The 230,686-nt window shown below is 32.6% G+C and carries 192 protein-coding genes and 19 pseudogenes (1 of these 211 only partly in view); 46 read left to right on the top strand and 165 right to left on the bottom strand.

Annotated elements, in window-relative coordinates; genetic code table 11:
• Positions 1–611, bottom strand: the 5' portion of a protein-coding gene (locus ACW0JX_RS28755; protein ID WP_050844975.1) for a glycosyltransferase family 2 protein. Its footprint begins 157 nt before the window's first position; the window shows 611 of its 768 coding nt (coding positions 1–611); it begins with the start codon at positions 609–611; the stop codon falls past the left edge of the window.
• 282 nt (positions 612–893) lie between these two features.
• On the opposite strand from ACW0JX_RS28755, the gene ACW0JX_RS28750 reads away from it, so the two are divergent.
• Both ACW0JX_RS28750 and ACW0JX_RS28745 read left to right on the top strand, forming a co-directional pair.
• Positions 894–2,180, top strand: a complete 1,287-nt coding sequence (locus ACW0JX_RS28750; protein WP_459245878.1) for a glycosyltransferase family 2 protein — start codon at positions 894–896, stop codon at positions 2,178–2,180.
• Positions 2,181–2,600: 420 nt separating this feature from the next.
• Positions 2,601–3,275 (top strand): papain-like cysteine peptidase, encoded by a 675-nt coding sequence (locus ACW0JX_RS28745; protein ID WP_459245877.1) that lies wholly within the window; start codon positions 2,601–2,603, stop codon positions 3,273–3,275.
• A 354-nt stretch (positions 3,276–3,629) separates the two neighbouring features.
• Here the strand turns inward: ACW0JX_RS28745 and ACW0JX_RS28740 are convergent, their stop codons facing one another.
• Positions 3,630–4,709, bottom strand: coding sequence for an RNA-guided endonuclease InsQ/TnpB family protein (locus tag ACW0JX_RS28740; RefSeq protein ID WP_459245876.1), 1,080 nt, complete (start codon positions 4,707–4,709; stop codon positions 3,630–3,632).
• A 5-nt stretch (positions 4,710–4,714) separates the two neighbouring features.
• Positions 4,715–5,116 carry an IS200/IS605 family transposase gene (tnpA, locus tag ACW0JX_RS28735; RefSeq protein ID WP_098834676.1) on the bottom strand — a complete coding sequence of 134 codons (402 nt, stop codon included), beginning with the start codon at positions 5,114–5,116 and terminating at the stop codon, positions 4,715–4,717.
• Positions 5,117–5,742: 626 nt separating this feature from the next.
• On the opposite strand from tnpA (ACW0JX_RS28735), the gene ACW0JX_RS28730 reads away from it, so the two are divergent.
• The 6 genes from ACW0JX_RS28730 (at position 5,743) to ACW0JX_RS28705 (ending at position 13,206) form a co-directional block, all read left to right on the top strand.
• On the top strand, positions 5,743–6,492 hold the full coding sequence (locus tag ACW0JX_RS28730) for a sugar phosphate nucleotidyltransferase (RefSeq protein WP_043938915.1): 750 nt from the start codon (positions 5,743–5,745) through the stop codon (positions 6,490–6,492).
• Positions 6,493–6,512: 20 nt separating this feature from the next.
• Positions 6,513–8,582, top strand: a complete 2,070-nt coding sequence (locus tag ACW0JX_RS28725) for a glycosyl transferase (protein ID WP_459245875.1) — start codon at positions 6,513–6,515, stop codon at positions 8,580–8,582.
• A gap of 54 nt (positions 8,583–8,636) precedes the next feature.
• On the top strand, positions 8,637–9,596 hold the full coding sequence (locus tag ACW0JX_RS28720) for an NAD-dependent epimerase/dehydratase family protein (RefSeq protein ID WP_459245874.1): 960 nt from the start codon (positions 8,637–8,639) through the stop codon (positions 9,594–9,596).
• 28 nt (positions 9,597–9,624) lie between these two features.
• Positions 9,625–10,713 carry a CDP-glucose 4,6-dehydratase gene (gene rfbG, locus ACW0JX_RS28715; RefSeq protein ID WP_050844963.1) on the top strand — a complete coding sequence of 363 codons (1,089 nt, stop codon included), beginning with the start codon at positions 9,625–9,627 and terminating at the stop codon, positions 10,711–10,713.
• A 1,216-nt stretch (positions 10,714–11,929) separates the two neighbouring features.
• Entirely contained in the window at positions 11,930–13,045 is a 1,116-nt protein-coding gene (locus ACW0JX_RS28710) for a response regulator aspartate phosphatase (RefSeq protein ID WP_459245873.1), read from the top strand.
• On the top strand, positions 13,045–13,206 hold the full coding sequence (locus ACW0JX_RS28705) for a hypothetical protein (protein ID WP_459245872.1): 162 nt from the start codon (positions 13,045–13,047) through the stop codon (positions 13,204–13,206). Before ACW0JX_RS28710 ends, ACW0JX_RS28705 begins: the two co-directional genes overlap by 1 nt.
• A 159-nt stretch (positions 13,207–13,365) precedes the next feature.
• Here the strand turns inward: ACW0JX_RS28705 and ACW0JX_RS28700 are convergent, their stop codons facing one another.
• Together ACW0JX_RS28700 and ACW0JX_RS28695 are read right to left on the bottom strand one after the other, a co-directional pair.
• On the bottom strand, positions 13,366–15,348 hold the full coding sequence (locus tag ACW0JX_RS28700) for a methyl-accepting chemotaxis protein (protein WP_459245871.1): 1,983 nt from the start codon (positions 15,346–15,348) through the stop codon (positions 13,366–13,368).
• 813 nt (positions 15,349–16,161) lie between these two features.
• Positions 16,162–16,452, bottom strand: coding sequence for a hypothetical protein (locus ACW0JX_RS28695; RefSeq protein ID WP_050845376.1), 291 nt, complete (start codon positions 16,450–16,452; stop codon positions 16,162–16,164).
• Between the two features lie 535 nt (positions 16,453–16,987).
• Here ACW0JX_RS28695 and ACW0JX_RS28690 point away from each other — a divergent pair.
• The gene (locus ACW0JX_RS28690) at positions 16,988–17,362 is read left to right on the top strand and encodes a hypothetical protein (protein WP_459245870.1); all 375 of its coding nucleotides are present in this window, start codon (positions 16,988–16,990) and stop codon (positions 17,360–17,362) included.
• A 259-nt stretch (positions 17,363–17,621) separates the two neighbouring features.
• Here the strand turns inward: ACW0JX_RS28690 and ACW0JX_RS28685 are convergent.
• The 15 genes and pseudogenes from ACW0JX_RS28685 to iolG all read right to left on the bottom strand — a co-directional run.
• Positions 17,622–17,759, bottom strand: a pseudogene (locus ACW0JX_RS28685) (hypothetical protein); the annotation flags it as partial.
• A 156-nt stretch (positions 17,760–17,915) separates the two neighbouring features.
• The gene (locus tag ACW0JX_RS28680; protein ID WP_063538869.1) at positions 17,916–18,995 is read right to left on the bottom strand and encodes an RNA-guided endonuclease InsQ/TnpB family protein; all 1,080 of its coding nucleotides are present in this window, start codon (positions 18,993–18,995) and stop codon (positions 17,916–17,918) included.
• 5 nt (positions 18,996–19,000) lie between these two features.
• Complete coding sequence (gene tnpA, locus ACW0JX_RS28675) at positions 19,001–19,402, bottom strand: IS200/IS605 family transposase (RefSeq protein WP_033681089.1); 402 nt, start codon at positions 19,400–19,402, stop codon at positions 19,001–19,003.
• Between the two features lie 245 nt (positions 19,403–19,647).
• On the bottom strand, positions 19,648–19,773 hold the full coding sequence (locus ACW0JX_RS28670) for an aspartate phosphatase (RefSeq protein WP_086391988.1): 126 nt from the start codon (positions 19,771–19,773) through the stop codon (positions 19,648–19,650).
• The gene (locus tag ACW0JX_RS28665; RefSeq protein ID WP_459245869.1) at positions 19,770–20,843 is read right to left on the bottom strand and encodes a response regulator aspartate phosphatase; all 1,074 of its coding nucleotides are present in this window, start codon (positions 20,841–20,843) and stop codon (positions 19,770–19,772) included. Before ACW0JX_RS28665 ends, ACW0JX_RS28670 begins: the two co-directional genes overlap by 4 nt.
• Before the next feature lie 668 nt (positions 20,844–21,511).
• Positions 21,512–21,809 (bottom strand): annotated as a pseudogene (gene tnpA, locus ACW0JX_RS28660) (IS200/IS605 family transposase); the annotation flags it as partial.
• 74 nt (positions 21,810–21,883) lie between these two features.
• The gene (locus ACW0JX_RS28655; protein WP_071732440.1) at positions 21,884–22,111 is read right to left on the bottom strand and encodes a hypothetical protein; all 228 of its coding nucleotides are present in this window, start codon (positions 22,109–22,111) and stop codon (positions 21,884–21,886) included.
• Positions 22,112–22,271: 160 nt separating this feature from the next.
• Positions 22,272–22,871, bottom strand: a complete 600-nt coding sequence (locus tag ACW0JX_RS28650) for a hypothetical protein (RefSeq protein WP_459245971.1) — start codon at positions 22,869–22,871, stop codon at positions 22,272–22,274.
• A 218-nt stretch (positions 22,872–23,089) separates the two neighbouring features.
• Positions 23,090–23,881, bottom strand: a complete 792-nt coding sequence (locus tag ACW0JX_RS28645) for a 5-deoxy-glucuronate isomerase (RefSeq protein ID WP_459245868.1) — start codon at positions 23,879–23,881, stop codon at positions 23,090–23,092.
• Positions 23,882–23,944: 63 nt separating this feature from the next.
• Positions 23,945–24,832, bottom strand: a complete 888-nt coding sequence (locus ACW0JX_RS28640; RefSeq protein ID WP_459245867.1) for a class II fructose-bisphosphate aldolase — start codon at positions 24,830–24,832, stop codon at positions 23,945–23,947.
• Between the two features lie 128 nt (positions 24,833–24,960).
• Entirely contained in the window at positions 24,961–25,857 is an 897-nt protein-coding gene (iolE, locus tag ACW0JX_RS28635; RefSeq protein WP_168410686.1) for a myo-inosose-2 dehydratase, read from the bottom strand.
• Positions 25,858–25,979: 122 nt separating this feature from the next.
• Entirely contained in the window at positions 25,980–27,914 is a 1,935-nt protein-coding gene (iolD, locus tag ACW0JX_RS28630) for a 3D-(3,5/4)-trihydroxycyclohexane-1,2-dione acylhydrolase (decyclizing) (RefSeq protein WP_459245866.1), read from the bottom strand.
• Positions 27,915–28,068: 154 nt separating this feature from the next.
• Positions 28,069–29,532, bottom strand: a complete 1,464-nt coding sequence (locus ACW0JX_RS28625) for a CoA-acylating methylmalonate-semialdehyde dehydrogenase (RefSeq protein ID WP_459245865.1) — start codon at positions 29,530–29,532, stop codon at positions 28,069–28,071.
• Between the two features lie 77 nt (positions 29,533–29,609).
• A complete protein-coding gene (iolC, locus tag ACW0JX_RS28620; protein WP_459245864.1) occupies positions 29,610–30,608 on the bottom strand; it encodes a 5-dehydro-2-deoxygluconokinase in 999 nt (332 codons plus the stop codon).
• Positions 30,609–30,711: 103 nt separating this feature from the next.
• A complete protein-coding gene (gene iolG, locus ACW0JX_RS28615) occupies positions 30,712–31,737 on the bottom strand; it encodes an inositol 2-dehydrogenase (protein WP_001101870.1) in 1,026 nt (341 codons plus the stop codon).
• Positions 31,738–32,230: 493 nt separating this feature from the next.
• Here iolG and ACW0JX_RS28610 point away from each other — a divergent pair, with 493 nt between their 5' ends.
• Complete coding sequence (locus ACW0JX_RS28610) at positions 32,231–33,511, top strand: MFS transporter (RefSeq protein WP_459245863.1); 1,281 nt, start codon at positions 32,231–32,233, stop codon at positions 33,509–33,511.
• Between the two features lie 88 nt (positions 33,512–33,599).
• On the opposite strand, the gene ACW0JX_RS28605 is transcribed toward ACW0JX_RS28610, so the two are convergent.
• Positions 33,600–34,601: a LacI family DNA-binding transcriptional regulator gene (locus tag ACW0JX_RS28605; RefSeq protein WP_098568344.1), complete on the bottom strand. Its 1,002-nt coding sequence runs from the start codon at positions 34,599–34,601 to the stop codon at positions 33,600–33,602.
• Between the two features lie 678 nt (positions 34,602–35,279).
• Positions 35,280–36,401 (bottom strand): IS200/IS605 family element RNA-guided endonuclease TnpB, encoded by a 1,122-nt coding sequence (gene tnpB / locus ACW0JX_RS28600; protein ID WP_459245862.1) that lies wholly within the window; start codon positions 36,399–36,401, stop codon positions 35,280–35,282.
• 482 nt (positions 36,402–36,883) lie between these two features.
• On the opposite strand from tnpB (ACW0JX_RS28600), the gene ACW0JX_RS28595 reads away from it, so the two are divergent.
• The gene (locus ACW0JX_RS28595; RefSeq protein WP_050844914.1) at positions 36,884–37,180 is read left to right on the top strand and encodes a hypothetical protein; all 297 of its coding nucleotides are present in this window, start codon (positions 36,884–36,886) and stop codon (positions 37,178–37,180) included.
• A 243-nt stretch (positions 37,181–37,423) separates the two neighbouring features.
• On the opposite strand, the gene ACW0JX_RS28590 is transcribed toward ACW0JX_RS28595, so the two are convergent.
• The gene (locus ACW0JX_RS28590) at positions 37,424–37,588 is read right to left on the bottom strand and encodes a hypothetical protein (RefSeq protein ID WP_459245861.1); all 165 of its coding nucleotides are present in this window, start codon (positions 37,586–37,588) and stop codon (positions 37,424–37,426) included.
• Positions 37,589–38,060: 472 nt separating this feature from the next.
• Here ACW0JX_RS28590 and ACW0JX_RS28585 point away from each other — a divergent pair, with 472 nt between their 5' ends.
• Positions 38,061–38,735, top strand: coding sequence for a hypothetical protein (locus tag ACW0JX_RS28585; protein ID WP_459245860.1), 675 nt, complete (start codon positions 38,061–38,063; stop codon positions 38,733–38,735).
• An 87-nt stretch (positions 38,736–38,822) separates the two neighbouring features.
• On the opposite strand, the pseudogene ACW0JX_RS28580 reads toward ACW0JX_RS28585, so the two are convergent.
• Positions 38,823–40,164, bottom strand: a pseudogene (locus tag ACW0JX_RS28580) (IS3 family transposase).
• A 1,143-nt stretch (positions 40,165–41,307) separates the two neighbouring features.
• Positions 41,308–41,628 (bottom strand): hypothetical protein, encoded by a 321-nt coding sequence (locus tag ACW0JX_RS28575; RefSeq protein WP_459245859.1) that lies wholly within the window; start codon positions 41,626–41,628, stop codon positions 41,308–41,310.
• 289 nt (positions 41,629–41,917) lie between these two features.
• Between ACW0JX_RS28575 and ACW0JX_RS28570 the strand changes: the two genes are divergently transcribed.
• From ACW0JX_RS28570 to ACW0JX_RS28560, 3 genes are all read left to right on the top strand, one after another.
• Positions 41,918–43,306 (top strand): S8 family peptidase, encoded by a 1,389-nt coding sequence (locus ACW0JX_RS28570; RefSeq protein WP_459245858.1) that lies wholly within the window; start codon positions 41,918–41,920, stop codon positions 43,304–43,306.
• A 1,100-nt stretch (positions 43,307–44,406) separates the two neighbouring features.
• Positions 44,407–46,059 (top strand): pyridoxal phosphate-dependent decarboxylase family protein, encoded by a 1,653-nt coding sequence (locus tag ACW0JX_RS28565; RefSeq protein WP_459245857.1) that lies wholly within the window; start codon positions 44,407–44,409, stop codon positions 46,057–46,059.
• 104 nt (positions 46,060–46,163) lie between these two features.
• Complete coding sequence (locus ACW0JX_RS28560; protein ID WP_459245856.1) at positions 46,164–46,808, top strand: GNAT family N-acetyltransferase; 645 nt, start codon at positions 46,164–46,166, stop codon at positions 46,806–46,808.
• A gap of 842 nt (positions 46,809–47,650) precedes the next feature.
• Here ACW0JX_RS28560 and ACW0JX_RS28555 read toward each other — a convergent pair.
• Together ACW0JX_RS28555 and ACW0JX_RS28550 are read right to left on the bottom strand one after the other, a co-directional pair.
• On the bottom strand, positions 47,651–48,061 hold the full coding sequence (locus ACW0JX_RS28555; protein ID WP_098178854.1) for a hypothetical protein: 411 nt from the start codon (positions 48,059–48,061) through the stop codon (positions 47,651–47,653).
• A gap of 105 nt (positions 48,062–48,166) precedes the next feature.
• A complete protein-coding gene (locus tag ACW0JX_RS28550) occupies positions 48,167–48,364 on the bottom strand; it encodes a helix-turn-helix transcriptional regulator (RefSeq protein ID WP_016136230.1) in 198 nt (65 codons plus the stop codon).
• A 151-nt stretch (positions 48,365–48,515) separates the two neighbouring features.
• Between ACW0JX_RS28550 and ACW0JX_RS28545 the strand changes: the two genes are divergently transcribed.
• Positions 48,516–48,875 carry a helix-turn-helix domain-containing protein gene (locus ACW0JX_RS28545; protein ID WP_048538706.1) on the top strand — a complete coding sequence of 120 codons (360 nt, stop codon included), beginning with the start codon at positions 48,516–48,518 and terminating at the stop codon, positions 48,873–48,875.
• Positions 48,876–49,068: 193 nt separating this feature from the next.
• Here ACW0JX_RS28545 and ACW0JX_RS28540 read toward each other — a convergent pair.
• The 7 genes and pseudogenes from ACW0JX_RS28540 to ACW0JX_RS28510 form a co-directional block, all read right to left on the bottom strand.
• Positions 49,069–49,262, bottom strand: a pseudogene (locus tag ACW0JX_RS28540) (DnaD domain-containing protein); the annotation flags it as partial.
• Positions 49,263–49,525: 263 nt separating this feature from the next.
• Positions 49,526–49,672: pseudogene (locus tag ACW0JX_RS28535) on the bottom strand (JAB domain-containing protein); the annotation flags it as partial.
• Positions 49,673–49,818: 146 nt separating this feature from the next.
• On the bottom strand, positions 49,819–51,732 hold the full coding sequence (ltrA, locus tag ACW0JX_RS28530; protein WP_459245323.1) for a group II intron reverse transcriptase/maturase: 1,914 nt from the start codon (positions 51,730–51,732) through the stop codon (positions 49,819–49,821).
• Between the two features lie 188 nt (positions 51,733–51,920).
• Positions 51,921–52,100, bottom strand: a complete 180-nt coding sequence (locus ACW0JX_RS28525; RefSeq protein WP_000858401.1) for a hypothetical protein — start codon at positions 52,098–52,100, stop codon at positions 51,921–51,923.
• A gap of 347 nt (positions 52,101–52,447) precedes the next feature.
• Positions 52,448–52,765, bottom strand: a pseudogene (locus tag ACW0JX_RS28520) (JAB domain-containing protein); the annotation flags it as partial.
• A 421-nt stretch (positions 52,766–53,186) separates the two neighbouring features.
• Positions 53,187–54,404: an McrC family protein gene (locus ACW0JX_RS28515; RefSeq protein WP_459245855.1), complete on the bottom strand. Its 1,218-nt coding sequence runs from the start codon at positions 54,402–54,404 to the stop codon at positions 53,187–53,189.
• On the bottom strand, positions 54,397–56,970 hold the full coding sequence (locus ACW0JX_RS28510) for an McrB family protein (RefSeq protein WP_459245854.1): 2,574 nt from the start codon (positions 56,968–56,970) through the stop codon (positions 54,397–54,399). Before ACW0JX_RS28510 ends, ACW0JX_RS28515 begins: the two co-directional genes overlap by 8 nt.
• Positions 56,971–57,332: 362 nt before the next feature.
• Between ACW0JX_RS28510 and ACW0JX_RS28505 the strand changes: the two genes are divergently transcribed.
• Positions 57,333–58,043 (top strand): tyrosine-type recombinase/integrase, encoded by a 711-nt coding sequence (locus tag ACW0JX_RS28505; RefSeq protein WP_459245853.1) that lies wholly within the window; start codon positions 57,333–57,335, stop codon positions 58,041–58,043.
• A complete protein-coding gene (locus ACW0JX_RS28500) occupies positions 57,959–58,351 on the top strand; it encodes a tyrosine-type recombinase/integrase (protein ID WP_459245970.1) in 393 nt (130 codons plus the stop codon). The genes ACW0JX_RS28505 and ACW0JX_RS28500 overlap by 85 nt, the downstream gene beginning before the upstream one ends.
• Positions 58,352–58,393: 42 nt before the next feature.
• Here ACW0JX_RS28500 and ACW0JX_RS28495 read toward each other — a convergent pair whose 3' ends face one another.
• From ACW0JX_RS28495 to ACW0JX_RS28485, 3 genes are all read right to left on the bottom strand, one after another.
• Complete coding sequence (locus tag ACW0JX_RS28495; RefSeq protein WP_459245852.1) at positions 58,394–62,710, bottom strand: trypsin-like serine protease; 4,317 nt, start codon at positions 62,708–62,710, stop codon at positions 58,394–58,396.
• Between the two features lies 1 nt (position 62,711).
• Positions 62,712–63,902 (bottom strand): MBL fold metallo-hydrolase, encoded by a 1,191-nt coding sequence (locus ACW0JX_RS28490; protein WP_459245851.1) that lies wholly within the window; start codon positions 63,900–63,902, stop codon positions 62,712–62,714.
• Between the two features lie 248 nt (positions 63,903–64,150).
• Positions 64,151–64,747 carry a recombinase family protein gene (locus ACW0JX_RS28485; RefSeq protein WP_459245850.1) on the bottom strand — a complete coding sequence of 199 codons (597 nt, stop codon included), beginning with the start codon at positions 64,745–64,747 and terminating at the stop codon, positions 64,151–64,153.
• A 212-nt stretch (positions 64,748–64,959) separates the two neighbouring features.
• On the opposite strand from ACW0JX_RS28485, the gene ACW0JX_RS28480 reads away from it, so the two are divergent.
• Complete coding sequence (locus ACW0JX_RS28480; RefSeq protein ID WP_459245849.1) at positions 64,960–65,778, top strand: endonuclease NucS domain-containing protein; 819 nt, start codon at positions 64,960–64,962, stop codon at positions 65,776–65,778.
• Between the two features lie 446 nt (positions 65,779–66,224).
• Here the strand turns inward: ACW0JX_RS28480 and ACW0JX_RS28475 are convergent, their stop codons facing one another.
• The 3 genes from ACW0JX_RS28475 to ACW0JX_RS28465 all read right to left on the bottom strand — a co-directional run bounded on the left by ACW0JX_RS28475 (position 66,225) and on the right by ACW0JX_RS28465 (position 68,331).
• Positions 66,225–66,587 (bottom strand): hypothetical protein, encoded by a 363-nt coding sequence (locus ACW0JX_RS28475; RefSeq protein ID WP_459245848.1) that lies wholly within the window; start codon positions 66,585–66,587, stop codon positions 66,225–66,227.
• 690 nt (positions 66,588–67,277) lie between these two features.
• Positions 67,278–67,577, bottom strand: a complete 300-nt coding sequence (locus ACW0JX_RS28470) for a hypothetical protein (protein ID WP_459245847.1) — start codon at positions 67,575–67,577, stop codon at positions 67,278–67,280.
• Positions 67,578–67,653: 76 nt separating this feature from the next.
• Positions 67,654–68,331, bottom strand: coding sequence for a hypothetical protein (locus ACW0JX_RS28465; protein WP_459245846.1), 678 nt, complete (start codon positions 68,329–68,331; stop codon positions 67,654–67,656).
• A 1,483-nt stretch (positions 68,332–69,814) separates the two neighbouring features.
• On the opposite strand from ACW0JX_RS28465, the gene ACW0JX_RS28460 reads away from it, so the two are divergent.
• Positions 69,815–70,525 carry a DUF4145 domain-containing protein gene (locus tag ACW0JX_RS28460; protein WP_098869374.1) on the top strand — a complete coding sequence of 237 codons (711 nt, stop codon included), beginning with the start codon at positions 69,815–69,817 and terminating at the stop codon, positions 70,523–70,525.
• Positions 70,526–71,011: 486 nt separating this feature from the next.
• Here ACW0JX_RS28460 and ACW0JX_RS28455 read toward each other — a convergent pair whose 3' ends face one another.
• The 10 genes and pseudogenes from ACW0JX_RS28455 to ACW0JX_RS28410 all read right to left on the bottom strand — a co-directional run bounded on the left by ACW0JX_RS28455 (position 71,012) and on the right by ACW0JX_RS28410 (position 86,602).
• Complete coding sequence (locus ACW0JX_RS28455; RefSeq protein ID WP_257206409.1) at positions 71,012–71,107, bottom strand: Arm DNA-binding domain-containing protein; 96 nt, start codon at positions 71,105–71,107, stop codon at positions 71,012–71,014.
• Between the two features lie 365 nt (positions 71,108–71,472).
• Positions 71,473–72,138: a DUF4145 domain-containing protein gene (locus ACW0JX_RS28450; protein ID WP_098869373.1), complete on the bottom strand. Its 666-nt coding sequence runs from the start codon at positions 72,136–72,138 to the stop codon at positions 71,473–71,475.
• Between the two features lie 915 nt (positions 72,139–73,053).
• On the bottom strand, positions 73,054–73,467 hold the full coding sequence (locus tag ACW0JX_RS28445; RefSeq protein ID WP_459245845.1) for a hypothetical protein: 414 nt from the start codon (positions 73,465–73,467) through the stop codon (positions 73,054–73,056).
• A 467-nt stretch (positions 73,468–73,934) separates the two neighbouring features.
• Positions 73,935–76,190 (bottom strand): RNA-directed DNA polymerase, encoded by a 2,256-nt coding sequence (locus ACW0JX_RS28440; protein ID WP_459245844.1) that lies wholly within the window; start codon positions 76,188–76,190, stop codon positions 73,935–73,937.
• 2,228 nt (positions 76,191–78,418) lie between these two features.
• Positions 78,419–80,716, bottom strand: a complete 2,298-nt coding sequence (locus ACW0JX_RS28435; protein WP_459245843.1) for an AbiH family protein — start codon at positions 80,714–80,716, stop codon at positions 78,419–78,421.
• A gap of 280 nt (positions 80,717–80,996) precedes the next feature.
• Positions 80,997–82,235, bottom strand: a complete 1,239-nt coding sequence (locus ACW0JX_RS28430) for a restriction endonuclease subunit S (protein ID WP_459245842.1) — start codon at positions 82,233–82,235, stop codon at positions 80,997–80,999.
• Entirely contained in the window at positions 82,228–83,847 is a 1,620-nt protein-coding gene (locus tag ACW0JX_RS28425) for a type I restriction-modification system subunit M (protein ID WP_459245841.1), read from the bottom strand. Before ACW0JX_RS28425 ends, ACW0JX_RS28430 begins: the two co-directional genes overlap by 8 nt.
• A 559-nt stretch (positions 83,848–84,406) precedes the next feature.
• On the bottom strand, positions 84,407–85,294 hold the full coding sequence (locus ACW0JX_RS28420; protein WP_459245840.1) for a DUF6602 domain-containing protein: 888 nt from the start codon (positions 85,292–85,294) through the stop codon (positions 84,407–84,409).
• 137 nt (positions 85,295–85,431) lie between these two features.
• Positions 85,432–85,684 (bottom strand): annotated as a pseudogene (locus tag ACW0JX_RS28415) (HNH endonuclease); the annotation flags it as partial.
• Between the two features lie 201 nt (positions 85,685–85,885).
• Positions 85,886–86,602: a hypothetical protein gene (locus ACW0JX_RS28410; RefSeq protein ID WP_459245839.1), complete on the bottom strand. Its 717-nt coding sequence runs from the start codon at positions 86,600–86,602 to the stop codon at positions 85,886–85,888.
• 165 nt (positions 86,603–86,767) lie between these two features.
• On the opposite strand from ACW0JX_RS28410, the gene ACW0JX_RS28405 reads away from it, so the two are divergent.
• Both ACW0JX_RS28405 and ACW0JX_RS28400 read left to right on the top strand, forming a co-directional pair.
• Positions 86,768–88,603 (top strand): DNA/RNA helicase domain-containing protein, encoded by a 1,836-nt coding sequence (locus ACW0JX_RS28405; RefSeq protein WP_459245838.1) that lies wholly within the window; start codon positions 86,768–86,770, stop codon positions 88,601–88,603.
• A 196-nt stretch (positions 88,604–88,799) separates the two neighbouring features.
• A pseudogene (locus ACW0JX_RS28400) lies at positions 88,800–88,862 on the top strand (YjcZ family sporulation protein); the annotation flags it as partial.
• A 79-nt stretch (positions 88,863–88,941) separates the two neighbouring features.
• Here ACW0JX_RS28400 and ACW0JX_RS28395 read toward each other — a convergent pair.
• The 42 genes and pseudogenes from ACW0JX_RS28395 to ACW0JX_RS28190 form a co-directional block, all read right to left on the bottom strand.
• The gene (locus ACW0JX_RS28395) at positions 88,942–89,676 is read right to left on the bottom strand and encodes a DUF874 domain-containing protein (RefSeq protein WP_071731743.1); all 735 of its coding nucleotides are present in this window, start codon (positions 89,674–89,676) and stop codon (positions 88,942–88,944) included.
• A 218-nt stretch (positions 89,677–89,894) separates the two neighbouring features.
• The gene (gene tnpB / locus ACW0JX_RS28390; RefSeq protein WP_459245837.1) at positions 89,895–91,016 is read right to left on the bottom strand and encodes an IS200/IS605 family element RNA-guided endonuclease TnpB; all 1,122 of its coding nucleotides are present in this window, start codon (positions 91,014–91,016) and stop codon (positions 89,895–89,897) included.
• A 258-nt stretch (positions 91,017–91,274) separates the two neighbouring features.
• Positions 91,275–92,123, bottom strand: a complete 849-nt coding sequence (locus ACW0JX_RS28385; RefSeq protein ID WP_071714949.1) for a GH25 family lysozyme — start codon at positions 92,121–92,123, stop codon at positions 91,275–91,277.
• Positions 92,124–92,149: 26 nt separating this feature from the next.
• Positions 92,150–92,312: pseudogene (locus ACW0JX_RS28380) on the bottom strand (BhlA/UviB family holin-like peptide); the annotation flags it as partial.
• Between the two features lie 93 nt (positions 92,313–92,405).
• The gene (locus ACW0JX_RS28375; RefSeq protein WP_050845313.1) at positions 92,406–92,894 is read right to left on the bottom strand and encodes a phage holin family protein; all 489 of its coding nucleotides are present in this window, start codon (positions 92,892–92,894) and stop codon (positions 92,406–92,408) included.
• A 73-nt stretch (positions 92,895–92,967) separates the two neighbouring features.
• Positions 92,968–93,348 carry a hypothetical protein gene (locus ACW0JX_RS28370; RefSeq protein ID WP_459245836.1) on the bottom strand — a complete coding sequence of 127 codons (381 nt, stop codon included), beginning with the start codon at positions 93,346–93,348 and terminating at the stop codon, positions 92,968–92,970.
• 15 nt (positions 93,349–93,363) lie between these two features.
• A complete protein-coding gene (locus ACW0JX_RS28365) occupies positions 93,364–94,299 on the bottom strand; it encodes a hypothetical protein (protein ID WP_459245835.1) in 936 nt (311 codons plus the stop codon).
• 15 nt (positions 94,300–94,314) lie between these two features.
• Positions 94,315–94,695 carry a hypothetical protein gene (locus ACW0JX_RS28360; RefSeq protein ID WP_459245834.1) on the bottom strand — a complete coding sequence of 127 codons (381 nt, stop codon included), beginning with the start codon at positions 94,693–94,695 and terminating at the stop codon, positions 94,315–94,317.
• Positions 94,696–94,707: 12 nt separating this feature from the next.
• Positions 94,708–96,699 carry a hypothetical protein gene (locus tag ACW0JX_RS28355; RefSeq protein ID WP_459245833.1) on the bottom strand — a complete coding sequence of 664 codons (1,992 nt, stop codon included), beginning with the start codon at positions 96,697–96,699 and terminating at the stop codon, positions 94,708–94,710.
• Positions 96,700–97,079: 380 nt separating this feature from the next.
• Positions 97,080–99,020 carry a hypothetical protein gene (locus tag ACW0JX_RS28350; protein WP_459245969.1) on the bottom strand — a complete coding sequence of 647 codons (1,941 nt, stop codon included), beginning with the start codon at positions 99,018–99,020 and terminating at the stop codon, positions 97,080–97,082.
• A gap of 818 nt (positions 99,021–99,838) precedes the next feature.
• The gene (locus ACW0JX_RS28345; protein WP_459245832.1) at positions 99,839–101,734 is read right to left on the bottom strand and encodes a hypothetical protein; all 1,896 of its coding nucleotides are present in this window, start codon (positions 101,732–101,734) and stop codon (positions 99,839–99,841) included.
• Between the two features lie 15 nt (positions 101,735–101,749).
• Positions 101,750–104,215, bottom strand: a complete 2,466-nt coding sequence (locus tag ACW0JX_RS28340; RefSeq protein WP_459245831.1) for a hypothetical protein — start codon at positions 104,213–104,215, stop codon at positions 101,750–101,752.
• Positions 104,216–104,236: 21 nt separating this feature from the next.
• Positions 104,237–105,973, bottom strand: a complete 1,737-nt coding sequence (locus ACW0JX_RS28335) for a hypothetical protein (RefSeq protein WP_459245830.1) — start codon at positions 105,971–105,973, stop codon at positions 104,237–104,239.
• 16 nt (positions 105,974–105,989) lie between these two features.
• Positions 105,990–107,348, bottom strand: a complete 1,359-nt coding sequence (locus ACW0JX_RS28330; RefSeq protein WP_459245829.1) for a hypothetical protein — start codon at positions 107,346–107,348, stop codon at positions 105,990–105,992.
• 13 nt (positions 107,349–107,361) lie between these two features.
• Positions 107,362–107,739: a Low copy number virion structural protein gene (locus ACW0JX_RS28325; RefSeq protein WP_098285498.1), complete on the bottom strand. Its 378-nt coding sequence runs from the start codon at positions 107,737–107,739 to the stop codon at positions 107,362–107,364.
• A gap of 13 nt (positions 107,740–107,752) precedes the next feature.
• A complete protein-coding gene (locus ACW0JX_RS28320) occupies positions 107,753–108,127 on the bottom strand; it encodes a Low copy number virion structural protein (protein WP_459245828.1) in 375 nt (124 codons plus the stop codon).
• A 44-nt stretch (positions 108,128–108,171) separates the two neighbouring features.
• Positions 108,172–108,555, bottom strand: a complete 384-nt coding sequence (locus ACW0JX_RS28315; RefSeq protein WP_016513542.1) for a hypothetical protein — start codon at positions 108,553–108,555, stop codon at positions 108,172–108,174.
• Positions 108,556–108,565: 10 nt separating this feature from the next.
• Positions 108,566–110,110: a hypothetical protein gene (locus tag ACW0JX_RS28310; RefSeq protein ID WP_459245827.1), complete on the bottom strand. Its 1,545-nt coding sequence runs from the start codon at positions 110,108–110,110 to the stop codon at positions 108,566–108,568.
• The gene (locus ACW0JX_RS28305; RefSeq protein ID WP_459245826.1) at positions 110,107–110,790 is read right to left on the bottom strand and encodes a hypothetical protein; all 684 of its coding nucleotides are present in this window, start codon (positions 110,788–110,790) and stop codon (positions 110,107–110,109) included. The genes ACW0JX_RS28310 and ACW0JX_RS28305 overlap by 4 nt, the downstream gene beginning before the upstream one ends.
• A complete protein-coding gene (locus ACW0JX_RS28300; RefSeq protein ID WP_326039854.1) occupies positions 110,787–113,171 on the bottom strand; it encodes a hypothetical protein in 2,385 nt (794 codons plus the stop codon). The genes ACW0JX_RS28305 and ACW0JX_RS28300 overlap by 4 nt, the downstream gene beginning before the upstream one ends.
• A 30-nt stretch (positions 113,172–113,201) precedes the next feature.
• Positions 113,202–113,606, bottom strand: a complete 405-nt coding sequence (locus ACW0JX_RS28295) for a hypothetical protein (RefSeq protein WP_459245825.1) — start codon at positions 113,604–113,606, stop codon at positions 113,202–113,204.
• Positions 113,585–114,082 carry a hypothetical protein gene (locus ACW0JX_RS28290; RefSeq protein ID WP_000210326.1) on the bottom strand — a complete coding sequence of 166 codons (498 nt, stop codon included), beginning with the start codon at positions 114,080–114,082 and terminating at the stop codon, positions 113,585–113,587. Before ACW0JX_RS28290 ends, ACW0JX_RS28295 begins: the two co-directional genes overlap by 22 nt.
• A 42-nt stretch (positions 114,083–114,124) precedes the next feature.
• Entirely contained in the window at positions 114,125–114,721 is a 597-nt protein-coding gene (locus tag ACW0JX_RS28285; RefSeq protein ID WP_000118565.1) for a hypothetical protein, read from the bottom strand.
• 12 nt (positions 114,722–114,733) lie between these two features.
• Positions 114,734–115,150, bottom strand: coding sequence for a hypothetical protein (locus tag ACW0JX_RS28280; RefSeq protein ID WP_459245824.1), 417 nt, complete (start codon positions 115,148–115,150; stop codon positions 114,734–114,736).
• Positions 115,147–115,563 (bottom strand): HK97-gp10 family putative phage morphogenesis protein, encoded by a 417-nt coding sequence (locus ACW0JX_RS28275; protein ID WP_025117878.1) that lies wholly within the window; start codon positions 115,561–115,563, stop codon positions 115,147–115,149. Before ACW0JX_RS28275 ends, ACW0JX_RS28280 begins: the two co-directional genes overlap by 4 nt.
• Position 115,564: 1 nt before the next feature.
• Positions 115,565–115,891 (bottom strand): hypothetical protein, encoded by a 327-nt coding sequence (locus ACW0JX_RS28270; protein WP_000392019.1) that lies wholly within the window; start codon positions 115,889–115,891, stop codon positions 115,565–115,567.
• Positions 115,892–115,919: 28 nt separating this feature from the next.
• Positions 115,920–116,453: a hypothetical protein gene (locus ACW0JX_RS28265; RefSeq protein WP_098630053.1), complete on the bottom strand. Its 534-nt coding sequence runs from the start codon at positions 116,451–116,453 to the stop codon at positions 115,920–115,922.
• Between the two features lie 13 nt (positions 116,454–116,466).
• A complete protein-coding gene (locus ACW0JX_RS28260; RefSeq protein WP_000691127.1) occupies positions 116,467–116,631 on the bottom strand; it encodes a YqbF domain-containing protein in 165 nt (54 codons plus the stop codon).
• A 16-nt stretch (positions 116,632–116,647) separates the two neighbouring features.
• Complete coding sequence (locus ACW0JX_RS28255; protein WP_001060157.1) at positions 116,648–117,628, bottom strand: phage major capsid family protein; 981 nt, start codon at positions 117,626–117,628, stop codon at positions 116,648–116,650.
• A 20-nt stretch (positions 117,629–117,648) separates the two neighbouring features.
• Positions 117,649–118,839, bottom strand: a complete 1,191-nt coding sequence (locus ACW0JX_RS28250) for an XkdF-like putative serine protease domain-containing protein (RefSeq protein ID WP_459245823.1) — start codon at positions 118,837–118,839, stop codon at positions 117,649–117,651.
• Positions 118,840–118,867: 28 nt separating this feature from the next.
• Positions 118,868–120,208: a phage portal protein gene (locus ACW0JX_RS28245; RefSeq protein WP_098630055.1), complete on the bottom strand. Its 1,341-nt coding sequence runs from the start codon at positions 120,206–120,208 to the stop codon at positions 118,868–118,870.
• Positions 120,209–120,301: 93 nt separating this feature from the next.
• Positions 120,302–121,549 (bottom strand): phage terminase large subunit, encoded by a 1,248-nt coding sequence (gene terL, locus ACW0JX_RS28240; protein ID WP_002094259.1) that lies wholly within the window; start codon positions 121,547–121,549, stop codon positions 120,302–120,304.
• 189 nt (positions 121,550–121,738) lie between these two features.
• Positions 121,739–122,230 carry a hypothetical protein gene (locus ACW0JX_RS28235; RefSeq protein ID WP_000113637.1) on the bottom strand — a complete coding sequence of 164 codons (492 nt, stop codon included), beginning with the start codon at positions 122,228–122,230 and terminating at the stop codon, positions 121,739–121,741.
• Positions 122,231–122,247: 17 nt separating this feature from the next.
• Positions 122,248–122,433, bottom strand: coding sequence for a hypothetical protein (locus tag ACW0JX_RS28230; protein WP_000892960.1), 186 nt, complete (start codon positions 122,431–122,433; stop codon positions 122,248–122,250).
• 233 nt (positions 122,434–122,666) lie between these two features.
• Positions 122,667–123,167: a sigma-70 family RNA polymerase sigma factor gene (locus tag ACW0JX_RS28225; protein WP_001205173.1), complete on the bottom strand. Its 501-nt coding sequence runs from the start codon at positions 123,165–123,167 to the stop codon at positions 122,667–122,669.
• Between the two features lie 280 nt (positions 123,168–123,447).
• Positions 123,448–123,819, bottom strand: coding sequence for an ArpU family phage packaging/lysis transcriptional regulator (locus tag ACW0JX_RS28220; RefSeq protein WP_000931950.1), 372 nt, complete (start codon positions 123,817–123,819; stop codon positions 123,448–123,450).
• A 77-nt stretch (positions 123,820–123,896) separates the two neighbouring features.
• The gene (locus tag ACW0JX_RS28215; RefSeq protein ID WP_459245822.1) at positions 123,897–124,073 is read right to left on the bottom strand and encodes a Fur-regulated basic protein FbpA; all 177 of its coding nucleotides are present in this window, start codon (positions 124,071–124,073) and stop codon (positions 123,897–123,899) included.
• Positions 124,054–124,692, bottom strand: coding sequence for a hypothetical protein (locus tag ACW0JX_RS28210; RefSeq protein ID WP_459245821.1), 639 nt, complete (start codon positions 124,690–124,692; stop codon positions 124,054–124,056). The genes ACW0JX_RS28215 and ACW0JX_RS28210 overlap by 20 nt, the downstream gene beginning before the upstream one ends.
• Positions 124,693–124,928: 236 nt before the next feature.
• Positions 124,929–125,711 carry an ATP-binding protein gene (locus ACW0JX_RS28205; protein ID WP_025117877.1) on the bottom strand — a complete coding sequence of 261 codons (783 nt, stop codon included), beginning with the start codon at positions 125,709–125,711 and terminating at the stop codon, positions 124,929–124,931.
• Positions 125,695–126,459, bottom strand: coding sequence for a conserved phage C-terminal domain-containing protein (locus ACW0JX_RS28200; RefSeq protein WP_098818638.1), 765 nt, complete (start codon positions 126,457–126,459; stop codon positions 125,695–125,697). Before ACW0JX_RS28200 ends, ACW0JX_RS28205 begins: the two co-directional genes overlap by 17 nt.
• A gap of 78 nt (positions 126,460–126,537) precedes the next feature.
• Positions 126,538–126,819, bottom strand: a complete 282-nt coding sequence (locus ACW0JX_RS28195) for a hypothetical protein (protein ID WP_459245820.1) — start codon at positions 126,817–126,819, stop codon at positions 126,538–126,540.
• A gap of 518 nt (positions 126,820–127,337) precedes the next feature.
• Positions 127,338–127,544, bottom strand: a complete 207-nt coding sequence (locus ACW0JX_RS28190; RefSeq protein WP_000549412.1) for a helix-turn-helix transcriptional regulator — start codon at positions 127,542–127,544, stop codon at positions 127,338–127,340.
• Positions 127,545–127,681: 137 nt separating this feature from the next.
• On the opposite strand from ACW0JX_RS28190, the gene ACW0JX_RS28185 reads away from it, so the two are divergent.
• On the top strand, positions 127,682–128,326 hold the full coding sequence (locus tag ACW0JX_RS28185) for a LexA family protein (RefSeq protein WP_098630062.1): 645 nt from the start codon (positions 127,682–127,684) through the stop codon (positions 128,324–128,326).
• A gap of 460 nt (positions 128,327–128,786) precedes the next feature.
• On the opposite strand, the pseudogene ACW0JX_RS28180 reads toward ACW0JX_RS28185, so the two are convergent.
• Together ACW0JX_RS28180 and ACW0JX_RS28175 are read right to left on the bottom strand one after the other, a co-directional pair.
• A pseudogene (locus ACW0JX_RS28180) lies at positions 128,787–129,084 on the bottom strand (nuclear transport factor 2 family protein); the annotation flags it as partial.
• 336 nt (positions 129,085–129,420) lie between these two features.
• On the bottom strand, positions 129,421–129,714 hold the full coding sequence (locus tag ACW0JX_RS28175) for an ArsR/SmtB family transcription factor (RefSeq protein WP_000631352.1): 294 nt from the start codon (positions 129,712–129,714) through the stop codon (positions 129,421–129,423).
• Positions 129,715–130,565: 851 nt separating this feature from the next.
• Between ACW0JX_RS28175 and ACW0JX_RS28170 the strand changes: the two genes are divergently transcribed.
• Both ACW0JX_RS28170 and ACW0JX_RS28165 read left to right on the top strand, forming a co-directional pair.
• The gene (locus tag ACW0JX_RS28170) at positions 130,566–130,970 is read left to right on the top strand and encodes a DUF3221 domain-containing protein (RefSeq protein ID WP_098630064.1); all 405 of its coding nucleotides are present in this window, start codon (positions 130,566–130,568) and stop codon (positions 130,968–130,970) included.
• Positions 130,971–131,159: 189 nt separating this feature from the next.
• Positions 131,160–131,264 (top strand): annotated as a pseudogene (locus tag ACW0JX_RS28165) (recombinase family protein); the annotation flags it as partial.
• Positions 131,265–131,504: 240 nt separating this feature from the next.
• On the opposite strand, the pseudogene ACW0JX_RS28160 reads toward ACW0JX_RS28165, so the two are convergent.
• From ACW0JX_RS28160 to ACW0JX_RS28140, 5 genes and pseudogenes are all read right to left on the bottom strand, one after another.
• Positions 131,505–131,732 (bottom strand): annotated as a pseudogene (locus ACW0JX_RS28160) (aspartate phosphatase); the annotation flags it as partial.
• A gap of 82 nt (positions 131,733–131,814) precedes the next feature.
• Positions 131,815–134,178 (bottom strand): putative mucin/carbohydrate-binding domain-containing protein, encoded by a 2,364-nt coding sequence (locus ACW0JX_RS28155; protein WP_168410725.1) that lies wholly within the window; start codon positions 134,176–134,178, stop codon positions 131,815–131,817.
• Between the two features lie 1,538 nt (positions 134,179–135,716).
• Positions 135,717–136,655, bottom strand: coding sequence for an alpha/beta hydrolase (locus ACW0JX_RS28150; protein WP_137842813.1), 939 nt, complete (start codon positions 136,653–136,655; stop codon positions 135,717–135,719).
• A 72-nt stretch (positions 136,656–136,727) separates the two neighbouring features.
• The gene (locus tag ACW0JX_RS28145; protein WP_168410727.1) at positions 136,728–137,780 is read right to left on the bottom strand and encodes an Atu2307/SP_0267 family LLM class monooxygenase; all 1,053 of its coding nucleotides are present in this window, start codon (positions 137,778–137,780) and stop codon (positions 136,728–136,730) included.
• Positions 137,781–137,879: 99 nt separating this feature from the next.
• Entirely contained in the window at positions 137,880–139,139 is a 1,260-nt protein-coding gene (locus ACW0JX_RS28140; protein ID WP_459245819.1) for an MFS transporter, read from the bottom strand.
• A gap of 272 nt (positions 139,140–139,411) precedes the next feature.
• Between ACW0JX_RS28140 and ACW0JX_RS28135 the strand changes: the two genes are divergently transcribed.
• Positions 139,412–139,993, top strand: coding sequence for a TetR/AcrR family transcriptional regulator (locus ACW0JX_RS28135; protein ID WP_050845259.1), 582 nt, complete (start codon positions 139,412–139,414; stop codon positions 139,991–139,993).
• A 340-nt stretch (positions 139,994–140,333) separates the two neighbouring features.
• Here the strand turns inward: ACW0JX_RS28135 and ACW0JX_RS28130 are convergent, their stop codons facing one another.
• Positions 140,334–140,543 carry a hypothetical protein gene (locus ACW0JX_RS28130; RefSeq protein WP_050845258.1) on the bottom strand — a complete coding sequence of 70 codons (210 nt, stop codon included), beginning with the start codon at positions 140,541–140,543 and terminating at the stop codon, positions 140,334–140,336.
• A 528-nt stretch (positions 140,544–141,071) separates the two neighbouring features.
• Between ACW0JX_RS28130 and ACW0JX_RS28125 the strand changes: the two are divergent.
• A pseudogene (locus tag ACW0JX_RS28125) lies at positions 141,072–141,119 on the top strand (hypothetical protein); the annotation flags it as partial.
• A gap of 114 nt (positions 141,120–141,233) precedes the next feature.
• Positions 141,234–141,626, top strand: a complete 393-nt coding sequence (locus tag ACW0JX_RS28120) for a hypothetical protein (RefSeq protein ID WP_048564931.1) — start codon at positions 141,234–141,236, stop codon at positions 141,624–141,626.
• Between the two features lie 147 nt (positions 141,627–141,773).
• Here ACW0JX_RS28120 and ACW0JX_RS28115 read toward each other — a convergent pair whose 3' ends face one another.
• From ACW0JX_RS28115 to ACW0JX_RS28105, 3 genes are all read right to left on the bottom strand, one after another.
• The gene (locus tag ACW0JX_RS28115; protein WP_098630215.1) at positions 141,774–141,989 is read right to left on the bottom strand and encodes an alpha/beta-type small acid-soluble spore protein; all 216 of its coding nucleotides are present in this window, start codon (positions 141,987–141,989) and stop codon (positions 141,774–141,776) included.
• 158 nt (positions 141,990–142,147) lie between these two features.
• Positions 142,148–143,890 (bottom strand): methyl-accepting chemotaxis protein, encoded by a 1,743-nt coding sequence (locus tag ACW0JX_RS28110; protein ID WP_459245818.1) that lies wholly within the window; start codon positions 143,888–143,890, stop codon positions 142,148–142,150.
• A 97-nt stretch (positions 143,891–143,987) separates the two neighbouring features.
• Positions 143,988–144,137 carry a hypothetical protein gene (locus tag ACW0JX_RS28105; RefSeq protein WP_459245817.1) on the bottom strand — a complete coding sequence of 50 codons (150 nt, stop codon included), beginning with the start codon at positions 144,135–144,137 and terminating at the stop codon, positions 143,988–143,990.
• 734 nt (positions 144,138–144,871) lie between these two features.
• Here ACW0JX_RS28105 and ACW0JX_RS28100 point away from each other — a divergent pair.
• Both ACW0JX_RS28100 and ACW0JX_RS28095 read left to right on the top strand, forming a co-directional pair.
• Positions 144,872–145,357 (top strand): CPBP family intramembrane glutamic endopeptidase, encoded by a 486-nt coding sequence (locus tag ACW0JX_RS28100; protein WP_078386182.1) that lies wholly within the window; start codon positions 144,872–144,874, stop codon positions 145,355–145,357.
• 50 nt (positions 145,358–145,407) lie between these two features.
• Positions 145,408–145,851: pseudogene (locus ACW0JX_RS28095) on the top strand (transposase); the annotation flags it as partial.
• Between the two features lie 123 nt (positions 145,852–145,974).
• Here the strand turns inward: ACW0JX_RS28095 and hepT are convergent.
• From hepT to ACW0JX_RS28075, 4 genes are all read right to left on the bottom strand, one after another.
• Positions 145,975–146,388: a type VII toxin-antitoxin system HepT family RNase toxin gene (gene hepT / locus ACW0JX_RS28090; protein ID WP_000787540.1), complete on the bottom strand. Its 414-nt coding sequence runs from the start codon at positions 146,386–146,388 to the stop codon at positions 145,975–145,977.
• Positions 146,378–146,785, bottom strand: a complete 408-nt coding sequence (gene mntA, locus ACW0JX_RS28085; protein ID WP_000577226.1) for a type VII toxin-antitoxin system MntA family adenylyltransferase antitoxin — start codon at positions 146,783–146,785, stop codon at positions 146,378–146,380. Before mntA ends, hepT begins: the two co-directional genes overlap by 11 nt.
• Positions 146,786–147,154: 369 nt before the next feature.
• A complete protein-coding gene (locus tag ACW0JX_RS28080) occupies positions 147,155–147,502 on the bottom strand; it encodes a YxeA family protein (RefSeq protein ID WP_000822915.1) in 348 nt (115 codons plus the stop codon).
• A gap of 210 nt (positions 147,503–147,712) precedes the next feature.
• On the bottom strand, positions 147,713–149,359 hold the full coding sequence (locus tag ACW0JX_RS28075) for a S8 family peptidase (protein WP_459245816.1): 1,647 nt from the start codon (positions 149,357–149,359) through the stop codon (positions 147,713–147,715).
• Positions 149,360–149,710: 351 nt separating this feature from the next.
• Here ACW0JX_RS28075 and ACW0JX_RS28070 point away from each other — a divergent pair, with 351 nt between their 5' ends.
• Positions 149,711–150,178, top strand: a complete 468-nt coding sequence (locus ACW0JX_RS28070; protein ID WP_459245815.1) for an RsfA family transcriptional regulator — start codon at positions 149,711–149,713, stop codon at positions 150,176–150,178.
• A gap of 168 nt (positions 150,179–150,346) precedes the next feature.
• Here ACW0JX_RS28070 and ACW0JX_RS28065 read toward each other — a convergent pair whose 3' ends face one another.
• The 17 genes and pseudogenes from ACW0JX_RS28065 to ACW0JX_RS27985 form a co-directional block, all read right to left on the bottom strand.
• A complete protein-coding gene (locus ACW0JX_RS28065) occupies positions 150,347–151,621 on the bottom strand; it encodes an MDR family MFS transporter (protein WP_459245814.1) in 1,275 nt (424 codons plus the stop codon).
• Positions 151,622–151,728: 107 nt separating this feature from the next.
• A complete protein-coding gene (locus tag ACW0JX_RS28060; protein WP_459245813.1) occupies positions 151,729–153,102 on the bottom strand; it encodes a M28 family metallopeptidase in 1,374 nt (457 codons plus the stop codon).
• Positions 153,103–153,234: 132 nt separating this feature from the next.
• Positions 153,235–154,170 carry a TIM barrel protein gene (locus tag ACW0JX_RS28055; protein ID WP_459245968.1) on the bottom strand — a complete coding sequence of 312 codons (936 nt, stop codon included), beginning with the start codon at positions 154,168–154,170 and terminating at the stop codon, positions 153,235–153,237.
• An 11-nt stretch (positions 154,171–154,181) separates the two neighbouring features.
• Positions 154,182–154,859: a PIG-L deacetylase family protein gene (locus ACW0JX_RS28050; protein ID WP_459245812.1), complete on the bottom strand. Its 678-nt coding sequence runs from the start codon at positions 154,857–154,859 to the stop codon at positions 154,182–154,184.
• Positions 154,860–154,865: 6 nt separating this feature from the next.
• A complete protein-coding gene (locus tag ACW0JX_RS28045) occupies positions 154,866–155,555 on the bottom strand; it encodes a WbqC family protein (RefSeq protein ID WP_459245811.1) in 690 nt (229 codons plus the stop codon).
• A 3-nt stretch (positions 155,556–155,558) separates the two neighbouring features.
• On the bottom strand, positions 155,559–156,440 hold the full coding sequence (locus ACW0JX_RS28040; RefSeq protein ID WP_016513570.1) for a GNAT family N-acetyltransferase: 882 nt from the start codon (positions 156,438–156,440) through the stop codon (positions 155,559–155,561).
• Positions 156,441–156,451: 11 nt separating this feature from the next.
• Positions 156,452–157,693, bottom strand: a complete 1,242-nt coding sequence (locus ACW0JX_RS28035; protein ID WP_459245810.1) for an aminotransferase class V-fold PLP-dependent enzyme — start codon at positions 157,691–157,693, stop codon at positions 156,452–156,454.
• The gene (locus tag ACW0JX_RS28030) at positions 157,668–158,591 is read right to left on the bottom strand and encodes an NAD-dependent epimerase/dehydratase family protein (protein WP_000690428.1); all 924 of its coding nucleotides are present in this window, start codon (positions 158,589–158,591) and stop codon (positions 157,668–157,670) included. The genes ACW0JX_RS28035 and ACW0JX_RS28030 overlap by 26 nt, the downstream gene beginning before the upstream one ends.
• Positions 158,592–158,597: 6 nt before the next feature.
• Positions 158,598–159,755, bottom strand: a complete 1,158-nt coding sequence (locus ACW0JX_RS28025) for a DegT/DnrJ/EryC1/StrS family aminotransferase (RefSeq protein ID WP_098255196.1) — start codon at positions 159,753–159,755, stop codon at positions 158,598–158,600.
• Between the two features lie 8 nt (positions 159,756–159,763).
• Positions 159,764–161,092 (bottom strand): nucleotide sugar dehydrogenase, encoded by a 1,329-nt coding sequence (locus tag ACW0JX_RS28020; RefSeq protein ID WP_459245809.1) that lies wholly within the window; start codon positions 161,090–161,092, stop codon positions 159,764–159,766.
• A 711-nt stretch (positions 161,093–161,803) separates the two neighbouring features.
• Positions 161,804–162,280 carry a GNAT family N-acetyltransferase gene (locus ACW0JX_RS28015; protein ID WP_016513574.1) on the bottom strand — a complete coding sequence of 159 codons (477 nt, stop codon included), beginning with the start codon at positions 162,278–162,280 and terminating at the stop codon, positions 161,804–161,806.
• A 213-nt stretch (positions 162,281–162,493) separates the two neighbouring features.
• A complete protein-coding gene (locus ACW0JX_RS28010) occupies positions 162,494–163,396 on the bottom strand; it encodes a hypothetical protein (protein WP_459245808.1) in 903 nt (300 codons plus the stop codon).
• A gap of 426 nt (positions 163,397–163,822) precedes the next feature.
• Positions 163,823–163,936: pseudogene (locus ACW0JX_RS28005) on the bottom strand (YxeA family protein); the annotation flags it as partial.
• A gap of 233 nt (positions 163,937–164,169) precedes the next feature.
• Entirely contained in the window at positions 164,170–165,102 is a 933-nt protein-coding gene (locus ACW0JX_RS28000) for a transglycosylase SLT domain-containing protein (protein WP_459245807.1), read from the bottom strand.
• Between the two features lie 244 nt (positions 165,103–165,346).
• Positions 165,347–165,853, bottom strand: a complete 507-nt coding sequence (locus ACW0JX_RS27995; protein WP_071731702.1) for a GNAT family N-acetyltransferase — start codon at positions 165,851–165,853, stop codon at positions 165,347–165,349.
• A gap of 303 nt (positions 165,854–166,156) precedes the next feature.
• Complete coding sequence (locus tag ACW0JX_RS27990; protein ID WP_459245806.1) at positions 166,157–166,804, bottom strand: lysozyme family protein; 648 nt, start codon at positions 166,802–166,804, stop codon at positions 166,157–166,159.
• Between the two features lie 415 nt (positions 166,805–167,219).
• Positions 167,220–167,576: a YxeA family protein gene (locus ACW0JX_RS27985; protein ID WP_098169056.1), complete on the bottom strand. Its 357-nt coding sequence runs from the start codon at positions 167,574–167,576 to the stop codon at positions 167,220–167,222.
• Positions 167,577–168,352: 776 nt separating this feature from the next.
• Here ACW0JX_RS27985 and ACW0JX_RS27980 point away from each other — a divergent pair.
• Complete coding sequence (locus tag ACW0JX_RS27980; RefSeq protein ID WP_459245805.1) at positions 168,353–169,147, top strand: SIR2 family protein; 795 nt, start codon at positions 168,353–168,355, stop codon at positions 169,145–169,147.
• A gap of 119 nt (positions 169,148–169,266) precedes the next feature.
• On the top strand, positions 169,267–171,921 hold the full coding sequence (locus tag ACW0JX_RS27975; RefSeq protein WP_459245804.1) for an NB-ARC domain-containing protein: 2,655 nt from the start codon (positions 169,267–169,269) through the stop codon (positions 171,919–171,921).
• 485 nt (positions 171,922–172,406) lie between these two features.
• Here the strand turns inward: ACW0JX_RS27975 and ACW0JX_RS27970 are convergent, their stop codons facing one another.
• The 5 genes from ACW0JX_RS27970 to ACW0JX_RS27950 all read right to left on the bottom strand — a co-directional run bounded on the left by ACW0JX_RS27970 (position 172,407) and on the right by ACW0JX_RS27950 (position 178,134).
• Positions 172,407–172,763, bottom strand: a complete 357-nt coding sequence (locus ACW0JX_RS27970; protein WP_459245803.1) for a YxeA family protein — start codon at positions 172,761–172,763, stop codon at positions 172,407–172,409.
• Between the two features lie 431 nt (positions 172,764–173,194).
• Positions 173,195–175,009, bottom strand: a complete 1,815-nt coding sequence (locus ACW0JX_RS27965; RefSeq protein ID WP_459245802.1) for an acyltransferase family protein — start codon at positions 175,007–175,009, stop codon at positions 173,195–173,197.
• Between the two features lie 1,029 nt (positions 175,010–176,038).
• Positions 176,039–176,614, bottom strand: coding sequence for a replication-relaxation family protein (locus ACW0JX_RS27960; RefSeq protein ID WP_459245967.1), 576 nt, complete (start codon positions 176,612–176,614; stop codon positions 176,039–176,041).
• A 22-nt stretch (positions 176,615–176,636) separates the two neighbouring features.
• Positions 176,637–177,803 (bottom strand): FtsK/SpoIIIE domain-containing protein, encoded by a 1,167-nt coding sequence (locus tag ACW0JX_RS27955; protein WP_459245965.1) that lies wholly within the window; start codon positions 177,801–177,803, stop codon positions 176,637–176,639.
• A 10-nt stretch (positions 177,804–177,813) separates the two neighbouring features.
• The gene (locus tag ACW0JX_RS27950) at positions 177,814–178,134 is read right to left on the bottom strand and encodes a hypothetical protein (protein WP_459245964.1); all 321 of its coding nucleotides are present in this window, start codon (positions 178,132–178,134) and stop codon (positions 177,814–177,816) included.
• A 289-nt stretch (positions 178,135–178,423) separates the two neighbouring features.
• On the opposite strand from ACW0JX_RS27950, the gene ACW0JX_RS27945 reads away from it, so the two are divergent.
• A complete protein-coding gene (locus tag ACW0JX_RS27945; protein WP_000467343.1) occupies positions 178,424–178,645 on the top strand; it encodes a helix-turn-helix domain-containing protein in 222 nt (73 codons plus the stop codon).
• Between the two features lie 397 nt (positions 178,646–179,042).
• Here ACW0JX_RS27945 and ACW0JX_RS27940 read toward each other — a convergent pair whose 3' ends face one another.
• Positions 179,043–179,840 carry a cell wall hydrolase gene (locus tag ACW0JX_RS27940; RefSeq protein WP_459245963.1) on the bottom strand — a complete coding sequence of 266 codons (798 nt, stop codon included), beginning with the start codon at positions 179,838–179,840 and terminating at the stop codon, positions 179,043–179,045.
• Positions 179,841–180,149: 309 nt separating this feature from the next.
• Between ACW0JX_RS27940 and ACW0JX_RS27935 the strand changes: the two genes are divergently transcribed.
• Positions 180,150–180,623 carry a CDI toxin immunity protein gene (locus ACW0JX_RS27935; RefSeq protein WP_459245962.1) on the top strand — a complete coding sequence of 158 codons (474 nt, stop codon included), beginning with the start codon at positions 180,150–180,152 and terminating at the stop codon, positions 180,621–180,623.
• A 570-nt stretch (positions 180,624–181,193) separates the two neighbouring features.
• Here ACW0JX_RS27935 and ACW0JX_RS27930 read toward each other — a convergent pair.
• The gene (locus ACW0JX_RS27930; protein WP_001253021.1) at positions 181,194–181,379 is read right to left on the bottom strand and encodes a hypothetical protein; all 186 of its coding nucleotides are present in this window, start codon (positions 181,377–181,379) and stop codon (positions 181,194–181,196) included.
• Between the two features lie 1,215 nt (positions 181,380–182,594).
• Here ACW0JX_RS27930 and ACW0JX_RS27925 point away from each other — a divergent pair.
• Positions 182,595–183,113: a DUF4352 domain-containing protein gene (locus ACW0JX_RS27925; RefSeq protein WP_000516011.1), complete on the top strand. Its 519-nt coding sequence runs from the start codon at positions 182,595–182,597 to the stop codon at positions 183,111–183,113.
• Between the two features lie 503 nt (positions 183,114–183,616).
• Here the strand turns inward: ACW0JX_RS27925 and ACW0JX_RS27920 are convergent.
• The 6 genes and pseudogenes from ACW0JX_RS27920 to ACW0JX_RS27895 all read right to left on the bottom strand — a co-directional run.
• A pseudogene (locus ACW0JX_RS27920) lies at positions 183,617–183,924 on the bottom strand (Rpn family recombination-promoting nuclease/putative transposase); the annotation flags it as partial.
• Between the two features lie 6 nt (positions 183,925–183,930).
• On the bottom strand, positions 183,931–184,518 hold the full coding sequence (locus ACW0JX_RS27915) for an SMI1/KNR4 family protein (RefSeq protein ID WP_459245961.1): 588 nt from the start codon (positions 184,516–184,518) through the stop codon (positions 183,931–183,933).
• A 121-nt stretch (positions 184,519–184,639) separates the two neighbouring features.
• Complete coding sequence (locus tag ACW0JX_RS27910) at positions 184,640–185,038, bottom strand: hypothetical protein (protein ID WP_168410784.1); 399 nt, start codon at positions 185,036–185,038, stop codon at positions 184,640–184,642.
• Positions 185,039–185,084: 46 nt separating this feature from the next.
• Positions 185,085–185,310, bottom strand: a pseudogene (locus tag ACW0JX_RS27905) (transposase); the annotation flags it as partial.
• A gap of 148 nt (positions 185,311–185,458) precedes the next feature.
• A complete protein-coding gene (locus ACW0JX_RS27900) occupies positions 185,459–186,430 on the bottom strand; it encodes a hypothetical protein (protein ID WP_168410746.1) in 972 nt (323 codons plus the stop codon).
• Positions 186,430–187,299, bottom strand: a complete 870-nt coding sequence (locus ACW0JX_RS27895) for an RNA-binding protein (protein ID WP_098818866.1) — start codon at positions 187,297–187,299, stop codon at positions 186,430–186,432. Before ACW0JX_RS27895 ends, ACW0JX_RS27900 begins: the two co-directional genes overlap by 1 nt.
• A gap of 123 nt (positions 187,300–187,422) precedes the next feature.
• Here ACW0JX_RS27895 and ACW0JX_RS27890 point away from each other — a divergent pair.
• Positions 187,423–187,751 (top strand): annotated as a pseudogene (locus ACW0JX_RS27890) (hypothetical protein).
• A 51-nt stretch (positions 187,752–187,802) separates the two neighbouring features.
• On the opposite strand, the gene ACW0JX_RS27885 reads toward ACW0JX_RS27890, so the two are convergent.
• On the bottom strand, positions 187,803–187,913 hold the full coding sequence (locus ACW0JX_RS27885) for a YjcZ family sporulation protein (protein ID WP_000540371.1): 111 nt from the start codon (positions 187,911–187,913) through the stop codon (positions 187,803–187,805).
• A 629-nt stretch (positions 187,914–188,542) separates the two neighbouring features.
• A complete protein-coding gene (locus ACW0JX_RS27880; protein ID WP_000505681.1) occupies positions 188,543–188,653 on the bottom strand; it encodes a YjcZ family sporulation protein in 111 nt (36 codons plus the stop codon).
• 400 nt (positions 188,654–189,053) lie between these two features.
• On the opposite strand from ACW0JX_RS27880, the gene ACW0JX_RS27875 reads away from it, so the two are divergent.
• Positions 189,054–189,338, top strand: coding sequence for a hypothetical protein (locus ACW0JX_RS27875; protein ID WP_087967568.1), 285 nt, complete (start codon positions 189,054–189,056; stop codon positions 189,336–189,338).
• Positions 189,339–189,522: 184 nt separating this feature from the next.
• Here ACW0JX_RS27875 and ACW0JX_RS27870 read toward each other — a convergent pair whose 3' ends face one another.
• Positions 189,523–190,257, bottom strand: coding sequence for a ribonuclease (locus ACW0JX_RS27870; protein WP_459245960.1), 735 nt, complete (start codon positions 190,255–190,257; stop codon positions 189,523–189,525).
• Positions 190,258–191,019: 762 nt separating this feature from the next.
• Here ACW0JX_RS27870 and ACW0JX_RS27865 point away from each other — a divergent pair.
• On the top strand, positions 191,020–191,175 hold the full coding sequence (locus ACW0JX_RS27865) for a hypothetical protein (protein WP_180229700.1): 156 nt from the start codon (positions 191,020–191,022) through the stop codon (positions 191,173–191,175).
• A gap of 197 nt (positions 191,176–191,372) precedes the next feature.
• On the opposite strand, the gene ACW0JX_RS27860 is transcribed toward ACW0JX_RS27865, so the two are convergent.
• The gene (locus ACW0JX_RS27860) at positions 191,373–191,816 is read right to left on the bottom strand and encodes a DUF5065 family protein (protein WP_098676446.1); all 444 of its coding nucleotides are present in this window, start codon (positions 191,814–191,816) and stop codon (positions 191,373–191,375) included.
• A 311-nt stretch (positions 191,817–192,127) separates the two neighbouring features.
• Between ACW0JX_RS27860 and ACW0JX_RS27855 the strand changes: the two genes are divergently transcribed.
• Positions 192,128–192,406, top strand: coding sequence for an ArsR/SmtB family transcription factor (locus ACW0JX_RS27855; RefSeq protein WP_431155786.1), 279 nt, complete (start codon positions 192,128–192,130; stop codon positions 192,404–192,406).
• A 134-nt stretch (positions 192,407–192,540) separates the two neighbouring features.
• Here the strand turns inward: ACW0JX_RS27855 and ACW0JX_RS27850 are convergent, their stop codons facing one another.
• Positions 192,541–192,651 (bottom strand): YjcZ family sporulation protein, encoded by a 111-nt coding sequence (locus tag ACW0JX_RS27850; protein WP_000540371.1) that lies wholly within the window; start codon positions 192,649–192,651, stop codon positions 192,541–192,543.
• A gap of 403 nt (positions 192,652–193,054) precedes the next feature.
• Between ACW0JX_RS27850 and ACW0JX_RS27845 the strand changes: the two genes are divergently transcribed.
• Positions 193,055–193,471, top strand: coding sequence for a hypothetical protein (locus ACW0JX_RS27845; protein WP_000473846.1), 417 nt, complete (start codon positions 193,055–193,057; stop codon positions 193,469–193,471).
• Between the two features lie 167 nt (positions 193,472–193,638).
• Here ACW0JX_RS27845 and ACW0JX_RS27840 read toward each other — a convergent pair whose 3' ends face one another.
• From ACW0JX_RS27840 to gntR, 19 genes and pseudogenes are all read right to left on the bottom strand, one after another.
• On the bottom strand, positions 193,639–193,848 hold the full coding sequence (locus tag ACW0JX_RS27840) for a hypothetical protein (protein ID WP_459245959.1): 210 nt from the start codon (positions 193,846–193,848) through the stop codon (positions 193,639–193,641).
• A gap of 82 nt (positions 193,849–193,930) precedes the next feature.
• Positions 193,931–194,491: a hypothetical protein gene (locus tag ACW0JX_RS27835; protein ID WP_459245958.1), complete on the bottom strand. Its 561-nt coding sequence runs from the start codon at positions 194,489–194,491 to the stop codon at positions 193,931–193,933.
• A 293-nt stretch (positions 194,492–194,784) separates the two neighbouring features.
• Positions 194,785–195,609, bottom strand: coding sequence for a hypothetical protein (locus ACW0JX_RS27830; RefSeq protein WP_459245957.1), 825 nt, complete (start codon positions 195,607–195,609; stop codon positions 194,785–194,787).
• Between the two features lie 73 nt (positions 195,610–195,682).
• Positions 195,683–196,372, bottom strand: a complete 690-nt coding sequence (locus tag ACW0JX_RS27825) for a DUF4352 domain-containing protein (RefSeq protein WP_459245956.1) — start codon at positions 196,370–196,372, stop codon at positions 195,683–195,685.
• Positions 196,373–196,511: 139 nt separating this feature from the next.
• The gene (locus tag ACW0JX_RS27820; protein ID WP_459245955.1) at positions 196,512–196,973 is read right to left on the bottom strand and encodes a hypothetical protein; all 462 of its coding nucleotides are present in this window, start codon (positions 196,971–196,973) and stop codon (positions 196,512–196,514) included.
• A 190-nt stretch (positions 196,974–197,163) separates the two neighbouring features.
• Positions 197,164–197,274 (bottom strand): annotated as a pseudogene (locus ACW0JX_RS27815) (XRE family transcriptional regulator); the annotation flags it as partial.
• Between the two features lie 234 nt (positions 197,275–197,508).
• The gene (locus ACW0JX_RS27810) at positions 197,509–198,105 is read right to left on the bottom strand and encodes a hypothetical protein (protein WP_459245954.1); all 597 of its coding nucleotides are present in this window, start codon (positions 198,103–198,105) and stop codon (positions 197,509–197,511) included.
• A 51-nt stretch (positions 198,106–198,156) separates the two neighbouring features.
• Complete coding sequence (locus ACW0JX_RS27805; RefSeq protein ID WP_168410753.1) at positions 198,157–199,395, bottom strand: lysozyme family protein; 1,239 nt, start codon at positions 199,393–199,395, stop codon at positions 198,157–198,159.
• A 27-nt stretch (positions 199,396–199,422) separates the two neighbouring features.
• Positions 199,423–201,909, bottom strand: coding sequence for a CD3337/EF1877 family mobilome membrane protein (locus ACW0JX_RS27800; protein ID WP_459245953.1), 2,487 nt, complete (start codon positions 201,907–201,909; stop codon positions 199,423–199,425).
• 32 nt (positions 201,910–201,941) lie between these two features.
• Positions 201,942–202,424: a hypothetical protein gene (locus ACW0JX_RS27795; protein WP_000241153.1), complete on the bottom strand. Its 483-nt coding sequence runs from the start codon at positions 202,422–202,424 to the stop codon at positions 201,942–201,944.
• A gap of 1 nt (position 202,425) precedes the next feature.
• Positions 202,426–204,966 carry an ATP-binding protein gene (locus ACW0JX_RS27790; RefSeq protein WP_459245952.1) on the bottom strand — a complete coding sequence of 847 codons (2,541 nt, stop codon included), beginning with the start codon at positions 204,964–204,966 and terminating at the stop codon, positions 202,426–202,428.
• 59 nt (positions 204,967–205,025) lie between these two features.
• Complete coding sequence (locus ACW0JX_RS27785; protein ID WP_042514249.1) at positions 205,026–205,430, bottom strand: TcpE family conjugal transfer membrane protein; 405 nt, start codon at positions 205,428–205,430, stop codon at positions 205,026–205,028.
• A gap of 425 nt (positions 205,431–205,855) precedes the next feature.
• Positions 205,856–206,146 carry a hypothetical protein gene (locus ACW0JX_RS27780; RefSeq protein WP_000421395.1) on the bottom strand — a complete coding sequence of 97 codons (291 nt, stop codon included), beginning with the start codon at positions 206,144–206,146 and terminating at the stop codon, positions 205,856–205,858.
• A gap of 2 nt (positions 206,147–206,148) precedes the next feature.
• Entirely contained in the window at positions 206,149–207,255 is a 1,107-nt protein-coding gene (locus ACW0JX_RS27775) for a conjugal transfer protein (protein ID WP_168410757.1), read from the bottom strand.
• Between the two features lie 1,000 nt (positions 207,256–208,255).
• Positions 208,256–209,965 (bottom strand): hypothetical protein, encoded by a 1,710-nt coding sequence (locus tag ACW0JX_RS27770; RefSeq protein ID WP_168410758.1) that lies wholly within the window; start codon positions 209,963–209,965, stop codon positions 208,256–208,258.
• A 1,873-nt stretch (positions 209,966–211,838) separates the two neighbouring features.
• The gene (gene gndA / locus ACW0JX_RS27765; protein ID WP_000413550.1) at positions 211,839–213,248 is read right to left on the bottom strand and encodes an NADP-dependent phosphogluconate dehydrogenase; all 1,410 of its coding nucleotides are present in this window, start codon (positions 213,246–213,248) and stop codon (positions 211,839–211,841) included.
• A gap of 264 nt (positions 213,249–213,512) precedes the next feature.
• Positions 213,513–214,859: a gluconate permease GntP gene (gene gntP, locus ACW0JX_RS27760; RefSeq protein ID WP_001131719.1), complete on the bottom strand. Its 1,347-nt coding sequence runs from the start codon at positions 214,857–214,859 to the stop codon at positions 213,513–213,515.
• A gap of 116 nt (positions 214,860–214,975) precedes the next feature.
• Positions 214,976–216,511 carry a gluconokinase gene (gene gntK / locus ACW0JX_RS27755; RefSeq protein WP_168410759.1) on the bottom strand — a complete coding sequence of 512 codons (1,536 nt, stop codon included), beginning with the start codon at positions 216,509–216,511 and terminating at the stop codon, positions 214,976–214,978.
• Entirely contained in the window at positions 216,504–217,235 is a 732-nt protein-coding gene (gntR, locus tag ACW0JX_RS27750; protein ID WP_071731694.1) for a gluconate operon transcriptional repressor GntR, read from the bottom strand. Before gntR ends, gntK begins: the two co-directional genes overlap by 8 nt.
• A gap of 550 nt (positions 217,236–217,785) precedes the next feature.
• Here gntR and ACW0JX_RS27745 point away from each other — a divergent pair.
• Positions 217,786–219,483 (top strand): helix-turn-helix domain-containing protein, encoded by a 1,698-nt coding sequence (locus ACW0JX_RS27745; RefSeq protein WP_098629872.1) that lies wholly within the window; start codon positions 217,786–217,788, stop codon positions 219,481–219,483.
• Positions 219,484–219,644: 161 nt separating this feature from the next.
• Positions 219,645–219,803, top strand: coding sequence for a hypothetical protein (locus tag ACW0JX_RS27740; protein WP_168410761.1), 159 nt, complete (start codon positions 219,645–219,647; stop codon positions 219,801–219,803).
• A gap of 146 nt (positions 219,804–219,949) precedes the next feature.
• Here the strand turns inward: ACW0JX_RS27740 and ACW0JX_RS27735 are convergent, their stop codons facing one another.
• The 3 genes from ACW0JX_RS27735 to ACW0JX_RS27725 all read right to left on the bottom strand — a co-directional run bounded on the left by ACW0JX_RS27735 (position 219,950) and on the right by ACW0JX_RS27725 (position 225,308).
• Positions 219,950–220,540, bottom strand: a complete 591-nt coding sequence (locus ACW0JX_RS27735; protein WP_098818352.1) for a hypothetical protein — start codon at positions 220,538–220,540, stop codon at positions 219,950–219,952.
• A gap of 171 nt (positions 220,541–220,711) precedes the next feature.
• Positions 220,712–223,786 carry a type IV secretory system conjugative DNA transfer family protein gene (locus tag ACW0JX_RS27730; RefSeq protein ID WP_459245951.1) on the bottom strand — a complete coding sequence of 1,025 codons (3,075 nt, stop codon included), beginning with the start codon at positions 223,784–223,786 and terminating at the stop codon, positions 220,712–220,714.
• Positions 223,758–225,308, bottom strand: a complete 1,551-nt coding sequence (locus ACW0JX_RS27725; protein ID WP_459245950.1) for a replication-relaxation family protein — start codon at positions 225,306–225,308, stop codon at positions 223,758–223,760. Before ACW0JX_RS27725 ends, ACW0JX_RS27730 begins: the two co-directional genes overlap by 29 nt.
• A 538-nt stretch (positions 225,309–225,846) precedes the next feature.
• Between ACW0JX_RS27725 and ACW0JX_RS27720 the strand changes: the two genes are divergently transcribed.
• From ACW0JX_RS27720 to ACW0JX_RS27710, 3 genes are all read left to right on the top strand, one after another.
• Positions 225,847–226,533, top strand: a complete 687-nt coding sequence (locus ACW0JX_RS27720) for a hypothetical protein (protein WP_002094243.1) — start codon at positions 225,847–225,849, stop codon at positions 226,531–226,533.
• A gap of 577 nt (positions 226,534–227,110) precedes the next feature.
• Positions 227,111–227,545 carry a hypothetical protein gene (locus ACW0JX_RS27715; protein ID WP_001006721.1) on the top strand — a complete coding sequence of 145 codons (435 nt, stop codon included), beginning with the start codon at positions 227,111–227,113 and terminating at the stop codon, positions 227,543–227,545.
• Positions 227,545–228,993, top strand: coding sequence for an FtsZ/tubulin family protein (locus tag ACW0JX_RS27710; RefSeq protein WP_001097024.1), 1,449 nt, complete (start codon positions 227,545–227,547; stop codon positions 228,991–228,993). The genes ACW0JX_RS27715 and ACW0JX_RS27710 overlap by 1 nt, the downstream gene beginning before the upstream one ends.
• 25 nt (positions 228,994–229,018) lie before the next feature.
• On the opposite strand, the gene ACW0JX_RS27705 is transcribed toward ACW0JX_RS27710, so the two are convergent.
• Entirely contained in the window at positions 229,019–229,768 is a 750-nt protein-coding gene (locus ACW0JX_RS27705; protein ID WP_000572415.1) for a MerR family transcriptional regulator, read from the bottom strand.
• Positions 229,769–230,686 lie beyond the last annotated feature (918 nt).

The following is a 230,686-nucleotide window of genomic DNA, read 5'->3' as shown; positions in this document are numbered from 1 at the left end:
AAATCCCAATAGTGATTTAATCTCCAAAAGAAACGTGCATCTCCTATCCGGTAAAACTGAGGATCTTCATCCCAGTAAGAATTCCACCTTTTTTCAAGAATTGGTAAAACAGATGCTCTATGCATAATAGAACAATGATCAATGGTACATGGCGCATTATTTGTAATTTTTTTGGCAGGTCTTTCAACAGTTTTAATAGGCATATCTGATTCATCTATATGAATCGTTTTTGATGCAGAGTAAATAATTTGAACATCTTCATTCTCATCAAGATAACTAGACATCTTTTTCAAGCGTTCTTCTTCATATTGATTATCATCTGTAATATAAGTTATATATTCCCCTTTAGCATGCTTAAGTGCTTCATTAATTAAAGCCGCATATCTGACTTTTTTTGTCCTTTCAGAAATATGAGCTACATTACTTTTATAAAAATGTACATTTTCCTTATTTATAAATGGTTGAATCACCTTCTGCGTTATTTCATCTGAATTATCATCCATTATAAAAAGCTCAAAATCTTGAAAAGTTTGGTTTAATACACTTAATATCGATTTTTCAACAAACGCAGGCTTATTGTAACTTGTCATTATAACTGAAATTTTAGGCAAATATCCCTCTCCTCCTTATCAACAAATACAAAAACAGTTACGTTATTATATAAATAGAAAGGACAAACCGTTCCGATAATTTTAAAAAAGATTTCTTTACCTATAAAAAATTAATAGCATTATTTATATTCACCTATATCCTTTTTTCTCCACTATAGTCCATACCATATCTATGAAAAAGTAATAAACTATTTAAAATAAAAAAGAAAGTGTTGATAAAGCTTTAATTATTATATTTCACTAGAAAAAAAACATTCAATATTCTCAATAGAGGTGAAGTATTTGCAACCCAAAATATCAATTATCCTTACTAGTTATAATAAGCCGTCATTAATTAATCAAGTTATTGAAAGTGTTCTAATGCAAACTTATAAAGAATGGGAACTTTTTATTATGGATGATAACTCCTGTTCAGAAACTATAAATGTCATAAAAAATTATCTAGAGGATCCTCGAATTACTTATAAGAATAGTTTTATACAAAATGATGAACGATATAAAACTACAAGATATGCAACACTTATCAATGAGGCACTTCCATTAACATGTGGGGATTATATTTGCTATCTAACGGATGATACTATATACCTTCCAAACAGATTAGCTGAAATGTTATCTTTCTTAGAAAAACATCCTGAAATTGATATAGTGTACTCTTCCCAATACGTAAAGCATGTTGATTATAACTTACAACCTACAAATGAATTTGTGAGAGAAGCTTCGAAAATTTTATATACAGCTGCTAATGTTGTAGATCACTGTTCAGTTATGCATACTAAAAGAATATTAGTAAAAGTCTATGAAAAGTACCGTGGATATTGGGATACAAATCCTTTATATTGGTTTGTTGGAGATGCGATATTTTGGAAACGCCTAAATACATTCCAACCTTTTTATCCCATTAACAAAGTGCTTGATATTACTTTTAAAACACCATTCTCTTTCCAAAACTTGTATGCTAACCTCCCTTCAAAAGATTTAAATGGTATTTTGTTCAGTAATTCACAGGGTGAAGTATTTTTAATTGATAATTTTAAACGTAGGCTCATTTCAAAAGAGATGCTTTCCTACTTCAAATATAATCAAAATGAAATTGTCTTAATTCCCGATCCATTTATCTACAAATATACAGAAGGACCACCCATAAGCCTTACAACATCAATACCCAATCTACGGGTTGTGCAAAATGAAAAAGGAGAATTATTTTATATAGAAAATAATCAAAAACGTCCATTTATTAACACTATAGCATTTCGCAAATTTAAATTTTCAATTCAAGATATTATTAAAGTTTCACAACATAGTTTAGATCAATTTTTAGACGGATCACCTATTTATCCGAATATATCTAATCACACGATCCTACCGGAAGGCAAAGTATTTATCTATCATCACAATTATTTCATAATGACAGATTCCATGCTTCATCCTATAGATAAAGACATATTGCAAAAACTTTATTTGTTAAAGAACTATATACCAATTTCAAAAAATAATTTATCCTACTTTAAAATAGGCCCCCCTATTTCTTCATATCCCTCTCACTTTGTCGAAAAATACTTAGAATAGTACCCTTCTTATATTTAAAAGCATTTCTCATTAGAAGTTTCCTCATTAATAATTATTATCTAAAAGATACTACTTCTAAGAAAACTCTACTGGTCAAATGCTAACCAATAGAGTTTTCTTTTTTATCTAAGGATTCTTTTAAAAAGACAACAATTTTACTACAGTAATCCAGGACTGGTTTTTAATTTAAGTTACTGGATAGTATATAACTCTGGTGCGATATCCCTACCAGCTTTCATTCCAATAGCAACTCCATGATATTACGTCAAAGATAGAAGCTCTTAACTTAGGAATTTTAATTTTTTAAGTTTATACGATGGTCTTAGCTCAATGTACTTTGATATATAGGTCCACATCAATATGTTATTGCATCATATACTGAACACATAATTTAAATTATTTTTAAAAAGGATGATAAGGATGAATCTAGAAGATATACAAAAATCCTATGGCTTAATTGTAAGTTTAGGAGGGTTGTGTCAAGTCACCAACCAAATCAAAAGGCACCATTTAAGAACATTTTCTGGACCTTTAGATTGGTTTTATTATCCATCACTTTCAGATGTAAACAGGTTACTTCAAAATCGATTTGAAAAATTTATGAAGTTAGAAAATATGGTCATAGAAGGTTCAGAAAGTTACGGTCTTATTGAATCAGAATTTGATAATCAAACTAAATGGGCAGAAAGAATTACCTACTGTATAAAGGACACTTATTATAATTGTTTTTCAATGCATGACTTTCCTATTAACTCAGAAAAGGATTGGAAATCAACCTATCCTTCTTTTAAATCTAAATTAGGAACTAGAATTAATCGATTCCTTGAAAAAATAAATAGCAGTGAATCGATTTTATTCATTAGGATTTGGGGAAATCGAGATGAAGCAGTTGAATTACAAAACGTATTATCCGAAATTACAAATAAGGATTTTAATATTCTTATTGTTAATTTTAAGGAGGGGATATCTAATATTGTTGTACAAAATTGGGGAATATCGAAGGTTTGTTCAATTGAGCTCCCTCGTTATCAGGATAGATGGGAAGGTGATAATTCCGATTGGGATTATATTTTAAACAAAATAACGTTAGCTTAATAATTTCCTTCTTACTTTTAACATGATTTTGCCGGTAAATTAAAATAGGTGTAGAGAAATACAATTCCCATTTAATTGATACACACTTAATTAATAAACCGTTCATATAATAATTCATAAGTCCTTCTTTATTGAATAAATGGTTCTTTACAAATTTAATTCAATCGCTAGAGCACCTTTATACGGTGCTCTTTTTTAAATTTATAGCATTTGACACTCCCAGCAGGTCCTACACCTTACGGTGTAACGGATGGGATTCTTGAATGACTAAGCATTCGCAGTCCATTTCTGTTTTGAACAGCCTTCAAGATGAGGGTGTGCCATCACCCCTCCTAAGACAGACCATATAGGTTCTTAGGCTGATTGACTATTACCGCCAACCACAGTTGCGTAGCGAATATTCATCGCCCCAACGATATCACGATGTTTCTCAAATCCACATTGGCACTTGTATTTTCTGTCTTGCGCCTTGTTCTTTTCAGAACATTTCGGACATGTTTGACTTGTATAAGAAGGGTCCACATATTCGACCTTTATGCCAACTAATGTCGCTTTGTACTCGATGAATTGTGCTAAACGATGGAATGACCAAGTGTGTAGATTTTTTTCGTTTTTACGGCTTGTTCGTGCCGTCTGTCGAATGTTCGTTAGTTGGTCTAATCGAATGACAGAAATATTATTATCCGTTGCAAAATCAACGATTACACGACTTACTTTGTGGTCTTGGTCTTGCATCCATCTTTGTTCTTTATCATCAAGTTGACGAAGGGCATTCAGTTTCTTAGCTTCTCCTAATTTCTTGCGAACACTGCGAAACTTACGTTTCATAAATTTGTTTTGCCTACCGTTCCCGAAGAAACGAACTTTATCATCATCTGTGATGGCTACCGCAGGAACTTTGAGACCTAAGTCTACTCCTAAAATCTTTGTTCCCGTTTTTTCGTTTGTAGGAATCGTGACAGATATTTGAGCAATCCATTTAGCAGATTTCTTCGTGATACGAAGTGTACCTAACTTGTGCTTCAACAATTCGAAATTGCGATTATATTTGTCGATTAATAAAGCGCGAACCTTTAAACGAGTTGACTTTCCGTTTACCATAAACGGAATTGAAATGTGTGTGAAGTCAAATGAATAGTTTTGGTTATTCCATACACAAACAGGTCTTTTTAGAATCGGAGCGATTTTGTATTTACTCTTTTTCACCTTTGTAGAAAACACACTTTTCGCATCTTTAATTGCTTGATTTTTCACCGCACTTGGGATATTGGCCTCAATATCCTTTGTACTTTTCTTCGTGCTTTTGTTTGCTTCAACCATTTCAGATACAAGGGCATTAATGACTTTTATATACTCGTGGCTACTTTGTTCCAATAGCATGATTTGTTCTTTTGTTGGAAGCAATTTAACTTTAACCGTGATGGTTTGTGGCACAAGCTTCATCCCCTCGTTTTTTGATTTTCAACATAATATTTTATTGTCTCACTTGATACACTTCCAGCAGTAGAAACAAAATAAGAACGCGTCCATAGGCTCGGCAAGTGTTGAAGATGTAGAAACTCTTCTCTCAAACGTTTTGATGTCACTCCTTTAATTTTTGCCATTGTATCAGCAGGACTAAGTGTTGGTGGTGTATTTAAGAACAAGTGAACATGATCTTTGTCGCATTCCATTGCAACAATAGAAATATCCAATTCTCCGCATATTTCTTGAACCAACTCCTTGAAACGTTCTTCTACTTTTGTGTTAAGAAAAATCTTTCTTCTGTATCGCGGGCAAAACACAAAATGATAGTTAATTAATGACACGGTTGTTTTGGTTCTTCTATAATCATTCATCATATTCGCATCGTATCAGTTGGATAACAAAACTGCAACATGAAAGATGAAAAAATAAAAGATACCAACATTTTGGATACTTAGAGTGCCACAAACCTTGCGGTTTTTAGTGCACTCCTTATCCAACCTCACTTTCATCCCATGCCTAAAGGCGAGGGGCTTTCTCGTTCGGGAAGGGCTGTAAAATGGAATATTTGTTTACTGTTCCTTTAAATAGTTAATTTCCTTCGCTATTCTTCTGCTAATTTCTTTAAAATCATTTATACAATCAGCATTTTCTTCTTATGTAGTATGTTAACCACTACTTACATCCATACATTATCTTATTTTCAGTATAATTTTATTTTCTTAGGTTTTTAATTATAAGCTTCTTCAATTCCCCTGATTTTCCTCCCCTTCTTTTATCTTACGAACAAGCAATTTCTTTCATTAGTACTAAAATAACCTAATTTACAAAAAAATGATGAGAAACCACAGTGCGTATTCTTCACGTTTAATCAGCATTTTAATTATAAATCTAACCTAAATTTTTTAGTTGATTGTCATTATGGTACAACCGTGTATACATTTATCAAACAAACTACATAGTTTAAAATAGTAAAATATATAGAGAGGAAGGAAATAGATCTATGAAAGTCATAATTTTGTGTGGTGGAAAAGGGCTCCGGATGCAAGGAATTTTAGAGGACATTCCCAAACCATTAGTTCGAGTTCAAGGAAAGCCTCTCCTCTTGCATATAATGAATTGGTATAGAAAATATGGACATTCTGATTTCATTTTGCCCTTAGGATATAAAGGTGAGAAAATTAAGGAATATTTTATGGACTTTAGCTGGAAAGAAAACGACTTTAGTTTAAATTGTAAAACCAGTCGATATACGCTACTTCAGGAATTAGAAAATTGGAATATACACTTTATAGATACAGGAATTGATACAATGACCGGGTCAAGACTAAAAAAACTTGAATCCTTTGTACAGGATGAAACCTTTTTATTAACTTATGGTGACGGATTAGCCAATATAGATATTGATCAACTCATATCATTCCATAAAGAAAAAGGAAAGATTGCTACATTAACTGGCATTAAAAAAAATAGTCAATATGGTCTGTTGGCGGTCGAAGATGGAATTGCTATTGATTTTAAAGAAAAACCATTACTTGATGAAGTAATTAATGGCGGTTTTTTTGTATTTAACAAAGAAATATTTGATTATTTAGGTAATAGTGATGATTGTGTTCTAGAAGAAGATCCTCTTCGCAATTTAATAAAAGACAATGAGCTCGCAGTCTATGAACACAATGACTTTTGGGCTAGTGTCGATACACCTAAAGATTTAAAAACTGTAGATGAAAGTTGGAATCCTAATAAATTTTAATGGAGAGGACTGAATAAGCGTTGAACTCTAATGATAAAAAAATAAGTTTACCTCGATTGTATATCCCCTCTAATGAGAAAATAGTTAACCCGCTTTCAACAGGAATTAAAGCTTCAAATCTTTCCAAAAAAAATACTCAAAAAAGAATTAATCCCCAATTCTATAATCAACAACATGATCTAAATAATCATTTCTGTGTCATTGTAGGTAGTGAATATGTCTTGAAAATCATTGCTTTACAGCAATCATTAATGCAGTACTCAGAAAAATTTACATTGTGGATTTGTTGTATAGACCCTTTTGCATATTCACTATTAAAAGCAATGAATTTAATTAATGTAAACCTTTTACAAGTTGAAGAATTAGAAGATAGTGAACTAAAAGCAATTAAGAGAAAAAGAAAAGTAAATGAATATTGTTGGACTTTAAAATCTGTCTTGATAGAATATTTATTGGTCAATTATGATTTACCATCTATTCTATATTGTGATGGTGATTTATGCTTTTTCTCTGATCCTAATATTATTTTTGAAGAATGGGGTGAATACTCTATTTTTCTTACCCCCCAAAGAGATCGTGATTGGGTAGAAAAAATGTATGGAAAATATCAGGCTGGTCTAATTGGATTTAAGAATGATCTCTATGGACTAAAAAGTGTAAGATGGTGGAAAAATAAATGTCTAGATTGGTGCAGTGCCGAGGCTGAGGAGGGGAAATTTGGAGACCAAAAGTATTTAGATTATATCCCTATATATTTTCCAAAAGTAAAAATTTCAAATAACTTAGGTATAAATGCTGCACCTTGGAACTGTATATATAATAACGATTATAAAATTGACAAGACTAAAAACGATATATTTATTGAAAACGACAAACTAGTTGTTTATCATTTTGCATGTATTACTATCTTTACTGAAAATGATTTTGATCTTTGGTCTTTGGGAGCAATTTCAATACCCAATAATATATTAAACCATATTTACACTCCGTATTTAGAAAGAATTCAATTTGTTTTAAATCAATTAAAAGATAAATTCAATAAAGATACTAAACAATTTTTAAGTAAAAAAGATATAAATAAAGCTCAAACCTTATATAAAGATTCACAATTAAGAAGAAAAATGAATCAATCCAATCATTTTATGAATTTTTCAATGATTATAAGTAAAGAACGATTAATTCAAGGATTGACCTCTTATTATTCCTTAGAAAATTTCAACGCCAAATTTACTGTATGGATCTGTTGTATGGATGATTTAACTTATCAAATATTAAAGAAATTAAAATTACAGCACGCTATACTAATTCCGGTAAAAGATATTGAAAATCATGAACTCCTCAGTATAAAAAATGATAGAAGTTTACAAGAATATTGTTGGACATTAAAAGCACCCCTATGTCTACATGTCCTGAATCTTTATCCGGAAGTTGATCACATTATATATTGTGATGCTGATATGTATTTCTTTACAGCACCTAATATCATTCTTGATGAATGGTGGAAATACTCTGTATTCCTTTGCCCTCAAAGAAGCTCTACTGAAATTGAAAACATACACGGTATATACCAAGCTGGTTTAGTAGGCTTCAAAAACGATCAAAATAGTAAAGAGATTTTAACATGGTGGAAAGATAAATGCCTAGAATATTGCAATAATCATTATGATGTTGAAATGAATAGATGGGGTGACCAAAAATATTTAAATCATATTCCTAACATCTTTTCTAATATAAAAATCATGACTCATAAAGGTATTGATGCAGCACCTTGGAATGTCATTTTAAATAGCAGTTCTATATCCAAAACAGATAACAAAGTTTTTATTGATCAAGATGAATTAATTGCTTTTCATTTTGGAAGTATGCAAATTATTAATCCAAATGAGTTCGATTTATGGAAACAAGAAACTTTAGAATTACCTCCAGCAGTTTTAGATTATATATACATTCCTTATATTGAACAATTGAATAAGACATGTCATACCCTTCATAATACTTTTCAAAAATCTCCCTCCTCTTTATTTACTGATCAAATTGATACAACAACAATAAAAAATTATTTTAAATACTCCTCCCCTCATCAAATTTAAGACTGATACTTTCCTTGTTTAAAAATACATCTTAATAAAGGATAGATTATCACTATGATTACTTCATTAAAAAATAAAACTTTCCTTATTACTGGTGGATACGGTTTTATTGGTTCTCACTTGGCACGAAGACTTTTAAATTTACAAGCAAAAATTGTTCTTTTTATAAGAACACCATCAAACTGTTGGAGACTAAAGGATGTTCTAAAATATATTGAAACCTATGAAATAGATATACGAGATAAAAAGCAAGTTCAAGATGCAATAAAGAAAATTAATCCCGATTATATCTTTCACCTAGCAGCCTATGGTGTAAATTCTGCCCATACAGATTACATCCACGCTATAGAAACAAATGTTTTAGGGACTTGTAACATTATTCAAGCAGCAAAATTTGTGAATTGTAAAAAAATCATCAATTTTGGGAGTAGTTCTGAATACGGTAACAAGATGGAACCTATTCATGAAAATATGTTACTAAACCCTGTAGATATCTATGGAAGTACCAAAGCTGCTGCTACTATACTCGCCCATCAAATTGCTAGCGAAAACAGCATTAATCTTATAACATTAAGACCTTTTGGCATATTCGGAGAAGGCGAGGAGCCACATAAAATTTTTAGCTATATAATCTTGCAAGTATTACAAAACAAAGAAGTAAATTTAACTTTATGTAATCAATTAAGAGATTATTGTTATATAGAAAATATAATAGATGCCTGTATCCTAGCAGTAGAAAATACTACTGTACAAAATGAAATTTTCAATATTGGGAGCGGCACTATTCACCCCTTAAAACATTATGTAGAATTATTATTCAAACATTTGAAAACCAATTCCAGACCAAATTACGGTGCAATTTCCTCTAGAACAAATGAAAGATGGGTTCCTGAAGCAGATGTCCAAAAAATAAAAAACTCTCTTTCCTGGAAACCTAAAATTAATATTGAAGAAGGAATTATAAAAACAGTTAATTGGTATAAAAATAATAAACATTTATACCTAACCCCCTAAAAATAGGGTACTAAAGGAGGTGGATTAATTGTTAAACCAAAACTTTAACGATGCTTTTTACGGAAAGACAATTTTAATTACTGGACATACTGGTTTTAAAGGTTCTTGGTTATCCCTATGGTTAAATGAATTAGGTGCTACTGTAATTGGATATTCATTGGATCCTAAAAATAAAAATGATAACTTTAACATTACTAACCTTCAAAATAATATAATTGATATCCGTGGAGACATTAGAGATTTTAATAAATTAAATAAGGTTTTTACAGATTATAAACCTGAAATTGTATTCCATTTAGCTGCCCAACCTCTAGTTAAGTATTCATATGAATATCCTAGAGAAACATACGAGGTAAACGTTGTAGGAACTATGAATGTACTTGAGGCAATTCGATTACATGAATCAGCTAAAATAGGAATTATGGTGACAAGTGACAAGTGCTATGAAAATAAAGAATGGCCTTGGGGTTATCGTGAAATTGACCCTATGGGCGGCCATGACATATATAGCTCAAGCAAAGGATGCTGCGAACTTTTAATTTCTTCCTATCGAAATTCTTACTTTCCAGAAGAAAACTTTTCTCATCACAAGAAAATAATTGCAAGCGTTCGAGCTGGTAATGTAATTGGTGGCGGTGACTGGTCAATAGATAGAATTATTCCTGATTGTATACGAGCATTAGAGTCAAACAAAAAGATTATAATTAGAAACCCTACTGCTATTAGACCCTGGCAACATGTACTAGAACCCTTAAGCGGGTATTTACTCCTTACAGAAAAAATTATAAATAATGGTACCATTTATTCAGGAGCATGGAACTTCGGACCATCCCTTAGCAATATTGTTCCAGTAGAAAAATTAGTGACCAGTTTACTAGATATTTGGGGCGGCGGGGATTGGACAGCAGAAAATATAGGTCCAATAAATTTTCATGAAGCAAATTTACTAAACCTTGATATTAGCAAAGCAAAATTCAATCTTGATTGGCAGCCAAAATGGTCCCTACAACAGACTTTAGAAAATACAATAGATTGGTATAAGCATTATAATTCTTACACCAGTACAGAGATGATAAATCTATGTGTTAGCCAAATTAAACAATATTGCATGCTTTGAATTACTCTCACTCATACCTGCTGTGAGTTCCTTAAGTAAGGAGTCCTCTTGGCTAAAATAATAACAGACGCATTAAATTTTATAGTCTAAATTATAAACCTACTATACCTAGAATGATGTAATCGTCCATTCACAAAGATTGTATTTCTTCGGTTATATTTTAAATAAATTATTGACTTTATACTGTATAATAAAGGAATCACTAAAAAATATGTGATTCCTTTGTTCTGAGAAAATAATGCCTTGATTTAACGACAATACAGTATATGCGATTATTAATTTATTTGTTCTAGTTATGAAAAAAACTATCCCTGTCAAAAGAGCTTCGTCCAAAGAAACACCCCCCTATTTTTTTGTACTTATCCTACCCGAAAAGTAAATAAGGTAAAAACTCCACTATTTATATCTGATATTTTAGAATTATACTGAGCTTTAACAATTTAATAATTCCCCCTTCTTGTAGCTATTCCACCAAGTTGCTTGCTAATATATTGAACCGAATGTTTACTATCACCAATGGTGATGAATTCATGACTTACTTATTCTATACACAAATAACTTTTAGAATCATCTTTTTAGAACAAGTCAAGGAGACTTTCTCTTTTATAAACTTTTTCCCCTACCAGTCTTTAATTTGTCTTTAATCAAAAATAAAAACAAACCTTCAAAACAGTACATCTTTTTTTGAAATCACATAATTTCCAAACATCAAAACTCTAAATGTTGATACCCGTTATATAATGAAATCCAGCTATAAATTAGATAATTTCCCTATTACGAATAATAAGATAGTCTGTTTCACCTTTTTACATTATCTAAAGAAGAACTTGTAGGAATTCCTACAAGTTCTTCTTTGCTTTCTTTATTCTTTTCTTATTTACATACGCAAAGTTTAGACATTTCGTTGTGATACACATTATAGTACCAAATAAAATAATTTTAAAATTAATACGTAATTAATCCGTTTTAAGAGAACGAAACTTCATAAATCTTCAATCACAGTTTCTTGGTTCACCTAATAGAAAGTATGAGGATTCGTATCATCTTTTTAGTGACCTTTTGGTATTATAATCTAAGTATTTTCGACACGAATTGATTGTTTTTTATGAATTTTCTTGAAAAATATTGTAAAATCACTCCATTTTTTCTTCTATTTTGTTATGATGTTTATAATTAAATGGGATTAGGATATTTCTATAAGATGGGGGCGTATATTATGAGTGTCTCAGTAAAAGGAAATGAGCAGTTAACTGCTCTATTGAACGACTGGTATCGATCTATGCTATCTCAACAAGTTATAAAAGCTACTAATCTAAAAAAGAGAATTGATGAAAAAATCAGCAAATTAAGCACTGAGCCAAATCAAGAACATCAAGATCAAAATTTATTACTATATTACTCACTACTTGAATTCCGTTACAATGTCTTAACAGATAGCCTTGGTATTCAACAAAATAGCTTTGATGCCATTAGTGACTATGATATGCCTACAGACCATTTTCTACGCTTCTATTATCACTTTTTTAAATCCATCCATTCCACTTTTATATCAAATTATACTGAGGCAGAGGAACATTATAAACTGGCAGAAAAGATACTAGTAGACATACCAGATGAAATTGAACACGCTGAATTCTACTATAGAATTGCTACTTTTTATCACCATACCTATAACATGCTCGCTTCTATCGAATACGCAAATAAATCGAGAACAATCTTTTCAAAGTATGAAGGTTATGAAGTAAAAACAGCCTTTTGTAATAGTTTGCTAGGTGGTTGCTGCATCTATTTAAAACAGTACGAACAAGCTGAAGAATATTTACAAAGTGCAATTGATTTACTACAAAAGAATAAAGAAGAAGATTCCTTGTTATACGTAAAAAGTACTATGGGGTGGCTGTATTCTGATCAAAGTATGTCTACTTTAGCTATTCGTCACCTTTCAGAAGTAACAGAGAAAATCCCTACACACTTCAAGGCTATCTTTCTACAAGCTAAGGAACATTATAAGTTAGGGGAACAATCGACGGCTAGCAAACTCATTGTTAAGGGATTAAAGATCTGCAGAGAAATCCATAACGAAGAATATCTACATCACTTCTTTATTTTAAAAAGATTAAACGAAAACATTCCATTGGAAGAATTAGAAAAAATCATTCAAGAAGGAATCTTATACTTTGAGAAAGAAGAGTTATGGGAATATGTTGTCGAATACGCTGAATTATTTGCCACAAAATGTAGACAATTAGAGAACCACAAAAAAGTAAGTGACTATTTCCATATTTGTTATCAAGCAAGACGAAAATTAATTGAAAAAGGAGTCTTAAAATAATGAAAAAAATCAGCTTATTATTATCTGGTATTGCTTTCATTGGAGTGTTAACGGTGGGAATTTCTCAGTTTTCTAAAACAGATCAACTTGCTACTCATGGACATTATCCTGCTCCTTCATATAATGTTGGCGATTATGACAGTGCACCACAACAAATTTAATATAAATGTATTTAAAAACCCTCCAATTGGAGGGTTTTTAAATGGCTTATCTGCCTGTTCAATACGTGTAGAGAGTCATAGTATACTTCTTTACTATGTTATGAGTTTTTTATTTCCACTCTGTAACAAGATTCTAGCATCCTCTCCTAGAATCTCAACTTAAATCTTAAATCCACCAATTAACTCTTGAAGTTCTTCCGCCATCTGTGCTAATTGTATTGCTGAAGAATTTATCTCTTCCATAGAAGCATGTTGTTCCTCAGATGAACCAGCTATCGTTTGCATACTTGAAGAATTCTCTTTTACAGCCATAGCTATTTGATCAATCGATGTATCGACTTTCATTGCATCAGTAGTCATTTTATTAGATAGTTCCACCATACCATGCACTTTTGACACAATATCATTTGCAAATTTTGAAATCTCATAAAAACTTTGTTTTGTATCGTTCGCAACTTTAATTCCCGATTGTACTTCTACTCCCACTTCATTCATAGCTTTTACAGTCTCGTGTACGTCTGCTTGTATTTCCTTAATTAAACTTCCAATTTCCATTGAAGATTCGGATGATTGCTCTGCTAGCTTCCTAACTTCATCGGCAACAATTGCAAACCCTCGCCCCTGTTCTCCTGCTCTAGCTGCTTCAATCGCTGCATTTAATGCTAATAAATTTGTTTGTTCCGCAATATTTTGAATCGCTTCTAATATACTGCCAATTTGCTGTGATTTCTTATCTAATAATTTTATGACATTATCTGATTGAGAAACAGAGTGATGGATAGACTGCATTTGTGTTACAGTTTGTTCTACTAATTTTTCACCTTCATTGGCTTTTTGTTTAGTGTATATGGAGGAAGTCGATACTTCAGAAGCATTCTCAGCTACATATTGAATATTACGTGTTACCTCACCAATTAATTCAGCTCCAGACTCAACTTCATTATTTTGAACCTCTGCACTGTTCGAGATTTCTTCCATCTCTTTTGTAATTTGCTCTGTCGCAACACTTGCTTGCTCTACACTAGCAGTTAGTTCCTCAGAAGACGCCGCTACATGTCCTGCAGATGTGTTAATTCGAGAAATAATATTACGTAACGACTCTGCCATTGTATTGAAACTACCACCTAATTGACCAAGTTCATCTTTTGAACGAATATCTATTTTCTCGGTTAAATCTCCCTGACTAATTTTTTGAGCTGAAATAACTAATTGTCTTAATGGATTAATAATAGATCTAAGTATGAATAAAATTACAATTCCACCTAACAATAATGAAGCCCCTATTATAGTGAGCGTTTTATAAAAAATAGGATTGGTAGCTTCTTCAATTTCTTTCATAGGCATTACGCCTGCTATTTTCCAACCTGTTTTTTTGTTTGTCTTAAAGCTTATGTTCCGATCTTCGCCATTGAGGCTATAAGTAATTACTCCATCTTCTGTCTTGTACAATTCATCCGCTAAAGTTTTCTCTAATTTCTCTCCAGGCTTTAGTGATGGATGAACAACTATAGTTTTATCTTGACTAACTATAGATACAAATCCTTGCTTTCCAATTTTTATCATTTTGGATGTTTTTACGATATCTGTAATATTCAAATCTAAGCCAATGACACCACTTTTATCTGCATTTTGCTTTGCAATTGCAATTACCATATTTCCTGTAGCCTTTGATTTATATGGCGATGAAACAATAATCTCTCCATTTGCTTTTACTGCATCCTTATACCAACTACTTTCTAATGGATTAAACCCTTCTGGTATTTTTCCTACAGGTGCATGAATAAATTGATTGTTACTGGATGCTGTATAAATCGTTTCTATTTCTGGATGTAACTGTATATATTGATCAAATTTACTCTGTACATTTTGCGATTGTTCAGGATTATAATCACCTTGTGTGAGTACCTTTGCAAAATGAGTGACATCTGTATGCTTATTTTCTAATTCATCATCAACAATCTTATCTAAAATACTTATATTATCTTTTGCTGATTGTAGAATTGTTTCATTAAGATCTGTTTTTGCTTTATTATAAGATGATACTCCTACAATAAGACTTGGTATAATTAATATTGCTATAAATGCCATAGACAACTTCGTTTTAAGCTTTATTTGTCCCAATCTTTCTTTTATATTAAACACTAGCTACTTCTCCTTTTCATTTTTACTACTTTTATAGTCTATTTAAATTTTTCTCCTTTATTTTTTCCACATTCATTTATAGTACCATTAGAAACGGAACTACAATTACATCCTATTATTTATACTTTATTATTTAGCGATTTAAATTTCACAGGTAGAGTTTTATCTATCCTCCTTTTAAATATGTTATTTTTCTATATTGAGCAATTATTAGAATACGAATTATTCAATATAAACTGGATGAAACATATACTCATTTTGAAAATAATTATTGGATTCGTTTGGATAAAAATTTAGTTTAGCGCTATTCCAATCAGATGAAATCCTTACCATAATAAATTCACAAAACCTAACTAAGTACATTTATTCTTTTAATAATTATATTTAACTGCCTTTTAACCATTCTAACTGTATTACTTCATTGATTTATCTATTTATTACAACCACTTTTGTATTATTGAATCACTAAACCACAAATTCTAAATAGGAGAATAAAATAAAATAAATTAGAGAATTACATTGTAACATGTATATATAAGTTTTTAATATTTAAATTTAAAACTTTACTATTTTTTATATGCAATATTACATGCGAAAAACCTTAATTTTTTTGTTATACTATGCATGTGGATTTTTCATCCGAAAATCTACCCAGACGCATATTTATGTATATGCCACCCTAATTGATGAAAGCGAGAAGAATGTTTATCATTTTTCTCACTTTTTTATTTTGGCTCTGTTAATATTAATTATTGATAAAAAGTATTAAATATGGGAAGACACCTTAGAGTTGGTCCTTCTCTTAGTTGTTGATTATTCACATTCAAATCTAAAATAGGTATTTTCTAAGCCTATTCTTTGCTTTAATGTTTTGCCCAATGCATAATTATTTGGTAATTCTTTTTCAATGACACAAATAACATAGCCTGCTTTTCCTCTTGTTAAATTAGTTAATTGTAAGTAGTTGTTGTTGTCGTAGATATAAGAAATAATATATTCATAGAAATTATTTTCTTTGTCTTCTCTATTCATATCAACATTGTACAACCTAACTCTTGCTCCTGCCCAAATTTCCTCATCATCATCAACATTACTTAAAGGCATCCATTTCGAGTTATCCAATATTTCACCCTTTTCTTGATTCATTCGTTTATACACTGAATGTTGCTAGACGCAAACTATCATAAGCATCAGTCATTTCATTGATTAGACGACCACCGACAGAGCCTTTATTTAAAATGTGTGCTTGTACTTAATTCTTTAGTTAATTTTACATTTTAAATCTACGAAAATGAATTCCCTTATAAAAACTCTAACAGAGAATCTTTCTTTCAAATTTCACCTAGGGAATCATTTCTTTTCCAAAAAACCTACCAACATCTTTATCAACTCATTTTAGAATATTTAAACAATAATCTTATATACAAACTCTGCATAAATTATTCATTTTCTTTTATATAAGACCTACCTTTTTACTTTTGATAGATTATTAGACATTGGATTATTATACATAAACGCCAAAACATGAGGTATTTTGTAGAAATTTGTCTATCAATATGTATGTACACCCTTTTGTAGTGGATATAGACTGTGAGGTGTAAGGAGGTACCTTACAAAATTATGAAAAGGAGATTATAAAATGAGTAGATTAGCAAAATTCTCAAAGTTAGCATTTGCAACTTTAATCGTGGGAAGTAGTTTAAGCACCTTTGTTTCGTCACACAGGGTACAAGCTGACACCTTAGATACTAATTACCAAGATTCTGTAAAATTCATACCAACTTCTAGTGCTAGGCAAACAATGGAACAAAAAAACACTATTGTTCCCGAATCAAAAGTTATTAAAAACCATTATGTAAAGTACTCTAAAGCACATTTCCAAACTGAAGAAAGTATACCAAAAGAGATTTATTATTCTTCAGAAGGCTTTAAGGGCTATATACAGGCAAATACCGTTTGGGATATGGGAGATCATTTCGCAACACTATATTCCGGAACCGTTATTCGATGTTAGACTTTGAACCCCTCTCTCCTAATGCTTATAATGATCAATAGCTCACTGCCAATACGGTAATATCTATTGTTCATAAAATAAACCACAAAATCTTTCGATTTCATGGTTTATCAAATATAAAGATAATGCTAAATGAATACTCTAACATTACCTTCCCCAAAGTTAATTATAGAGTATTTTCAAAAAAAAGACACTCTTGTAGTGTCTTTTTTATAGTATTTTAAAAAGAATTCCGCCTACTAACACCTTTTTGTTGCGCCTATTCATCTATTTCAATATAATACTTTTCCATCTCGTATATGCAATAGACAATGATAGCTAAACTCCAACTGACACTATAATAATTATGTGTGTAGAAGTCATATCCCGCTTGAATACCTTTCTCTATTACAACCAATTTGACACTCCCACGGCTAAAGCCGCAAGTCCTACACCTTACGGTGTAACGGATGGGATTCTTGAATGACTAAGCATTCGCAGTCCATTTCTGTTTTGAACAGCCTTCAAGATGAGGGTGTGCCATCACCCCTCCTAAGACAGATCCTATAGGTTCTTAGGCTGATTGACTATTACCGCCAACCACAGTTGCGTAGCGAATATTCATCGCCCCAACGATATCACGATGTTTCTCAAACCCACATTGGCATTTGTATTTCCTGTCTTGCGCCTTGTTCTTTTCAGAACATTTCGGACATGTTTGACTTGTATAAGAAGGGTTCACATATTCGACCTTTATGCCAACTAATGTCGCTTTGTACTCGATGAATTGTGCTAAACGATGGAATGACCAAGTGTGTAGATTTTTTTCGTTTTTACGGCTTGTTCGTGCCGTCTGTCTAATGTTTGTTAGTTGCTCTAATCGAATGACAGAAATATTATTATCCGTTGCAAAATCAACGATTACACGACTTACTTTGTGGTCTTGGTCTTGCATCCATCTTTGTTCTTTATCATCAAGTTGACGAAGGGCATTCAGTTTCTTAGCTTCTCCTAACTTCTTGCGAACACTGCGAAACTTACGTTTCATAAATTTGTTTTGCCTACCGTTCCCAAAGAAACGAACTTTATCATCATCTGTGATGGCTACCGCAGGAACTTTAAGACCTAAGTCTACTCCTAAAATCTTTGTTCCCGTTTTTTCGTTTGTAGGAATCGTGACAGATATTTGAGCAATCCATTTAGCAGATTTCTTCGTGATACGGAGTGTACCTAACTTGTGCTTCAACAATTCGAAATTGCGATTATATTTGTCTATTAATAAAGCGCGAACCTTTAAACGAGTTGACTTTCCGTTTACCATAAACGGAATTGAAATGTGCGTGAAGTCAAATGAATAGTTTTGGTTATTCCATACACAAACAGGTCTTTTTAGAATCGGAACGATTTTGTATTTACTCTTTTTCACCTTTGTAGAAAACACACTTTTCGCATCTTTAATTGCTTGATTTTTCACCGCACTTGGGATATTGGCTTCAATATCCTTTGTACTTTTCTTCGTGCTTTTCTTTGATTCAACCATTTCAGATACAAGGGCATTAATGACTTTTATATACTCGTGGCTACTTTGTTCTAATAGCATGATTTGTTGTTTTGTTGGAAGCAATTTAACTTTAACTGTGATGGTTTGTGGCACAAGTTTCACCCCCTCGTTTTTTGATTTTCAACATAATGTTTTATTGTCTCACTTGATACATTTCCAGCAGTAGAAACAAAATAAGAACGCGTCCATAGGCTCGGCAAGTGTTGAAGATGAGGAAACTCTTCTCTCAAACGTTTTGATGTCACTCCTTTAATTTTTGCCATTGTATCAGCAGGACTAAGTGTTGGTGGTGTATTTAAGAACAAGTGAACGTGGTCTTTGTCGCATTCCATTGCAACAATAGAAACATCCAATTCTCCGCATATTTCTTGAACCAACTCTTTGAAACGTTCTTCTACTTTTGTATTAAGAAAAATCTTTCTTCTGTATCTTGGGCAAAACACAAAATGATAGTTAATTAATGACACGGTTGTTTTGGTTCTTCTATAATCATTCATCATGTTTGCATTGTATCAGTTGGATTATAAAACTGCAACACGAAAGATAAAAAAATAAAAGATACCAACATTTTGGATACTTAGAGTGCCACAAACCTTGCGGCTTTTAGTAGCACTCCTTATCCAACCTCACTTTCATCCCCTGCCTAAACGCGAGGGGCTTTCTCGTTCGGGAAGGGCTGTAATACGCTCAGATCTCTGTTTAATAATTAGATTAAATAAAACTTTATTAGCCTCTTTTTAGAAAATTAAATATGTTCCCCATGATCCATAAATACTTCAATTGATTCTTGTTGTGATACGTCTTTTACATTAGTAAGACCAAAAGTAAAAACTGTGGACAACATCATCATTAATAAAATAGCTTTTTTCATTTTAGCGCCCTTCTTTCTTTGCTTATTTTGTCTGCGTCTAAAGCAATGTGTAAATATTTGCTTGCCTTTTCATGATTTTTTGAATTGTAGAATTGGTCACCTAAAAGAGAAGCATATTCTTTTACCCACTCATATAATTCTTCTGCTTCAAAATAAGAAATACCTTCTATAACTAATTTCTCAAATTCTTCGAGTGGTGCTTTATTATGTAATGTCCTTAAGATTTCGAAATGATGACGATAACCTACATCACTAAGCTTATAACCTTGTTCAATATATTCATTAGCAATAGTATGCTTTCCTAGCTTGAAATGTTCTCTCGCTAAAAGAAACATAGTTTTAAAGTTATTCTCTAATGAATTCTCTAAATGTTTAACTGCTAACTCTGGCATGTTTTGACTTGCATATAAAAGTCCTAAATTATGCTTAACGCGTTTAATTAGAATTTCATCACCTGATTTTTTGAAAGTGTCTAATGCTGAAAGTAAATATTCTTCTGCACTTTCAAATTCATTTAGTCGTATGTTTGCCATTCCTAAAGTATTTAAACATGCAGCTATTTTCAATTCATATCCTGCATTATTTATAAATATTTCATTTGCCTTCATAGCATATTGAATTGCTTGAATTGGTTTCATTATATGGTAGTAGTAAACAGCAACCCAATAATTAAATTCTGCTTTTTCAATTTCATCATGCATGTAATCTAGAAGCTTTTCAGCTTCTTCAAAATGAACCCTTGCTTCACTATTGTTGGCCGTATTAATGGCGTAAATCGCTTTAAACAAATGATAATAGTACTCTAAAAATGTTTCATTTTCATCTGGTAAAGGTTCGACTTTGTCTAAAATATCTTTTGAACCCTTCGTATCACGAATTAGAAGGCTGTACCGCGCATTTAGTAAAGCGTAATACATTAATATTGTTTGATCTTCCTTGATATAATTAATTTTACTTTCAATATCTTCCTTTATCTTTTCAGACTGTAATACACGTTGTGCAATCATAGCTTGATACCAGTCATTTAATAATTTGGTGATTTTTTCGTTAGAAATGAGGTTAACACTCATCTGCCCCTACCCCCTTTTATCAAATATTATCACGGCATACTTGCATTTATAAATATATTCACAATATTTTAACTTGAGAAACTTATTTTTGAATATTCACAGAAGAACATGAAGAAATTAATTCGAGTTTTTGGTATCACTCTAGAATTAGTAGCTATCTTTAGACTTAGTTTCACTTCAAGCAACAAAATAATGAACATAGGAAAATATTCTAATACAAAAAGAACCATTCTATCACTAATGGCTTCTTTCATCTTATATATTTTCTTTGCTGTACCATTTCAGATACAAGTGCATTGATTGTAGAGATATATTCTCTTCCCATAGCCTTTAAGATAAAATCCTGTTCTTTTGTAGGAAATAGCTTAATTTTTCTGTCACAGATTGTTATATTTTTCTACAACTAAATCCCTAAGAAGTCTGGCTCTTTTAAGACTTTTGTATTCGTCTAAAGTTATAACTCTTACAATTGACCACGAACCAAGCCACATCATTTTTCTGATATAACCACTCGGGATTTTAATTTGAGAAGTATCACAAGCATTTCTCCCACACAGAACAAACAAGGCATTTTTGTAGTCATCTCTATATTCTCTGTTGAATTTATGGTCTTTCATAAATTGTTCAAATCCGCAATTACTACATTTAATTTGCACCTTTCTCAGCTCCTTGTTTTTTTGTTTTTCTACATATTTTTTAAAAGTTGCACTCGATACATTTCCTGCGGTAGATACAAAATAACTACATGCCCATAAACTTGGAAAATGTTTAGGGTAAGGAAATTCCTCTCTCAATTTTTTGAAGTTACTCCTTTGATTTTTGCCATAATATCAAAGGACTAAATGTTGACAGCGTGTTTAAAAACATATGTGTATGGTCTTTGTTACACTCTAAAGCGACAATGACAATTTCTAATTCGTCGCATATTTCTTGTACCAACTCCCTAAAGCACTCTTCTAAATCTGTCCGGTATGATGCTCCCTACTTTGTTCAAAGAAACCCGTTGTCCATTCTATCCCTTTCCCCTTTTAATTAAAAAGCTATCTGTTACTCTTTATTTTATATATACTTTTCTTTAATTTAGGCTTTTTATGTAACCTTACTTTGCTTCCATTAATATCAAAATCCAACTTTTCTTCTTCTAAAGCCTCCATTTTCTGCTTATGTTCTTTTTCTATTCTATCTTTTTCTTCTTTTCTCTTAGTCGCTTTAGGACCAATTACGAATAGAATTAAGAAAATACTAACCATTACAATGAACGTAGTCACTAATACTCATCCTCCCTTACCAAAACCTCATACACAAAAAGCTTTTTAACTTATTAGATTTAAATTAGAAACCTAAAGGAGAATAAGTACTAGTATATATAGAAGGAATAAATATAGATGTTACCTTCACTATTCCTCTATCTCCTTATATAAATCAAAATTATAAATGGCGCAGTAAGGCCGGTACTAGCAATGTCATTACAAATATAAAAATTGAACTATATCTCAAACTTGAACTCCATTTTCCATATTTGGGATGTTCAAACTTCTTATAAAGCATACCTAATGCTAAAGATATCAAAAACATTAATACAGCTGTTCCTAAAATTATAGAAGTAATTAAGCCCACCATATTACTCATAAAAGTTTGAAAATCAAAAGAACGTGTTGTCAACATTAACACTGGTAGAATCCTTATTAAAAGTATGAGGATAAATGAACCTACTCCTAAATATATAGATCTTTTTTTCCACTTTATATGTTTAAACCATAACGAAGCCCCAAAAACTAATAATGATATTAAAATTACTACAGAAAGTATAAGGAAAATAACATCAAAGAATGCAGGCACACTCGCATGGACTGCACCATCTATTTTGTCTCCCCCATCTTTTATTACATCACTGCCGCCATTAAACAAAGAACCAAACCAGTCTACAATCCAATCGGTCATCCAAGAAATATCGAATGGTAACTCTTCATTATTTGTTTGTGCAGGAGCAGCTGAGTTATATACCTCCAAATTATCCTCCTCCTTAATTGAAATTAAGCCCTTTACTTTAAGTATATAAACTTACCTAACCAAAACTAAGAAAATATCAAATCCTATCTTATTTTATTAGATAGAAATTCACCTTCTTCAAATGTATGCAGGACGATAATCCGACGGTAACAATAAGAAGAATTTTCCTTTCTGCGCATAAACAGAAAAAAGAGCACCCTATCACTAAAAATAGGAGTGCTCGTATTTATTTTCGTCTATTCCTTCTCTGGCCAAATTTTTGCGTTTGATTCTAATAACCACTTGTGTTCTTCCTCCATGATACGATCATTCCATGGGTTATTCTCAAGATGTCGAATCATCCAACAAAAATACATTGCATATCCAGGCGCAGTTGCTTGCGGGTGGTCTAGCTCACCTGGAATTGTAATAAAACTATTATGTACAACGCGATAAGCATCCTCCTCAACCATTGCACATCCAAATCCCTGTGGCTTGTTAAAGCGATAATAATATACCTCCGGTTGATCATGGTGATGCGGTGGGTAACTCGACCATCGCCCGGGATAAGAAATAACTTCTCCTACTACCATGTTAGAATATGCTGCATTATTATAGTCAAAAATTGTACGAATAACACGCTGCGCTGTTCCCTCCCATACTCCATCTCCAGCTACAACACTTTGACACTCATTTGGAGTATACAACTTAGACTCAAATTCTTGATTATTATCTGTTTTTTGAACAAGCACTTCACTATCTGAAAGAGCAGTAATTGTAACCTTCACATTTTTAGCCACATGTAAACACCAAGGGTTTTCTTCAAAAACAGACTGTCTTTGAATAACTTGTTCCATTCCTTCCCACTCTAGACGTATTGTCCCTTCTAGTAAAAGTACTGCCGTTTCATTTTTATTATCAAATAGCAGCTCTTCTTTTCCATTAGACATCTTATATATGCCTATATCCATTAACATATCACTGCATTGACCGTTCATTTCTGTTAATACATTATACCCTTCATTTAATTCACCTAATTTTCCTAACACGGCTTTCTCCCCCTTTTAATTAATGGCTACTCTATCATTCTCTATCTTTGTCAGCTAACTAAATTATGAGTTCCTTCTATTATTTAATGAAGAAAGCTTTTCTGGTTGTGCTTTGTTTTCACTTCCGAAAATGAGCATATGATTTTTAACGTTTTCGTATGCGGCCTCAATTACATCTTGATGATACGTAAAGTAATCTGAATAAGGAGTATTTAGGACAGCAGTGTTAACCGTAGAAACTATATTCTGAAACGTCGCTGTTGCTACATTAATTTTTCGAACACCATGTTGAATACATTGCTTGAAATCCTCTGGGCTAATGCCAGACCCACCATGTAATACTAAAGGAATATCGACTATCCCATTAATCTCCTGCAAGCGGTCTAATCGTAAATCAGGGTCTCCATTGTACATCCCGTGCGCATTTCCAATCGCAACAGCTAACGCATCAACATCTGTTTCTTCTGCAAATCTTTTTGCTTCTTTAGTACTTGTCAGCATCATTTCAATATCTTCTGATCCATCCTCACTACCACCTACTCTGCCAATCTCAGCCTCTACTGTCGCTCCGTACTGTTTCGCAAGTTCTACAATTTCTTTTGTCTTTTGTATATTTTCCTCTAACGGATAATGAGAGCCATCAAACATAACCGAACTAAAACCAATTTCTAACGTCTCTTGAATCTTTTCAAATGTCATACCGTGATCAAAGTGAACTGCTACTGGAACAGTTGCTTTTTTCGCTGCAGCTACCATCAAAGGACCAATCATATGAATTGGCGAATAATTCAAACGAACTTCCGCAATTTGTAGAATAAGCGGCGAACGTAACTCTTCAGCTGCTTGAATAGCTCCCATGACTGTTTCCATATTAGCGACACTAAAAGCACCAACCCCATAATTCTCTTGATATGCCTTTATTAAAATATCCTTCATTTGAACTAATGGCATTACACATTCACCTTTTTCAATATTATTTATTAAATGTAAAATCAACCTTCTCGTCTTTTTACCCCTTTTGTAAGAAGACATGTTGATTACCATACCATTTACTTAGGGATAATCTTAAAATGCTTAAATTACAAACCTGCTTTTTCTTGTATAAATTTTCGAGCTTTTAATGCGTATTCAAAAGGATTCGCTAAAGCTGGGTCTTGCTCTGCTTCTACCACAAACCATCCCTTATATTCAGAGTTTGCAAGAATAGTAAATACTTCATCAAATACAATTACGCCATCTCCTGGAACTGTAAACGCACCATTCTTCACTGCCTGTAAGAAGCTCAATTCATTTTCCTTTACAGCATCTACTACTTCCTGGCGAATATCTTTTAAATGTACATGTTTAATACGAGGTAAATATTTTTTCAAAACATAAAGCGGCTCTTCTCCTGAAAAAACAAGATGACCTGTATCAAAAAGTAGGGATACAAGCTCTGGATTCGTCATATCCATTAACTTTTCAATTTCTGCCGTTGTTTGAACACCCGTACCCATATGGTGATGGTATACAATATGTAGCCCCTTTTCCTGAGCTAATTTACCGAGGTGATGTAACCCATCTGCAAGCTTTTCCCACTCTTCTTCTGTAAAAACGGGTTTATTGCGAAATAGTGGTACATCCATTAAACCTTGAATACTATGTCCTTGCTCTGAAACAACGATGACTTTTGCACCCATATCATGCAAGAAATCCCTATGCTTAATAAATTCTTCTACCGTCTCTTCAATCGGCTTCGTTGTTAAAAACGTACTAAACCATGCACTAGCAATCTCCAAGTTTCGTAATTCCAAACATTTTTTTAATACAACTTTATTTCTCGGGTATTTATTCCCTACTTCACTTCCATTAAATCCAGCTAGTGCCATCTCACTAATACATTGTTCAAACGTATTTTCTGCTCCTAGCTCCGGCATATCATCATTTGTCCAAGCAATTGGTGCAATTCCAAGCTTAATTGTATTTTCTTTAAACATCCCCTTATCTCTCCTCTTTGCAAAATGTTATAGAATCTTGCCAAGTTCACTTAACTGTTCGTTAAAAAGAGAACTTCCTAGACAATATGCATGTAGATAAAAAGCTCTCTTTGTGTCCTAATCTAATATGATCTTGCCTTTTGCAAGTTACTTACTTTACTCTCATACGCGGCTTGTACACTTGGACTATTAGATACTTCTGCAACACCTACATGCCACCATGAATCGTATCCATTTGTCATTGTTTTTGGTAATACTTTAATATCAATTAATGTAGAAACTGTTTGTTTTTTCGCATCCTTAAGCGCTTCCTGTAATTGTTCCATTGATGTAACTTGATATGTTTTCACGCCATATCCAGCCGCGCTAGCTGCAAAATCAATTTTCATAATAGCACCGTTTAATTTACGAGTTTCCTGGTTTCGGTAGCGAAACTCTGTTCCAAAGCTCCCCATTCCATTGCCCATTTGTAAGTTATTAATGCAGCCAAATCCGGAGTTATCAAACAATAAGACGTTAATTTTTTTGTTTTCTTGAAGACTTGTGACAAGCTCAGAATGAAGCATTTGGTAACTGCCATCCCCTACCATTGCATATACTTCTTTCGATGGTTCAGCGAGCTTTGCACCAAGTGCACCTGCAACTTCATAGCCCATGCAAGAGTATCCATACTCCATGTGATATGTATTAGGTTTTCTTGCTGCCCACATTCTTTGTAAATCACCCGGAAGACTTCCTGCCGCACCAACAATAATTGCATCTTCATCAAGTAATGTATTGATTTGTCCAATGACTGCGGTCTGTGTTAATTGTGTACCAAGTGCGTCTACATACTCATTTAAATTCTCATCGAAATGACCTTCAACTTCCGGCGTGAAACCTTGACCTGTAAAGCGAATATTATGTAGACGTTCTAATTCTGTTTCCCAAGCCTCTTTTGCATCATCAATTTCTACTGTGTAACTAGATTGATACTCAATTGCTTGCAGTTCATCTATTAGAGCGAGAAGCGCTTCTTTCGCATCTGCTATAACCTTTAATGCATCAAGTTTGTTCGCATGGAATTCCGAAATGTTGATGTTTAAAAACTCAACCTCTTTATTCTGAAACAATTGCTTAGATGCCGTTGTAAAATCAGTAAATCTTGTCCCAATTCCAATAACAAGATCCGCTTCCTTTGCAATTGTATTAGCTGCTAAATTCCCAGTTACCCCAATGCCGCCAAGATTATATGGATGATTGCTTTCTATCGCGCTTTTCCCAGCTTGCGTTTCTCCAAATGGAATGCGGAATGTTTCAGCAAACTGTTTGAGTTCTTCTGCCGCTTCTGCGTATCTTATACCACCACCGCAAATCATAACTGGCTTTTTCTTTCTCTTAATCATTTCAACCGCATCCGCTAAGCTGGCTTTGGTAGGTAGGCGACGCTCAATACGGTGAACGCGCTTTTGGAAGAAGTAAGTCGGAAAATCCCATGCTTCCCCTTGGACATCTTGTGGTAAGCAAATTGTTACAGCACCTGTATCTGCCGGATTCGTTAAAACACGCATGGCTTGAATCATAGCTGTCATCAATTGCTCAGGACGATTCACCCGGTCCCAATACTTACTTACTGCACGGAAAGCATCATTCGTAGAAATAGATAAGTCATGCGTTTGTTCAATTTGTTGAAGAACAGGATCAGGTTGTCTCGTTGCAAATACATCTCCTGGAAGTAATAAAACGGGAATATTATTTGCAGAAGCAGTTGCTGCAGAGGTAATCATATTTGCTGATCCAGGACCAACTGAAGAAGTACATGCCATAATTTGTTTTCTATGTTTTTGTTTTGCAAAAGCCATTGCAGCATTTGCCATTCCTTGCTCATTTCTCCCTTGATATACTTCTAATTCCCCTGCGTCTTCTTCTAAAGCTTGACCTAGACCTACTACATTTCCATGACCAAAAATCGTAAAGATTCCCTTAATAAATTTTTGTTGCTTCCCATCAAACTCTACGTATTGCTGATTCAAAAATTTCACCAAAGCTTGTGCTGTCGTCATTCTAATAGTTTGCATATTGTTTGCTCCTTTCTATCTCTATCAGTCATTCTGCATATGAAAAAGGAGTATCAGGAATTTGATAGACTCCTAATACTTCCTTCTTATGTTTTACTACTTCCGTTACTTTCGCTTACAAGCAACTAGAGAGATCCTACTTTTCTCTTCATGATTATTTTTCCCAACGAGATGTAAGCATTTTCTTTCTTGTATAAAACTCCACGCCGTCAGTACCATTCGCATGAAGATCACCATAGAAAGAGTCTTTCCAGCCAGAGAATGGGAAGAATGCCATTGGCGCCGGAACCCCAACATTCACACCTAACATACCTGATTCAATTGTTTCACGGAATTGACGTACACTTGCCCCGCTATCGGTATAAATGCAAGCTCCATTTGCAAAACGAGACTCATTGGCAATTTCAATCGCTTCATCCAATGATTTCACACGAATAATAGATAAAACAGGAGCAAAAATCTCATCTTGCCAGATTTTCATTTCTTTTGTAACATGGTCAAAGATTGTTGGCCCAACGAAGTAACCAGCTCCTTTTACAGCTGTATCTTCGCGTCCATCACGAACTAATGTAGCACCCTGTTCTACACCTGAATCGATGTAACCAATTGTGCGCTCTTTATGGTTATCACGAATAACTGGTCCTAAAAATACATCTTCATCAAGACCATTTCCAATGACAATTTTGTTCGCTTCTTCTACTAGTCTTCCAACTAATTGATCTGCAATTTCTTCTTCTACTGTTACAACAGAAGCAGCCATACAACGCTCACCAGCTGAACCGAATGCAGCACTAATAATTTGCTTTGTTGCTAGTTCAAGATTCGCATCATTTAATACAATGGAATGGTTTTTCGCACCTGCTAATGCTTGCACGCGTTTTAAGTTTTCTGTTCCTTTTTTGTATACATATTCTGCGACAGGCTGAGAACCTACAAATGAAATTGCCTTCACTAATTTATGTTCCAGAAGACCATTTACTACATCGTGTGCGCCATTTACGATATTTAATACACCTTTAGGTAAACCAGCTTCTGCAGCTAATTCTGCTAATTTTGCTGCTAGAAGTGGTGTACGCTCTGAAGGTTTTAACACAAATGTATTACCGCAAGCAATCGCAAGTGGGAACATCCAGCATGGAACCATCATTGGGAAGTTAAAAGGTGTAATCCCGCCTATAACACCAATTGGGTAACGATACATACCAGACTCAATACCTGTCGCAATATCAGGAAGCTGTTTTCCCATCATTAATGTAGGAGCACCTGCAGCAAACTCCACGCACTCAATACCACGAAGAACTTCACCGTAAGCCTCGTTATAGCTTTTTCCGTTTTCGATCGTAATTAGTTTCGCTAACTCTTCCCAGTTATCTACTAGTAATTGTTGATATTTAAATAGAATACGAGCACGTTTTGGCACAGCTGTTTTGGACCAAGATTTGAATGCTTCATTTGCTGCTAATACAGCTTGTTCAACATCTGCTTTTGTTGAAAGTGGTACCTGGGCGATTACTTCTCCTGTTGCAGGATTATATACAGCTTCCATCTTAGTTGAAATGGATTCTACCCATTCGCCGCCAATGTAGTTTTTTACAATTTGTGCTGTTTGTACTGTCATATTCATTCTCTCCCTTTTATGTAATGTAGAAGCGTACATAAGATACGCACTTACTTGATTACTCATTTATGATGTTTTTATACAATTTCCTCAGCCGTTTCCATGAATGCTGAAATCTCTGCCCTTGTTGGCATTGCATCCGAACAGCTATGTTTAGAAATAACAATCGAAGCAGAAGCACCACCTAATCGCATCGCCTGAGGAATTTCAAGCCCTTGCATTAGGCCATAAATAAACGCAGAAGCATACGAGTCACCGGCGCCAAACGTCTTTAATACCTTTGTTTTAAAAATACCGCCTCGGTGTGATTGACCGTCTCTCGTATAAGCGATTGACCCATCCCCGCCGTGCTTAATTACGACGATTTTCGCATGATGAGAAAACCATCTTTCAGCTGTAACTTGGTCATTAGATTGTTCATAGTTTAATAGTTTTTCCATCATATCGAACTCTTCACGCGTCCCAATAATGACATCCGACTTTTCAGCCGCTAGATTGTAATACACAGCCGTTTCAGCTTCTGACTGCCATGTATAAGGGCGGTAATCCACATCAAAAAATACGACTACATCATGTTTACGCGCATATTCTAGCGCTAAAAATACCGCCTCGCGAGAAGGACTTTTCGCTAAAGCTGTTCCTGAAATTAAGAGAGCTTTTGATTGCTTAATATAGTCCTCAGATACTTCTGTTGGATCAAGATTTAAATCTGCGACATTGTCGCGATACATTAAAATACTGCAATCTTCAGGGCTTTTAATTTCTGTGAAAGCTAAACCTGTCACTGCACCAGTGTGATCAATACATATCTGATCTGTATTAATATTGTTGTCCTTTAAGTACCCTGTAATAAAGCGGCCCATTTGATCATCGGACACTTTACCGATAAATCCTGTTTGTAAGCCAAGACGCGCTGCACCAATTGCGATATTCGCAGGAGATCCCCCCACATACTTAGTAAACGTTCTTGTTTCTTCCATAGGACGTTGTGTTTCATTGGCATTTAAATCAACGCATAAACGTCCAACTGCAATTAGATCTACTGGACAATCTTCTTTAAAAATAAGTGGATTCATTGTTATTACCTCCTATGCTTTATGAAAGAGTGAATGATATGGTTCATATTTTTATAAACCTAATATTCATAACTCTTTATCTTTCTAGAAGTAAGCGCTCTCTTTATTGATTTAATGCAGGCTGTTTATGTTCAATTTGTACAGGTTTTCCTGTTAGTAAGGATTCCTTCGCAGCCTTCGCGATTCGCTCTGCTTGTAATCCATCATTACCACTGCAAATAACAGCTTGTCCTTCTATAATTGACTTTGTAAATTGTGTTACTTCCTCAATGTAAGCTTGCGTGTAGCGCTCTAAGAAGAAATACAGCGGCTTGTCTTTTACAACACCTTCTGTTTTTGAAACTTGTACTGTTGTCGGACAGCAATTATCCGCAGCGACCGCTCCTTTTTCACCAAACACTTCAAGACGCTGGTCATATCCATAAACCGCTTGGCGGCTATTATCAATTACCCCTAAAGCTCCATTCGCAAATTTCAATGTGACAATTGCTGTATCAACATCATTTACTTCCTGAATGGATGGATCAATTAATGTTGTGCCATATGCAAATACTTCAACGACTTCACTATTCATCACATAACGAGCCATATCAAAATCATGAATCATCATATCCATAAACAATCCGCCTGAAGAGCGAACATACTCTATACTTGGTGGTTGTGGATCTCTAGACGTAATTTTTAAAATATGTGGGTGTCCCACTTCTCCTTGTTGAATAAGATCATAGACTTTTCTGAAGTTAGGATCGAAACGACGATTAAAACCTACTTGAAGAGATACCCCTTGTTCTTTTACTACTTCTAATGCATCTAATGTTTCTTCTACAGAGAAACTAACAGGTTTTTCGCAGAAAATATGTTTTTTCGCAAGAGCCGCTTCTTTTATAATTTGCGCATGTGTATTTGTTGGTGAACAAATAAAGACAGCATCAATTTCTGGATCTGCTAATAAATCCTGATAGTTTGTAGTCAGAGTGGAAATCCCTTTATCCTCAGCCCACTTTTCTAGATGACTAATCACTACATCTGAAACCGCTTTAATTTTTACTTGTGGCATCAGCTGCAAGTTATCAACATGCAGTTTCCCAATTCGTCCAGCCCCAATAATTCCAATCGTTAAAACATTCATATGATTTCTCCCTCTTTATTTAAATTTAAGAAAAAAAATGAAAGTCTATAAGGTTTAGCCTAATAATTTTAGTTAAGCGCTTTCCCTATTTTTCTTCATTATACACACTTGATTCTAAATTGAAAACATTTTTATTTTTTTGAACACTTACCTTTTCATCCGAATTTTAAGTTCCTTCAATAAACGTATTACATAAAAATAAAGAATAATAATTAGAAATAAATAATCTAAAAAGCTATAAATATATTCTTTTAAAATACTGATATAACAAAGAAAACCAAGCCTTTTAAATAGTAACCCCCATCTATAAGGTATTTCTTTCTTCTCATACTCACTATTATTTTATTGTCCAATAAGTAAATAGAATGCCTCTATAAAAGAAAGTTGTAAATTGTCGAAAAATTAAATTGACGACCTCACAATGTAAGCGTATACTTTTTTTATCAAAAATAATTAAGCGCTTAACCAAAAATAACTTATCGGTGGTGGGAGAATGAACGCTATTAGTTCAAGCAAAACATTTATGGACAGGATTGGTATCCCTTCTAATTTAACTTGGGGATACATAGGAATTATTGTTTTTATGATTGGGGATGGTTTAGAACAAGGATGGTTATCCCCTTATCTCGTTGAGAAAGGCCTAACGCTAGAACATGCTGCTTTCTTGTTTACTATTTACGGAATTACTGTATCTGCTTCTTCTTGGTTTTCGGGGGTATTTGTACAAATGTGGGGACCAAGGAAAGTCATGACTTTTGGTTTAGTATCATTCATTCTAGGTTCTATTGGGTTCATAGGTATAGGTATTCAACATATGAATTATCCAGTAATTATAATTTGCTATGCTCTACGAGGATTTGGTTATCCCTTATTTGCTTATTCTTTCTTAGTCTGGGTATCATACAGTACTCCGCAGCAAATGCTTTCAAGAGCAGTTGGCTGGTTCTGGTTCGTATTCCAGCTTGGGCTTAGTGTTATCGGGGCCTTTTATTCTAGTTATATGGTTCCTAAAATCGGAGAAATCGCTACTTTATGGAGCGCCTTAATTTTCGTTGTCGTCGGGGGATTATTCTCTATTGTTGTAAATAAGGACAAGTTTAAAGCACAAACCGTAAGCGCTAACAAATCAAGTGAGTTACTAAAAGGCATTACCATCGCATTTGAAAATCCTAAGGTTGGTATAGGCGGTATTGTAAAAATTATAAATTCGGCCGCTCAGTTTGGATTTGTTGTTTTCCTGCCTACTTATATGATGAAATATAATTTTACGATGACTGAATGGCTTCAAATTTGGGGTACTCTATTCTTTGTAAATATGGTGTTTAATATTATTTTTGGTATTGTTGGAGACAAGTTTGGTTGGGTAAATACAATTAAATGGTTCGGAGGAGTCGGTTGCGGAATTGTAACTCTTGCACTCTATTATGTACCTCAAATGGTGGGGCATAATTATTGGGCTATATTATTTGTTGCCTGTTGCTACGGAGCAACACTTGCCGGTTATGTACCGCTTACAGCATTAGTCCCATCTTTATCTCCTGAAAATAAAGGAGCTGCAATGTCTGTCTTAAATTTAGGGTCAGGATTATCAGCATTTGTTGGGCCATTAGTAGTAACTGCCTTCATCGGGCCATTAGGTGTTGGCGGCGTGATGTGGATCTTTGCCGGTTTGTACTTCTTTGGTGCATTTCTAACTCATTTCCTTACTATTCCAAAGGAGAATGAGATGAAGCAGGATTTAAATACGAAAAGCGGCGAGCAATTCTCAGTATAAACTCTAAATAAAAAGAAGGTCATCATAACTGTACATGGTTACGATGACCTTCTTTTCGTTACATTCAAATAGGCTATTAAAAAAGTTTTCATGTAATATCCTTTACTGAGGATCTCTCTACTAACTGAGGAATAATAGTAATTTTTTGCTTAGCATGTTCCTTCATTTCCATCGTTTTTAAGAGTTGTTCAAACGTACAAGCTGCCATTTGTTTAATTGGCTGTTCAATCGTCGTTAACCCAGGATCTGCAATCTCAGCATAGATTGTATTATCAAATCCGATAATTGATAAATCTTCTGGAATTGAAAGCCCTTGTTTTCTTGCTTCATTCATAAGGCATATAGCAATCAAATCTGTACAAGCAAAAACTGCTGTAGGCCTGTTAGGCAAATGAAGTAATTCCTTACTTGCACGTTTACTATCTTCCACTGTCGAATAGCAGCTAATGATAGCCTCATCATCTAACGGGATCCCTGAATCCGTAAGCGCTTGTTTGAAACCATTCAATCTGCCTAAGCTACTTTTTCTATCCTTCTCCATCATAATCGTTAAAGATGTATGGCCTTTTTGCGTTAGATAACTTCCAGCTAGGTAGCCTCCCCTCATATCATCAGTTGTCACAACATGAGTTGTGATGGAAGGATGATCTACTGTAAATAGTACAAGCGGCAAATCTCGATTCACTATTTTTTTAACTAGTTTATAATCATTTAATTCCGTTGCAATAATAATGCCATCTACTTGCTTTTTAAATAGTAAATCAATGTATTCGTGCTCACGTTTTGTTTGATGGTCTGTACTACATAAAATGAGTGTATACCCTGATTCTCGTGCACTATTTTCAAAAGCTCTTGCTACTTCTGCAAAAAATGGATTTGAGATATCTGGGACAAGTACCCCAATCGTATATGTTTTTTTACCTGTTAACGCTGCTGCTACACTACTTGGCTGATAATCTAATTCGTCCATTACCTGATTTACTTTGTTTATTGTTTTTTCACTAATACGCCCTGTTTGATTAATTACCTTGGATACAGTTGCTATTGATACACCTGCTTTTTCCGCAACATCATAAATTGTTGGTTTCACTTTAATTGTCCCTTCTTAATCATCTTTTTCTATATTTTATCATAAATATATTTTGCTTCTTGGTACACAAATGGAATTCTTTTAAAATTTGTAAGTATTTCTATCTTATAGCGTAACGCTTCATACTTACGAGCTAATCAACCTTGATAAAGCACCGGTAGAAAAGTATTTGACTAATTTGATTATTAGACATTTAATATCCACATGCAAGACACTACAATATTACTCATAAAATTATGTAATACAATTGACTACATCTTAAGTCGCTAAAAAGAATTATCTCCTTTATTTTTTATCGTCACCCTTCCATAGTACCTCCATATGTTGTATAGAGATATCTCCTTCTACATTTCATTGATGCCTCTTTCAAGTCCTAATACACACCTTAAAAAGAGCACTTTTAAAAAGTGCTCTTTTTACTTTGCATGTCACTCATCCTACAATGAAGTAAGATCTTAACTTATGAATAATTTATTGAACCCCTGCTAATAATATAAATAAATTGGTAATAGCCAATCTGTATCCATAATGAATCTCTAATTTTCTTGAATTCTCCCTGAGGCAAGGCGGCTATTTTTTATAGCTGCCTTTCTTGTATGAATTTTGAACTACCCCCACTTTCACTTTGTTTAGAAGTGAGGGATTCCTAAGTAAAGAGTTCTATCGAACTCTAATTGATTAGGCTAACCCCGCAGTCCTTGCGGTTAGAAGCCTTATCGCTTCATTCTTTATATTGATACTTGCGTTAATATCCCTATCATGGTGTATACGACAAGAAGGACAGTCCCATTCACGTAGGTTTAAATTTTTAACGTCTTTATTTTGATATCCACAACAAGAACATAATTGGCTGGAAGGAAATGTTTTTGATACGACAATGACTTGTTTTCCATACCATTTTGCTTTATATTCCAACATAGTTCGAAATTGTGACCATGATACCTCACTAATTGCTTTTGCTAACTTATGATTCTTTAACATATTCGATACTTGCAAATCCTCTATACCGATAACATCGTGGTTTTTGATGATTTCGGTTGAGATTTTGTCCAAGTAATCTTTTCTAGCATTTGATATGTATTCATGAATTCTAGCTACCTTGACTCGTTGTTTATTCCACCGAGAAGATCCTTTCGTTCTTCTAGAAAGAACACGCTGTGCTTTCGCCAACTTATCTTCTAATGATCGGAAAAACTTCGGATTTTTATAGGGTTTTCCATCTGACAAAATAGCGAAATCTTTTAGTCCTACATCTATTCCAATGTAAGAATGTGTTTTCGGAAGTTCTTGTACTTCTGTTTCAACTAATAGTGACACAAAATATCTGCCAGAAGGGCTTCGTCTAACAGTGGCACTTACAATACGTCCCTCTACTTCACGACTTTTGGCACATCGAACAAGGCCTAGTTTCGGCAACTTTATTTTGTTCCCTACAACGGCAATATTTTCATTTGTTTGTTTTGTGGTATAAGATTGTACGTTGTTCTTCTTAGATTTAAAGCGCGGGGCGCTGTTTTGTTTTTTGAAAAAGCGCGTATAAGCATCCGCAAGGTTGCGAACAGACGACTGAATCGCAATACTATCCACTTCTTTGAGCCAAACAAAATCTTTCTTCATGGCAGGGAGTTTGGCAGAGCATGTACCATAGGTCAAGCCTTGCCCTGTCTCTTTGTATGCGTGATCCCATAAGGATAGGAAATGATTGAATACAAAGCGGGAACAACCAATCGTTTTGTTGATTAGAATGGCTTGTGCTTGATTTGGATAGATACGAAACTTATAGGCTTTATTAATCATCATTTCATTCACCTCCATTTCGGTATATAACTATTATAAACCAAACGTACATTCGATAGATAGTGAAGTAATACTTTCTATATGTCGAACAATTAAGATGGCTTCCTGCCATCCCTTGTTCGAAGCCAATTCATCTCCCACCTACTCCTGGGCTGTTGCCCTTCACACACTCCTTGAGGAAGGAATCTTCTTGGCTAAAATGATAAATATATGCACATACTATTAACGGAAGGCTTGAATCATTGTCATTGAAAATGTTCAGCACTTCCGCTCCTTAAGAGAACAGTCTACGCAACTGTTCTCTTTCCTATTTCCTTTTTTCACGCATATAATCTGACAAACATTATTAACTCTCCTACAATCAATCGCATTGCAATATTTTCAATATTCCCTCAACAAATTCTCAATATTTTTCATGGACAACAGCACACTTTCTCAACGGTTTTAATATCTTAATATTAGATACTCAAAGGAGGTGTTGAAAAATGACTTGGTTCATTATTTTAGGATTTATGCTTATTTTAATAATAAGCGGTTTTCATGCACATAGTATTCATATCGTTTTCAAAATAGGTTCAGATACAAAAGCTGTGCCAAGTTGGTCTTTCGTTAATAAAATAAACTTCCAAACATTAAAAGAATTAATAAAAGGACTAAATAAGGATAAACTTAAAATCCTTACAATAGGAGAACTTGTTATTCCTTTAAGTTTCTTTAATAGATTATTTAGCAAAACATTAATTTTTCTATTCCTATTCTTTTACTCTCAATACTTAAACTAACGTAATTTAAGATCAGTTAAAGAATAACAATCACTAAGCTTAGCAAGCCAACAATCGATCGCCTATGATGAACTGGACCTGAAGAATTAAACAAAAAATTAAGCGGCTGTTTGAATGTGAGTCCGGTATTATACTGGACTCATTCTTTTTAACTGTACTTTGATTTTTTTCTATTGTAATGAACTATATAATTATCTAATACTATCTTAATCTGTTCCATACCCTCGAATTTTGTAAGATAAATTACTTTTGCTTTGTCTTGTTCTGTAATTCCATCTCTTTTTGAACGAAGGCCTTTAACTTTTTTAAGTAATCAATTTCCATACGTAAACATTCATTTTCATCTTTTAATGTCTCTATAGCCTCTTCAATAACTGCATTATCTAACTTCGATCTTGTATTTCCCATAGCTGGATCCCCTTTCTTCTTTTATATAGGAAATCCATGTCTTATAAATCATATATTCCCCTTCATCTACGAACTATTTCAATGAATTCCTTAACAAAAACGTTTCATTTATTTCCTTTGTTTTTAATCCACTTCTAAACATTTCAGAAATACCCTTTGAAAAATCCCGCTATATTCATTCCATAGTTCTCTCCCCTAAATGAATCCTAGTACATATTATCCCCAACACATTGATGGGTTTTAATTGTATTTTTAACAAAATCTTCTTATATTTAAATAGACATGCCACTTTAATCTGTCAACTCCACCTATATTGATAAATATAAAAAAACAAATTTATTTGACATTTTGGTGACTTCTAACAGGAAAATATATACATTAAATGAAACCTGATATATCGTTAATTTGTAAGTTGTAGTTAGTTGGCCAACTTTTCATACAATTTAACAATTTAAAATATGGGGGATCTAAAATGAATCAAGTATTATGGAAAAGTAAGAAAAAAATGATGTATCTAGTTGGTTCACTTCTAATTTCTCTATCAATGTTTTCAACTACTAGTTTTGCAGCTACAGAAGGCGCTGTAAAAAGTGTTACAAATAGTACTTATACCGGGATTGCAGCTGATATAAATCTACCAAAATCAGTTGTTGTTAAAGATGGGTATGTAAATTGGTATTTAGGTATTGGAGCATCTAAAGTTGAGGGTGGTATTTCAAAAACACCAAGTGGATATAAAGTATTTCTTAATTCAGGATATAATGAATCAGGTCAAAACAGTAAATATTGGAACACACAATATGACACATCAATTAAAGATGGTGATCGGGTAAACCTTAAAATAATTAATAACGGAAATGGTACGGTTACTATGTATGTAAATGGAAGCCCTAGATATGCAAATCAGCCTGTATATGGCTCATTTTCTCAATACGAACCAGTAAAAATGGTTCAGGGTGTTGAAGATACTGGACGTAACTCCTTTAGCCAAGCTAGCTTTTCAAATGTACTTCTAAGAACAGATACATCTGGATCTACCTACAAAATTTGGAACGGTTCAATTTCTTCCTCATTTTCTAAACACGGTACTTATGGTAACAATTTCACAGTTTATTCTCAAGTACCATTAAGCGCAAGTTTACGCTAAAGATGTTATGTGCATAATAATGTTTTTGTGAAAAAAAGTAGTTGCACTTTTAATCTGTACCCTTTGTAAAGGACATTTTGAAAAAAATTAAGCAACATCAAGAAGATGATTTCTGTATCCAACAGGAGTCATCTTTTTTAAATTCCATTGATATCTATAGTGATTATAATACGTCATATATTTCTTAATCTCTTGTTTCAATTCATTAAAAGACGCGCAAGGTTTTATATGAGCTTCATCTTTCAGATGACCAAAAAACGATTCTTGTGGGGTGTTATCTCAACAGTTGCCTTTTCTTGACATGGATTGTCCAAGGTTTAGCTTTTTGACTAGCTTTTGATAGGTAGAGCTTGTGTAGTGGGATCCTTGATCTGAATGAATATAAGCACCTTCAGTCAATCGAGTCCGCGGATTCCTTTTTAGTTTATGGAGAGTTGTCGTTACGAGCTCTAATGTCATCTGTTCTGAAACATGGTAAGCTAAAATTTCATTAGTTGAGCCGTCTAAAATTGTAGATAAATAGGCCCTTTGATTCTTACCGTAAACTAAATAGGTAATATCTGCAAGAAGTGTTTTCCCTGGGGTATTTTGTTTAAATTCCCGATTTAATTGATTCGGTACTATTCAATGTTCTTTTGTAGCTTTAAGCATTCTTTTATAAGGATTCGCTTTGCGAACCGGACAGACAATCTCGTATTTCTTCATAATTCTACGGATACGCTTTAAATTGTAGACAACTTGAAACTGACCCGCCAATGTCATCTTTATCTGACGAGCCCCCTCCTTTCTATTTCTAAATCGAAGTGCTTTTAATATGGTTTCCTTCAAGATTTCATCTCGATCACTCTTTTGTTTCCGTTGTTCTTGAGATGAAACTGAAAAGTAATTATAGTATCCCGAACGGGATACTATAATTACTTTTCAAAAATGACTGACCATATTCCTTAAGTTGTATTTCATGATGACAGAACGAATCAAGATGAATTTCTGACTAGGTGGTAGTGTTAGTTCCTTCTCATCCTCCCTTCCATAAGTTTGATTTTTTTAGCAATTCATTTTCCGCCTTTAGTAAGTTTCGTTCGGCTTCTAAACGGGCATACTTTTCTTCTAACGTAAGCTCTCTCTCAAGAGTTCTTCCAGCGTTTTCGATACGTGTATCCCTTAAACCCAATACACCATTTTTTCTATAAGCAGCACGCCATCTACTTCCCGATGACATAACTCGTTTCATTCCAATCATATCTATATCAAAACCACATTCTTCAAAAATATTTCGAGGTAGCTTTCCTTTTTCATTTTCCTCAATAAAAATATGCTTAAATTACTCTGTATAAGTGATAACTTTCTGACTTACAGATTTTACGTATAGGTTATTTGATAAAATTTGAATTTCTCTTTCTGTAAATAGCTTTTTTGTCATTTTCAACATTCTCCGATCCCAATTTTCCTTTTATTATACAAGAAATACCCTATAGAATAGACTTTTTTCAAGTGTCTATTCTATAGGGTACATTTTACTTTGCAGCTACTTTTCTATATGGATTAAATTATAATAAATATAGAAGCAAAAATAAATTACATCTTTCATACTTTAACTTCTTTGAATTCAATAACATCTGATCAAAGTTCCTCTTGTAGTAGCTAAAACATGTTTTACTATTAATGATGCTACTCTCCTCATTGAAACTTTAATTCCATCTCATTAATTTATCATTTTAGCCAAGAAGACTCCTTCTTCAAGGAATGCGAAGTGAGTAGGTTGGAGATGAATTGGCTAAAATGATAAAACCCGTTTGGTAAAAAAACCCTTCACAATTTGTAAAGGGGTCAGTATACATTGAAAGGGTGCTTCCATTTTAATATGTAAAAGAAAAGACTTGTATTGATAAAATTAACCTTTTTATTTTTAAAGTTTTTAATTCACTATAAATAAATTATTAGGATTAAATTCATCCTATACAGAGTTTTTGTATTCTTCACTATATATGATAAATCATAATTTTGAGTGTAAACTGTTGCATCCAACATTTTATAATCTTCTATATTCATTAATATAGAAACCCTAATTACAGGAAAAAGGGAAGAATGTTGGTGGCTCCTCCCTTTTTGCTTATTTTTTAACGATCTAATGTTTTATTCTATAGTCCAAACTATTTTTATTAATGAAACCTACTGAAATTCAAATATACACAGCTTGAGTTAGCAAACAAGAAATAAACACTTCATTATTATTTCTGCTATATTTAGAAGGACTCTTTTCTAATACAATAAGAAAACCAAAAAGAACTTGTAGTGATTACTACAAGTTCTTTTTGGTTTAAAGCAAATATATGTGATACATAGAATATCTCATTATTTATAGCGCGGAAAACATATTGATAAGATTTGATTTCATTTTATAACAACTTCCAATGTTTGTAATTTTAAATTTACGCTATTTAAGAAGTGAAGATAATATATTATTTCTCATCCTTAAAAGTAATAATTATTTATTTTGTACAAACAATTTAAAACAATATCTATATCACAATAAATTATGAAAATTGTAAGTATAGATAAAGAAATGAAAAAATTAACGTTTTACAACGAATGTATATACACCACTTAAATCTCCATTAGATTTGTAAGCTGCTACTTGGGCTGTCCCTTCCCCTATAGTTGTGACCTTATTTCCGGAAAGAGAAACTACGTTGCTTCCATATAGGATGCTAAAACGTGAACCAGTCATATAGTAAGTACTATTAAGACCTAACGAAACAGTAGTATCTCTTGGTTGAACAAAGTTTGATACTTCATTTTTGACCATTGCTGGTTTTTCAGCTGCAAGTACACCTCCAGCACCAGATAACATAATACCAGTAGATACAGCTCCTATTACTAATTTCTTCAACATAAAAATCCCTCCTATTAAATAATCAGAACCTTCCTTTATTTCCGAAGGTTCTGATTAGAATTATACAATATAATCCAATATAATTATTTAAATATGCAATTTTACATATGTTAAAATTTTGTGACTAACCTTTGATCATCTATGTTTTAGTTAAGTTAGGAGATAGTTAAGGAAAGGATGGTGTTATTTCTATTAGTTCTTTAAAGTCATAAAAGTTTATTAGTAGTTTAGCTGTCCTTCTATTATTTTAATAGTTTATTAATCCATTAATGATCGAGGAGGTTGTTATATGAAATTTTTAAAATTTACTTTTATTTTCTTTATTTTATTGTCAATGATCCAATTCGTAGATTTAGTCCATGCCGAACAGGATGGAGAAAACTATTATACAATTTTATTAAAAGAGGATGGGAACTATAGAAGTGCAGAAGAATTAATTAGTAAATATAATGGAGAAATTTTATATTCTGTTAAGGAAATTGGGGTTTTGCAGGTAAAAGCAAAAGAGAAGGATATGAAAAAAATCAGTCATAGCTCTATTATTAAAAATTTTAGCAACTCAGTAAGGGTTAGTGATAAACAACCAATTTATGATAAAAATATTGGTGAGTTAAGTAATAGTAAATGGGATTATCAATGGGATATGAAAAAAATTACTAATGATGGTGAAAGTTATAAAATATTTTCTGGAACCAAAAATGTAACTGTTGGAATTATAGATTCAGGTTTGGATCAGGAACATCCAGATTTAAAAAATAATATCGTTTTTGGTTCTAAAAATTTAGTTCCAAGAAATGGACTAAGAGGAAGAGAACCGAATGAAACTGGAAATATGCATGACACTAATGACATTTTGGGCCATGGTACCAGTGTTGCTGGACAAATCGCTGCAAATGGACTGTTAAAAGGGGTTGCTCCAGGAATAGGTATTAAATCGTATAGAGTATTTGGTGGATTAGGAGGCGAGTCAATTTGGATAATGAAGGGTATTGTAGAAGCAGCAAAAGATGATGTTGATGTTATAAATTTAAGTTTAGGAACATATTTGTTGGATGGAACATATTTATTAAATGGAGAGAAATATGTAGGAGATATTGCGGAAATTGAAGGTTATAAAAGAGCTATCAATTATGCTAAAAGCCTTGGGAGTGTTACTGTTGCGGCCAGCGGTAATGATGGTTTAAATGTAAAGGATAATAATCAAATGAATGAATTTTTTAAAATGAATTTAGACTCTAAGGATATAATTTTTGAAGGGAATGTATTGGATATTCCTGCAAGTATACCAGACGTAGTCACTGTATCTTCAACAGGACCATCAAATGAAATTTCAGTTTTCTCCAACTTTGGAGAAGGATTTACAAATATAACGGCTCCAGGTGGTGATTTAAGATTATTAAGTCAATATGGTCCGGAAACTTGGATTAAGGAGAAACTTTTTGAAAAGGAACATATTATGAGTACTACTATAGGAGGTTCGTACTCTTTTAAATTCGGAACTTCGCTTGCAGCTCCTAAAGTTTCGGCGACATTAGCCTTAATAATTGATAAATATGGTTTTAAAGATAAACCATATGAAGCAGTTCAATTCCTTTACAAGAATGGTGTAGATAAGCAAGATAACAATACAAACTTTAAGCCAAAAAGTTTAAATGTTTACAGAGCAGTAACAAAATAATTATGCGTTTAGAAAATGGATAATTAAATAGTCATTTTTAAATTATGTGATAAATTTTATTGTACTCTTGCTATAACTTGAAGAGTACAATGTAGGAAAAAGAACTTGTAGGGTCGCTACAAGTTCTTTTTCAAATAATGTACAAAAGGTGAAACAAACTATCTCATAACTTGAATCGGAGCAAACATGTTGACCACGGGTTAATTTCATTATATACCAAATATTAACATAAGAAGTATCGATATTTGAAAATTTAGTTAATTAATACATAAAAATGAAAGTTCGTCTCCCCTTCCGAAAAATCTCAATTATTTATTTTATATAAGCCACCTTAAATCAATGGTGATATCTTAATAAGGTAGTAACAGTATAAGTGTAGGTAAATAAAGAATAATATAGGATTCTTACTAAAAAACACCTATATAGCTATACGTAACTATTAAACATAAGGTTATCCATCCGTCTCATCAGTAAACAACAATCAATACCCTTTTCTTTTCAATGGTTTAAATATGAATTAATGTGTAATTTCTATATAACAAAGAATAAAGCACCTACTTTCATAGGTACGTTATTGTATTTGATTAATTGTGTATCTGGTTGCAATTGCGATTGCCCCTAAAAGCAATATGCCAAATATTACGTCATCTGTTGTTGTCCAATTAAACATACTACTTCTTCTCCACTAGAACATTCTTTTAGCACTTTCACCTTAATTTTTTTATCTTTTCCCAACGATTTCTACAATTTATAAGGTAGTTGAGCCCTTTTATTCAACTACCTTATAATACGTTCTACATTATATAAAAATATCTATTACACTAGTTGAATACATGCTAGGGCAACATCCAAACCGAATAAACAATTAATTCAGAATTTTTTTTAGAAACTTCATTATCTCACAATTACTTTTTTAAAATAAATCAAAAAAATTTTCTTTACTTTAAATTCCATAGTTCATATAATCTTCTATGGAATTACATTTTTTTCTAAATAGCTCCTCATTTCTAAGTGTTCGAAAGGACAATTACAAATTATTATACCCTTATGTTTAACCAAGTAAAATAAAAATCCAGTTTTTCACAAGGAGAAGTGACTGCATGCAAGATATTTTAAAACTATTTCCGAGCGTTGACGGAAATGAAGAAAAACAACAACTTTTATTAGAATCTATGCAGAAAATAATTAAAAATCTTGACCGATTAAAAAATGAAGAGCGAGCTACTTTAGGTAAATGTGAGGAAAAATCCGAAGGATACTACAATGGCTTAATTCACCAAAGTCATATTCCACTAGCTGGAATCACTATGTCTGAGGTTATAGAAGAGCTAAACCAATTTATGAATGGTCATCCTTATCCAAATAAATATTACTTGTCTAACGCTGTACCACTACCAAGTATACCTTCACTATTAGGTGTAATAACCATGGCCCTTTTAAATGGTAATGGTGTTTGGGATGTATATGGTCCAGGGGCAGCTGAAGCAGAAGTAAAAGTTGTATCCATGCTTTCAAAACTGATTGGTTATAATCCTCATAATAGCGGTGGCTATACAACATGGGGTGGACAAGGATGCGTGTTTTCGAGCTTGCGCTTAGCAATTTCTAAACAATTCCCATCAGCAAAAGAACATGGCGCTCCACAAAATGTATATTGCTTTGCTTCTGAAAATGCACATTATAGTTTATTAAAGTCAGCTGAAGCAACTGGCATCGGGTCAAATCACTTAATAAAAGTGAAAACTGATCCTTATACAAATTCTATGGATATAGAAGATTTAGAGAATAAAATGATACAGGTTATTAAAAATGGCGGTATCCCCCTCTATATTCTAGCTACTATGGGGTCAACAGATACATTTACCATTGATGATATAAAAAAAATTAAAGAGAGCGCTGAAACAATACAGAAAAAATATAAATTAAAGCCTATTTATATCCATGCTGATTCTGCAATGGGCGGATTCTATAGCTTCTTTAATAATTATAATTTTGAAGAAAATCCACTCTTATTTGAACCTAATGTAAAAAATGCCTTACAATACGTACAAGATAAAATGCAATATATGTCTCTTGCAGATAGTGTATGTTTTGATTTTCATAAATTAGGACAAACACCTTATGCCTCAAGTATTTTAATCGTAAAAAGCCATACTGATTTACAACTGATGGACATTGAACAAGATGATACACCTTATCTTGGTAATAGATCATATGGTAGTTATCATACAGGCTATACCTTAGAATGCTCACGAGCTGGTAGTGCTATTCCAATGTATATCAATCTATTAGCCTTTGGAATTAATGGATATCAAAAATTATTAGCAAATTATATTCGTGTAAATCTATTATTTAGAGAGAAGTTGCGCAAGGCCCTGCCTCAAGTCGCAATCACAAATGATTTTACATTTGGACCAATTACAACTTTCCGTTTCTATATGAATGGAGATGGCCAAGAAAATTGGGAAAAAGAACGAATAGGCTTTGCAACAAAAGAAGAGATTGAGGATACAAATCAGTTAAATATAGACCTATTTAATTATCTAGGAAAAAATCGTGATCAAGTATTTTTTGGCGATACAACTCGTTCTTGTGTAGTAGATGTAATAAACAGTTGTGATAGAAATTCAATTTCCACATTAAAATTCTTTTCTATCTCTCCATATACAACTGTTGAATGTATAGATGAAATCGTAGCATTTCTTTATGAACATATTTCGATTGCTACTAAACAGATTTATTCATATGTTTAATAACCATATTTGTTAGCGCTTTAATAATTAAATTTAACTAAATTAAATAAAATTTTTAATCCTTTTAATCACTATTAACTATATCAGGAAAAGAGGAAAAACATATGAATATAGAGCTACTAGATACACACCACGTGAAAGATGCAGCACATTTACTTGCACATTCTTTTGTGAATAACGAACCTCTTGTAAGCAGTTTACAAATTCCTTTTGCTCCTTTTCACAAAATGTGCGAAGAAATGATGAAACAAGCTGTATCTCAAGCTATGTCATTTGTAGCAATAGAAAATTTTCAAATTGTTGGAGTTCTTTTAACAAAAAAAGTAACTCAGCCACTAATAGATACAGAGAAAGCGATTGAACTATGCCCGCAAATGGAACCTATTTTTCAACTTTTAGATACATTAGAGACAGAATCTATTGAATTTTCTCATTTAGATAAAGAAAAATTGGTCTATCTAGATATGGGCGCTTGTCATCCAGATTGGATGGGAAGTGGTATAGTCACTACCCTTCTTTCACATGCCATTCAAGAAATAAGTAAAAGAGATTATGATTTTATCGCTGCTTGTACAAATAAAATTTCTCAAAAAATCCTTAAAAAACTGTATACGACCTTTGAAATGAATGAAATAGTGTATAGTAAATTTCTTTATAAGGAAGCATACCCATTTGCTAACACAACAACTTCCTTAGCAGCACAATTACTATTTATACCTAAATCCCAATCCGTCATCGAGGCCATATAAGTTTGCGAAGAAGACTAGCTGTACTTTTGTGCAGCTGCTTTTTTATATAGAGTAAATTAGTAATAGATATTCTTACATAAGTGACACCTTTCAGACTTTAACTTCTTCAAATTCAATAGCCACTTTCTCAGCATGCCTTATTTCTCTGCTTAACCTACCTAAAAATCCCCTTCTATTTATTTCAACATGTTTCATCATGCTTTAATTTCATATGCTCTATTATTTCATCTATACAAGTACCTTAGACACTCCTCCCTATTTAATCATTAATCTTTTACTTTTTAAGTAACGATTGATACACATCTTCCCACTCTTAAATACTTTAAAATTTATTACCTAATAACCCCTTAACATTCCCTGCAATTCTTACAATTTTCATTCATTTTGTTTATCTATTCATTCATCCGCCATATCCTATATATATCCCTAATCTTTCCCAAAGAAACCAATGTAAAATTCATGATAAAAGGAAACAACCTTTTCATATTTAGCATTTAAGAAAAAAGAGTGAGAATTACTGAATTCTCCTTTCTTTCCATCCTTTTTAGAATCTCTTTAAAATCTAATTCTATTACATTCCTGCTAGGTAACATGTCTACTAATCATTAACCATTTGTATAGCTATATAAAGACTCTACTAATTCATTAAAGGAATCTCATTCCCCCTATCGAATTATTGTAGAGGAAAGGAGAGGAATACATGGAAATTCTAGGGTTAGACCCTCGCGTATTAGCGACTTTAGGTGCACTTGAATACACCAATCGTCGCAATAAATTAATCGAATACTCGGAGAATAACATATACGAGTGTAAAGAAATAAAAGAAATACTTCAATCACTCCCTAAAGAGAAGCAGATTGAGGTTCTTGAGAATCAAGCTCACTTTGAAGCTGTGGCAAAGATGATTGAACAAAACAATTTAATTCTTTTAGAACAGATGAAAGCTCTACAGCTAATTCAGAAATAACAAACTTATGATTAATTAATTCTACATATGCTTCTATATATAATGTCTCTTTATCTATACTACCAGCCTCTGTTTTTACAGGGGCCTTTGTTATGCGTTGATTCATATTTTGAATTTGAATGGTTTCTTTCACATGTATGAATAGATCTTCTAACAAACCTGGTGTAGACTCTAATTCCTGCTTTTCAATTTCCTCTGTGACGGCACTGATAAATTCCCATAGTACTTTTGCACCTAGTAGTTCTGCTAAACGTTTTTCACGCATTTCAAATGTTTTCATGTTCATATTTAACCACTTCCTTCTCCGTATTTTTACCGTTAATTAAATTGTTTATATTATGAGGTAGCTGCTATGTAAGGTAATTGAATTCTCACTCACCCCACTTGTAAACTATAGTTTACAAGTGGGCCCAAAAATAGATTCAACGCTTTTTCCCAAAACCTTTGCTATTTTTATAGCTAACTTAACGTTTGGTTGTTTTTTATTATTCTCTATCTCAGAAATATAAGTGCGCGATAAACCAACTTGTTCCGCTAATTTTTCTTGTGATATTAGTTTTTCTTTCCGTAATTCAGCTATCCTATTCACTGCTCTACTCCTCTCCGCTTATGTATTCATATAATTACAAATAATTGTAAATCATAGTTTACTAAATCGTCAACAATGTTTTACATGTTTTTTCTCTATTTTAGTTTCTTTTTGTAAATTATTGTTTACAATTGTAATAGGAGGATTACATATGAAGAAAACTCTTGGTGAAATTATTAAAAATTATCGATTAACAAATAAACTATCCTTGCGCGATTTTGCTCAAAAATGCGATGTTAGTCATACTTATATAGACAAACTTGAAAAAGGCGTAGATTCCAGAACAGGAAAACCTGTAGAACCAACACTATTAGTAATAGAAAAGATAGCAAACGCCATGAATATAAGTACTAAATCCTTATTAGAAGAAATAGGATTCATTGCAAAAGATAGTATCGAAGTACATAATACAGAATTAGAGAAATGGTTTACATCAATTAAAAGTGCCTCTCCCCAAAAACGAGAGGAATTAAAGAAGTTTTGGGAATTTATAATACAGAAAGAAGAGTAATATATCAAAAAGACCGCTACCTTAACAAGGTGGCGGTCGCTGGTTCGAACCCAAACGAGGTTATGCTGTTCCCTCCTTGATATTCAAGAGGGGTTCTTATGTATAACAATGGAACAGCTCTTTTAGGGAAGAAAATTCCATTTGACTTAAGACTCTTTTCGATATTTAGCTAATACTTGTTCTAAACGTTTACGTTCACCTTAGGCGTATTCTTTTCTAAAGCTATTTCCATTGCTTTGAGAACAAGTTCTACATTCAAATCTTCAATCCCCGCATTATTCCCTTCAGCTATAAATGGTTTACTAACTCCAAAGTTTGCTCGTTGAATGCTATTGGGTTTTCTTCTACTACTTTTCTATCACTTGAGCAGCTTGCTGCTTCTTTTTCCTTCATATCAAAAGCCTTTAAGCTAATTTTTCTCGCGTTAAGTTAGAGCTATCTTGTTAGTTTATTAGGCATAGATCCTTTTTTTCTTATCCTATATTTCTGACCTTTTAATATGTCCATTTCCATGAATCATATATTATGAATACTTTTATAAATCACCCTTACAAATAAAAAAGAATAAGAAGATCCATGCGAATAAACGCTTTAGAATCTTCCTATTCCTCCATACACACCCTTAAAAATAGTTGGCTTATTGCTCTGTATTAGATAATCCCCTTTTTCATTAAACTTACATAGCTGTTATCTCCAATAATGACATGATCTAAAAGAGGTATACCAATAATGTTTCCACACTCCTTTAATCTCTTAGTTACTTCAACATCTTCATGAGACTCCATACTATGTCCTGATGATAGCAATAGGTAAGACTTTGAGGTTATCTCCACCTTTTCCCCTGCTCTACACCGTGCGTGCAACTTTCATCGCACACGGCATGCCATCGTTTGCCTTCTATTTCATTTTCCTCAATCTACTTAGTTTAATTTAAATCCCTAATTTACTTGATTATTTCATTTCCAATTAACAATCTTAGTTTATTCAGCTTTATAAGTTGTTCCTCATTTAATTCAAGAAATTCAAGATACCTTTGGATAGTTTCTACATCTGTGGAATGGATTAGCCGGTGAACATCTCTAGTAATTAGCACTAAGTTGGAATAACTATCATCCTTCGTTTTACTCCATAATGTTTTATGATGGCAATCCATTTCCGTTAGAATCAATTCTTCCCCAGTTACTGCGCATTTTCCATTTTGGGCTATAAACAGCGATATTCGATTGTCATTGAATTCTATCGTTGTCCGTTCATTAATGATAGGGTGTTCCCTAATCCATTGAACTTGCCAGTTCGGAACCGACTTTTGTTCCCGATGTATTAGTTCTCGTCCTTCTTTGGTAAATTTATTAACACTATTTTTGGGCATTAATGCTGTTTTTGTTTTAATGAACCCAATAGGAATGAGGGGATATCCATTAATATATCTTGTCATCTTTGATTTTAAATAAGGTTTAATGCCTTTATCTTTGATTGGATAATTGGTTGTTTTTCGCAATGAAAATTGCTTTAATCGTTGACGTTCTATTTGTGTTAATTGGTATTGTATTGGCATCAAACTATTGACTACTTGCGTCGCAATTTGATAATAATTGTGAATGCCAATAACCATACTATTATAAATTCGAACGTTCTTGATTAATTCGTTTCCATTGGGAACTCTTTGCATGAGTTTGATTTGGTCTTTGAGTTGTTTCTTAATCCTCTTTCGTGCTTTTTCTGCTATATGTGATTGACAAACGTATTTTCTGCGGCCAAAACGGTCATATCCTTTTCGTTCCATTTTCAGTTCAAAGCCGAGAAACTCGCTACTTTTCTTTTTCAGATTTGTAATTTGAGATTTCTCCCCAGAAATAGGAAGGTTTAACCGTTCCTCTAGCCACATTTTGCTTGCCATGAAAATCTTTTCGGCATTTAATCGCGTTGTAGTAAAAATTTTAAAATCATCTGCGTAGCGGACAATGTACATTTCTTTTAATGTAGATGTTTTTCTAAGTTGTTGATAGCGATATTGACGATTATACCATCCTGTTTTCTTATTAAAATAGTCGTTAATCGTTCGACACTTTTTACTTTCCCATTGGTTTGCAATCCACCAATCAAATTCATTTAAAGTGATATTCGCCAATAGAGGGGAAAGTATTCCACCTTGCGGTGTCCCTTTTGTTGGATGTACGATTTCTCCATTTGGTAAAACAATAGGCGCTTTTAACATTTTACGTATAATCACAAGTAATTGTTTATCACGAATACCCATTGTCCAAATTTGTCGCATAAGCTTTGGATGTTTCACTTCATCAAAGAAACCTTTAATGTCTATGTCCACTACATATTGCATTTTATTATTGTTTATTCGCCCATTACATGCAGATATTGCATTTTCAGCTGATTTTGTCGGTCTAAACCCATAACTATATTTATAAAAATTAGCTTCACATATAGGTTCCAGTACTTGTAGAATACATTGTTGTGCAATTCTATCCCACATAGATGGAATACCTAATGGTCTAGTTTTTCCATTAGGTTTTGGAATTTCCACACGTTTTACTTTTCGAGGATTATACTGTTTAAATCTTTTCTTCACAATTCCAATAAACTCATGGGTTCCAAGCTCTTCAACGTCCTTTATCGTAACTTCATCGACTCCAGGCGTGGCACTTCCGTTATTCCGTTTAATATTTCGATAGGCGAGTAGAATGTTGTTGTCTGAAGTAATGATTGACATGAGGTTTTTAAATTTTTGTTTATCCTTACTTTTTGCATAAAGTTCATCGAAGATTTCAGTCATGCCATAATACTCAGCATGGCGTAACCTTGTATTTTTCATTCTAGGGATCTTCTTAAAGTTTTCGTTCAAGGTATATCACGCTCCAATCTTGGCTCGTGACCTTTTTAGTCATACGAGAATCCTTGAGATGATTGAGTTGAAATAGTTTAGGCGAAACGACTTGAGGCTATTGTTCCATTTCCATTACAGAAACTTCATCACTCCTGCCTCTACTCTCACTATCATAAAAGGAAGTTATAGATATATTCCTTTCCTCCCTACCACTTCATAGAGTGTGTACTCTCCATGTTGATAGCTTTCCACGTTCCCTTAACTCTATCTATTCTTAACTTAGGTGCTAGCTCTTGCCTGGCGTCCTCTCCATCGCCTGTAACGATGCATGGAGCTTTCGAAACCACCATACTTACTCGCCCACGGAACGCACTTGAAGTTTTCATCAAGTCTACTCATTTCTAAGTAGTTTCACTTACAGACATTTCGTTCGCTAGTTCGTCAGTGTTTTATCACATTCTCACCATATTAAGTTTTTCACGACTCCCGACCTATCAGTTGTACCAACCACCTCTGGTTAGCTTTCGGTTACTCATGAGTACTACGACAACTTTCAGCCGACTTCACCGAGCTTCACACCCTATTCTTATACACATTCGAATAACGCATGTCGGAGTATTAGAGTAGGCATTTCAAGGCGTTACCCTATCATTCTACCTATCGAGTTAAGAGTTCACGACTCCCTTACTTGCCATAAATGACGTTCAGACAGCGTGCGTAACCTTTTCAGTTAGGAACGTGTCGCACGATGGTTATGGAAACATACTATTGAAGATGCATTGTTTAATATTGCTGTGCGGAACGTCTCGCGTGGATGGACTAACGATGAATCAACAGTTCCTTCGAACACAATGCTACATCCAATAATTTCATTCTTTGTGTTTAAGTTAAATACACCAAAAATTTCATTAGGTCTTGATTCTATATCAAATATAATCTGTGCAAACCGTACAGCATCCGCTGGACAAGTGATTTTCTTTTTCTCAATATCATAAATTCGATTACTGTCTTTTACCAACTTTACAGATTGAACCATAATTTTCTTACCCATGTCCTTCTCCTTTCGAAATAAAAAAGACGAGACTGCTCCTCTCATCTTTTTTCACCTTCTTTTGTATTTTGAAATTCAAAATTCTTACTTCCTTATTACATTTCTTAAAAAGTTAAGACATCCTATCACATCCTTGTTAGGTCAATACTTGTCCTATTCCATAACGCAAAAAAACCTCCCAGGAATACATTCGTAATACAAATTAGCGTATATGTTTTATACACTTACTTGTAATGAATCGTAAACCCGAAAGGTTTGTGGTTATTTAGGAATGATTAAAAAGGAAAAATTTTCTTGAACTTATTATATAATAAGTTCATTTCTATTTCAATTAAAACAAACTGAATATTCATACTTCCCCAAAAGAGATTTGATTTCTATAATAAAAGACACCCCTATTCAATCGAGTGTCTTTACAAAATTATTTAACTTGTTTTTGTAGAATTCCCTCTAATTCTCGCACAGTCTCGGAAAATTCATCAATTCTTACCGTGCACATTTCAATAGTTTTTTCTGTATCAATAACTTCCCACACGGGATGTATAACTTCTCCATCTTGTTTCGGATAAAGCAGAATACACCTTTGAATTTCCTTATAAGCAGTTACATACGCATACATTTGATAAATGTCACTCTGAACATAACTACTTCTTCCATTATTTGTTGCACTTTTCCACTTCGTATCCATGATTATCACATTATTAATCACAAAATCTGGTTTTAATAAAATGTTCTGGCGTCCACTCTTCTTATTACGTAATAGCCTCTTTTCTGCATGTTGACTGATTATTTTATTATTACCAATAGCCTCTTGTAATGCTACTTCAATATATTTTTCAAACAACATATTCATTTGAAATAAGAAAGAGAACGATGATGCTCCTCGCCCTTTACTATAAATCGTTGCCCGCTCAACGATTAGCTTAGCAAATAAAGCAGCTTGACGAAAACGTTCATTCTGTCGGTTAAATGTAATGCTTTTAAATTCCTTCTCTGTAAAATGTACTACATCCACAGGTTCTAAGTAGCCTAAACAGCGCTCAAGATAAAGTTTTAAAGTATGTATTTTTGTATGCTTTTTTACAATGAGCAATGCACATTTAAATAGCTGGTTCAAAGAGTTATTTTCCGTATATTCATCAAATGCACAATATGCTTTTGTTTTTTGAAATACATTCTTATAAATGTGTTTACTAAGCTCGAGTTTGCCACGCAGTGTATTTAAATTTTCTTCATGACGTTCGTATGTTTTATAAGTCCCTTTTCTGAGTTCATTCAGCAAACGGGTAAGAAATGTAGCAAGAAATGCCGTAAGCAGTTCTCCTCTATCCTCGCCATTTAGTACTTCCTCATAAAATGAAACCGGCAAAAAGCCTGTAATTGAAAGCATTCCTAGCAATGCCTTTCGATCGTCAGTAGGTGTGAGTTTTAATTTAGGAATAATTTCGTACCGCACGTCCGAACATTGTATCACGCCAACATAATTAATAAAGCGCATTCGTTTGTACTTCTGATCAATCACTTGGTCATTTGGATATTTCTCTTCAATATACCGTATAAGCTCATCAAATTGTTCTGCTGTAACGTCGTTTTCTGTAATCCAGTCATATGCCTCACGCACTATAATTGTCTTATTCATAAATCGCTATTAGCTCTTGCGCTGTTAATTTTCGTTTTACTCGGTACAGTGCAGGAATATAAATAGATGGCTTTTGTTTAAACAGTTCATTTACATTAACTTCTTCTTTATAAACAATATATTGATCTTCTTTTGAACTCCCTATTCCCCCCAAAACAAGACCAATCTTTTCCCAATCATCATAAAAATACTCTTGTAAAAGTGGAATGATTTTCGTTTGAAAAATAGCTATAACTTCATTATCTGTTTTCGCGTTTATAAAATACGCATGCCCAATCATATGATCGCGATCATACAGTACTTCAATCCGCTTATTAATAACAGAAAGCATTTCAGCAAGGTCAATTTCATCACCAATCGATTCAAGAAGATCAGTATTTGGCATGATTTCTTCAAACACAAAGCGGCGACGTAACGCTGTATCAAGCAAAGCTATAGAGCGGTCAGCCGTATTCATTGTCCCAATTACATATAGATTGGGAGGTAACGAAAACTTCTCTTTTGAATAAGGTAATTCAACAATCAATTCATTACTTTGTGTTAAACGCTTATCCTCTTCCAGTAACGTTAATAGCTCACCAAAAATCTTAGAAATATTACCTCGGTTCATTTCATCAATAATTACAACATGTTTTTTCGCATTCGAATAATCAAACGAACCGTTTTCCAGCAATGCCTTTTGAATAATTACCTTTTTCTCTTCTCCTTCAACCTCAATTTTTTCTTCTTCTGTTGTATCTTCCATTTTTTCTAATATCCAATTTAGTACAGACCAATATCTCGTCTGATTACACCCACCAATCGCCTCACGAACAAACATAGTATTATTCTTCCAATCAATATCATGATCCTGAACATAGCGATACAGGCTTAGTAAACGATTCTTTGAAACTATTGAACTAGTTTTTACATCTTCACTCGTTATAACAATATTATTTTGCTCTGAAATGTATGAAATGAAATTTGTTGTTCCTGTTTTTGATTCGAATTGAATATTATTCTTCAGACCATTTTCAATCAGGTAATCATATAGTTGCTCAAAACGAACTTCATTAGAAAAGTCCTGACTAGTGCTTTGAATTCCTTCATACATCGCTTCAAGAGCGGCTTTTTTCAAAATACCATCTGTTGGTACAAAGTTCCCTTTCCCATCAGATTTCAGCCCTTCTATAAAATCTTCATATCCATAGGACTGATGAAACGTTACGAGATGAATTTGTCCTGCTTTGGTTAAACGTGAAAACTCTTGTTGTAATGCTTCTCGTCCATCTACCTTCAGTTCCTCATATGTTCTTTTATCGATTAATTCAAGAGCACGTTCAACGATTTGATATGTTTTCCCTGTTCCAGGCGGCCCAAAAAATACATAGTTTCTTGGATCTGAGTCTGACACTTCAGTAGATTCTTGGGGCCTATTGCTAATTTCCTTTCCCTGCATAAATACTAAGTTAATTACATTTTTATTTTTCACTTCATTTAATGTACTACGATATCCTCCGTAACCTATGAACTCTCTCTCCTCAGTATTAATCCACTCGACTGGAAGGAGATGCCCGTACTCCTCGGAGAATTCATAACCATCGATAGTATCTTTGGTAATTTTTCCAACAGCGCTAACCCGTAACACTGATCTTGTCTTCCCATCAACCTTTCGAGTAAAAGATGTTTTTAAAGCAACAAGGTCTCCCTCTTTCATTTTTAAAAATTGCTTTAATGCTTTTTGTCCTGCTGATGTTTCTTCTTTCTCATCAATGATATCCTCAATATTTTCTTCTTCTAGAAAAGATGATAAATCCTCATGTGAAAATCCTATCGCTATGCAATTGTTTGCCAACAAATAATCTTGGATGGAACGATCTTTTCCATATGTATGTCCAGCTAACCAATAGTTTGTATTCTTAGCAAGGGATTTATCCCGTTCGGAAAATGTATCCCAGATAAATCTTGAAATTTTTTCATTAGACCAATCTAAAAAAACACTTTCTTTCTTAATAGCATGTAACACTGCATGATTCAAAGCAATTGCATTCTGAGGAGTAAGCAATTCATCTTTTATATGTAATTCCTTCCCAAGTTCAATCAATATTGGTGGTGAATAAATATTTAAAAATTTCTCTGGAACATAAATATTTAAAATTTTTAGCATTATCATATTATAAATTGGTAAATCTAATGTAACAATTTCAGAAATGCGGCCTTCCTTTGCAAGTTGAATCGCTTCACAAATCCCCTCTTTTAGAGCTCTAAATTCTTCTTGTAACTGTTCATCTTTTAATACCACTTTTTGTTTACCGTAACTTTTACAGTACTCACCAGTTTTAGCAAGATAAATACCGAATTTAGCAGAATTAGCTCCGCCAATGCCGCCTAAAATATTTTTTCGCTCGAGCCAGTAATTAAAACAATCTTTTGTTTTGGTATTTGCATATTCTTCTATGGTGAGATTTCTTAAGGATTCTAATGGAAAACGTTTTACGAATTCTTGGCGCCCTGATTCTTTTTCAGTAAGCAATGAAATATCGGGTTCAAATTGAGTAGCTTTTTGGTTGATGATTTGAAGCTTCATCTTGGAAATTACCCCCATTTAATTTTATAGATTAATTATAGGATATGAGGAGATAAGAAGGAAGTAATTGGGTGCAGATTAATAGATTTCGTGGATTAGGTTTGAAAATTGAAAAGTAGTTACCTCCCATAACTTAGCTATGAGAGCGCCACTTTGACAGGGTGGAGGTCGTGAGTTCGAGCCTCTCCGGGGTCATAGTTGTAAATGAGACCGTATTTTACAAGGGTTTGTAAGTGTTAAGGTTTTATCCTTTGCACACCAAAAATCATCCTAGTGTTGCGGCCATTTACTTTTTAGGGTGCAAGTCATTCACGTCTTCTTATACGGTAAACCAAATTACCGATATAAGGAGGCGTTTTATTTTGTCCAGAACAGGTAAAAGAGGTAAAGCAAAGTTAGGTCGTACAAGTATTGAGTTTAAACAAGTTGAAACTTACACATTCCAAGAGTTATTTAACATTTATATGTTTGCAAAAGAAGCAGAAGGACTTGCAAGAAGAACACTTGAAAATAAGAAGGTATATTTCTTAGTATTTCATCGATATTTAGAAGAATATCATGAAGACGTATCACCTAATACAATCGATACAAATACTATTAGAGCGTTCTTGTATTACTTGAAAAACGACCACGTTAAGCATAAAAATAACCATTGTGTTAGGGAAGAATATAAATCCGTTGGTGTCTCCGTTTCTTATATAAATACTATCATGAAGCATATGAGGGCATTCTACAACTTTCTCGTTGAAGAGGATTATGTACATTTAAATCCTTTTACAAAAATTAAATCATTAAAAGAAGCAAAAGATAATATAGAAGCATTATCCGTTGATCAATTAAAAACTTTACTTAAACAGCCAAATCAACGAACATACGCAGGATTTAGGGACTATGTATTAATGATGTTACTTGCTGATACGGGAATGCGTATTAGTGAAGCGTTAAACCTTCAACAAGAGGATATTGATTTCAAAACGAATGTGATTGAATTAAAACTACTAATACAAAAAAACGTAAAATTCGATATGTACCGATTTCCCATAAGACTAGTAAGCTACTGCGTGAATTACTAGTTGAAATTGAGGAATTTGATACCCTGCATATATTTGCTACTGTTTATGGGAATATCATTGATCCTGCACGATTTAGACAAAGATTAAAAACATATGGTAATAATGCAGGAATTAAAGCGATAAGGGTCTCTCCTCACACTTTTAGACATACATTTGCAAAGTATTATTTGCTTAATAACGGCGATGTGATGACTCTTCAAAAGATATTAGGACATTCATCAATTGAGATGGTTAGAAAATATATTAATATGACAAACAAAGATATATTAAGGCAACATAATAAGTATAGTTTGATCAATAATCTATAGGGGAGGAGTAGCAATATATCACTCCTCCCTTATCTTTTCATTTTAAAAGATATTAATTTTATATAATGAATGAACCTTTTGTATATTTTCATTCTCATAAACATAAGATTCACTTATCTCTGCTTCCCCTTCACTATCATTCCGTTCCTTACTTATTATTTGTTTCATTCCTAAATTAGTCCATACTAGCGTTAAATCATTCTCCTTTAAAAATCTATCTAAAAATTCTTTTTTAACATACAACCCTTTAAACTTATCATTTGAACTTATAAAAACTAAATCCTCTCCAAGTAAATATCCATTTTCACCGTTCCACTTTAAATCTAAATCACTAAAAAATTTTACTGACGGAAGGATAAGATTATAGTCATATTTAGTTCTAAATGAATCTGAGTCTCCTTCAGAAGAATATTCATTAGTAGTTGAGATCAACTTAAATGGTAATTTTCCCCCCACCACTTCCTGATCTTGTTCATGATTTCTTAAGATATTTTTGAAATGCGGGCTCCATGGGTACTCACCAAGCCACCCTTCATATAAGCTATCATATCCTTCAGGCATCCAACGCCCCATGAAATTTTTATCTTTCACCCATTCCTTATAAGCTGACATTTTTTCTTTTTCTATTAGATAACTTCTGATCTGAAACCAAATATTTTTGTACGGATATTTCTCCAAATCATATTCGGTATAAGAGTTGAAATCAAAATATGCTTTAAGTAAAATCCAGTCATCTTGATGATAATTCTTTGTCAATTCGGATTTGATATCTGGTACATCTTCATTCCTTAACCAATCCTTACATGGTAAACCCTCTACCAATCTAAAATCGTAATTTAATGTAGTTGTAATAAAATCATTTACTACTTTTGTATTAGGAACTGTACTTTGATCTATTCCTCTATGTCCCAAAGCTTGTTCAAATGGAATTATTTCCTCTACAATCCACTCTCTTCTTTTTTTACAATAGTTATCCTTTATTTGTCCTATAATTCTATTTAAGCAGATCTTCTGATATTTTTTCCCTACCCTTTCAACGAAATGATCTCTTCCTCTTCCAGCTCCATATGTATATCCAATATACTCATCTAGCCCCTCTAACCTCTCATTATATCCCATCTCTAGTACATCTCTATAGATAACTCTGCCCAATTCCTCTTTCGAGATAGGATAATCACTTAATTCGGTATTAAGAGTATACTTATTAAAATCCCCATCTGTACAACTGAAGTGCAGGTCCTGATAATTCTTTTCTTTAAGTAAATCTTTCATTTGCTTTTTTGTTGGGGTTATTAATTTTCTACTACTATATGGCGGTCTAAAATCTTCTATCCGTTTTCCTTCCGGAAAACAATTTAAAACCACAGAGAGTTCCGCTATTCCACGCATATAATCCCGTATTACAGCATTATTTGTAAGCCCCTTCTGAAAATAACCAATCCATATATAGTCTACCAGCTTTGTGAGATACTCTTTAGTTCTGTTTTTAATTAATGAACCATAAATAGCACCCCAAATTCTTTCACTTATATAGTCATCATCTACATATCTAAATTCTTCTATTGTAGGAATTATTACTTCTGGATATAAATAAAAAATATTACTTAATGCTTTACTAGAATAATCCCTTAAATCCAAATCATTACTACCGCAAAACCATGAAAGAATTATGCTCCATAGATTCATAATTTCGATATCAAGACCTTTTATTTTTAAAGCTATAGCCCAATCAACAATTCTTTTTACTTCCGATTCATTACTGTATCCCTTTAGAAGCCAATAACCAAGAAAGGCATCTCTATGTACAATTGGCTGTCCTTTAAATAATTTATGAAAATACCTTGCGTTAAATAAGTTCTTTGGTCTAAGCGAAAGAGATATAATAGTTAATAGAGCTTTTTTTATTAGTTTTTGATCCTTGCTATTCATCAAAGTTTTTCTTATTATCATTTCACTTTTGTGAGAAAATGCCTCTTCACTTCTCCAATAGAAAGAGTCTAGTATTATTTCATACAATAAACCATCTTCAATATCCATAATTTCAAATAATTCTAAATGGTATCTTTCAGCGACGATTATTACAATCGCCTCTATAAGACCTCTGTACGAAGTTGGACTCTCAAACAGTAAAAATAAGTCGCCTTTTTCTTTAAATGCTTCTTCTAACTCTGACTTTGATTTATAGTTCTCCAAGAACTTTTCAGCTAAAATAAATTCAAATAGCCTTTCAAATGCAAATGAAATTGTTGGCCCTTCAAAATCATCTTCCTTTAATAAATTTTCGGAAATTAACATTTGAAAAAATTCAGTTTCCAAACTTGGCTTCAATCCATCTACTAGTTCCTTTGCATCTCCCCAAGAAAGATACAATTTCCTTCTATTATGCATTTCTAATGCTAATAGTTCTACAGCTTTATGGATCAACTTTTCTTTTTCCAAGAGCTTTTTAAACTCTTTTGAAATTTTTCGATTCTTTTGTTTCAAAAACTCTTCTATAAGATCATTAATTCCAAGAAATTTTGTCAAAAAATGTTGTTCTTTATTTTCTGCTAGTGTTTCACAATACATTTTTAAGAACAATGGATTAGAAAACTCCTTCTGCATAGGGGGAATTGATGGGTTTTCTAAGTTGTAATACCTAAAATATTCCGTATAGGCTTCAAATTCATTTGCTTTGAATCCTGTATGCTCAATAACCTCTATCTTGACTTCATCTGGGAATGTATCATCTAGATAAGTTGTTCTACAGGACAGTACTATTTTTAACCATTTATATCTATCAAATTTTGCTAAAAATGATTCTAGATAGTCCTGCCAATACTCCCTATTACTAGTCTCATTAATTGCATCAATGTACAATATTACAGGCTTATCAATATCTTCACCAATATTATTCAGTTCATACAAAAAGTCATCAAATATTATATCAGTAGGAAAATCTAACCTATCTTGAATTACTTCTTCTGGGGATTTATCCCTAAAGTATTGACCATAAAATATGATAGATGGGATACCAAATTCCAAGTTTTCCTTAGCTAAATCACATATGCTATGAGTTTTACCAACCCCGGCTACTCCAGTTAAAAGTAACTTTTTTTCTAAAGATAGATTGTATTTACTATATTTTATATACTTTTCTACCTTTTTTAAAGCTCCTTCTAATTCCTTCAAGCTATCAATATGCCTAGTAGGAAATGATACATGATATTCAGCCATGAACTCCTTAAAACGTCTATTTAAGTGTTGCCCCTTACCATGTTTTTCTTCAAATTTCTCAATTAATATTGGCATACAATCAGTTATTAAACCTCTGATATTATTTATTTGTTCAGTTAATTCAGAAACTTTATTTATAGTTTTCCTGTCTAATTTACTAACATTATAGTATTCTATAATTGCTTCCAAAACTTTGTAAGTTTCACTTAAAATTGCTTCTCCCAATTCAATACATCCATTCGGAGAATCCCTTTCTCTATCCCCCCTGCTGTTATTTTGAATAGATGATTTCCACCAAAAAGCCTTTTCTTTCAAGTCACTTATTAAATTCTTTACAGACAATTTAACTTCATTTCTTCTACTAAAATACAACAATTCATCTTTCAATATGGTATTAACATTTAAGTTAGGCGTATATCTAGGACCAGCTATTTTAATTGCTTCATCTAACTTATCTTTGAACCATCCCTCACATAATTCAATCCCATATTTCTTAAAAGCATTATTCCTTAATTCTTTTAGTTTTATAAAGTCAGAATCAAATCTTTGATCAATGATATCCCTGAATAGCTTTACACTAATTCCCTCTAATTTATCGTTAGTATCTTGTCTAACTAGCATACCTATTATTTTATTATTTACGATAATTGGTGCTCCTGAATAACCATTGTATCTCTCTAAATTATTATCAGTAACTTGTAATAGAATATCTACCTTCTTATTATTAACAATTTCTTTAGTTTCAATTTTATTTATTATTCCCCTTACTTCATAACCATTAGAAAAAGTTTCAGGATACCCATAAGTCTCCCATTCAAATTTTTGTTCATTTGGATTTATCATTTCTATTAAGTCCAAAAAATTCACATCTAAAATTTTATTTTCTAGTTCTATTAAAACAACATCTGTATTGCTATTTACTGAATATTCTAACCCGACGGTTCTACCTTTTGAGATTACAGGTTGATCACCCAAATTACAAAAAGATACTTCTACCTCTTTTTCTTCAATGGATTCACCTCGCTTTATAACATTGTGCCTAGCTGTCAAAAGATATTTTTCTGCAATTAAAAATCCAGTTCCATTCTGACCTTTAATTTTTATCTCTGCTACTATCCTCTTCAGGTCCGTATTAAATGCCATACTAATACCTTCTTTCCAAGACTCTATCTTTGTCATTTATACAAACCGTATAATTATATTTTCTCTTCCACTCTTCATTATCTAAATAAAATGCCTTATCAATTGGATAGTTGAAAATAATCGTTTTCCTATTAGTTGGATTTGTCATCACAAGATTAGCTAATGTTTCATAATCTGGGTGTTGGAACTTTTCTCCATTTGTTGATATAATAAAATCCTTCGCTGTTACTTTCTCCAAAAAACTTCCATCAATATTATATTTACTGCCATGATGTGACAGCTTTATCATTTCAAAGTTTAACTCATATTTCTCTCTTTCAACTAAAACCTGTAAACTTTTTTCTATAGTATTAATACTAGCATCAGATAAAAACAGAAATTTTTTATCGAAATTCTCTATAATAAACGCAATTGAACTTCTGTTTACTACTGAATTATCATTCCCCAATAAAAGTTTATAATAACCCTCTAATTCCTTTTGTGTAGATATCTCTTCATTCCTTGTGTAGTATCCCTTTAACCTTGAAAGCACAAATTCAAAAGCATCCTTCAGCCTTTTATCTTTTGGCAATTTAAAATTAAACTTTCTTTCATCTAAACAATTTACCCATTCTGTTTCAAGTTCTGTTAACTCATTAGTTGTAGGGGATAAAATTAATATGCTTGTATTTGAATCCAATTCTATTCTAGGTACTCTATCTGCAACTATCTTCCCATTTTTAAAGAAAGTATTTAAACTGTACCCTCCTTCTTCTATTAAGGCAGAAAGAGACACTCCTTTAATAGCACTTATTTCTTCACCCTCAACCTCAACTTCATAACCCCTTCTAATAATTTCTTCGACGATTTCTTCCTCTATCTCATCAAAGCACTCATCATAAGGTAGTGTCCTTATTTGTTCCAAGCCATTATGCCATATCTCATCTATCTCTATTATATTTTCCTCTCGATTTTCTTTTAAAAATTTTAAGGCACCACCAATATGGTCTAGATGTATATGAGTGTTAATTAAAATATCTAATTTTTCTCCCTTATTAGAAATAGACCTTAATTCTCTTTTAAGGAACTTGTCATATGTTTTTGCAAATCCTGTATCAATTAAGATATTATACGCCTTTTTATTAACGTTACACGAAAACAAAAAACTATCTCCATACGAAGCAGGAAATATTTTTAAAGTAATACCTGTCATAATGTCCTCCTGTTTTGCTAATTTTTTCTGAATAAAAATGTAATAACCTCTGCCACATCTAGTAAATTAAAATGCTATTCAATAGAATATTCATACCTTTCCCTCAATCTTCTATTCCATTAATCCTAAAAACTATCTTAAAATTATATTTAGAATGTAGGAGCAGATGTGCTTATACATTATTCAGTATACAGATCAATGAAAAAGGTAATATGTGCCCCCATACCTGTTTTTCTCTATATGATAATTCATTTTATATAACCATTTTTCTGTAATCTTACTGCTCTATAAAGGGTCGCTCTACTTATCTTGGTTATTTCTTCAATCTCTTTAACAGTCATCTTATTAGTTTTTCTATTGTGAAATAATCTAAGGGCATATTGTAGTCCTCTATTATTCTCTGTGTATTTCTTAGGCCTTCCTTTATAGACACCTCTTTGCTTGGCTGCTTCAATGCCCTCTAATTGTCTTTCCTTAATCATTTCAGCTTCAAATTCAGCTATACTAGATAGAACAGTGATCATTAACCTGCCAATTGTCGTACTTGTATCAATTTTATCTCCACCCATGTTCAAAACAATAAGGGAAACACCCTTACTATTTAAGTATTCGATGGTGTTTAAAGCATCCTTTGTACTTCTAGCAAACCTATCTAACTTCGTAACAACAATACTATCACCTTCTTGAACTGTCTCAAGGAGAAGATTGAACTGCTCTCTATCTTCTTTCTTTCTTCCACTGACCTTCTCTTTAAAAATAGTTTTACATCCTGCTTCTTGTAGTTGTTTAATTTGTGCACTTAAATTTTGACTTGCCGATGATACTCGACCATAGCCATATTTCATAGAAATCCCACCTTTATTTTTGATACATGTATGCGAGACATTTATATCCCAAGTATATCAAGCACCTCAAAACGTATCAATAGGGTGTACTCAAATGATACATAGCAGTTTCAGAGTAACTATTATTTTTAAACTAAAATCTCAACAAAAATGAAATCTATACTATTTTAATGTTAAAATTATCCTAAAAATACACACTGGAGCGTAATGACATGAAACCAAATGAAGAAATTGTTTTACAAAATAAATTACTAATTAGGCACGATTTACTTGAAGAAGGACTAACATTAACTGAAAGAGAATCAGTGATTCATGAACGAAAAAGATGCGATATTTTATTTAAGGATAAGAAAGGAAGAAACCTTTATATCGAAGTAAAAGAATTAGCAGATGATAAAGCTATTGAACAAATTCTAAGATACAGAACACTAGTTGGAGACAATAATTCAAGGTTTATGTTGGTTGCAAATTACCCAATAAATGATATTTACCAATCAAAATTACAGGAATTACAAATAGAGTATATGAGTATAAATAAAAATGATATTCAAATACAGTTAAAGAATATAGTCGAAATACCAAAAGGAAATTCTATTTATCGTACTAAAGAAAACATTATAAAGAAACTAAATAAACAAGGCACTATTGCAAGCGATATTTACGATTACATAGCTAACAACTTACATACTTTAGACACCTCCATTATCTGTAATATCTCAGATGGAATCATGTTTCAATTAGTACAATGTAACGAGAAATTTTTATCCATATCAACTATTGGAAACCGCTTGCTATTTCATTTCCCTAATGGGAATCGTGACAGTATATACGTCAAATATAAAATTACAATTCCAGAACTATACCGTTACAAAGATAGATTTTTAGATAATTTAGATAACGATAAATATAAAGACAAAGAGCCTAATCAAATTGATATTAAATTGAAACATGTTACAAGTCTAGAGTATATCAAGCCACTTATTAATGAAGCATTTAAACAGGTATTAATGAGCCATTGGTCACACATCTAAAAAACATAAAAACTGTGCACTAGTTCAATGTTTCAGGTGTTTACTATATCCATAATTTTTCATCTAAAATTGTAGGAGCAGGTGTACTTATACACTATTCAATATATAAATCATTTATAAAAGTGATAAGCATCCTCTGCCAATGCTCTAATCCAAAAGTATTTATAAAGGATATACTTCGTTTTACAAACGTTTATATAGTAATACATCCGCTTTTACAACCAACAAATCACCTAATTTAATCCCCTACTTAAAGGTATACCTTAATAAACAAACAGACACTTATTATAAAGTAAGTGCCTGTTTACAATTACACACTTTATTTATTTGTTCTGAATACTCTCTAATGTGATATTGGCGAAAATATCCTTTATTTTTTCACTTCGCTTGAAATTATCACTAAAATATTTATTCAATAAATTAACGTACTCTTGATTTCTCTTTTTTTAATTCACTACCCCATCGGATTGGATATGGTCTATGCTAAGTTGAATCAGTTTTGTCTTTTCAGTATCACTTAGTGCCATCCAATCATGCCCTGTTATAATTTCCATCTCACCTTTCCATAAGCGCATTCCATCCTCTTGCTTATTTGTAAGCTTAATTTCTTCGGTGGTTGATACATTTTCCCCGCTTATTTTTCCATCTACCTTAATTGAAGCACGATTAATCTTTAAATATTGACCATCATTAACCTTTATGTATCTTTCACCAGTGAAGTTACCATTCTCAATGATAGTTTTCAATCGAGAAATTGTACTTCCACTATTAATAGAGCAATAACCCGATCCATTTTGAGCAATTAGCATATATCCACTACCCTTCGATTACTCAAATATTATGAATGAATAATGACAGACACTAACAAGTATTTAAAAAATTTAACTTTGAATTTTTGGCAAGCTAATAAAAACAAGATACACTTCACCCAAAAAATCCGCACACAGTTAAAATGGGTAATATCCCCAGTATAAAATACACCGATAAACATGGTGAAAATATGGCATGAACCCACAATAACCTTTTTACCGATTTTAAAGAAATGTTAATAGCAAATAATAAACGGAATAACAATTTGATGGAAAAAGAAAAAAATATATCTTCAATAATTGAAGGTATAAGTTCTGATAACCCATGTGGATTTATCTATATAACTACCAATCTAGTCAATGGCATGCAATACATCAGTAAACACACTAAGCTTGGAGATAATTACCTTAGAAGTGGGAATTTCCTTCAAGAAGCCATTAAAGAATTGAGAGAAAAAAATTCGAGAGAGAAATTCTCGCTTATGGATATACAACTGAACATTTGAATGATCTAGAAAAATCCTATATTAAAATCTTCAGATACCAAATATATTTATACATTTCTAACATTTGTTTATCATAATAGGTGTAACATATACGATTACCGTTACACCTATTCCATATCATCACTTTCTTTCGATAAATCCAATAATGGGTTTTTCTCCTGTTGTTGTGCTCCATTCACAGTTTTTAATTTTTTTCTTCGATTCTTAACTTAGCTAATTTTACAATTTGCATTAAATGCTTTCCATATTCGTCCAATAAAATATCTAATTCATCAATGCGCTCTACAGCTTTACGATGATAGACTATGTACTGACAAAGTTGAGATAAATCTTCAGAATCTGCTTCAGACAAATGATCATGAAGTTCAACAAATTTCTCAAACATCTTTTTCTCTTCAGAATGTAAATAACTTGCTGGCTGCAGTTTAGGTGGTTCTACTCCCATAACCTTTGTTTCTTCTTCCTCACGGGTTCTTCTAGCCATTTTCGATAAATTTCTATTACTTAAGTGTACAGATTTAAAATACTAACGACAAATACGGTAACTAAATCAAGTAATATTAATTATTAATAATAATCGCCTTTTTATCATATTCAATTTCAAACTCAATAATCTTCTCTATTATTAAGTTTAAAATATTACTTAGAATCTCATCACTTAAATTTTGTAGGTCTTTAATTTTTTTTTGAGTCTCTTCTTCAATAATTAGTATTTCTGACTCCCAATAATCATAGTCGTGTACAATATTATTTCTTATCAGCCTTAAGGAATCTATTCTTGTTATTAATTCAGTTAAATCAATCTGCAAATCATTATTTAAACGTAAAATCTTTTTTCTTAAGTTTCTTAAACTTTTATTTTTCCCAATAGTAATATTGATAATATTATTAAAAAACTTCTCTATCTCCGAGTAACACAATATAATAAATGTCATTTTTTGAAACTCTAAAAAATCTGTTTCAATACCATATAATTCGTCCTCAATGGTCATAGTCATTTCATATTCTGAAAATGTATACTCTCCTAAATACTCATCCTTAATTGTCCTATTTTCAGGATTTTCGATCTCTTTTTCAAAATCTTTAAGTTCATTCCTTTTAACCTTAATATAATCTTCATAATTATCTTGAGAATAGTTATAAAACCTAACTAAATTTTCAATCCTATCATAAAAGACAATAAACTCTATTCTTCCAGAACTTGAATCCGCAATTTCTGTATAATTTAGCATAATCATATACTCACTCCTTTTTACAATAATATAGATAAATGTTTACTAATATATTTTGACCATTACTATGCCTATTTAAAATCTTATGTTATATTACGATGTCAATTAAAAATAATCCATTATACCGAGTAAATGTCTTAGTGGAAACACCTGAATTGATAGGAAATATAATCGCCATAGTTCTAAATGAGGAATGATTGTATCAAGAGCGTAATAAATAATAAAAGTATTAATATAAACAATCCTATTACTCGTATTAGTAATCATAGGGATGCTAACGTTTTCTATCACTATGTGAGAAGATTTGTTTTACAAAAAGGCAAGATCAAGAGAGGTAAGCTTGACGACTACAACTACAGGAACTGATTAAGAATATGAAGGGCAGGAATATGGATTTCTATATAGCTTTCTTTTTATTTTTTACAGATTTTCGCCAATCTTCGCATTTTTTAAAAATTATTTTTAAGAGTACTTAATTATATTCTATAAGTTGCTGATTCTCCCCTTCTTCAAAAACACGTTGTCTTCCATGAATCCCTTCTATATTTTCTATTTCACTGATAATTAATTCGTCTAATAAATGATAGATTTCATATAAAAAGTGACAAATTTGTTACATTTTTTACTGGTTTGAAATCGAAATCCATAATGTATATTCCAATCTAATTTATAACATCGAAATTTAACGTTTTGCTAAATACTACAATTTTTAGGAATTCTATCCCTTCTCATTTTTTCTACATCTCATTTTCGTTGTCTGTTAGACATGTAAAATTAAATACCGAATGTTATTTCCGGCTCCAATAATCCCCTAACAATGCAAGGAAAGCACTTACGTCGTTCATAATAAATTCCCTAACAGTTAATTTACATTATTATTTTATCACCCCAAAACATTAATTGACGAACTTAGATTGCTAGTTTTTCACTTTATTTGCAGGAATTTATCGTTATTTGTAGAAATATATAAAGTTCAACAAAATACAGGTGTGCTGACATGAATTTTCAAATGGAAATATGGAATCTTAATCACCAAGCTACTGGATTAACGAAATAATTTGAAATGAGAATTAGATTGGAATCAGAAAAAAAGATTAGATAAACATATTCTTTGGAATACCTCGAAAAAATTACTGAAAATACACAAGGAATAAATGAAATCATCATCTCGGTAAGAAAAATAATTAATTTAATAAGCGTACATTCGAATTATTTCAAGAAGTATTCACAGTGCTTACAGCGGAAACTCCTGAGCAAGTTGATGGCATATTAAGAAATGTAATGAACAAAGCTTTGAGCACGATATAAGAAATCTTTAGCTATGGAAAAATGATTGCTAAATTAATTTTTCCATATTCAGATATATTTACTTAAGGCTCCTTACAAACACCAAAATTAGCAGACTGATTTCACAATTCATATTAAAATTAAATTTCTAAGAGATTTTCGCCATTTGTTGAACTACATAAAATAGAGGTGGTAATAAACTATGACTGTACAAAATGAAAAAATATTAACATGTCATCATTGTGGTAATAAAACATCTATGAAAGAGGTTGCAAAATATCAGCATAATGAAGATGAAGATATTTGGGATTACGATATTAACCCTTATACGCCGGTTCATGCTGTTACTTACACAAATGAATGGCGCCTTTTTCTATGTCCAGTATGTACCAACGTTACTTTAGAATACTCAAGTTATAATAGTTTGGAATTTAACCCTCAGGGCAATCATATTGTCTCCAAAAAATTATTATATCCAGTTACAACCATAGAGATTAATTACATTCCTAAACATGTTGCAAAAGCTTTTGAAGCCGCAATAAAGGTAAGACAAATTGACGGTGCCATATGTGCTATTGCTATCCGTAGAACACTTGAAATGATGTGCAAGGACAAAGGAGAAGAAGGCAGAAATTTATATTCAATGTTAAAATCTTTATCAGATAAAGGCATATTACCTCCAATATTAAACGATATGGCAAGTGTTTTGAGGGAAATTGGAAATGCAGCTGCTCATGCAGATGAAGCTAAATTCCATCATGATTTAGTGCCTTCAATGATTGAGTTCACTAATATCATTTTAGATTACGTTTATAATCTGCCGAAACGGATTGAACAAATTCAAGATAGAATCGGCAAAAAAACTACTGAAATTGCAACGAGAACAAATACTGAATTAACACCAAAAGCATAAAGTAAGCGTATTACGAATGGTTTTAATTGAAATTTCACTAAAAAGCTCAATTTCAGTAACCAAACTTATCGTATTCTAGAGAATATCTAATATCTTGTGCACCTTTAAATAACAATTCAACTTCTTGCTCTTTTAACACAGCTAACTCTTCCTTATCAGCTTAAAGCGACTTGGTTTTCACTGCAATAGATTTACAGTTTGTTCTAAATCTATTGCATGTCCAGGAGAGTTTTTTAATTTTTCGATCATTTAAATTTCACTTTCAACCTTCATATCGCAGTGAACTACCGTAGTTTCGCATATACAATAATGTTTACTTAGCTAAATTGATATTGTATAGAGAAGAAATGATACAGTTGTTTAAATACACTTTCAACACTTTTTCGTCTGATTACTCACACTGTGATTCTTTGTATTAAATCCACCCTAGAGATATTCAACACAAGATAGTTTACAAGATTTTACTTATATTCCAGTATAAACTTCTTAAAGTAGCTTTTTCAAAGTATTTTCTACTTCTTTCTTACTAGTAAATCCCTTTTTCTTCTTTTGCTTTCGTTTACCTGTTAGGGTGAATACCAATATCTACATTATAAAAGTATTCCCCTGTTTTCTTATTTTTTTTGACGATTCCTTTCATCTCTAAGAACCTCCTTGGGGTCCTTAACTGTGATGTAAATTGGATAATATCGGTATGATTTTGCGCTATATAACATAAAAACAAGCCATATGCTCTATAATAAATCAAAATAATAATGAAAAGTTTACTATTTTAGACCCCCATTTAAGACTACTAATATTCTCCCAAGAACATTAAATTTCTACTAATAGATCAACTATAAAGTTATTCTTAACGATTTAAGGAAAGATTTTCTTTAGAAATACGTTCCCATTTTCAAATCAAAAGGACAAGTCTATATCTCTATCCTTTTGATTTGAAAATCGCTCTATCCTAGACTCCCTTTTTTATTCAACCTGTTCTCCCTAAGAAATTTCAACTCTTCACATTTATTATGAATTTCATATATGTTTTCCAAGGTATGTTCTATAATTTTAATAGCAATTACTAGCTCTTCTTTTGTAGGTATTTGTAGCTCATGTAATGATTTGTTACCCATTAATCTATGCTCATGTAAGATATCCGCATGTTGTTTCGTAAGAAACCCCTTTTCAAATAACTTATTTATTTTTTGCTCTATACTCCCCTTATCTATACCTACATTAGAACAAACGGATTCAATAATTGCCCTAAGACATGCCATACTAGAGAAATATAAATTCTTATTAAAAGTCTGAATTGCTTCGAAATAAATATTCTTTACCTTTAAGGGTAGAGCCTCAAATTGTTGAAAGCCTAAAGCACTCTCCTGACATTCTGGATATAATTTGACATGTTCATAGGGGATTCCGGTTTCATAATCTATATCCTCACTAGTTTGCCACGTCTCATAAAAGGATACTTCTTCACACCCATTACATTCGATAATTTTCCATGCTCCCTTAGCGTAATCAATCTGCATTCCTGGAGTATTTTCTGGTGTATGCACTCTGCTATATTCATGAACCACTTTATGTCTAGTTAACTGTTTGCATTTATTACAGTATTGTCTCATATAGTCTCACTCCTAAAACTTATTACATTTTCGTTCTTCTCCCTAACAACTTATTGTACACTTTTTTTAATCATATTTTTGACTAAAACTAAAGCTCTAAACGCTTTGAAAAATGGTTTCCTTATTCTAAATACCTCATAATATCTAGTAATTATCCAAGCGCTTAAAATTACGATTAATAAAAAAGACGTAGTTATTAACTACGTCTACCTCCCATAATATGTTTTTAATGACCAAGAAAGTTTGAAGCCAGTTGATAAACACCATAATAATACAGTGCAGTCAACCCAAAGTAATACATATTTACCTCAAACTGTCCTAGTTCAAGAAACTCCGATAGAATGGGAGCAACCTTTGGATATAGCTTTTTTAATGGAAATAAAGCAAACATAGAAATTAGATGGATTAACAGAAAAATAAACATGCAAACTCCTCCAGTTCATAAATTACTTAGAAACCCTATTTATAGGAATCCCTAGGCTCATGCCCTTGCATAGCTAGTACGTAATTTACCAAACTTTCTAGACTTACAATATTCACCCTACTGTTATATCCATTTATCTCATGTTTATCCAAAATTAACATTAGCTAAACCTTCCAGCCTAAATCCAATATAACAATCTAAAAGGCACTTGTAAATTATAAATATTAGCATACAAATTACTTTTTATACGATATTTAGCTACTTATAGAGGATTAGATATTATATTTTACAAATTGTGCTATGATTCTCACATTAATAAATTTTTATACTTTAACCTTAACGGCTCCCACAGTTCCTTAATATCCTCCCTAATCCTACCAACATCAACTATTTCTACTAGATGAGCTAGGTAAGAAGGCAAGACCACTTTACCCTCTTCGAAAGCGATGGGTTCTCCATAGTGTGTTATATCCTCTTTAGTCCATCCTAGACTATTTAAATACTGTTCTGACTCTTCCACTCGCCAATACCACATATAATGAATTAATTTCTCGTAGAAATCTAAAGTATTCATTTATAAGAAAATCCTCAAATTCTTTAGGTTCTATTTTTCTTAAATCGTATAATATTTTTATAATATCAAGCCAAGTAATACTCACAAATTTATTATTCTTGGACTCGAAAACATATGGATGTTTTGATAAAGCAACGCCAATTTTAGGAACAAAAGCATCACCTGGATATTGTTCTGCATCTATATATTGTTCTAACTCCGGAGTTAACTTACTTACATTCTTTATGGAAACACTTTTAGCTTCAATTACAATAACAAATTTCAGTTCATTTACCTTATAAAAACTTATAGCTATATCTCTTCTTATCTTTGGTGCACTTTGAGACAGCATTTCTGCATCAACCCTATAGAAGTCGTAACTTAGACATTTTGTTTGTTTTGGTTCGCTATTTTTTTCACTTATTTAATCAAAAAAGTCGATTCAGACTTAGATTCGAATTTTGGGTATAATTTAAAACTTGATTTTACTTTTTTCCATAATACCCTACTATCCTTACATTATTTAATCAATCTCTAAAATTTTATGTGATAATAAATCAAATTATCCTTTATAAAAGTCTGACTGTTCTTTTATATTAATCTTGAAAAAATATATATTTATATCTTTTCGGGGTTGCTAATCTTCTTTGTCTACACCACTCCAAATCATTTTATTATTGCACTCTTAATTTCCCCATGTTAATAAACTTTGCAATTCCAAACTCTAAGTGAAAAGTAAAAAGAATTTTTAACCGGCCTATTCATAACCCATAAAAAATAAGCATTTTATTTAATTTAATCAATAGGTTCAATTTTTCCTCACTCATAGTCGAAATCGCGCGCAAATATATTTATTCTATTAGTTTCAGATAAATTAGTTTGCAAGAACACCTCTACCCATTCCATACCTCTACTTCTTTCTTCTGTTGCTGGTTCATTCTCTGTTTCGTCCCCTGGCCCTGTTTCGTCCTCTGGCTCTGTTTCGTCCTCTGGCTCTGTTTCGTCCTCTGGCTCTGTTTCGTCCTCTGGCTCTGTTTCGTCCTCTGGCTCTGTTTCGTCCTCTGGCTCTGTTTCGTCCTCTGGCTCTGTTTCGTCCTCTGGCTCTGTTTCGTCCTCTGGCTCTGTTTCGTCCTCTGGCTCTGTTTCGTCCTCTGGCTCTGTTTCGTCCTCTGGCTCTGTTTCGTCCTCTGGCTCTGTTTCGTCCTCTGGCTCTGTTTCGTCCTCTGGCTCTGTTTCGTCCTCTGGCTCTGTTTCGTCCTCTGGCTCTGTTTCGTCCTCTGGCTCTGTTTCGTCCTCTGGCTCTGTTTCGTCCTCTGGCTCTGTTTCGTCCCCTGGCCTTGGTACATTTTCTTCCCTTAGACCTAAATCCAATAATGAATAAGCTTCCAGCACATTAATTATCTCATCTCTAAGAATAGTATCTAGTTCAAATGAATACATTTGAAGGATATCGTTAAAGATAGTTATTATATTATTTTCTGGAGCTGCCATTTCTGTATATTTTTCTTTGCACAAGGATATTATAGAATTTTTGACGCTTTCTCTAATATATGAAAAGTTTGGACAAATAAAAGTTATATCATTATCTAAAAGTTGCTTAAAAAAAATATCATTTCTTAATATCTCTTCATCTTTATCTAACCAACCATTTTTACAACATTCATATAATAAAAACCAATTCTCTCCATAGAGGTTGTTATCATTAATAAGAGTTTTATAATAAGAAAACTCAAGTACCCCTGATAATAAGTTCTTAGATTCCAATATCAGCACCAATATGTTTATGATAGAGTTTTCATATTTTAATAAGCTTTTTGTTACTTCTTCATCAATAGATATTTCAAATTTATTAGCAAGACTAAGTGCCCAAAATACTTCATAATCATTTCTTAGTTCAATATGTTCTTTAATTATACAATTAATAAATTCACTAATTTTTTCAAGATTGATTGGATAACCTCTATATTTATAAGTTTCAATAGTTTCAAATATTAAGGGTATTGTAGAAGATTCTACTAATGCTGTTTGTAATAATAAAGATTCAAATATAGCCCAATTCTCTTTCTTTATAATAACATTTCTCAATATGGTAAGAGCATATTTCATTATACCTTTATCTTCAGTCTCATTTTTATATTTAAACATTTGATTAAAATACTCTTTTAAATCTACACCCTGCATCTTCGATGATAGTTCTGGTTTATTCTTTGCATTTCTAAATTTATATTTTTTAAAATAAAATGTCCATTCAGGTTCAAGAAATAGTGGTATCTTATTAATTTTTGTTTTTGTAACATTAAAATCTAGTTCATAAGATTTCAATACTTTATTCATAATTGTTAAGGCTTTATTAGCTTCTTCAAAAGTTTTAAAATAATACTCCATATCATCAGTGTATCTATACCCCTCAACAGAATAACCCATCTGATTTTTAAATTCTTCATCAAGAGATGTTCCAATTATTTCTTGAATAATCCAAGATGACATAGGGCCTATGGGAATTCCTAATGTTTGGCCATCCTGCATATTTCTTATGGCTTTATCTAGTTTATTCCCTAGTAGGTCATCATTATAAGGGTTTGCTTTAGCTATTTCTTTTGTATGTAATGCCCATGAAATTGAGTGTGTGTATATACTAGGATAATACCTATTAATATCCAAACATAAGATATATTTGTTTAAAGATAATTTTGCAATTCTTATATTATTTTTTTCTGACATTTTCTTTTTTGGCTCAATAGAATTACCGCTTAATACTGGAGAGGATAAAGAAATTTCAGATTTATTAAAATGAGTATTTAATTCACTCCAATTATCTTCGATAATTTCAGCCAATACCAAATAATGCAACGGATGGGGAATAGCACAGATTCTTCTAAAATTATCTTTTTTAGGAATTGAATATTCTACTAATTTACTCTTTTTATTACGACTTCTATTAATTAACCTTGCATCAGAAATATCTATATTATTCATTTTTTTACTTAAAATTGTTGATGTTATTTCTGATGGAATATCTCTCGAGAAAAATCCTTTTTCAATAATACATTTTGCAATGCTCTGTTGTTCGCTCATAATCTCACATCCCAATTAACTTTAAATTTATAAAAAAACATGTACACTTTGTTTATACATCCATATATGATATCTTTCTAATACATGCGATATTACCACGATTAAAATTATTTTTATCATAGTTTTCAATAAGAAAATATCTCGTTATATCTTTCCTCCTAAATTTTATCTTTTATTGAAATATGAATTAACCACTAAACACTACTTTCGAAAAATTCAATCAAACTTTAATCCACATTAATATCCCTAAGCACTACTCCCTCTAAATAGACACAAAAATAGAGAAAATAGCCGATAGTTCATTATCCACTCCTTTCTCCCTATTTTATATAACATAATTTGGATCAGTACTTGTTACCTTACCTTCTTCTACTATTATCTCAGCTAATCACTTACTTTATATTTTAGTAAAAACTAAGTTGTATATAGTAAAATTTAGTTTTCACTAAAATATACACAAGTATTCTGCCTAACTTTCAAACTACTAAATGATTTATTACCAAAAGTACTAACGACCTCAGCTATATTTCTTGGTGTTTTTTATGATCTTATATGGTTTAACTTTTCTAAATCTCTAATTTGCTGTTCATAAAGTTCATATTATTACTGTATCTTTGTAGGATATTGATAATATTCAACATAATTGTACCAATACCAAGCCAACTTAGATATTGTTAGCATCTTTTGGGCTTCTTTAAAAAAACTCCATGTCTTGTATTAAGTCTTCAAAAGAGTTAATACAAGATTCCGGTAACCTTGAAATACTTCTTGAATATTATTAAGATACACTGCAGCAAAAAAACATTTCAGAAACATTCAGTCTTCTTCGTGTCTTTATACTCAATTATTGATACTTCTACACTCTTACTTATCTGACTATTATTTGTACTAGACATTATGACATACCAAAATGATTTTTTATATTTCGATTTACATTTACCATTTTCCCCCAATAACTACTATTGAATTTTATACTATTTAAAGGAAATCCTCTAATTAAAATCCAACTATTCTCATATCCTTTACTATTACCAACATGAATAATGTTACTTCTTTTGTATTAAATGGCTAAGTATCATTAAAAACACTTTTATCTACTAATACACCACTTTGGACGAATGCTTCATATAAGTTATTAAGCTTTTTCACGTTTGGGAACTCTTTTTAAAATATGTTTTTAAAATTGAACAGTTATCTTGCTCTTTCTATAAATTTATTACGTTTTCTATACCTCCTATTATAAAAAAAATATACATTCTACAAAAAGACGCATTAATCACAGGCACCGCATAATGTATTAAAGGCTGTGGCTAACGCCTCCCCCCTTGTAGTAAATAGATAATTATTAATATATTGTGAGAGCAGAAAAACCTCCTTTTAATTTAATTTTAATTCTCAAAAAATAATTCTAATAGATTAGAATCAATCTAACCATCCATTTTTACCTATAAAATTTTCTTATTACATATCTAACAAGTTAAAATAATATCTTTAAAATGCAAAAAATATAAACCTGTATTAACATTATCACTTTATTCATTCTAAGAGTATTTCAATATGCCTTCCTAATAAAAAAACGTAGTCATCACTTAATGACTACGTCCCTCCCAATAAAATGGTGCTCTAGTGACCAAGAAAATTTGAAATAAGCTGGTAGACACCATAATAATATAACGACACCAAGCCAAAATAATACATATTCATCTCAAATTCGCCAATCTCTAATAGCTCCGATAAAATAGGAGTAACCTTTGAATATAGCTTTTTCAGTGGAATCAAAGAAAATAAGGAAATTAAATGGATTAACAGAAAAACAAACATGTTTATACCCTCCAAGATATAGATTATAGTGATTACAATTTCATTTAATAAGAAATTGTGATTTCTAGGCTCATGCCCCTTGCATAGCTAAGAAGTACATCACAATCTAATAAAAATTCAGGTTTACTTCAAGATTGTTTTTGCTGTTTCCTCCACTTATTCCAGTTCCCTTAATTCCGATATTATACTATATCACTTATAGGATGCTATTACTATAACAATTAAGCCTACGATTGTAAATAGAAATTAACAATACTTTTTTCACTGCCATCTTAACCGTTAAATACTAACAGTTAAGATGGATTATGTGTTTAGCATTACTAAATTGGATAAATACATTTGTAGAGCAGCATAAAATATGTAAAAATGCTACATTTTTATTATCTATTTCAATTGTTATCCTCTTTCTATTGATCTTCGGACTCTTCCATAGAATAACGCTTAATAAGGGCTTGCAAGTCCTTTCTAAATTGATTACGATAAAATATTAAGCGCTTATTCTCCCCTCCATTTTGCTTATATTTTTCATAATCTCCCTTTTCCACTAAATCCTGCAAACCTTTCTGATACATAAAACTTAAATTATTATTATAATTGTTTAAGAAAGATTTCAAATCCCCATAATTTATATACCATTTGTTAGCAAAACTTTTAATTTCCTCATCTGAAATTAAAAGTTTATTTGGAGTTATAGTATTTGATAAAATGTTTTCATCGACCTTTTCAATATCCGAACTAATAAATAAATTCATTAAATTATTCCTTTTTATGCAAATAATTTGTTCACTTAATATTTCAGAAAAAGTTATTTCTTTGCTATTAAATTTTAACACTGGCTCATAATCAAAAATATTACATAATACATTAGAATATAGTTCCTTCAAAGGTATATTATTAATTTCAAACACTTGAAGTTTTTGCAATCTATTGTCTTTAGAATTAAATAAATCTGTGATATCCAATTTTTCACTTTCAAAATCAATCAATTTAACAATCCAAATATCGTTACTTAATTCCATATTTGGCAATGGCGCACCATCTAAGCCATTCAACTCTAGATATTCTACTTCAGGAAAATATAAGCTTGAGATATTCGAAGCTATTTCAATTTTCACAATTTTACTTTTAACACCCTTGTTACATAATGATTCTTCTATTCTTACTTCTTGGTTCCCCAATACAATTATTCTATGTAAGTAGTTTAACGGATTTCTCAATGCTATTTTAAAACTCTTCACTTTTAAGTTCTGTTCTTCACTGTTAGTCTCATTACGAAGTTGGAATTCATTCCTACAAATTTCTAAGTCTTTGAGTTTAGGTAATCTTGAAATATCAAACTCATTTTTATTTAATTCATATAATACTATGTTGTCTTTTAATACCAACTCTTCTAATTCATTTTCTTCAAATGCATTAGAAAAATCTCGCCAGTTGACATTACAATTCACAATCTCAATTTTACTAGCTTGTTTTAGTGATTCTTTATAAATTTCATTTACAAATAATTCTGATAGAAACTCAGGATCATTTACATCAGCAACACTAATTACAAAATTATCTTGTAAATTTATAAATTCAGGAGATATTTTTTTCAAAATGTCCAATACTTTTTGTAGACTTTTCATTCCAGTTATTTTTATTTGCTTTATGCTTTGAAGCATAAAGCTCGTATTATACACATGAATATCTTCAAATAGATTACTACTTTCTTCATCTTGAGGAACAGGGAAATTAAACACTTCCTTAACCAGGTTATATTCTTCTAATCCTTTGATAACTACATCACTATCATTAGTGGGCAATACATCGAAAAAAGGAACTAAGTAAATTTTCTCAGCATATTCCCTACCTAATTGTTTAATGAAAAACTGTAATTTTTCTGAAAAATCTTGATTGTAGTAGAATATGTAAATTTTTTCAGCTTTCTCAAAAAAAGGTTGCAGAAAAATAAAATCACTGCCCATAATGGAGTGTCCTAAAATAAACAAATTAAATGAATTGTTTTCCGCTTGATTGACCTTTGAAATTAACTCTTCTCTTTTAGGAAACAATATTGAATCTTTTTTTATTCTTACTAGTTTATCATTTGTTAGAGATCCTTCTAAACTAACCTTGGAAATATCATTGTTACCAGTAAATCCACCACCGAATATAATATTATTATCTTCTATTGAACCATGTAACTGATAGATTCTATCTTTTTTAATTTTGTTATCATCGAAAATATCCTCTAAGACTGTTGTAAAATTAAAAGTCATGATATGAGTTTTTTTATCTGAAAACAATTTTGAGTAAAAAGGGTTGATTCGTAAATTCCCTCTATCTGGTTTATCTTTCCACTCAGTATATTCCCTTTTTATATAACGATAAAACAGTTTTTCTAGCTCTTTGAGATCCTTATTCAATTTATTTACCCTATAATTCTTTAATTGATCATGTTTACTATATTCTAAGGATTCATTAATTTCGATCATCTGAGTTTCAAATATTGTTTCAAAATCCGACCAATTTAATTCTCTACCATGAAACTCCCTAACGAATAAGTTATTAAAATCATAAATTTCTTCATTCGTCTTCAAATTATACTGCTGTATAATATCATTTAAAAAATGATTATATGAGCTTGCCATGCCCATACTTAAATCAAACCCATTTCCTATTACTACATAGTTCTCCTTCATTTTCATTTTATTTTGGTTTTCCAAAATATAATCACCTCTTCAACACATAAGCATTTTGCTCCATCAAATATTTTTAATTTATTCTTTTTATAGATAGAAACATACATCCTCATATATATTTCAAAATACAAAAGCAATCTGTATTTAAGAAATATTAACAATTAACTAACCACCCGAACTACTTTCATTGTTTTAGTAGTAGGATATCCATTCTCGTAACTTTTTCAAAATTTGAATGCATAAAAGCTTTCATCCACTGTAAAAGCACCTTTTAATTACATCATTTAATCATAATTATATATTTTTATACAAACATTTTTTGTAAAAAAGCTTTCTTAATTTCTTTTAAAATTTTTAATTGCTTTTGATGAAGAGCGATAGTATCATCTAGTTTCTCAAAGAAAGTACCTATTCGTTTCTGTTCTTCAATACCCTTAGGTAATTTAACTTTTGTATTAAAGAAATCTTGAGCTGATATATTTAATAGACCTTGATTTCGAATACCTTCAGCAGCACGCATAGAAACATCTTTATGCCATCGATTAGTTTCGTAGTATGAAACTAAAAAGTTCGAATCAATAGAAGTTGGTTTAAAGTTAATATACATTGGTGATACGGCACCCATTTCATATTTTTCCAAACGCTTTACTGTTCCCCAAGGATTTTCATTAGAATAGCCCCTATTAAAGGAAAATTCACCTTTTTTCAATAGATAATAGTTACTAATATCTCGACTTTCTACCTGCTTTTTTAAAAATGTATTTTGCTCAACTAATCCGTACTGATCAGATATTGTAAGAAGGAGTTTTGATTCTTTGTCTTTGTTTTTCCTTGTAACCCTCTCTACAATCGATTTTAACTTGCACTCTTCCCAAGCATCAGTAAATCCAGGAAAACGAAATTCTGGAACACATTCATCATTTTTAGGAAACATTTTTTGCAGGAAACCTCTTTTACTTTCCTGTAAATTTTCAAGCTCGCGCTGATGAAGAGCAAGAACCTTATCAATTTGAAGGAAAAAATCTCCTATTCTTTCTTGTTCTGAAGTTGACGGTTTTAGAATAATAACGCTACTTAGAATTGATCGATTTATATTAAACCTTGTACCTCTAACAGCTTTCCTTTCAATTTGTTTTCTATTTTTATTATTTAAAGAGAGTTCAACAAAGTATGCATCAAACTCTTTTTTCTTTTTTCCCCTAATAGAAAAACTGCTGTTCAATGCATAACTCTCATCCAAATAGGCTTTTGACCAACCAACTTTATTTAGAACTTCTGATGATTGAACAAAAACAAGGTCACCATTTTCCACTTTATTTTCAATTTCAGGGAAGCTATCAACTTTCATTGAATTTCCGACTTTATCATAAGGAATTGGTTCATCGGCAAGAATATCCATAACGCTAATTATTTTTTTCCCCTCACCCAATTCCTCCTCCGGAGCATTAATTCCGTTTGAAAAATCCATCAATTCAGATAGGAACTGCTTCTTCCAATAATCGGGAAACCCCTCAAAACGTACTTGAGGTGTTTTATTACTCATTATGTTCACCACCTTGAACACTCCCAAAATCTAGAATATTTATAAAATGCTCTAATTCTTGTTGTGCTTCTTTTGTTGTTCCAGACAACTCTTGTACCATTTCTCTTAAAACTCGGTTTGATTCAACAATTTGCTTTTGAGTTTTTTGCATGTTATGAGCGACTTCAACCAAAGAAATATGTTCTTCTTCAAAAGTTTCCACATAACGAGGTATATTCAAGTTAAAGTCATTCTCTACGATTTCATCAAAACCAGCGACATGTGCATATTTTCTAATGTCTTCACGACGTTTATATGCATCTAGAATTTTATTAATATGTGTATCTTCTAAGACATTTTGATTCTTTTCTTTTGTATAATCATTGGATGCATCTATAAATAGTACATCTTTGTTATCACGGTTTTTCTTCAAAATAATCATAGCAGTTGGAATACTTGTACCAAAGAAAACATTCGCTGGTAAACCAATCACTGTATCAATAGATCCATTTTCAAGCAAAATATTCCGTATTTTCCCTTCAGCTGTGCCCCTAAACAATACACCATGAGGCAATATAATTGCCATCACACCAGAATCTTTCAAATGATAGTAGCCATGTAGTAAGAAAGCAAAGTCTGCTTTAGATTTCGGTGCCAGTACTCCATACATTGAAAAACGCGGATCATCCATAAACCCTTCATTAGCTGACCATTTTGCACTATATGGTGGATTCATCAGAACACCATCAAATTTAGTCGGTTCCTCTGTTGGCCAGTCAGAATCCAAAGTATCAGCATTATGCAGGTGCTGATTGGCTAAACTCACACCATGAAGAATCATATTCATTCGTGCAAGGTTATATGTCGAGGTGTTTAATTCTTGTCCAAAATAACTCAATGTTCCAAGTTCATTAGAGAATTTTTTTGCATTTAACAGCAATGAACCAGACCCCATTGTAGGATCATACAAACTTAAACCTCTTTGATTTTCTTTCCCTTGAAGAACTATTTGAGTCATTAATTTAGAAACCGATTGAGGTGTATAAAACTCACCTGCTTTTTTTCCTGATACAGAAGCAAATTGACCAATTAGGAATTCGTATGCATCTCCTAACATATCTTCTTCATGAGCGGTATCCAATTCGGCAAGTTCTAACATAAAAGTAGAAATCGTATGATTTTGTTTTTGAGCTGTTACCCCTAATTTTTTTGAATAAAGATCCACATCCCCAAACAAATTTCCAAACACCTTACTACTTTGTTCAAATTTACGGAATGCATGAGCTAAATCTTCTAGTTGAAATTTCCCATTCTCAATCGCTTGAACTAGAGCTGTATAAGTAAATTCTGGTTCAAAAGCATAAGAAAAGTTATATTTTAACTCTTCTATTAAACTTTCCTTTATTTCAAGATTATTAAATGCATCAACATAAACTTTTTGAGCTTCATTTATATCACCAACTTCTTCTTCAAGCAATTCAGCTGCATAATAAAGCATCTTATCCGATAAATATTTATAAAAAATAAGGCCAAGCAAGTAGTTTTTGTATTCGCTCGCGTCCATTTTTAAGCGCAAAATATCCACACTATTCCACAATACTTGGTAAAGTTTCTTTGAATTTTGATTCGCCATAATTGTTACCTCCTTTAAAGAACCAGTACTTGATAACTATTTCATCTATACCATTATAATCCAACTAACTTGATTTCTAAATATACATTTAAATAAGTTACTTTCATAAGTTTATATTCATACGAAACAGAATTGTATTATTTACCTATTTTAAATTCGCCTTTGCACCAGAACCGCACACACTAATTCTGCAAAAATGGCGCACTTGAATAATTAAAGGCAATTCAAAAGATGGGTAATTAACAATTGAAAGAAGCTCTAGAAATTAAATAATTATTGTTAATCAAATAATTAAACAACTTATTACCTTAACACAATTAGTAGACAGGTTAATCACTAGAAATAACCAAAATTCCCCTTCTATTAAAACAAGGGGAATTTTATTATTCAATGATTGGACGATATATTCCGTTATAGTATATTTCAACTCTAGGAAGTTTTATTACTATGTAATTAGTACCCGAATAATCATAGTCGGACAAAATTTCCTCATAATTTGTAATTAAACAAACTGTGTAGGCTCTCTGTCTCTATTAAATGATTTTTGCACTAGAACCAGCTATAAATCTATTTTATTTATTGATGTCTCTTTTTCCCAATTAAAATATAAAGCTGTTTCAGGATGAATGACTGTAGTACTTGATAATCCTAAAAATAGATGATGAGCAAACTGTTTAAAATGATAATTGATATCTTTAGGGTTAATTTCTAGAAATCTTTGCTTAAAAGGTTGCCCTGTCATCATTGGATAAGCCCAATTAAATTCTGAATCAGATAATTCTGTATTATATGGGTCCCAATAAAGGAATAATCCATCTTCCAAGCTAAGAATCATGTTGTGTCTATTTATTTCGTTAATACTTTCAGCAACATATGCCTTTTCTATTTTTTTCATTAATTTCTTTTTATTAATAGCATCAATCTTTTTGCAGATCAAAAAAGACATCATATGATCAACATGATATGTATATGGGTCATATTCTTGAGATTTGTACTGTGGATCTCTGTATGTAACAGTACAATTTCTTAAATTTTTAACTCTCATTTCCTTGTTTTTTGCCAATTTTATTAGTGCATCTATTAGTTCGCCAGTATCTAATGTTGATTTTACCTCACCAATTGCAGTTACAGTTTCCACCGTAAAAAACTTTATATGACTTGCGCTAAAAATTGGAGATGACTTATCAAACACTACTATGTCACACTGAGTGCTTATTCCCTCATCACCTTCTTCTGTATTAATTAAAAAACCATCACTTACATCCTGATGTCCTGGAATTATTGACTTAACAAAGTCTTTACAAGCATCTTCTCTATATTTACCGTATTCTCCATTATGAAAAATTTTATCCTCTTCATCTTTTTTGAAAATACGTTCCGAATGTTCGAAATGTTCCCTTAATATTTCAGCATTCCAATCTAGAATTTTTTCAAGGTAGTTACCCATATTACTCCACTCCTATTTCTAAATACTTATTTAATAGATTAATACTTTTCGGTGATGACCAATGCCTATTTAATTTTCGAATAATTAAGGATATTTCACCGTATTTTAATAAATATAAACACCATCTAATGCAAAACAATTAAGCCTTTATCATAACGTTCATCATGATTACAACAAAGTAGCAGGCCACTGTATGGATCAAAACATTCTTCATTTGTGCTTTCTTTCCAGGGTTTCAAATGATTCGCCCTTAATAATTCTGATAAATCTATACCACACAGCACACATTTATCTTCCTATAGTAACAATAATTCCTTTCTGAATTTTTGCTACCTCAGTCGGATTTTTGTTTTCACTTCATGTTTCAGCGATTACTGGAATTAATACATCGCCATTCAAGTAAAATAATTAAAGCATTACATGGCTTTTAAGGAGATTAAAAACTTTGCATGCCTAAAAGTAGTCACCCCCAAAGCGTTAGGATCCTGTTGTACTTATCTCCCCGTTAATTGTGAATCCCATGCCTTGATCTACTATGTTCTCCTGGTATAGGAATAGAATCTAAACAACGGAATTATAAGGATCACTTGTTTACTTTATAAGTTGTAATGCTTTCATATAATCCTCTTTTTTCTCAAGAATCTTTTTTGCATTTTCTGCCGTTAATACATAATCTACTACAATATTTTGTAATAATTCCTTCTTAGCATTTGGTAGTTGAATCGTTATATCTTCCACGCTACTCTTATTATTTTCAATTGTTTTATTAAACTCTTGAACACTTCTTGCAAGCTCCGCTAATTTTTCCATATGTGCGGGATTGTTTACATCCAAAAAGATATTACTTCTAAAAACTGCTGTAACATATTTCTTTGAATTTTTCTTTTCTATTTCTGCTTCAGCCTTTTTATCAAAAACAGCATCTCCTGTATACATTTGTTCAAACGTAAATAAATCATTATTTCCTTTTCCAGCATAATATGTATTGAATTTTTCTTTTAAATCATTCGCTTCTTTTTTTATTTTATAATTATCATTTACTACTTTTGGAGAAACTTGTCCATCGAATGATAATTGAAATTGTAAATACGGTTTATCTACTTGCTGTACATGGGCTATTCGTACATCTGGTCCCAGTATATCCTTACCGTTTCCAGTTGTTTCAACTTGATCTAGTTTAACAGAAAGACCATACTCTGATTTTGTATAATTTTGTGCTTTTTGTTCAATTTCTTTATTCGATATATCACATGATGTTAGTAGTAGTAAACTAATCATCATGCTATATGTTACTTTTTTTATTTTCATATGGTAGCCCCTCTTATTTTCACTTTATATACACAAATGCTAATATAGATTTAGAACAAAGTCACGAAGTTTCACAGAAAAAAGAAGAAATTCGAATAAGTTTGCTATATATATAAATTTTAATGATTTGAATATATTCTACTACATTTTAAGGAGGCATTTATCTTGAACTATGGCTGGGCTGGAACTATTGAACAATTTAAAGAATTAGATTTAAAATCATTCATTAAACAATTGCAATATCATGTTTATAAAACCAATGCAGATGATACCAAAATAGCTTCTCAAAAGAGAGCATGGATTGATAGTTACAATAAGCTACAAGATTTATTTAATCGATTTTCTAATTTAGATGCATCACTTATTTTTGAATATGAGATTTTACGCGGAGGTGGCCGTCGTCCAGATATACTTTTATTAATCAATGGTTATTTGATAGTCATCGAATGTAAAAGTTATAATTACGTTTCACCTTCTGAATACATTCAAACTTCACTTTATATGCGTGATCTCCAGCATTATCACTCAGCTATTCAACAATCTAACATGCAAGTAATAGGTGTTCTACTGCTTACAAACTATGAAGGTGAACAATGGGAATTCCAAAAAGATTATCAAGTAACCCTTTCAACAGTTGATGGATTGGAAAGTATTATTAAACGAATATTAGAGAAAACAGAAGTACAAACGTTGACGCTAGACGAAATAATCAATGGTTTCTATGAACCTTCACCTTCTATGCTAGAAGCTGCTCGTTCCATTTTACATAATGAACCACTCCCTGATATTAAAGCAATATCAAGCAGTAATTTTCCAAAAGTACAACAAACTATACGCACAATTATTCAGGAAGCACAAAATACAAATACTCATCACTTAATTTTAGTATCTGGTGAGCCAGGAGCAGGTAAAACATATTTGGGTCTGACCATTGCACATGAAATGAAAAATGCAGTTTATTTATCTGGTAACGGGCCATTAGTAGACGTATTACAAGATACGTTGAAAAATAGAACGTTCGTACAAGGCCTATATGGATATAAAATGGATTTTCTCGAAAAGAAAATCATTCCAAAAGAACAAATTATCATTTTTGATGAAGCACAACGAGCATGGGATACAAAAAAAGTCGACCAATCACTCACTCGAAGAAAGCGAGAAGCCCAACACTTAAGTGAACCGGATATTATAATGAATATTACGACACATAATAAGCCGTGGAGTGTAACAATTGGCTTAATTGGAGAAGGTCAAGAGATCTATTCTGGTGAAGAAGGCGGTCTCCCTCTGTGGAATACTGCGATTGCTGGAAAAAACGTTACTGTTCATTCTAAACACCCTAATTCTGTATTCACAAATGCAGCACATTATAAAACTCATTCTCAGCTACATTTAAATTCATCTTTCCGTGCTCATGCAGCTTTAAAATACTATGAAATTATTAATACTTTATTAGATATTAATTTTGAACAAACGAAACAGCTTATTCATAACCTACCAAAGGAACATTATCAGCTTTTTATTACGCGTGATTTAGACAAAGCAAAAATTACTTTAAATCAGCTTTATCAGGATGATACAAAAACAGTTGGTGTCGTCTGTGCTGGTGGCGCTGATCGTCAAAAAGAAGTCCCTGTTCTACCACGAGATGAACGATATGAAAAGCCTAGTAAAATCGCTCAATACTTTAACTATCCAGGGTCTCAATACTATTGTAAAAATCTCAACTACAGCGCAACTGAATTTCAAACACAAGGACTTGAACTAGATATGGCGCTCGTTCATTGGGATGATGATCTATATCTAAAGAATGGGGCTTGGAAGGGGCAGCACTATCAATGGGGTGTCGAAGATCCGTTCCAAATTAAACTCAATGCATATAGAGTTATTTTAACAAGAGGGCGAGATGGAACAATTATTTACATACCACCAAAACCTATTCTAGATGAGACTTGGAACTTACTTGAAAATCAATTAAAAATCCCTGAATTAATGTTTTAAAACCTATAATAAGAGGCTATATTCAAGATTCCCTCAGAATATAGTCTCTTATTTTTCTATTTCACAGCAACCGGGATATCAGTTTTTAATGGCTTAAAACAATTGCAAGAAAAAATCCCCTCAAACATTTAGTATTTTTAGGGAATTGCAACTAAAGAAGTTGCTGTTTCCTTTATTACTTTAGCAACTTAATTGCTTTGCGTTACTTGTTGTACTCTTTATACTATTAATCATTATCGGATGCATTTATTTCTGCTAAAAACTATAAAAAAAGGAACCTTAGGGTGTCTTTTCTATTTGGAAAAATCCCCACACATTGTGTAGGGATCTTGTTTTTCTTACCAATTAATTTTTGTTGGATTTAACTTAGAAATATTTCCACGTACCAATTGTTTTTCGTTGCTGTCATAGATACCGATATCACCAGAGAAGTTTTCCCAATATTCCCCTAAATAGTCTTTTGATGGTGCTTTCAAATCTACATATAATCCCATAGTCCCAAAACTTGCCACCTGGCGTGCTGCTGTGTCTCCTACTTGTTGTGCTCGTTCTTTCGTTGTTCCCGCTGGAACGATAACTACAATTCGAGTTAGACTGTCTTTCGCTTCAATATGGACGTCTTGCGCCTGTGCAGCCACCTTTATTCCATCCTTTGCTGTTTGGATGCCTAATTGGCTTAATTTTACATCCTTATTACGTGCCCCCTGGCCTTGTGCTGCCTTCGATTGTTCCACTTTTTCTTGTGCTTGTGCCTCATTTAACCCACTGACTTTCGGTTGTTCAACAGGCGTTGACTCCGCTTTTGGTTCTTCTTTAACTGTTTCCTTTGCTACATTTTCATGCTGTTTTGACTTATCGGTCGATTGTTGCACCGTTACTTTCTTATCTTCTTGCTTCTTTTCTACCTGAAATGCTTTAACTTTTTCTTTTTGTTCCTCTTTCTTCACATCTTGCTCTATTTTGGCTTCTTCAGTACCACACGCTGCCAATAATAAACCTGCTGCAATTGTTAAACCTGCTAATTTAATTGCTTTCATAATAAATACCGCCTTTTCATAATTTAATTCTTTCATATGCATAAACGACCTTAGCTACAAATATTAACTTTGTACCACATATCTGAATTATTTAGATGATAACATATCGATATTCAAATTTACTATATTTAAATATTAATTTTATAATCTATTTTCAATCACAACAAATTAATCTTTTCTTGAACTACCCCCACTTTCACTTCGTTTAGAAGTGGAGGATTCCTAAGTAAAGAGTTCTATCGAACTCTAATTGATTAGGCTAACCCCGCAGTTCTTGCGGTTAGAAGCCTTATCGCTTCATTCTTTAGATTGATACTTGCGTTAATATCCCTATCATGGTGTGTACGACAAGAAGGACACTCCCATTTACGTAGGTTTAGGTTTTTAACGTCTTTATTTTGATACCCACAACATGAACATAATTGGCTGGAAGCAAATGTTTTCGATACGACAATGACTTGTTTGCCATACCATTTTGCTTTATATTCCAACATGGCTCGAAACTGTGACCATGATACCTCACTAATTGCTTTTGCTAACTTATGATTCTTTAACATATTCGATACTTGCAAATCCTCTATACCAATAACATCGTGGTTTTTGATGATTTCAGTTGAGATTTTGTCCAAGTAATCTTTTCTAGCATTTGCCATGTATTCATGAATTCTAGCTACTATTACTCGTTGTTTATTCCAGCGAGAAGATCCTTTCATTCTTCTAGAAAGAACACGCTGTGCTTTTGCCAACTTCTCTTCTAACAATCGAAAAAACTTCGGATTTTTATAGGTTGTTCCATCTGACAAAATGGCGAAATCTTTTAGTCCCACATCCATTCCAATGTAAGAATTTGTTTTCGGAAGTTCTTGCACTTCTGTCTCTACTAACAATGACACAAAGTATCTACCAGAAGGGTTCCGTCTAACCGTAGCATTTACAATACGTCCTTTTACTTCACGACTTTTGGCAAATCGAACAAGACCTAGTTTTGGCAATTTCATTTTGTTTCCTACAACGGCAATGTTTTCATTTGTTTGTTTTGTGGTGTAAGATTGTACGTTGTTCTTCTTAGATTTGAAACGCGGGGCACTGTTTTGTTTTTTGAAAAAGCGTGTATAAGCATCCGCAAGGTTGCGAACAGATGACTGAATCGCAATACTATCGACTTCTTTTAGCCAAACAAACTCTTTCTTCAAGGCAGGAAGTTTGACAGAGCATGTACCATATGTCAAACCTTTTCCTGTTTCTTTATATGCATGATCCCATAGAGATAGGAAGTGATTGAATACAAAACGAGAACAACCAATCGTTTTATTGATTAGTGTCGCTTGTGCTTTATTTGGATAGATACGAAATTTATATGCTTTATTGATCAACATTCATTTCACCCCCATTTTCATATAATTCTATTATATAACAAACGTACATTCGATTGGTAGTGAAGTAACAGTTTATGTATGTCGAACAATTAAGATGGCTTTCTGCCATCCCTTGTCCGAAGCCAATTCATCTCCCACCTACTCACTTCGCGTTCCTTGAGGAAGGAGTCTTCTTGGCTAAAATGATAAAAAAGTACACCTCCAATTGTTGTTCGTGTCTAACAATTGGGGTGCACATCAAACAGGACGGCTTATGTTTTATTTCAAATACTCGTACCACCAGTTTCTTTCGTCCATCCAAGCTGTAATCTTATCAAGCTCACCATTTGGTAACACCTCGGTTTGCAAGTATGCTAAACCAGTTAATGGATCAGAAATAACTTGCCCTTTAGTTCCACGCTCATTCATAGCATATAGAGCTTCTTGAACCAATGAAATACCAAAACCACCAGATTTAACATATTGATAACCGCCATTAGCAACAGATTGTTTTGATTGTTTCTCTCCGGTAAACCAATCCAGGGTTTTGTCACCTTGCAATAAATTAATATCCACTTTCCCAATACCATCAATATAACCATTGTCGGTATATTGCCAAATGTCACAAGTATAGGATGGTTTCTTCTGTGGACTGCCGTCATTTGTTCCGTATCGTGGTAACCAAATAAAATCAGCTTGAACACTTTGTAAATTATAGTCACCGTACATATGATGTGCTACATAAAATCCTACTGTCCAACCTGCAGCTTTACATGTATCAATAAAAGCTTGTGATGCTTTAGCTAAATCACTAAGGTTACCTTTGCTTTTCATTGACTTTACTGTGTCATCTTCCACATCTAATACAAGGAATTTAGCATTAGGATTTACTCTTGCTAAGAAATCCTTAGCTTCCACAATTGCATCTGCTACTGATACGAAACATCCATAAGCATATGCAGCATGTGGAATACCGTATTGTTCTGATTTGGCTACATGTTCATTATACAAATGATCTACTAGATTTGAACCATATTGTACCCTAGCAATTACTAAATCTAATTGTGCTGCTGCTACATCCCAATTAATACTTCCATTCCATTTTGAAATATCTACAATGTGTCCCATTACTGAACATCTCCTTCAAATAGTTTTTATTTAAATTCTGTTACGTCTTTAGAAATAGATCCAAAAACTTTTGCCTATTCTTCAATAACTTCCTGGTTCTTTTGAATAACAGCTTGGTACTGTCTTCACGCTGTTCATTCTTTTTTGTATAGTAAAAAGCATCCATACAAATAATGCTGCGCATGCTCCCTATCGAATACCTGAAATAAAATCTCGATAAACAAAAAGAACACCTCAATTGAGACTGCTCCTTTTGCTATCATTTTTTATATTTGTCTATATTTAATTTTTTTCTTTTCTAGAGTTTGATCTTCTAATTTTCGCTTCAATTTCAGAAGATACACTTTCTAACAACCAAGTAGGAATCCATCTATCCCAGCCAATCCGTACACAATTGGCTGTAAAGCTATTAAAAATATGATAAATTAAACCACCCGTTACCATAAAGTAGAAAAATTCTGGTAGTTTAAACGCAATATCAAATAAATGCGCTAAAGAAGGTAATAAAAAGAGCACCACAGTTCGTGCAATGCCCTCAATTCCATATTGTGATGAATACGTACCATCTAATTTTGAAGCCTTACTACCAGTTATCCAATCTAATACAACTACCCATACCAAAATGATAATCCAAATTAAATTAGATTTACCATATAAAAAATTAAATATAGTTCCCAATCCTCCACTAATTACAGAAGCAACTTTAAATTGGGTGGTATTAATAACATCAAGTACATTTAATGTTTTTACAAGCTCATGAATCCGTTCCAAACTTTCACCCCCCTTTTTACATTTCAAAGCAAAATAAAAAAGCCTGCTTTGGCACGCTATTGTATAAAAAGATTTACATATTCATTTTCTTCCACGCATACTCTAGTGGTTCATTTCGTGGTGGCTTCATTACTTCTTTTTCAGTAGTTCCTTTCTTACCTTGAGATAAATTGTGCATAACACCTTGACGGGTGGAAATTTGCCTAATACCTGTTCGTATCCAATCATCAGGGTTTAAAATATCACCTCGATGTGTTAGCAGTTGCCTAACGCCTGTATGTGAAAAATCGATTGGATTAACAATAATCCCTTGACGATGTGTATTGATTTCACGTATTCCATCATGATATAGCGTTGTTGGAGATATGATTATACCCTGATGTGTATTAATTTCGCGTATTCCATCATGATATAGCATTGTTGGAGATATGATTATACTTTGAAGTACTGTCATATACTTACCTCCTTCTTACTCGATGCGTAAAGCTACATAGTAATCACTAAATGAATTATATTGACTAGCTATAGGGGCCGACGTGTGAAATAATTTGTACTTATGAATTTCCCCATTTTCAACAATCTCTGTAATATCACCATAAATAAAACCGCTACCTCTATAGATGTAAAAACCATCGTACTTCCCTCTGAATCCTTCACTACTATCTCCCATGTATAAAGGAGTGAAAACTATCTTTCCTTCATTAGAGGGTGCCTTTAGAAAGACTTTATCCCAATAAAATGTAGAGTTTGTATTAGAATATGGATAGGACCCTGCAAATTTAGTTCTATCAGTTGTATGTGCAGCTGCTTGAGCACGAGAACCGCAGCTAAACATAACACTGAACGGGCAAGAATACGGTGAAAATAATTCCGGTTGATAGTATTCGTCTGGAAGGCCTATAAAACCAATCACTGTCTTTCCTTTGTGAGATGGGATTTCATCATCATTTGCATATACACAATAAATGACAGTATCTTTATCAACGTATAGATATAGGTCAATCATATATTTTTGAAAATCTAAAGCGGTTGGTGTATTAGTATTAGTTGCTTTTCCATGGTGAAATACTAGTGAGTACCAGGTATTTTCTCCGATTCCATCACTGGTTTCTTCGTTGTATCCCCTTATAAGCCTATAACTCCCATCTGTGTAATTTACTTTTGGATCTCTTATATCAAGGCCGGATAATAATTTAGAATTATTATTAATGGTATCAAATGGCCGTAGTTCAATATAGTTATTTTTTGTTCCATCGTTGCCCGCTGAATACATAACAAAAAGGTTATCTTTATTTGTCTTGTCAGCATTTAATTGCTGCCATCCAGCCTTTTTCATTTCATCGATAATCTTCATAAAAACTTCTCTGCGCTCTAGTCTGTGTAACTTACAAATTTTATTTGTCATTTTGTATATTCCTCCTTAATTTAAACGTATTGCTTTCATAGAAACATTAAAAGTAGAGGTTGCTACACCCCTATTTTCTATATAAAGATGTACCTTGTTTGTATAATCTTTATCCTCACAAGGAATAGCCAAAATATCATATGTTCTTTTTTCTGATAAGCTTTTATAAATCTGATTCCCATTCTCTTTTTGATCGTACATAAATAACATTGCTTCAACGTTTGAATCATTTGTAACTTGAATCGTACGAATATCGTATTTGTTACAACCTACATCCAATGGAGCATATAGAACTTTTCCTGGTTCAATTGTAATTTGTACATTCCTCTCAATAAGGATTGATGGTGTAATCTCACTATCGGATGTATATCTATATAATTTCATTACAGTTCCCATATTGTATTCGCCTCAATTATGTTTTAGATGAATATTAAAATGAATTGGTTCAAATGTTAGGAAATTTGCATCCTTCACAATCTTTACCCAAAAATCACGCGTACTTTGTGTAGCTATTGACTCAATCTGTATTTCATTCAAATAGTTAGTCCCATCTAACGAAATAAGTACCTGGGTGTAACCAACTTTATCCATATATTGCTGGATTGATAGTTTTATATTTGTAGCAGCACCAATATTATCATTTACGATTGTCATTTTTACAATTCGCTCATTATCCACCATGTAACCTAAATTCGTTGGATCCGTTGTATTTAATTCTTCGTTATTCATTTTAATTTGTAGGGATGAACCCATACAATACATATCCCCACCATAGAAGGTGGCCTGTTTCTTTGCTAGTAGTTCGTTTTCTTCGTCATATATTTCTACGATTCCCTCAAACTCTAAAGAAGGAAGTAGAATATCAATGCCTGTATCCGCTGCAGCTACAATGTTAGTAGACAAGATATTATTTGCAGAATCTTTTAATACAATCTTATAATTTTTATATAGTTGACGCAGACGTAACATATTACTCTTTGTCATAATAATTTTATTGATGTCAATCGGTACAAATCCCTCTGCAGTTCCTCTTTTTAAAACAACACCAATTCTTTTTACTACTAATGAATCATTATCCATATAATCAAAGGATGTATCTGTCTTTGTATAAAAATCCCATTGATTCTCCTTACAAATTGCCATCCACTCTTTATGGCTTTGAGAACTATTAGCAGAATAGGATTCAAGGAATTCAACCTTATTCTTTTCATTTTGATAGATCAGTAAGCCGCCTTCATCTCCTTCTTTTGTAGGAGCATAATCCGCAATAACCTGAATTGCAAAGTTATCTTGTGGTTTATCAATTAACAGCATAACGTCTTTATCTGCAGAATGATTCATACGTAGGAATCCTTTTTTAACAGCATTGTCAAATGCACTTGATGGTGACATAAGCCATTTTGGATTTACGGAATCGAAATCATCTACAAATAATTTTCCGCTTTCTTTTTCATATAAGGATACTTTTGGCTTTTTAATTAGATCTGATGATTGTAATTCTCCACCGAATACGTCAATTGCATCTATAATATTTTCTTGAGCTTCAATTACAACTGTATGAATACCTGCAGAAAGATTTAATTTCTCATATGCTAAACATTGTTGTAATGGAGATTTAGGAGAAATTGTGTAAGTTTCAGAAGAACCGTCTATTGTAATTTGTATTGGATATCGATAACTTGAGTAATTATTGTGTTCTGAAATAACTCGAATTCCAGTTCCCGAAAATGCAAACTCACAGGTGACAGGTTCGTTACCGTGATCACTATTATGAAAAGATACTGTATTGTTAAAGTAACCCTTAGAGTTTGCTAGATGATTCCAAGTGCCTGTATATTTAATATTACTATCCGTATCATCAAATCGCTTCCAACCTGGTTCCGGTTCTTTTAATACATCACCGACTTTAGCACTTAAATCTGCGTAATCAACAGCAGTTAAATACATATAAAGATTCTGATCATTTGAACCAGTAGTGAAACCATCATAAGTTACCTCTACTCTATGAGTGCCACTAGGTAAATCTAACTTCTCAAAACAGACTCTAAACATTGATGGAGGATTAAAGATTACCGAACCTTTAATCCAATTCCCACCATCTATTTTTACTTTTATATTGTAACGTTGTCCTGAACTACCTTTTTGCATTATTCTAAAGGCTGTTCCGGTAAATGTGAATGAAAATATATCATCACTTGTATTTCGGGGTCCATCACCTGCAACCCAACAGTCTTCTGCAGCAGGATTATTATTTTCACCTACTATAAACCAATTAGCATTTGGGTATTTATCCTTATCTCTTATACCTTGAAAAAAAGTGTTAACGTTATCGCGTTGGAAATACTTACGCTTCCATCCAGATTCCGGTTTCAATAAACTATTGCCTAATTGAATTGTCACTCTATCACCCTATATTATCTAGTTTTCTTCAATGTAAGCTTGTTAACAAATAACTAATACTTTACATAGTTTCAAACCTATATTTTCCCTACACACTCTATTTGTTCTCCTTTTTCTATACCTAGCGCTCTTTCAAGTAAGGTAACTATATTTTTATACTAACTACTCAATCGTTCTTTACTACCAACAAAAAATCAATCCATATTCTCTTTTGAGTTCTCTATTATGATAGAATTCACAGAAAGTTCCGGCTAGACTCAGGATTTATTTAAATGATTACATTCTACATCTTTGTTATATAAAAATCGTTTTTGGGGTCAATTATAATTTTTTAAAATTTTTTTCATTAATAACGTTGCTGTTCTTATATCTTATTTACATTAATTATGTTTTAGATGAACATTAAAATAAATTGGTTCAAATGCTAGGAAATTTGTATCCTTCACAACCTTTACCCAAAAATCACGCGTACTTTGTGCGGCTACTGAATCAATCTGTATTTCATTTAAATAGCTTGTCCCATCTAACGAAATAAGCGCCCAGGTGTAACCGACTTTCTCCATGTACTGTTGAATGGATAGTTTTATATTTGTAGCAGCACCGATGTTATCATTTACGATTGTCATTTTTACAATACGCTCATTATTCACCATGTAACCTAAATTTGTTGGATCCGTTGTATTTAATTCTTCGCTATTCATTTTGATTTGCAGGGATGAGCCCATACAATACATATCTCCACCATAAAAGGTAGATTGTTTCTTAGCTAGTAGTTCGTTTTCTTCATCATATATTTCTATGATTCCCTCAAACTCTAAAGAAGGAAGTAGAATATCAATGCCTGTATGAGCTGAAGCAACGATATTAGTAGACAGGATATTATCTGTAGTATCTTTTAATACAACCTTATAATTTTCATATAGTTGCCGCAGACGTAACATATTACTCGTTGTCATAATAATTTTATTGATGTCAAGCGGTACAAATCCCTCGGCATCTCCTCTTTTTAGAACAACACCAATTCTTTTTGCATCTAATGAATCGTTATCCATATAATCAAAGGATGTATCTGTCTTTGTGTAAAAATCCCATTGATCTTCCTTACAAATTGCCATCCACTCTTTATGGCTTTGTGAACTATTAACAGCATAAGATTCAAGGAATTCAACCTTATTCTTTTCATTTTGATAGATCAGTAAGCCACCTTCATCTCCATCTTTTATAGGAGCATACTCACCAATAACCTGGATTGCAAAGTTACCTTGCGGTTTATCGATTAACAGCATAACGTCTTTATCTGCAGAATGATTCATACGTAAGAATCCTTTTTTGATAGCATTGTTAAATGCATTTGATGGCGACATAAGCCATTTTGCATTTATTGTATCAAAATCATCTACAAATATTTTTCCGCTTTCTTTTTCGTACAAGGATACTTTGGTCTTTATATTCACATCTGGTGGATTTAACATATCACCAGGGTTTTTAATATCAATAGCATCAATACTTAAAATCTTATCTGCAGCACTTCCTGGAGATATTCTAACAACATGCTCACCCTGGGATAATCTTAGTTTTTCATATACCAATGTTTGTTGAACATAATTAGGACCAACTGTGGTGTAGGTTTCAGTTGTTCCATCAATACTTATTTTTACATCATTGTAGTTATACTGTGCTGTATCATACGTAGCGATAATTCGAAATGCAGAGCCTTTGAATTTAAACTCGGCATAGGAACCTTCTTTTTTATATGTTTGAGATGCAGTTTTGTTATACCAAGCAGGTGATGTTGATTTACTCCATGAACCAATATATCTAATGTTGCTATCCGTATTATCAAACCGTTTCCAACCAGGCTCTGGTTGCAATAAAACATCACCAACTTTAACAGTTGTAAGAAGTGCTCCCCCTAATATATCAATTGCATCTATAATATTATTTTGAGCTTCAATTACAACTGTATGATCTCCTAAAGTAAGATTTAATTTTTCGTATGCTAAACATTGTTGTAAATTAGTTTTAGGAGAAAGTGTATAAGTTTCAGATGAACCGTCAATTGTTATTTTTATCGGGTTTCGGTAACCTGTACTCATGTATTGTGAAATAATCCGAATTCCAGTTCCCGAAAAAGTAAACTCACACTTAGTTGGTTCATTACCATAATCTTCATGTTTGTACGAAACCGTTTTATTATAGTAACCTGTAGCATTTGTATTGTGTTGCCAATTTCCTGTATATTTAATGTTCCCATCTGTATCATCAAACCGTTTCCAACCAGGCTCTGGTTGCAATAAAACATCTCCTATTTTAGCTAGCATAGGTGTATCTAACGGTACAATTTTCCCTGCATTATCAATATCAAATGCATTGAAACGATGACTTTGATTAGATAAATTCTCAATTTGGATAATGACTTCATGTACTTTCCAGCCTAATGATAGTTTTTCAAAAAGAAAAGTATACCCCTGTAAACCACCACCCAAATCTTTATATAAATTAAAATATTCTTTTGCACCACCGTCAATTGATATAGAAACAATTCCAGGGCCTTTCCAAAGTTCTGCTATTACTCGTAACTGTTTCCCCAAAAACTTAAATCGTAAATAACTATCTTTTACCGAACCAAAATAATAAGTATCACTTGAAGAGGTGTTAAATTGATTAAATTCAAAATAATTTTCATTTGATTCTTTGCAATTTATTCTATTCCATCCTACTTCTGGATTCCTCAATATATCCCCAATTACAGTCATTGCATCACCTACTATTTTTCTCGTTTCCTTCCAATTGAAGTTCTCCCATCATTATTAGTGACTATACGATACTCATAACTTCAGATTATTATATATTTTTCTATCTAATGCTCTTTCCATTGAAAATATTTAGTCATCTTCCATAACAATTTTTCGTCCTAGTTACATTCAAATCGTTCAAATTACTTTGTAATGATTTCTAAACAAAACAGTATATCCATTGCTACTGACTTTCAAAAAAATATATCCCTTAAAATTTATTTTTGTTAGCTGTTACATAGTTTGTCCCTCCTTTAATTTTATTTTTATTATTTTTTACAATTTGAAATTAATATGTGATATTTTCCTATTAATTTCATTACAGTCCCCATATTATATTCACCTCAACTATGTATTAGGTGAATATTAAAATAAATTGGTTCAAATGCTAGTAAATTTGTTTCCTTCACAACCTTTACCCAAAATTCACGCGTACTTTGTGCGGCTATTGAATCAATCTGTATTTCATTCGAATAGTTAGTACCATCTAATGAAATACGTGCCCAGGTATAGCCGATTTTCTCCATATATTGCTGGATTGATAGTTTTATATTTGTAGCAGCACCGATGTTATCATTTACGATTGTCATTTTTACAATGCGCTCGTTATTCACTATGTAACCTAAATTCGTTGGATCTGTTGTATTTAATTCTTCGCTATTCATTTTGATTTGCAGGGATGAGCCCATACAATACATATCTCCACCATAAAAGGTAGATTGTTTCTTTGCTAACAGTTCATTTTCTTCGTCATATATTTCTACAATTCCCTCAAACTCTAAAGAAGGAAGTAGAATTTCAATGCCTGTATGAGCTGCAGCAACGATGTTAGTAGACAAGATATTATCTGTAGTATCTTTTAATATAACCTTATAATTTTCATATAGCTGGCGTAGACGTAGCATATTACTTGTAGTCATAATAATCTTATTGATGTCAAGCGGTACAAATCCCTCTGCAGTTCCTCTTTTTAAAACCACACCTACTCGTTCAGCTGATAATGAATCTTTATTCGCATAATCAAAGAATGTATCTGTCTTTGTGTAAAAGTCCCATTGATCTTCCTTACATATTGCCAACCACTCTTTATTACTTTGTGAACTATTAGCAGCATAAGATTCAAGGAATTCAACCTTATTTTTTTCATTTTGATAGAGCAGTAAGCCACCTTCATCTCCATCTTTTGTAGGAGCATAATCCGCAATAACCTGGATTGCAAAGTTACCTTGCGGTTTATCGATTAACAGCATAACGTCTTTATCTGCAGAATGATTCATACGTAAGAATCCTTTTTTGATAGCATTGTTAAATGCACTTGATAGTGACATAAGCCATTTGGGATTTACAAAATCAAAATTATCTACAAATATTTTTCCGCTTTCTTTTTCGTATAGCGATACTTGTTTTTTTTGAGCATTAAAGGGAATTAACTCTCCGGCCAGAATATCGATTGCATCAAAATTTATATTAAGGCCGGATAAACTCACTGTATGAACACCCTCAGCTAAATCGAATTTTTCATATAATAACGTTTGCTGCTTTACAGTATTACTTTTATAATTGATATTTTCGGTTGGTAGATTATCAATTGAAATTTGACCTGTATCATATGAAGGAGATAACCAGCCTATAATCCGCAAAGCTTTGCCATAAAATTGAAATTTCACCGTCGCCAATTGGTCATTAGATGGACAATTGTGTGCAGAACCACCGTATTTATCTGGGTCTATAGTCACGCCCCACGCTCCAGAATATCGGAAATTGCTATCGGCATCATCAAAACGCTTCCATCCAAGTTCAGGTTTTTTGAGAACATCACCGACTTTAATAGGAGCGACAAGCCCTCCTGGTTCTCCAAAATCCAGGGCATCTAAAGTAGTAATCCCAGTTCCATATAAAACAACATTATGAGTTGTATATTGTAGATCGTTCTTCTCGTATAGGAGTACGGCATCATTCCCTGATTTATTGGGAATATATGAACCGCATTCTTTACCATCTATTTCAACATTTACATTACCATTCCAAGAACTATAGGTGCAGCCTATAATACGGAGTTTACTACCTACAAATGAAAATCGTACTTTTGATTCACCACCACAAATATGATATGTTCCATAGGCAGCGGTAGACAATTGATTTGCAGTCCAATTCCCCTCATATGTGATTAGCTTATCGTTATCATCATAACGCTTCCACCCCGTCTCTGGTTTCAGGAGTATTTGTCCTATATAAGCCATTCCATCCCCTTCTCTTTATCTCGTTTTCTTCCAGTTTGAATTTGTCCACCAAGATTGGCGGCTATGACGCAGCCATAACTTCGGATCATCATTTTCCTTTTCGATAACTATTAATTCATCTGGTTTTAATGTATCTAGCACTCTCTCCATTTTGAATAGTTCATTATCCTCTAGAACTGATTCTCGTTCTGGTGTACGTTCAAATCGTTCATATTCCTCTATAACGCTTCCTAATTCATGTTCCCTATCAAATATGCCTACTTCATTAACTACAACTTCTACACTAGCCTGTCGTTCTAATAATTCTTGTGCACTAACAATTGCATATCGTTCAGATTCCCTTACTACATCTACAGTTTCAATTACATTTATATCTGTTGTTATAACTTCCTTATCAGCTGGTGTTATGTCAGAGATAACTCCGCCTTCAAATTCACGTATGCCGGTAAAAGCTTCTTGCTCTGTAATAAGAGCTTGTTGTGTATCCTGTTTATAAGAAAGGTCTAATGATATATGTTCAGCATCTAAGATAACTGGAACGATGTCAGAAGCTACTTCTTCAATAACTGCAGTTGTATGTTCTTTCATTGCTTTTTCAGATTCAATTGTTTGTTGTATTTGCATTTGCATTATTTGTAATGTTTTAGAAGTATCTTCGAAAAGTGTAATTCGTGTTTCTAGTTCTTTTCGGATACGACCAAATAAATCGAATTCCGGAAGATATACAGGGATCCCCATACCTTCAAATAAATCAAATTCTTCTATAGAAGCCTGTAATTCGTTTGTTGTTTTATTAGCTACAGCACTATAATCTACATTGGTAATCATTTCTCGTGCTTTTATTTTGGAAGAAGAACTTTCAGATATATCTACAAGCTCTCCTGCATCTTCTTTATCTGCACACTCTAGTTTAATTACATTCGCTTGTAATTCATGTGAGACATCTGCAAATGCTACATCTGATGACGAGCTTTGTATTTCTTTTAATAAACGCTGTGAATCGTCTACATTAATAGTGTTGGCAGTTAATTCGTTTAATCGTTCAAATTCATTGGTGATGATTTTTTTTGTTTCAAATGTATTCTGTATTTTGATTGCATTTGAAGTTACAGATACTTCCTCAACAGATAACACACGAGAAGTGATTTCACTTTCTTGTGAACTTGTAAACGCTGTGACAAACACATTTTCTTTCTTTACAAATTCTTGTGTATTGAGCTTAACAGAAACATGTTCTCTTACAATGCGTTCAAAATGATGAGTTTGTACGATATTGGCATTCCGATCATCTATTCTTTCAAATTCACTAGTTTCGATGTTTTCTATTGTATATACGTCCACTTGTTTATTAGAATTTTCTACTGTAATTGAATGTGTAAAAAGCTCATTCATCCGAATAGAAGAGTCAAAGTTTATATGCGTAGCATCTATAACAGGCTCTCTTTTTGCAGTTGTTAAATCTTCACTTGGAAGTAAATCTGCATTTTCTATTATTGTCTTACGTTCAAAATCATGCTGTTTTTCAATGTTCGTTGCTAATTCCCTTTGAATTCTAGCGAACAAGTCGTAATCTGGAAGATAAACAGGAGTTCCCATTCCATCGAATAAATCAAATTCTTCTAAAGAAGCTTGTAATTCATTTTCTGTTGTAAATGTTGCGTAATCATCTGGGAAACGAGTTTCTATTTCTTTTCGTTTTGTTTCACCACAATCTTCTATGTTAATTAATGCATCAATGGTTGGAGAAACGATATTTGATACAGCACACTCGTTATATTCTCCGTGCATTTCCCTAGTTACAATTGAACTTATATCTCCATAAAATTCTTCGCCATATAGCACACGAGCGACCTTTACCCATTCTGGTAATTCATTAATACCAGCCGCTACGAACTCACGTAATTTATTTTTCAATATATCCTGCTCTATGATTTGAGCTGCATCGTATTCTTTGGTTATAAGTTGTGATTCATTTGCATGATGCACAACTGCGTCGTTTCTTTCATTTGGTCTTTCGCTCTCTACCCCTTCGATATGGTCTATATCGAAAATTCGTTCATGTTGTTTGTATTCATCCGCACAAATAAATTGCATTGGCATACTATCAATACGTTGAGACTGCTGGGTTTCTAAATTGGCCACATCAATAATTCGATTTAATTTGAAATCAGTTGAGTCAGAAATAGAAGCATCCATTTCATTTTGTCTTAGTGCTTCTTCAATGACTCTGGATAAGATTCCCTTAGCTCGTACTTTCGTACCAGTAACTGCTGCATTATCTTCCCTAACCGCCTTGTGCCTTGCGTATGGAGCGATGCAAATCGGATAATAAACATCATTCTTATTTTCTGTGTTTGCTGGAGTAATAGAAAAAGAGTAGGTTCTCTCATTTCTATTGGGTCCAGAACCAACTGTAACAACATGACTTTTTTCTTTGGTACATATAGAAGGGGAAGCAATAGAATAAACTTTTTCACTCATTCTTCTGCTACCCCCTTATTTTTAGATATCTTCTTTGTAGATCGCTAAGCCAATTGGATTGAAAGGCGTTGCTTTCGCTTGCGTCATAGGCGAAACAGGTGTGGTCGGTAATGTATAGCGGTATAATTGCGCCATTTCATAATAAGCGATAATTTCAGCGTCATTTACCGGTGGTTCATTAAATGTAATAGTTTTATCATCGGAATTGTACACATATTCTTCCTTTGGTACCTCTATACAAGATCGTAGTAACTTTAAGGTATCACCTTTAGGTTTATGTTCTAAGTGGAACACTTTACGCGCCCCGTCACCTTTTCCTAGCACTTCATTAGAAACTGTTTTTTCAATTTCTAATTCATCAGCTTGCTGGATGTTTTTCGGATGAACTGCATAGACATCATCTAATTTACCTACATACCCATCATTAGGATGAACAATATACACTTGAGATAGATGATATTTACCACTATACACAGACGGATTAAAGCGTCCCTGACCATTATCAACATCCATATTATGAGTAATGAAAGAAAGATAATGATGTTGGTACATAGAGCCTGTATAAGATTGTGCTAATTGTACCGTTTCATTACCGTTACTTGTACTTTCTCCGTAATCTATCGTTGTATTTCCGACCTTTTTATTTGCAGAATATACAAATTGGTCACCTGTACGACAACCTGCTGCGATTATCATATTTCTTCGCGGAGCATTTTCAAATGTATACATTCGGCCGATATAAACAGGGACGAATAAAGCACGAACGGGAGCAGGTGTTGGATCTACACGCATAAACATTGCTATACGATCTCTATTGGCATTGCCGTACAGATAAACCACTGAATCTCGCTTCCAGTCTCTTGTGAAGCGTTGTTCGGGTGTAAAGCTGATTGGTGTATAGGGTGAAGGATTTGCGAAATTAAGCGCTGAATATACTTCACCCATAATGCTTAACATATCCTCTGTATCGAATGATGTTTTTGCCGTTAGTGTATCTATTGTTCCATCTGCTTTAGGTTCAACTGTATAGAATCCAGCCATTTTAATATTTTCTGTACTTGCAGGTGCCTTTTTAAACACAACTTTTGTTTCTGTAAATGTGTATTCTTCTGGCGGAATAATCACATCATTTTTATAAAAAATGGTACGAGACTCATCAAAATTAGGGAACGGATATTGGAACTCCGTTTTGGTTCCATTCCCATTCCCTAAATTACTTGATTGATCCGATAGTTTTAATTCTTTTTCAATAAAATACTGACTATAAGTGAAGAAAATCATGTCATTAGAAGGTTCGTAAGCATCACTAGCAAGTCTACATTCATATGTAATTTTATCGTTTTTCGCTGGTGCATCAGTAAACTTAATTTCCCCAGTACGTGCATTTATTGTGTAACTTTTTTTATCTTTCACGATACTATTTATATAAATGACAAGAGAGCTTTCCGTTACTGGAAATACAGGCATTTGAAAGGCTTTCTTTGTCCCATCTCCTACACCTAATTTTCCTAAGGGAGAATCAGCTGTAATGTATCGATTATCGGTAAAATCAGTTACATTTGTATCATACGCAGTAGCTACTCCTAATTTTCTACGTTCCCCATCACTACCAGCTGCTTCAAATAAACGAACATCAATAAATTTACTAATCCCACTACGAATACGGAAAAATAGCTTTCTATCCCATCCATTAGTAGTAAATATTTTTTCCAATTCAATCGGTAATGTTTGTAAATACGCTATTTTATCAAACCACATATATATTCATCCGCCTTTATCTTGTTTTTTCATAGATTCCTAAACCAGCTGGTCTATAAGCAGTGGCAGGTAATTTTGTAATTGGTGAAATGGCATCGACCGTAAAGAAACGATAAATATCATGAGTATCAGGACAAGTGTTTTGTCTTACTTTCAATTTGTCTCCATTTAATAAACCTAAAGGCGATAGCATGACGATATAAGGCATATAACCGCGAACACCTTCTTCTGGATGAACAATATACGCTCGTGACGTATGTACTTTATTGCTGTAAACAGAAGGGTTAAATTGATATTTGTATTCATCATTCTCATGATTCTGCCATGAGTTCGGATACTGACCACCTGTTGTACTTTTTCTATCTGGTGGCATCATGTTAGGTGGTACATTCCAAGCTAGATAATGTGCTTGATACCTTGCTCCAAAACGTGATCGCTTGATTATGATGTTATCAATACCGTTACCTGGGTTTTTAGGATACGATTTTGTTCTCGGCATATATTTTTTTACATCCCTAAATGGAGTTTTACTTTCAAAATCATATTTATGCGAGTTCGCTTCTGAACCTTCGTCATAAGCTGTTCCGGCCCATAGAGCATCAGCGATTGTGTCATCAGCTGCATAACTTTCTAATTTTCCCATATAAACAGGAATAACAGGAACAGAGTTATTATCAAATGCAGGTGTTTTGTCTGCTTGTATCAAAAGTACGACACGAGATTTATCTACTTGTCCTGTAATACGAACCATTGAATCTGGCCACCAATTCGAATCGGCATCTATATTTGTTAGTTTAGGATTTCTAAAAGAACACTTTACCCAAGGTGACATCATGAGTTGTGGAGCATCAGTGTATTCATAAGAGTAATTGTAATAAATTTCACCTGTACTCGGATTTTTGTTTGGAGTTTTTATTTCTTTAACATCGGATAATTCAACATCCATTATAGATTGGAATTCAGATCCGTCCTGAGCGCCCATAGGAATTAAACTATTATCTTGATAATTTGGAATTTGTTCTATCATGTATAGATACATACAAGAACGATCTTTATACCTTGGATTATTTTCTACGTAAGATCGAAATTCTGCTTCACCTTTCTCTGTAGACAAATCAATATCTAATTTTGTTTTAGTTTCCCAAGCTGAGGTCTGCACGATTCCGTACATACCACCATCGGAATTTTGTAAAATAACGTGTTTTGCACACCAATATTTATACAATTTAGTAGTTTTACCTGAGATTGTTTGCTCTTTTTCTTTATAAATGTATTTATAAAAGTTTTTGACTTTCTTCCAACCGTTTTCAGTCATTAAATTTATGAGTGAATCTTGAAAGTCTGCTTCTGAAACGATTTTTTCAACGTATGCCATCTATTTCACACTCCTAATCTCTTAATAGTTGGTAATTAAGCCATATAGCTTTTTTCTCTGCAGATGCATTGTGATATTCGAACTTTAGCTCCGCATTAGCAGGTATAGGCTTTACAACGGAGAAATTAAATCCCTCCGGCACATCTTTTACATAAACTTCTTTAAATACTTGCTGGCCATTAATAAATAAATTCCAATAGTCCCTATCACTGTAATGAGAAGCGGCAACAGAAAAAGCAATCATTTCTGTTTCGAATGGCAATGAAAACTTATCTACATGAATGTCATCATGAATACCAACCCTACGTCCTTGTATGAATGGCTCTGTTTTTGTAGGGAAGTAAGGCGCATCGAATCTTCCACCTGCCATATAATTAATTGCAAAACTCATAAATACGCCCTCCTTATCTTAAAAAGTGCAATTCAAACCAAACAGTTTTAGCAAGAATTCCTTGGTTATGGAATCGGAATACAATTGTGTCTCCTGTTTTAACCGCTTTATAAACCATAAAGTGCATCCCTTCTGGAAGACGCTTTGTATAAATATCTTGGCAAACAGTTTGTCCATTCACGATTAAATCCCATTTATCATCTAATTCGTAAATGGAAGAACTAACACTAATTGCGTAAATCTCCATGTCTGTAGGTAATATATATTTCACTTCATCCGTTTTATATGATGCGGAATCCATAATGAATCCAGGTACGAATGGTTCTGTTTTTGTTGGATGAAAAGGTGGATCTAATCGACCACCGGCTAAATAGGTTGTTTCAAACAAGAGCAATCACCCTTTTTCTTGTATTAAAAAATTCCCGTGCGTCATTACGACACATCGGGAATTGTTAAATCAGATAGTATACCGTTACCTTTATTAAGAAGTCTCGGCTGCACACGCTCTAGTTGCTTTTGTGCATTGTATATTAATTGTATCTCCATTTCTTTTCCTGTTACTTTATGAGAGACAAGAACCTTTTCTAGCATGCTGTGTGCATTAAAAGCTAAATCATAATGTAAATATTTATCCCCATCGACTGCAGATAAACGAGCACCATCACGAATAAGCGTATATCCTTCGGTCATGCCTTCTTTAAATACGTCATTTGGATCATTACCAGGTATCGGTTTTCCACCGCTGTAAAATTCCCTATCAATTAACCCTTTCATTAAATACATAATAGGATCATATAAGTTTTTTTGCATTATCATTGAATCACCCCTAATTTACCCTCGTAACAGACCAAGTTTTTGCTGGTCGTTGGATATAATAGTGATCTTTGTTTTGATTTACCCGAGGAAATGATAAATCTGGTAACGAACCATAATCAAACAAGATATTATTTTGCTTATCTAGTACTTGCAAACGTCCTGTAAGAATTCCTTTAGGGTTTCGCACTGCTTCAAATACGATAATATTCACGCCATATTCAAGCGGAATATCAACATACGTCGGATTGTTTCGGATGAAATAATTTTCTTCGATTAATTTATCATTACAGTAAATATTTAATAAATCGCCATCCTCTACATCCCAATCCCAAAGTTTTAAACGTAATGTATCTACATTTACTGTAATACCAGTTATATCTGTATATGGAGCTGGTTCATACCCATAGTTAACAGATAAATCTAAAGTTTGATAGAATCCATCATCAGCAGATATCATGGTATTAATTCCTTTAACAAAGTAGTTCCATTGTTGCCCAGAATCTCTATTGTAAACAGAAACCACATCGAATAATTGAATCCTTGGATCTCCAATGACCGCTACAGTTAATGTTCTGAACTTCTGGATTGCTTTTAAATGATAAGCTGCAGCAACCGCTCGTCTTGCAAAGAACGTTGTCGCCCAAGGAACTTCTATCATTTCCTCTCGTAAATCACCCTGCGATACATTTTTTAATAGAAACGAATTAAGAAATCCGTTTGCATAATCGCCGCATTTAACAACAATGCTATTACTTATATCCTGGTCAGTTAGCTGCATATCTAAAGAGATAAGGTTTTCGCCTTCTCTAAAACTAAACTTTGCAGGCTCATTAATTGCATAGTCTGGCATTTTCATAAATGTACAACTTCCGTCTGGTTCGTGTTTAATATAATGGAATGTTGTATCTATGATATCTCGAACAATCTCATCCCATTTTTGAAATCTCTTTCCTGTTGCTCCTTCAATAATCCAGCTTTGATTTGTACCGGGAATGTTTACCCTACTTCCGTGTAATGTAACTCCTGCTTTTTCAAGGAAGAATTTCACTACATCATACACATTACCGGTAGGTGCAACAATTTCATCTGATCCCCGCGTTGGAATTACTGATTTTTGTAGAACCTTTTTATAAGATGTTGTGCAGGTAACTGATATTGTGCCGCTTTCGGCATTCACCTTTATGTCAGATATAAAACCATGTATATACGGTAAAGCTTCTTCACCATAACCGATAGAAACCTTAAATTCAGTCTGCGGATATAGTTGGTTTGTGTTTGTTACTTCACTGTTGTAAAACCATTCTTGAATGGAAGAAAACTTACCATACCAGTTATCAGGTGCCATTTGCCCATATTCATTAGCAAAGGTAATAGAAAATGTACTTGCGAACTGATCTGCGTTCTCTTGCACTTCCAGGCTCATTACACGATGTTGTATTTGTACATAAGAAGAAGATTCTCTTTTTTTCATATAAACAATTAAATTAGGAGCATTATTCCCCACTTGGAAATAGCTCCCCAACATTCTGATTAAAGAAATAGATCCTTCTCTCACATTCCATCAACTCCAATACCTGCTTGTGACATAGATATTAATTTACACTTTGCTATTACTAGCGTTCCTTTACGTATTGCATCAACTTCATTAGGTGGAATAATACCACCATAGGTACCGTAATCACCTGTAATAATATGAGGGCGATATATTTCCCCCATGAACTCACGCCAATGGCTGATATCATTGAATAAAGCAGTAAATTCTACTTCACATCCTTTATTACCAGTACTTTGGTAACGAGGATAGCCATGCATAACATTGTAATTTTTTAATCCGTTTAAAGATTTAGGCATTTTCGTTTGTTCAATCATTGCAATTGTAGGTATAGGTCCATATGCATGATAATAAACATCACGCAAAAAAGCTACGTCAGAAGAACCGTAACCGATTGTTGTAAATTCAATTGTTTGTGGCCCTGCACCAACAAAAATTTCTCTTGCTTCCCAGGCATAAGCACCTCTTGCTCTAAATTTTTCAATACCATTTACGCGAACAATAAAGTATTTATCTGGTAACATACCATCAGAACCAATAGGAACTTGGGACATAAAAGAAAAATTATATGTCCCAGGCCATGAAAAATTAATAGTATATTTAATTGTACTTTTTAATTCTGTAGCATCCCATAAGAGATGATATGAACCAGCTCTTCTATGCAATGTTTTTAATATACTCATACATTCCGCACCGCCATTCCCATTAGATCATCAGCAACTACGTTTTGTAGTAATTTTCTCATTTTCACAAAATCCTCTGCGGTTTGCAATTTTTCAACAGCAACTTTGAATGTAGCATTTTGAATTGTAACACCTTTATCTGTTTTCTTTTCAACAGAAGAGTGCCCAGCAAATGGATGTACAGCTTTTCCAATCATATCCGCAGAATGTGCACCCATTTTTCCAATTCGGGTAGATACATCCGTTACTAGTTGCATCGGTTTCGGTGGAACAACCGCTTTATTTAACAATCCAGAAGCCTTGTCCACAGCCGGAATCATTTTTTCCATCCCTACACCAAGACCTTCTGTAATATATCCGCCGTATTCCATCATGAGACGCGAAGGAGATTTTATACCAAAGAAACTTTTAACTGCTTTTGGTATTCCGTCTACAACACCTTTAGCTTTATCAACAACCCAGCCAGCCATAGATGTCATACCTTTACCAATACCAGCAATAATATCTTTCCCCCAGCTTACAGCGTCGTTTGCTATCCCTTTCACTATAGAACCAACTTTACCGAATACATCCTTTACTGTATCAACAATGCCGTCAAACGCTCCGACGATAGCTTTTTTAATTGCTGCAAAGTTACTTACTATGAAATCTCTAATAGCACCAACAACACTAAATATTGTGTTTTTTATCTTATTAAAGTTATCCACCACAAAGTTAACAAATGTCCGAACAGCAACTATTATTGTTTCTTTAATAAAATTCCATGCGGTTACAATAATAGACTTTACGATATCCATTACAGTCGTAATTGTGTTTTTTATAAAATGAAATGCTGTAACCACAAAATTCTTTATAGTCTCTAATACAGTTATAAAAACTGTTTTAATTACATTCCAAATCGTAGAAATAACCGTCTTTATTCCATTCATTACAGTTGTAATTATGCTATGAATTGCTTGAAACACACTACTTACAACTGATTTTAAGAAGTTTAATACAGTCGTAAAAATTGCCTTTATTCCATTCCACACTGTAGAAATGACGGTTTTTATCCCATTCATCACAGTCGTAATTATGCTGCGAATTGCTTGAAATGCACCACTTATAAATGTTTTCAAAAAGTTTAGCACCGTCGTAAAAACTGTTTTTATAATATCCCAGCCAGTTTTAAAAATATTTTGCCATGTTTTAATAGCAGTAGAAATATAGCTTTTAATAAATTCTAAAGCAAACTTAACAACACTTTTTATTACGTTTAGCACTGTATTAAATATCGTTTTTATTAAATTCCAACCAATTTCAAATGTCTTTTTCCATATGTTGATATACATTGTAATTACAGTAGTAATTATTTTCCATGCCCCGCTAAGTATTTTATCTATAAACGATACCGCAGATTGGAATACTTTTTTTGTTCCTTCCCAAAAACTTGAGAAAAACTTTGACAAGCTATCCCATACTGACTTCGCAACTTTAACGATAGCATCCCAGGCTTTAGAACAAATATCACTGATCCATTGCACTGCCTGCTTTGTATATTTCACAATTGAATCCCAATTTTTATACAGCACATATACTAAACCAACCATTAAAAGTATTGCAATGCCCCATGGACTTAATACTAATGAAAACATTGATTTTCCAAGACCAGTCAATATCTGTGCGAACTCACTAAAAACTTTAATTAGTTTTAAGGCATCTTTAATAATCGCCGTAATTGCACCCGGTATTTGCATTAATGTTTTAACTATATTTACAAGGCCACCAATGATTTCACTCGCCTTAGATATAAGACTAGAAACAGATTTGATTAACTCAACCGTTTGCTTCAACGATGGTATTACTATATTGGAAATCTTCACGACTTGTTGAGCGATAGGTTGAATAGTTCCAGCCAAACTCTTTGCATCTTTTTCAGTTAACCCAAGCATATCCTGTAGTTTTTTTTGAGAACCTTCCACATCGGTAGCAAATTGTAAAGCTTTGCTATTGACTTGTTCTATAGGTTTTGTAACTTTATTTGAAATAGTGTCACCAAACGTTTGCATTTGCTTACTAATATTCCCAAGAGAATCTGCTGATTTTTGGATTTTTTCTTGCATTGTATTAGAGGCTTTTTGCACTCTCTCTTCAAACTTTTCTACACCTTTATATGCCTGATCCGCTTTGTTACCAATCTTCCCAAAAACATTGGTCGCCCCGTTACCAAATTTTTGAATTTGGCCATTTATTTGATTAAGTACTTCTGCTGGTTTTTGAAATTTTTCTTGTATGTTCTTAGAAGCCTTTTGTAAACTTTCCTCAAACTTTGCTAAATCCTTATAAGCTTCATCTGCTTTAATTCCAATTGTACCAAACAACTGGAATACTTCTGTAAACATTCACTCCCCCCTTTCTAACTAGGAAGTTTTTTATTCCTGATCGTCTTCAAACTGAAACTCTGCAATCAGCTTATTTGCATGGTCGATACATTCCTCTTTGGACCAAACTTCCATAGTCTCATTTTCTTCCCCATCCAACGTAGATTCCGTAAGTCCAAAAGCTTGCAAATAGTCCTGAAAAGTTGTTCCTTCTTCTAATTGCCTTGTTTGAAATCCGATAAAGGCCATCTTTTTCCATTCATTTAATTCTTCTTGCTGCTCTTCCTGACTAATAAAAGAAAATAAGTCCATTAAACGAGAATACGGTATGGATAAGACATAATCATCTGTCCATCCATACCGCTTTTGGACTTTATCAAAAGCCCTTAGCATATTTTGCTCTGTTTCTTCTATGTATTTATTAGAGTCATTTTCTACATTTCTTGTTTGTTCCACTTGAGACTTTGAGATTTGATTAGACCCTTGACCTGATTGAAAAAAGACATTAAATCTTCACTTTCTAATAATCCTTCAATAACTGCAACCATAGCTTCTGGTGGTAACTGATCGAATTCTTCACGCTTAATCTGTAATAGACTAGAGAAAAATTCCGAAAACTCATCTTCACATTCCGGAATCATAGACAATAATTGAAAGACAAACTCTAAACCCTTTTCTTTTTTTTGTTTTTCAATTTCATTTAACTGTTCTTGTTGCTCTTCATTCATTTGGGCCAATTGAATTTTTTCATCAATTTCATTCTTTTCTTTCCCAAACTCCATAAAATCAGTCATTGCATGACGACCAACTTTAGAAATAATCTTAGTAAAACGCCAAACATCTTTTACATTTAAACGTCTCATCTTCATCTTCTGACCTGAAATTGTAATTTCTGTACTATTATGCATCATTTTTTCTAGCATTGTTGTCATATTCAATATCTCCTTTTATAACCTAAAAATAAAACCTACAACTTATTTACTTGTTGTAGGTAATTTAGGTGCTTTTTTCTTTGGTAAATAAATTTCATAAGGGGGTGTATTAGGCGAACTTTCACTATAATGACCAATAAATTTGCATTTAAGTCCTACAGTTCCTTTACCATCTTTTAAATCAATTTCTACAGAAGAAACTACCATTGCATTTCGGATAACAAAAATAACCGGAATATCACTTCCTGAAACTACACCTACTATTGCAATATCACTATAACTTGCGTCTTTAATTTCATTGGTTGGTTTTACAATGTTATAATCGTTATCCGTCGTACTATCTACATCTACGCCTGGTAGAGCTAACTCTAAATTTTCTTTTGTAAATTCTACAAGTGTAACCTCCATATGTGGTTCATCTTTTAATAGCCATTTTCCGCGAACTAGTTTTCCTAAAACACCATCAATATCAGCATCATAGTATTCTCTAGTAAACCCCACTTTACAGCCACCTGTAGTAGCTCCTAACATCTCACCTAGGTCTTTAACACTTTTAAAACCTTTATACATTACACCCGGTCCAATAACAAAATTATCAGTTGTACCCTCACGTACACCATTAATAAGCTTCCAACTCATTTTTTTCCCTCCTTAATATAATTCCATTCTTCCTATCCGTACAAGAAACTTAATACTAATATGAATAATTGATGGATCTTCATCTGGAACTGTAATACTGCCTGCTCGATGAATCGTAATAATACCAGAATCTCTTAACAATCCCGCTTCTCTGTCTAACAAATGTTCTATTCGCCTTGAAATTACATCCGCTTTTTCATAATCACCTTGGCCACAATATATATCAAAAGTGAGGATCATACGATCAATTACCTCTATATCATCCGGATTATTAGATTCAATTCTCATTACCACATAAGGCATTTTCATATCATTTTGTGCAGTTTGAAATGTTAGAGCGGGCTCTCCTTCATATTTCGATAGATTACTTTGCACAATTGTATCTTTCTCAATAATATTTCTAATTGTTGCAATCGCTTTTGTCGTCATTGTTCTCCTCCCAATGTCCTTTTTAATTCCCCACGCTCTTTTTCAAACGTTTTTAAGAAAAAAGGTCGGGCTTCTACAGTACTTGTACCATTTTCGACATACACCGCTCTTTTTAATTGACTTCCAATCGTACCTACTACTTCGGTATCTGTAATATGTAAGCCATATTTTATAGAATCTTGTAATTCTCCCGTTCTAGAAGCAAATGTCTCTCCTGGTTTTGAAGCAATATATGTGCGACTTGATCGTGGAATTTTATACTTCACACCATTGTGACTACCTGATACTGTTTGTTTCATTTCTCGTTGCAGTTGATTGCAAGCACTTATAATTCTTTCTACCATCATTTTATTGAGTTGTTCTTTAACCTGTTCTACATTACGTGTAACCATGAATTCCGATGTATTCGTCATTTTATTCCAACAACTCACAATACAATTCAATATGGTGATTTAAAAATGATGGATTTCTTGGTTCTCCTCTTACCTCAAATACATAATCATGAAAATAAATTACATCATTTGTATGGATGTTATGTTCTGCAGAAGTATAAATTTTAAAATTCGGCTCAAAATTTTGTTTATTTCTTTTTAACCTTTCATTATCTACTGCTGTGTGTGTCGTTACCCGACACTTCATTCTTTCATAAATAATGACAGGCTCTTCTTTAAAATTTCCTGCCGGCTGTTTTACCTTTTGATTCCTTTTCACAGTTACTTCATGTATATATAATTCTTCCATATCTAATGCTCACAGCCTATTCTTTCATTCATAATGCTATTAAAGGGTTTCTACTTCGGTATTTTTTTAATACTTTTAAAATCTTTTTATTAACAGTTTCTTCATCTAGCGATTCAATATTTATTTCATATGAATAATCTCCGATATTTGCTGATTTTTTCATATTTTCATATTGTAGATTTGTTCGAATTACCGCATAACACGTCATATCGATGATGCATTTTTTCATTAAAGTCAAAAGCCCATCATAATCTTGTATGGTATACTCAAATTCATATAATTGATTCTCACTTAAACCATATACAGTGCAACCATCAGAAAAAACTGAACTGGTAACTTCTTCTCCAGAACCAATATGGATTACCTTGATCAAATTTTCTGCTCGAAAAGAAAGCCAAGCCAATTTACTTGTTCTAACTTTCTCTTTCATTGGGTTACTTGGCATACTTCTCAAATAGTTTTTAGTAATCAATTCATATTGACTAATGAGCTCCTGGATTACCGTATCGGGCATTCGTTGAACATTTACCCTGTTCTTTATGTCCTGTACAGTAATTTCCATCCTTCCACCTCTTTTACTTCTCTTTCTTTTTAACCTCTATACTATCTATTAACTTAAAATGTCCTGTACTTAGTAAATAGTTTGCTTTCTCATTTGCAACCTTTTCCTTTACTCCGTTAAAAAAAGTATAGCCATATGCAGTATATGTACCGCCTAATTTTAATTCTATAATCTTCATATGCAAATTACCTTACTTAATTTCCAAATTTATCAGGTATATTAGTAAGAATTGCTACTGCGTCCATTTCTTGAATAACTGCATCATCATCCAAATGAATAACATAGAATCGCTTATCTTCCATAACAGCAGATTTACCTTCTACAGTCTTACGAACTCGCGTGTCATACGTATTTACCGCAATAAAGTTTTTAGGATCTGCAAAAATAATTACATCATCTTGAAGAGAAGGAACTGTAACAATCTCATACCCTAACGGCTTATTAACTTGATCCCCTGTACCTAATAACGCAGCATCACCTAAGCCAGTTGAACGAGTTGTTAAATATTCAATCCACTTCTCTCTACGAGCAGGTGACATAATCCACTTTAAACCTTCATTTTTATATTTATTAGGCATCGCCTTAGATAAATTAAAGATTGAGTCTTTACTAAATCCGGCGCTAGCTTCAGCATCTCCCGTTCCCGTCACTAATTTAAAATGATCGACAATATGAGATTTACTTGATTGTTTAATTTGTTTTAACCAGCCATCATTAATTTGAAGAAATGGATCTTCTGAAGTTACATCCCCATTCCAATGAAGATCTTCAAGGTCAATACCTAACTGAGTTGACATTAATGTCATAACAGTATCTTCATATCCTTCACCTTCGATATTTTCTCGAAGTAGCTCCTCCGTAATCTCCCATGGTAAACGAATAGAAACTGTATCATATTCAACTTTCGACGTTTCTACACCCGCTCGATAGCCATCATCACTATTTTCCATTTTCCTACGTAAAATTCGACCACCGATTGCAATTTTATCTAATTCACCTTTTTTCGCTTTACGAATCTCTTTGCGATGCAATTGAGAAAATGGAGTTGCATCAAATACCATTCGGAAAAATTCTTTACTTTGTTCCGGATATAATAGCCCCGCTTTCATTCCTCCTGTTGTCATTGTACTCTTTTCAATTCGTTCAATACGTGCTAGTAATTCTTTATTATTCATAGATTCATTTCTCCTTATCTTTATAGATCTAATCCTACCCATTTATTTACTGGTTTTCTCATCTCGTTTGTTGGTTTGGCATCAGCCCCAAGACTTTTACGAACTTGTGCTGATCGCTCAATTACTTCAAGTCTCTTTGAAATGGGGTCTATTACCTTCTGAATAAATTCACTTGTCTTTTTAGATTCTCTGTCATTTTCTAATTCATTAGTATCATGAGTTGATTCAAGTTCTTTATTTAACTGTTCTTCCAACTCCTGTAATCTCTCAAGAAAAGGACCCATTTCTCTCTTTACAATGTCTGCAATCTCATCTGAATTTTGATCTGCGTTTTTTTGTAACTTATTTTCTTTAATTTGGTTCATCAAAGAAATCATTTCATCAAATTTTTTATCATTTTTCTTATATAAGATTTTGCCTACTTCATTTATGGAATTAATAGTAATATCTTCCGGCGAAAAATCTGTATCACCACCCTTCATTGTATTTAAAATGTCCTTCATTTCATCTAAGGTGGAAACCATCCGCTTAATATCTACATTTCCCTCCCAAATCCCAACATAAAATACATCTTCAAACAAATTAAATACATTTTGCATCTTAGAGTTTTGTTTACTATTTAATGACTGATTATCCATCTCTTGAGTTTGTTCCTCGTCATAATGTGACTTAAAAAAATTAAACATCTTACGAATTACACCTTTCTCATCTTGTGTAAACTCATCCATTTGTGGCATCTTCATTCTTTCTCCAACCCCTCCCATCGAAAAGCCTGTAATTTTCCCTTTTTTAATCTCTTTCCATGTTTCACTATCGTCTACTCGAACAGTCATAAGCCATGTTCCCTTTTTAATATTTTGTTTTCCAACAACCGTATTATTTTTAGAAATCCAGCTTTCTACTACTGTTCCTTTTCCTGCCAACTCATCATGGTTTTTATCTATGTATCTATATTTCTCTAAAAAATTATAAGCCGCTCTTTCAATTTCTTCAGCCGTCATGATATCACCATGTGCATCTTCTATATTTGGTTCATAAACAACCCCTGTTACAAGTTGTTTTTCATCTTCTCTCTTTAAAATAGGGACATTTTTCAAAACGTTAGAGCCATTCATGTTCATACCCTTCATAATTGCAAATGGCCTACCATTAGCCCCCTTTGTTACTAATGAAACATAACTAATTTCTACATTTTTCAATTCATTTGGCATAATATATTCCTACTTTCTAGCAAGACTACTAAATCGAATTTGAATCTTCATTTAAAAATTTATCTCCTTCTAGAACTGGTTCGTATCCAATAACTTTTCGGCATTCATTTCTTGTTAATATACTCTTTTCGTATCCATCTATTGCATATTGCATATCACTTGCTCGATCATCTGTATCAATTTCATTTAATTGAAACTGCCAGTCCAACTCCCCCAACGTTTCTGTAAACTCTTTAAATAATTGTGTATTTAATCGATGTTCTAAAATTTGTTGACCTGGTTCAATAATTGATCTTTTATACATTTCATTCATTTCTTTTGCTGTCGTCTGTCCAAGTGATCCTGTCATAGCCCAACCAATTCTATATGGTGGAACTCGATGAGCTACACAAATTTCCATAGCATTATCTTGGCGATATAAACGGAAGCTCGCTTCTTTGACATCAGGCCCTAATTTCTCTAAGCGAGCTTTTGCTCCTTCAGGAACAGGAACAACTGCTAACTTATGATGTTCTCCTTTGGTTTCGACAGAGAAAAATGTTTTTAATTCTCTTTCAACTGAATCATCTATTTCATCAACCCCCTCAACAAACAAAACAGCATCTGGAATTGTTTTACCAGTGAAATAATTAATATTGTAATCTCTTACAGCTTGTGATCCTACAATGGAACCAATAGAACTCACATAATCGGGAATACCATAGTATGATGATCTAGAACCAAATTTACGAATTACAATAACTTCACCAGCTTTTTCTTCAGTGTCTAATAACGAGTTTTCATCTAAGCTATCACTAATCATTTCTCCATCTACTAACCTAAAATCATATGGATAACTAAATCTTTTAAACCATCTCTCCTCATTATTTACAATCTGTGCAAATCGAATCTTATCTTTATGCGCACGTACCGTATGTGCTGGAATATGGTGAAGCTGCGTTGGTTCCCCTTTCAAGTTACGAACAACCTCTATAATTCCCCAACCTACAGTTTCATAATCCTCCCAAACTGCCCTAAGTATTTCGCTACTTGTCATTTCATTGTTGCAATATCTCATAAAGCGCTTTAATTCTTTATATTGTTCTTGATTTGCCTCTGTCACTTCATCTAGCGGTGCAAAATCAAATCCCATACCAGCAATATCATTTACTTTTGCACTAATACATGCCGAGTGAATAGGATTACTTTCTCTCAAATTTAATAATACTTGCATATCATATGGAGGCTTTACTAGTTCTTTATCACCGTACACTTGTGCAAATGGATCAATTGCCATTTGTTTACTTTGAAGTTCCTCATTACGTAAAGTCATCTCACGATTTTGTAATTTAAGTACTTTCACATTCTTAATTGCTTTCTTCTCAACCATAAAATTTATGCCTCCTTTCATATACAAATCATTTATTCAATGTTTTTCATAAAAACTTTACCAATATAAAAAAGCTGAACATTACATGTTCAGCTAAACCCTTTTTATTTTTCCACCCATTATTTTTTTTTGCTTAGTAAAAAAGTATTCTAAGGCTTGTGACGTTGTATCTACTTGATCATTATGCTTACCAGATGGGAAAGAAGCTAATTCATCTACATAATCATATACCCAAGATTGTATTTTAGGATTAGGTATATATACATTTCCAGATTGAAATTCAGGGGATATTGCCTCAGCACGTGTTTCTTTTGAACCCTGTGGATTTATAGGGATAATTCCACTTATTTCATTCTTCAATGAACTAATAATGGCAGGGCCATTTGCTTTTTTTTCAACTAATTTCGGAATGGACTTTTTAAAACCAGAATTCCGAAGGATCGACTCATATTTATGATGAAAAACAACAAATGCTTTCTTTGTTTCTAGGAAATTCATTTGCGCCCTCACTTGATCAATTAAATATTTGTCTCCATCTATTTTTCCCCAAATCTGTCCAACCACAAATGAACTTTTATTTGTAGTATTATCAAAAGCCATATCCCAGGAAGTAATAATTTGATCAAATTGTTCCCAATTTGGTAACACATCATAATATTGAAACCAGTTCCTTTTAAAAATATTCCCTATATCACTTGATGGTTTTTGTTGCCATAAAGATAACCAAGAGCGTGCAGAGGAAAACTTCTTTTTATCTTCATAATAATTTTGGCCATAGTGTTCAACCCATAAACCTCTTCCTATTTCTCTGTTCAATGGATCATCCCTTGACTCTGCTATAGCAGGAATTGATAACACAGTCCATTTCTCCTGTTCTTTCTCTAACAATCTACCAGCTAAATCGTCCTCATGCCATCGCGTCAAAATTAGAATTACCTTTGCACCTTTTTGTAAACGTGTAGATAAAGTGTCTTCCCATTCATCCCATAGTCTATTTCGGTATGTAATTGATTCGGCCTCTTGGCGATTTTTAATAGGGTCATCAATAATTAATAAATCTGCTCCTTCCCCTGTAATCGAACCACCAACTCCTACAGACAACATTCCACCAGAGTGGTTATGTAGTGCCCAATCTGTTACGGAACCTTGTCGCTCATCAATTCTAATATTAAATATTTCTTTACCAAACTCTTCAATCTTAGCACGATTTCTTCTACCAAACTTTTCAGCTAAACTTGATGCATAAGATACCTCTATAACTCTCTTATTTGGATATTTTCCTAAATACCAACTTGGCAATGTTTCTGTTATAGACTGTGATTTTGAATGCCTAGGTGGCATAAACACCATTAATCTATTAGTCGATAATTTCTCTTCAATTAAATCTTGGCAAATCTTTGTTATTAATTTTGTGTGCTTTGCATGTTTATAGAATCCCTTATGTGTATACTGAACATAGAAAGGGGTAGTTCACTTTTGCCAATTCCTTAAATGTATTTTCATCTATTAACTTATGCACATTCATCCGTGTCATGATTGTAATTCTCCTCCTTGAACTTTCTCAAATAATTTCATAGCTAAATCAAGCATTTCCTCATCACACCCAATTTTCATAGCCATTTTATTATGCTCTACTTTCATTTCTCCTGAATGATTTACGTTTGCTTGCAATTGATCTTTTCTTCCCCATTTAGTTGGGAATTTTCTTTCTAATCTCCATGCTGCGGCTTTCCAATTAGATTTTGCATGCTCCCCAATTGTCTCAACGTCTCTAGCTTCACTAAATGCTAATGCCTGATCAATTTCCATGACTAACTTCACATAAATCTTATCTTTTCTCGGTACTACTTCACCTGTCTTTTCACTCGTTTCAATTGCTCTACGCCCTTGTTTTAACCAAACATAAACTATACTTCTACTAATTCCAACTAACGCACATGCGGTTTCAATATAATTCCCTACTCTAATATATTGGGTCAACCTATTTATCAGCTCATCATTCAATTTCATTGGTCGCGCCACTAGCATTCCCTCCCGTTTTAACTCATCATTTGTACTTCTTTTTCTAAACACTCAATACATATTGTTGTTATATTGTCGTCAACTACCTCACGAATTAACATTTGTTCACAATACTGAATTGTGATTGGAAATTTCAAAACCCACAAACATTTTTCAAGACAAATTGAACATATTGGCATTGTATCTATATCTTGTTCTAACATCTAATCGCATCCTTCTGTAGTTTTTCATGTACTACTGCCTATTTTGTAGTAAATAAAAAGATGCCGTCACTTTTAAAATCTCTCATTTAATTTATAGATATCCTTTGGATCACTCTTTCTTTTTGCTAGTATCCATTCTTCATTTTTTATATTTCATTTAAACTTATTTTATTACTCTCTATTTATAGGTGGCACTATGGTGACAAGAATGTATTTGTAAATGAAAAAAAGCCTTAACTACTTTCGCAGAAAAGACTTTTTCTTACTTGTTTAGCAATTTTTATTTCAGATCTATATAGAATCGTTTTAATTGTGCTTCTTGAAACATTCAAATATTTAGCAATTTTCTCTTGTGTAATGCCTCTTCCTCTTGACATGATATATATTTCTCTTTCATATTTTGTCAAAGTAGAGAGCGCATCTTCTAGTTTTATTCTTTCCCATTCTGAAATGACACTTTCTTTGTTTTCATCATCCCATTCATATGTTGTATCAGTACTACGAAAATACCTTTGCATTAACAAGGAATCATATGATTTTTCTCGTTGATAAGCAGCTCTACGTTCTATTCCCCTGCGATTACCTGGCATCTTTGCATTCTTCATCCACTCCAAAGCATATGTGACATCACTAATCATACTTGTTAATATTTTAATCTCTTCTTCTTTTGCACTTATTTTAGCACTCTCTAGCTTACATAACGTTTCTTTATATTGGATAATTAAATCTCGCATATACCATTCCCACCCTTATAACAAAGCAAAATTGTTAAAAATAGAGACCATCTAAATCTACATTTAATTTCCATTTATTTTTTCTCATCAAAAACTAAAATTTTTTTAAAAAAATCTTCCTTAATACTATTTATCATTGCTACTTTGTACTTATATGATATATGTATATAACGATTCATTTTTATCTCTTTTTCATCATTTTTTTACATAAAAATAACCACCTGTTTGTTTACACAGGTGGTTATAATCCATATTAAAAACTTATTTATGATTAATAATCTTAACACTCCTCAACCTCAATCCCTAATGCATATGCATAGTTGTAAAAAGCAGTATTTCTTTTTCTATAATAATCTCCCTCGGATAAATTCAACTCTTTCATAACCTCATATCTATTAACTCGATTCTTTAACAAATATTTTTGAATAATTATTCTATCACTTTCAATATCTAGCTTTTCTAACCCTTTGTTCATCGCAATAATATAATTGACCCGCTCTTCTTTCGCATTTTCTTTTAATATATTTTCTTTCGAGAGTACCGTTTCATTAAGATAATTACACTTCATAAATAATCTGTATTTCTTTATAGCTTTCAGTACATTTTCTTTAGTAGCTTCTTTATTTAATACTGGTAATTCTATATTTAACATGTTAAGCCCCTTTCTTATCATTTATCCTTAATCATAATTTGAATTTCACATATCAAAATCATTACAATGATTTGCTATTATGGCTTATATCCCTCATGTAATATTTCATACATTGTATTGCTAACATTTATTTTCTTATCCTTATAATTTTTGATTAATTTTATTAACTCATCACTATTTAATTCGTACAATTGTTTATCCTCATATTTGTAAATTCCATTTTCAATAAGTTGATTAATTAAAAATAACTTCATCTTGCTGCACCACCATATCTTCAACGAAAAATTGAATCTCTATATCTTTTGAATTATAATAACAAATTGCGCCCCCATTAATCGGAACACATCCTACTACAATTTGAGATTCACTTCCACTTTTTACAATAGCCACTTTATACAATTTATTATCTCTTTCAACTACATCACCAAGTCTAAACTCATTTATTTTACGCCCTTTAATAGCGAATAATTTTGCCCGTTCAAATAATAATTTTTCACTTTTTTCAGCTTTCCTAATTTTTAATTTCGTACTCTTTTCAAAATGACCATAATTATTAGAGAACTCCTCTCCATTAATCCAGAACCAACTACCATGCTTTATTTCTTTTTCATTTTCTTTACAATATTCAGCGATGAATTTTTCACTTTTTTCATTTTCAATATACAATAGTTCTCCTTTTCGAATTGTTTCTCTACAATCTATAAATTCATTCTCAAAAAAGAAATTAATTTGTTGATAGCTTTCTTTTTTACCTAAATAATCAGCAATCACTCTTTCACCTACTATCTTCCAACACATCGGTGTCTCTTGTACTGTTGTAATCCAATTTGTTTTCATTCGTTTAATTGCTTCAAATCCTTTATATGTTCTCATTTTCAAGATGCCTCCATTTAATTATTTAAAACATATAGAATAAACTTAAAAACTGCTTTCAATGTACATATTTGGAATTTCTGATTAAATGCTCTTTCCATTCCTCATATTCTTTCTTAACTTCCGAATCACTTCACTTACTCGCTAATTAAAAGAACCAATTCATACAGTACAAATTTCTTGAACAATATGTTTTCATCTGCATCTATATTTCCTACACAATATATATTCTTTTCCTAAAAAGGTAATTTTCTCTTACGCTTATCTCTTGTTTTTTTAAATTCTATGTGTCGATATGTATTAAACATACGAGATGTAACTCTTTCATCGTACGCTTTTATAATTGCCTCACCAGTTAAATTCGTTGTGATAATTGTTTTTTTCCCTTGTCGTCCATCAAATAGTTTAAATAACACACGATTTACAAATGCTGTTGCTTTTAAATCATTAATATCCATATCCCCTAGCTCTGCTCCTAGATCATCGATGACTAATAAGTCCATAGAAATTAGCATATTTGTTATGCTATGCTCTGTTTCACAAGATTGCGTATTAAATGTCGAACGTATGTAATCAAAGAGTTCTGAACTTGTAACATACATAACTTTATCCGAACTTTGTTCATTCATTTCATGCGCTATAGAGTATGCAATATGACTTTTTCCGGCTCCAACTTTCCCCACAAGAATCAAATTAAATCGAATATCATTTAAATAGTCTGTAAGAGCCTTTTTAGCTAAAATTAAATTCTTTTCATCCTCTTCACATTCTGATATAAATGTCGAAAATCTAGCTAATTTAATAGTTTCATCTTTAATAAGACTATGATCGTAAAATATACTTTTACGTTTTCTTTCCTCTTTCTCATAACGAAAAACATTCATTTCTTTTTCTAACCTTCTATTTTCTTCTTCTAAACGACATACTGGACAAATCGTTTCACCCTGAATCTCCATCAATCTTACCATTCGCTTCCTCTCCTGATTACATATCACACATGTTTCAGAAAGGAAGTTCATTTTCTTCGAAAGACTTTGTACTATATCTGTTACCTTTGTTAAAGCCATTTGATTTCACCATCTTTCTCTGCTGCAAATATCCCTCAAATTTAGTTCCAAATAAGGTTTCTGGTCTTAAATATTTTGCCTGTTCTGTATAAAGCCATTCTTTCGCCTTCGTCTCAATAACTTCTTTGAATTCATTTATATTAAATCCCTCTTGTAGTCTAGATTTAATTAACATTTGTGTCTTTTTAGTTGAAATACGATAACTTGTATTACATACACTGTTGAGATAATTAATTATCTCTACTATATCTTTTTGAGTGGTATTCTCTGAGTTAATCTTTTGTGTAGTCTCTGGTATTGGTTGAGACATATTATCATTTTCCATCATGACAATATGTTCTTTTCGTTGAGACAATTTGTCACAATCGTTATCTATTTCTAATTCAACTAGTCTGTCATAATTTATTGAATACCATTTTGTTTTATCAAACTTTAATTTGTTATAGTTACCACTTATCAATAAATTAAACTCTTCTAGATTTTTAACAATACGTTTCAACGTTCTTTCATTCCAAAACGGGAATTGTTTATGCCAATTTGAAATGCTATTATAGACCCAATAACGATCATCATAATAATGTTTCGAGCGCTTGAGCCAATAATGTATTTGTTGAAGAAAAATTGCCTCGTTCAATCCAATCTTACTTGCTAATCGAGGTAATACTAATAATGGCTCATCCTGTATTAGCAAACTACTCATTTTATCTTCCTCCAGATTTTTTCTTAAAATCAATATATTAAGCTTCTTAAATATTAAAGGTTTTATTCTCCAAAACCTTTAAATTTCCCAACCTATTAATACTTTTATAGCTTGATTAGCTTGCTTCCTTGTAAGATCACTCAGTGATTGAATTTTAAGTTTTACTTTTAATTTATTTTTGATTTCCTCTTTTAAAATTACTCCATCATATTTCAATGCTATTATATGAATTTTGGCATAAATCATTTTTAACTGTTTATTCGAAAGTTTTTCTGATTCAAAACAACTAGGATTTCTAAATTCTTTATTCTCATTAGTACTCTTGCTGACATATCCTTTTTTTGTCACTCTAAAAACCATGATTAATCCTCCTTACAATAGGATTTCCTATAAGATTTGTTTTTTTAAGACGATAGTCTTTCTTTTCTTACACCACATTCTCTGTTAGCCAATTTAATAAAAATGCCTTCGTTTCTTTAGCCGAAAAATACCATTTCCCTTCCACTTTAAATTTTTGTAAACGCTGATCAAAATAGAATTCTTTTTGAATAGTAATCCTCGACATGCACGTTCTTTTTTAAAATTCCCTTGTATCCCAAAATAAAAATTCTGCACCCACTTCTTTAAGCTCTTCTTCTAATTTTTCTAAATATAATCTTTTGGTCACTCTTTCACCTACTTGAATATTTAGCATTCTATATTTCATCTCGATTTTTATATACCAAATACACTTTAGCGTTTCATTTTTTAGATTCCTTTCCTTCTTTTCTAAGTAAAAACTATATATAAAGTACCTTTAATAGTAGGATTATTAGATATTTTGTTTAAAATACCTCAAAAAACATCCTATAATCCATATATAAATACGTGCATTTTTGTCACAAGTTATTTAAAAAAAGATCAGGGAATAATTCTTCTATAGATTTCTCTAAATAGCACGATAACATATGTGCCTCTTTCAGAGTGAATTCACTTTTATTATGTTCTTTTGCCCAATATGTACGTGGAGAAACATTAAGAAAATCAGCAACTTCTTCAATAGTTTTTCTCTTTAATTTTCTTTCTAAAAATATCATCTTGTGCATTTTTGTCACCTCTTTTCAAATTCAAATATAGTACTACGTGACAAAACAGTCAAGAATTTTTTTACCAAATCACGAAGAAAGTTGCATTTTTGTCACACCAATTATATAATCAATCAAGACGGAGGTGACAAAAAGTCATGAAATCATTCGGTTTAAAATTATCTCAATTGATGAAGAAAAATAATATGACAGACGAGCAATTAGCTGAATTATTATCTGTTAGTAGAACTACTGTTTTGCGGTGGAGAAATGGTGAAAGAAGCCCTAAAATGTCAAAAATATCTCAAATCGCTAAGATATTAAATGTCTCTGCAACCTACTTTATTGATGAAAATGAATCCTATTGTCCTGAAGATCACGCAATGACCAAACGGAATATTCCCATTTATGGTACAATCGCAGCTGGTAAACCAATTGAAGCTATAGAAAATGTAATTGGGGATATACAGGTACCTGATATCATTTTAGATAAATATGGATTTGAAAAACTATTAGCACTTCGTATAAACGGAGACAGTATGAATAGAATTGTACATGATGGACATATAGCTGTACTTGAGAGGACAACAAATATAAATAATGGCGACATAGCCGCTGTACTCATCAACGGGTATGACGCCACTTTAAAAAGAATTTACAAAACCAATAATAGAATTATACTTGAACCAGATTCTTTTAATCCTAGTATACATCCATTAATGTTTGATTGTACAGATATAGAAAATTGTCCAGAAATAAAAGTAGTTGGAAAATACATTTGGAGTTGTGCACCAATTCAATAATATTTCATCGATGAATTAAGTTATTTTGTAATAAATTTTAAAGTAAGGGGGCTTTCTCCCCTTCTTTTTTATAGCAGGGATTTTATCTTGTCTAGTTTCAGGAAATCTTGATTTTTTATGTGAGCGTTTTGTGGGTGAATTACTCTTCTTTCAAATAAAAGTGTTTTACCCACAACATAAAAAAACTCAGCACGTTTTGTGTCAGGAATTTGAACCTCTTATTATAGAGACATATACTGCCCGCTTTCGCCTCTTAAACGTTCAATCATACTTGATATTTCTTCAAAATCTATACATGATTGCTTTTTCTTGCTCAATACAAAATACCTTCCTTACAAATTATAATAAATTGAATCTTAGTAAAACAAAAAGAGATGTCTTAGTAGTATACCTCGGACATCCTCTTCATTTTATAATATCTAGATTCTATACATCCCTATCAATTAAATTTTTATTCTACCTAAAACATCGTATTATCATTAGCTGCTTCACTTGGAATCTCTTGAATTACATCCCAGTGTTCGACAATCTTTCCATCCTTGTTACGAAATATATCGACTATAGCAACTTCCCTTATCTTGAGAATTAGTACGAGAATGTACATGAAGAGCAACTGTATCCCCTTCAGCTACTACACGTTTAATCTCTGCAGAGGAATTAGAGTTTTTAACAAAATCTTCCTCAAAGAAATCCATAAAGGCTTTTCGTCCATCAGCAACAAAAGGATTATGTTGCTTATACTCTTCACCTACATATTTTTAGTAAAAAACTCATAGTTGAATTTAATATATCTAATTCCTTTTATTATCAGAATAAGCCTTTACAACAACTATTGATTATTTTTTATATCATTAATTCTATAATTTCTTTAATACACTTACCATTATTCATTGCTATATCTAATTTCCGTTTAAATCCCTTATTTATAAGTTTATACCTATACATCGTGTTAAATTGTGTGTGGCAAGATAAAACAAGCTGCTAAATTGAATTATTGTTAGGTAGTTTCTACGGTATGATATTATCACACAATTAGTTATACATATAAAAAGATTTCCTGCTTTGTAACAGGAAACCTTTTATGTATCTTTAACCTACAAACCTAAAATTTCAACAATCTGACGGGCCTTAGCATTATCTATATAATAATGCATCTCTAACCCTCTTCTTTCTGAGCGGAGTACGGTTCCCCTCAATTTTGATAAATGTTGTGAAACAGTGGATTGTGGAAGTCTCAATATCTCCGTTAACTGTGTAACATTGCATATTTTATGGTGCATTAATTCATTTACAATTTGTAATCGAACAGGATGTGCCATTACTTTTAATACATCTACATCGTCTTCATGGATTTCAGCTAGATTTCTTTCAGATATTAATGTTATCATTTCGCATTCTCCTTTATTATTAATTTCTATTTTCCTGTTGTCCTTATAATTAATACTTATAGCTAATTACCATTTGTCCTGTTGAGAAAATATATTCTCTTTTTAAAACAAAAAGGACACCAATTCATAAAAACGTTTTTTACTGCTTTAATGAATTGATGCCCTCTAATTTTTTGACCAGAATATATCTTGTTTTAAAGGATATTTTCAATTCCTTTTTCTCAAATCTAGTAAAAAATTTGTATTTTCTTTAAAATCCATATTAAGAATATTCTTCAAATCCTGAAAGCATAAGTTTGCGGCAAACTTATGCTTCCTATCACATTCCACACCAATCAGGATAATTAACACTATCAATGTAGTACTAACTATCTTAATTGAATATTAGTAATAGTGAGTCTAAATATTATCAATTTACTTTATATTACATGTATGTAAAAATAATGACATGATAAGCTTTTTCAAATTTTTCTCCTTGTAAAGATTTGAAAATAGCATTTCAATACTCTCCTTACTGTTAATATGCCTAGAAAAAGAACCCCATAGGGTTCTTTTTCTGTTCATTCCCTAAAATCCCATATTAATAAAAAAGAAGAGGGATATATCCTCTCTTCACCAATAAAATCGAACATCTTTACATTTAAGGAAGGGCATCCATTCATCAAGAGATGAATGGAACAATAATAGTTCACCTAGTGAATTATAACACAAACCCAATTCCATTAATAGGTAATATTAACATTATTGGAATAATTGTGGCAAAATTGTTAAGTATCTTAATATTAAAAGGCTTTATATGTATGTAAATTGAAATTGGATAGTGTAAGGATAAAATATAAGGGGGATATATCATGTTTAACAAAAAACAAACATTCGTAACAACGGTAACAGCTTTAGCACTAGGATGTGGATTTACATTCGGATTAACACCGGCCTTTGCAGATTCTAACAAGATTTCCGCCAACAATATTCCTGTTCATTCTATTCAGAACCAAGAACAAGAACCTTTTACTGGATATGTCATTTCAGTAGAGAACAATTATTTGGTAGTTGCAGCTACGTCTACAAAAGATGAAGCTCTTGCTTATCAACATGATTGGTGGGATCTAGTTTCTCAAAATAAGATTTTAAGAGTTCCTGTTTCAGATGGTGAAAACTACACATTAGGTGAGAAATTAAATGTATATGCAGCTGCATGGACTAAATCTCTACCACCAATAGCTGTTATGCCTACAATTGAAAAAGTATTTCAGTAGGTAATATTTTCAATAATTAAGCTATCTCATATAAAAAGGAGTCGTTATTCGACTCCTTTTTCTTTTGACGTTTTCCAGAATTCTTTCCCCTCTCTTACATCTAATATTGGATAACCCACTTTTTCTTCACCAGCTAAAGCAGTTTTTACCTTATACTCTCAGTAACACTTATCAAAAATAATGCTAAAAATGGGCTATGGGTACTTTCTTGTAAGTGCACAAGAATAAAATCTAGATACACAGATTGAAGAGCTCATGAAATATAACGTATATGAAATTATTAAAGAAAAAATAAAGGTATGTGAAATTATTAAATTATGTATAATCATAATTTTTTATTAAATGAAAAAGCCAAATGAACCCCACTATACATCTAGAACTGCTTTACACTGTTTTGCGAATATTGTTATAATTAGATAAAATAAAGCATTACCCCATTAACAAAAAGAGGACGTATATAATACGTCCTCTTTTTCTTTTATATTTGCTTATCATAAGCTGATGCAGGCGGTCTTCCGTGATCCAGAGTAACCAATCCTGCGCTTCCATATAGCTAGTAATCATAGTTTTATGTACAGCTTTATAGAAATGGTAGTAATATTTTAAATACTCATCAATAGTTTTTGTTGTAAGTTTTTCAACTGCATCAAAATCACCACGAGTTACATATGATTTATTTATTAACACTTTATAACTATAATCCAATAGAGAATAATACAATAAGAGATTTTGATCTTGTAGATCCCGATTTTGTTCGACCATTAAGACACTAATCTTTTCATCAACTTCTTCTTATGAGATAACTATTCTCTCAAATAGACTATATTTATATCAGACGATATCATTAACTTATTGAAATTGGTTTCCATAGGGATAACGAGAATATCCAATTTGAATCCCCATTCCCTTGGTAACTTTGAACAGCTTCATAGATTTTCCCTTGATACTCTACTCTATCCCCTTTTGTATATGCTTTCCTCGGATCCCATTTTTCATAAGATGTATTTTGCTCTTTTGTTTTTACACTAAGAACACTGCTTTGAATAGACTCATTTCCAGCTGCATCTATCGCCTTCACAGTATATTTGTATTCTATGTTAGCAGTCAGTTTACTATCAGTAAATGTGGTTCCCTGTACCGTTTGAATGAATCTCCCGTCACGTAATACTTGATATTCTTTCACACCTACGTTATCTGTTGATGAATTCCATTTTAACTCTACGCTATTTGCAGTAATGTTGGCTGCTTGTAATCCTTCAGGGCGTGTAGGAGCTTCCGTATCTGGGCTAGGGTTAATAATTTGATCAACTTTCTTAAGACCATTAACTGTAACTTGATACACTATCTTCTTACCAAAACTTTCCTGTATATTTTTATCCACATTTATAAGAGTCGCCCGGTTTCCACCCTCTAAATGTGTAAACTCAATATAGTCTCCGACTTTCATCGGAATTTTTTGTGTTTCAGCATTTTGTTGCCTGTTTCCATAAATATCTTTATTATATACCACTTTTCCAGATGAATTTTGGACTTTCACACTCGCATATGTACTATCAAAGTAATGATGTGGTACACCTACTTTTAATTGAATTTGCATTTCTTCTTTTGTCTTATTAAAATCCAATTTTGCAAACTCAAAATCTCCTATTCCTTTCATTGACCATACAAAATGGTTTCCCTCTAAAACACTTTTTGATATATCTGGACTATATCCTAAATTTGACAGGATTGACTTTAAATCTGGCAAAACACCGATTTTATCTGTTAATGGATTTTGGGATTTGGTACCTGTATTTGGATTACTTAGTATATTTCTTAATTCAGCTGGTTTATATGGACGCCCTAAATGTTCTTTAGCCACACCTTGTATTGAAGTCGCTGCTCCAGCAATAATTGGAGAAGCACTAGATGTACCACTAAAGCCTGTTGTATAGAGATTTTTAGTAATCCTATTAGGTTCAGCACGAGTTGTATCTACGTTCTCTCCCCAACCATAAACATCAATTCTACTACCATAATTTGAAAACCATAAACGTTTATGAGGAACAGTTGACGATGCTGCTCCAATCATTATAGCTCCTGAATCTTTAAAGTCCGGACTATTGCGATTTAATACCTGTTTTCCATTCCGATCTCTAAATTGATCCAGGTCATTAGAGCCATTCGCCCCAGCTTCTATCACAATAATTCCTTTATCTGTTCCAGCTCGTATTGCATCAAAGATATCTGGCTGTACTTCAACAGGTAAATATTTATCTCCATATCCATCATAAGAAGCTTGTGCCTCTAATAATAAAATATCCCCAGCTTGTAAATTATGTACAGCATTTATTATCGCATCAGCCGTATTATACGACCCATCACCTCTTATTTGGGATACTACTTTTACCTTAGCCTTTGGTGCAATTCCTATATTACCAACCTTATTATCTTCAGCAGAAACAATCCCAAGAACAGAAGTTCCATGGCCAACGTGTTGATCTATATTTCTACCAGATATAAGCTCAACTTTTTGATTTACTAAATCTTCATGATCTAATAACCACCCATACTCCATATCTACAAAAGTAGTTCCATTTCCATCTCCACCTATAATGCTCCATGCATAAGATGCATTAATCCCATATGGTGCTTCCTTAAGATATCCCTGGTTTAAAAATCTTGGATCGTCGTAAGGGTTAAGCGATACAGTAGGTAATTGGACTTCTGGTAAAAGAGTTGGTTTTTCTTGCATATATACTTCTTCAACAAGATGAGATTTCTTAAACTTGTCCATCAATGTTTCAGCTGTTACTTTATTAGGCACTTCTACAATATAATAATCTAGTAAATTAGAAGATGAATTATTTTCAGTTTCCCTCTTATGTTTATCGATGTTTTCAATCTCTTTAGGATTTACAGATGTAAATAAACGCTTTAATGTTAGTTGCGGAAATTCAGAGAAGATTTTTACTAATTCCGAATCACTACCTTCATCTTTTATTTGATTTTCGAGTCCATCCTTATACGGGAAATTCACTTCACTTTTAAACTTTAAAATAATTTTATTCTCCTCTTTAATATCTCCCTGGAATTGGCTTATATTTTGTGAAGAATCTTTCGAATCTGCATACACTATATCGGGATTTTCATTAATTTTAATTAACTCTAATCCTGTAAAAGATGTAAGTGCAATCGTAGAAACGAATATTCCTTTTATTAATTTCATAATGAATATCTCCATTCTTTTTTTTGTATATAATAATTTAATGATTATTTATGGTTATACTTTGAATAAATAACTCAACAACACTTGTGTGTATACATGAAAGATTTTAAAAAATCATTTATTATACACTCAACTGTTTATCTTTTATATACAAATGAACTGTTAACACCTATGCCCTTCTCTTCAAACAACACAACAAATGTCCTCATTATAAAAAAAATGAAAATCATTTGAAAAACCTCAAAAATATTGAAACTCAATGTATAAACAACCGAAGAATTTTATAACTATATTACTTTTTTATAAATACTTCTTCGTATTTCTTATATTTTCATAGTAGATAGCGACACATTTTTCTGACCCTATTAATCTTATTGGACAAAAAGTGATGAATGTGATGTTAAAACTTAGGCAAGTTGCCAATAATGGTATTTGTACAGTTTGTAAGATAGAAAAATGTAATTTGTATGCTGCAATTTGACATAATTCTAATAGTATGGGATGTATATATTTCTCCATAAAAGTAACTTACTTTTATCTCTTTTAAACAATTTATTATATTATTTTCATCTAATTAGGCACAGAAACGATTTACAAAATCCTACTACTTTTTAGGAAAAACGTTTTTAGGGTACATTTTAAAATAGCTCTTTTTCTTTGAAATGTTTCTGTGCTTAATATTTAAAATATCTTATGTCAAAATTTCCCGCAACAAATATGTTAAATGATTTATAATTATATATAATATGGAATATTATAGTTAAATATCCCATATTATACTCTATTAAATATAACGTATTTAATTTATTATTAATTAATTTATTAGTCTAAATATGAATTATAAAGTGTGTTCGTTGAAAATTGTCACAATATAATTTTATATTCGACGTTTTTAATTCATCGTGAAACATTTGCAAACGTTTTAACAGTTATTTATAAGATAAATCCCTCCTCTAAATATAAGATTTACTTAATTTAGATTCTTTCTCTCATTGTAACAATGTCGAAAAAAGTCGAATTTTTATATTTTTTCTTTATTTTCTGGTTGTAAACGTTTTATTTTCATGTTACCATCTTAATCAAACATTAGATGGTAATAAAACTTAAAGTATTTCTTTCCCTTAGAGACATATAAACGTTCGGTAATACCATGAAAATAAGGCCAAAGAAATATGAATTACCTGATAAAAGAATTAATAGGATTTTTACCACCTTAATTTTCTGTTAATTCAGAATGTATAACTTTAACATTTTGTCCCTAAACAAAATTTAAATTTAAGTGTGGTAAACTCAAAAAGCTAAATCACCCACCCAAATTAATAAATGATATATCCTATTATATCTAGCGTTCAGTCATGAGAAATAGATTTCTTCCTAAGAAAACTTAGCCCATTAATAAAAAGTGTCTAGATTTCTATCTTTATTACCATCTATTGTTGATAACATATTTACCAACTATAAAAAAGAACCTATTGAAGGTTCTTTTTTAATATAATCATTAGCATTTCAATTATTGATAATCATTGGTGATAAATAAATTATGGATGAAGCGCCCGTGCCATCGCATCAAAATAATTCTGACTGGCACGCTGACTCACTTCGGCTTCAGGCACAAATACTTCAAAGCAATGGAAGCAGCCGGGATAGAGATGGAATTCAACATCTACTCCTGCTTGTGCAAGTCGTGTTACATATTCAATGATTTCATCTCGGAATAAATCGAGTTGACCTACACATGTATAAGTTGGCGGTAGTCCTGCTAAATTGTCTGCTCTCGAAGGTACGGCATAGGGAGATGATTCGTTAGTATCGTTTTCCTTGCCCAAGTACATACCCCAAGCCGTCAAATTGTTTGCTCTATTCCATGTCGCGTTGTCTTCTATAATCTCGTAGCTTGATGGTGTTATGTTGCGGCTATCAAGCATTGGATACAACGGCATCTGAAAAATAATAGATGGACCTCCTTTATCACGAGCCATTAACGCAAGTGCTGCTGTTAGTCCACCGCCTCCACTTGCTCCAGCGATCGCAACTCGATTCACATCAATTCCAAGCGAGTCTGCCTCATTTGTCATCCAAACCAAGCCTGCATAACAATCTTCAATAGCCGCTGGATAAGGATGCTCGGGCGCAAGTCGATAATCGACAGACACAACAACGCATTCAGCAGTCTGAACAAAGCGTTCACACAAAACATCGTCCATATCAGGGTGGCCCATTACGTATCCACCACCGTGAATCCACAGCATAGCTGGAAGTTTATCAAGATTTTTCTCAACGGGTTCGTAAATTTTAACTAACATCTCGCCGGCTGCACCAGGAATCATTCGCTTGGTCATGTGTACAAGCTCTGATTTTTCCAAATGTGGATTCGACAAGAGACTTCGACTCGCCTCTAAATCCCCCTCTAATTGAAAGCCTGGAAATTGTGAGAAAGCCTGTTTTATTTCTGGTAATACTCGACTGTCAATTTTCATATAAATTCCTCCAGTTAAATAATGAAACTTGATGCAATCCTTATCGAATAATTAACGGAATAGATGTGTCTCCTATTCTCCTTCAGCTTCCCATTTGGCAATTTCCTCTCTTACACGAGGGGCAACTTCTGTTCCAAGCAATTCGATGGCACGCATGACTTGATCATGTGGCATGGTACTTAATGGTACATACATCATAAAGCGTGTAATCCCTACATGCTTACGCAGATGGATGATTTTTTCGGCGACTGTATCTGGATCACCAACATACAACGCCCCTTCAAAACTTCGCGCAGCATCAAAGCTGGAACGCCCATAATAAGGCCACCCCCGCTCTTTACCAAGTTTATTCATGCCTGCCTGAGTGGAAGGGAAAAATGTATCTGCTGCCAATTCCGTATTCTCCCCAACAAATCCAATCGAATGAGACCCCACCTGAAGTTTTGATACATCATGACCAGCGTGAGCCGCCGCTTTCTTATATAGCTGTACAATTCGTGCAAAGTGCATTGGGCTACCACCAATAATCGCCAGCATAAGTGGTAATCCAAGAAAACCTGCACGGATAGCTGATTCCTGATTCCCACCGCTACCAACCCATATCGGTAAAGGATTTTGAACAGGTCTTGGATACACACCTAAATTATTGATTGCTGGTCGATTTCCTCCTTCCCAAGTCACTTTTTCAGACTGACGTATTTTGAGCAGTAGATCCAAATGTTCTTCAAACAGTTCATCATAGTCCTTCAAGTCATAGCCAAACAGTGGAAAAGATTCGATAAAGGAACCACGACCCGCCATAATCTCTGCACGTCCATTTGAAATGCCATCCAGTGTAGAAAAATCCTGAAAAACGCGCACAGGATCAGCTGAAGAAAGCACGGTTACTGCACTCGCGAGCCGTATCTTTTTCGTTTGTGGTGCCGCCGCTGATAGAACCATCGCTGGAGAGGATGCTGCATAATCCTTCCTATGGTGCTCACCAACACCAAACACATCAAGTCCTACTTGATCAGCAAGAACGATTTCTTCAACAACTTCACGTAATCGCTGTGCGTGACTTATCACTTCACCACTATGAACATCTGGTTTTGTTTCTACAAAAGACGTAATACCTATTTCCATTTGTTATCTCTCCTAGTCCAATTAGATTTTAAGTCAAAAAATTAATTATTTTCTTTAAGGTAGTAACGTGTTTCTCATATTGGCTAACACACGTTTATTTCATAAAATCTTAACTCGTCTGGTCATAGCCCAAAAAAGAAGAGCGAAAGCGCTGACAGAGGCTCCGAGTAAGGAAACCCCTCCCCAGCCAAAGTGTGCGTATATTTGAGTCGAAGCAATTGAACCACCAGCACTGCCGATAGAATAAAACACCATATATCCAGCAGTAAGTCGACTCCGTGCTTCTGTATGCAATGGGAGGATCATGGTTTGATTCGTGACATGTATTGCTTGTACGGCCAAATCAAGTAGAACTATCCCTATCACTAATGCGATCAATGACTGCTCTATATAGCTGATGAACAACCATGAAATCAATAATAGAACTAAAGCAATACCTGTCGTTCGTTGTCCGTAACCTTGATCGGCCAATTTCCCTGCCCGTGCCGCAGCCAAGGCTCCAGCGACACCTACAAGACCGAATGCGCCAATTGCACTATGAGATAGAGCAATTGGCGGTGTACTAAGTGGCAATACTAGTGAAGTCCACAAAATGCTGAAATCAGCAAAAATCAGCATGGCTAGAACGGAGCGAACGCGTAACGTTCGTTCTTGAATAAATAAAGTAAGCACCGATCTAATTAACTGAGGGTAGGATAGCGATTTTACCTCGCGCTCAACATTGGGCAACATCTTTATAAACATAAAAACCAGCAAAAGCATGAGCACAGCAGAAAATAGATATACAGAACGCCATCCCGCAACATCTGTTAATATACCAGCAAAAGTACGTGCGAGAAGTATGCCAATAACTATCCCACTTGTTACAATGCCAACCACACGTCCTCTTTCTGTAGGGGAAGCGATGGTCGCTGCAAACGCCACGAGAGTCTGTGTCACAACTGCAAGCAGCCCCACCAAAGCCATACCTGCGAAAAGTACCATGCTGGAGGAAGCAGTACCAACTATAACCAGAGCTGTTGTAGATAATAGCATTTGACCGACAATTAGACGTCGCTGGTTTAGCAAATCTCCAAGTGGTACGAGTAGTAGTAAACCCACTCCATAAAAAATTTGTGTAACGGTAATAACAACACCAATAATGGAATGGTTAATACCAAACTCATTAGATAGTTGATCAAGTAACGGCTGAGCAAAGTAAATATTGGCAACAGACATACCACAGGCAGCCGCAAACAATAATGCCAAAGCATGAGACATGGATGGCTGTTGATTCAAATTAGGTTTTGTTATGGATGATTTATGACTTATCTTAGTGTAGAGTAGATTATCTTCTATATTTGTCTCTGTTTTGAACATACCTTACCCTCCAATCACATTAGATTTTTAACCATAACATACCGTTCAGTACAATATGATTACTGGTAAATATAACTTAGTCTTATTCATGATGTCAACGATTTTTACAATAAATTTTATGTTTAATTAAATGAATGGAGCTTGATTTGACATAAAGAATGGCAAATCATATAATAATTACATACTGTTTGGTAATAAAAAATAATTATAATTACCTACACACCTATCCTAAAACAATTAATAAAATCAAAATTTGAAGAGGAGAATTCTTAATGGCAAGAACCCGTGAATTTGATGAGGATCAAGTTTTAGATGCAGCAATGCAGTTATTTTGGGAGAAGGGATATGAGGCTACCTCATTAAGTGATCTTACTTCTAGAATGGGCATTCAACGCCCTAGTATTTATTCGACCTTTGGAGATAAGAAAGAATTATTTGAAGCCGCACTTCGTAGATATACAATGTCTCGGGCCTCTGATATACGAAATAAGCTTCAAAGTCACTCCTCTGTAAAAGAGTCATTTTCTATTTTCTTTGCCGATGTCGTCAATGAAGAATACGCAGGGGATCTTAGTAAAGGTTGTTTTTGTATCAATACAATGGTTGAATTAGCACCTCATGATGAGAGATTTGAAATTTTGACCAGAGAACATCAAATGTACCTTGCCGTCATTTTTCAGGAGACGATTGAACGCGGAATCCAATCAGGTGAGCTGGAAGGCAACACAGATGCAAAGTCTTTGGCACAGGCACTGATTGTAGCGTTAATCGGTCTAACAGTTATGATGAAATCTCGCCCCCAACGTACATTTGTCGACAATGTAATTGCAACGACGCTTACATTACTTAAGTGACATGATTGTATTTGAAAGTACAAAAACCATACCTTTATGGGGGTAACATCACATCTCCATCAAGCTAAAATTTTCTAGTACCCCCAGAACGAAATTTTGTGCTAACTTATAATAAAAAGCTCATTTTTTCGTTTCGGGGTAATTCTAAATTCTTAAGTTGATGGGTATGTTTCCGTGCTTCTATTAGACTAGATTATGAATTATGAAATAAGTTTTTAATATATTAGAGTAAGTAGTAATGATTAATCTATTGAGAGACGACTCGCGACCGCCTCAGAGTTAAGTATTTCTGAAGATTACCCCATGCATCATATCCGTAATTTGTAATAACTTACCCATTCTAGTCTGTCATTGCTACTACATCATCGCGTAGACTATAGTGATAGAATAAAGTTTGTCCTTGTAATTTCATCGCTAAACGAACGCCGTCTATTGAGTAAACATCTATACCCCATCCTAACTTTCTATCTGCAAAAACTTTGCAACAGAACCGTCTGCTTCTTTCCTTAATTTTATTATCTATTAATTTTTCAGTTTGCTCTGTCTCCATTCTTATTAATCAATACACCAACAATAAATTCAACAGAAAACTATTCACTTACGTAAAAGTACACCAATATCATCCTTGAATTTCAAAATACAAATTATTAATAAAACAAGTAAAGTAGCTATATTAAGAACATTGAAGATATACAAAAAAACAACAAGCCTGTCAGTACATCAGATTTAAGTCCTTCTCTGACATTTTTTAAAGATTGATTAATTTTTTGAAGACGGCATAACTTTCTCTAGTATAAATATGATAATGCAAGCAAGAATCTCGTTTTACATATATCAAACACGTTATAATGCTTACTGAAATCTTGCCGAATATATAAGTGTGACAGATAAAAAAATGGAACTTATTAAACAAGAAACAAACTTAACATAAAAGATGCGTTTTCAGCGATAAAATAAGAGTGGACCAAATCGCAAAATCTTGACAACATGGAGAAAAATTACAGTTACTTGGTTTTTGGGGATATCCGAAGTCTAGAAACTTGCAGAGCGTAACGGTCGTAATCCAAAAACAGGAGAAGCGATGAAGATTCTCCTTTCAAAATTACCAGGTTTTAAAACCAGCTAAGAACTTAAATATATGGTAAAGTAAAAAAGTATTTTCCTATATATTAGGAAAATACTTTTTTTAAAGAAACTTCAAAGCTCACAAATCCCCTATACAGTAAAGGAAGTTTGGTACATGCACTTTTCTATAGACGCGATTCGTAATTTCCTCATACAAGATATGGAATCTTATCGCGAAATGATTCTACAAGAAAATGATTATGATAATATGAAATGGAGTTACACTACATTCATTGATATGAATAATTACCTAAAGAAAACAAATATGAATCAAGAGGAAATTCAAGAGTTATTATCGGTGAGTCGTAAAGGGATCTCTTTTGGATCGGTAACAACACGTGATATGTTCTTTATACATTCTCTTACTAGTCCAAATCGATGTTTGGAACTAGTAGAAACCTATAAATTGATGGAACGAACAAACGAATACGTTCCCAATATGAAAGAAGAATTGCAATGGCTCAAAGATCGATGGGAAAAAGGGTTTTATATTTTTGTTAATCAATAAATACGTTGTATTTATAAAAATGCTTACCCTAGCAAATATAGAAGGGTCAAAGAATACGAATATAGCTTAGAAAAAAGCAAATCTTCTTAAAAGGGAAGTTTGCTTTTTTCTTATTCCCCTTTTCAAGGGGATGGGCAAAAACCACCCTTAATGAACTTTATATTGACCAGATAACTGCTCTTGCGCCATACGAACTAAACGTTTCGTAATCTCTCCACCTACTGAACCATTTGCTCGTGATGTTGAATCTGGTCCAAGTGTAACGCCAAACTCCTGAGCAATTTCATACTTCATTTGCTCAATTGCACTTGCTGCCGCTGCTACCAAAATCTCGTTTGAATTATTATTTTCTCGAATTTGCATTTCTAACACACCTCCATTTAATTGGTAATATCATGCTCTATTTCCAGTGGAATATGCAAAAGAATTATTCTTTTAACTATTTTACATATATATCTAAGCTTTCATCCCTTCTGTGGGAATAAATAAAGGTATAGATCATACCTACACCTTCTTCTATCCTACTTAATTTTGAATCCTCCTATTAACTCTTGTAATTCTTGGGAGAGCCAATTCAAAGAATTTGCTAGCTCTGCAATATCTTGTACATACATTTCTTGCTCTTTCATACTTATCTCAACATTACTACTGCTACACTCATATGTATTTGCAATATGTGATAATTCATTTACAACCTGAACAATAGATTGACTATTTTCTAAAACATCTCTTGAATTACTCGAATTCGCTTTAATTTGATTTGTAACAGATTGTGCAGATTCTGAAATCTTTTCAAAGAAAGCACCACTACTTTGAACAAGTGTTATTCCTGATTCAACTTCCTTTGAACTCTTCTGTATGGATCTTACAGCTCTCTCTGCTTCAGCCTGGGTTTCACCAATTAATTTAGCTATATCCCTTGCAGATGCCTCGGTTCTTTCCGCTAATATACGTACCTCGTCCGCAACACCTGAAAATTCTTCTCCCATCTCTCCAGCACATGAGGATTCAGTAGAAGCATTTAAAGCTAATGAATTTGTTTGATTTGAAATGGTTGTAATTACAGTAAGAATTTCATGAATTTCCTTAGATCGTACTTCTACTGCATAAATACTAGAAGATACATCCTGAACTGTATCTTTGATTCTTTTCATTTGATTCACGATTTGCTTAATCAAATCTTTTCCTTCTACAGAATGCTGGTCCATGTCTTCCAAAGCATTGCCAACTTGTTTTGCAGCTCCTTTAATTTCTTTCATCTTACTTTCCATTTCTTGAACAATCCCTAAACATTTTTGCACTACATATTCATGAGAATGTGCTCCTAAATTTAATCCTGTAATAGCACTTGCAATTTCTTTAAAGGCTATGCTATTCTCTTTTGTACTTACCGACAATTCCTGTGAAGATGTCGACACCTGTTCAGCAGTCTGCCTTACTTTATCTATAATACTATTAAACTTTTTAATAGTATTATTAAAATAGATATTAGTTATTCCTATATCATCAGATCTTTCATTCAATTTAATACTTAAATCCCCTTCACCAACTTTACGTAACCCTTCTTGTAAATCCTTTAAAGGCGATAGAGAGTTTCGTGAGATAAATATTTGAATTGTAATTGCGATTGTTAATGAAATTATAATAAATAGTAAACCTTGTATCATAAATTGTTTCTTTGTAAGAGGAATAATAGAAGCATCCAAATCCGCTGCAACAATTGCAATTATATTTTTATTTTCATCTGTAACTGGCTCTAAAATTGTTACCCAGAACCCTAATTCATCTTCATACACTTCTGTCATTTGTGCCTGTTTTGTTTGTATTACTTTATCATATGTTTTCATCCAATAAGTAGGCTGCTCATAGTATTCACCTGGTTTTACAGAAACAGTATTTGCTAATTCTGTATCCAGAGCTACTATTTGTAATTCAGCTTTTTCACTTAGCTTGGCTCCTGTAACATATGTTTGTCCAACACTTTTCATATCTTTTATAGATTTATCTAATTGCTCCGCCAATTTTTCTTTCTTCACTCTTTGAGCTGTGGGGTCTTTTGCTACATCTCTTACTATTTCTAGATCTAATTGATTTAATACCGCATCACCTGTTTCAAAAGACTGCCTCTCAAATATAGACATCATACTATTTTGAAACATATTAAAACTTAACGCTCCCATACTTCCAACAAGGGTCAGAATTAATAATACCGTTAGTAATACATTTTTTTGAAGCAACGATAGCTTATGCCAATATTTTTTCATTGATTTCACCTTTCTTATTTTCAACAATACAAAAACAAAGTAGTAACATATTAAGAGTTTCTCTTTCTGTTATTAATTTAAACTTTAAAATCGCATACTAATCGTTCAACCAAACGTTCCAATTTTTTTCATTTACAATTTCATCTTTTATATGTCCAGCTGCTCCTGGAAATCTATTAAAAGGAAGACGTAATACTTCTACTACTTCATCTTTTCTATTTGTACTGATTTCTTCTAAATCGATCATATTAAAGGGTTTACCTATAATAATTGCTATAATGTTTAATAGACGACTAAGAATATTTAAAATTCCATATTTATCTCCTAAAGATTTTCAAATTAGACTTGTTGCAGTACCTTCTGCGAGGATTTTTTATACTATCGTTAGTTTTAAATAAAGATAAGAATTTTTAAGAGACTCGTCTTTAGTTATTTTTATCTTGCAGAACAATAAAATCTGAAAGTTTAATTCAATCTCCTATTTTATAACTTTTTTCCTTATTTTTCTATAACATTATAATATTTACCTGTACAATCAAAACTTAGACTCTTTTGGCCTTTACTCTTCAATTGTCTTAAATTCATATGAGGTAGCGCAGAAAGTAAATTTTTAATAAAAAACTTTTGTATTAAAAAATGCAAAAATACATACTCCTTCAAAACTATATGCACTTAAATATTCATATAGTAAAATAAGTAGTACAAGTGTGTCCTATACAGCATATTTCCTTAACGGGCTTGATATTATATTCATCATAAAATTGGTGTGACCTTAATATCTCACTTAGCTCTTTAATATTTTGATATTAACAATATAGTGTTAATATATCCCTACTTTATCGCTACACCTACATATAAGCCAAGAATTCAATTACAGAACAGTTTTTATCAATAGTAGATGAAAACATGTCAAACAAAAAGAGACTCAATTATTTATTACTTTTCATATAGATGTAATAAAAGATTATAGGAGAAATATATATGCTAAAAAAAATAAATAGATTTATGTTTGCTTTGCCTACCATTTCTTTTGTTTTTCTTATTTTATTAGGATCATTTTTATTTGTAATACCATTAGATCTATTCTTACCTGAAATACAAAAGAACCCAATAACAGAAGCACCTCTTATTCTTCAAGTTTTATTAGGGGTATTAGCGGCACCTATATATGAAACAGTAGTTTTTCAAGTATTTTTATTTTGGCTATTAAGTTGGATTCCTTACATTAAAAATCGCGATTACCTTATCATTTTAATAGCTTCAATTATATTTGGATTAAATCATCAATACGGAATCACTTATATAGTTGGTACAACGATAATTGGTCTTTTATATAACTATGCTTATTGGGTATATAAAAAAAAGAATGAAAAATATCAGGTTACCATGTCTGCTTTTTGGGTTGTTTTTTTGATTCACTTATTACATAATTCTGTTGCTTTTATAGCTTCAAATTTATCATTTTAGCCAAGAAGACTCCTTCCTCAAGGAGCGTAAAGGGTCAAAAAGCCAATTAAATAAATGCATTTGCTTGTCCCATGGGATGTATTTTAGAGTATGCGACAACGGATCATAAAGGATATCATCAATATAAATCCAACCCAGAAGACTACGCTGTTTGTCCGCTACGTGAGGTATGTTTTTCAAAGAAACAAAAAGTTATCACTCATCATATATGGGAGAAATATAAGGATATCGCTAGAAAAAACAAACTAACAGTTACAGGGAAAAAGTTTTACAAAGTACGCTGTTCAACTATAGAGCGAAGCTTTGCGGACGCCAAAGAACTACATGGCTATCGATATGCTCGATTTCGGGGGCTGAAGTCTGTCCAAATGCAGGCTTATCTCACCGCAACTTATCAAAACATGAAAAAAATAGCCCTCCATCTGACCAAAAAAGGTCTGGTGGAGGGCTATTTTTTTGAAACTCTATTATTTTATGTTGTTTTTATTCACTAAAATCAAAAACAAACTCATCTTATGACCGCGTTTCTTCTTACGAAATTAAGTAATTGTTTCAATAGCTGGTTTTTTAGTCATAGAATTACTTTCTCTCTCAGCTTTATTATTCTGTTCTTTCGCCTAAAATTCCAATATCCCCATTACTTCCTTCGTAAATAGTTTGAAATCAGTTAAATGTTTTTCAATAATTTGACGAACAATATCTAAATTTACACTTTGATAATCATGAACAGCAATATTACGAAATCCAACCATCGCCTTTAACTTATTTGCTAGATCAGCGCTAAGTAATCCTGCTGTAACCAATAAATCAAAGGCCTCTCGACTAGATTGGGGTAATCCTAATTTTTTCCCTGCAACAATATGCATTGCTAAATCAATACTCGCTTCACAAGCTCTTTGTATATTCAATATTATTGAATCTTGTTTTGTAAAGTCCTCTAAATTTTCAGGGTCATTTCCATACACATCTTGGATTCTTTTTATACAACGCTCTATTGTAGAAATTTTATTTAAAATAACCTCATTCTTCATATATAGAACCTCTTTTCTTTATATCATCAAATACTACCTGTCGTTCTTCATTCAATTTTGAATACATTTTTAAGGTTTTCATTTCAAAAATAACCTTACGTTTTTCATCCGAACAAAATATTGTCTTACCTGTATGTATAATCTGAGCTTGAAAAACTGTAGAAGCTTCGGATAAATCAACTAAATCAACATCTCTATGAACAATGTTAGCTAACTCCTGTGCTAATAAAAAACGTTCATAGTTCCCTAATGTTGTGTCACTTACATAAGCTATATCAATATCACTATCTTCTCGTTCTCTGTTCTCAGCCGTTGATCCAAACACAATTATCCAATAGGGATTCACCGTCTCTTGTAATTTTTCTATAATAGCTGTTATCATGCTTTGAAAAATCATTTAATTAATCCCCCTTATTGTACTTGAATTTTATTATATCATAACCAATCATAAATCCTTTAAACGACTATAAATACGTAAACAAAATTAAACTTTTTTAGTACTTAACTCCTCACAAAATCAGAAGCTTATTTCTGACCTAAAATTATTATAGTTCAGGGGTAGATATATTGTAGCTTTGGATCTTAAATAATTGTTAATAATCCAACACTTGCCTGTTAAATACCTTTTATATTTTCTTCCTGCAAAAGCAAAAGACTGACAATAACTGTCAGCCTCTTACTTTAACAACTCTAAAGAACTTTAGCCTATTTCACAATATACATTCTAATAGTTTGAGGATATATTGCTCTAACAAAGCATTATATATTAATCCACCTTTACTTTTTCTTTTACCTTTGTAGGGAGTTCATCTTTTTTAACTTCTTCCCAAGATTTCACACCTTTTTTCTCAGAGTAATATATACGTAAAAACGCTTCTTTACGAAGATTTTTTAACGCTGTAAACTCCATTTCTTTCTCATTACCATCCTTATCAAATCCAGGTAATTTATATTCGTAAGTCGTATCCCCATTTACATTTTTCTCTTTTAATTTTTCACCATCCTTGGTAATTTGCACATAATATGTATCTGTACCAAGACGATTTAAATTACACCCGGATAACACCACAGTAAACATCACAAAAACGCTACACATAAGCACTATTCGTTTCATATTATTCACCTCATATCTTTTCTCACAAAAATTATATCCTAATCTATTGGCTGCCAAAATTCATTTCCATTACGCTAACATTACGTTTTTGTAAGGTAGTAAAAACAGCTTAAAATAAAAAGGATATAAATTCATATTTCTATTGAATTCATATCCTTTATTCTTATTGAGTAAACTATTTTGCCCCATGCTTAATAGGAGGTATTTCTATTATTCTGGGAAAATAAAGCTAGAGTCCTCTTCATTAACAGTATCTTCTTTCGGGAATGTAATAGTAGATCCTTCATTTCCCTTATTTCCTTTATTTATTTCTTGTTCCTCAGGAAATACAATGGAAGAATCATTACTTAAGTTTGGTGAAAAACCAAGTTTAGACAAAATGGCTTTTAAGTCAGGTAAAACACCAATTTTATCAGAAGTTGGATCATTAGATTTCGTTCCGGTGCTAGAATCACTTAAAATATCCCTAAGCTGTCTTGGTGTATATACTCTCCCCTGATTATTTTTTGCAATTCCTTGAATTGATGCTGCAGCACCAGCAATAATAGGCGATGCACTAGATGTTCCAGCAAAACTAGATGTATATAGATTTGTTATAAATTCACTTGGTTTAGCATCTGTAGTATCTACTGCATTCCCCCATCCATACACATCCACTCTACTACCGTAATTAGAGAAATATGAACGTTTATGAGGAACCCTTGCAGAAGCTGCCCCAACCATAATTGCCCCTGAATCTTTAAAATCAGGACTATTACGATTTAAAACTTGTTTACCATTACGGTCTCTAAATTGATCCAAGTCATTTCCACCATTTGCACCTGCTTCAATAATAATAATTCCCTTATTTGTTCCCATACGAATTGCATCAAATATGTCTGGTTTTACTTCCACTGGAAAATAGTTCTTATCTCCATATCCATCGTAAGTTGCTTGTGCCTCTAGTAAAAGAATATCTCCAGCTTGCATATTGTTAACCGCACTTAAAATAGCATCAGCTGTATTATAATTTCCGTTATCCCTAATCTGGGATACAACCTTTACCTTAGCCTTTGGTGCAATCCCAATTCCACCTATGTTATTATCCTCTGCAGAAACAATTCCTAAGACTGAGGTACCATGATCATGGTGTTCACTCTTATTCTGTCCGGACATCAATTCAATCTTTTGATTCACTAAATCTTCATGACTTAATAACCAACCATACTCCATATCTACGAAAGTAGTTCCTTTTCCGTCCCCACCTTTTATACTCCAGGCATAAGGTGCATTAATTCCTAATGGTGCTGGTTCAAGGTAACCTTGTCTTGTAAGTCTAGGCTCATCATATGGATTAACAGATAAATTTGGTAAACGCTCTTCAGGTGGCGTTTCTTCTTCCTGTAAATACGCCGTTTCAATAAGAGATGATTTCTCAAACTTTGCAAGTAAGGCTTGTACATCAATATCACCTTGGTTTTCTACAATATAATAGTTTAGCAAATTGGAAGAAATATGTTCGGAGTCGTTTATTTCTCTACCTAAATTTTTAATTTCTTTAGGATTTAAAGAACTAAAAAGTCGATTTATAGTTACATTTGGGTATTCGTTTAAAATTCCAATTAATTCAGGATCTTGTTTTTCTTCTTTAATGAATTTTTCTATTCCATCCTGATATGGCAAATTTTCCTCATTTTTAAATTTCAAAATTAATTGTTTCGTAACTTGCTTATGTACAGTAGAATTCAATTGCTTATTTGAATAATTGTAACTAGCTGCATAGGCAACTTCTGATTTATCACTTGGAAGTAGCCCACCCACCCCATTAAATGCTGTTAACGCAATTGAAGAAACTATAATTCCCTTAAAAATTTTCAAAATGTGCACCTCTTTTAATTTATATATGATTATAAAATGCTTTATATGGCCTTAATTCTTTTTATATAAGCTTCTTATATTTCCAGCTCCGTTCATTTTTTAATATTTGCTTAAACATCATTAATGCAACTACTTCATACCATCAAACCTATTCATTTAGCTGCATAACTGTAACCATTATAGTTACACCTATAGCGAATAGTCAATCTAATTTTTTATGCAATTTCGCATTTTAAAGAAAGAATGTCTAATTACATCCAATTAGTCTTAAATATTTTAATAGAAGTTAGGCTTCTATCATTATAGGTAATTGCATATATGTAATATAAAGCATGTAAAGGAGGTCAAAACGTGGTAATCTCAAGGCAAGATTCCTGGACTAACGATAACGATTCACTTCTCGCATCAACAGTACTCCAGAATATTCGTAACGGAGGAACACAGTTAGCTGCATTCAAAGAAGTAGCAAAACTACTAAATAGGACACCTGCAGCTTGTGGATTTCGTTGGAATTCATACGTGAGAAAACAATACCAAGAGGAAATACAACAAGCAAAACAAAATCGAAAAGGGGGAAACAATATTTCTCCCTCTCAACCAAAAAAAGAAACAAACTCTTTATCTATGACATTAGATGATATTATTCTCTTTCTACAAAATTATAAAAAAACAAATGAATTTACAAACTTACAAAACCAAATAAAAAACTTAGAAGCAGAAAACCAGTCCCTTTTACAAAGTGTAACTATGTACGAAGAAGAGTATCGTATGTTACTTAATCATATTGATAGGTCAAGAAGCTTAGTTGTAATTGATTAAAAGAAGTAGTAAATTACTTTTATATACTTAGGTCGTAACCTAAAAAATTTATATATGAGTTAATTTAAATACTAATAAATAAAGTACACGTTTACTAATAATAAACGTGTACTTTATTTAATTCTTAAAACATAAAATTTAATTTTCAATTTATTAACAATATTAAACTTAAGATGTTTGTTTTATAGGTATTTCTTTACTTCTATTCTCAATAAGTCTATCTAAAAGTAAGTAAACAAATCCAGAAATAATACAACCTACACCTAAGATTGTAAATAACATATGCCCTAAAAGCTGATCCAGTAATACACCGCCTAGAAGAGGTCCAAATACATTACCTGTAATCCATTGCAGATTAGCCGCTCCCATATAAGTTCCCCTCAAATGTTCTGGAGCTATATTAGCAACAAATGTCATTTGAACAGGTGACATAATCATTTCCCCTACTGTATAAACTGTATAAGCTATTAATAATGAGCTTAGGATAACTAAATCATTTGCGTCTATTACATGAAACCACTTTGGTAACCACCCTATTGCTAAAAGGCCAATGCCAAAAAGAATGGCACCATATAGCATTGATTTACCAATTGATTTGTGAGTTAACCACTTTGAAATTGGAAATTGAAAACATACAACCAATAAGCCATTTACAGTCATTAAATATGGAAATGGATTACTATTTCCAAAAATCATTGTATCCTCATTACTAAAATGAAGTGGTAACATACCTTCCGATTGTGAGAATCCCATAAATATAATGATTCCTGTCACTATATAGAATAGAAATATTCTATCTCTTATAACAACTCTTAACGTAAATCTTATTGACTGTTTATGTGCTTCCTCATGTATTATGATATTTTTAGGTTTTGTTTCCTTTAGAAACAATAACATTAATATTGTATAAAACAGCATGGTTCCAGAAGTAATCAAAAATATGACATCTTTTGATACAACCACAACTGCTGCACCAATGATAGGGCCTATCGCAGCTCCTATATTATGAGCCATCCTAAGTAATCCATATGCCTCAGTTCTTTTTTCGGGTTCTGTTACATCGGTAACCATTGCAGATGCCGCTGGTTCAAAGAAAGAATTACATAGCCCTAAACCAATAGATAAAATGGCATATGCTATAAAACCATCAATAAACAAAAAAACAAGCATTAGTAGCCCATTACTCGCCATTGAGAGCACCATAGTTGGTTTCCGACCATAAGTATCTGCTATATGCCCTCCAATTAATGAACCAATACTTGCTGCAATTGGAGATAAGGCTATAATTATACCTACCTCAAGTAGAGAATCCACTTTGTCCTTCAAATATAATGCAAAAAATGGCATTAACATCATCATTGCAATACCATTTAAAGCTTCCCCAATAAAGCGGATCCAGACATTAAGGTCCATCCCCCTTAATTCTTTCCATGTACTCCTCATATAGTTACCTCGCCTATGCTCAAAGTATATTTTTATCCCCAAAAAAGTTTTACTATATTATTATTAAAATCTAAATTTAGCCGGCTATGCTGAAACCTCCGAAAAACCTATCTTTTGGTAAAGTAATACAAACTTGTCCCTATAATTTCTAATGCCTCCTGCATACGTTGAGGAGAAATATTTTCTAAAACGGTATCTTGAGGTGTATGGAATACCTTTTCAACATGATAAATTAGAGGATTCCAGCTCTCTACATCCATCCAAATAAATAGTGCCGAGGAAATTCCAGCTTCGTTAAATGGTACATGATCACTAGAATCAAACTTTCCAGTTAATACAACCGATTTCCCTAATGCTTTACTAGTAGCTACCGCAGTATTTGTTACTTCATTTTGAGAACCATCTAGTGTCATTGCATATAAATCCTTAGCCTGGTGATAACTAGTCGCTATCATATCTGCATTAAAAACCCCTAGAATATGTTTCTTATCTGTTGTAGATAACTGATTAATATAATGGTAAGCACCTAAAGATTCATTTTCTTCTGCTCCAAAGGCTATAAATTGAATTTCTTTATTAATCTCTATATCTTTAAAATTGTATGCTAACTCTAATAAAAGTCCTACGCCGGAAGCATTGTCATTTGCTCCAGGTGCTCCGATAACACTATCATAATGAGCACTCATTATTGCTACATCCTCTTTATCTGTCTTGTATTTGGGCTTTTTTTTCGCAATAACATTTAATGAACTCAAATTCATTTCGTGTTTTGCCTTTAAACTAACTATATTTTTATTATGCACTATCTTATCTTTCATTCTTATTCCCTGATTATAAGCAAGCCCAAATACAGGTATTTCTTGTTTCTTTTTTAGAACTGGGTTAAAGGCTTCTCCATAGTTGCCTCTATCCCCAATCGTACTATATAACAATACAGCTTTTGCTCCCTTTTCTGCTGCATACTCAACTTGTTCATTATATTTCTCATACGTATCAGCTTGTTCCAATAATACTATTTTCCCATGAATTGGTTCAGGTGAATTTTTAATATCATTCTCTTTTCCTATAGAAACTACCTGCCCCACGACAGGATCTTTAGGTATAGATGCATTAGATGCTGCTCCAACTTGCCATTCTTTTTCCCCATACATACTAAAAGAGATACTTCCAATATATTGATCTGGTACAGGAAATGCCTGATACTCCACTTCATACCCTAATTTTTTCAATGTATCTCCAATGTATGTAGCTGCTTTATGTTCTTCCTTAGTCCCACTTGGACGTGGACCAATTTTCTCAGACAGAAAACGTGTATGTTCAATAGCTCGACTAGCACGAACTTTATCTGCCATGAGAGAACTTTGGTCGTTCTTATTCATAGCATGTACTGGTATTACATCCCCAGATAAATTACTAAAAAGGAAAAGCAATACAACCCCAAAAGTTACAATAGACTTCTTTGTCAGAATTAGTTTCTTCATTTGTCCTCCCTATAATTAAAAAAGATTAATAGTAAAACCTTCCCTCCTAACACACTTACTTAGAAGAAAAGGTTCATTAAAATAATCTCTAACTCAAATTGCATGTAAAAATAAATAAACTGATATTGCTTTTTATATCTCCAAAAAATTTATTTTTGTTTGCATACCAGCAATATTCTTTTGAAACCAATTAAGAGTCTCCCATGACCTCTTTCTATTCGTATAATCAGTTTCCTGAACCTCAAATACAATTCCTATGTTTTTATCCAAGGTATTGTTCTTCACTTTTAATAAAGTTTCATGTAATAAATTTTCATCAATAGATCCATTAACCGGATTCTCTCCCTCAAAGCAACGTACCTCACTATAAGGAATCGTTAAATGCTTAAAAGAACTAAAATGAAAATGTTTAATATGATCCATTAAGCTTAAATACTTATGAAAATCCTTATATTCAATTTCCTCTTGCCTTAATAATTTAGAAATACCTAAACGTGTAAGATAGGTTATAGACCAATGACATATATCCCATGTTATTCCAACGTTAGATAACTCCAAATCAACCAAATCAGTAAAATCTTCGGGATATATAAATATAGGATCAAAATCATCGCCCAAGTTTCCAATAATGGGTAGGTTTTCAACGCCAATCCATATATCAGTTCCTTTTATTTCTTCATCTAGCATGTTAAAGAACTCTATAATCCTTTTTCTATTATCAAGAAGATTATAGCTCTGAAATTCCGCGACATTCATGAATTGATTAGCATGCACCGTTATACCAGATGCATTATACTTTATAGCAAGGTCAATAAATTCATATAGTTGCTTTTTAATAAATTCATCATTGAGATAGTCTGCATTATCAGTAGGAAAATGCAGCGTTAACAAGGATGGATTAAGGGTTTGAACAAAAGAAAGGACCTCTGAAAACCTTTTTGTATATGAGTTATCAAATAAAGATTTTCCATCAAAAATATTTGCTTCTAATCCATAGCCTTTTTCAACCCATTTTAAGTCAATCTGTTTACTATCTAAACCAAAGAACGGAACCTGTGGTATTAACATATTCTCTTCACCTACCATGTCCCCCTTACTAACATAAATGCCTCAGCTGCCTGGTATCCAGATTTGGCACCCCATACCATTGCGTTATGTCTCATTGCTTCTATAGAGCGTGGATGAGGAAATTCCCTTAACTCAGATTCATAATGTCTCATCGCACTTAATTTCTCCTCCAAATAATCTTCAATATTCACAAAATAATTAGGAAGAAACTTATCTTTTTCATTATAATTCCACTCTGTAGAAGATAAAGTTTCATATGCAAATACCCATTTGATATTAGTATCTGGCAGAGGGCGTGTCGCTGTCATTACTGCTCTGTAAACAACAGTATGATCAATATTTATATCTCCACCATATTGAGTATAAATAATTGTAGGATTTATTTTTTCAATGTGATTTTCAATCTCTTTCACAACATCAAGTAAGGGTAATGTATCAAGACGATTATCAGGGAAATCTAGTCTTGCAAAACTCTTTACACCAAGCGTAGTACATGCCCCCTCTGTTTCTTTATAAGATAAGTTCTTAACCTCTAAATCTAGCTCTTTATATTCTTTAGCTCTAGAAGATTTTCCCTCTGCAAGTATTACAACATGTACATCATCACCTTGTTTCACGTGTTTCGCTATTGTTCCACCAACACCAATTATTTCATCATCCGGATGAGCGGCAAATACAAGTACATTCATAGAATTTTAGACTCCTTTAATTAATTTTTCTGTTTCCTTTGGCCCACAATTTAGTAAAATATCTAAAATAGACAAATGTGGTATAAATTCCCCAAATAATTGCTTGTAGGAATAATCTCTTATTCTTTGGTAGATAATTTCTATATTCTCATTCTCAAAGTCATTTTCGTTTAAATAATCTTGCCCTAAACTTCCAGAATAATAAGTACTGGCATTAAATTTCTGACACAATTCTAATACAAAATCACTTTTCTTACCTGTAATCCCTTCTAGATCTGATACATAATATAGCTCCGTATCAATGTTTAATTCACGGATAATAAAATGAATAAAATTCATGTTCATTTCATTTAAATTAATCCAATCTTCTGAATAAAAACCTTCTAAATAATCCTTATATACATTAAAATAAGGTGCATTAGAATAATTAATTCTTATCGTTTTCCAATGCTTCCGTTCCCAATCTTGAGTATTGTCTATCTTTAACTCATTAAATGGAATTTCTTTATAATTTTTCGTTTGTATTGGAACCGTTAGCCAAGACGCTCCTTGTGAAGTCTTAATACGATTCCTATTTAAAAAACCTTTTTTTTCAAATTGTGCTATATCATGAAATACAAACACATCTGATTTATGAATTTTTTCAAAAAAACCATACCAAGGTAAATAACTTGGTTGGTGGCCACTAATAATCATAGTTTAAATCCTTTCTTTTAAACAAAAACATTTTTTCAAAGCTGCCCCCCAGTATATCTTAGGTCTAGCAATCCCTTTATTATGTGAATATCCTAAATCCGCATACTTTAATTTATTATGAATTGCTAATTCAAACGCATCATTTAGTAGTAAATATGAAGATTGCGAATTTTTTCCTTTGGTATTATTAATATTAATCCAGTAATATAAAACCTGTTTATCCATTATAAAAAGGCTGGAACTAATTAGTTCTTCTTCTAAGAATGCCCCTAAAAAAAGGATTTTTTCTTGTAAATTAAGAACTAAATGATAAAAAAACTCTCTACTAAATGAATAACTCGCTCCTATACTGTTATTATGTTCTTGATATAATTGGTAAAACTCATCTAATTCCGCTACAGTTATAGGACGAATTTCAACATTCTGTTTACGTGCATACCTAACACTTGTCCTAGCTTTCCCAGAACACGATGTCCATAAATCCTCAAACTTATTTGGTAGATCTAACATATAAGTTTCTTTATAATCCCACTTTTCCTTACTATAACTTTGAAAAGGATTTATCGTTATAGGTAATAAAAGCTTTTGAATTTTATTTTCAAACTTCTTATTTATTATGGATTCATAAACTGAAAAATCTAATTTATCTTGGCCAATTATTATTGGGCCACCATAACCAATTAAACTTCCCAATAGCCTACCATCTTGTACATACATAGGAGATAAAACTACTGTATCTCGTGTTTCTATTAGTACTGGGAAAAATTGAACACCAGGTAATAATTCCATTAACTTTCCCCATTCGAAACTATGAAATACAGAACCATTGTATTCTTCCATACAAGCATCCCAGTATTGGGCGTCAGTACATATTTCGATTTCCATATAATCACCTTTTAATTCTTATTCTCTAAATATTTTAGAATTTGACTACATATATACTTAAGGTCCTTGTCTACTAAAGGATATTTAAAAGGTATTGATAATACCCTTGGCCATAAAAAATCTATATTTTCTGACTTGGTTGCGTACTTCGAAAAAATAGGAATTTCACTCAGAGGTAAATAGTTCCAACAAGTTTGTATACCTTTTTCCGCTAAATGTACAGAACACTCATACCTATCAGATGGTTCTTTGAATATAATGGTAAAATAGTTTAAATAAACGTTCTGAGTTGAAAATATAATCTTAACGCCATACTTTTCTTCAATTTCCTGCAGCATTGTATAACACAGACTAGCGTTACATATATTCATTTCTAAAATCTTCTTTGTTTTCTGTAGGTGTTTATCAATTAACAATGAACGTACTATAGACATTCTTTTTGGGTTTATAACTTCCGTTTTCTCCGGTAAAGAATCTAATTTACTATTATTATAGGAGGGCAGAATCTCTAATTTCCTCCAATAATTAGTAAATAAGCTCAGTACTCTACTCTTTTTTATTCTTATACCTAATTGTGTTTTTAAATGATTCTTATAATCTAAAATCACTTCTTCCTTCTTTTCTTCATCCATGTCACACAATTCACTTATTGTACGATTAAGAAGTAACGCTCCTCCCCCAATACTTGGGATTGGTTTCGTTTCCCCAAAACTTAAAATACCAATGTCGCCTAAACTACCAACTGGCTTTCCATTTTGATAAGAAAACATTGCTTGTGCAGCATCATCGATGATATAAATATTATTTTCTCTAGCCCAGTCAATAATTTCTAAATCATCATGACATCCATACAAGTGCGTAAGAATAATTGCCTTTGTATTAGCATTCAAATGTTTTTTTATTTTATTAAGTGAAATTGAATGATTAGTGTTTAAATCAATTAATACAGGTTTTGCTCCCACCGTTAATATTGCTTCTATCACATTAGGACAATTAAAGTTTGATAGAATCACTTCATCTCCCTTTGCTACTTTTAAGTACTTTAAACCAACCACTAATGCAGATGTACCGCTATTAGTTAATACAATTTCTGCATCCGGATAAAGAGCTTGAAGACTTTTTTTAAGTTTAGAATCATTAGGTCTATATACACTTTTCAAAAAAAGTACATGATCAGATATACTCCAAAGAGAAGAATATATGGGATACTTAATTTTCTTTGGATTCTTAGGATATAGATACTGTGTTTCCATACTTCTCCCCTATTATTATCTCTAGTCCTTTATCTAATGAAATAATTGGTTGATAGTTTAAAAATAATTTAGCTTTCTCTATTGAAGGGATTCTTCTAAAGATTTCAATGCTAGAATTTCTGACTCCCTCTTCACCTAAATCAAGAAATTTAATTTTACTTTTATTTCCCATTAATTCATTAATTTTTATTGCTAGTTCTTCCATAGATATAGGTTTGTTATTGCCAACATTAAAATCTGCAAATTTCTCTCCTTCATATTCAAAGGCTAGTATAGTTCCGTTAACAATATCACTTATATAACTAAAACATCTAATTTGCTGTCCATCTCCATAAATAGTAATATCTTCACCACTATGAGCTTGTTTTAAAAACTTAGAAATTACAAAGTTATCATTTTGTTGTGAACCGTATACATTAAAATAACGTACCACTCTGACTTTCAAACTATCACTAGCATATTCTTTCAAATAATCTTCGGACATTAATTTAGCTTTTCCATAAGCTGATTTTGGAATTTTAATATCATTTTCTTTAAACGGAACACTCACGCCATCCCCATATACCTCTGAACTGGAAGAAAACAATAATTTTTCTATACCATTTTCGTTACAAATCTGTACAATATTTTTCGTGCCTTCAAAGTTCACCCTCACTACATCTTCTTCATTTAAACGGCAATTATCAACACCCACTAATGCAGCTAAATGGATTACCCCATCGACATTAATAAGATTTTCTCTTAATGTTGCAATATCTAAAATATCAATTTCCTTAAAAGGAACATCAATACTCGGTTTAAATTTATCAAATATAACTACTTCATACCCCCTTGCTAATAACTCCTTTGTAACATGCTTACCAATAAATCCGCTGCCACCAATAACCCCGATTTTCATAAATATTTACCTCCCTATTTTTAATTGATATAGACTTTTTAAAGACGTTATAATATGTTCAACTTCATTGTCTGTAAGAGCACTATACAGAGGTAATGAAATAATTTGATTAAATATTTCTTCCGTTTTAGGTAAATATACGTTAAATCTCTCTTCATAATACGGATGCATATGAACAGGAATAAAGTGAACACTAAGTCCAATATTTCTCTTTTTCATTTCCTGAATTACCTGATCTCTACTAACAGGGGAATTAGAATTAATTTTTATAACAAATAAATGCCATGCGTGTTTTACACTTGGATCGTTAGTATAATTAGGTAACGTTATATACTCTTGAACCTCCTTTAATTCCTCTTGGTACCTTTCAGCTATTCTCTTGCGTTTTTCAATCATTTCATCAGCTCTTTTTAACTGACTAATACCCAAACTAGCTTGTAGATCCATCATGTTATATTTAAACCCAGGTAATAGAACATCATAACGCCAGCTTCCTTCTTCACCATAACGATTCCATGCATTTTTCGTGATACCATGCCAACCATATAATCTAGCTTTTTCAGCAATCGATTCATTTTTAGTGACTAACGCTCCGCCTTCACCTGTTGTTATATTTTTTGTTGCATAAAAACTAAAACAAATGACATCTCCATGTGTACCAATTAAAGTATTATCATATTTTGTTCCTAATGCATGCGCTGCATCCTCTATCAAAAACAATCCGTATTCTTTACATAATTTTTGAAGTTCTTTTAATTTAGCCGGGTATCCAGCAAAGTGAACTGCAATAATTGCTTTCGTTTTTTTAGTGATTTTTCTTTTAACATCTTGAAGATCAAGACATAAATCCTCTTCATCTATGTCTACAAATACAGGTTTTGCACCTACATGCATAATAACGTTTACACTTGAACAAAAAGTAAAACTTGGAACTATTACTTCGTCTTCTAATCCAACTCCCAGAGACAGTAATGCTAAATGTAATGCGGCAGTCCCTGAATTACAACTTACTACATGTTCAGTATTCAGATATTCTTTTAAATTCTCTTCAAACTCTATCACTTTTGGCCCCTTTGAAAGCCATCCAGATTTAAGAGCAGAAACTACCCTATCTATATCTTCATCATTGATTTCTGGTCGATAAAAAGGAATAAACTCTACCATGTAATCACCTACAAACTTATAATATTTTTTTTATATACTGATTCATCTTTAAATATGTTTCTTGTGTCTAAAATTAAACAATTTACCTCATTAAGCAATTTAAAATTAATGCAATCATGATCTGTATGAACAATAATTAAAGTGTATTTGTCTAATTGACTTATGTTTAAATCTATAGATTTTTTCAATGTGTTATCGCCCACAATGAGTTCCTCTATAAACGGATCGTAATAATCCACGTTATAGTCTTCTATCATTAAATCATTCATAATATCCAAAGCTGGCGATTCCCTAGCATCATTAACATTCTTTTTATATGCTACCCCAACCATAAGAATATTCTTACCATCTTTATCATGTAGTAACTGTAGTGCTCTATTAAGAACATACTTAGGCATGTTTTCATTAATTTCTCTTGCCACATCAATCATTTTTGTTGCTAAGTCCTTATTATTTGCAATCCACTTAAAATAAATAGGATCAATCGGAATACAGTGTCCTCCTACGCCAGGACCAGGATAGAATTTTTGAAATCCAAATGGCTTAGTTCCTGAGGCATCAATTACTTCCCAAATATTTATATTTAACTCATTACAAATTTGTGTCATTTCATTAATAAAAGCGATATTTATAAAACGATACGTATTTTCTAATAACTTAGCTGTCTCTGCTACTTCTGGACTGCTTACCTTATGAATATCCTTAATTAAGTTACTATAGAAAGCTGCTGCACAATCGGTACAATTAGATGTAACTCCACCTACGATTTTTATAATATCTTGAATTGAAAACGATTGATTTGCAGGATCGATTCGCTCTGGAGAGTATGCTACAAATATATCTACACCAATTTTAAAATTAGTTTTCTGTTCTAATTTGTATAAAACTTCTTCTCTTGTAGTACCTGGATAAGTAGTACTTTCTAAGATAATTAATGTACCTTTTTTAATGTATTTAACTATTTCATCAACTGCTGAATGAATATATGTTAAATCTGGTTGTTTACTAGTTTTTTCTAATGGTGTAGGAACACATATAACTACAACATCACATTCGTTTATATAATTCATTTCTGTACTAACAAAAAATCTATTTGTATGTAAAGCATCTTGGATTTCAGTACCTTGAATATCACTGATATAACTTATTCCACGTTCTAGTTTTCTTATTTTTACTGAGTTTTTATCAAAACCTCTTACCGCATAACCTACTTCTAAACATTTAAGAGCCGATGGTAGTCCAACATAACCTAGGCCTACATATCCAATACACGCATTTTTATTTGCAATTTTTTCAACTAATAAACTTTTAGTTTCATTATTTAATACTGTGACCATTACTTATCACTTCCCCAAAAGATTTGATATGAAAATGCTTACTAGCAAATAATAACTGTGCGTTCTAAAATTCCATTGATGCATATAAAATACTGAATTAGCAAACAAACTACATTTTTGGCACTATCAATCCTCCTAATTTAATAAACATCTAAATTTGTAGAAATTCATGCGAAATATCAAGGTGTAATTTATATCTATAATATTCACACGTTATTTTTTGGGATTCAATTGATATTTTTCTATTTTTTTACTTTCTCAATATATAATAATATTTATAATTCAGAAAATTCTTTTTTTAAAAACCAAATATTTTTATATCATTAAAACAATATAATAGTTGTTATATCTACATTTAGTACGATTTTCATCCTTGAATAAATAAAAAAATCACGCCAATAATTATCCAATAAGTCCCATCAGTTGGTTGTTTAAATGAACATTTACCATAACTAAAATGGATGAATTTTATATTTTTACTTTTTATTAAAATTAATGGAAAAAAATCTATCTGAATAATAAAAAACAATTTGAGATATATTCAAATTGTTGACATAACAGATGAATTTATTAATACTTGTTGATTTTGTAATAATTCTCAAATACATATACTCCCTAATGCTACCCACAACACATAATGACGCATTACATCAAAAAAATCGCAACCCTCCACATTTAATGGATGTTGCGATTTTTATGTAAAAATAATTTTTATAAATTTTGCGTTAACCTAATCATATCCATACATTGAATACCATTTTCATATATTTCTTCATTATAATTTCGTAAGAAAAAATCCTTATCCACACTAGTTATTCTAAAACCACATTTTTGATAAAGGCCTAATTGCATTAAACTAGAATTTCCTGTGCCTATTTCTATAGTTTTATATTTTTCTTTTTTAGCATAATCTATAGCAAATTTAAGTAGGTATTTCCCATATCCTTTTCCTTGCTCTTTTTCAGAAACTGCTATATTTATAATCTCAATTGTTTCAGTTCGGGTAGGAATTAAAATCATAATACCTACAGTAACAGCATCTTTTTTTAAAACAAAACAATCTCCCTTTTTAAGATACCCATTAACTACTTCTGTTGAGGGATCGGCTAGCAATAATAACTCCATTTCTTCCATGTTAATACTTGTACTTTTTTCTATATTAATTCCATCCCCATTATTTAATTCCATTTCTAACATCCTCCCAATTAATATTTTCAATTAATATCTTAAATGAATTCCTTCTTATAAGACAATATCAACAACAATATTAACATTTTATAATAGACAGAGTAATGAGAAATCCTTTTGAATTTTATAGAATGAATCTAATAAAATATGATAAAAACTATAAATTTCCCACTTTAAATTCGCTTAATCCTTATAATAGGTATATATGTTATTTTATTTCTGTTTTTTCATCTCTTCCATTTCTTCTTGCCATGTAGCACCAAAACCACCTGATGGCGTATTCCAACGGTCTTCTTGTCGTTTAATGCGTTCCATGTCTGCATCACTCGGCTTAAATTCTTCTACTTCCTTACGTTGCTGTTCCTTATTATGATGTTGTTTAACTTCGTTATTATTAGGTTTATGATTCGTAGTAACTTCCTCGGGATTTTTATTTGCCTTTACACCTGCTGTACTAGATGCAGGTTTATCGTTGGATTCAACATTCTTGCCTTCGTTCCTTTGAGACGTGTGATTGTTTGACTTACTCTCACTAGATTGTACTCCTACGTTTTTTTCTTCCTCCCAACGATTATTTTTTACATCCCATCCAACAGGAATGACTGAATACATTTCCTTATCTTGACCAACATATTCCGCACCAAATAAATTACCATCCTTAAATTGAACTTGTATCACCGCTTCTGGTGCCTCATAAGTATATTCAATTAATTCAGTATCAAATTTCTTAGTTTTAATTGCACTTGTCGCATTACGGTGTAAGGCCTTAGCTACTTCTTCATATGACATACCATGTTCAAGTGTTTCAAAGTAATCAACAGGCATTGTAGAATTACTTTCATCTGATGAAAACTGATACTGCACAATATCAACTTTATCCTCATTTTTTTCCGTATCAACCGCTTTGTTTTCGTTATCCCTTGGCACATTATCATCCAACTTTTCCGCGTCCTTTAATTCATCACGCTTTGTTTCATCTACCTTCTTATCGGCTTGCGCATCCTTCTTCACTTCCTGCTCACTCTTAGGCGTGTCTTTCTTGGTAGAGGCGTTCTCCTGACCACACCCCACTAATAAACTTGACAACAATAATCCTGCTACTAGATACTTTTTCATGTTCATTCTCCCTGTTTGCGCTATATTTATACAATAACATTAGCGTATTTACCTTATATTACCTTATTACCCTTCGTAATATTATAACAATATATTAAAATATAAAACGATTTAATTCTCTATTATGCTATCTATTACGAGACATCTTACGAATTTAATTCTCTCAATCACGCTACGGCTTTCTAACACTTCTTTTGCACACTTTCTTCTTCCCCCAAGATGCACCTCTAATGGAAACAAATGATCAAAATTTCGATAACCTGGTATGTATAGGTACTTATATAAATCAATAATTGATACGTTCACTGTATCGATCAGTCTGGCATTCCAATTAACCTCAATATTCACCCTAACATGCGTTTATCATTGTAAATAAAAAAACAGCGAATCCTCCATGTAAGAGAATCCGCCATCATAAGTAACTAATTATTTCATATCTATTCTTTCTTTTACTTTCGCTGGGAGCTCGTCTCTCTTCACTTCCTCCCAACCAAACTTTCCTAAGTAATATACACGCAGGGGTGCTTCTTTACGAAAATTCAAGTTGTACCGCTTGTATCATTTCACTGTTTACAAAATACAGTTAGGAACAAAATGCTTCCACTTGAACAACCATTTTGTTCCATGTCGGTTACAATCCTTTGTAGAGTATCAGTATCGGTATGTTCAAGTTTAATATTTTTTTGTACCAGAACCCACAATTATATTTGGTTCAACCGTTCCCATCACTACCATATCTTTATCAGTGATTATCTTCACCGTTTGATTTTAAATTATAATTTTTTCATAATATATGCAGAAGAAATATAACCTACTAGTTTTTGATCTGCAGTTTTAACTGGATACCATACAAACTGATTGCTACTATCTACAGATTCATCATATGCAGCGTTTCCTTGAATAATCAAGTTGGTATTTTTACTTAACGGTTTCCCACTTGAAGCGGAAGTAGGTTTAGATCTTAAATTTACGCCATCTCTTGTTACAAGTACTTGATCACCTGTTTTTAGGTGATAGATAGAAGAATGTAGATTTGTTAGTGTGTACTCCTTCTTTTTAAATATAATATTTGTGCTCGTGTTAGGATCATATTCGAAATCAGCTGTACTGAAAGGAAACTGACCCAATTTTGTATCATTTAAAAAACTGTATTGTTCTAGAATAGAAAATACTTTTTCCTGATAAGCGTTTAAATTTTTTTGACCAGTAGCTTTATACAAAGGACTGTTTGCAGGTTTTGTTCCATTATAAGCCATAACGGAGAAGTACCAGTTTTCGATTACTTCTGGTCCAGCAGCTTTTACCTTAGGAAGATCTGTTCGCTGATACATACTATGAAGAACTTTAACACCTGCTTCAATATTATAATTAATATCATATTTTAACTTTTGTTGATCGAACTGAGGTTGATTGGTAATTTGCATAATCCCAATTCCACCGTCTTGCGCTATTATTGGCTGGCCGTTTCCATCAAATTGTTTCCATCCACTTTCTTGTGTAGCTACTGCTTTTATAACTTCAGGAGGAACATTTTCTTTTAATGCTGCGTTCGTTAGTAGGCAATTTATGTGCTGACGAGAGGGATTTTGGTTTGGCTTAATTTCACCAAATGGCTCACACGTAGATGCAGCAGAGACATCTTCATAGAACCAACAAAATATCATGAAGCAAGACAATATCCCTACTCTTAGTAATTGTACTTTCATTCTAGTATTCTCCAATCTATTTAATAATTTATACTTATACACATTTTACCATAATATATTTCTAATATTCTATATTTTAAGAATGCATAAGGGTAATCACGAGAGTGGTAATGGGACACCATGGTCTTGCATGTCAGCCATAGCAGAAATGGACTTCGCCTTTGGTAACAAGAATCCTACTAATGTTAGTCAACTTGCCTCTTTAGAGATAGGAGCTTCAATTTAAATAATGCGTTCTAAAACACTACTCTTCTTCTAAAATAGCGTAATAATATTCATCCCACCATTCATTCCCATGTGGTATACACTTCCTGAAATAGCCTTCTCTTCTCATTCCAATCTTCTCCATCACTCGATATGATGGTATATTCTGTGGCTGACATGTAGCTATAATTCTATGTAACTTCAATTCCTTAAACCCATATTCCAATGTAGCTTGTGCTGCTTCAGAAGCATATCCTTTATTGAAATATTTAGGATTGAACACCCAACCAATCTCATATGTATGCTCACCAAAATATTTATGAAAAACAATATGACCAATTAGGATATTTTCATCTATTAATACCACAGGAAAGTTCTTAGCGCTTTTACCAATGTTTTCATTCACAAAGTTCCTTGTATCTTCTTCAGTAAAAACCCCTTCAGGTATGTATTTCATAACATTGATATCTGATGTATACTCATGAACAACTTGCCAATCTTTGAACTCAAATTTTCGTATTAATAATCTTTCTGTTTTTATAAACATTTACTTTTCCCCCTCAAAAAATTGCAACTATATTTAAAATCCACTTTTAACCCTTAAAACAAAAAGAACTTGTAGGAATCTCCACAAGTTCTTTTTGTTTTAAGGTGAATATACGGGCCAAACAAACTATCTTACAGCTTGACTGTAGAAGCTTTAGGGGTAATACTTTGATAAATATATTATATAACAAATATTAACATCTATGGGATTTATTTTTGAAAATTATGTGAATTAAGAAAAGAAGTAGTTTTTTCTTAGATATTATTGTTAATAACTGAGTATCACTATATTTCATTCTGCAACTTATTTAGAAGAGCTATGTACATTTCGAAGAAGTTCTTCAATAAGCTTTGTTTTTTCATTTACCTTTGTGGCATATGTGAAATCACCATAACAATATGGATACCTAAAATTATTTTTATTTCCACCACAAGTATACATCGCTGGATTTTGATCAACTTTTATCTTAGAAAACTTTTTGGCTGAATCCTCCGAGTGTTGTTTAACTTCTTGACTAGCAACAAAATCAATATACCCTGGCCCCATATTATAGCTTTGAATAATTGTATCCATGCTAACATCCTTGTCCGTTCCATATTTGTACATTTTAGCAAAGTGTTTTACCCCTTGTTCAATGCTCAAGCTTGTCTCTTGAATTTCATTTGGCTTTAATCCAAGTGATTCGGATGACTGCATAGGATCGTTTCCCTCACCTCTACTCTCTTGGTACATAATTCCTAATAAAACTGCTGTTTTCTCTCCTAAATTATATTTTTCTAATTCTTTTTTCAAGGTAGATTCATATTGCAATACACGTTTTTCGGTGGCTAGCGCTTTATTTTGTTGAATATTGGTTTTATGATTAAAATATAGCATTCCAACTAGTATTCCTAAGCCTAAAATACTAATAAGGAACACTCTTATAATTTGTTTTTTACTTGTATCCTTCATATATTCCTCCTCGTATAAAAATTCAATTTTTCAAGGGTAATTTGTTATTTACAAACTATGTAATGGACATCTATCTCCCGCCCTTTTTAGACTCAAACATCAATACTTTAAGGTTTTAAGTTTAATATAAAAGTTTAAAGATAGAGTAAAGATAAGATAAAGATAAGATAAAGGGCATTTTTTATACGTACTTTAAAAGATATTGGTACAACGGGATATGTGGGACAAATCGTTGATATAAATGGATTTAGTAATAACGGAAAGGTTAACGTACAAATTATTAATTATGGAGATCTCATTCCGGAAGATTTACCTTATTTTTTCAATATGCTTTATATAAAAAACTACAACATAACATATAATAAAAAAACGGCGAACCCTCCACGTAGGAGAATCCACCATCACAAATAAATGATTATTTCACACCTAGTTTTTCTTTTGCTTTCTTAGGAAGCTCGTCTTCCTGCACTTCCTCCCAAGCTGTTACACCTTTTTTCTCTGAGTGATATACACGTAGGAATGCTTCTTTACGAAGATTCTTTTGTGCCATAAATTCTAACTCTTTTTCTTTACCTTCCTTATCAAAACCCGATAATGTATATTCATACTCCTTTCCCATCACTTTCCCATCCATAGATTTTGAAACTCCCTCTTTTCCATCCATTGTAATTTGAACGTAATATTCATCTTTACCCATACGATTGATATCACACCCAACTAGCAGACTTGCAAATACAACTAAAAGGCTAAAAAGTGCCATATATTTTTTCATATTGTTCACCTCATTGATTTTCTATGTTACTATAATCTTAATCTGTGTTCGTTTGAAGAGAAATTCAAAAACATTACGTCAACATTACATTTTCGAAAGATAACAAAATTACCTCTATCCATGTTTATAAATGAGATATTCGCTTAGCCACTAAACATTATTTAAACAATTACTTCTTCATTTTTTTTTACTATTTCATAATTTGCTTCAAATTCACTCTTCGCATTTATTGCCTTCTAACAATTATCATCACGCATGGCTTAATACATTACTAAAAAAGCTCTGCATTATTCAGGCACTCTTTATAATTTCAACATTAAAATATTCATACAACTTTCTATAGAATCCGCATTAAATATACCAAATTAAAGAGATTGAACGTCATAGTCCCTATACAAGCACCTAAACAATATAACTGAACAAACTAATAAATCATTTTGAAAGTAAAAATATAAGTAATCCATTAAAGATTCTGACTTTAGTTCCATTTATATCTGTTTAAACGTATAACCCTGTACACCTACTTATTATCAAAATCCCCTAAAAATGCTCAATTCTCTATTTTTAACTTTTCTCTTATAGTTCCCACCCTTTATGTTCAACATCTATCGTCTTACCTATTATCCAGTTTAATAACAACTATTTATTTCTACTTCAATCGTATTCAGTGATATTTTCTCGTACTGAAATCCCTTAATTTTTTCCTCATCATTAAAAGAAGAAATTGACATTATAATATGTTAATATAAATATAAAAATGCAAAAGGTGGAGTTTTATGGGAATTAATATACCAAATCCAATCATTGATAGTGCACATAAAGGAAATCTTGTTTTCTTTATTGGATCTGGATTTTCAAAAGATTTCGGTTATCCAGACTGGAAAGGTTTAGTTGAAAAAATTTTAGAAGATGCCATCTATAATGATCAAGACTATGAACCATATTTAAAGTTATTAAAAAATGGAAAAATGCCCTTATTAGATATTTTAGATTACATAAAAGAAGAAAAAAGAACTATTGCAGCAACAATAGAACATGAATTCCAATACACAGCTAACGGAAAAGATGCCTTAGCAAAACACAAAAAAATTTTTAAAATTTCAAAAAAAATCATTACGACTAATTATGATCAGCTATTAGAAAAGGCTATAGATGATACAATTCCATCTACTCTAACAACAAATACACATAAAATTGCTCAGTTATCTCAATCCAATTCATTCATCTATAAAATACATGGTGACTATTTAGACCCTGGAAATTGCGTACTTTTAAGAGAGGATTATACTAAATTATATGAAAATAATAACGCGGCATTAGAAGCATTAAAAAATATTATAACTAATAATGTAGTTGTATTTATCGGATTTAGCATGGAAGATCCATACATTAGTAATCTATTTGGATATATAAACTCTATTTATCAAGGATATCAAGAAAAAGGTTACATCCTAACTATGAATGATAAAGATTTTTCGAATTACAATATAAAAAAAATACAATTAAAAAATCATGATGAAATACCGTTATTTCTAGATAAACTATATAATGAACTAAAAAAAAAAAAATAAGTAACGAAACAAATGGAATATCCATTCCTGATTCAAAAAAGATTCAGCAGAAAAATACTTCAGAAGTTTCTATAGAAATAATCCCTAAAATTGCTCTATTATTCTCTTCACCTTTAGATATGGAATTATTCTATAAGAGGGATAACATCTTAAAATGTTTTAAGAAATATAATGTAGTTATTGATGTATATTACCTTTCTATAGAACGGTTAAATGAATTAGAGGGCTATAATTATGTTTTTATCTTTACACAAAAAATACAAAATAAAATAATACTAGAAGATGAATATTTTAAAGGGACATTAATTTCTTTAGAGCAACTAGAAGATCAATTTGGTTCCACCGATAATTCTGGAGTATTTGTGTTTATAGATAAAAATACTAAATTTTATAATACCGATAAAATTACAATACCTTTGGCTATCTTAGAATATCAAGATAATTTAAACTCTTTTCTATTTAAACTATTTAAAAAAGCTTGTAAACTACATGATCTTTCATACATTCAACTATTTAATGAAAATAAATTCTCCATCACTCAAATTAAATTAAGTAACGCAAAAATAAATAAAACAACCGAATTATCCAGATTATCTAGCAGTATAGAACGAAAAAACCTATCTAATTTTGTGGGCAGAAAAACTGATATTATTGATATAACTAGAAAATTATTAAATTTATCAGATAGAATCCTTACAATAAAAGGCTCTGGAGGAATAGGAAAAACTACTATTATAAAGAAGATAGCATTAGAGTTCTTTGATCGTGGCTACTTTATAGATGGAATACACTTTATTGATTGTGAGGCTATTAGTGATTTTCGAACTTTTAAGAGGAATATAGCTAAAATCTTTAATTTAGAAGAAGCAATTAACTTTGAGGAACATATGCGGAATTATGAGTTGAGAAAAGATTCATTGATAATTCTAGATAATTTTGAAACATTACTGGATTTAAATGACAACTCGGATATAAAGCAGTTAATAACATTTATCTGTAATTTTGTAACAATAGTAATTACGTCTCGAGAATGGGCTGGTTTTGAATTTGAAGAAAAGCATGAATTACGTAACTTTACTCGAGAAGAAGCCTTCAATCTTTTTCAAAACCTTTATTCCAACGATTTAAATAGCACAATAGAAAGAAGGATTCTACAGGAAGATATTCTAGAAAAATTATTAAATAATAATCCTTTAGCTATTAAAATTGTCACTAAAAATTTACCGAAGTTTACCGATATGTCTGCATTACGAGGTGAACTTCGGTCAAATTTCTTTAAGGCAACTAATACAAATTATGAAGAGATCTTTCACTCTCCCTCTGATGAAAATATTGAGAGATCGGGATCACTTTACCAGTCTATCTATTATTCATATGCTAAATTGCCTCCTAAAGAGCAATTAACGTTTGAGATTCTATCTTTATTTCCTAATGGGATACAAATGGAATCTTTTAAAGAATTCTTTAAAAATAAAACATATAAGATTACAAATAAAGAACTAAAACGATTAGAAGATAAATCCCTAATCGAAATTAACAATGGACACCTTACGCTCCAATCTATTATAGGGAGGTTTGCAGATTTCCATTTAAATCAAAGGAATGCGGATGAGAAAATAGGATACTTTAAAAACGCTTATAACTACAACCTTTATTTACTTACTATACTTATAGAAAAAAAACGAGCTGGTCAAACAAATCAGGCTTTAAAAATATATGACAAATTCGAGGATAACTTCATAAAAAGCCTTAGTTATATTGAAGAAACTGGAATAGATGACACTCAACTAATTACTTATATTGTATCTCTCATACCTTTCGCCCAATTGATAGGTAGTATGAGTAAAATAACAAACCAATTCCATGAGTGTACCAGAATATTTAAGAACGTACCCAATGGAGAATTATTAAAAGAGGTTTTATTACTAGCAAGTTATTACTATGAAAAAGACCTTGATAAACCCTTTGAATATTTAAAAGAAAAAAAAATGTTAGAACGATTAGATACCTTAGATATAAACACAATTGAAATTACTAACTCAGAAATAATTGTAAAAGTGCTAAGTATTTATGCAACGGAAGGATATCACTTTGATGCAATTAAATTTATGCATAAAAGGAAACATTATGAAATAATAGATTTTGGTATATCTTTAATGTGTCTAGGTTCATTTAACCATGTAATACAATTACAAAAAGAAAAAAATGTACCAAAAGATTTCTTTTATTTTGAATCTAAATATAATCTAGGGATACTTACTATTGAAGAAATTGATGAATATATCCAAAACGATATTTTTAACAAGAGGCACATGGAAATAATGCAATCAAATTATTTAAAAACAAAAATGGGATTTGCAAAAAAAGAAATTATAGAAAAACTAGTTGTGACTAACACTTATACAATGGGATTAAAAAATTTGATGTTAGCAATATTAGAAGAAAATGTTGATGTTAAAATTAATTTATTCGAGCAAGCAATAGACCATTTGAAACATATACATTATTACTATACTGAGGCTATTTATTTTTATTGTGTATTTTTAAAAACTATAAACTCAAACACTTTTAGTATATGGTATAACTTAGGTAAAAAATCTGCCGAGAAATCATATTATAAATACCTAATACATAAGTACTACTCATTGGAAAATAATTCTTGTGTATTATATGACGAAAAGAACTATTCTCTACCTGGTGATTTTGATATTCAATTATTTATTGATGAATATTTAAAAAGCCGACGTAGTGAATTATCATATAATAACCTTTAAAGTTATTATATGATAATTTTAAAGATAGAAATATGTAAATAATTACAAAGAAAGAACTAGATTAGAAATATATCTAATTTAGTTCTTTTAGATTAAATTCACCCTATTCTTAGCTAAAATTATCTTCTTTTCCTATCTATTAAATCTTTACCACTAAAATATTTAATTTCGTTATAGCATTAACGCTATTTAGTTACCTACTATAGGTATCTTAAGAATTTAATTCCGCCCGTCACGCTACATATTTGATAAAATCCCTTCTTCTCTTCCAGATGCACATATAGTGCAATCAAATGAACGATATGTTTTTAAACCAATATATATGATTGCCTCTACAAGTCATTCGTTAATACATTTATGATATCGATTAACTAATAATTACAATCAATTCTAAAGCCAACCTAAGCATGCGTTTCTTAATATAAATAAGCACAAACAAACGGCTAACCCTCTATGTAAGAGAATCCGCCTGCACAGATAAATAATTATTTTACACCTAACATTTCTTTCACTTTCCTAGGAAGCTCGTCTCCCTGCACTTCCTCCCAAGCTGTTACACCTTTTTTCTCTGAGTGATATACACGTAGGAATGCTTCTTTACAAAGAATCTTTTGTGCCATAAATTCTAACTCTTTTTCTTTACCTTCCTTATCAATACCCAATAATGTATATTCATACTCCTTTCCCATCACTTTCCCATCCATAGATTTTGAAACTCCCTCTTTTCCATCCATTGTACTTTGAACGTAATATCCATCTCTATCCATACGATTGATATCACATCCAACTAGTAGACTTGCAAATACAACTAAAAAACTAAAAAGTGCCATATATTTTTTCATATCGTTCACCTCATTGATTTTCTATGATACTGTAATCTTAATCTGTTCTCGTTTGAAGAAAAATTCAAAAACATTACGGCAACATTACATTTTGGAAAGATAACAAAATTACCTATATCAATGTATATAAATGAGATATTTACTTAATCATAGAAAATCATTTAAAAGAGAACAGGATTATTAACATGTAAAGTGACAACCACTTTTTCAAAACCACAGAAATTCAACATTTTCGTTATACCGTATGTATAGTAAAAGGCATCGACACCATTCATGTCCCGTACAAAAAAGCGAAGTCTTTAACTAAACTTCGCTTTTCAATGTATTATGAATTACAGGAATTATTGCTAAATGCCAAAAATTTATTTTTCCAAACATAGATTTTTTTATTTCAGCTAACTTTGCAAAAGAATTTGACAAAATATAATTAATTATTGATTAACCGCTTTAGCCACAAGGACTGCGTATGCTTCTGCACCTATATTGGTTAAATGCACACCATCAGGTGCAAAGTAGTCTTTCTTTCCAGCACTTGCTGCATACCAATCAACTAGAGTTACATTAGGATATTTAGGTACTGTTACTTTCAGTCTCTCGTTCACAATTGATTCCCACGGACGTGGCACTCTCGTATTAATAAATATTATTTTACGTTCGTTTCCAATTAATTTTATTAATGAAACAAGTTGCTCAGTAGTAAATGCTCCATTTGTACCTAATCCGATAATGACATAGTTTCCTAAATTCCCTTCATTTTTTAACTGTTCAACTACTGGAATCGCTTTTGACAGCTGACGGCCAATTTGCGCATCAATCTTAATATCAGGAAAAGTATTTTTTAAATACGGAGTAATATCAATCATAACGGAATCGCCTATCGCAGTAACTGTGAGTGGATTTTTAGGTTGTGCAGAATTTACTTCTTTTGATTCCCCTTGATTTAGTGGCGTCTCTTGATTTGGATTTTCCCAAACTGCAACTGGATGTGGCGCCGGTTGTGTTTGTACTGCTTCCACCTTATCTTTTTGAGAATTCTCCTTAGCCTTACTAACATTCGATAACCCTAAAACTGCTATTGACGAAAAGAATAATGAACAAACTAAAGCTAACTTAACACCTAAAGTGACATTTTGAAGTCTTAAGTTCTTAAACTGAATGTTCCGAAGCGCACCTTGTCGGATTGGTTTTTCGATAAACTTCCATGAAATTTGCGCAATCAATATTATTAGAAGAAATTGAAAGATTGCTCTTATTATTGAAAAATCCCCAGCATTTACTTTTGGAGTCGTTAATGTAAGAATTGGATAATGCCAAAGGTATATGCCATACGATCTTACCCCTACCCAACGTAAAGGTCTAAATCGTAAAAAATGAGCAATGCGACTAGCTGGATGAGCTAGATTTGCCACTAACAATGCTGTTGCAATTGATAAGAGAACCATTCCTCCCTTGTATAGAAATGGATCATATTGATTGGTCTTCCAAAACATAACCAAAATAATAATAAGAGCAATGCCCCCCACTACATCAAGAATGAAACGCGCCTTCGGGATAATTTTATTAGCAAGCCTATTGCTTGGCCAAACTAAGGCAAGTACCGCTCCGATAAGTAAGGAAAAGACCCTCGTATCTGTACCATAATATATTCTGCTCGGATCAACTCCAGGTTCATACAAATTTGCCATTGCTAAAGCTGAAGCAAATGCTCCTAAACAAATCAATAAAATCATGCGGGATTGTTTTTTTATGTAGTAAAGTCCTAAACTAATAATAAACGGCCAGACAACATAGAATTGTTCCTCGACTGCTAACGACCAAAAATGATTTAATGGAGAAATCTGGTTAAAATTATCAAAGTACGATAATTTATGATAAATATACCACCAGTTACTAACATAAAATAATGCCGCTAATGAATCTCCGCGCATTTTTTCAAGTAAAGAGCTATGAAAAATCGTAATCCATGCCAATGTTATAACGAGCATAACAAGCATTGCTGGAAGCAATCTTCTTGCCCTACTAAGCCAGAATTTTTTCAAATCAATTCTCTTATTTCTCTTCCACTCCATGGCTAGAATATCTGTAATTAAATAACCTGAAAGTACAAAAAATACTGTAACCCCTAAAAACCCTCCAGGTAACCAATTAAAATTAATATGATACAAAATAACACCTAATATAGCTAGACCCCTTAGACTGTCCAACCCAACCATATAACGACTATTTTTTTTAAAAGGTTTAGTCATCCTACATTCACCTCTATTTCTTGGTAACTAGGTTAATAATAACGGCATAAAATGCTATTAATTTCCTAAAATCATATAAGCTAAATAAACCGTTACAAACATCATTTTGTAAGGCTTTTTTTTATATTTACATGCACAGCAATAAATACTTTATCACGTTATCTGGCTCTGTTGTGAAAATTTTTATAGTAGGTGTTTTTACTCTTCCTAAACAAGAAGAATTTGCCCAATCGAAAATTTATATACCGTGTGTCTTAAAGTAAAATTTTGATACGTTTTTACAGACATATCAAGGCCTGTGACATTTTGAATATAATCGATAATGCATACGTAAAGGATTTTGCATATAAAAACATTATAAGAAATGGATATGCATAATTACATATTTCTCTTACTGATAAAGCGCCTCCATTTCAAAAAATCCTCATTAATATTTTTAATCTCTTTGTTAGCTTGATAGCGAAATGGTATAGCAAACAAACCATAATTGTATCGGAAACATTTGCTTCAAATCAATTATGTTTTTGTTATGGATATTAAAAACAAGACGTTACTAATCTAATCCTACGAAAATGGGACTACCCTTCTTATTGTATACATCATAATTGGGATATTAACGTAAGTATCAATTGGAAGAATGAAGCGATAAGGCTTCTAACCACAAGGACTATGGTGAATACCTACTAACTAAGTTGGAATTCGATAGAGCCCCCTTACTTATTAATTCCCCCTCTTCTATACGAAGTAATAGTGGGAGTAGTTCAATAAAGGGTTAATCTTTATTAAGTAAAATTACTGGGAGTAAAAAAGGAGACTTTCGTGTTTGTAAGAGCAACAAAAAGAACTTGTAGGAATCTCTACAAGTTCTTTTCAGTTTAAGGTGAATATACGAGATAAAAAAACTAACTTGCAAATTCATCATAGATACTACAGGGGTAATGCTTTGACAAGTATATTATATAACAAATATTAACATCCATAGATTTTGATTTTGAAAATCCTGTGAATTCAGAACAAAAGTAGCTTATTTTATGGTTTTACCGCTAAATTATTCATAAAACTCTCTATAGAATTCGCTTGGAATATACGGAAATAAGAGGATTGAACGTCGTAATATTTGTCGGTAATGATAAGAATTGAAGGAAAGAATTTAGAAGTTTTCGGTTGCCAAGATTCATTATGCCATTCTTGGCTATGGAAGTATAACTCATATCTATTTATCTTATCTTGCATTATATTTTTACTGTACACTGACTTTTGAACTTCAATAAAGAATGGCGACCTACGCCATATAGTAAAAGCATCCGGCTCCATATATTCCTTCCCATACTTTGGTTCCACTTTGAATAACTTAGGATTTTCATAATGAACAAGTTGTTTGTATACGTCCACAATACCAAGGAAATGAGGAATTTTTTGACTGGTTTTTCTGATAGAACTGGGTTGCGGAAAATAAATGTATGGGTGTTGCAATACGTTAGCATCAACATGGCCGTCTCTTCTTAATCGTTTCATAACCGTATTACAGCAGGTTATCGCATTCTTTAAGCCTTGAAAATGCAAGTCAATAATATCATCTCGGGACATGCATCTAAATTGCTTCAAATCATTCAGAATTCCTTTATCTCTACTCTTCATCATCTAACACCCCAAATAACGGCATTTCTACTTGCGATGAATTCTTGAGTACCTTCTCCCCTTTAGACATGCGATATGGTTCAACAATTTGTTTCGCCTTACTTAATTCCAAATAAGGAGCTTGCACTTTCTTTAATCCATTGCGTTTAAAAATCATTTGTCCAGATTGCTCTAAATACTCTGAACCAGGAGTACCCATAATATTACTATTAATCACACTATCACATTTAAAGCCCATTCTTACAGTCATATTAAGTTTTAACTTACCATCTAACACCTTGGCATCTGGCCTCTGCATACTAAGCAAAAGAAAAACCCCAAGTGATCGCCCAACTGCTGAAATCTTTTCAATTGTAGCCATACACTCTTTTTCATCTTTAAGCATAGCCACCTCATCGATAGCAAGTAGGATATATGGCTTTTGATGATTTGGATTTAATTTGTTGTACGCATCAATATGATCAACTTCATATCCTTCCATAAGTTTTCTTCGTTCCCTGATTTCCTTCCATAACTTTTGCAGCATTATTTTCATCTCAATTTCTTCCATACAAACTTCTTTTACATGCTTCACTCTACGTAAAAAATGAAATTCAGAATTTTTTAAATCACCAAGATACAAATGCAACGTATTAGGGGACATATATTGAATAAGTGTGGATAGCACAACACGTACCATACTACTTTTCCCACTTCCCGTTTCTCCTGCGATTAATAAGTGCGGTGAATTGGAACCAATCATGTCGTACGCAATCATTTTTCCGTATTGGTCCCTGCCGACCACAACAGGTAAACCGTAACCTTTTAATTGTGGCTGCCATTCTCTATAACAATAAGTATACGGCTTTAGCCCAGCATTTGAATGAAATACATGTAGGACAAACTTTTTCATATCCCCTTCAATCGTAATATTCCGTCCTAATATTTGCTGAAAACAAAACCACTTCTTTTCAATCTTCTGTGGATCTAATCCGTTTGGTATGGTAAATACATATCTCACGCTTTCTGTTGAAGAAGATACATTATATATCTTTGGATAAATAGGCACTTTCCCCCCGCGTGTTTGATGTTCCGTATATAGACCTGCTTTTCCAAATACCTCTATAAGTTGATTCCTTAACCTTTTTGTATGAAGCCACTTCTTTATCATTCTCATATACTTCCCCCTAAAACATGATTAGGATGCGAATAAATACATATCCAATCAAACAAACTCCACCTATTCGCATGCCGTAATAAATACCTTCACTTATAAATTTAGCTGCCGATATATGGTCATGTCGCACTAAATATTTTTCTAATATGACTGCCCCTATTAAAACCGTTCCCATTACTCCTAATGCAATGTAAGTATGTAGTACCTGATCCGACATATGAAGGAATGCGAAAGGACTAACTGAATTGTATTTACATATTTTCTTTTCTTTCTCTTCGTAAGATCGATTCATACACTCACGAAAAGAAATTGTTTCCTTCCTACCACGCATTTAAATGCCCTCCTCTATAAACAAAATGAACAAACTAGATAAAATATAGGGTTTATACGCCTATTACCTTGATAGCATTATCTTGATTGTTAACTTGGTAGATACTTTGCTAGTACAAATGCTAGTTGATTTGGTATCTAATTTGGTAATAAGTTTGCTAGATACGATAGTAGCTACCTTGATACATCATATTGCGTGGGGCTTGTACATTATTAACACTTTTGTTTAAAAAAATCATGCTTTGGTAAAGATGTGATTAATAGAGGATTTATGAATAGGAGTGTTCACAATGTTTGGCTTGGGGAAACCATTATCAAGATTTGGTAAATTTTTAAAAAGAAATAGTATTACTCAAACCGAATTAAAGGAATGGAGTGGAGTAAATCAAAATACAATTAGTCGTATTTCTCGTTCAAATACATACAAACCTTCATTAGGGAATGGCCAAAAATTAATTAGGGCCTTAAAAAGAAAAGGTTACAGCGTAGACTTTGAGGATTTCTGGATGTAATAATCAGCTCGTTAATCCGAGCTGATTATTTTTTGAAAAATTCATCATTCTTTTTGATTTTTGTGCCGCGTTAGCTTATATAAAAGTGCTAAAATTCCAAAGAACGTGTATAAAAAGTGACAAACAAAAGATATATTGTCAATAGCAATAATATTAATACACAAGTAAAATACACGATAGAAATACGCTTTCTATTCTCTTTCCAATTACGTATACTGGAAATTATAAAACTTACTATCACCATGTAACAAATCCCTACTAAAAAAACCAATACATACTCGTGAATAATAACACCACAAATTAAAAATATAACAGCTAATATTGCTAATAGTGAATGAACTACACGCAAAAATAACCTCTCCTTATCTCATTGGAAACCTATTAATGTACGATTATTTTATTTAGCAAACAAATGGTTCCCAATTTGTGCAACGGTTTGACGTGTTGTAATCCATTTATCAGTCGAGGTTCTTGGATTGTAGAAATAAAGCCAATCAGAATTTGTTCCTTTTGAAGTGAGGGCCTCTTCTACTGCCATTTTTGCTTCCTGTGTAGCAGGCTGATTAATTCTACCATCTGTAACAGGAGTAAATGCGTAACCATTTTTAATGGGTTCATAAATTACACCTGTAATTGTATTTGGAAAACCATTTGCGTTAGCACGATTTAATACTACCTTTGCAACTGCAACCTTTCCTGCATGCGGTTCTCCTCCTGCTTCTGCATTTACTAAACGAGCCATTAAATCCACTTCTTGTAATGAAATACCAGTATCAATCTTTAAGTGCTGACCGACAAAAATATGATTTTCGTCTACGTTATTGTTTTGTTTTATGGACTGTATTGAAACCTTATATTGTTGTGATATAGAACTTAATGTATCCCCAATTTTCACTTGGTAAATTGCTTGATATGTATTAGTTGAAACTGGTGAATTATTTTTCTGAACATATTTGTTTGCAGTTGACGATACCGGAATTGTTAAACGTTCTCCAATATTAATTTGATCATTTTCTTTATTGTTTTCTTGTTTAAGTGATTGTACGGACACCTCATATTGTTTACTTATTGCTTCTAGGGTATCATTCTTTTGAACCGTATAAACCGTTGAAGCCGCAGTCCCTACTGGATTTGATACTACTGTAATCATTGCAGCAGATAATGGTAACCAGGTTTTCGCCTTACATAACTTCATTCAAAAAAGCCTCCTAAAAATTATTAAGTACTCTTAATATGTTTAAGTTAAAAACAAATCAAGCTATTTATAGCGTAACAAAACATTGAATTCAAGTCATTGAATTTGTATTTCTATATAATAATTGGGTTGCTTATGATATTGAAATTGAATTATTATAGTTATGTTTCAAAAGAATCGGACAATCTAATTCTTAAACTAAATATGGTGAAAGTAGAGGCTTATTTCAATTGCCTAATAGTTTCTTTACTAAGAACTGTTACTATATGCTATACTGACTCCTAATTAATTGTAGAAGGAATGATAAAAATGAGTGACAGATCCTCAAGACGATGGAAAATGCAACAAAAGTTACGGGCACTGAAAACAAAAAATAGCAATGATACAAACCCTTTGTTTAATGAATGTATTGAATCTCTCGGAGAGGAAACTCTCATTTTCTCTCAAAATAAAAGCCAACAAATTGCAAATACTTTCATAAATTCATTTCCTATAACTGTCTCTGGAAGAATAGATTGGGAACAGATAGACAATCAATTAATAGCTTTAAATAAAGAGCAACTAATTTCCCTTATTAAAGAAAACAAACCAGGTTCTGATGAACAAATTTTTATACTATGGGATAACTATGAAATCCCTGTAATAAGCACAAATCTTGATAAAGTATTCCAATCACTAGTTGATATTGATGCAGTCAGTTTTTATTTCTGGTTATTGGATAAAGAATATAAATTTATAATTGAAATAAAAAATGAAGAAATGATTATGGTTGGATTTAGCTAATAATCCAATCCACTTTCCTCATTCTTTTTTTCTATAAATGAGCTTTTTCCACCGAAGCTATGTCGCCTTTAGCAATACGAGTACCTCTTTCAATTTCATGATCTTGCATAATTTTCCTCTTTAGGCACTTCATTGTTTACAACTAACACTCCGACTTCTCCGTGACAACTACTGTCTATCGTTCCAAGAACATTATATTCCACGTCATACCGATACGGGGATGTACCTGCAATTCATATCCTGGTAGAATCTTAAAAACTTATGTTTTTGGGACACTAGCATGTTTCTTTTTTCATTTATAATCTTAATATTTCCTATACGGCATTTGGATTTCGCAATATAATTTCAATCGGGAATGGGAATTCCCTCTCACTACTTGTCTATTATCTTGTTATTCTCTTTTTCCTAGTAGGTTATAGCAAACGACAAGACTATTATTTTTTCTCCTAATCCCGTACTTATATTCTTTGATTTTGTTATTTTTCCTTAACAACAAACAAGACGCCAACCAGATCACGGAAGCGCCTACAATACTTGCTATAAACTTAACTAAACTTATTTACCTTCACGTCATTTACTTCTTTGTTTCCATACCCCATTCTCTTTACGATAAGTATTCTTTCCATTCATGAATCCCGCTGTATTACCAGGAATGCTATATTTTTTATTCTTAGCTTTCTTCTTCATCCTCTTTTCTTCTTGAACAGCTTGCAGATCCACCTTCCATTGTTTTAACAAATCCTCTTTACGTCGCATCGAATTTGTACCCCTTATATTGAAAAATAAATTTAATAATCATATTATATACATTTAAATATATTTTTCAATAAAAAGAGAGCACCCCCGCTACCGGTGCTCTCAATGTGAATCGGGGTTATCCTGAGCATTGAATAGGACACGAAGAACTCGTCCTATTACATAATATGCTTGTCCTTATAATAATGTGAATTAAAAAGCACCCTCGCACAGGTTCCAAATAATACATATACTTTGAATTAACTAACTTGTTCGAAAAGACCTTTCCATATCATTGTATGATTAATTATCTTTATACTTAAATGACTCCTTAAGTATGTTTAATGTATAATTTCTATATAACTAAAAAAAAGCACCTGCATCATATAACTTTCTATCTTTCTTAACTACTCGCTTTATGTTTGGTGGTTGGGAGAAAACCAAGAATCTTCTCATTTATACTCCGTAGGTCCAGTCAGTACTTCTGTTGTCTCCTCACCTTCGCTCACCAACTATGGTTACGCAACATGATACCTAATAACATATAAATCTATATATACAGTTGTAAAAATGAATGGTTAAGTGTTAAAATTGCATAGGTACTCTTTAATGAGTTCTCATATAAATTAACAAGAGTTTAAAAATTCTCGAATCTCAGCCCCTTGGAGCGCCCTCCAAGGGGCTGAACTAATTAAAATATAGATTATATGCACCTTTATTATTTTCATTGACTCCATATATTGCATATACGTAATATTTTTGTGAAACATCACGGGTTTCAAATACAACATTTTTTAAAGAACTCTTATCTTTCCATAAGAGTTCTTTTTTTAATAATGCATTTGTTTAAATTCTTAAATTTGGCCAGACAATCCAGTAATTCTCAATACTTTGTCAATCTTCCTGATTGTCGAAACCCATATACATAATTATTTTCACCTTAATATCCTAATAATACAATGGTAAAAAATAGATGAAGTAATGTACCAACAAACAAATTTTACATGAATCAATTACCAAAAATAGATGAAAATTTTTGACTATAGCGCATTTACCTTTATGAATATGAGATACAGACGAAATACGGGGGAAAAATAGGTCATAGGACAGAAATGAAATCTGAAACTTCCAAACTATCTTTTTATTTCTATTCGACATAATATAACAATATAAAGATATGTGATGTGTTATTATTACTGTTGCAATCTTAAATTTTACATAATTGGAGGAACAAACGTGGGAAAAATATTTAAGTTTGGATGCCTAGGCATTATAGTTTTATTTGTAATCGGAATAATTGCTATGGTTGCTGGTGGCGGAGATTCAACAGAAACAACTTCAACAGACACTAAAGCAGTATCAAAAGAAGGGGTATCTTCTGATGTGAAAATCGCTGTAGGATCTATGGAAACAGTAGATTCTGTAGGCAATGAATATACAAAAGAACAAGCACAAGGTGTATTTAAAATTTTAGAAGTTACACTTACTAATAATCAAAAAGACGCTATCACTGTTGATGCTAACAGCTTTAAATTAGTAGATAGTAAAGGTCGCGAATTCACATATTCAACACAAGGTCAAACATCTTTTGACTTAGCTAACGGTGGAAAAACTGACTTCTTCTTAAAACAATTGAATCCTGGTCTAACACAAACAGGTAAAATTGTATTTGATATACCAAAAGATGCTGAAGGAATTTTCTTAAAAGCTAGTGGTGGTATGACGGGTAAAGAAATTAAGTTAAAAGTAGAATAGTAAAAAGGTACTCGAAAGAGTACCTTTTTTTCTCACTGACCAACATTACATAACGCGGGAAAATAAGATGTGGATGAGAATTCAATACATATTAATAAAATTAAGACGGTTCAAGTTTGAGAAGGGCTCCTTAAGTTAACTATTCTTTTTGGAAAGTAACTTTACACATAGAAAAAACCTCATATATTGAGTCCTTATAGTAAATATTTTAGTATTTTCTTCCTACAAAATCTCAGCGAAAAGAATCATTAAAAAACATATTGAATTACTGAAGAATTCTGTTCTCAACATTACATTAGATTTGCATCATATTTATTAATCGTGAATACATTTCACGTTCTTCTTTCGAATTCTTTATAAATTTGTGAGCAGCATGAAAAACATCAAAAAATTGATTAAGAAAAGGCACTGCCAAAATCTTCAGCAATGCTTTCCCATTAAACCTACTATGATAATAAACGTCTAATTTTTTCTACACATAGGCTCTGTATACTCATATATATTTATTTTAGCTTTAAGATACGTTCAATTTCCTCCACACTCAACTTACTTGCTTTTGCAATAGTTTCAAGTGGTACACCAATTTCATGCATTCCTCGGATTATCAGCATCTTACCTTGCTCGATTCCTTTTTCCATGCCCTCTTGTTCTGCATGCGCTAACTTAGCTTGTTCATCTAGAAGTAATTTCTCTCGAGCTTCATATACTGTTCGGAAAGAAGAATCATGGCTCATATTTTCCCATTTATTACTTTTTGTAAAATTGGATCTTGATTCATCGCAATCTCCTCCAATATTTGAGTAAAATTCTTCACACATTATTGAGATTCTTCTCCGTCTAGAAAATTAAAATTACCATCAATAAGATTCTGTAAATACTCATCAAAGCTGTTTGCAATCACTTCATATTCATCAGGATCATGTAAAAAACGAATTATTTGACCACATACACCTTCATCAGAAGGGTTAAAATCAATATACAGCTTTGATGTTCCACCGTTGTTCATACAATCTGAAAAGTGAATATACGTGCCAGGGAGAAGTCCTTCTGGATTTATCTTGGAGTCAACAGCATCCTCGTCATCTTGGTATTCTAAAAGATAGGAGACGTCTTCTTCTTCTTTTGAACTTTCAATCATCTCCTGTGTAGAAAGCAAATAATATGGATACTCTTCAACATCTGAACCTAAAATACATACCGTGACTTCGTTTTCTCCATATTTCCGCCAATATGTACCATCGATATTTTCAAGTAAAGTGATTAATGATTCTGGACAATTTGGATATTTCGTCCTTAATATATCAATATCTCCTTTTGTAGCACCGTATGCTTTATTTAGTGCTTCGAGATCATCTGTTGATAACGCTGCTTTCAAACCGTTTAAAAATTTGTTTGCCAAATCCATTATTTTGTCCTCCCAAAAACCAATATAAATTTTCTTAGTCTATATACCTAACATAAATAAGATTTGACCTTTAACTGTTTACACATCTAATTTAATTAGTACCATTACGTTCTAGCTCTTCTCAATTAAAGTATTGTTCTAGTAACTCTTTACCTGTTTTAATTGTAGTATAGTACTCTCCACCATACAGTTTCCCTTCTGATGGTTTATGGAAATCTTCGTATTTAGGGAAGTCTTCATTCTCTTCAAATGATTTCTTTGCAACTTCCATGTCTTCTGCTTCTATTTTAGCAAACAATCTACCTATACCGAATAACCCTTCATCATCAATACTTTCTTCTACAAGATAGTGTTCCTCTTCCTCTATAGGTGTCATTTTACTTTTTCTAACAGTATATAGATGACCCGTTTCTTCTTCTCTTACCGTAATAAAAATCCAACCAACTCTTACAACTGTACAAGGTTCTAATCCTAATAGTGTATAGGCAACTACCTTTTGGTCTTTCACATATTTCCCCATTTTATCTACCCCTTGTTGTTTATTTTGTTTAAAAGTTAAAATATTTTCAACGTGGTGATACATATCTATAACCATATAAAACAGTAATTCCCTTTACTACAACTGTTTTTTTCAATGCTTTTCACTACCGCCTTTCCTGTTAAACAATTCCTATATTAAATATAAATTGCAAATTCTATAGGTTCCTTTTTTGGTTTTGCTTCTTCAAAATAATATAATTCTTCTTCATCGGCACTTAACTCTAACTGCCAATCTTCAAAGTTAGTTTTATATTTGTATCTTACTAATCATTTTTGACCTCGATTTAAATCATTCAGTTCATTCATCTTCATCTTATTTAGTACACTACAAATGACTGTTATCTACTTTACCTTTTAACTAAAAGAGCTGCTTCAGCATATTTACCTGAAGCAGCTCTTGTTATCTCAAAAATGGTAATGGTGCTTGCTGGATTCCGTTTTGAGTTGAAATATAAAAAGATTTTGCGAATCCCTCACTGTGAATACATTCGTCTATTACGAGCATTATAGGAATCTTTCGTAAGTCTAACATTAGCTCCTTTCTAACATGTTCTGCTAAAGCGAGATTTGATATAGATAAAATAAAAATACCTGGTAAACTCTTCGTATTTTCGAAGTTCAATAAATTATTTGGTCCATTTTGAATCTGATCTTCCCAAATTTTCAATCGCGATTTTAAATGTTGTGCATATCGCTGACCTTGTTGTACTCTTTCAAATATGAAGTTTTGATTTCCAATTGGAGTTTTAATTTCTCCCACGGCAATTGGATTATAACCATTACCATTACCTTTTAGCTTTGGATACCAGCACCAGTTTTTTAATAGCTGTTGGCCTACTGCAAACTCATATTTTATTTGATTCATAGTGACAAATCTTTGTACCCCTGCTACTCCAAGTCTTAACCACTGTTCTGGCTTTAAAGAATAGTTTGTATTACGGTTATGATAAGCCCACATCATCAAATGACCTGCAGTATTTAAAGTGATTGGAGCAGAGGTTTTGGGCTGATCCGGAAATAGCCCCGATTTTATCTCCCATCTACTAACAAATCCATACAGTACTAGTTTTTTCAGCGATTCTGAAACCTGTGACCTACTAATTTTAGATTCCACAAAATTTTTAATTTGAGCTTCAGTAATCGCTAATGAATCCCAAATAAGCTTTAGTATTAAATTGTCTTTTTCATTTATAAAACCTGAATTAATTCTGTCATATATACTACGTAAATCTGTGAGTGGTTTAAATTTATCTGGGAGAATTGGTCCCCCCTGTAAAGAGGGATCATCCCAAAGTGATAACGATTCGTCCCTATTAAGCCAATATTGAACCGCCTTTCCATTCTCTTGTACGGAAACCTGCGGCGCACTCATTAGTTATATAAAAACGCCGTTGGATCGTTAACTTTTTTGCGTCCAAATGGAAACTTAAAGATAACCCCCGACCCTCTCTCTTTTTCTACATCGACACTTACAATTCTCATACTTACTACGTCATCCAATACTGGCTGTTCGATTGTTTTAGGGACAATTCCTTTAATTGTGCAGCCTTGGTCCAATTCAACAAAAACTCCAAAACGTGGGTCAACATTTACAACCCTTCCTACAATTGTATCCCCTTCAGCTAATTCAGATAATAACTGATAAGGGTTTTCCACTGCCGCTTTCCTAGAAACATGAATTAGTCGTTGCTCCGGATTAAATTGTAGAACCTTAACTGGGATGCGTTCACCAATAGGCGCATAGCGATCCACAGCGTTTTTATACACTCTTCCATAATTTAGTTCATGTAATTTCATGAAACATTCTGCACCATTAATGCGTAAGAATATGGTTGGAACCTGAGCATTCATATTGTATCCAGTTACTTCTGCTTCGTAGGTTGGCTCTTGCAGTCTTTCATCTTGCTCCAATTCTATTAACTCACGAATTAACGCATCTGCAGATCTCCTGCTTGCTTCTTTTACTGAAACCTGAACTTTATTTACATCCAGTTCATCAGATATTTGAGTAATTACTACGTTAAAAATATTACCTGTGAAGTGTGTAATACTCCTAAAAGAGTAATCAGAGAAGTCTTCTTTTTTACAAACCCCTATAATCTTACCGTTTTCAAGGGCAAACTCAGCATATTCAGTATCTGGGTCGTCTTTATCGTGTCTTTTAACCGTTCTCAATACTGCTTGAATTGGCTCTTTATATCTACGTAGTCCCTGTAGCTTTTCATAAGTTTTTGAATCCATTAAAATATCTCCTCTCCCTCGTTCAATATTTATAAAGTTCAAAAATAATACTTCTACTTGAATTATTGTTACTTTTAGCTAAGAAACTAAGCTTTTTAGAAATATTTTCTGTAATTTATAATTGTGCTATTTTTCATATTTATAATCTCTATTATTTTTTCATTATTTTCAAAAGGTGAACCTTAGCAAGAAGCAAAAGAAGTTGTAAACGACATTGTCACTGGTCCTAATGGGAAACACTATCAATTGTTGCTGTGGTATTTGTAATTGGAGGAATATTTATTGTTGGTAGTATTGTAAATAATGACTATGAACCAAATACACATCCAAGTATGCGAGACGATTGTGAACCTTTAGGAAGTGCTCATTATGGTGGAGAATGGGATACAGGTGGACTTTTTGGAGAAGCAAAATGTGTCTATAATAAAACTGATGAATCGGATAATGAATAATATACATAAAGAAAAGGCGCCCATATAAGGGTGCCTTTTCCAATAGTTTTTTTAGCAGAAGCAACTGCATCCGATAATGATTAATAAAATAAACAATACAACTAATAAAGCAAATCCTCCAGCGAAACCGCAGCCTTCGCCGCAACTACCACCATATCCCATAACAATAGTGCCTCCTTTAGCTCAGAGGGGAAAACTAGGGTTCATTCCATGTGATTTAATGGGTTCACATTACCTTATGTATTTAAGAATGAATTGAGCAGGTCCTTTTGAAAATAAAGAAAAGACACCCTAAGGTGCCTTTCTCCGACTTGAACCACGTTCATTTAGTATAAACCTATCCGTATTATCCCTTTGTTATACGTGTAAACACACCCTATAAAACAGAATCGTCTATATACACCAGATTGTTAGTTCAAAAAGTACAAGAAATTTGAGATCAGTATTAGAGTGACGCCACACCTTTTATAATTATCGATATGTTACGCCTTTCAAAAGAATCTGCTTTATAGAATGTATCCACAATTTATATTTTACTATATGTAATATTTATTTGGTGTAATTTTCATGAATATGTATAATTGCATAAAGTTTATGAAAAAATGAGAGTATAATTTGGTATTGTGTAATAAAGAAAAAACCCACCTACGGAAATAGGTGGGTTTTTTGTTGGGTATTTCTATCTCATTGCACAAAAGGGAATTTCTATTAAAACCATAGCATATCTTTATAGCTCTTAAATTGAGAAAAAAGAAAAGACACCTAAATAAGAGTGTCTTTTCCCATAGTTTTTAGCAGAAGCAAGAAGCTCCAACAATAATTAATAAAATAAATAATACAACTAATAAAGCAAATCCTCCTGCAAAGCCACAGCCGCCACCGCAGCTACCACCAAAGCCCATAATAATTCCTCCTTTAAATAGTAGGAGAAAAATAAGGAGTCACTCATGTATTTTAATGGATTCAAATTACTTTATGTTTTTATGGATTAAATGAGCATGGCCTTTTGAAAATAAAAAAAAGACGCCATAAAGCGCCTCCCATTTGGGTAAATAAGAAGTAAGGTTTCTAAGATAACTGAAAAAATAGAACAGGTGCTTAGATTTTATCACGATTTTTTGCTGAATGAACATGCATTATTACATATCACTGTAAATCCCTCTATTTTCCATTTGATAAAATGAATTACCAATATTAATAAGATTCAAATAAATATTTCTACAAATTCAAAATATTTACAAAAAGTATAAAAGTGATACATTTAAGATGCAAGTTATTAAAAATATTTAAGGGGGAATTATTATGTTCAAGAAATTAGTAGTAGGAGCATTAGCAGCAGGTATTGTATTGACAGGAGGGATTGGGGCAGCATCAGCAAATGTAGATATCCCATATAACAAATGTTACAATTCGGCTGTATCCTATAGCAATGGTGTATACACTAAGTATGTTGTTCAAAGTAGTAGCGCATTTTCTAATTCATACACTGATAAAGAGGGAATCAAATGGAATTTCAAAGGGTATAAAGAAGAATATTTAGAAGGGTGCGGTAAAAAATATATTGCTAAATATGAAGGAAGAAAATAATAGAATATAAATATATTATGAAAAGCCTCCAATAATGAGGCTTTTCTATTTATTTGAATAGATTATACTCAAAAAAGACACCCTAAGGTGCCTTTCGACTTGAATCACTTTAATTAAAATAATATGTATACGACTCCCATCCATATATTATTTTTTCATGTTATGTTATATTTTTTTATGATTTTTAATTGCGGCTAACACCCAATTTTGATTCAATTTCATTTAAGTTAGCTAGAGCGTTACTTAGTTTTTGATCGGAAAGCTTGATTGATTTTTCAGCTTCTTCCATTCTTCCTTTCAACGAAGCTACTCCTTTTACCCCTTGAGTTACAGCTTTTCCAGCGTTACTTCTATAGTTAGTTGCTAGTCCAAACTCTACTCTGAATTTCTCAATCTTTTCTTTTAATACAGTATCAGTTAACTTTGAGCCACTTTTAAATTCTGTATTTTTCTTGGAAAGTGCATCATACCGATTTGTAACTGACTCCATTTTCTCTTTTAAAGCGTTCTTGTCAAGAGATTCAGGGTCCTTGCTTCCTTCTCCCCAAATAGCTTTCCAGTCCTGATTCCAAATTTCATCATAGTCCTTTAACATTTCATTAATAGTAGGCTTAATTTCATTTTCGTATGTAACCTTATTCGCATTTTCAGCTGGTTCAGTTTTTTCTTGATTCGGTTGTGTCGTTTTTTGACTTAATTTAGTTTGCTCTTCTTCATAGGAAGTTACTTTAGATTTCAATTCTTTGATTTGTGTTTTTAATTCTTGCTGTTCTATAAAGTTTTTATCAATAACTTTATCCATATCTTTTTGTGAATACTTAGGTTTCATATCTTCTGATTTGGAATCTTTAAAAATAGCTACGGAAGCAATGATGGCTACTAGTACAGCGATAATTCCAATGATTAGTTTTTTATTCATTTATGTTCCTCCTAAAATACAATAATATTATTATATAACAATTAATCATTTATAGATAGAAAAAAAGACACCCAAAGGTGCCTTCCTCCGACTGGAACCATCTTAATTTTATTGTGTTGTTATTATATAAGAAAAGAAGACATCGATTAAGATGTCTTCTTTTACTTGTACACTTGGTGTTAAGAAGGTATTGTATTGCTTAAAAACCATAAAAAATATAACAATCATCGAGTAAGTCTATTATAGCATCAATAAATAGAGTTTTTATATGCAATTTTTCATATATATAGATTAATTTATATTTTATCTATATAATTAAATTGTCTGTTTCTTGTTTTAATTCGTTTATTTATTTTGAGTGCTCCAGCAATGGAGCCTTTTTTTATGCAATAAAACATTTTCTTAGCATTACTTAGTTAATCTATATTAACTTTACCCTCTTAGATTATATCTATATTTTACCAAATAATTATATAGATAACCAGTTTTTTCTAATAATCTACTAAATTGATAATTTTAATGTTATTTGTTCATCCTTATAGGAAAATTTATCATGCAATGAAGATTGAGAAATCAAGAATTATAAAAAACTTATAGTATCTTTTGGAAAAATACATTTATAATTCATATATTAATATGTTATAATTTAATTTCTAAAACTACCTAAAAAGGACTGCCAGTATTGGTGGTCTTTTTTATATTGGTAAGATTGTACTAGTATAATAGGGTAGATTTAACTGTATATTGTGAGGTGATATACCTATGGAGTTTTTGTTGGAGCTTCTAAAAGAATTTGTAAAAGCCATTGTACGTGAAGTTTCTGGGTATGTTTTTAGGAAACAAATTTTAGAAAAAGATAACAAAGACCCACTCCTCGTCGCCGTCCAAAGCAAAAGGGTGGGTTTCGTAAAAAATTAATGATATAACCACAACCCTGACGGTAGCAGTTATTAGAAGAGATGTTAGCGCATCTCTTCTTTTATTATATACACAAGCTATTACTGTAATACTACTACAGTAATTCAAACGTACATAAAAAATCAATGAGCACGTAATAGATATAACGTACAGAAGAAAAGAAACCCAAGGGTGCCTTTTTTCAATTTATTACATCCCTAATTGATTGTAAATTGATTTGAATACGTGAATTCACCACGATATTTAATTGCAGCGACATAAGTACCGCTTGTATAGCTATCTGTGATAGGGGTTTGCCAAATTTCTGTTCCAGGAATAAATTCTGGTTCTATTGTTTGGCATCGTTCTAGGGTACCATTTGTGTGGATTTTAAAAATTTTCATTTGCGCACCAAAATGTTCTCTACCAAAGTGCTGTGTTAAATAAAATGTATCACCAGTTATTAAATTCCCAATCTTCCAATCTGGTTGATATGTACTTTCCTCTGAATTTTGTAAATCCACAATGGTTTTAAATCCCCAATCATCATTAAGTGGATCTGAGTAAGCTGCAGCTGCTTGTGAGGTAGGCTTACTCATTTCTATTGCAGTAAAACCGCTAAAAGTTAACGCCCCAATTAATGCTAATTTTCCTAACTTCATTATTGTTTCCCCCTATTAATTTTTGTATTTTTAAAACCAGAAATCATACACACAATAATATAATCTACTGTATTATATTTCAAATTTTTTCTAAAAAAAATCCACAAATAAAAAGGCACGCCAAAGGTGCCTTCCTCCGATTTGAATCACTTTAATTCTAAGAATATGTATTGGACTCCCATTCAAGTATCATTTTTCTCAATGAACAATTGGTATATTTTAGGGTCTTTTTTACTATTTTTATGTTAAGATATTTTGGTTGATATTCATCTTATTTTAGGAGGTTGGAAGATCTGTTACATGCTTTTCATATGGATTTTAGTTTCTATACAGAAAATATAAAAGTTTTAGGGTTATTAGGGAATTCTACTCGATTATCAATTGTTTGTAAATTGATTACATATGGATCGTTGTCAGTTTCTGATTTAAGTAAGCAAACAAGAATTACAGAGGATTTGATTGTACAACATTTGCGTAAATTAGCCTTTGGAAATATTGTAATTAGTGAACGTATAGGGAAAAGGCTTTATTTTAAAATAAAAGATAATAAAACAATTGAGATTATTAAGGTATTAGGGTTACTAAGTTAATTTTAATTACTTTCAATATAAATGATTTTGCTATAATTCAATTGTACAAAATTATATTTAGCCCGCCTATGAAAATAGGTAGGTTTTTAATATACAAAAAGGCGCCCATATAAGGGTGCCTTTTCCAATAGTTTTTAGCAGAAACAACTGCATCCAATAATAATTAATAAAATAAACAATACAACTAATAAAGCGAATCCTCCAGCGAAACCGCAGCCTTCGCCGCAACTACCACCATATCCCATAACAATAGTGCCTCCTTTAGATTAGAGGGTAAAACTAGGGTTCATTCCATGGATTTTAATGGGTTCACTTTACCCTATGTTTTTAAGAATTAATTGAGCAGGTCCTTTTGAAAATAGAAAAAAGACGCCATAAGGCGCCTTCCTTTTAGGTAGATAAGACTTTAGTTTTCCAATCTAAAGAAATTTTGTATCAGCTCTTTGAGAGTATATCATGATATTTGCTTGATTTATTATGCATTATTACATATCATCGCAAATCCCTCTATTTTCCATTTGATAAAATACAATTCCAATATTGTTAATAATTAAATAAATATTTATATAAATTGAAAATATTTACAAAAGTTACAAAAGTGATACATTTAAGGTGCAAGTTATAAAACATATTTAAGGGGGATTTATTATGTTTAAGAAATTAGTAGTAGGAACATTAGCAACTGGTATCGCATTAACTGGAGGGATTGGAGCAGCATCAGCAAGTACAGAAGGTGTAGATAATACTAAAAATTCAGCACCAATTATCCAACGTACCCAAATACTTAAAGATGATTTCAGTCTGATAAATGGTGAAAGAGAAGTATCGTTCGAGCATGTAAAAAAAGCAGATATGAGAGTTCATATGACAAACAATACTAAAGGTACACTTGACTGGTCTTTAAAAGACTCAAAAGGTAATGTTATTGGTTCTGGATCGTTAGCAGCAGGAAAGGGTTTTACAAATACGTACAATACTCTTCCAAAAGGTAAATATAAGCTTAAAGTTACTCACAGAAATGGTGGTTCTGGATCGTTCTATGCAGCTGCTCGTACTTTAGACTAGTATACATAGAACCATTTTAAGCGTATTGAAGACGAACGATCAGAGAGTTTGGGGATTAAGGAGTTTTGTCATAATATCATCGTTTGCAAATACAAAGTCACAAAATGCCTACCTAGGGAAATAGGTAGGCATTTTTAATGCAGAAAAAAGACACCCAAAGGTGCCTTTTACGCTGTAATAAATTTAAATACATAGTACATAAAGAATAACAAAGATAGACTTGCTAATCTGCTAGCAATTGATTCTTTTATAAATTTCATAAGTATCACTTTGACAATCAATGCTAAAAATAACGGTATAAACAGTACCATAGCAAGTTTGATAGCTAAGTCGTTTATAGTTGGATTAAACGCTTCAAAGTTAATAATGATATTCACTTATCCCTCTTTTTATCTATTTATATTTATAATTAGATTTGTATTGTTTTGACTACTAAAGAGCTGTTAATTTGAGAACCATTTATTTTTGGATTATAAGAGTACTTTCACATTTACGACAAGCAATCTTCTCTTCCTCAAAAATGAATAGATTTTCAGCATCACATTCTGGGCATACAACTGCAAATGGTGTTTTTATATTTTTATAGCATAGGAATGAAAAGAATGCCATGATTAGAGCAGGTATAATAAGCATCATAATTAAGAATAGGCCCGCAAAAACGCCTGCAATTATGGAAAGTGGTTTCATTAGTTTTCTACCTACGGAGTTTACTTGATTATCCTTTTTACGAAAAGCAGTAACAAGGTAAGTTTGGATTTCTTTTACTGGCTCAAATGCATTTACCGTATTGTAATCTTGTTCATCCATAGTGGGATAGGAAGTGTTTGGTCCTTGATACCCTCGTTGTATATAATAGTTGTTTGACTCAGCTATTCGTGGTGTATACGAGATTCCAGTTCCAGGTACATAAGTTGTTATTCTTGATTCAGGTGGAATGGAGTTCCCTCCCATACCTGTGTATGTAAAGCTAATTTTCACACCCGGGGAAACTTGGATAATTCTACGAAATTTATAACCCATAATATTGTATCCTCTCTATCTAATTAATAGAATTTTTTACTAATTATAACAAATTTTTTATTTAAAATTAATATATTAAGTTAAAGCAAACTAATAAAAAAGAGTAATATTGAAGTTTATTAATTTAAGGCGTTTTAGGAGTCCTTTTTTATAAAAAAAGACACCCAAAGGTGCCTCCCGACTTGAACCACTTTAATTTTAATAATATGTATTGGAATCCCATCGAATTATTATTTTACCATGTTAAGTAATATTGTACATTGAGAAATATGGTTCAAATCTATATTTCTGATTTACTTGATTACACCACCAGAAACTCCGGACATTGCCATAATATCAATTATTTTATCCGATACAGTGGCTTCTTCTCCGCCTCCATAGTAGCCGTTTAATGCATCAATAAACCAATATGCATCGGCCGTTACTGATCTACCGGAAGATTTCATGGATTCAATCACAGTTTGAACATATATGAACTTATCATCAAATGACAAATTAACCCAATCCCTACCGGTTGCGCCTTTAATCTTTTCTACTTCTTCATTATTTGATGAGGAAGTACTAGTTGAAGGTGATGGACTACTATTTTCAGGTCTGATATATTTTCCATCTTTTGCACTTGCATCGTAAATGATATTATTTTCAGCAACACTTTTTCCTTTATCATCTAAGTGAAGCCAATCTCCAATTAAGCCAGGTAGATTATAATTTGCGTAGTATTCGTGTTTCTCTGTTTTTAATACAACATTTAACAATTCACATCTAACGCCTTTTCCACAGTATAATTCTCCCTCACCATCTTTACCTTGTGGCGTTTCGCTTTGTTTCTTGATGATTTTACCTATGGATACCAAGTATTCATATTGTTCTTTAGGTTGTAAGTTATCAAATGAATCGTTAAGATAAACTACGATATCATAATAATAATATGGGCTTTTAGCATTTTGATCTGATTTTTCTATTTCTTTATATGTTGCGGATTTTAGGTGCTTTTTAATCTCTTTATCATTCGGGATTTCGGAAACAATACTATCCAAATTCTCGGTGGTTTGCTCTGGGCCACCACAACCCGATAAAACTAACATTGCCGTGATAATAGTTAAAATGACTCTTTTCATAACTTTCCTCAATTCCTGTTGTTTTTCCTAGAAGTAATCTGCAAAATAAGAGCATTCTTTCGAGTGCCTTCAACTATTCTACTTTTAATTTAATTTCTTTACCCATCATTCCACCACGAGCTTTTAAAACTAAGCCTTGTGCGTCAGTAGGAACATCGAAAATGATTTTACCTGTTTGAGTTAAACCGGGGTTAAGTTGTTTTAGGAAGAAATCCGATTTACCACCATTTCCAATATCATAAGCTGTTTGAGCTTGTGTAGAATACTTAAATTCACGGTTCTGATTATCCATTAATTTAAAGCTATTTGCGTCTACAGTGATAGCATCTTTTTGGTTATTTGTAATTGAAATTTCAACTACTTTAAATATACCTTGTGCTTTTTCATTTAAATATTCTCCACCAACAGAGTCTACTGATTCAACAGATCCTACAGTAATTTTCACTTTAGAAGATTCTCCCTCTTTAGAAAGCTCTTTTTTAGGTTCTTCTTTCTTTGGCTCTTCCTTCTTTTTAGGTTCTTCCTTTTTCACTTCTTCTTTTTTAGGCTCTTCTTTTACCTCTGTAGAAGCTTGCTGAGTTGTTTCTTTAGCTTTAGGTTTCTCTTCTTTATCCTTTGTTGGTATTAATATCATAGCTAACACAAGGCATACAATCGAACTAATAAATAGTTTCGCCTTAGGTTTTCTTTTGAATACAGCAATGATAAATAACACAAACAGAACTATTGAAGCTAGAAAAATTAATACCGCTAGTGTTTCCATATTTCATCCACCTTTTCTGATAATTTTAGGTCAAAATGTAAGATTTCAGAGCTTATCATAGCAAACTCTTAATTGTTATATTGTCATATTTTGTCGAATGAAAATAAAAAAGAGAGCCGGAGCTCTCTAAAATCATTTATCAATAATTATCCCCACTAGATTCATAATAATATGAATCTGAATTACCACAGCAGATGCATGTTGTTTGTTGGATAAATAATGGACTAAGTTCAGCGTTAGCTGTAGTGGCATTTGAGAAAGTAATACTTTGAACATCCTCAAATAAGAAAGTTTTTCTATCTCCTGGTGTTAATGTAATTGTTTGTGGCGTTGTGGAATTAAATGTTCTAATAGTCAATGTAACAAACGCAGCAAATACAGGGCTAAAACTAAAGCGAATTAGAGTTTTATTGTGATTAGTTGTAAAATTTTCAAATAGGGTAATTGTAGAACCAGGTGGAATTTCAAGACTTGTAGGGGTAGTTTCAGAGCCGAAAATTGTAAATGTCTCTATGAAACAGTTTTTGGAGTTTGAAGGGGTGCATGATTTATCTTTTTTCTTGTAATATTTCTTTCCATCTTTGCAGAAATAATCTGCCATATCTAATCATTCCTCTCAAAAAAGAGTTTAAGGTTGTCCCATATATATTATGAAGGTTGTATAAAAAGCTTCTAGTTTAAAAAGAGTAAATAAAAAAGAGAGCCGAAGCCCTCATTGGATAATTTGGTAATGTTTTGTAAAAAAAACACCTGTGGATATTGGAAATGATTTCTTTTATGATGAAATCAAATCATAGTATATCCCTGTTATTTTGCAACATTTTGACATACAACGCTAATTGTTTAGCGAAATGCCCTTGCTGACGTCCGTCTAGCTCCTCATAAGCTCGTTGGATGTCATTGCAAAATTTAAAACTTATTGCTAATCATAAAAAAGACACCCTAAGGTGCCTTTCTTCAACTTACCCCCTTAACATCAGATGTTATCTACATAATTGAAGTGATAAAACACCCATACATTAGTAATTACTTCACGAACCTATTTTAAGTTTACAAAATTCCAAAAAAGCCCCTCTCATTAAAAATAAAAAAAGGCTCTTTTTTTTATTAATCTACATGTTTAGTGTGTACAAATCCTAAGGCGTACGATCTTTTAAATCTGCTAAAGGTATAAGTTTGTCGACAAGCCATAATTTCTTATTTCCATCATAGATAAGATTTATTTGCATTAATGACATATTATCAGATGAAACACCATTAACTGTAATTTTACTTTTTACTTTTGCTAATACATTTGCTTTTGTAGTATCCAAAAATGCATAATACAACTCGCCACCTGTGTATTCAGATTGAAATGAAACTTTCTTCTTTTCTTTCTCATCTCCAGTTCCAGGAGCAGATTGCGTTGGTCCACCTGGTGGTGTTAATTCTTTCTTTGCATTTGGTGTTATATATGCATCGATATTAGCAAGGTAAGATTCGCCTTTACCTGTATCATAAGTACGGAAAGCTTTAAGAAATCGTTCTGCAGCTTCCTTTACTTGTTGTTGGTTATTACTCTTTAGAGCTGACAATTCTTTTTTCGTATCGGTGTATTGTGCCCCCACCTTTTCCACTTTTTTCGTTAATTTTATATTATCTGATTTAAGTTTCTCATTATCAGATTGATATTTTATTAAAAACCCTACACTAGCTATTAATAAAATTGCTATTATAATGGTGATTTTCTTCATGATTTACCTCCTTTTCGCAGTTTCATAAGTTGCTAGATGTTACATGCATTATTATCTAACTACACGACCATATCCCGCAAAATGCTGTTGAAAATATGGTTTACTTAAATCAGCATAGCCAATTGGATCGCCAGCATGATACATTGTATTATTTCCTACATAAATGCCAACATGCGTAATGTAGTTACTTGTAGCATAAGTGCTATGGAAAAATACTAAATCTCCTGGCTTAGGATCTGTTACACGTTGGGTTTTATCCCATTGGGTTTGTGCAGTACCAAATAAATTAATACCAACCCTTGAATACGTATACTCAATAATTCCACTACAGTCAAATGATGTATTTGGCGTTCGCCCTCCAAAAACATATGGCCATCCTTGATACTTTAGTGCTTCTGCCATAATTGCTTGGAATACATCATCACCTAAAACACTACCACCAGCAATTCCACCAGAACCACCAGGAGTTTGTCCAGGTTGATAGTATCTCATAATATGTGGGACATAATCGGGATCACCATAGCACCAATTATTAGCTACAGCCTCTGCACTTCGCCACGAACCACATTTATACCCATTTTTAGCTGATTGCTCTGCAGAAAATGCTCTTGCATTCTCGTGTGTATATCCACCTTTCGAAACTGCATAGTTAGCGTATCCAGTTCCATAGTTATAACATTGTAATGTGGTATTTTGATCACCATTTGATTTTTTATGACAATCAGCAAAATGCATTAAACCATATTTTATACTTTCCTCTGGATCAGTAAAATACCCTGGAGGATGCCCTTGTGATTCCGAGCTTTGCATTACATCTAATTGTGTTCCAGAACTTTCTTGTTGGATAAGAGCAAGAATTAAAGGCGTCATTGCTTCAATACCATGCTGTGCCGCATATTTCCTTACCAACGGCTCCCATCTCATTACTTCAGGACTAACACTTGCTGTACCTGGGGCAAAAGGACCACCAATTCCTCCAGGACTGACTTCATCTTCACTCATACTAGCAGTTAATAAAAATATCACTATACCTAAACCTGCAACAACAGCCAGAATAACACCGGCTATTATTAATAATGGCTTTGCAACAGCAACTGTAGCTGCCTTGTGAGCTACTTTAACTGCTACTTTCTTCCCTACTTGTGCAACTGCTTTACCCGCTAATTTTGACCCTTTACCAGCCGTCTTCCCTAAAGAATGGCCTGCCTTTTTCAAGGCAGGCTTAGCATTCCCTAGCTCAGCTTCAGGATGATGTTCATTTTCAAAGTCGCGATTTGGTTCCGCACTCAATGTATAAACCCTCCCTCACGAGCTGAATTATTTTGGTTTTATCGTTTCTTTTGCTTTTACATTTTTTACAGCTTCTTGTTGTGTTTGTGCTTTTTCGTTAACTTTCTTAATATCTGCTCCTTCTTTTACATGTTGTTGATTATTCACTTTAGGAACATTTTTAGTTTGTTGTTGATTAACCGGTTTTACCTCTACTTGTTTTTGTGGCGTACTTACATGTGAAGTAGTAACTGGTTTACTTTCAATCGGTTTCGCTGGTGTTAGTGTTGGTCCTGACTGTGGTGTTGTAATTGGCTTGCTTTCCATCGGATTCGATTGTAATGGTGTCGTTCCTGACTGTGGTATTGTGATTGGTTTGCTTTCCATCGGATTCGATTGTAATGGTGTCGTTCCTGACTGTGGTATTGTGATTGGTTTGCTTTCCATCGGATTCGATTGTAATGGTGTCGTTCCTGACTGTGGTATTGTGATTGGTTTGCTTTCCATCGGATTCGATTGTAATGGTGTCGTTCCTGACTGTGGTATTGTGATTGGTTTGCTTTCCATCGGATTCGATTGTAATGGTGTCGTTCCTGACTGTGGTGTTGTAACTGGCTTTGTTTGACCTGTTGGTGTTTTAATTGCCGCTAATGGTTTTACTTCCGCTTTTACATCTTCTTGCTTATTATCAAGACCACCATTATTTTGAGGCGCAGCTGGTCTGATTTGAGCTTTTACATCTTCTTCTTTATTACCTAGTTCCTCATTTAATGGTGCTACTGGTTTAACATTCGCCTTTACATCTTCTTCTTTATCTTTTAATTCTGCTTGTTGTACTTCAATATTATTATCTTGAGGTTTCTCTCGTATTGCTAATTCTGGATTTTCTTTAGTTGCGGCTACTTCTTCCTGAACCATTTCTTGCTCCTGATGTCCTTTTCTATCACGAACACCTAAATTTTCTTCTTTTTTCATTTGACTAATATTTTTTTCTTTTTCTGCTTGCATTTGTTCTTTTTCCTTGCGTTTACCATCTGCTACCTTCTCTTTTCTATCAGCATAGTTTTCTTTCAACTGTTTAAACTTACTATAGCCTGATTTACCCACTTTTCCGGCCATTGCCGCACTTGCAACACCCGCGGCTCCAGCTACTGCTACACCTCTTCCAACTGTCTTAGATCCACGTCTAACATCACGATATTTCTGCCTAATATTACTCATAGCATCTGATGCGCGTGCAGCTCCTGCACTTGCTGGTACCGTAGTAATAGCATCAAAAATCGTTTTACGATATAACCAAACACCTAAGAACGAAAGTACTTGTAATGCAGCAACTACTAAATAACCATACTTATCCGTTGCGCTAAATAAGATTGAAGAAACCCAAAACATTAAAGTTATAAGAAAGCCAATTGCAACTTTCATAAGCAACGTTCGGAACAATTCAGATAAAAATCTCTTTGCTGTCCCAGTCCATGCAGGTACTAAAGCCATCAATAACATTACTGGTGACATTAGCGCTACGATGATAAACATTAATTGATAAAATAACATCGCCATACTACATAAGCCTAAGACAACCCATAAAGGTCCATTGATTAAGAAAAGTAGTAATACTAAAGCGCCACGTTCAAAAGTAGCATCCAATGTTAATATCGTATTTTTCTTCTGCTCTACTTCCTCTTTTAATAGCTCCTGCCTTTCATCTGCTGCTGTTGTTGTTAACATTTTCTTAATTCTCTCATCACCGATTTTTTTCATATCTGTTGTACCAAACTGCAGTAATGTATAAGGTTGTTTTATTAATAGAGTGTGTGTTAAATCAGTAATGGAATCTACACCGCTTGAATATCCTTCACTTGCTCCACTAATACTTTGAGTGGAATCAAGAACAGTTTTATTTACTTGTTCGGAGAAAGTGTTTAGTCCTTTGATAATATAACTTGAGTTTGCGAAAAAACCTAAAGTAAAAACTAAGATCCCTAATGCTTTTAACAATCCTCCTAGCATCTCTGACTGACGTCGTTGTACAAAACCTACCCAGATAACCCAGCAGGCTAATAAAGCTAACATAAGTCCAATTAATTCACTATATATTCCATTACCCCAAGAACCATTGAACCCTGCTGCTTTAGATATTACATCGCCTAATTTATCTCCTACATCAGCTACAATATTGAGACTCATAGATTGGCCGACCATACTTGTAACAAAAGTACTAATTCCAAGATTAATGGTCCATCCAATACTTATAAGACTAAATAATACAGCAACCATTTGTTCTTTAACTTTATCCCCCCATTTCCAAAACTTAAGGGATTCACCAAATCCACCTTCTGGTGTATAAATATCAATCCCATAGCTACTTGGAGGGTATTCTTCATATTTTAATTTTTCCTTATTCTTTGGAATAATATCGTCTATAAGAGAAGGTCTGGGTTCTTCCTCTGCATATACTGGAGCAGCTTTAAAAATTAAATTAAATGCTAAAAGCAAAGTACAAATTAATAACAATAGGGTAATAAACTTTTTCATTACATGTTACTCCCCCTTTAATGGGAAACCTATTAATCTTTCGAACTAAACTCATTTGTAGGTTTAGTATTTGCTACTTCATCGATTTCATTTCGATAAGGGGCGGCATAACTACGAACTTTGAAACCATCTTCTGTACGAACTACTCTTACCCATTTCACTGCTTTATCGATATTTTTAGGGGGCTTCTTTGAAATAAAGTTATACATAATTGTATCCTTATCTACCACATACTCTTTTACTGTATAATCTTTGTAAGATAAATTATTTTGTGGTCCTTGATTCGGATCTAAAATTTTATTTTTATCTCCATCGACGATAAGTTTTCTAATTGTTTTATTATCATTTTGTAAGTCAGCCTTTACAAAATCCAACATCATTTCTCTAGGAGTGTGCCCCTGTTTATCTTTTTCTTCCCCTACATTTGTTTCGCTATTTCCACATGCAGCACTCAGAATTAGAGCGCCAGCACATAGACTAGATAGCATTAATTTTTTTAGTTTAGTTTTTACCATGTTAACTCACTCCTACGTTTATTTTTTCTCCCCCTTCTTCGACAAAGGTTGCATTAACTTCCTGCTTTTCATCATCATTTGACTTTCTATAATTCTTTCTTGCATTTGGTCTTGTATCGAATGCATCGTATAAATCCTTAAACACTACATCCATTGTGACAACACCTGTTCTTCCTTGGATATCTTGGAATAAACATTGTCCTGTTTCTAAATTAGTAATAATCGCATGATTTTCTTCATTATCAGGTAAACCAAAGAAATCTAAGATTGAAGAAATCTCTTTACTGTCGGTATTACGGAATGAGAACTTCATACCGATATTATTCTTAAATGTCTCATCTCCAAGGTCACTTGCGCTTTGAGTTGCAAAGTATACTGCAGAGTTTAAGGCACGACCTTCACGAACTAGCTTACGAGCTAACTCTCGCCCTTGAGAAGTTCCCATGATTGCCCATGCTTCATCTAATAGAACAATTTTGAATTTAGTAGGGTCCTTTTGAAAGAATTTTCTTGCAAAAGAAGATAGAGACATCAGCATACTAACTGATAAATTTTCTTGTAAGGTATAATCTTTCGGATCTTTTTGAATATCAGGCATATCAAGATGCTGAATTTGTATGATATTTACTGCTGTATCAAGTTCAATATCTCTATTTGTTCCATCACCAAAGATTAAGTGTGCAAATGATAAATTCTCAAATGCTTGAATATGAGCAGCTAATTGTTGATCCACTTTATCCTCACTATCTTCAAGGTATTGAGATACAGCTGTTAAGCACGGCTCTTCCATTCCTGCTACGAATTCTACGGCTGAAGCTAAGCGCGGGAATTTTTCCGAGTTATCTGGTTTAATACCTGTAATGAAAGTAAGAATTGTCATTGCTAACTCAATTGCATCTTTTCGACTATGTTTATGAATGATAAATGGGTCTAGTTTCCCTTCATCTCGTCTATCAGTCCCTAGTGTAATTACATTTACCTTACCTTCTAAGCCATGTAAATCTTCTGTCCAGTTCCCCCTCTCACCTTTTGGATCGACTATCAGTGTTTGAGCTCCTCCTAGTACTGCTAGGTAAACAATTAAGTTCGTTCCAAATGATTTACCAGAACCAGTACTTCCTGTTACCGCAACTGAAAGTGCGCTCGTTTTTTGATTTGCAACAGTATTTGTCGCTGCGAGAGAAGGTGTCATATAAACTGCTTTGTTTAAAATACCAGTTGTACCTATATAAAATCCGATATTATCACCTAAATCTTGTGTTGCACCAAACATACCGGCTGCCAGAACCCCAGGCTCCATAAAGTGTATATAATCATTTACATATCTTCTAGCACCAGGGATAAATTCATTAAACAGCAGGAACTGATCTCCATATGGTCTTACTAGTTCAATCATCATCTCTCTATAAATAGAAATAAGTGAATTGGTATTTCGACGCATTGTATCTAAATCTTCAGCACATATACAGAAAGATACTGATGTCTTAACTAGTGGCATACGTGTCTTTTGTATAAGGGCTTGTAATTCAGTAGCTTCTTGAACACCTTCATACACGTTTAGTCCAACAGTTTGTGCATTTTCCCTTGCATGTGCTTCTTGATCTTCTAAATCTTTTTTCTTTTTATTTAGTTTAGATAGAGCTTTACGATGGTTAATATTTTCTGTGCGTACACTTAGTTCGATTGGGAAATCTATATTTTGGATCATATACATCCACTCTTGGTCTGGAAACTCCATTGTATATGGAATCTTGGATGCCGATAAGAAACTCATATATGCTGGATAATCTAATCCATCAGAACCAATTTGGGACATTTCTATATGTCTTCCTTTAACCTCTACTTCTGATTCTGTTAAACGTAATAAACTCTCTTGATTCGGAAAGATTGCAGAATCGTCATCAACTACCGGTGGCGTCCATCCTGCTGTAACAGGTGCTTCCAATGTACGATAGAAGTTGCGTAATACAATCCATTGTGTTTCATTTGTTTCTAAACTTCTAACTGCTAAATGTTTTCTTATTTTATTTCTAAATGCGCTAGCTTCCCGTTTAAACATCTCCAAATCAGTTTTTAATATTTTGGTATCACCAAGTAGTCCAAACTGTTCTGCAGTATTTTTAAAGGTATGAAATGCTGTATAAAGCATTTCCTTAAGTCCTTCTTGTATGTGTCTTACTTTTAATTTCACACCTATAAAATAACGATATTCTACAGCGTTTTTACCAAATTTTCTTTCTAACTCATGGACAACGTCATCAGTATGATCTATTGCCAGCTCTTTTAGTTCACCACTTACTGTTTCTTTAAACTCATCGGCTTTTTCTTTGAAATTCTGATAAACAGGAATCATTAGTAGATGTTTCTCTTCTTCATAATTCCAAAATAAACCGAGTTGTCGCATAAACAACGTATTTTTATCATCGTCTCCTTTAAATTCGTAAGGAATCCCGTATGCCTCATAATACGCCCAGCAAGAACCATCTTGGTTAAAAATCAAATTCTCATGAAAATATTTGACTGGAAATTCAACCTGATTCATTTGTGCCTCCTTAGAGAAGAATATGAGACTAAAATAATTCTTCTGTATAGATTAATTAATTACTTTTTCTTAATTGAATCATCCTTAAACCGGACTACCGTCTTATATTGATAGCTTCCAATATTACCAGTTGTATCCTTATAACGACTCAACTTTTTTCTTTCAAATGTGAATACAAAGAATCGATATATAAATTTGTGTGGGCTTTTTCCATCTAATTCTACATTTCCAAAGAAGTACGCTATACCACCAGGTAATATTAAATATTTGAAAAAGACATTCTCTCCTAAGGGTAAAAACTGATTTAGAAATATAATTACTAAAAGTGTCCCAACAAAGATTCCCAGTTGTCTGTAAGGTACTGGGAAAGGGAGTGTTATGTCCCTTATCCCATATAAACTCTTTGGAATATCCCAAATAGAGTTATAAGTCCTTACTTCCTTACGAGTCGGTTTCTGAGTCACTTATACCAACTCCTTAAAAATTTATCGTTTTCCGACAGAAGACTCCTTCCTCAAAAATGTGAAGGTGTGAAGCACCAATTTTAGGTGGGAGATGAATGTCGGTTGGCATAAGCCAACATGTTTGCTATCATTTACTTGTACAGATTGCTCTTTGAAAACTGAAGATATGAGGTTGGTTGCAGAAAAGCGTTGCAACCGTAAAATCTTCAACGTTCTTTCGCCCCACGCTTGCCGAAGTTGCGAAAACCAAGCTAAAGTAGGTAGTGTGGTGAGTCAACGTACAAGATACTTATGTTTTCACCGTAGGGACTACGGGTAGAGCCTGCTAAGACAACCGGTGGTTACATCGGTGTTCGCAGGAATCTCCCACTTCAAACAGTCCATAAGGACGTAAGTGGTGAGTAGTTCAAGAGTTTTAATAGTTATCATTTGAAAACTAAGTTATATAATTTTGTTCCAAGGTCCTTAAATACGTCTGGTGAGAATACAAATACTGAAACAATTGCACAAAGTACCAGCCAACCAATTAAACCTGCCATTTGTCGTTTTACAAGTAGCACTATTACACCGATGATTGCACAAACTAAAAAGATTGGACCTAACTGAGCTACTAACCAGTTTTTAATATTCACCCCAAAATTAATGTTACCTAGAACCGCTGCATCTGTAATAGCAGGTAATTGCTGAGCAACCATATCTAATCCCAAAAGCTCCATAATTATTTACCCTCCACTTTCTCTAATGTGTTTTCAAATTTCTTCATAGAGCTAATTGAAAACTTGTTATCTTTATTTACTAGACTTAAATCATATGTGTATGTGTACTCTAAGCTGCTATCATTGTCTTTTAATTTGGCATCAACTAAGACTCTGTACCCTTTATCCTTATCTTCATAAATTCGTAGGTTTTCTAATTTGCTAAATGTCATAATGCCTTTTAGTCCATTTGTTATATTGCTTTTTTCAAAGTAGTAAGCAATTTCTTCTGGTGTTCCTTCTGTATAAACTTTAAATACAGATTGTAAAAATTGTTCTACTTTTTTCACTTCTGCATCTGTATTAATTTCTCGTCCTTCTGATTTGAATGTAGCCACTTTATAAGATGCCTTTTCTCTCTCTCCATGAACGATTGTAGGATTGTTAGGAACGACCATTTTTCCTTCCTCCATTAAAATTGGAATAGAGAAGTACCTGGTAACTTCTTTAGGCTCTTTTGGTGTATCTGGGGCTTGAGTCATTCCTGGAGCAGGATTATTTACAGGTTCTAGTTTCTGAATGATTTTCAATGTTACTTCTGCTTCATTTCCTTTTTGCCGAACCTCTACAGCTTCCGACTTAACTAAAGTACTAGAGGCGTTTTTTAAAGTGTCTCTATTTAATCCACCTTGCGCATCGGATCCTTCAACTAGAAATTTCTCTAATCGTTTTTTTCGCTCTTCAGCTACATTCATATCAACTTTCCAGTTAAAATAATTTGCGGCAAAACTATTCGCATATGCAATTAATTCTGCTTCTGACATTTTAATTTTTACGGGTTCCTCCTTCTTTTCTTGAACAGCTACTGCTCTAGGAGGACCGGCAAGTTGGATAAATGAAAGAGAGCTTCCTACAAACACGAATCCCATCACACACCAAAATGTAACCTTACCTACTTTTCTTCCTGTTATCGCCGGAACTTTCTCCCTTGTTTTACGTTTCTTCTTTTCTTTAAGTGCTTCTGAATTTTCTAGTTGCATATCTAATATTTCAGTTGTTTTATTCTTTGCTTTTTTAAAGAATGTAAATTTCTTTTTTTCGGCGTTTTTCTGGGATTTCTTTTTTACCATGTCTTCACCTCTCTTTTTAAATGGTTAGGAGATTACAAAGTTCATTGTAATTTCCACTAATCAACTATCTACTTTAAGTATGATTTACTTTTTTCGGAAATCTAAGAGAAATAAAAAAATTTATGTTTTATATCAAAATTTTTTTAGGAAGATTAAAACTAAATATAATGTTTATTAAAATACATAAAAAAACCAATTCCATTAAGAAATGAAATTGGTTTTACACAGGGTCTATTCTCTATAGTAAGTATTACACAATATAAAAACCTAATATAATATATATCTTTAATATATATAAAGAAAAAAGATAAAACTATTATACAGAGAAAAAATCGTCTTAAAACATTGCTGTGCTAAGGGTTCATCATTACTCTAGCCGTAAAAAATCATAAAAGGTAAATACTAGGAATGTACTTAATGAGCTGGATGATGATTAAAAACTACAAAATATCATAAAGTAGGTATATAAAAACTACATATAATCATCGTTAATTTGATGCGAGTGACTGAATAAATACTAAATGCAAATTTTGCTGACTTACGAACAAACTTTCCACATTTCTTAAAAACTACACACAATTTATTAACAAATTGGTCAAAGTTAGGAACAGAATCCACTTTTTAAACATAACTAACAGAAGTTTTTCTGATTTTAAGTAGATTTAGAGGTAGAATATGATAAAAACAGTATTTAAGGCTTTATGTTATGCACATCAGGTCAAAATTATTAAGATATCAACAGAATTATAAAAAATATTTCTGCTTTTTTGTAGATGAAACGAAACGAAAAGATTAAAAATTCAGATTTAACAGTTTATAAATTGTGAATATCTTATTTTGATTTACGTGCACTGTATGTAATTGCATAAAAAATAGAGAGTCGTGATCATTAAAATTGAAAACTTTCTCTCTGCTTTGTTTGAAGTAATGCATTTCATAGGGTATCTCCAACACGAATAGCCCTCCACTTTTGTTTTTTCAAAAATAGAGAGCTGTATCTTTACATTGCTGGAAGCAGCTGATCAACCGAATGTGGTGTTTCACTTGTTGAACGGTAGTATGCTTCTAAGGACTGTAGAAACTGAATTAAATCAAAGTCTTCAGGGACCTCAATTACACGAATCTTTTCCTTCGGCAATTTATCAACTTTTTCAATGAACAGTTCACGAATATCACTAGGCATGTTAGTGCCTTGATGCCCGCTAGACTTTAATAGTTCACGGATTTCAATTTCTAATGCTGTATATGCGTTAATATTAACTCCTTGCTCATAAGCATATTTTCTAAATAGTGATTCCTCTTGATACTGCATGTAGTTACGATGGTAAGCATCTATAGTTACAGGTACAGCATATTTCGCATGAAGCAGGTCATGCGCTTTACGGAATAGCTTTTGAACATTGCGTAAAGAGTATATAGCAAAATGAGTACCAAATTTAAAAATGGCCTCTTCTTGCTCATGTTTAGGTACATTATGTGTAATTAAAGGATAAATTCCAGTTTTAGCAGCTGTGTCTAATACACGATATTGAGAAGATTGCTTTAATAATTTACTTAGTGTATAAACTAGCTTTTTAGGATATCCTTCTTGTCGATCAATCATTTCTCGTAATCCACGAACTACTTGGCGAATTTGACGGTGACAAGAGTGTTTTAAAACATTAATGAATTGGTTCATATCCTTTGCAAATTCAGCAATATTCATTTCAACTAACAAGTTTTCTATGAATTTAGCTTTACGCTTATATGTATCTCGTGGTGTAAATGGGTCACGGTATTCTGCTCCTTCTTCTTTCACGCATAAGAAATCAGGATGTACAGATAAATGCAATGTTGTATATTGCTTTTTATTCTTCTTCCCTTTTTCTAACTTGCAAATTTTAAATAAAGGAGATCCAGTAGCAGAAAGTTTTGTTTCTAATTCCTCAAGTACAGCACGAATCTGATGTGGGTATTTCTTATGTAAGTAACGATACATACCACCAAAGTGTGTTGAGTTTCCTTGTTCATCAACTTTGAATAAAGAACGTTTCAGGGTAGTTTCGCGTTTCTGCTGCATTGCTACATCCATGAATAGTTTCTTAGCTGCAATGGATAACTCAAAGAATTCTTTGGTAAATACTATCGGGCTAATAAATGTATATGCATTTGCTTTATTCGTTTCTTTATTCATGAAATCAGTTAAGGTGATTTTATATTTACCACTGTACTCATTTTCGATTGTAATGATGTTATGGAAACTTAACTTCTTCAAAGCTACATAAAATTGTGAGTGGTGAATATGTGCAAATGCTTCTTTATAATTTTTATAATCTTCCCAAAGCATATGGATCGATACATGCGAAAGCTCACCATATGTATTACATTTTTTATGAAGAAATAGAAATACTTCTACATCAGCATTTGTAATACCATATAGCTTATGTTTTCTGCCCTCATTTTTATCAAATCCACTTACTTTATCTACAATCTTTTTCATTTTCAGTGAAAAAGATGGCTTTGCTTGTTCAACAAATCCCTCTTCATCTGCAATTCGTTCTTCATAGGACATTGAATCCACAATGTCTTCTAGATAAGTATCTTTAAAACTGTAATACTTACCTTCTAAAGCATCTACTAACTTTTGCCATGATTTAATTGTTACAATTACCGGTGTTGTTGTTTCACCATTCAAACTACGTTTGTTCTTTATAACGAAAGGTTTTGCCATCTTTTTCACCTCCTTTTATGTTAAGTTGCAGTTTTCCCCACAATTAGATATAGAATTTCATTTTTGATTATATCAAATCGAATACTGGTGAAATCTGTCCCTTTAAGAGGAAAAATAAAAAAATGAAACGTGCCCAAATCCCTTGGGGGACAAGGGATTTGACGTTTCATAAAAAAAAGTTTGTTGCCACCATAGGGCTATGAAGTTTTTTGAATATGAAACGTAGTATGTTGTGGGGGAAATCTTACTAAACCATTGATTTTATAGGGTTTTACGCTAATTTCGTTTTAAAGTTGTAGCCATCATATAGCTATAACGTTTCATGTTTTGGATTGACTAAGAAATTTCTATAGATTTCGTATAAACACTGATATATAGGGAGTTATAACTGTTTTTAAATGAAAAGTTGTGGCCATCATACCGCTATAAACGTTTCATTTCGTTTCATGTTTCCTGCCGTCATATAGCTATAACGTTTCATGTTTTTAAAACAAGTTATATTTTATTGAAAGCTGCTGTAACCCTTGGTATATATAGGTTTTTTGAAGTTTTAAAGTGAAAGTTGTAGCCATCATATAGCTATAATGATTTTATTGTTTTTTCTTTCATATTTAATGAAATGGCTTTATATCAACGTTTATTAGTAAATTACATAGAATAAAAATTTTTTTAGTCGAATGATTTTCAGGATATTCTCGTTTCATTTTTTTAAAGTTGTAGCCATCATATAGCTATAACGTTTCATAAATTACGAAATTATAACCACAATATAGCTATTCATTATTATAAGTAAGAAGTAATAGCCAAGATAAGGCTATATAGTTTCAAATAAGAGCTTATAGCCATGATAAGGCTACATAGTTTCAAGTAAGAAGTAATAGCCGTGATAAGGCTATATAGTTTCAAATAAGAGTTTATAGCCAAGATAAGGCTATGTAGTTTTAAATAAGAAGTAATAGCCCCGATAAAGCTATGCAGTTTCAAATAAGAGTTTATAGCCCCGATAAAGCTATATAGTTTCAAATAAGAGTTTATAGCCCCGATAAAGCTATATAGTTTCAAATAAGAGTTTATAGCCAAGATAAGGCTATGTAGTTTCAAGTAAGAAGTAATAGCCGTGATAAGGCTATATAGTTTCAAGTAAGAAGTAATAGCCGCGATAAGGCTACATAGTTTCAAGTAAGAAGTAATAGCCGTGATAAGGCTATATAGTTTCAAGTAAGAAGTAATAGCCGCGATAAGGCTATGTAGTTTCAAGTAAGAAGTAATAGCCGCGATAAGGCTATATAGTTTCAAATAAGAGTTTATAGCCAAGATAAGGCTATATAGTTTCAAGTAAGAAGTAATAGCCGCGATAAGGCTACATAGTTTCAAGTAAGAAGTAATAGCCGTGATAAGGCTATATAGTTTCAAGTAAGAAGTAATAGCCGCGATAAGGCTACATAGTTTCAAGTAAGAAGTAATAGCCGTGATAAGGCTACATAGTTTCAAGTAAGAAGTAATAGCCGCGATAAGGCTATATAGTTTCAAGTAAGAAGTAATAGCCGCGATAAGGCTATATAGTTTCAAATAAGAGTTTATAGCCAAGATAAGGCTATGTAGTTTTAAATAAGAAGCAGTTTTATATAATTAAAGGCAAGTAAAGAGGATTTAAATGATCCAAAATAAAAGGAGTAAAAATCAACGATTGTGCGGATTATTCAGATAACATTTCACCTTAAAGGTTATGTAGTTTTTCATCTAAATGGGAAAAATAAACGCATTTTGACTCAGTCATTCGTTTAAAGTGAAATTCCATCAGTGGGAGTCTTATAGCCTGCGAATTGTGGGATGAAAAATGGACTAAGAATTTAATCTTAGTCCATTTCTTATTTTATATCCATTTTGTGTGGAATGTACCTTCTTTATCTACTCGTTTATACGTATGCGCTCCAAAATAATCGCGCTGCGCTTGTAACAAGTTTGCAGGTAGTTTGGCAGTACGATAGCTGTCATAATAAGAAATTGCTGCTGAAAATGCAGGTATCGGAATGCCCTGTTGTACCGCCATTGAGATAATTTGGCGTAATCCGCCTTGATATGACTCTACAATTTCTTTAAAGTATGGATCAAGTAAAAGGTTCGGTAGGTCAGTGTTTGTCTCATAAGCCTCTTTAATGTTCTGTAAAAAGGCAGCACGGATAATGCATCCGCCTCTCCAAAGCATAGAAATGCTGCCAAAATCAAGGTTCCAATCATATTCCTCAGAAGCTGCCTTCAATTGCGTGAATCCTTGTGCATAAGAACAAATTTTACTCATATATAAAGCTTGGCGCACTGCTTCAATTAATTCAGCTTTTTCAACTCCAATCGCTGTTTTATCTTTAGGGCCAGATAAAACTTTGCTTGCGTTCACGCGCTCTTCTTTTAAAGCAGAAATGCAACGGGCAAATACAGATTCCGTGATAATAGGAAGAGAGATACCTAAATCAAGTGCGCTTTGACTTGTCCATTTCCCTGTACCCTTTTGTCCTGCAGTATCAAGAATAACATCAACTAATGGCTTACCAGTTTCTTCATCTTTCTTCTTGAAGATATCGGCTGTAATCTCAATTAGATAGCTGTTCAGTTCACCTTTATTCCATTCAGCAAATATTTCATGGAACTCTTCTGCAGTCAAATCAAGTGTTTGTTTCAAGAAGAAATATGCTTCACAAATTAATTGCATATCTCCATACTCAATACCGTTGTGAACCATCTTTACATAGTGGCCTGCCCCATTAGGTCCGATATAAGAACAGCAAGGCTCGTTATTCACTTTTGCAGAGATGTTTTCAAGCATATCCTTTACTTTTTCGTATGCATCCTTCTGTCCGCCTGGCATAATAGATGGTCCTTTCAATGCACCCTCTTCGCCGCCTGACACACCTGCCCCGATGAAATTGATTCCTTCTTCGGCAAGACGTTTGTTTCGGCGAATTGTATCGACAAAGTATGTATTACCACCATCAATTAAAATATCACCTTTATCAAGGTGAGGGACTAGAGAATCAATCGCCTTATCTGTAATTTCCCCTGCATTAACCATTAATAAAATCTTTCTAGGTGATTCAAGTGAGTTAACAAACTCTTCAACTATATGAGTACCAACTAAGTTTTTACCACGGTTTTCCTCAATGATTTCATCAACTTTTTCCTTTGAAATATCATATAGGGCAACAGAATACCCTTTGCTCTCAAAGTTAAGTGCGAGGCTTTTTCCCATAACGCCCACACCAACAACTCCAATTTGTAACTTTTCCATATTCCATCGTTCCTTTCCATGTACGTTACTCTGTATTATAGTATATATACCTAAAATAACACTTTAATCAAATAATCAATCTTTTTCATTTCAATAGGCTCTGCCAGTATTCGTGCAAAAGGTTATAGGGACACGGCACATCATTATCAAGTTAAAAAATAAAGAGAAATTGTCATCCTTATTAATCAATCATGAAAAATAACCGGTTAATTATGAAAAATCACATTAAACAGCTTCCGTATCCCTTTTACTGTTTAGAAAGATCTATACAAATAAACTTAATAATAAAGTAAACCCTAATCCGGCTACAGAAACGATAGTCTCAAGTAAAGTCCATGTTGCAAATGTTTCTTTCATGCTTAAACCAAAGTACTCTTTGAACATCCAGAAACCAGCATCGTTCACATGTGAAGCAATTAAACTACCAGCCCCTGTTGCAAGGACAACTAAAGCAAGGTTAACATCAGATTGACCTAACATCGGAATCACTAAACCGACAGTTGTTAATGCAGCAACCGTAGCAGACCCCAATGAAATACGTAAAATGGCAGCGATAATCCATGCGAGCAAGATCGGTGATAATGAAGTACCTTTGAATAATTCGGCTACATAGTTACCAACGCCGCCATCAATTAATACTTGTTTGAAAGCGCCGCCTCCACCAATAATTAAGAGCATCATCCCAATATTCGAGATCGCTGTTGTACAAGATTCCATCACGTTTTTGATTGGAATATTTCTTGCCAATCCCATTGTATAGATCGCAACTAGTAAGGATATCAACATGGCAGTATCCGCATTCCCAATAAACTCGATCGTTGCTAGTAAACTATTATCTTTGAATCCCATTGTTTTTTGCAGCAAAGTAATAATTGTAGCGACTGCCATTAAAAGAACAGGCAGTAAAGCGGTAAAAACACTGATTCCAAAGCCAGGAGTTTCTTCAAGTTTAAATACTTTCTGCTCACCTAAAGATTTGATATTACCGGTTTTTGTGAACGCCTCAGGTACTAGTTTTTTTGCAAGTTTAGTAAATACAGGTCCAGCTAACACAACCGTTGGAACCGCTATCATAAAACCGTAAAGTAATACTTCACCGATGTTTGCATGCAATTCACCAGCGATAGCAGTTGGTCCTGGGTGTGGTGGTAAAAATCCGTGTGTTACAGATAAAGCAGCTGCCATCGAAATACCGAGATATAAGATAGAAACTTTTAATTCTCTTGAAATTGCAAATACAATCGGAATTAATAATACTAATCCTACTTCAAAAAATAATGCAATCCCGATAATAAATGAGGCAGTCACAACAGCCCATTGAATGTTCTTTTCACCAAATTTTTTCACAAGGGTCATGGCAATGCGTTGTGCACCCCCAGAATCTGAAAGCAACTTACCTAACATCGCACCAAGTCCAAAAACGAGTGCTAAATGACCAAGTGTTCCCCCTAATCCCGCTTCAATGGTTTTAAAAATTTTTTCAGGCGGCATTCCAAGTGCTAAAGCAACCCCGACCGATACAATGATTAATGAAATGAAGGTATTTAATTTAAAGCGCATAATCAGTAAAAGTAATGCTAAAATCCCAATTGCTACAATGACTAATGGCATCGTAGTTCCCCCCTAATCTTAGCTGTATTTGTATTTATCCCGCTATTCGTGGGCAGTAAGGCCCCCACCTCGAGATTTAGATAGAAGCGAGGCGTGGGGAATTACTGATGAAAGTTTTACTTTATTAAATTTCTTTGATAATTTGCAATTCGTGTATAATCGTCTTCTAGCGCCCTTGATAGGTTAATAAATATAGGCAGTAATTGTCTGTATTCTTTTGTTGCTTCTTCTTTCGGTGTATGTTTGTAGGTACTGCCAACCATTTCGGAAACGATTTCAAAAGAATCAATTTTTCCTGTGGCATAGAGACCTAATATACATGCACCTAGACAAGAGCTTTCGTAGCTCTTTGGAACAACGACTTCAGATGCGAAAATATCGGACATCATCTGTCGCCAAACATCAGACCTTGCGAAGCCGCCTGTTGCTTGAATACGAGTTACAGGACCATCCATGCATTCGGTTAATGCTAAAAATACAGTGTATAAATTATATATAACGCCTTCTAAAGCTGCACGAATCATATGTTCCTTCTTATGTGACATCGTTAAACCGAAGAAGGAGCCACGTACATCTGGATTCCATAATGGTGCACGTTCCCCTGCGAGGTATGGATGGAATAATAATCCGTCTGCACCAGGTCTCACACGTTCAGCTATTTTAGTTAATACATCGTATGGATCAATTCCTAGTCTTTTCGCAGTTTCTACCTCCGATGAAGCAAGTTCATCACGAATCCAACGAAGGACCATTCCTCCATTGTTTACCGGTCCACCAATTACCCAATGCTTTTCAGTTAAGGCATAACAAAATATTCTTCCTTTTTTATCTGTTTGTGGCTTGTCAATGATGGTCCGAATAGCACCACTTGTTCCAATTGTGACAGCAATCTCACCTTTTCGAATTGCATTCACACCTAGATTAGAAAGCACCCCATCACTGGCACCAATGACAAACAATGTTTGTGAATCGATACCAATCTTTTGAGCTAAATCTGGATTGCAGTTGCTAAATATTTGGGTGGTTGGTACGAGTTCAGATAATTGAGCTGGTGTTATACCAGCAATTTTTAAAGCTTCCTCATCCCAATCTAGTGTTTTTAAGTTCATCATACCCATGCACGAGGCGATGGAATGATCAACAACATATTGATCAAAGAATTGTTTGAAGATATATTCTTTGATTCCAATATATTTTTTCGTTCTAATAGCAATTTCCGGATGATCATTCACAATCCATGTAATTTTACTTAATGGTGACATTGGGTGAATAGGTGTTCCTGTTCGTCTATACACTTCATGGCCATTCAGTTCATCTTTGATTTTATGTGCCCATGCCTCACTACGATTATCTGCCCAAGTGATACAAGGTGTCAGCGGATGATCATTTTCATCCATAGCTATGACACTATGCATAGCACTGCTAAATGAGATAAACGATGGTTTTTTATCTGAATGCTGTTTCGTTATATTTGATATTGCTTGTAAAACAGCTTGAAAAATCTCTTCTGGATCTTGTTCCGCTGTGGATATATCCGGTGTGCGAAGTGGATAACCAATATTCTCGGTTTGGATGACTTCGCCTTTTTCAGTAAATAAAACTGCTTTCGTACTTGTTGTACCGATATCTATACCTAACATATAGCTACTCATGTCCTTGCTCTACTCCTTTAGATAACATTTGTTGTGACATCCAGAAATCTTCAACTTTCCCTTGAACATCATCAAAGTTTAGATGTAAGGCCTCAATCATGAGGGCTCGATCTTTTGATTCGATTGCTTTTATATAAAGCTCATGATTTTTAATAACCCGTTCAAAGTCTTCGTACTTTTCCTTGAAACGAGTACGCATTGATAAAAGGATTAAGCTTTCCATAACAGGCTTTAAATTATTCCAAATCATCAGGATGTAGGAATGCTCAATGGTTCGAATAATCGTTTCATGGAATAAAAGATCTTGATAAGAAAACTCATCAGAATCATGATATTTAATGGCGATTTTCATCATTTCCATTATTTTATTTAGTTCTCTTACTAAATCATTTGTGTCCATCTTTCCAAGTCGCTCAAAGATAAACTTTTCTATAAGTAAACGAACATCATATATTTCTTCGATTTCTTTCTCTGTTAAACCAATGACAACTGCGCCCATTCTTTCTAAGCGAATAATATTTTCAGAAGCTAGTACTTTTAATGCTTCACGAACGGGTGACCGACTTACAGAAAAATCGGCAGCTAATTTATTTTCCGACAGGATGGTACCGCTTTCAATTTCCCCTGCAATAATGCGCATTCTCAGTTCGCTCGCAACACGATCCCCTGTAGAAGCTTTTGAAAGCCATTTTTCAGGATAAAGAAATTCCATTGATTTCGCCATAAATTCACCTCATGTTAATCAAGTATACTTGTATACAAGTATTATAACTCGGATTTTTAATTATGCAAGCGCTTTTATTGTTTGCTTTGGTTCTTTTAGAGGAAAGCCCCATAATTATCAAGCTAACAAATCGAGTCGCCCCAAAAACTATTATTGTTGATGATGAAGAAGATTTAGGGAATGGAAAACTGAAGAATATGATATTCAAGGACTTACATCAACATATTTACCACTCAGGTTTACAACTTTTTGAGTCAAAAATATAGATGTAAAAATGTAACAGTAACTGAATTTGAGCATTAAACACTTTTAAAAATTGAAATTGTATTGTAAAGTAATGATTTTACAAATAGAAGCAGTTTTATATAATTAAAGACAAGTAAAGAGAATTTAAATGATCCACAATAGAACGAGTAAAAATCAACAATCGTGCGGATTATTCTGATAATGTTTCAACTTAAAGGTTATATAGCCATCATATAGCTATGACGTTTCACATTTTTAAGATTCAAATTATATTTGTAATTAACATTGTTAGGAGGTATTAATTATGGAGAAAGTGTTAGCATTGTTTAGTGATGCCCTCCTACTTGCTGCTCCAATTTATGAAGAAAACAAGCAGTTATGGGCCAAATGGAATAAATATTATAAAGAAGTACAAGAGAATCATGATAAATTAGTAACATCAGCTAATATGTCCCCTTCCTTTTCGACACTTGTTTCTTGGTTAGGTCAGAAACAAGAGCAAGGAATATCGTTGTTAAACATTTATGCCAATCTGAATAAATATAAAGTTGAGATTCAAAATGTACTAGATAAGATCATTGAACAAGAATTCGGAGAAAAAGTTGAAGCAGTTGAACCAACTCAAATTTCAATTTTTGAAGATAGTCAGGTAACAGAACATATAGAAGATATATCGGATGATTACTATCCTGTAACCAATGACGCAATGTACTATCAATTACGTGATGGAATAGCAAAAAATCATTTTGAGGAAGATGAAGCAGTAGCAAAACCGGTACTGCCATTAGAAACAAAAAATTCAAGCGGAGTTGCACAACTATCATCACATAAGGATGAGGATTTGAGATTAGTGAATACAAACGAAGCAGAAAGATGGTCTATATTGGTTGATGGAGTAATTAGTAATATGGATGATCTTACAGCAGACTGTTTGGATACCATTACAATACAATGGTTAAATCAAGCTAAATCTCCAGATGAATTCATAGATTTTAGCTATGAAAATGTGTTGGAATTATGTAATATGCCAAAAGCATCAGCAAACGGTGTAGAGTATTATCGTGCAGAAGATAAGATAAAAGTAGCGCAACGTATTGCAGCGTTAGCGAGTATCTTTATTTATTTGAATGATGATAATGAAGTTGTAGTATTGAACGATCAAGCTGAAACAGGGGAAAAATTTGAAGTAAAACGTGAAGTAATCAAAAGGCTATTCGTACTGGACTCTGTAGTGTTATGGAGAGATAAGAATACTAATGAATATATGGGGATAGAATCCTGTAAGATTAAACCAGGTAGTTTTTTATCGGGCTATTTATATGGATCTAATAGCACAACTGCTTTATTATCGAAAAAAGCATTAGAGTATAATAGCTATAGACACAAGTTTCATAAACGTTTAATACGTTATTTATCCTGGCAGTGGCGAATCCGTCAACAATACAGTACTTTAAAAAGACCATACTCTATTGGTGGAGAAAAAGGTTTACTGTCTGTAATGGGTATTACAACTACAAAGGGGCGCCCAACTCGAATTCGTGAACAACTAGAAAATGTTTTAAATGATTTAGAAAAAGAAAATGTCATTTCACATTGGGCATATGCAGAAGAATTGGATGAAACAAAGATAGGAGAACGCAATTGGTTTAAGAATTACTTTGAAAAGTTGGGAATCATTATTTTACCTCCAAAAGAATTGATGAATAATATAGATAGTATGGTGAAGAAAAAATCAATAGATACGCAAGAGAAGCAAGAGGAGCGTTATATTGTAGATACAGTAAAACAACCTACTGTAGGATCAGAGGATATGGTTCGAGAGAAAATTATGCATCAGCATATGCATCAAAATAAAACAATGCGTGAGATAGCAGATGAAATAGGTCTATCCCCTGCTACGCTATCAAGATTCTGTAATAACAAAATGAAGCGTATTTCAAAAAGTGTTAATGAAAAACTAAACAAGTGGTATGAAAGACAAATGATTATAGAGTCAATGTAAAAAGAAGCAGATACCTTTAAATAGAGAGGTACCTGCTTCTTTTTAGTTTGTTCATATTCTGCCTGTATTACTCCATAAACGTGCTCGATTGCTCAGTGGATATCATGTGTGTAGTTTTGCACATAATAAGATTGGCAAATGTTAAAGTCAGGAGGGTTTGTATGCAACATGATAAAAAAGATATAGAAACATCTAGTTCTATTATGAAACCAAATTTTGCAGAAACTGATGCGCAAAAAGTGAAACAACAAATTCAAAATGATGTAAGAGAAGGACAAGGAGCAATGACTTCCCGAGAAGCAGGTGCAATGCGGGATTAAGAAAACCACTCCTTACTGTTATTTTATTTTTCTAGTGCAGTTTTAACCAGTAAGGAGCTCTTCCTTAATCAGCTTTTGTTTCTTAAAAAGTCGTTTTACACTTTGAAATATCGTTATTTCATGTAAGTATTTTAATTAAAGATAATCTATATTCCCTTTGACTTTTTCAAAAAAAAGTTTAACTTGCCGTGATATAAGGAATTCCAAAATTGTCTATTGTAGTCATCATCATTTATTAATATGTTAGTATCAAACTCCATTAATTTGTTCTTTAGTTCATAAAAATTGTTTGTTAGATCATGACTTATGTAGTGTTCTTGCTCTATTAGTTGAACCAAATACTTTTTAAAGTAATTGAAGCAGGAATACATTTTCTCTATAGAAGAATTGACAAAATATCTTTCTACTCTTTCCGTAATTTCATGTTCTAGCTCATATATTTCTCCTGTGGGCTGGTAGATAGTAATTAGATTACCTGAATCCATATTACTCCCAATAACAAGGTATGGTTTAAACTTCTCTAAACTCGCTAAAAACTTTTCTGTATATTCTTTATCCAATATCGATAAAGAAAAATCATTTTGTTTTGTCCATTCCACTACATCTAAAAGAAAACCATTTGAATAGGTGTAAAATTCTACATTGAGATATTCGAATTCGTTTCCTTTGATTTGATGATTAAGTAAAAAGTGCATACTATCAATGGGCAAATTTAATTTGGCTATTTCCAATGTCATTCCTCCAACCCTTAATATTTAATCCATTTTCTCCTTCTACACAAACTCAATTAAATTTTAGCATAAAGAAATGATCCCCTTAGGGAAAGTTACATATGAAATAATAAAAAGGTATGAGTTTACGCCCCACACCTTTTTACCAGTAGAAATATTCGTTATAAGCTTAGTATATTAATCAGGATCAATGTCACCTTCGATATATTGACTGAGTTTATCCTTAATTGCCGCACTTTCTGGAGTTACTTCTGCTATTTTACGATTGTGAAGACGAGAGCCACCTTCCATTTCATCTAAAGGTAATGTATTTTCATCATCTTGAGGAACAGTATCAGCCATTTGTTGTAACCATTGCATTGTTAAGTTAGATGTTGTATTTTTACCATTAATTTCTGCAGTTCGTTGAATTTCCTGTTCTTGCTGATTATGAGTTACAGTCGATGTGTAAGCAGGCTCTCTATATTGTGGTGTATGCTTCGCCCTTGGCACTTCTATTGGGGTTTCAGTAATAACTGATGCTTTTTTGTTAATTTCAATAGGTTCTCTATGTTTACTTGTGTCTGGTACATTTTCTTTTTGAACATTGATTACTTCATTAATTTTTGCGGGTTCTGTTGAAGTAGAAGTAGCAATTGATACTGTAGTACTTTCCTTTTCTAGCTTAGGAGCAGAATTTCTTGAGTAATCTTGCACAGACTGACCATTTGTTAACTCGCCTTTATTGTCAGTATCTTCTTCATTAGTATAAAGATCATAAGTATCAGGATTTAACGTTTGTAACCAGCCTTCTATTGCAGTAGGTGCCGTTTTAGGTGTACTCAATTCCTCAATTACATTTTCTTCACTATCAATATCTGTATCTGTGACATAATCATCATATTTTATTTCCTCATTCAATGACTCTTCACGAATTTTTAACCAATAAGCAGCTGCTTCTGCATCAACTTGAATCTTAGCTGTTTTAAACTCTGAGGCAGGAACAAAGTTAGCATTTACTTGTATTCCTCCTTGTGGAGCATTATCTTTTACGATTTTAGCAGCACACTGGAATGCTTTTTGAATTAAGATATCATTTTCAGAAAGGATGGGTACCTCTAGTTTCGAATAAGAGTAGGATGTTCTACGTGTACTTTGTGTTTTCGTTTCAGCTGTTACCATATCAACTTCTTGATCACCTTCACGTGCCTCATAAATTGTTTTCGTACCCATTAGCTTACTAAACAATTTAGCATCTTCATTTGTAACATCACCATAAACAAGTTTATTACGAAATGTTCCTAACAGGATATCCATGAATCTTGGGCCATGTTCAATTGCTAATTGACTAATGGTTTGTGCAATAACAATTAAAGGAGCTTTATATTTACGTGATTGAGCAGGAAAACTTTTAAATGCTTTATAAATGTAATCTGCAAACTCATCGACTAAAACAGGATGGTATGGAGATACGTTAGGTTTACGACGGAAAACAGCATTTTGCACTGCATATAAACATAATTTACCGAATACATCAGATAGGTCAGAAAGTTCCCCTTTCGCTGTATTGATTAAAAGGATACCTCCAAATTCCAAATGCTTTTCAAAGTCAAAATCTGATGGACCACATAATACACGACGGAGCAGAGGTTGAGCTGAAATATCATTTAATGTGTTTCGTAAACCACGAACGAAGGTTTCTTGTTTATCAATAATCTTTGGCTGCCCATAGTATTTCCCTTCAGTATGATAAACAACTTCCCCTCCCCCACGACCGCCAGAAATTTCAGGTACATAATTTAAATCAAACCATTCATCAACTTGCTTCATTATGCGCCAATGATTTCGTTCATCTCTATCAGGTATAGATTCAATATCATTAGGAAGTCGCTCTTTTAACTTGAGATGCATCTCAAAAACGAGATTAGCATCATTATACAAATCAATTAAATGTTCAAATCTAGCTTCAAATTTTGAATCATGGAGTTTTAACAAGTAAATATGTTGTTTAAGATGCGAACGCTCAGATTGAACAAAGAAAGGATTTCCTGCGCCATTATCAGAGAGCCCCGTTAATACTGAACATAACATCTCAGCAACTTTATCAACTGGACCACGTACGAAATTTATTGAAGGGGTATCAGGATTTGTTGGATCTAAATAGAAAATAACACTTTCGGGAATCTTGTGTGCTAATACCAATTTATATACTTTTTCGCAGAAGTCGTTAGATGGCTCGATAACTGTAAGACCATTTACCTGCGTTCCTTTTACATCCTCTGAATGATAATCTTTTCTTGCATATAAGGTTTTAAAGTTATTAATCATTGAAGCCATATAGTCAAGAATTTGATTGGCAATTGGCAAACCTAGTGCAGCTGATTTACCTGTACCAATATTACCGATGATCATTATGTTAAGTGTTAAAGACTTGCCCTGAATAACTGCCATTTCCCGTGTAGCACTGTTAGGACCAAGAAAGATATCGGGTTCTGGCAATTTTGATGGATTTTTTTCAGTGAAAAATTTGTGTAATGAAGTAGCAAGTTTTCGTTGGCGATCATCATTCAAAAAGGAAAGCATCCAACCAGGTATTTTAAATACGTATTCCCATTTTCCGAATTCATCTAAAAGCTCTTTTTTATGTTCATAAAAAATCTTAAAGAGCCATAAGAGTACGAGAATAATAATAAATACAGGTATAGCAAATACAAGGTGCATGATATTACTGAAATTTGAAAGGATAGTATCTTCTAATCCTTTGTCATTTAGTGAAACCTCTCCAGCTTTCGAGTTTAAGAATGGAATAAATATCTTAGCTAATGGAACACTAAACGCCCATAAGTACTGGGCAACTATACCAACTAACATCATCGAGAATATAAACCATCTACGCTTTATCTCCTGGTAGGTCTTAACCTTGGTTGATAGTTGCCAAGTATAAATTAAAATCCAAAAGCTAAAAAAGGTTTCAATGTAATAATTAGTTTCAAATGGATTACCGAAGATACTTAAAGTAGGTAATGAAGCCCCCATTTGTATCGACCAGAAAGAAGCGTATTTATAAATTCCTCTAAAAGCAAAATACCAAGCTAGCAGAAGTAGTAATGTCACAACATAGTAAGATGAGCGGGCTGCTAAACGATATTTCCAGCTTTTTGTAATATCGATTGTAACTGTATAGGAATTTTTTTTGCTCTTTCCGGCTTTTGGATCCTCCCCATTACCTGGTGCATTATTGAGTTCAGCATTCTTTTGAACTGCATTCTCCAAATTCTTGTTTCACCCTCTCTTTTAACGAATAAAAAGCAGCGGTGAAATTAAGCAATTCAGCAGAAGTAGCCAATAATATATTCTCTGGTGCTATGGAATTGTGATACAAATCAGTAAAAATGGCTTGCTGCCCATGCTCTAATTCATCCGCTTCATATATCCCCAAAATCTTAATTGGGTTTAATGTTCGGTGTTGATTTTGCATGGCCAACAATCCTGATAATTGCTGTAATTTAAAGTGTGTATTAACCTCCCCTACCTTAAGTATTGTTAATATACATAATATTTCTAAGTAATCTAAAGATTTTTTTTCTTCATCAGGTGCTTTTTTTCGTAATACCAAAATGTCATCTGTTAGCTCAAGTAGTTTAGAATGTTGAATCCCCTTCGCTTGAATTTCATTTTTATTAGAAATCCACTCTACCGAATAAGGGAAAGAAGAATTTATGTTTAAACGTTCAGCGATTTTTTTGAGCAAATGACTTTTGTTTAAACTATTAATTTCGCGAATTTCATGAAGAATATTATTTATTACAAGTGCAGATCCACCCATATTGCTTACGTAAACATTTAGGTTATTCACTACACTTAAACGTGGTATATTGCTGAAAGCCTTTTTTAAATTTGTTACACGAGTAGTTCTTTTTTTGTAAGTAGAAATTGTGTGATAGGAATCATCGATTACTGAAAATAATACGTAAAACTGTTTAGACGGATTAGAAGCAGCGATATCAAGATATTTTTTTAGCTTGTTTTCTAGAAATGGAATGTTTTCTGTTCCTGTATCAACTTCAATATTGATAATAGAATCGTTACATGTAAGAACCCAATCAGGAATGATTAATGGGTTTCCCTTTGAATCTAGGTAAAACTCTTTAGATGGACGAAATGAATAAACGAGTTGAGGTAGATCTGCTTGGAAGGAAACGGGTTGAAGTTCTGGCTGAAACATTTCGCGATACTCTTCATCTTCGTATAAGAAGTAAACATCATTTGAATCGGAATACATTAGGTTAGGTAAATGTAAGTTTTGCTTCACAATTGAGTTTAATGGAAAAAGATAATCGCCATTACCACCTACAATTGCACCGGTATGTTCATTTTGGGATTCTGCTTCAAGTAGATTTAGCACAAATTGTGTAATAGCTATATTGTGTTCATATTGCCTTTTGGTAACAAACGAGGTGGTGTAATCAGTAATTAATTTTAAACGATATAATACTTCTGTTCCCTTTGAAGCTATAGAAACGAAATCCAATGTAAAGCCACGCTTTTTTCTCACACTTATATTTTCTTTTTTTATTAATTTCATTTTTGCCCACTTAGTTAACTTTGATGAAAATGTAGTTCGACTTATTGGCTCCCCACTTATCAATTCATAAAATTTTCTTAATTGAATTTGAGATACTGTTCGTTGTTCATATAAAAATAAAACTGTAAAAATGTCAGAACGATTAAAATAAACTCCACGATCATTTTCCCCGACGATATATTTAACGGTATAATCAAATGATTTTTTCAATTTTAAACACTCCCTTGATATGAAAATAATATACGGAAACTTGCATAAAATTGAGTGCAATTGTCAACAAATGAACGTAATTAATGTTAGATAAATTAAGCAGTTCAGTACATAAAAATGATTAAAGTATATTTTAACTGAAATTTACAAAAAAGTAACCCATTATCCCCTATGAACTCTCGGTTTAAAAACATATATCATTTCGTCAGGTGTGGGTAATTAAATCTAATGATATCAAGTAGAAAATTTCTATTAGAGTTCGTCATATATTCTTCGACATTGATAAGAGAACATATGACGAACTCTAATGATAAAAAAAGGATTCGTCATATGTACTTCGTCATGTAGGTGTAGAGTATCAAAAATAGTTAAAATGTACAGTGAATATACTTTTGCATGGATAAAATTAAGTATTAAACAGAATTGTATTTAATTCTGTAGAGGTATCCGTTTGTCAGAAGGAAAAATTACATCATAAAAGAAATAAGTAAATAAACATAATAAAGTAAATGAAAATTGTGTATATTTCGTATTTTGCATGTTACAATCTGATTTAAGGGGTGAAAAAATGCGGAATTGGAACACAGAATATGGGTTAATAACAAGGATAATACAAAGTGAATTTGAAACAGACTTTCTTTATACTAAAGTAATCAACACATTAAATAATGAGTATGAGATAATTCCATTACAGTTTGCAGCACTAGATCCTTATAAAACGTATAATACCTCACAGGTTAGTAGAATTTTGAGGATAAAATCAAATCAGTTAAGATATTTAATTAACAAATACGGTGAATACATCCAATTAATAAAAAAAAGAGCTAAATATGTTATTTCATTTAAAGCTTTATACAGGATTTATTTAGTAAACCTATGTCTAACAAAGAAATTATTTAATTTAGCTGAGTTTAACAGCATTATGACTTCACATGTTAGTTATAGAGATTATATTGATATGAAATTGACAAGTTATACTGACAAGTTTGTAGAACTTAACTATAAAACTAGCCAATTGAATGAAAATGAATCACAATTTTATGTATTATTCCTGCAAATCTCTGAAATTACTACAGAATTAATAAAAGAAATAACTAAATATAATATGACATTAACATCCCCTTTCCTTTCTGTTGACAACAAAGGGAGAAATGAGTTGGTAAATAAGAAGCAAGATCATGAAGTTCTTTTCAATAAACTAAGTGTTTTATATAAAACTATATAGTTAAAAGAGTAATACTTAAAAAGTATTACTCTTTTTTTATAGGGTTATATACACGTTTTATTTATAAGTCTTTCATATAAGACCTTTAAATGAGTCGTGTAATAATCCGTGGTAATATTCTATTGATATGAAATTAATATAAAATCATATAAAACCTTTAATAATAAGTGTTTATATATACGTCTTATATGTAGTTCGTATATATAAGGTGTATAAATCAAATGACCATGATAATAGTACGTTATTTTAGGAGTATTATATATTGGAATTATAATTCTAGATTAAAATATACATAAATACTGCACTCATATTTATTATTTAATGGTTATTGTTAGTTATATGAAACCTGATATTAACATGTTTTATTTACTGCTTATATGAACGACTTTCATATACGTCTTATATATTTGACGTTGATATATAGGACATTGTATCAATTTTACATTTTGTAAATATTATATAAGTCTTATATATAACAACTTAATATAAGTCTTATATATAATGACTTGATATACGTCTTACAATGATGTAATATATTTTTAGGAATAATTAACCAACGTTTTAAGGGGGGGACAACTTGAACGAGGTATTAAGTGAAAAATATAAACAAAACAAATTCACTGAAGAAGTTGTGGAAATGTTTGCAGACATTATTGAAGGAGACGAAATACTCTACAATGTATTTCATTACATAGGATCTCAAGTAAACAAACAATACCAAGAGACAAAGTATATGAGAGGAATCTCAATAAATGAAATAGTAGAAAGTGTTGTTATTGATAGGAGAGTAAAGAAACCTAAGGGTAAATCCTATTCATTAGAACTTGAAAGAACTAACATTTCAAGAAGATCGGCAGAAGGTAGTGTTGCTACTTTAGCTTCAATGTCATTAATAACAGAAAAAATTATGCATCCGTATAAGTTTTTAATTTCAACTATTAGGGGACAACAAGTATTAGTTGAATTAGGGAAACGTAAAAAAAGTAATGAGAATAAGGGAGAGATAAAATAATGGCAAAAAACTTTCTGAAAAACGAAGTAGCTGTGAAAATGACTATGGTTGGTTTTGGTCAAGCTGGAACTAGAATGGTAGATAAGTTTGCTGAGTATAAGCATACAGACGGTACAGCAGTTTATAATTGCCTAGCCTTGAATAGTAATGATGGGGATTTAGCTGAACTGAAAAATGTGCCGAAAAGTAACCAAGTTTCACTAAAATTAGGTGGTTTGGGTAAGAATCCTGAGCGTGCTGTAAAGGTTTTAGAATCTAATGAAGAAGCTAAAGATAAATTAAAAGAATTTATAACGGAACGTGTTAGACCAACTGATGAATTAGTACTATTTTTTGCAGGTTTAGGCGGTGGTACAGGTACATCTACAATTATTCAAGCAATTGAAGAATTCTCCGCTTTTCATAATAAACCTGTAATTGCTGAAGAACTTAAAAGTATGGCAATGAAAATTCCTAGAGAAGAATTAATAAAAAATCAACAAAAGTATGCAAGAATTGCTTTCAATAATGCTATTGAGCGTAAAGATTTCATTAAAATGGGTATTGTAGTTACACTTCCAGTTAGGGCGGATGGGCCTGATGTACTAAGACAGGTGAATAAATTTTCACAAGAAATTTGGAAGTTAGCTAATGATCCAGCGAAAGGCGTTGCATTTGTTGTATTTGCAGATAACCAACACTTCTATGATGAGTTTAAGGGATTAAACGAAAATGAGAAAAAAGGCATTGGAAACTCACGCGACTATGCAAATCAACGCATTGGAGATATTATTCATGAGTTAAATACAGCTGCAAATGGTTCAGGAACATCAGTAATTCTAGATTCTCAGGACTTTAAACGAATTTTACTAGAAAGAACAGGCTGTTTAGTAATTAATAAGATTTCACGTAATATGAATCAAATTGAAAACAGTGAAGAAATTGTAGATATGTTCTCAGAATCATTGAAAGGAAGCTCATTCCATCACCCTATTGACCTGATGAAGACAAATGAAAATGGAGATTTAGAGGCATCGAAGGTACATCATTTTGGTATGTTAGCAATTTTAGATGAACAGAAGAACATTGATGATTCATTTATGGATGATGCAAAAGTAGAAGTGACAAATAAACTACCAATCAATGGAACTGTTTTTAATGGTTATTTAGTGAGTAAAAATGACTTTATGGGCAGCGTGTATACTTTCTATAAGACAGATGCACTACCATCACGTTTATCTAAAGGATTAGTTGAAGAATATAACGAATTTAAGGAAAAACAGAGTCAAATTCAATATACAAAGTCACAAATTAATACTATTGAAGCGCAGGACTCGGACGATGACTTCAATATTAACTTTGGTGATTACTTTGAATTAGAACCAGTTAAAGATGAAGAACCACAAACGCAAAATGATGAAGAATTAGCTGCATTTATGGATCCCGATAAGATGTTCGGAACAAAATAAAAAATAAGCCTGGAGTTTTCCAGGCTTATTTTTCTGTTTTCATTACATTTTTCATGTATTCAATCATGTTCTCATCAATATAGTTTTCTATGAAAAGTTGTTTTCTCGCAAGATCTTCCTCTTTTTTAAACCAACCAACTTTTTTAATACGAGTTTCTTCTGGTTGTGAACTCCACTCTCTTTCAGCTTGTTTTCTTAATTCTGTACGCGCTCTATGTTGAATTATCATATTATCTAGTCTTTCTTGTCTTTGGCGCTCTTTTAACATTTCAGGGTCTTCTGGTTCAGGGAGCACTGCACGTATAGCATCTTCAAACTTACCTTGATACTCTAATTCAATGTTTTGTAAATGCATTTGAATCTTTTGCTCTACTATTTTTTCAATAGTCGCTGCAGCTTCCTGCATGTTTAATTGGGTTGAGACTTCACTGGTTTGATTTTCTGGAGAAACTGGTCTTAGTTCAAATTGATGTGGTAAAAGCTCAATAATTGCATCTAGCGACCACTTTTCATCCCTTTTTAGCTTGATAAATAAAGCTATGTCTAAATCCAGTGTGTTATATAGCTTTTCATTTGTATTATTGGTTCTTAATGTTCCGTGTAACCCCTTTTCCTCTAGGATATTGAACCAATTGTATACAGTGTTATGATGTCGGCCTACTAGTTTTGAAAACTCTGTTATTCGCCAAGCTTTTTCAAAAGCATCTTCATGACTAGAGTTTGTATTATTTGACTCCATATGTTCAGTTGTATTTTTGTTATCTTGTTCAATCATCGTTGTACCTCCTTGAAATATAATGGCCATAGCAAAATGGAATTAACATATAAAGTGAGATTGACATGTTAAGTGTCTTTCGACGATATAAACCTCAATACCTTTATCGATTGACGTTCACATGAAATGTGTCATTGATATATAAAGTACCACTTGTTAACATAAAGTTGATAAATAAGGGTTTGGAATTAACTATTGCTAATGTCCAGTTAATAATCCGTTAGTTATTAGTGATTATTGTTGCTATGAAATTAACAAATTAGTCTACAATATATTAATGATAAGAAAATATTAGTGATTTGTAAATAAATTATAAGGATATAGCATTAAACTTAAAGACTTAAAAACTAAAAAGTATGTATAAATCTAAAGCGAAAAGCCCATACTAATAGTAAATAAAGGCCTATATTTATTGTAATTTATGATACTCGATATTAGAAAACCATGAACGGTATAGTTAATTGGTTTCAGTAGGTCTTTAGAATGCACGTGAAGGCTATTATAGGTTGTTGAAGTACTTTTATGCGGTTTAATATAAACTCACTTTTTCTAGGGGGTATCACCCCTTACAAGTGATCTCTATATAATCAAAATTGATTCATACAATTGCCACTTTTAAATCGGAATTAATAAAAAGTGATTTATTGTTTTTGGTTACTATCAAAATACTTTCGAGAATGATATCTTCTCCGATTTATCCAGTGAATTTTGCTATAGAAAAAAGCCTTTTAATAGATGTAGAATCTAAAACTCTATTTGTATGTATATTTTCAACTTTAGAATCAATGATTGTTAATGTCATGTCAATACGTATGAGTGATAGTTGATAGGACACTACCATTAATAGATAACTAGCTCTATTAACATGTTAATCTCAGGTTACATATCAATTACAAATGATTTCTTCTTTTAGGATGT

The sequence above is a fragment of the Bacillus sp. C-3-6 genome (assembly GCF_054509685.1).
Note: the sequence above shows the minus strand (reverse complement) of the source record. Positions and strands in the feature narration are given on the sequence as shown.

Bases quoted from the DNA above. Each gene is read 5' to 3' on its own strand.
- ACW0JX_RS28745 (WP_459245877.1), top strand. From the start codon at position 2,601: ATGAATCTAGAAGATATACAAAAATCCTATGGCTTAATTGTAAGTTTA.
- tnpA (WP_098834676.1), bottom strand. From the start codon at position 5,116: ATGATGAATGATTATAGAAGAACCAAAACAACCGTGTCATTAATTAAC.
- ACW0JX_RS28730 (WP_043938915.1), top strand. From the start codon at position 5,743: ATGAAAGTCATAATTTTGTGTGGTGGAAAAGGGCTCCGGATGCAAGGA.
- ACW0JX_RS28720 (WP_459245874.1), top strand. From the start codon at position 8,637: ATGATTACTTCATTAAAAAATAAAACTTTCCTTATTACTGGTGGATAC.
- ACW0JX_RS28710 (WP_459245873.1), top strand. From the start codon at position 11,930: ATGAGTGTCTCAGTAAAAGGAAATGAGCAGTTAACTGCTCTATTGAAC.
- ACW0JX_RS28705 (WP_459245872.1), top strand. From the start codon at position 13,045: ATGAAAAAAATCAGCTTATTATTATCTGGTATTGCTTTCATTGGAGTG.
- ACW0JX_RS28695 (WP_050845376.1), bottom strand. From the start codon at position 16,452: ATGCCTTTAAGTAATGTTGATGATGATGAGGAAATTTGGGCAGGAGCA.
- ACW0JX_RS28690 (WP_459245870.1), top strand. From the start codon at position 16,988: ATGAGTAGATTAGCAAAATTCTCAAAGTTAGCATTTGCAACTTTAATC.
- tnpA (WP_033681089.1), bottom strand. From the start codon at position 19,402: ATGATGAATGATTATAGAAGAACCAAAACAACCGTGTCATTAATTAAC.
- ACW0JX_RS28670 (WP_086391988.1), bottom strand. From the start codon at position 19,773: ATGAAAAAAGCTATTTTATTAATGATGATGTTGTCCACAGTTTTTACT.
- ACW0JX_RS28665 (WP_459245869.1), bottom strand. From the start codon at position 20,843: ATGAGTGTTAACCTCATTTCTAACGAAAAAATCACCAAATTATTAAAT.
- ACW0JX_RS28640 (WP_459245867.1), bottom strand. From the start codon at position 24,832: ATGCCATTAGTTCAAATGAAGGATATTTTAATAAAGGCATATCAAGAG.
- iolE (WP_168410686.1), bottom strand. From the start codon at position 25,857: ATGTTTAAAGAAAATACAATTAAGCTTGGAATTGCACCAATTGCTTGG.
- iolD (WP_459245866.1), bottom strand. From the start codon at position 27,914: ATGCAAACTATTAGAATGACGACAGCACAAGCTTTGGTGAAATTTTTG.
- ACW0JX_RS28625 (WP_459245865.1), bottom strand. From the start codon at position 29,532: ATGACAGTACAAACAGCACAAATTGTAAAAAACTACATTGGCGGCGAA.
- iolC (WP_459245864.1), bottom strand. From the start codon at position 30,608: ATGAATCCACTTATTTTTAAAGAAGATTGTCCAGTAGATCTAATTGCA.
- iolG (WP_001101870.1), bottom strand. From the start codon at position 31,737: ATGAATGTTTTAACGATTGGAATTATTGGGGCTGGACGAATTGGGAAA.
- ACW0JX_RS28610 (WP_459245863.1), top strand. From the start codon at position 32,231: ATGAACGCTATTAGTTCAAGCAAAACATTTATGGACAGGATTGGTATC.
- tnpB (WP_459245862.1), bottom strand. From the start codon at position 36,401: ATGATGATTAATAAAGCCTATAAGTTTCGTATCTATCCAAATCAAGCA.
- ACW0JX_RS28595 (WP_050844914.1), top strand. From the start codon at position 36,884: ATGACTTGGTTCATTATTTTAGGATTTATGCTTATTTTAATAATAAGC.
- ACW0JX_RS28590 (WP_459245861.1), bottom strand. From the start codon at position 37,588: ATGGGAAATACAAGATCGAAGTTAGATAATGCAGTTATTGAAGAGGCT.
- ACW0JX_RS28585 (WP_459245860.1), top strand. From the start codon at position 38,061: ATGAATCAAGTATTATGGAAAAGTAAGAAAAAAATGATGTATCTAGTT.
- ACW0JX_RS28575 (WP_459245859.1), bottom strand. From the start codon at position 41,628: ATGTTGAAGAAATTAGTAATAGGAGCTGTATCTACTGGTATTATGTTA.
- ACW0JX_RS28570 (WP_459245858.1), top strand. From the start codon at position 41,918: ATGAAATTTTTAAAATTTACTTTTATTTTCTTTATTTTATTGTCAATG.
- ACW0JX_RS28565 (WP_459245857.1), top strand. From the start codon at position 44,407: ATGCAAGATATTTTAAAACTATTTCCGAGCGTTGACGGAAATGAAGAA.
- ACW0JX_RS28560 (WP_459245856.1), top strand. From the start codon at position 46,164: ATGAATATAGAGCTACTAGATACACACCACGTGAAAGATGCAGCACAT.
- ACW0JX_RS28555 (WP_098178854.1), bottom strand. From the start codon at position 48,061: ATGAACATGAAAACATTTGAAATGCGTGAAAAACGTTTAGCAGAACTA.
- ACW0JX_RS28545 (WP_048538706.1), top strand. From the start codon at position 48,516: ATGAAGAAAACTCTTGGTGAAATTATTAAAAATTATCGATTAACAAAT.
- ACW0JX_RS28525 (WP_000858401.1), bottom strand. From the start codon at position 52,100: ATGAAAACTTCAAGTGCGTTCCGTGGGCGAGTAAGTATGGTGGTTTCG.
- ACW0JX_RS28515 (WP_459245855.1), bottom strand. From the start codon at position 54,404: ATGAATAAGACAATTATAGTGCGTGAGGCATATGACTGGATTACAGAA.
- ACW0JX_RS28510 (WP_459245854.1), bottom strand. From the start codon at position 56,970: ATGAAGCTTCAAATCATCAACCAAAAAGCTACTCAATTTGAACCCGAT.
- ACW0JX_RS28495 (WP_459245852.1), bottom strand. From the start codon at position 62,710: ATGGCATTTAATACGGACCTGAAGAGGATAGTAGCAGAGATAAAAATT.
- ACW0JX_RS28490 (WP_459245851.1), bottom strand. From the start codon at position 63,902: ATGACAGGTATTACTTTAAAAATATTTCCTGCTTCGTATGGAGATAGT.
- ACW0JX_RS28485 (WP_459245850.1), bottom strand. From the start codon at position 64,747: ATGAAATATGGCTATGGTCGAGTATCATCGGCAAGTCAAAATTTAAGT.
- ACW0JX_RS28480 (WP_459245849.1), top strand. From the start codon at position 64,960: ATGAAACCAAATGAAGAAATTGTTTTACAAAATAAATTACTAATTAGG.
- ACW0JX_RS28475 (WP_459245848.1), bottom strand. From the start codon at position 66,587: ATGCTAATTGCTCAAAATGGATCGGGTTATTGCTCTATTAATAGTGGA.
- ACW0JX_RS28470 (WP_459245847.1), bottom strand. From the start codon at position 67,577: ATGGCTAGAAGAACCCGTGAGGAAGAAGAAACAAAGGTTATGGGAGTA.
- ACW0JX_RS28465 (WP_459245846.1), bottom strand. From the start codon at position 68,331: ATGATTATGCTAAATTATACAGAAATTGCGGATTCAAGTTCTGGAAGA.
- ACW0JX_RS28460 (WP_098869374.1), top strand. From the start codon at position 69,815: ATGACTGTACAAAATGAAAAAATATTAACATGTCATCATTGTGGTAAT.
- ACW0JX_RS28450 (WP_098869373.1), bottom strand. From the start codon at position 72,138: ATGAGACAATACTGTAATAAATGCAAACAGTTAACTAGACATAAAGTG.
- ACW0JX_RS28445 (WP_459245845.1), bottom strand. From the start codon at position 73,467: ATGCTGTCTCAAAGTGCACCAAAGATAAGAAGAGATATAGCTATAAGT.
- ACW0JX_RS28440 (WP_459245844.1), bottom strand. From the start codon at position 76,190: ATGAGCGAACAACAGAGCATTGCAAAATGTATTATTGAAAAAGGATTT.
- ACW0JX_RS28430 (WP_459245842.1), bottom strand. From the start codon at position 82,235: ATGAGTAATAAAACACCTCAAGTACGTTTTGAGGGGTTTCCCGATTAT.
- ACW0JX_RS28425 (WP_459245841.1), bottom strand. From the start codon at position 83,847: ATGGCGAATCAAAATTCAAAGAAACTTTACCAAGTATTGTGGAATAGT.
- ACW0JX_RS28420 (WP_459245840.1), bottom strand. From the start codon at position 85,294: ATGGGTAACTACCTTGAAAAAATTCTAGATTGGAATGCTGAAATATTA.
- ACW0JX_RS28410 (WP_459245839.1), bottom strand. From the start codon at position 86,602: ATGAAAATAAAAAAAGTAACATATAGCATGATGATTAGTTTACTACTA.
- ACW0JX_RS28395 (WP_071731743.1), bottom strand. From the start codon at position 89,676: ATGAAAGAATTAAATTATGAAAAGGCGGTATTTATTATGAAAGCAATT.
- tnpB (WP_459245837.1), bottom strand. From the start codon at position 91,016: ATGTTGATCAATAAAGCATATAAATTTCGTATCTATCCAAATAAAGCA.
- ACW0JX_RS28385 (WP_071714949.1), bottom strand. From the start codon at position 92,123: ATGGGACACATTGTAGATATTTCAAAATGGAATGGAAGTATTAATTGG.
- ACW0JX_RS28370 (WP_459245836.1), bottom strand. From the start codon at position 93,348: ATGACAGTACTTCAAAGTATAATCATATCTCCAACAATGCTATATCAT.
- ACW0JX_RS28365 (WP_459245835.1), bottom strand. From the start codon at position 94,299: ATGACAAATAAAATTTGTAAGTTACACAGACTAGAGCGCAGAGAAGTT.
- ACW0JX_RS28360 (WP_459245834.1), bottom strand. From the start codon at position 94,695: ATGGGAACTGTAATGAAATTATATAGATATACATCCGATAGTGAGATT.
- ACW0JX_RS28350 (WP_459245969.1), bottom strand. From the start codon at position 99,020: ATGCTAGCTAAAATAGGAGATGTTTTATTGCAACCAGAGCCTGGTTGG.
- ACW0JX_RS28345 (WP_459245832.1), bottom strand. From the start codon at position 101,734: ATGGCTTATATAGGACAAATACTCCTGAAACCAGAGACGGGGTGGAAG.
- ACW0JX_RS28340 (WP_459245831.1), bottom strand. From the start codon at position 104,215: ATGAGTGAAAAAGTTTATTCTATTGCTTCCCCTTCTATATGTACCAAA.
- ACW0JX_RS28335 (WP_459245830.1), bottom strand. From the start codon at position 105,973: ATGTGGTTTGATAAAATAGCGTATTTACAAACATTACCGATTGAATTG.
- ACW0JX_RS28330 (WP_459245829.1), bottom strand. From the start codon at position 107,348: ATGGCATACGTTGAAAAAATCGTTTCAGAAGCAGACTTTCAAGATTCA.
- ACW0JX_RS28325 (WP_098285498.1), bottom strand. From the start codon at position 107,739: ATGAGTTTTGCAATTAATTATATGGCAGGTGGAAGATTCGATGCGCCT.
- ACW0JX_RS28315 (WP_016513542.1), bottom strand. From the start codon at position 108,555: ATGATAATGCAAAAAAACTTATATGATCCTATTATGTATTTAATGAAA.
- ACW0JX_RS28305 (WP_459245826.1), bottom strand. From the start codon at position 110,790: ATGAGTATATTAAAAACATTGCATAGAAGAGCTGGTTCATATCATCTC.
- ACW0JX_RS28300 (WP_326039854.1), bottom strand. From the start codon at position 113,171: ATGTTTACAGAAGTATTCCAGTTGTTTGGTACAATTGGAATTAAAGCA.
- ACW0JX_RS28290 (WP_000210326.1), bottom strand. From the start codon at position 114,082: ATGACAACAATGCTAGAAAAAATGATGCATAATAGTACAGAAATTACA.
- ACW0JX_RS28285 (WP_000118565.1), bottom strand. From the start codon at position 114,721: ATGAGTTGGAAGCTTATTAATGGTGTACGTGAGGGTACAACTGATAAT.
- ACW0JX_RS28280 (WP_459245824.1), bottom strand. From the start codon at position 115,150: ATGACGACAAAAGCGATTGCAACAATTAGAAATATTATTGAGAAAGAT.
- ACW0JX_RS28275 (WP_025117878.1), bottom strand. From the start codon at position 115,563: ATGACGAATACATCGGAATTCATGGTTACACGTAATGTAGAACAGGTT.
- ACW0JX_RS28270 (WP_000392019.1), bottom strand. From the start codon at position 115,891: ATGGAAGAATTATATATACATGAAGTAACTGTGAAAAGGAATCAAAAG.
- ACW0JX_RS28265 (WP_098630053.1), bottom strand. From the start codon at position 116,453: ATGGAAATTACTGTACAGGACATAAAGAACAGGGTAAATGTTCAACGA.
- ACW0JX_RS28260 (WP_000691127.1), bottom strand. From the start codon at position 116,631: ATGAAGATTATAGAATTAAAATTAGGCGGTACATATACTGCATATGGC.
- ACW0JX_RS28255 (WP_001060157.1), bottom strand. From the start codon at position 117,628: ATGAATAATAAAGAATTACTAGCACGTATTGAACGAATTGAAAAGAGT.
- ACW0JX_RS28250 (WP_459245823.1), bottom strand. From the start codon at position 118,839: ATGCCAAATGAATTGAAAAATGTAGAAATTAGTTATGTTTCATTAGTA.
- ACW0JX_RS28245 (WP_098630055.1), bottom strand. From the start codon at position 120,208: ATGGTTGAGAAGAAAGCAATTAAGAATGTGAAAGTACTTAAATTACAA.
- terL (WP_002094259.1), bottom strand. From the start codon at position 121,549: ATGCCACCTAGGCATTCAAAATCACAGTCTATAACAGAAACATTGCCA.
- ACW0JX_RS28230 (WP_000892960.1), bottom strand. From the start codon at position 122,433: ATGTTAGAACAAGATATAGATACAATGCCAATATGTTCAATTTGTCTT.
- ACW0JX_RS28225 (WP_001205173.1), bottom strand. From the start codon at position 123,167: ATGCGAGATTTAATTATCCAATATAAAGAAACGTTATGTAAGCTAGAG.
- ACW0JX_RS28220 (WP_000931950.1), bottom strand. From the start codon at position 123,819: ATGTTAAATATAGAATTACCAGTATTAAATAAAGAAGCTACTAAAGAA.
- ACW0JX_RS28215 (WP_459245822.1), bottom strand. From the start codon at position 124,073: ATGAAGTTATTTTTAATTAATCAACTTATTGAAAATGGAATTTACAAA.
- ACW0JX_RS28210 (WP_459245821.1), bottom strand. From the start codon at position 124,692: ATGAGAACATATAAAGGATTTGAAGCAATTAAACGAATGAAAACAAAT.
- ACW0JX_RS28205 (WP_025117877.1), bottom strand. From the start codon at position 125,711: ATGAACTTCCTTTCTGAAACATGTGTGATATGTAATCAGGAGAGGAAG.
- ACW0JX_RS28200 (WP_098818638.1), bottom strand. From the start codon at position 126,459: ATGAGTAGTTTGCTAATACAGGATGAGCCATTATTAGTATTACCTCGA.
- ACW0JX_RS28195 (WP_459245820.1), bottom strand. From the start codon at position 126,819: ATGGTTTTTAGAGTGACAAAAAAAGGATATGTCAGCAAGAGTACTAAT.
- ACW0JX_RS28190 (WP_000549412.1), bottom strand. From the start codon at position 127,544: ATGCACAAGATGATATTTTTAGAAAGAAAATTAAAGAGAAAAACTATT.
- ACW0JX_RS28185 (WP_098630062.1), top strand. From the start codon at position 127,682: ATGAAATCATTCGGTTTAAAATTATCTCAATTGATGAAGAAAAATAAT.
- ACW0JX_RS28175 (WP_000631352.1), bottom strand. From the start codon at position 129,714: ATGATAACATTAATATCTGAAAGAAATCTAGCTGAAATCCATGAAGAC.
- ACW0JX_RS28170 (WP_098630064.1), top strand. From the start codon at position 130,566: ATGTTTAACAAAAAACAAACATTCGTAACAACGGTAACAGCTTTAGCA.
- ACW0JX_RS28155 (WP_168410725.1), bottom strand. From the start codon at position 134,178: ATGAAATTAATAAAAGGAATATTCGTTTCTACGATTGCACTTACATCT.
- ACW0JX_RS28150 (WP_137842813.1), bottom strand. From the start codon at position 136,655: ATGAAAATTGACAGTCGAGTATTACCAGAAATAAAACAGGCTTTCTCA.
- ACW0JX_RS28145 (WP_168410727.1), bottom strand. From the start codon at position 137,780: ATGGAAATAGGTATTACGTCTTTTGTAGAAACAAAACCAGATGTTCAT.
- ACW0JX_RS28140 (WP_459245819.1), bottom strand. From the start codon at position 139,139: ATGTTCAAAACAGAGACAAATATAGAAGATAATCTACTCTACACTAAG.
- ACW0JX_RS28135 (WP_050845259.1), top strand. From the start codon at position 139,412: ATGGCAAGAACCCGTGAATTTGATGAGGATCAAGTTTTAGATGCAGCA.
- ACW0JX_RS28130 (WP_050845258.1), bottom strand. From the start codon at position 140,543: ATGGAGACAGAGCAAACTGAAAAATTAATAGATAATAAAATTAAGGAA.
- ACW0JX_RS28120 (WP_048564931.1), top strand. From the start codon at position 141,234: ATGCACTTTTCTATAGACGCGATTCGTAATTTCCTCATACAAGATATG.
- ACW0JX_RS28115 (WP_098630215.1), bottom strand. From the start codon at position 141,989: ATGCAAATTCGAGAAAATAATAATTCAAACGAGATTTTGGTAGCAGCG.
- ACW0JX_RS28110 (WP_459245818.1), bottom strand. From the start codon at position 143,890: ATGAAAAAATATTGGCATAAGCTATCGTTGCTTCAAAAAAATGTATTA.
- ACW0JX_RS28105 (WP_459245817.1), bottom strand. From the start codon at position 144,137: ATGATCGATTTAGAAGAAATCAGTACAAATAGAAAAGATGAAGTAGTA.
- ACW0JX_RS28100 (WP_078386182.1), top strand. From the start codon at position 144,872: ATGCTAAAAAAAATAAATAGATTTATGTTTGCTTTGCCTACCATTTCT.
- hepT (WP_000787540.1), bottom strand. From the start codon at position 146,388: ATGAAGAATGAGGTTATTTTAAATAAAATTTCTACAATAGAGCGTTGT.
- mntA (WP_000577226.1), bottom strand. From the start codon at position 146,785: ATGATTTTTCAAAGCATGATAACAGCTATTATAGAAAAATTACAAGAG.
- ACW0JX_RS28080 (WP_000822915.1), bottom strand. From the start codon at position 147,502: ATGAAACGAATAGTGCTTATGTGTAGCGTTTTTGTGATGTTTACTGTG.
- ACW0JX_RS28065 (WP_459245814.1), bottom strand. From the start codon at position 151,621: ATGAGGAGTACATGGAAAGAATTAAGGGGGATGGACCTTAATGTCTGG.
- ACW0JX_RS28060 (WP_459245813.1), bottom strand. From the start codon at position 153,102: ATGAAGAAACTAATTCTGACAAAGAAGTCTATTGTAACTTTTGGGGTT.
- ACW0JX_RS28055 (WP_459245968.1), bottom strand. From the start codon at position 154,170: ATGTTAATACCACAGGTTCCGTTCTTTGGTTTAGATAGTAAACAGATT.
- ACW0JX_RS28050 (WP_459245812.1), bottom strand. From the start codon at position 154,859: ATGAATGTACTTGTATTTGCCGCTCATCCGGATGATGAAATAATTGGT.
- ACW0JX_RS28045 (WP_459245811.1), bottom strand. From the start codon at position 155,555: ATGATTATTAGTGGCCACCAACCAAGTTATTTACCTTGGTATGGTTTT.
- ACW0JX_RS28040 (WP_016513570.1), bottom strand. From the start codon at position 156,440: ATGGAAATCGAAATATGTACTGACGCCCAATACTGGGATGCTTGTATG.
- ACW0JX_RS28035 (WP_459245810.1), bottom strand. From the start codon at position 157,693: ATGGAAACACAGTATCTATATCCTAAGAATCCAAAGAAAATTAAGTAT.
- ACW0JX_RS28030 (WP_000690428.1), bottom strand. From the start codon at position 158,591: ATGAAAATCGGGGTTATTGGTGGCAGCGGATTTATTGGTAAGCATGTT.
- ACW0JX_RS28025 (WP_098255196.1), bottom strand. From the start codon at position 159,755: ATGGTAGAGTTTATTCCTTTTTATCGACCAGAAATCAATGATGAAGAT.
- ACW0JX_RS28020 (WP_459245809.1), bottom strand. From the start codon at position 161,092: ATGGTCACAGTATTAAATAATGAAACTAAAAGTTTATTAGTTGAAAAA.
- ACW0JX_RS28015 (WP_016513574.1), bottom strand. From the start codon at position 162,280: ATGGAATTAAATAATGGGGATGGAATTAATATAGAAAAAAGTACAAGT.
- ACW0JX_RS28010 (WP_459245808.1), bottom strand. From the start codon at position 163,396: ATGAAAAAGTATCTAGTAGCAGGATTATTGTTGTCAAGTTTATTAGTG.
- ACW0JX_RS28000 (WP_459245807.1), bottom strand. From the start codon at position 165,102: ATGAAAGTACAATTACTAAGAGTAGGGATATTGTCTTGCTTCATGATA.
- ACW0JX_RS27995 (WP_071731702.1), bottom strand. From the start codon at position 165,853: ATGTTTATAAAAACAGAAAGATTATTAATACGAAAATTTGAGTTCAAA.
- ACW0JX_RS27990 (WP_459245806.1), bottom strand. From the start codon at position 166,804: ATGAAGGATACAAGTAAAAAACAAATTATAAGAGTGTTCCTTATTAGT.
- ACW0JX_RS27985 (WP_098169056.1), bottom strand. From the start codon at position 167,576: ATGAAAAAATATATGGCACTTTTTAGCCTTTTAGTTGTATTTGCAAGT.
- ACW0JX_RS27980 (WP_459245805.1), top strand. From the start codon at position 168,353: ATGGGAATTAATATACCAAATCCAATCATTGATAGTGCACATAAAGGA.
- ACW0JX_RS27975 (WP_459245804.1), top strand. From the start codon at position 169,267: ATGGAATTATTCTATAAGAGGGATAACATCTTAAAATGTTTTAAGAAA.
- ACW0JX_RS27970 (WP_459245803.1), bottom strand. From the start codon at position 172,763: ATGAAAAAATATATGGCACTTTTTAGTTTTTTAGTTGTATTTGCAAGT.
- ACW0JX_RS27965 (WP_459245802.1), bottom strand. From the start codon at position 175,009: ATGACTAAACCTTTTAAAAAAAATAGTCGTTATATGGTTGGGTTGGAC.
- ACW0JX_RS27955 (WP_459245965.1), bottom strand. From the start codon at position 177,803: ATGAGAATGATAAAGAAGTGGCTTCATACAAAAAGGTTAAGGAATCAA.
- ACW0JX_RS27950 (WP_459245964.1), bottom strand. From the start codon at position 178,134: ATGCGTGGTAGGAAGGAAACAATTTCTTTTCGTGAGTGTATGAATCGA.
- ACW0JX_RS27945 (WP_000467343.1), top strand. From the start codon at position 178,424: ATGTTTGGCTTGGGGAAACCATTATCAAGATTTGGTAAATTTTTAAAA.
- ACW0JX_RS27940 (WP_459245963.1), bottom strand. From the start codon at position 179,840: ATGAAGTTATGTAAGGCGAAAACCTGGTTACCATTATCTGCTGCAATG.
- ACW0JX_RS27935 (WP_459245962.1), top strand. From the start codon at position 180,150: ATGAGTGACAGATCCTCAAGACGATGGAAAATGCAACAAAAGTTACGG.
- ACW0JX_RS27930 (WP_001253021.1), bottom strand. From the start codon at position 181,379: ATGCGACGTAAAGAGGATTTGTTAAAACAATGGAAGGTGGATCTGCAA.
- ACW0JX_RS27915 (WP_459245961.1), bottom strand. From the start codon at position 184,518: ATGGATTTGGCAAACAAATTTTTAAACGGTTTGAAAGCAGCGTTATCA.
- ACW0JX_RS27910 (WP_168410784.1), bottom strand. From the start codon at position 185,038: ATGGGGAAATATGTGAAAGACCAAAAGGTAGTTGCCTATACACTATTA.
- ACW0JX_RS27900 (WP_168410746.1), bottom strand. From the start codon at position 186,430: ATGAGTGCGCCGCAGGTTTCCGTACAAGAGAATGGAAAGGCGGTTCAA.
- ACW0JX_RS27895 (WP_098818866.1), bottom strand. From the start codon at position 187,299: ATGGATTCAAAAACTTATGAAAAGCTACAGGGACTACGTAGATATAAA.
- ACW0JX_RS27885 (WP_000540371.1), bottom strand. From the start codon at position 187,913: ATGGGATATGGTGGTAGTTGCGGCGAAGGCTGCGGTTTCGCTGGAGGA.
- ACW0JX_RS27880 (WP_000505681.1), bottom strand. From the start codon at position 188,653: ATGGGCTTTGGTGGTAGCTGCGGTGGCGGCTGTGGCTTTGCAGGAGGA.
- ACW0JX_RS27875 (WP_087967568.1), top strand. From the start codon at position 189,054: ATGTTCAAGAAATTAGTAGTAGGAGCATTAGCAGCAGGTATTGTATTG.
- ACW0JX_RS27870 (WP_459245960.1), bottom strand. From the start codon at position 190,257: ATGAATAAAAAACTAATCATTGGAATTATCGCTGTACTAGTAGCCATC.
- ACW0JX_RS27865 (WP_180229700.1), top strand. From the start codon at position 191,020: ATGGAGTTTTTGTTGGAGCTTCTAAAAGAATTTGTAAAAGCCATTGTA.
- ACW0JX_RS27860 (WP_098676446.1), bottom strand. From the start codon at position 191,816: ATGAAGTTAGGAAAATTAGCATTAATTGGGGCGTTAACTTTTAGCGGT.
- ACW0JX_RS27855 (WP_431155786.1), top strand. From the start codon at position 192,128: ATGGATTTTAGTTTCTATACAGAAAATATAAAAGTTTTAGGGTTATTA.
- ACW0JX_RS27850 (WP_000540371.1), bottom strand. From the start codon at position 192,651: ATGGGATATGGTGGTAGTTGCGGCGAAGGCTGCGGTTTCGCTGGAGGA.
- ACW0JX_RS27845 (WP_000473846.1), top strand. From the start codon at position 193,055: ATGTTTAAGAAATTAGTAGTAGGAACATTAGCAACTGGTATCGCATTA.
- ACW0JX_RS27835 (WP_459245958.1), bottom strand. From the start codon at position 194,491: ATGGGTTATAAATTTCGTAGAATTATCCAAGTTTCCCCGGGTGTGAAA.
- ACW0JX_RS27830 (WP_459245957.1), bottom strand. From the start codon at position 195,609: ATGAAAAGAGTCATTTTAACTATTATCACGGCAATGTTAGTTTTATCG.
- ACW0JX_RS27825 (WP_459245956.1), bottom strand. From the start codon at position 196,372: ATGGAAACACTAGCGGTATTAATTTTTCTAGCTTCAATAGTTCTGTTT.
- ACW0JX_RS27820 (WP_459245955.1), bottom strand. From the start codon at position 196,973: ATGGCAGATTATTTCTGCAAAGATGGAAAGAAATATTACAAGAAAAAA.
- ACW0JX_RS27810 (WP_459245954.1), bottom strand. From the start codon at position 198,105: ATGAAGAAAATCACCATTATAATAGCAATTTTATTAATAGCTAGTGTA.
- ACW0JX_RS27800 (WP_459245953.1), bottom strand. From the start codon at position 201,909: ATGAAAAAGTTTATTACCCTATTGTTATTAATTTGTACTTTGCTTTTA.
- ACW0JX_RS27795 (WP_000241153.1), bottom strand. From the start codon at position 202,424: ATGGTAAAAACTAAACTAAAAAAATTAATGCTATCTAGTCTATGTGCT.
- ACW0JX_RS27790 (WP_459245952.1), bottom strand. From the start codon at position 204,966: ATGAATCAGGTTGAATTTCCAGTCAAATATTTTCATGAGAATTTGATT.
- ACW0JX_RS27780 (WP_000421395.1), bottom strand. From the start codon at position 206,146: ATGGAGCTTTTGGGATTAGATATGGTTGCTCAGCAATTACCTGCTATT.
- ACW0JX_RS27775 (WP_168410757.1), bottom strand. From the start codon at position 207,255: ATGGTAAAAAAGAAATCCCAGAAAAACGCCGAAAAAAAGAAATTTACA.
- ACW0JX_RS27770 (WP_168410758.1), bottom strand. From the start codon at position 209,965: ATGGCAAAACCTTTCGTTATAAAGAACAAACGTAGTTTGAATGGTGAA.
- gndA (WP_000413550.1), bottom strand. From the start codon at position 213,248: ATGGAAAAGTTACAAATTGGAGTTGTTGGTGTGGGCGTTATGGGAAAA.
- gntP (WP_001131719.1), bottom strand. From the start codon at position 214,859: ATGCCATTAGTCATTGTAGCAATTGGGATTTTAGCATTACTTTTACTG.
- gntK (WP_168410759.1), bottom strand. From the start codon at position 216,511: ATGAGTAGCTATATGTTAGGTATAGATATCGGTACAACAAGTACGAAA.
- gntR (WP_071731694.1), bottom strand. From the start codon at position 217,235: ATGGCGAAATCAATGGAATTTCTTTATCCTGAAAAATGGCTTTCAAAA.
- ACW0JX_RS27745 (WP_098629872.1), top strand. From the start codon at position 217,786: ATGGAGAAAGTGTTAGCATTGTTTAGTGATGCCCTCCTACTTGCTGCT.
- ACW0JX_RS27740 (WP_168410761.1), top strand. From the start codon at position 219,645: ATGCAACATGATAAAAAAGATATAGAAACATCTAGTTCTATTATGAAA.
- ACW0JX_RS27735 (WP_098818352.1), bottom strand. From the start codon at position 220,540: ATGACATTGGAAATAGCCAAATTAAATTTGCCCATTGATAGTATGCAC.
- ACW0JX_RS27720 (WP_002094243.1), top strand. From the start codon at position 225,847: ATGTTACAATCTGATTTAAGGGGTGAAAAAATGCGGAATTGGAACACA.
- ACW0JX_RS27710 (WP_001097024.1), top strand. From the start codon at position 227,545: ATGGCAAAAAACTTTCTGAAAAACGAAGTAGCTGTGAAAATGACTATG.
- ACW0JX_RS27705 (WP_000572415.1), bottom strand. From the start codon at position 229,768: ATGATTGAACAAGATAACAAAAATACAACTGAACATATGGAGTCAAAT.